Genomic DNA, 228,473 nt, shown 5'->3' on the forward strand with positions numbered 1-228,473 from the left:
CCGTCGCCGAGCTCGCGATCTTCCTCTGGGTGCTCGAGGCCCGCACGGGGCTCACCCTCGGCAACGCCGTTCTCCGGCTGCGCGCGGCACGAGCCGACCGCCCGTACTCTCCTGGCATCGGGCGGCAGTTCGTGCGCGGCGTCGTCACAGGTGCGGGGTTCCTGGTCGCTGTGGGCAGTTGGGTCGTCGTCGCGTCCACCGCCTGGGACCGCGGAGGGCGCCGCCAGTCCTGGGCCGACCGCATGGCAGGCACTGTCGTGGTGTCGGTTCCCCGCACGGCCGCAGACGTCGACGTGGCGGTGCCTGTGCCGCAGGCGGCAGCTCCACTCGCGCCTCCTCAGGTCGTTCCGCTGGGCGCGCACCCCTCGGCGGTCGACGAGGACTCCGAGCCCACCGATGCCCGCGCGGCCTCGCACCGCACCGAGACGCCCGCTCCTGTGCCCCAGGGCGAGGACCGGCCGCTCTTCACGGTCGCCCCTGCCCCGGCGCAGCAGTCCGGCGGCGACGCTGCAGGCCCTGCATCCGAATCCGGCGCCCTGCTGCTTATCTTCGACACCGGTCAGAGGGTGCAGCTCGGGCTTCCGGTCTCGGTGAACCTCGGTCGTGCCCCCGTGGCCAGCGTCCATGACGACCGGCTCGTCACCGTGACCGATCCGGACTCATCGGTGTCCAAGACGCACCTCCGCATCGAGCATTCTCGAGGTCGCACCTGGGTGACCGACTTCGGATCCACCAACGGCTCCGACATCCGCTCCGACGACGGACAGATGACCGAGCTCGTCGCGGGCGAGCGCGTGCTCCTCGACGACGCCGACCGCGTCCGGATCGGAAACCGCAGCTTCACCATCAGCCTCCTGCTGGCCACCGACAGCAGCGCCGGAGAGAGAGCATGACAGGACCCCGCCTCGCGCCGCCCCGCGTCCCCTCCGGAAAGCTCCCCGTCCAGGCGCCGCCCGAGCTGCAGCCGAATGACGGCGGCATGGGCATCCTCGGATCCCTCCTGCCGATGCTCGGCAGCGTGGGCGCGATCGTCATGGTCACCATGTCGAACCAGTCGGTGACGGGCCTGCTCACCGGTGGCATGTTCCTGCTGTCGTCGCTCGGGTTCGTCGCCGTCAACGGCTGGCGTCAGCGGTCGCAGCGGCAGGCGGCCACGCTCGGCTCGCGTCGCGAGTACCTCGCCTACCTCACCGAGCTGCGTCAGACCGTGCGCGTCGCCGCACGGCAGCAGCGACGAGCAGCGAACTGGCACCTCCCCGCGCCCTCGGCTCTGCCGTACATCGCCGAGGAGCGCACCCGAGTGTGGGAGCGCGGGATGAACGACCCCGACTTCCTCGCGGTGCGGGTAGGCACGAGCGACCAGCCGCTGTGCATCACGCTCGAAGCCCCCGAGCTCCCCCCGCTCGCCCAGCTCGACCCGGTCGCGGCCTCCGCCGCGCATCGATTCATGCTGACCCACGAGCTCCAGAAGAACCTGTCGCTCGGCGTCACCCTGCGCGACTACGCGCGCATCGAGATCACGGGCGACGAGAGCGAATCCCGCGGCCTCGCGCGAGCCATGCTGCTGCACCTCGCCACGATGCACGACCCGGACATCGTGCAGATCGTGATCGCCGCCGACTCCGCCGTCCTGCCTCAGTGGGAATGGGCGAAGTGGATGCCGCACACGCACTCGCGCACCGTGAGAGACGGTCTCGGTGCTGCGCGCATGATCGGCTCCCAGCTGTCGGAGCTCGAGGACATGCTCCCGGCCGAGGTGCGTGAGCGCTCGCGCTTCTCGCGCGACGGATCCGGCGCCAAGGTGCCCCACATCGTGATCCTCACCGACGGCGTCAGCACCTCGTTCAACGACATGCTGGTCAGCGGTGACGGTGTGCAGGGCGTGACCGTGATCGACCTCCCCTCCCGGTGGAGCGACCTCGACGACCCGAACGCACTGCGCATCGCCTTCGAGCCCGGAGACAAGGGCAGCCGCGCCGAGCTCGTGAGCCTGCAGGCTCCCGCGCGCCCCTTCGAGGCCGACGCGATCAGCATCGTCGAGGCCGAGGCGACCGCCAGGCGGCTGATCGCCCTCTACTCCGGTGGCACGACCATCACGAAGAAGAAGAGCGCGACCGATCAGGCCGAGCTCGTCGAGCTGCTCGGGCTTCCCGACGTGCGCGACCTCGACCTCGACGCGGCCTGGGCTCCTCGGCTCGAACGCGACCGGCTGCGTGTGCCGATCGGTCAGACGGAGGACGGCAGCCCGCTGATCCTCGACATCAAGGAATCCGCACAGCAGGGCATGGGTCCCCACGGTCTCATCATCGGTGCGACCGGTTCGGGTAAGTCCGAGGTGCTGCGCACGCTCGTGCTCGCCCTCGCCATGACCCACTCGCCCGAGCAGCTCAACTTCGTGCTCGTCGACTTCAAGGGTGGCGCGACGTTCGCCGGCATGGCGGACATGCCCCATGTCTCGGCGATCATCACGAACCTCGGCGAGGAGATCTCTCTCGTCGATCGCATGCAGGACGCCCTGCAGGGTGAGATGGTCCGTCGGCAGGAGCTCCTTCGCGCGACCGGTCCGTTCGCGAACGTCGCCGACTACGAGAAGGCGCGTCGCGGCGGACGCACCGACCTCGCTCCTCTTCCCGCTCTGCTCATCGTCGCCGACGAGTTCTCCGAGCTGCTGTCGGCCAAGCCCGAGTTCGTCGACACGTTCGTCAACATCGGCCGACTCGGACGTTCGCTCCAGGTGCACCTGCTGCTGTCGTCGCAGCGCCTGGAGGAGGGCAAGCTCCGCGGCCTCGACACGCACCTGTCGTACCGCATCGGCCTGCGCACGTTCTCGGCTGCGGAGTCCCGCACGGTGCTCGGCGTTCCCGACGCGTACCACCTGCCCACGCAGCCTGGTGCCGGAATCCTGAAGTCCGACACCGAGACCATGACGCAGTTCCGTGCCTCCTACGTGTCGGGGCCGCCGCCCCGGCGCAGGCGCCGCGCGTCGACCGGCACATCCCAGAGCACAGGCTCGACTGCGGTCGAACTGTTCACCGCGGCTCCGGTCTGGCGTGCGGAGGCCCCCGTCGACGAACCAGAGGTCGTCGTCGACTCCGAACCCGAAGAGAAGCGCAACACGTTCGAGATCGCCGTCGAGATGATGAGTGGTCGCGGCCCGTCGGCTCACCAGGTCTGGCTGCCGCCACTGGAGACCCCGGCCACGCTCGACCAGCTGTTCGGAGACCTCGTCGAAGACCCGGCCCTCGGTCTGATCTCGCCGCGGTGGCGCGGCGCGGGTGCGCTCACCGTTCCGCTCGGAATCGTCGACGTGCCGCTCGAGCAGCGCCGTGAGAACCTCGCGATCTCGCTCGGCGGTGCCGCGGGTCACATGGCGATCGTCGGGGCACCGCTCAGCGGCAAGAGCACGCTCGCGCGTACGGCTCTGGTCGCTCTGGCGCTCACCCACACTCCGCAGGAGGTGCAGTTCTTCGTCATCGACTTCGGCGGCGGCAGCTTCACGGGTCTACAGAGGTTCACGCACGTCAGCGGCGTCGCGACGCGTTCGGAGCCCGACATCGTGCGACGTACGGTCGCCGAGGTCACGAGCCTGCTCAACGCCCGTGAGGTCTACTTCCGCCAGAACGGCATCGACTCGATCGACACCTACCGTCAGCGTCGTGCCCAGGGGCAGGCGGACGACGGCTACGGCGACATCTTCCTCATGGTCGACGGCTGGGGAACGCTGCGAGCCGAGTTCGAGATGCTCGAACCGCAGATCCAGGCGATCGCCGCTCGCGGTCTGACCTACGGCGTGCACGTCGTGATCACGGCGGCGCGCTGGATGGAGATCCGCGCCAACATCAAGGACCTCATCGGCACGCGAATCGAGCTGCGGCTCGGCGACCCGACGGACTCCGAGGTCAACCGCAAGGCGGCGGAGAACGTCACGGCGATCCCCGGTCGCGGTCTGAACGAGAACGGCCTGCAGATGCTCACGGCGCTGCCGCGCATCGACGGCGTCGACGAGGCCTCCTCGCTCGCGGGCGGCATCGACGATCTCGTCGCGCGAGTCGCGTCGGCGTGGCACGGCCCCGCCGGACCCAAGCTGCGTCTGCTGCCTTCGCGCATCGGTCATGCCGACCTGCGCGGCGTCGCCGCGGCCGCATCGGCAGACGGTTCGGAGCCCCGCGAGATCCTCCTCGGCATCGACGAGGCGAACCTCGCGCCGTTCTCGATCGACCCCCTCGAAGAGCCGCTGCTCTACCTCTACGGCGACGCCGACTCGGGCAAGTCGTCGATGCTCCGCGGAGTCGTGCACGAGATCACCCGTCTGTACGGCCCGTCCGAGGCGAAGATCTTCGTGGTCGACTACCGCCGCGCGCTGCTCGGAGAGATCCCGCAGGAGTACCTCGGCGCCTACCTCACGTCGCACGAGATGACGGAGGGGGGCATGAGCGAGCTCGCGCAGTTCTTCCAGAGCCGCATCCCCGGCGCCGATGTCACCCCCGACCAGTTGCGCACACGATCGTGGTGGAAGGGCGCCGAAGGCTTCGTGCTCATCGACGACTACGACCTCGTGTCCACCTCGCAGGGAAACCCGGTGGCCGTGCTCGCCCCGCTGCTCGCGCAGGCGGCCGACCTCGGTCTGCACGTGATCCTCACGCGTCGCACCGGTGGCGCGAGCCGGGCGGCCTACGATCCGATCATCCAGCGCATGACCGACCTGGGCGCCACCGGCATCCTGCTCTCGGGCAACCCGGAGGAAGGCCAGCTCATCGGCAAGGTCAAGGCGATCCCGGCCATCCCCGGTCGCGCGCAGATCGTCAGCCGTGATCGCGGCCTGGTCGCCGCGCAGCTGCTGTGGGTGCCGCCGAGCTACCAGTGACGGACGAGCAGAAGACCGGGCCTCAGACGGTCTGGGTCCCGGGTCTCGCCGGATGGCAGGGGCAGCGACGGTCGATGACCGGGCTCATCGCACTCGGCGCCGTGCTCGCCGCCGCGATCCTCTTCTACGCCGCGACGCTGGTGGCCGACCCTGCCCCGGCCATGAAGGTTCTCGGCGCGGGAGTCGTGGTGGCCGTCGGTGTCGCCGTCTGGCTGCTGGCGGCCCACGTCAGGGTCGCGCGTGCGAGGGTCGTTCGCCTGGTCGTCGACGGGACGAGCGTCGTGTTCGGTGGCGCTGAGCAGATCATCTGGCCCTTGCGCACTCTCGTCCTGACGGGAATCCTCCTCCTCGCCGGGTGGGCATGGAGCGTCTTCACGGTTCCCGCGGAGCGGATGACGATGCTCACCCTGCTGGGCGTGCCCGTGATCGGGGCGATACTGCTCATCGCGGGCGCTCGCTCGTGGTTCCGTCCGCCTTCCCGTCATCGACTGACGCTGAAGCCCGACGGCCTCGAGCTGCGAATCCCGCGCAACGACGTGAGCGCGACCTGGGACGAGATCTCGGCGGCATCGCTGGAGGGCGACCGCGTGGTGGTCCGCTCGTCCGCGACGCGTCCATCGTCGTGGGCGACTCGCGATCTCGCGAGCGATCCGGCGATCCTCGCCGAGCTCGTGTCGTTCTACGCGCATCATCCTGCGGCGCGCGCCGAGATCGGCGCGGCGACGCTCGCGCGTCTCCGGTCCGGAGACTTCTGAGGCCCGGATCTCTGTGATCCGGCGCTCTGAGCGGGGGGCGTCAGCGCGCGGCGTCGGCCAGGTGGCGTGCGTTGTGACTCAGCACCTTGACGATGATGCCGTGGCGGCGCAGCTCCTTGGCCGTGCGGGCGCCCTCGTCGGCGTCGCGCCCCAGAGCGTGGATGTTCGCGACGACGAGCACGTCGCCCGTCTTCAGGGTGCCGATGAGGCGGGAGAGCCGGTCGCTCCAGCTCTCGAGGATGTCGGGGGAGGGGTGACGGAACCCCTCGATCGGCACGCCGAACCGGGTGAGGTCGTCACGCTGCTCGACCACAGACGGCATGCCCTCGCGTGCGACGACGAGTCCGACCAGACGGGATCCGTCCGGGCGGGCGAGCCAGAAATCGCGGTTCTGCTGCAGCTCTGTGAAGCACTTCGGACACTCCGCTGCCGCATGCGGCAGGTGCAGCGGACTCGTCAGGGCCTCGTCGACGGATGCCGTCGCCTTCATGGGATCGATCGTCTCGCTCATCGCGCACCTCCGGCATCCATTCTGCCCTGATCCGAGGCTGCGCGGTGACCTTTCAGAGCATCCCGAGGGCTCGCACCGCTTCGCGCTCCTCGACCAGCTCGGCGACGGAGGAATCGATGCGGGCGCGCGCCCAGTCGCTGATCTCGAGACCCTCGACGATCTGCCACTCGCCGTCGATCGAACGGACCGGGAACGATGAGATCAGACCTGCCGGAACCCCGTACTCACCGTGGGAGACGACGCCGGCGGACGTCCAGTCTTCGGTGCCGTGCACCCAGTCGCGCACGTGCTCGATGGTCGCGTTCGCGGCAGAGGCCACCGACGACGACCCGCGCACCTGGATGATCTCCGCCCCGCGCTTCGCGACCCGTGGGATGAACGTCTCGTCGAGCCACGCGGGCACGTCGCCGACGATGGCCTCGAGGGCTTCGGCCACCGGAGCGCCGCCGACCGTCGCGTGCGAGACGTCGGGGAACTGCGTCGCGGAGTGATTGCCCCAGATCGGCACCCGACGGACTGTGTCGACGGGGGCGGCCAGCGTCTGCGCGAGCAGAGCCCTGGCGCGGTTCTCGTCGAGGCGCGTGAGCCCCGTGAACCGCTCGGCGGGAACTCCGTCCGCGGATGCCGCGGCGATGAGGGCGTTCGTGTTGGCCGGGTTGCCGACCACGGTCACGCGCACGTCGGGTGACGCGTGCGCGGCGATCGCCGCTCCCTGGGGCCCGAAGATCCCGGCGTTGGCGGCCAGCAGGTCGCCCCGCTCCATGCCGGGCCCGCGCGGACGCGCTCCGACGAGCAGCGCGAGGTCGGCCCCGTCGAAGCCGACAGCCGGGTCGTCGGTGACCTCGACGTGCTCGAGCAGTCCGAAGGCGCCGTCCTGCAGTTCGAGGGCCGCACCCTCGGCGGCACCGAGGCCCTGGGGGATCTCGAGCAGTCGCAGGCGCACCTTCTCGTCAGGCCCGAGCAGGTCTCCGGCTGCGATGCGGAAGAGCAGCGCGTATCCGATCTGTCCGCCCGCACCGGTCAGCGTGATCGTGGTCGTCATGACACGAGCCTACGACCGCGGGGAGCCCTCGGCGCAGAGTACCCTCGTGGCATGACCTTCAACCCAGATGCCGATGTCTCCGGCAACACCGCCCGACGGCGCGGTCGCGGCGCCGTCGTCGCCGGAGCCGGCGGTATCGGCCTGCTCGGCATCATCGCCCTCATCGCGGGGCCGCTGCTGGGGATCGACCTGTCGGGCCTCCTCGGGGGCGGGGGAGCCACCGGCGGAGGATCCGAGCCGCAGGAGGGCAGCGTGATCGAGAACTGCCTCACCGGTGAGGACGCCAACGAGAACGTCGACTGCCGGGTGGCGAGCTCGCAGCTGGCGCTCGACGGCTACTGGGAGGACTACGTCGACCCGTACCGGGCGCCGCAGCTCATCATCGTCGACGGTGCGACCTCGACCGCGTGCGGTACGGCCTCCAATGCGGTCGGTCCCTTCTACTGCCCGCCGGACGAGACGGTCTACATCGACCCCACGTTCTTCGACCTCATGCAGCAGCAGTTCGGAGCATCCGCCGGCAACCTCGCCCAGCTCTACATCGTGGGGCACGAGTGGGGCCACCACATCCAGTACATCACCGGCGTCATGGACCGGTATCCGAACAACGGCACGGGTCCCGACAGCAACGGTGTGCGCATCGAGCTGCAGGCCGACTGCTACGCGGGCGCGTGGATCGGTCAGATGACGCAGGAGAAGGACCCGGACGGGGTTCCGTACCTGTTGGCGCCGACCGAGGCCGAGATCACCGATGCGTTGAACGCCGCGAACACCGTCGGCGACGACAACATCCAGCAGCAGTCGTCGGGTTCGGTGAACCCCGAGAGCTTCACGCACGGCACGAGCGAGCAGCGCAAGTACTGGTTCGCGAACGGCTATGAGAGTGGGCTCGACGTGTGCGAGCAGCCTTTGACGCTGGCGGGGGACCAGCTCTGATCACGTCGACGTGATCACGACGGACTTCTGAGAACCGGGGAGAAGACGATGGACCTGGACGCGCTGTATCCACCGATCGAACCGTACGAGACCGGTGAGCTGCTCGTCGGCGACGGTCACCGCATGTACTGGGAGGTCAGCGGCAACCCCGAGGGCAAGCCCGTGGTGTTCCTGCACGGAGGGCCGGGCAGTGGCACCTCCGCCTGGCAGCGCCGGTTCTTCGATCCCGACGCGTATCGGATCGTGCTGCTCGACCAGCGCGGATGCGGTCGCAGCACTCCGCACGCGAGCGCGCCCGACGCGGATCTCCGCTTCGTCACGACCGCGCACCTGATCGCCGACATCGAGTTGCTTCGCCGCAACCTCGGCGTCGAGCAGTGGCAGGTGTTCGGCGGATCGTGGGGGAGTGCGCTGGCTCTCGCCTATGCGCAGGCGCATCCGGATGCCGTGAGCGAACTCATCCTCCGGGGCATCTTCACGTTGCGCCGCGAGGAGCTGGAGTGGTTCTACGAGGGCGGCGCGGCGGCGCTCTTCCCGGATCTGTGGGAGGAGTTCCTCGCTCCCATCCCGGTGCTCGAGCGGTCGCACATGATCGAGGCCTATCATCGGCGGCTGTTCGACCCCGACCCGGCCGTCCACGAGCCGGCGGCGGTCGCCTGGTCGCGGTGGGAGGCGTCGACGGTCACCCTGCGACCGGACGCGGCTCAGATCGAGGCGATGTCCGATCCGCGCGCTGCGACCGCGTTCGCCCGCATCGAGAACCACTTCTTCGTGAACCGCGGCTGGTGGTCGGAGGGACAGCTGATCGCCGGGGTCGACACCATCCGCCACATCCCGACCGTCATCGTGCAGGGTCGTCATGACGTGTGCACGCCGATGATGACCGCGTGGGATCTGCACGTGGCGTGGCCCGAGGCGGAGTTCGTCGTGGTCGACGACGCCGGTCACTCGGCGACGGAACCCGGTACCCAGCGGGCGCTGCGCGCGGCGACCGACCGCTTCGCAGGCTGAGACCTCGCGGCGGACGGACCGCTCAGGGGCCGAGGTGCGTCAGGCGCGCAACGCCTGGGTCAGCGTCTTCAGGAGTCCGACGATCCCGCCGTACGCGCGGAACCGTGTGAGGCCTTCGCTCACCGCGGCGCCCGTGCGTGCCGACACGAACCACGGCGGCTTCGGGAGGATCGTGAGGCGCCCGCCGCCGTTGACGATCGGCAGCGAACGCGGGAACGGCCGGAAGGGGCCGCGGATCACCGACCGCTCGACGCCGTCGAGCAGCAGTGCGTTGTGGACGACCCCGATGCCGCTGCCGACGTCGTCGATCGTGCTGCCGGGGAACGCTCCCCAGGTGAGGGTCGGGGTGATGAAGCCGAAGGCGGTCCATCCGTTGATCGCGATCGAGCCGTAGCGCAGCGCCGCGATCGCCCGGTCGAACCCGGCGCCGAGCGTCTTCTCGGTCGACGGGTCGATCAGCAGATTGGCTCCCAGCGTGCCCTGCAGCTGCTCGTTCGCGTAGGCCACCGCGGAGTCGAGGAACTCCTGCCCGGTGCCGGCGACAGAGACGACGCCCAGGACGGGGGCGAAGTATTCGGTGCTCTGCAGTGCTGCGGCGTCGTCGCCCTGCTCGATCTCGACCAGCAGGCGGTCGCCGAGCACGAGGGCATCGGGGTAGGCCTCTGTCGCGAGGTCCATCCGCGAGGGCGAGCCCGGGTACCAGATCGGGCGCTCGGGAGCGTTGGCGTACGCGCGGCGGAGCGCTGCGCGGAAGTCATCGGCCTGCGCCCAGTCCGACGACATGATGACGACCTGGCCGGCGATGCAGTTGTGGCCGCTGTTCTGCAGACGCATGGTCGCGACGTGCTCGGCCTGATACGTGAGGTCGGCGGCCGTCCAGTCGCCCGGCACGATGATGATCGGCGAGACTCCACCGAGCTCAGCGGTGATGGGCTTCTTCAGCTGCGGTCGGTTCTCGCGACGCCGACGCGTGGCGGCTGATCCCGAGCCCCAGACGATCGCGTCGAACGTCGCGGCGGACCCGGTGATGTGCACGTGCGCGAGATCGGGGTGTCCCGTCAGGTAGACGCCCACCGCAGGCCCTCCGCGCACGATGCGCAGCAGGCCGAGGGCGATGAGCGGGGCGAATGCGCGCTTGTACACGGGCACGAGTGCGTCCTGGGTCGGGTTGACCTTGAGCAGTGCGGTGCGGTTGTGCGCGAGCAGCTCGTAGAGCACGTCGAGCACGGGGATCGAGGTGATGTTGCCGGCGCCGAGCACGAGCCCCACGCCCCCGGTCTCCGACGGCGTGCGCTGAGCGAGGCCGGCCGCGGCCCGCGCACCGTTCGGGGTCATCCCCGGTTCCAGCCACACCTCGCCCGTGTAGCCCGAGAGCAGGAACCGGTCGATGCCCGTCAGCGGGAAGGCGTGCACGCGAGAGCGTCCGCCGGGTGCTCGGTCGATCCTGACGCCGTCGAGTGGATTGGTGCCGTTCGCGAGGCGAGTGAGGGTCTCGATGTACGCGTCGAGAGCCCCGAGCACGCTGTACGGCCCGCTGAGCCATTCCTCCCCGCGCAGGGGATGCCGGCCGTCGAGGCCCTTGGATGCTGCGGCCGTGTTCGCCCAGTCCTCCGCGGTCGCAGCGACACTCGTGCGGACGCCGTGCAGCAGGGTGACGCGCTGTGCGAGGGTCAGCGCAGACCAGGTGCGACTGCCGACGTGGAGCTCCGCGATCGCGGCATCGAGGCGTTCGCGTTCGCCCTCCGGCAGGTCGGTGGTGGTCGTCGTGGTCGTCGTCTTGGCGGCGGGCGTGGTCGCAGAAGTCATCGGCGTCTCCTTCGGACGGGATCCCAGCTTAGGCCGGGCGCTCGCTCAGGCGTCGATGTCGGCGCGACGCAGCCGATAGCGACGAAGGGTGAGCATGCTCGCCACCATCAGGAGTGCGGGGAGGATGCTGAAGCTCAGCACGATCCCCGTGATCGCCGCGTCCGGCTGCTGTGCCGTCACGCCGGCGACGGTCGAGACGTATCCGGTGGCCGCGAGGGTGAGCGAGACAGCTGTGGCGCCCAGGGCGAACCCGACCGTCTCGCCCGCCGTCCACACCCCCGTGAACGTGCCCGCCTGGCCCCTGCCGCTGATGCGCTCGTCATGCGAGATGACATCGGGGAGCATCGCCATCGGAAGAGACTGCAGCCCGGCGTATGCGATGCCGGCGAATCCGATCGCGCCGTACATCCAGGTGCCGGGCATCCAGGCGGCAAGGACGAGGGACGCAGCGGCGGCCGTGAACAGGATGCTCGCGATGGCGAACGCCCGTTCCTTGCCGATCCTCCGCGCGACGACCGTCCAGACGGGGGTGGCGATCAGAGCGGGGCCGACGAGCGCCAGGAACACCAGCGTGACAGCATCTTCGCTGCGCAGCACCCAGGTGGCGACATACTGGGCGGCGGCGAGCATGGTCCCCGTCGCCAGGGCCTGCAGCAGAAACGTCCCGAGCAGCGCGCGGAAGGGCTGGCTGCGGCGCAGAGTGCGCACGCCTGCCGCGTACTGCTCGCGGATTCCGGCCGGCGCCGCGAGCTCGGGGCGCTCGCCGTCGTCCGGGCGGTGCGCGGCGGCATCCGCGGTGCGCGAGGCGATGAGCATGCCGACGCCGATCGTGATGCCCGCGACGACGCCCATCAGCAGGTACCCCGCGACCGGGTCCGACCCGGCGCTGCGCAGCTCGGGCCCGCCGGCGCCGAAGAGCAGGATCGCCGCGGTGAGCACGACCACGCGCCACCCGAGCAGGCGGGTGCGCTCGTCGTAGCCCGAGGTGAGCTCGGCGGGCAGTGCGACGTACGGCACCTGGAACAGACTGAACGACGTGGCCGTGGCGAGGAAAGCGAGGAGCACGCAGATCGCGCCCGCTGTCGGTCCCCACGACGGGGGCACCGCGAACGTGAGTGCGAAGAACAGTGGGAGCGTGAGGGCGCCCAGGACCATGAAGCTACGACGGGAGCCCGTCTTCGCGTACTGGCGGTCGGATGCCGCACCGATCAGCGGATCGATGATGACGTCCCAGATCTTCGCCGCGGTCACGATGAGGCCGGCGGCGAGGGCCGCGACACCGAGGTTGTCGGTGAGGAAGTACGTCAGCACGAGCCCCGGGAGGGTCGCGTAACCGCCCGTGCCCAGCGAGCCGATCGCGTACAGCGCGACCGTGCGGGCGGACAGGCGGGCGGATGCTCGTTCAGGCCGAGCCGCGGTGCTCATCGCGCCAGTGTATCGGTGCGCGAAGTGCCCCCAGTGGTGCAGATGGGGGGTCAGACGAGCGGGATCAGATGAGGGAGAGCTCGCGCAGCTTCGACTCGACGTCGGCATTCGACGGCTCGACGTGGTGCGAGGAGTCGGGGTAGACCACGACCGGGATGTTCGTGCGGCCCGAGATCTCCTTCGCGACGTCGGCGGCCGACGGGTCTGCGACGAGGTCGACGTAGGTGTACTCGACACCGAGGCCGTCGAGCTGCTTCTTGGTGCGGATGCAGTCGCGGCACCAATCGGCGCCGAAGAGCGTGATCGCGGATTCTGCAGGAGAAGTCATGTATCCAGGGTAGAGCCGCATAGCTGGACGGGCGCCGAGTCGCACACGGTCTACACTGACCGTTGCTAGGTAAGGCTAGCCTTACCTATACTCGATCCCATGAACACTGCGTGTGAGCACCACGAGGATCCGGACTGGGAGCACATCGAGGGAGTCGTGCTGATCGCCGGGGACTCGACCGATGCCGGGGCGATCGCGGCCATCGCCGCTCGTCTGCCCTGGGATACGGAGGGGGTCATCATGCTCGAAGCGGCCGCACGCATCCAGTTCCGCCACATCGATGTGCCCGAGGGCGTCTCGGTGCGCTGGCTGCTGCGAGGCGACGGCATCCGCCAGCACGCCAAGGGGGAGCGGCTCGCCACCGCGGTGCACTCGTGGTGCGTCGAATGGACCTGCTCCGAACCGCCGCTGCAGTGGACGGTCTGGCTCGGTGCGCACACTCCGCCGCACGTCGCGCGCATGGCTCGCAGCCTGCTCGGCGTGGCCAACTGACCACGACATCCGAGAGAGTGCACGAACCGTCGCGCCCGCGCCCGCGACGTTGAGGGCGCGGGCGCGCGGAGTCAGCGCGTCGCGAGCGCCGGAATGCCGGTGGCTGTGGCGCCAGCGGTGATCGCGTCGAGCGCTCGCCGCAGCGACGAGCTCGACGTGTGCGCCGTGTACGGGAAGTAGACGACCTCGACGCCGACCTCGGCGAACTCGCGTTCGAGCCGCAGGCCCTTGTCGGTGCCGCGCCAGTCGTCGCCCTTGAAGAAGTGGGTGAACTGCACGTCACGCCACGAATCCATCTTCGACGGAGTTGTCTCGACGTACACGTCGTCGACGAACGAGATGTGACGGACTATCTCCGCCCGCTCTGCGGTCGGGATGACGGGCTCGATGCCCTTCACCTGCCGCAGCATCTCATCGCTGACGACACCGGCGACGAGGATGTCGCAGTGCTGCTTGGCGTGACGAAGAAGGTTGAGATGCCCGACGTGAAACAGGTCGAAAGCACCCACGGCATAGCCGATGCGCGTCCCCATGATCTCCCCAGATCAGTAATTCCCCAGAAGGCGGATCCCCATCCGCCCAGCGACTCCCACAGCCGCATCCGCACAGCTTAGCAGGTGCCGGGTTTCTCGCCCATAGGAACACATGGAACTATGGATGCCGCAGCAATCGCCGGCGCACATGAAGGGGGAGGGCCCGTGGGGACAGCGGTCACCGTCATCGTGCCGACCTTCAACGAGCGCGACAACGTCGCGGAGCTCGTGGCGAGGACCGCCGTCGCGCTCGCCGCATACGACGCCGAGATCCTGTTCGTCGACGACAGCACCGACGACACCGCGTCCGAGGTCGAGCGCGTGGCGGCGGATGCTCCCCTTCCCGTCCGCGTCATCCATCGAGACGACAACACCGGGGGACTCGGGGGAGCGGTCGTGGTGGGGCTCGAGGCCGCGGCATCCGATCTCTGCATCGTGATGGACGGCGATCTGCAGCATCCGCCCGAGCTGCTCCCCGCCCTGCTGGGAAGGTATGAGGAGGGCGATGCCGATGTGGTGGCCGCCTCGCGGTACATCGGCGGCGGCGACACCAGCGGCCTCGGAACGGCCGTGCGCTTCGGTGTGTCGCGGACGGCGACCTGGCTCACGCGTGCGATGTTCCCGATCCGGCTCGCACGCAGCACCGACCCGATGACCGGCTTCTTCCTCGTCGACCGAGCCAGCCTCGATCTCACGACCCTCAAGCCCCAGGGCTTCAAGATCCTCCTCGAGATCCTCGCCCGCACGGATCTGCGCATCGCCGAGATCCCGATGGAGTTCGCCGAGCGGCGGCACGGCACCTCGAAGGCCAGCCTGAGGCAGGGCGCCACCTTCCTCGCGCACCTGACCCGCCTGCGCTTCGGCAAGATGTCGCTCTTCGCGCTGATCGGCGTGATCGGAGCCGTGGCGAACCTCGGCATCATGTGGCTGCTCACCGCCGCCGGCGTCCCCTATATCTGGGCTGCCATCATCGGCGCCGAGATCACCATCATCGGCAACTTCATCCTGCAGGAGCGGTTCGTCTTCGCCGACATGCGCACCGACGCCCGCGGTCTCGGCGGTCGTTTCGCCGCTTCGTTCACGTTCAACAACCTCGAGGCGGCTCTGCGCATCCCCGTCATGGCGCTGATGGTCGAGACCTGGCACATCTCGAGCGTGCTCGCCACAGGGCTGTCGCTCATCGTGGCCTTCTTCGCGCGCTTCCTCTTCCACTCGCTCGTCGTCTACGCACCGAAGAGGCGCTCGAAGACCGATGCGGCGGATGCCGAGCCGAAGCCGGACACCGCGACTCTGCGGGTGATCAGGGCGATCGACGCCGAGGCGATGAAGCCGGGCGAGCTCTAGCCATCGCGTCGACCGCTCGGGACTCCGACGCGACGAGTCGCGTGCGAGGATGTCAGGCGGGGAGGGCGACATGAAACGCAAGGCTCTGGGGGCCGTGATCGCGCAGGCGGCGCAGGCAGGGATCGGTCTGCTCCTGCAGATCCTCGTCGCGCGACTGCTCGGCATCGAGGAGTACGGTCGTTTCGCGATCCTGTACGGCGTCGTGATCGTCGCCACAGCTGTCGTCACCGGACTCATCGGCGACTCCCTCGTCGTGCTCGACCGCTCGAAGCGCACGATCAGGGCGGGCCTCGAGGCCATGCTGCTCATGACATCCGTGCTGCTCGCGATCGGCTCGTTCCTGATCGCCTGGCTCACCGGATTCTCCGACGCGTGGGAGTCGACCCTGTTCGCCCTCGCGCTCGCCGCCTTCGCGGTCGAGGAGATCGTCCGACGGCTGCTGATCGCGCACATGTCGTTCGTCCGCACCGCGATCACCGATGTCGCCGGATTCCTCGTCGCGCTCGCGATCATCCTCACCGTGCACGTCACGGGAACCCTGTCGCTCGCCGCGTTCCTCGGCGGGATCGCGGCAGGACAGGTCGTCGCGACCTTCATCGGCTGGGTCCTCGTGCCTCGGGCGGACCGGCATCTGGTCGGACTCCGCGGCGCCGACATCGCCGCGGTCTGGCGGTACGGCATGTGGCGGGGATTGCAGCAGGTGCTGCGACCGAGCCTGTTCACCGTGCTGCGGCTGCTCGTGCTCGCTGGCGCCGGCCTCACCGCCGTCGGACTGCTCGAGGCCGCTCGCACCTACACGTCGCCTCTGATCCTCGTGATCGGCGGGCTCTCATCGTTCCTCTTCGTGCGGTTCGCCGACCAGCACAAGGCGGGGAAGAGCGGATCGGTGCGCGAAGCGGACCGCGTCGTGGTCTTCCTGCTCGCCGGCACCGTCGTGATGAGTGCGATCGCGGTCGTGCTCATCCCGTGGGTGAGCCCGCTCCTGTTCGACGTCGAGGTCGATCCGCTCGCGGTGATCGCCTGGCTCGCCTACGGCATGTCCGTCGCGATCGTGACGCCGTACGGAGCGCTGGGAGCGGTGGCGGGGCGCCAGATCGCGGTGTTCCTCATCCGCCTCTCGGACACCCTGCTCGCGATCATCGCCGTGATCGTCATGATCGCTCTCGGCGCGGAACCGTCGACTCTGCCGTTCGCGCTCGCCGTGGCATCGATGCTGGGCGGTCTGGGCCTGCGATGGCTGGTCGTCGCAGGCGGTCAGTCCGAGCGCCCCGCGCGGTAATTTCTCACGAAGCAGCCAATGATAGGTTTAGGCCCTGTCTTCGACTGAGGGGGTTGGCGATGGAAGATGTCCCTTACGGACGTATCCTGCGCGAGGGATGGGTCGTCATCGTCGTGCTCGCGGTGCTCGGAGCCGGCATGGGGTGGCTCGTCACCAAGGCGCTTCCGGAGACCTACGCGGCGACCTCGACGCTGCTGCTGCGCGTCGACTCGACCGAGGCCTCGCTCTTCGAGCGCAATCAGTTCAGCCTCGCGCGCATCAAGTCGTACCCGCCGCTGGTCGACAGCCCCGAGGTCATCGACGCGGTCCGCGCCGACCTCGACCTCGATGAAGACGAGTACCCCGACCGCGACATCCGCCGCATGCTGTCCGCCGAGAACACGGCAGACACCGTGCTGCTCATCGTGCGGGCGGATGCGCCGACGGCCCAGCTCGCCACGGACATCGCGAACTCGGCGGCGACGCACCTCTCGGAACTGATCGGCGAGACCGAGAACGATGAGGACGACGCGCGCTACACGGTGGCGCTCGACCAGGTGCTGCCCGCGGTCGCCCCGCTCGCGCCGATCTCGCCCCAGGTGACCGCGATCACCGGCCTCGGTGGCATCGCAGGTCTCGCTCTGGGTGCGATCGTCGCGGTGTACCGCACGACGACCAACCGTCGCCTGCGCACCATCTCCGACGTGCGACGGGCCTCCGGACTCCCCGTGATCGGCCAGATCCCGCGGCGCAGTCGCCTGCACCCCGAGTCGAACACCGGTGCGATCGTGGCATACGAGGAGGCGGCCGGAAACCTCGTGGCGCTCGCCGGCGGCGGAATGCGCACGCACATCGTGGTCCCCGCCTCCGACGGCGCGATCGACGACGATGCGATCGCCGGGATGCTCGAGGCCCAGCGACTGATCGGTGCGACGGCCTGCGTCGTCGACACCCGAGAGACGCACGTGACCGGGCGCGGCCACACGCTCAACGAGGTGCTCGACGGCGAGCCGATCGCCGACGGCGAGGAAGGGAACGCGATCTTCGTCGCGGACGATCCCATCGCCCTCGAGACTCTCGTGACCGAGCTCCCCGATGTGATCACGGCGATGCACGAGGACTTCGACGTGGTCGTCGTCATCGTCGAGCCCGGAGCATCCGCTCTGATCGAGCAGCTCGTGGGGCCGGGCGCCGGCGTCATCATCAACGTCCGGCACAATGCCACGTCCGCGACCGACCTCGTCGCCGTCACGACGCGTCTGCGGGTCATGGGCCTGAGGCCGGTCGGCGTCGTGATGCTCCACACCGGGACGAAGTCCCTCGGCTCCATCGCGGAGTCCTGGCGGGTCTCCGACCGTGACCCCGCGCTCGCGGGCACGGGAGTCTCGCATGTCCGCACCGACTGACCCCGCGCGTCAGCCCCGGCAGCAGTCGGCGCACCACCCCAGCACCGCCAGGGTGACGGCGGTGGGCGGGCTTTACGTGCTGTTGATCGTGAGCGTGATCCCGTGGCGCAGCGCCACGATCTACAGCGGCGGGGTGGATGCGGTGGTGATCGCGAAGGCACTGATCGCGGTCATCGCACTCGGTGCGACGCTCGCGCTCGCCGTCAGGACACGCGAGAGGGTCGCGGTCGGGATAGCTCCCGCCGGGGTCATCGCCGTCGTGCTCCTGGTGAGCGTGCTCGGCTCGGTGCTGGCCGGCAACGACTCCTCGACGATCGTGCTCGTGGGGCGGATGTTCGTCGTGATGACGACGATCCTGCTTCTGCTCACGTGCGTTCCCTGGGTGACGAGCATCGCCTGCCTGCTTGCGGCGATGGCGAGCGTCGCCGTGGTCGCAGGGGTCACCGGCGTGCCGACGCTCGCATCGACAGGGCGCCTCGGCGGGGGCATCCCCGAGATCCATCCGAACGAGCTGGCGGGCCTGGTGGCGGCGCCCATCATCGGCCTCGTCGTGCTGATGCTGCGCAACGGAGTGCGGGTGTGGCGTCTGACCGCGGCGGTCATCCTGGTCGGCATCGCGGTCGCCAGCGGATCGAGGACAGGGCTGCTCGCGATCGTGGTGGGGATCGTGGTCGCGGTGCTCGTCAACGGCATCCGGGATCGCAGCGTGCTGTACATGCTCATCGGCGTTCTGCCGCTGGGGTACGCCATCGCGTCCTTCACTGACGTGTTCAGCAGTCTTGCCACCAGAGCGGGCTCGAACGACACATCGACAGCCCTGGACTCGCGCTTCGACGTCTGGCGCGTCGTCCTGGGGTGGGACTGGGGCGAGTGGCAGAAGTGGATCGGGATCGGCCTGTCGGCCAAGAAGATCCCCGTCGACATCAAGTGGCGGGACGAGCAGGTGCTCGACAGCAGCTGGGCATCGCTGCTCGCGCAGACCGGTCTCATCGGCACGGCCTTGATCGCGGCGCTGATCGTGTGGTGCGTGGCGAGCGCTCTCATCTCGTCGCGGCGGCGCTGGCTCGTCGCCCCGTTGCTGACTCTGGTGATCATCCGCTCGGTGACGGAGAGCGGACTCGTCGACAGCGCCACGGCCTTCATCCTCTTCTTCACGGTGGCGTCTGTGCTGACCCACAGATCCAGGCATGCGGACGACCCGGTCGGGCCGCAGTACGACTTGGTCGAAGGCCGCCGCTCTCGGCAGGCGCGTCTGACCTAGAATGGCGGAATATTAGGGTCCTGGATGCAGCGCGCATCGTCGGGCGGAGGAGGCAACCATGACGGACTCTCTCGACGAGCCGCAGCGGCGGATGGGCTGGCGGGGTTGGACTCTCGTCGGAGTGATCGCCGTGCTCCTCGTCGGCGGAGTCGTCTGGGGTGTGCTGGCGAACAACAGCGCTTCGCCGGCTGACCCGGGTGCATCGACGAGTCCCGGGCCCACTCCTACTCCGCAGCCGACCGAGTTCGAGACCCCGTCTCCCGGGGCGACGGACGGCGTGGCCAAGCCGGACAGTGGAGACGAGGTGCCGATCGACGAACCCGCACCCGCTGTCGAGGGCGTGGTCGCCGAAGTCACCGCGATCGAGTCGACCACGGCGGGCAATGACATCCCCGGCGAGCCGAGCGGCCCGGCGATCCAGGTGACCGTGCGCCTCACCAACGGATCGGATGAGCCCGTCGACACCGCGGGTGCGAATGTCACCATGACCTACGGCGGCGACGATCGGCTCCCCGCTTCGGGGGTGACGGGCGAAGGCACCACGCTGTGGCCGGCATCGATCCCGGCGGGCGGCAGTGCAGACGCAGTATTCCAGTTTGCAGTTCCCTCTTCTCCTGACGGGGACGTGCGTGTTATCGTCGATATATTGGCCGCTGCGCCAAACGTCGTGTTCGTCGGACCCCGACCTTAGGTCGAGTGCGCCGGACGACGGATTACTGGGGAATCATCGTTCGGTGCCAATGTAGGGGTTGAGCGCGAACGGTCCATCATCTGGGGAGATGAACGATGGGCACTACAGCTCTGTCTTGGGGACGCCGCGTACGCGGAGCATCGATCGCGATCGTGATGACGATCGCCGTGGCATTCGGGTCACTGGTGGCGATCTCGCCGGCACAGGCGGACGTGAGTCCGCCCGCGGGTGAAGCGACGACGGTCACCGCCGACTCGCTTCCGACGGTCCAGATCAACGGCATCGTCTGGGATCAGGCCGTCGTGGGCAACGTCGTGTATGCCGCGGGCAAGTTCACCAGCGCGCGCCCCGCAGGGGCTGCTGCCGGAGTGAACGAGACCCCGCGATCGAACCTCCTGGCCTACGACATCCGCACCGGTGTGCTGATCGCCTCGTTCGCGCCCTCGATCAACGGTCAGGTGCGTCAGGTCGAGGCCTCGCCCGACGGCACACGCCTCTACATCGTCGGCGACTTCACGACGGTGAACACCCAGACCCGTAACCGCGTCGCCGCGTTCGATCTGCCCGGCGGAACGCTCTCGGCGTTCAACCCGAACTCCAACGGCATCACGTCGGGCGTCGCCGCGACGAACGACACCGTGTACATCACCGGCACCTTCGGCCGAGTCTCCGGCAGCGACCGCTCCGGCGCTGCGGCGTTCACCCGTGCGGGCGCCCTGCTTCCCTGGGCCCCTGTGCTCGAGCAGCGCCAGGGCCGTGTCGTCACCGTCTCTCCCGCGGGTGACAAGGTCGTCCTCGGCGGAAACTTCCAGACGCTCAACGGCAGCTCGAACCCCGGTTACGGCCTCGCCATGGTCTCCGCATCCGACGCGTCTCTGCTGCCGTTCTCGGCGAACAACGTCATCCGCAACGCAGGTCTCGACGCCGCGATCCTGTCGCTCAAGTCCGACGGCGACGACATCTACGGCACCGGCTACGTTTTCGGTGCAGGCGGCAACCTCGAAGGCTCGTTCCGAGCCTCGTGGTCGAGCGGAAACCTCGTCTGGGTCAACGACTGCCACGGCGACCAGTACGACGTGGAGCCCATGGGTGACACGGTGTATGCGGCCGGTCACTCGCACTACTGCGGCAGCCTCGAAGGCGGTTTCCCGCAGAGCGACCCGTGGACGTTCTACCGCGGTCTGGCCGTATCGAAGGACGCCGGACGGATCATGCCCTACGGGCTGAACCTGGGCTACCACGACTTCGGCGGCAACCCCTCGCCCAAGCTGCTGCACTGGTTCCCGGCCTTCAACGCCGGCAACGTCAGCGGCGCATCGCAGGGTCCATGGTCGGTCTCGTCCAACAGCGAGTACCTCGTCTACGGCGGCGAGTTCACGCGCGTGAACAACACAGGGCAACAGGGACTCGCGCGCTTCGCGGTGACGTCTAAGGCGCCGAACGCCCAGGGACCGATCCTCTGGAACACGGCCTGGCCCGCCTCCTCGATCGCCCTCACCGGTGGATCGATCCGCGTCAGCTGGCCTCTCAACTACGACCGCGACAGCGAGTTCCTGAAGTACGAGGTGCTCCGCGACAACGTGGTCGTCAAGACCTACGAGAACGTCCGGTCGAAGTCCGCCGACTGGGGCCTGCCCCCGATGGCCTTCGTCGACACCACCGTCACGAACGGCACGAGCTACACCTATCGGGTGCGCGCCACCGACAACGAGGGCCACACGATCCTCGGCGGCACGACGACGGTGACGGCATCCGGTTCCGCAGCGCCGAGCGCGTACCGCACCGCGGTGCTCGGCGACGCGCCCCTGAGCTACTGGCCGCTCGACGACTCGTCGGCCACGCTCTCGTACGACTGGGCCGGAGCATCCGACCTCGCCGTCCGCAGCGGCGTGACGCGCGGAACCTCGGGGGCCATGCTGTCCGACTCGCGCAGCGCGTCGAGCTTCGACGGCTCCGGTGACGGCTTCGCCTCGACGACGTCGGCGATCAACGGACCGAACACCTTCGGAATCGAAGCCTGGTTCAAGACCACGACGACGAACGGCGGCAAGATCGTCGGCTTCGGAAACAGCTCCACCGGAACCTCGGGCAGCTACGACCGTCACGTCTACATGGAGCCGAGCGGACAGATCACCTTCGGTGTCTACCCCGGTTCGTCGCAGACGATCAGTTCGGCAAGCGCGTTCAACGACGGGCAGTGGCACTACGTGTCCGCAGGTCTCAGCGACGGCGGCATGGTGCTCTACATCGACGGCGTGCGCGTCGCTCAGCGCACCGACGTCACGTCGGCGCAGGCCTACACCGGATACTGGCGTGTCGGCGGCGACAGCCCGTGGTCAGGAGCAGCGTTCTTCCCGGGTCAGATCGACGACGTCGCGATCTACGGCGCCCCGCTGACCCGTGAGCAGGTCGCTTCGCACTACACGGCATCCGGTCGTGAGCTCGAGGGATCGACCGCTCCGGCTGACGCGTACGGCGCGGCCGTGTACGCCGCAGACCCCGCGCTGTACTGGCGACTCGGCGAGTCGACGGGCAACACCGCAGCGGATGCCTCGGGCTACAACCAGAAGGGCACCTACTTCGGCAGCGTCAGCAAGGGCGCCGACGGAGCCCTCGCGGGCGTGACCAACAAGGCGGCCTCGTTCGAGGGTGGCCAGGTCATCAGCCAGAACTCCTACACGAACCCCCGCTCGTACTCGCTCGAGGCCTGGTTCAAGACGAGCACGACGACCGGTGGCAAGATCATCGGCTTCGGCAACAGCTCGAACGGCAACTCCTCGGGCTACGACCGTCACGTCTACATGACACCGGACGGCAAGCTCATCTACGGCGTCTGGGTCGGCTTCGCCGACACGCTGCAGACGTCCGCGTCCTACAACGACGGGCAGTGGCACCAGGTCGTCGCGACGCAGGGCTCGACGGGAATGCGCCTGTACGTCGACGGCGTGCTGCAGGGATCGAACGGCCAGACCAACGCCCAGGACTACACCGGGTACTGGCACGTCGGCGGCGACGTCACGTGGGGTCCGGGGGACTGGGAGTTCGACGGATCGATCGACGAGGTCGCGGTCTATCTCTCGCCGCTCACCGGAACCGCCGTCTCGCAGCACTACGCGCTGGGAACCACGGGAGCACCCGCGAACGTCGCACCGACGGCGAGCTTCACCAACGCGGTGACCAAGCTCGGCCTCGCGGTCGACGCGAGCGCCTCCACGGATGCCGACGGCACGATCGCCAGCTACAGCTGGAACTGGGGCGACGGAACGCCTGCGGGCTCCGGTGCCACGGCGACGCACACCTATGCGGTGGCGGGCTCGTACACGGTGACGCTCACGGTGACGGATGACAAGGGTGCGACAGGCACCACGACAGCTGTCGTCGAAGCAGTGGCCAACCAGGCTCCCGTGTCGTCGTTCACCTCGGCCGCGGCAGACCTCAAGGTCGACGTGGACGCGAGCGCATCGCAGGACACCGACGGCACGATCGCGAGCTACGCCTGGAACTGGGGCGACGCGACCGCGGCAGGATCGGGCAAGACAGCGACGCACACGTACGCCGCTGCAGGCACCTACACGATCACCCTCACGGTGACCGACAACGAGGGAGCGACCTCGCAGACCACGGCATCGATCACGGTGACCGCACCTGTGGGTGCGGTGACCTACGCGTCGGACTCGTTCAACCGCACGGTGGCCAGCGGCCTCGGCACGGCGAACACCGGGGGAGCGTGGACGCTGTCGAACACGGCATCCAACTACCTGGTCAGCGGTGCATACGCTGCGTTCCAGCAGCCCGCCGGAGGATCGCAGCGGTACGCGTACCTCACCGGAGTCTCGGCGACGGACACCGCGGTCGACGTCGATGTGGCGCTGCCGCAGCGCCCTGTCGGCGGCAGCGCGTACTACACCGTCTCCGTTCGTCGGGTCGGCACGGACGACTACAAGTCGCGGATCATCGTCTCGCCGACGGGTGGGGTGCAGCTCCAGCTGCAGCAGACCGGTACGGTGCTGACGACCGCGTCGACCGGACTCACCGTCAATGCCGGGGATGCACTCCACGTGCGCACCGAGGCGACCGGAACCTCGCCGACGACCATCAGGGCCAAGGTGTGGAAGGTCGGTACGGCAGAGCCCACGACGTGGACCTCGACCACGACCGACTCCACGGCTTCTCTGCAGTCCGCGGGTCACGTCGGACTCGGCGTCTATCTCGGCGGCTCGGTCACCAACGTGCCGTTCCAGACTAGGTTCGACAACTTCTGGGCAGGATCCACGACGGGCGGCCCGACGCCTCCCGCCAACCAGGCGCCGGTCGCCGCATTCACCAGTTCGGTGAGCGGGCTCTCTGCCACGGTGAACGGATCGACGTCGACGGATGCCGACGGCACCATCGCCTCGTACGCCTGGGACTTCGGAGACGGAGCGACGGGCACGGGAGCCACGCCCGCCGCGCACGCATATGCCGCTGCCGGCACGTACCAGGTGAAGCTGACGGTCACGGATGACAAGGGCGCGACCGGAACGGTCACCAACGCGGTCACGGTGACGGCTCCGGCCCCGGGCAACCAGAACCCCGTCGCATCGTTCACGGCCACCCCGACCGACCTCACCGCGGCGGTCGACGCCTCGGCATCGTCGGATCCGGATGGCTCGATCGCCTCGTATTCGTGGAACTTCGGTGACGGCGCGACCGCCACCGGGGCCACGGCCTCGCACCCGTATGCCGCCGCGGGCACCTACACGGTGACCCTGACGGTGACGGACAACCTCGGAGCGGTGAACACCGTGACGAAGCCGGTCACGGTCGTCGCCCCGGCGGGCGCTGCCTTCGCCGCCGACGACTTCGGTCGGGCCAACGGCGCGCTGGGAACGGCCCAGACCGGTGGCGCGTGGACGCAGACCAGCGGTGCAGGAGTCGTGGCGATCGACAACGGGGCCGCGAAGTTCACGACATCGGCGGCGGGCCAGACCCGCACCGCGTCACTGAACGCCGCGACCTCGACGAGCACCGACCTCACGTTCACGGTCACGGCGCCGGCGATGCCGGCAGGTGCGCGTGTGTACGTCGCAGCCCTCGCTCGCGTCGTCGGCTCGGACGACTACCGTGCGCGGTGGCTGATCGGAGCCGACGGAACCGTGACCGCGCAGCTTGCTCGTGGAGGCACGGCACTGGTGTCGCAGAACATGACGGGCTTCACCTTCGCCGCCGGAACGATATATAACGTGCGGGTGCAGGCATTCGGGGCCGGAACGACCACGCTCCGCAGTAAGCTCTGGGCGGCGGGGTCGCCAGAGCCTGCTGACTGGCAGCTGACGACGACCGATTCGACCGCCGCACTGCAGAGTCCTGGGTACGTCGGCATCTCGACGTACGCCGGATCTGGATTCAGCAGTGTGCCGTACACCCTGACATTCGATGACTTCCGCGCACGAGGAGTGACGCCCTGACTTTCACAGATTCGTACCGGAGTCTCTCTGCTGCGCAGAAGGGACGGGCCCGTGGGGCCCCCGCCTACTCGGTCTTCATCAATCGCCCGGTGGGGCGTGTGATCGCGGCGGGGGCGTACACGGTCGGCCTCGTGCCGAACCAGGTCTCCCTGATCAGTGCGGCGTTCACCTTCACGGGCATCGTCCTGCTGGCGACGGTGCCTCCGTCGATCGTCCTCGGCATCGTCGTCTGGCTGCTGCTCGCGATCGGCTATGCCTGGGACAGCGCAGACGGTCAGGTCGCTCGTCTGCGCGGCGGCGGATCGCTCGCGGGCGAATGGCTCGACCACGTGCTCGATTCGACGAAGCTGGTCGCGCTCCCGCTCGCGGTGACGATCGGCTGGTACCGGTTCTTCCCTCTGCCATCGGACCTCTGGCTCCTGGTGCCGCTCGGGTTCGCGGTCATCTCGACGGTCACGTTCTTCGGGATGATCCTCAACGATCTCCTCAAGGGCAAACGCGGAGTGCCGCAGGCGGCGGAGTCCGGCGGGTTCTCGCTCGTCCGTTCTCTCCTCGGACTTCCGACCGACTACGGAGTCCTGTGCTTCGCGTTCGTGCTGTGGGGCTGGCCGCCCGCATTCATGCTGGTATATAGCCTTCTCGCACTCGCCGCGGCGCTGTACTTGGGCGCCGCACTCGCCATATGGTTCCGAAAGATGTCTGCGCTCGGCTGACCGGAAGGCCGACCGATCGCTGACAGTTATCCAATCGATATCAGCTAATCCTCAGGAACTGTCCAGGAGATTCAGGATATGGTCTATGATCGTCCGCCACCGAAGTCGGATGTCGACGCTGCCTACCCGACCCTGCAGTGACGAGAAGCACATCGGAGAGCCTCCCCCTCATGCGTAAACGTACCCTCCCCCTGATCGCATCCTTATCCGCACTGTTACTCCCGTTCGCCGTGGTGACCCCCGCCGCGGCGGACACCACCGACGAAGTCCTGGTCCAGGACTCCATGGACCGCACCGTCTCGGCGGGCCTCGGCGCGTCCGCTGACGGCATCACCTACGACGCGTCCCCGGTCACCGCTGTCTCCGTGGCGAACGGCGAGGCCAGACTCAATGCCGCAGCGCCCGGCGCCACAGTGACCGCACGTCCGGTCGGCCTGTCCGTCGCTGATTCCACGCAGTCGACGGAGTTCACGCTCCCGGCCCTGCCGAAGTCCGGCTCGGGTGTCTACATGAGCCTGCAGTCGCGCGTGACCGCCGACGGCTTCTACCAGACGCAGGTCCGCGTCGATCCGAAGGGCGTGGTGCTCCTCGAGACGCTTCGCGTCAACGCCGGCGTGCAGACCTCGCTCGGCTATTCCTGGGTTCCCGAGCTCCGCGTCAAGGCCGGGGTGCCCTTCGTGCTCGAGACGCGCCTCGCAGGCACGGACAAGGTCACCATCGATGCGCGCGTCACCCCCGTCGGAGCCAAGCCCACGACCTGGAAGCTCTCGGTCACGGATCGATCAGCGAAGCGCCTCGCGGAGGACGGCCGCACCGGCGTGCGTCTCTACGTCTCGCGCAGCACCCCGGCTCTTCCGGTCCTGTTCGACGACCTTCGCGTGACGTCGCCGGAAGAGGTGGCTCCGCCGACCACTCCGACGGTGCCGACGACTCCGACGGTGCCGACGACTCCGACCGTGCCGACGACTCCGACCGTGCCGACGACTCCGACCGTGCCGACGACTCCGACCGTGCCGACGACTCCGACCGCGCCCACGACTCCGCCTGCCGGTGGGGCTCCCGCGTGGAACGTGACCGGTGCGCGCACCTCGGCGGGTTCCGCGCTCGTCGGGACCACCAGCTATGCGGTTCCGTCGGGAGCGCTGTTCGTCAGCGCGGGGGCAGCGACGACCGGAACGGGCACATCGGCGGCTCCGTTCGCCACGGTGCAGTCCGCGGTCGACCGCGCAGCATCCGGCTCGACTCTCGTGCTCCGCGCCGGGACCTATCACGAGTCCGTCGTGATCCCTGCGGGCAAGAAGATCACGATCCAGTCGTACCCCGGCGAAGCGGTCTGGTTCGACGGCGCGTCGACGCTCAAGAACTGGCAGGCGTCCGGCGGCAGCTGGTTCAGTCCTGACTGGAAGTACGACTTCGACTCGACGCCGTCCTTCACCAAGGGTGAGGCAGACGGCACGGCCGCCGGATGGCGCTGGCTGAATGCCGAGCATCCGATGGCGGCACACCCGGAGCAGGTCTGGATCGACGGTGTTCCGCAGGTCGAGGTCTCGACGCTTGCCGGGCTGAAGGCAGGAACGTTCTTCACGGATGTCGCGAACGACCGCCTCTACCTCGGCAGCGACCCCGCAGGGCACGCCGTCCAGACCTCCACTCTGACCAAGGCGCTCTCGCTCCGCGGCGAGGGTGCGGTGATCCGTGGGATCGGCATCCGCAACTACGCGACCTCCGTGTGGATGATGGGCGCCGTGACCGTCGAGGCGCCGAAGGCGACGATCGAGAACGTCGTGATCTACGACACCGCCTCGACCGGACTCTTCGTCGGTGCCTCGAACGCGACGGTTCGCGATGTGACCCTGGCGCGCAACGGCCTCATGGGGCTCGGCGCCAACTACGCGGATGCGCTCGTGATCGACGACCTTCTCGCGGTCGAGAACAATGCGGAGCACTTCAACACGTCGCCCGTCTCGGGTGGCGTGAAGATCGCCAAGTCGCGCGGCGTCACCGTGACCGATTCGGCACTGCTCCGCAACGACGGACCCGGGCTGTGGCTCGATCAGTCCGTCTATGACGTGCGCATCACCGGTTCGGACTTCATCGAGAACAAGGGTGCTGGCGCGTTCCTCGAGCTGTCGCAGAAGATCGACTTCGTCAACAACCTCGTGCTGCGCAACGTGGGAAACGGCGTCAAGATCAACAACACCGGTGGCGTCAACCTGTGGAACAACACGATCATCGGCGGTGACCGCGCTGTCAACATCGTGCAGGACAGCCGCAGCTCGACGGATGCGTCCGTCCCCGGGCACAACGCCCGACGTCCGTTCCCCGACTCCACGATGCCGTGGCTGATCCGCGACATCTCGATCGGCAACAACGTCGTCGGCGAGAGCGCCGGAAACTGCACGGTCTGCGTCGAGGACTACACGCACCGCTTCACCCCGGCCGACCTCAACATCGGTTCGGACGGCAACGTGATCCAGCGCAACAGCGCGTCGGCTCCGTCGTGGTTCGTGATCTGGTCCCGTGGCACGGCCAACGTGAACCCCTACGTCTTCACGACCTGGGATTCCTACCGCACCACCACCGGTCAGGACATGAACTCCACGGCCGTCGAGGGACGCCCCGCGACGGATGCCTCGGGCAGGCTCGTGGCCGGGGTCACGGCATCGGCCCGGAGCCTTCCGGCGCTGGTCGCGACGATCCTCGGATCGACGACGCCGACGATCGGTGCACGTTTCCCCTGATCGGGATTCACGCCGAGAAGAGAGGCCCGGATGCAGATGCGCATCCGGGCCTCTCGCTGTCTGCACCGCCCTCCGACGAGGGCGGTGCAGACAGCGAGGGGTGACTCCGGAGCCTCGGGCCGGGCAGATGGCGCGAGGGGTGTGCTCGGGCGAGTCGCGACGTGCGTGCGTCTGCCAGGCAGGGAGCGTGTGCTCGCGGCGCTCAGGGCTCCCGGGTATCAGTGGCCCGGGACATCAGGGATCTCCCGCTGAAACCCCGAAGGGCCGAGGCGGTGAACGCCTCGGCCCTTCATGTCTGTGCGGACTACTCTGCGGACTACTGTGCGGGCCCCGCCCAGAAGTCGTCGTAGGTGTAGACGACCGGAACAGCCGTCGCGCTCGACGACAGGTAGCTGTTCACGCCCACGTAGCCGGGAACCTGGAGCGAGGCTGTGGCATCCGTCGTCGTGAGCGTCCACGCCGTCGGTTCCGTGGTCGCGGTGCGCCAGACCTTGGCCTTGAGCGTCGTCGGGTTGGTCCCCGTCACCTGGAACCTGACGCTCAACTGGTCGGCGGTCGTGATCGTGAGTCCGGGAACCGTCGTCGACGACAGGACCGTCTCGACGCCGGCGATCGTCTTCGTCAGCCAGAGGGACACGACGCCGTTCGAGGCCACGCGGAACTTCGCGCGGTAGTCGTTGGCGTTGTCGATCTGCCGTCCGAGAGCGGAGAAGTAGAACCCGCCGCCCGTCGAAGGCTGGTTGAACGCCACCGTGAACCGCTCCTCGGTGTTCGTCGACGGCGTCGAGCCGGCGAGCGATGCCGAGTAGTTGTTCCCGGCCGACAGGGTGACCGTGCCGCCCGTGCCGTTGACGGCGAACTTGCTGAGCGCCGTCGCACTGCTCGGGAACATGGTCCACGCGCCGCCGGTGGTGGTCGCGGTGCCCCAGCCGTTGGTGCCGGTCCTGGTGAAGGCGTCCTGCGCCCAGACCTGCGGAGCTGCGACCGTGACCGACTTCGTCGTGGTGGCTGTCGCCCCGCGATCGTCCGTCACCGTCAGGGTCACGGTGAACGTGCCCCCGGCCGCGTAGGTGTGGGAGGACGTCGCCCCGGAGCCGGTGCCGCCGTCTCCGAAGTCCCAGGCGTACGCCGCGACAGTGCCGTCCGCGTCGGCGGAGCCCGAGCCGTCCACGCCCACGGCCAGGTTCGCCACCGAGGTGGTGAACGCCGCGACCGGAGCCTGGTTCGGCGCGACGGTGACGTCGTGGGTCACCGTCGAGGTGCCGCCACGGTTGTCGGTCACGGTGAGCTTCACCGTGTACGTTCCCGCAGCCGCGTAGGTGTGCGACGTCGTCGCGCCGGTGCCGGTTGCGCCGTCGCCGTACTCCCAGGCGTACGACGCGATGGTTCCGTCCGGATCCGTCGAGCTCGTGGCATCCGCGGTCACCGCGAGCAGGTTCGCCGCCGTCGTGAATGCCGCCGTCGGGGCCTGGTTCGGCGCCAAAGTCGTGGTGACGGTGCGCGTCTTGGTCGCGGTGGTTCCGTTGTCATCCGTCACCGTGAGCGTCACGGTGAAGTCTCCGGCCGACGCGTACGTGTGCGTCGGCGTCGCTCCGGTGGCTGTGGCTCCGTCGCCGAAGTCCCAGGCGTACGAGGCGATCGTGCCGTCGGCGTCGGTGGACGTCGAACCGTCGAACGCGACATCGAGGTGATCCGTGGTCGCGATGATCGCGGCCGTCGGTGCCTGGTTCGGTGCGACGGTCACAGAGCGTGTGAGGGTGTTGACCAGCGAAGTGCTGTCCGTCACCTTCAGCGTGATCGTGTAGGTGCCACCCGCGGCGTAGACGTGCGAAGCCGTCGCGCCGGTCGTGACCGTTCCGTCTCCGAAGTTCCACGCATAGGCGAGGGGGCCTCCGTCGGCGTCGGTCGAGGTGCTCGCATCGACATCGATCTTCAGCTTGTCGGTCACCGACGTGAACGCCGCCACGGGGGCGCGTCCGGGAACAGTGCGACCGCTCGCGGCGAAGTGATCACGCACCCGCTGCTCGGAGACCACCGAGGAATACACGGCGACCTCGTCGAGCGTTCCGGCGAAGTAGTTGCTGGAGGTGCTGCCCCAGGTCTTGTCGCCGCCGATGCGCCAGTATCCGCGGTAGTTCTCGGAGCCCGCCATCGAGTTGCTGCCGACGAGCTGCGTGTCGAGCCACAGCTTCATGCCGTCAGCTCCCTGCGTGGCGACGACGTGGTGCCATTGGCCGTCGTTATAGGCGGTGGGGGTGACCAGAGTCGTCTGCGGCTGACCGCTTCCGAACTGCACCTTCCCGTCGTTCTGCATGATGACGTGGCGGTCGTACTGGGTGCTCAGCCCGCTGGTCGTGTTCCCGAACCCGATCAGCGTGCCGCCCTTGTTGGTCGTCGTCTTGAACCAGAGCTCGGCGCTGTAGGTGGTGGGTGCCGTCCAGGCCTCCTGCGCGACCACGAGGGCGTTCGTGCCGTTGAAGGTCGTCGCCGTGCCGGTGCCGATCGCGGACGCCTGTCCGCGGGTCACCGTACCGGTCAGGTTGCCGGTGGATCCGCCGGCCGCCGAGTCCGCGATCGTTCCGGCCGCGGTCTCGTTGAGACGCCAGAAGACGTCGGGCTTGTCGGTCGAGACCGCCGCGCCATAGGCATCGGTCGGAGCCGTCGCCCAGGCCGCGGAGCGACCGCTCGCCAGGTAGTGCGACTGGATGTCGGCCGGCGTCAGAGCGGACGGGTACACCGCCACGTCGTCGATGGTGCCTGCGAGACCCGCATTGGTCGGCTTGTTGGTGAAGCCGTTCGTCTGGTCGGCGCCGATGCGCCAGTACCCGTCGTAGATCTTCGGCGCGGTACGGGCCTGATCGCGGTCCACCCGCTTGCCGTCGACGAAGAGCTGCATGCCCTCGCTGCCCACGGTTCCCACGATGTGGTGCCAGTTGCCGTCGTTCACCGCGGTGCGGCTGTAGATCGTGCGGTACGACCCGTCGTTGATCGCGAAGTTCGCGCGGCCCGAGGTGTCGAGGTAGAGCACGCGGTCGGTGATGCCGGAGGTCGACGTACCTGTGGCGGAGTCACCGAATCCGACGATTCGCCCGCCCCTCGTGTTGGTGGTCTTCACCCACGCCTCGACGGTGACGGCGGCGGTCGCCGTGCTGACGTCCTGTGTCGTCATCTTGGGCGAGCTGCCGCCCGCCGAGGTGATCGCGGTGTTCGAGTCGTTGAGCAGCGCGCCGCTCGAGCCGAGCGTGAGGCCGGTCGCGGTTCCCACGGCGTCCCCGACGTCGTCGTAGAGCCGGGTGCCCGTCGCCTCGTCGAGGCGCCAGGAGTGGGTCGCTCCGCTCGCACGCACCGCGGCTCGGTATGCCGCGGGAGGCGTGCTCGACACCGTCACGTAGGGCGACCAGGCGCTCCACTGCACGTTGCCATCGGCATCCTTTGCCCTCACCTGGTAGCGCACCTGGGCTCCCGGCGTCTGGCCGGTGTCGGTGATGCTGAGGTTCGGCAGGCTCCAGAAGCGGCCGTCGGTGCGCGTGATCGTCGCGATCTTCACGGACGGGCTGCGGAAGACGTCGTAGGTGATCGTCGCGTTGTCACGGTCCCACACGCTGGTGAACGGCACTCGGACCACACCGGACTCGTTCGAGTACGGCGCCGGAGTGAGGCCCGCGTTGTAGACGGGGCCCACGGCGTGAGGCGAGACATTCGTCTTGCCGAATCGCACGAGCCCCTGCTGAGCCACGTTGTTGACCTTCGGGAACTCGCCGCCGAGGACGACGTAGTTCGCGTTGCCGGTGACCGACCACGCTGCCTGACGCGAGCTGGTGTAGGTGCCGAACTCGAGGTCGGGGTACCAGTTCAGCTGCTCGGTGTAGGGGAGCCCGGTGAAGTCCCACCCGTAGGCGTCCTTCTTGGTGATGACTCCGGACGGCGTGGTGCTCTCGGCGAGGGCTTTCGTCCACCGCGAGCGCGGGTTCGTGTCGCCGAAGGCGCCGACCACGCTGCAGTCGTGCTTGTGCGAGACCGAGTAGAGCACACCGTCCTGCGGGAAGCTGCCGTAGGTGTCGCCGAGGCAGTCGTTGACCCAGTTGATCGACCCGGTGTACGGGTCGGCCGCGAAAGTGCCCTCGAACGAGGCTCCTGCACCGAACGCGTAGCCTGTGCCGTAGACCTGCGTGCCGTCGGTGCTGAGGCTCGAGATCGCGCCGTTGAGACCGGCGGTCTTGATCCGATCCGTCGCCGCCCACGCGAGGGGCGTGCCGGTCGCGGCGTCGATCGACGCCATGCCGTAGGCGGATGCGCCGTTGAGGGTCGTGAAGGACCCGCCGATGATGACGCGAGAGGCATCGGGCGACGTCACCATGTCCCAGACGAACCCGTCGCCGGCCGCCGATGGTGCCCAGGACGTGAGCGACTTGGTCGTGGTGTTCCAGGCAGCCAGCTCGCTGCGCGGCTGCCCTCCGCTGGAACGGAAGTTGCCGCCGACGTAGACGGTGTCGCCGGCGAACGCGAAGCCTCTGACCTGTCCGTCGGTGCGAGGTGCCCAGTCGAGCATCGCGCCGGTGGCGACGTCGAACGCCGCGACGTGCGCGCGGGCCTGGCCGTCGACGGCGGTGAAGTCCCCGCCGAAGTACACGGTCTTGCCGTCGGGGGTGACCCTGACGACGAGGCCCTGACCGTCGAAGGAGTGGCTGAAGTTCGGAACGGGGTTTCCGGTGGTGATGTCGAACGCGAACACGTTGTTCGCGTCGATCTCGCCGGCGCCGCCGACGGCGACCCCCGGGGGACGTGCCTTGGTGAAGCTGCCTGTGACGTACACCGTGTTACCGGCCACGACCTGGCTCCACACGACGCCGTTGATCTGCCAGGTGGGCAGCACGTCGGCGGTGACGGTATCGGGCTGACCCGGTGTCTCGGCGCTCGCGGACTGCGCGGGAAGGGCGACGAAGGCGATCGTGGCCAGCGCCGTCGCCGCGACGGAGAGTGCGGCGATCACGCGGCGGAGACGGTCTGCTCCGCGGGCGGTGCGGGTCATGGAGGTTCCTCGGTTCGAGAAGCGGTCAGATCGGGTGGTCGCGGATGAGCTCGGGACGGACATCAGTCGAGCCCTCCGCGGAAGACGGCGGATGAGTGATCGCCGTCGAAGTCGACGACGACGGTGACGGCGTCGCGCGCGGCCGCAGGGAGTGCGTACGCGTAGGTGGCGGTGGCGCTGTCGCCTGCGGCGAGCACGCCGGAGAAGTCGGTGACCTCCGCTTCGGCCGCGTAGACGCGCACGGCTGTCGCGCCGTCGGCGTCGAGCAGGGTGAGCACGGACGTGCCGAGATCGATGGCATCGGATGAGCCGTTGTCGATCGTGAAGGTCAGGCGGGCGTACTCGCGGTCAGGGAAGCTCCCCGGCCCCTGCGCCGTCTCCTTGCCGAAAGAGACGTCGTCGATGCGGACTGTGACGCCGTCGCTGTACGACACGTCGCCCGACGTGTCGGCTGGTTCGGCCTTCACGGTCGGCGCGGTCGACTGCCCGGCGCGTTCGATCTTCGCGACCGGTGAATCCGGATCGGACGACCCTGAATTCGCTGATGGCGACGAGCCCGCCGTCGGATCAGGAGCGGGAGTCGACGACGTCGTCGCCGTCGGTTCCGCTCCGCTCGGCGGTTCGGCACCGCCGCTGCAGGCGACCAGACTCACGCAGAGCGCGAGGGCCGCGATGGACATGCATGTACGCGCAATCACCATGATTGTCGATTCCCCAGATTCCCCAATCAGGGTTGCCGACGACGCGTTCAGAACGAGTCGATCGGCTTGCGTCATCCCCAAATGACGCTATCCCCAGTGAGCGCGATCCTATCATGTCCACCGGAAGGGGGACAAGAGTCCTGTGGGCAGACTGCGGCAGACCTTCAGTCAAGAAGTGCGGCGAGGATGCCGTCTGAGTACCGCGCGGTCGAGAACGCCTCGGCCACCGCGGACGAATCCGCCACCGCGAGCTGCGCCTGGGCCGGCCAGTCGTCGATCTTCGCGGCGATCGCAGCCGCCAGCTCCCGGGCGTCACCGGGTGGCACGAGCGTCGCGCTCTGCGACGCCCCGACGGCTTCGGGTAGTCCGCCGACGTTGCTCACCACCGCAGGGCGCGCAGCAAGCGCGGCCTCGACGGCGGTGTTGCCGAAGGTCTCGTCGACCAGCGAGGTCATCACGGAGATGTCGCTCCGCGCGAGTTCGTCCCACACCGAGGCCTTGAATCCGAGGAAGGACACGCGATCGACCAGGTCGCAGCGCACGACCTGCGCGTGCAGTTCGTCGAGGTACGCCTCGTTGCCGGGGAACACCGCGCCGACGACGTCGAGGGTGGCATCCCGACCGTCGCGGACGAGTGCGTCGAGCGCATCGATCGCCACGTGCACGCCCTTGCGGTGCGACAGGCGACCGACGTACAGCAGCCGGGTCGGCGCGGCGAGCGGAACGCGCGGAGGCACGACCTGCTCCGGGCCGGCGACCGCGTTGTGCACCACCACGGTGCGGTCGCGCACCCGAGGAGCGGCCGATGCCAGGACGCGTCGCGTGAAGTCACTGTTCGCGATCACGCGATGCGTGAACGTGAGGGGCAGATAGAGGGCGCGGCGCACGAAGCCGGCGACGGAACCTTCTCCTTCGTGCACGTGGCACACCGTCAGGCGTCTGCTGAGACGCCCCAGGAGAATCCACAGCGGGGGAGTGATCGTGTTGACGAGCACCGCGCCGGGATCGACCCGACGGATGAGACTGAGCCCTGGGCCGACGGATCTGATCGATGTGACGACCAGATCCACCAGTCCGCGGGGGTTGAGAAGACCCTTGCGCACCACCGGCGTCCTGCATTCGACGACCTCCGCGCCGGCGCCCTCGAGCAGCGGCACGAGAGGTCCCGCGTGCGGCACCGTCACGACCACTCTTCGGCCGGCGCCGACGAGGGCGCGGACGGTCTCGAGCACCATCCGATCGGAGCCGTACAGGTCGGCGCCGGGGTTGGCGATCAGGACCGTGCTCGGGTCACCCTTCGTCATGTCAGCGCTGGGGCCAGTACTCGTTCACGAGGCTCACCGTGGACGCGATGTTCGCACGGCTCGATGCGCCGAAGACGATCGACTCCAGGTTCGGCAGCGAGGTCACCCATTCGATGGCCTCACGCGGCGGAATCGCACCGCTCGCGTACACCGACATGGCGACCGCACGGAACGGACGCTTCTCCATCGCCTCGCGGTAGGCGTCGACGCCGCCCGACATGCGGAACCCGAGCTTGTTGATGTTCGAGCACACGATCGGGTTCTCGACCCCCGCCTTGTCGAGGTCGTCGAGCAGTCGGGGCAGGTTCATGGTGATGAACCCGGGTTCGGCGTTGTAGCGCTTGCGTACATGGTCGGCGAAGATGCGGAACGCGTCGGTGAAGCCCAGGCCCGACAGCAGATCCACGACGACATTCTGCAGCCAGATGACGGGGGTGTTCAGCCCCTCGAACATCTTCATCTCGGCATCGATGAGCAGCGTGGTGACGCCCTCGATGTCCTTGCGGGCGAGCGAGGACGTGCCGCGGGCGATGCTGTCGAGCAGCCCCTCCTCGGGGAGGAACTTGCGGATGGCCCCGAGGAAGCCGTCTTCCGTCACGGCGTTCGCGTACTTGTGCGCGTACGGCATGCAGGGGAAGAACGTCATGTCGGCGTAGCGGTCGGGGTGGGCCCTGACGTGGTCGGTGACCTCGGAGATCCGATCGTGGGTGGTGCACATGAACGTGTGCACACCCTCGTCGTAGGCGGCGTCGAGCACGCCCATGATCGCCTCGGTGTCCTGGAACCGCATCTGCTGCGCGCGGGCCTTCTCTTCCGACATGTGGTTGACGCCGAAGAACTGGTTGTCGCCGAACAGCAGGCGGTCCATGGTGCGAGTGGATGTCGTCATGGTCATTTCCCTCCACGCAGAGCGCTCAGCGCTGCCGCGATACGCCCCTTCGGTGCCGTCTGCACGGCGAGATCGGATGCTGCTTCTGCGGTAAGGCGCGAGTCCTCGCGAAGCGCATCCTCACTGATCATCGAGATCACCCTGTCGGTGACCGCTGCCGAAGCGAAGTCATTGGTCCCGGCGGATGTGCCGGCCTGGGCGCGCTGCACGAAGGAGTCCAGTTGCGCGCTGTATTCCTCGCCCCGCAGATAGAACCAGGGTGATTCGGTGAGATCGGTGGTGTAGCGCACGTTCCAGCCGACGCGGTACCCCTCGGGGATCGTTGCGGTGTCACGCAGGTAGACATGGATCTCCTGGCGGTCTGCGTAGATCCGACCGTTCGTGCCCCAGAGGGTGATCTTGGTCGTCATCTTGCGCTGCGACTCGTCCGACCAGTTCGAGATGATCTGCGCGGTTCCGTCGGCGTAGTGCAGGGTGCTCGCCACGGCGTCGTCGATCTGTGCGGAGAAGATGCTGGTCAGCTGGCTGCCGCTGACCGACTCCGGTGTGCCGAGATACCAGGTGAGAAGGTTCAGCGGGTGAGCTGCATAGTCGTACAGGCAGCCGCCGCCGGTGGCGCGTTCGCTGCGCCAGGTGCGGCCGGCCGGCTTGAGGACGACCGGGCCGTAGGCCTCGGCGAGCGCGGTGTTCACGGTGCCGATGGCGTCGAGATCGAGCAGGCGCTTGACCTCGAGGAACGCGCCGACGAATCGGTTGTGGTAGCCGACCTGGGTGACGAGACCCTTCTGCTCGGCCAGCGCCGTGAGCTCGACGCTGTCGGCCGGGTCGATCACGAGCGGCTTCTCGCAGAACACGTGGATGCCGCGCTGCAGCGCATTGCGGATCATCCCCGCATGCAGGTGGGTCGGCGTCGCGATGATGATCGCCTGCGGACGGGCCTCGTCGAGCATCTTGTCGAGATCTTTGAAGGTCTTGACCCCGGTGTACTTCGCCAGGATGTCGAGCAGATACCCCGTGGCGTCGCACACGCCCACGAGGTTCACATCGGGGTGCGCCTTGATCATCGACAGATGGGACAACCCCATCTTCCCGAGTCCGACCACTGCCACATCGATCATGCGTTTACCCCTGTCTGCTGCTGTGCGTGCCCCCGCCGCGCGAGCGCTGTGCGCAGGGCCTGTTCGTACTCGGCACCGATCTTGGTCCACGTGAACTCCGCACGGAACCGGTCGCGGCTGGCGGCGCCCATGCGCCGTCTTCTGGTGTCATCGGAGAGCACGTCATCGAGCAGGCCGGCGAGATCGTCGGCTCCGGTGAAGTAGGCGTTGTCGGGTCCGGCGACCCAGGTGTTGTACGGGTTGTCGTGGGCGATGACGGCGTTGCCGGCACCCATGGCCTCGACCAGCGAAGGGTTCGTGCCGCCCACCGTGTGCCCGTGAAGGTAGAGGGCGGAGTGGAACCGCAGCGACTGGATGCGGTCGGGTTCGAAGATCGACCCGGGGAAGATCACCTCATCGGATGCCGCGGCGCGGACGGCCACGTGATACGGATCGTCGTCTCCGTAGGGGCCGACCACGACCAGCGGCATGCCGCGTTCGGTCGCGGACCACGCCTGGACGATCTCGAGCACCGAGTTCTCGGGGATCGGCCGGCACACGATCATCGCGTAGTCGTCGGGGGTGAGCCCGAGCTCTTCGACCGGAGCCGTCGGGGCGTCGAGCACTTCGTGCGCGCCATAGGTGATCGTCTGCACGCGGCGCGATCCGAAGTGCCGGCGCAGGTACGTGGCGATCACGGGGTGGTCGGCGATCAGCACGTCGCCGACCCAGCCGGCGAGCCGCTCGTTGGCGAGCAGGATGCCCTGCTTGACGACGCCCCAGCGCTTGCGGGTCCACTCCATGCCGTCCATGTTGATGACGTTCGGGATCCGGCGGAGCCGCGGGATGATGTCGAACACCCCGGTGTTGTAGCCGAACGTGAGCCAGACGTCTCCGTCGACGTGCTCGCGCATCGCGTGGCGGATGGTGGTCAGGTCGAATGCCGACGTGCCCTTCCAGCCTTCGCGGGGCTCGTGCACGAGAACCCGCTGCAGGCCGTTCCACTCGTCGACGGTCGTGGGCCCGTCGCCGGGAAGCTGGCAGTAGACGATCACGTTCCAGCCCTGATCGCGCAGGTACAGACCGACGTTCTCGGCGGCCGTCTCGAAGCCGCCGTATGCGGCCGGAACACCGTGGGTTCCGAGTATCCGGACGGTTGATGGCACGTTGATTTCCCCCTCAATTCGGATGCTCTCGCATCCATTGCGCTGCATCACGGCTCTGCATCCGCCTCCCCGGCGGACCGAACCACAGCGTTCTGTGACTAGTATGCCCCGCTGGGCTGCACCATGACCTTGGCAGTTCGCCACATGATCTGCAGGTCGTTCATCACGGACCAGTTCTCGACATAGCGCAGGTCGAGACGCACGCTCTCATCCCACGAGAGGTCGCTGCGACCTGAGACCTGCCAGAGACCCGTGATGCCGGGCTTGATGTACAGGCGGCGGAAGACCGTGCCGTCGTACGCCGTCACCTCGGAGGGCAGCGGCGGACGCGGTCCCACGACGCTCATGTCGCCGATGAGGACGTTCCAGAACTGCGGCAGCTCGTCGAGCGACAGCTTGCGCAGGATCCTGCCGACGCGGGTGACGCGGGGGTCGTCCTTCATCTTGAACAGGAGGCCCGCCCCTTGGTTCTGCTCTTTGAGCGCGGCGAGCTGCTGCTCGGCGTCGGTCTTCATGGAGCGGAACTTCATGATCTTGAACGTGCGTCCGTCGCGCCCGACGCGCTCCTGGGAGAAGAACAGAGGCCCAGGGGAGTCGAGCTTGACGAGCAGCGCCAGGAACGGTGTGATCAGTGCGATCGGGATGAGTGCGATGGACGCGACAGCGATGTCGAGTGCACGCTTGAGCACATGCTGGCCGCCCTCGTACGAGGGGATCTGCACCTGGATGAGCGGGAGGCCCTCGACCGGCGCGAACGAGATGCGCGGGCCGGCGACGTCGGTGAGGCGGCTCGAGAGCACGAGCTCTGCGGCCGTGCCCTCGAGCTGCCAGCTCAGGTGCTTCACGAAGTCGGGGTCGCCGTCAGGACGGCTCGCGACGATGATCGTGTCGGCGCCGAGCTCTGCCGCGACCGTGGAGACCGAGTTCACGTTGCCGAGCACCGGGAAGTGCACGTTCGCGACCTCGACGTCACGGGCGTTGCCGTCGAGCAGCGTGGCACCCACGACCTGGTACCCGGAGGCACCGATCGGGTGCAGGGTGCGGATGACGTATTCGACGTCATCCCTGTTGCCGACGACCAGCGTGCGGGAGGCGAACCGCCCCCGCGCACGCTGAGCCGTCAGCCAGTGCCGCCACGCCCATCGCGTGACGAGCAGTGTGAGGACACCGAGCGGCAGACCGACGAGCAGCAGGAGCTGCATCGTCTGCCAGCCGAGTACGACGCCGAGCATGGCGACGATCCCGAACGCCAGCCCGCTCGCGTGGGCGACGCCGCGGTACTCGGTGGCGCTGGCGCGGAACAGCGCTGCATCACGTGTATGCAGAGCGCTGAGCATCAGATACCAGAGCGTGGCCAGCAGGATGCCGTTGCGCAGGGCCTCTTCCCCCGCAACACCCGTCATCAGCTGGACCGCTGCTGTGATCCCGACGGCGAACAGGATGACCCCTGCATCCGTGATCCGCAGTCGCATCCGATAGCGCCGCTCCCACTGGCGGCGCCTCTCCAGCGTGGCGGACACGCGCGGTGTGACCACCGTGTGCGTGACCGACTTGGTGGCTCGCGGTGCAGCGACCGGCGTGAAGACCGAACCCGCGCGAGTGATGCTCAGGGCATCCTCGACGGAAGTCATGCCGAGGCTCCTTGAGCCGTGTATGTACGCAGAAATCCCCAGTGCGCCATTATTTTCCCCAGTGTTTCCCCAGACCACGGACCCCACGTCCATGGCATCGTCCGCATCCCGACCCCTCGGGTTCCTGCTGCATCCGTGATCCCACATCACGGGTTGCGACCACCGTCCCACACGGTGATGCTGGCAGCAGGCGCTGCAGACTTCGTTCACTCTAGCGGAACCGGACGTTCAGCGGAAGATAATTCACACGAGTGGACGAACCGATATTCCGGTACGCGCGCTCCGGCCCGAAATCGCGGCGATATTCTGACCGCGTGACCACAGCTTCCGCACCTCGATTCCACCTGAGTCGCATGCTGCCGCGCGACCCCGCACAGCCGCATCGAACGGCCAGCACGCTCGAGCTCTTCTTCGACCTGGTGTTCGTCGTCGCCGTGAGCATCGCCTCGGCGCAGCTGCACCACGCGCTGATTCACGGCGACTTCGTGCACGGCATAACCTCCTACGCGATGGTCTTCTTCGCCCTGTGGTGGGCGTGGATGAACTTCACGTGGTTCGCCACCTCGTTCGACACCGACGACTGGCTGTACCGCGTCACGACGATCGTGCAGATGGGCGGGGTGCTCGCCTTCGCCTCCGGCATCCCCGCCGCGTTCGAGCACGGTGACTTCACCGTGCCGGTCATCGGGTACATCGTGATGCGCGTCGCGATGGTCGCGCAGTGGCTCCGTGCATCACGGAGTGCGGGCGAGCTCCGGTCGGCGACACGTCGGTACGCCTTCGGGATCGCCGCGGTCCAGATGCTGTGGATCCTGTTCCTGTTCATCCCCACGGGCACCGCCCAGCTCGTCGCCTTCGTGGTGTTCGCGCTGATCGAGGTCGGCGTGCCGGTGTTCGCCGAATACCGGCATCAGACGCCGTGGCATCCGCATCACATCACCGAGAGGTATGGGCTCTTCACGCTGATCGTGCTCGGTGAGAGTCTGCTCGCATCCGCGAACGCGATCATCGACGCGAGCCATGAGCTGGAATCGTTCGTCCCCCTCATCTCCATCTCCGTTCTGACGCTCGCGGTGACGGCATCGCTGTGGTGGATCTACTTCTGGCCGCCGCACCACCGCGCGATCACGACGTTCCGCCGGTCGCTCCGCTACGGCTACACCCACTACGTGGTGTTCGCCGCCGCCGCCGCGTTCTCGGCCGGCATCGAGGTCGAGCTCGACGTGCTCACCGGAGAGAGCCACCTCTCGAACGCGGTCGCCTCGTTCACCGTGACGATCCCGATCGCGATCTTCCTGCTGGGGGTCTGGTGGATCGCGATCCGCGAGAACGCCGACCGCGTCGTGAACGCCGTGGTCCCGATCGGGGCCGTCGTCGTGCTCCTCGACCCCATCCTCCCGATCCCGGTGGCCATCACCGCGCTGGTGCTCGTGGCGATCGTGGTCGTGCTCGTGCTGCACCCGCCCGTCGACAAGACGTCATAGCCTTCGCATAGACGAGGAATAGCTCGCTGATCGGCTCCTCCGTGACCATGGGTGCATCGACAACCACATCGACAACCCGAACCCACCCAGAGGAGCACGATCATGACCCGCATCCCCGAACCCGTCCAGACGCCGGAGGGCCCCACCTACGAAGGACGGCTGCTCGACCGGGCGGATGAGGAGGTCGTCGATCAGGGCGCGGCCTTCGACATCCGCACCCTCGTGACCCGTCGTGGAGTGCTCGGTCTCGCAGGTCTCGGCGTCGGCGCGGTCGTCCTGGCCGCCTGCGCCCCCGCGGCGACCGGCACGTCGAGCACGAGCAGCAGCGACCCTACGGCGACGACCGAGAGTGACACGTCGACCGGCACCGAGACCGCGGCGGGGGAGATCCCCGACGAGACTGCAGGGCCCTACCCCGGAGACGGATCCAACGGCCCAGACGTGCTCGAGGAGGCCGGGATCGTGCGCCACGACATCACGACCTCGATCGACGGCTCGGCCACGGCCGACGGCATCCCGCTCACCTTCGAGTTCCAGGTGCTCGATCTGGCGAACGGTGGTACGCCCTTCGCAGGTGTGGCGGTCTACGCCTGGCACTGCACCGCGCAGGGGGAGTACTCGATGTACTCCTCAGGGCTCGAGGACGTCACGTACCTGCGCGGCGTGCAGGTGGCGGATGCCGAGGGCAAGGTCTCGTTCGCATCGATCTTCCCGGGCTGCTACTCGGGACGCTGGCCGCACATCCACTTCGAGGTGTACCCGGACGTCGACTCGATCACCGATTCCGCCAACGCGATCGCCACCTCGCAGATGGCGCTCCCCGAAGAGGCCTGTGCTGCGGTCTATGCGGACTCCCGCTACGACGGCTCGTCGCAGAACCTGTCGCAGACGAGCCTCTCCGCAGACAACGTCTTCGGCGACGACGCCGCGGCCCTGCAGCTGCCCACCATCACGGGAGACGCGGCCGGCGGCTACTCGACCACCCTCGTGGTCGGCGTCGACACGACGACCACCCCCACCGCAGGCTCCGCCCCCTCGGGTGGCGACGGCGGTCCCGGCGGTGGTCAGCCGCCGTCCAACTGATGCTGGGGGCGTTCGACCTCAAGCTCAATACCGTCCTCTTCTCGGGCGTCGCGCTGCCGAGTCCGATCTGGATGTACGAACTGAGCCGATCTGCTAGGCTGATGGTGCAGCGTGTGTTTCGGCCCCCCTCTAGGCCACCACGAAGCCACTGATCAGGGCCATCACGGACCAAGCGCATCGATGCGCGCGGCATCCGCCTTCGATCTCATCATCTTGCGGGCCGCGACATCGCGCGCCCGTCACACAGCAATGAGTATCACCATGAGCATGACCACTTTTTCGCCTTTCGACCCGCTGACCTGGAAACAGGCCGACACCGACGTGCACGTCGCGACCCGAGCCGGCGAATTCGCCGGTTTCGTCGAGTTCGACGGCACCACCCACCTCGCCCGCGACCAGCGGGGCACCGATCTCGGCTCTTTCGAGTCGCTCGACGATGCCCGCGACGCCCTCGAGGGGGCGAATACGCCGCAACGGCGCCCGTCGGCATTCTCGCGGCGACTGCGTCAGGTCCTGCGGCGCGGACCGCATCGGGCGCGCGCCTGACCATCGCCTGTGACCTCACACAGAGTCGTCACAGAGTCCGCGACGTATTCCCCACAGTGCATGTGAGGGGGGTTATGTTGAGGTAAGCGTTGGGCGATCTGCCTTGGGCTTTCCACAGCTCAAGGGCTCCAATCGACAGGAGAGCATCATCTCCATTGCACAGGTCGAAAAGACCGCAGCCACCCTCGGCCGTGTACGTCAGACGTATTCGGGCAACGCAGACATCCCCCCGATGACCCACGCCTACAAGCAGGTGTCCCAGGTCATCCGCGAGACCGGCCTGCTGCAGCGCGCCGGGTGGTTCTACATCTTCGTAGCCACCGGCCTCGCGGTGGCCCTCGGTGGAGTCGTCACCGGCTTCATCCTCCTCGGTGACAGCTGGTTCCAGCTGCTGATGGCCGCAGCTCTCGGCATCATCCTCACGCAGGTGGCGTTCCTCGCCCATGAGGCGGCTCACCGCCAGATCCTCTCGACGGGCCCGGCGAACTTCCGCCTCGCCCGCATCCTCGCCGCAGGCGTGGTCGGGATCAGCTACTCCTGGTGGGACTCCAAGCACACCAAGCATCACGGAAACCCGAACCAGGTGGGCAAGGACCCCGACATCGAGGTCGACACCATCTCGTTCCTCGAGACGGATGCTGCGCAGTCGCGCGGCCTGGTCCGCCTGATCACGCGCAAGCAGGGTTGGTTCTTCTTCCCGCTGCTGACGCTCGAGGGCCTGAACCTCCACTACCTCGGCGTCAAGCACCTCGTGACCAGCAAGAAGGCCAAGGGCCGCTGGATCGAGCTCGGGCTCATCGCTCTCCGCTTCGCGATCGTGCTCGTCCCGGTCTTCCTGATGCTGCCGCTCGGCATGGCCTTCGCCTTCATGGGCGTGCAGATGGCCGTCTTCGGCGTCTACATGGGCGCCTCGTTCGCGCCGAACCACAAGGGCATGCCGATCATCGACCCGAATGCTCGCCTCGACTTCTTCTCGAAGCAGGTGCGCACCTCGCGCAACATCCGTGGCGGATGGTGGGCCACCTGGCTCATGGGAGGCCTCAACTACCAGGTCGAGCACCACCTGTTCCCGAACATGCCCCGCCCGCACCTCTCGAAGGCCCGTGAGGTCGTGCGCGACTACTGTGCAGCCAACAATGTGCCGTACACCGAGACCAGCCTCGGCCAGTCGTACGCGATCGTCATCCAGTACCTCAACCGCGTCGGTCTCGCCGCGGGTGCCGATCCGTTCGACTGCCCTGCAGCCGCGCAGTTCGTCCGCGCGTAGACCTCTCGCGGCTCAGGAGCCGTCCTCCGCATCGAACGGCCCCATCCTCCGGGATGGGGCCGTTCGCGTGCCGGGCCGTCAGTTGCGTCTGATCCAGCGGAACGTCGCGCGACTGAGGATGAAACCCGCCACGAGCCATGCGGTGAGGGCGATCGCCACGAAGCCGAGCTCCCACGATCCGCTCGGCTCGGCCGCCGAGAACGAATCGGGAAGGATCGCCGCGCGCATGCCCTGAGCCATCCACTTCAGGGGGAAGACCGCAGCGACGTTCTGCAGCCATTCCGGCAGTGCGGTGAAGGCGATGTAGACGCCGGAGATGAACTGCAGCAGCAGCACGACCGGGATCACCACCGCAGAGGCGGTCTTTCCGGATCGTGGCACGGCCGAGAGTGCGATGCCGAGGAGAGTGCACGAGAGCAGCCCGAGCACGAAGACCCAGGCGAAGCGCCCCCAGGCCTCGGCGTCGGAAGGCAGCTCCACCTGATACAGGACGACTGCGACCACCAGGAGGAGCGTGATCTGCAGGATGGCGGTGACGAAGACCTCGCCGATCTTGCCGATGAAGTACGTGGCGGGTGAGATCGGAGTGCTGCCCAGCCTCTTGAGGGTGCCGTCGCTCTTCTCCACGGCGATCTCGATCGACAATCCCTGCATGCCCGACAGGAAGATGCCTCCCGCCACGAGCCCGGGGAGGTAGTACGTCGCCATGCTGATCTTGTCTGCGCCGTCGCCGATGTCGCCTGTGAAGATCGTCGCGAAGATGAGGTACATCAGCGTCGGGAACAGGAAAGTGAAGAAGACCTGATCGCTGGCGCGGAAGTATTGACGCAGTTCGAACGGGATGCGGCGGAGCCCGAGGCGGATGGTCCGAGCGAGCCCGAATCCGTCGGTGGCGGTCGTGGTGCTCATGCGGACTCCCTCGCATCGGCCCGCAGGCCGTCGGCATCGGCATCGGCGCCGACTCCGTGCTCGCGGATGAGGCCGAGGTAGATGTCCTCGAGTGTGGGACGCACCACCTCGAGGCTGTCCGGCTCGCCGCCCGCACGCTGAAGCTCGGAGACGACCGCACCGGGAGTCGTGGTGCGCTGTTCTCGGCGCACCCCCGCGGCATCCCTCCACCGCACCATCGGCGTCCGCGCCTCGGGGCCGCCGATCTCATCTATCCGACCGACGGCCACGATCCGACCGTCCGTGATCACGGCAGCTCGATCTCCGAGACGCGCCGCCTCGTCGAGGTAGTGGGTCGTCAGCAGGATGCTGGTGCCCTCCGCCTTCAAGGTGCGGATGAGCTGCCAGAACTGCTGCCGTGCCTCGGGGTCGAAACCCGTCGTCGGCTCATCGAGGAACAGCAGCTCCGGTCGGCCGATGATCCCCAGAGCGACGTCGAGACGTCGTTGCTGGCCGCCCGACAGCTTGCCCGCTCTCGATCGCTGCTTGTGCTCGAGCCCCACCGCGGCGATAACCTCGTCGACCGAGCGAGGGTCCGGGTAGTAGCCGGCGAACTCGGTGAGCAGCTCGCGCACGGTGAAGTTCCCGGCCTCGCCGGTGGACTGCAGCACTATTCCGAGTCGTGCCTTCCATGCCAGGCCGCCTCGCTGGGGATCGACTCCGAGCACGCGCACGTCACCGGAGGTGCGGTGTCGATAGCCCTCGAGGATCTCGATGGTCGTCGACTTGCCCGCGCCGTTCGGGCCGAGGAGCGCGAAGGTCTCTCCACGGCGGATGTCGAAGCTGATGCCGTCGACCGCGACGGCGCCGCCGTACTCTTTGCGGAGGTCCCGCACCTCGATCACGCTGTCTGTCATAGGTACAGCGTGCACGCTGAAGGGCCGGAGCGATAGCCGGGGGGGCATGAAACGGGGGCGTGGGCGGATATCCGCACACGCCCCCGTTTCGTCAGTCAGGAGAGGGTGCTCAGCGCGAGGCCTTCTCGTCGGACTCGACGACCTCGATCGTGATCTTGCCGTCGATGGTCTCGGCGTCGTCGTCGAGCAGCTCGTCTTCCAGCGCCTCGTCGCCGCGGAACTCCGAGGTCGGCTCGTCGGCCGCATCCGTGTCGTCGGCCTCGGTATCGTCGATCAGCTCTGCATCGATGGCCTCGACGGTGTCGAGCTCGTCGACCCCCTCGGCGTCCGCTGAGGTCCCGACGGTCGGCGCTTCGTTGCTGAAGATGCCGTCGGGGCGGATCAGCTCGCGGACCTCGGCCATGAAGCTGGCGAGCTGCTGCTGCTGCCAGCGCAGCTGCCTGGCCTGGTCTTCGGCGTCGCGCAGCACCGCGGAGGTGTGGCTCGTCACGGAGTCGACGATCTTCTGCGACTTCACGCGGGCGCGGTCGAGGGTGTCACGCGCCCGCACCTGGGCATCCGCCTCGATGGTCTGCGCCTGCGAGCGCATCAGGCGCTCGTAGTCGTCAGCCTTGCCCGAGATGCGCTGCGCGTGCTCGAGCGATGCGGCGACCTGCTCGTTCGCGTCGGTGGTGATGCGCTCGGCGTGGGCGACGGCCTGATTGTGCAGCACCAGGAACTCCTGCTGTGCGTCGTCCTGGCGGCGGGTGAGGGTCTCCTCGAACTCGAGCACGCGGGCGTTCATCTCGCGCACTTCGCGCTCGGCGTCCGCGCGCAGCTGCGTGGTCTCGCGCGTGACGAGAGAGCGCAGCGCCGCTGCGCCCTTCTCGGCCTCGGTGCGGATGGCCGTGGCCTCCTGCGTCGCCTGGTGCACCTTCTCGGCCGCGTGCGCAGCCTCGCGCTCGAGCGTTGCTTGGTGCGCGGTGTACTCGGTGTCGATCTTGAGACGCACCTGATCGGCGTCGTGCTGCGCCTGCGCGATGATACGCGTGACGTCGGCGTCGGCCTCGGCGCGCTGCGTCGTGACCTCTTCGCGCGCGGCAGCCATCAGGCGGTCGGCCTGAACCGCGGCGTTCTGGATGAGCACGTTCGCCTGCTCCTCGGCGACGCGGAGGATGGCCTCGAACTGCTCGCGGGACGGCGCTTCCTGGCCATCGGCCCGAGGAGTGTCGACGAGTTCGTTGGTGAGGGTGGCCACCTGCGCCTCGGTCTCGGCTGCCTTCGCCTTGGCGGCGAGCAGCTCGGCTTCGAGCTCTTCCCGAGCGATGCGCTCTTCGTCGCGGAGAGCCTCGACTGCATCCTCATGACGGGCCTCGGTCGCGGCGAGATCGGCCTTGGCCTGCTGCAGCTGGTTGCGCAGTGTGCTGAGAGCAGAGTCGACCTCGGCCTTGTCGTATCCGCGGAAAGAGGCGGTGAAACCGGACTGCTCGCGCTGCTGCTCGCGAGGGTTCTCTTCGATCAGCTTGTCGAAGAAGTCGGGGGTGCGGTCGTTGTCGGGTGATGCACTCATGGGTCAGCCTTTCCGGCGCAGGTCACAGGGACTGAGAACTGTGATGAGAAGTGGTGCCGTCGTTGTCCGGCTGCAGGTTGTCGGGGCGTCATCGGCAATACCACAGCCTAGTTGCGACGGCTGTGAGATGCACCCGGTCCTGGGGAGAGCGAGGGAGCGCAACCGTTGCGGCGGCCCGGTTCGCGGACTCTCACCGGAGCTCGGACGACATCTGATCGCTGCAATCGCGTAATGAAACATATCGATATGCATCTCTAAAGGTGGGGAGATGCGCACGTCGGGTGCGCGTTCGTGCGTTCGTGATGGGGAGGCCATCGGATGAAGTTCAGCAGGACACCGTTGACGCGGGGGGTCGCGGCAGTCGCACTCGGCGCGGTCGTGGCACTGGGGCTATGGGCAGTGGCTGCGCCTGCGAGCGCGGATGTGCCGTCGGAGCCCGCGGCCGAGTTCACCGCACCTCTGTGCGAGGGCACGACTCTGGACGACCCGACGAACGCGGCCGGCGTGGTGCAGAACCTCGCCTCCGTCTTCGGCACGCGGCTCGTCGAGTACAACGCGGGCAACATCGTTCCGCTGTACGACGTGTTCGGAGCGAACGAGCTCAACGGCTATCCCGCGGTGTGCGGCACCCGGTACGTCGAGGGCGTCGGCGCGGTCTCGGAGTGGATGTTCTGCACCGACTACTTCTCGCACGTGTGCAGCGGGGTGAACCAGAACGGGGATCTGCTCGACATCGACGGCAACGCGATCCCCGGGGTCGAGGCTCTCGACGACCCCAATCCGAAGCTCACCGCCGACCAGGAGAAGCTGATCGCGTATCTGATCCAGCACGGTCAGGAGACATATGCGGGCACCGGATACTTCTCGCTCAACGACGCATCGAGCGCCGTGGCGGATGAGACGTCGTGGGAGCGTGCTGCGCTCCAGGTCCTCGTCTGGTGCATCAGCGACCCCGTGGGTCCGACCCCCGCGGGTGCGGAGATCGACCGCGCCGCGACCTGCGAGACCAACATGAGCGCAGCGCGCCAGGCGGAGATCCTCGCCGGCCTGCCCGATGACCCCTCCCTGATCGTCGCGGGGCCCGTCGAGCCGCTCGAGGTCGGGCAGACCGCCGAGTTCTCGGTGACCACCGACATCTTCACCTCCTCGCTCGCAGTGTCCACGCAGGGCGTCGCAGGCACGCTGTCGGTCATCAGCGGGCCGGGTATCCTCAGCGGATCCGATCTGCAGGTGGCTGGAAGCGGAGAGCCCGTGACCGTGGTCCTGGGGCTCACTGCCACCGCGGCCGGCACCGCTGACCTCGCTGTGCAGGCGACGCCCGCGGCGACGACGCACATCGGATGGAATCAGAGCCCGGCGGTCGCCGCGGACAGCAAGCCGTGCCAGGTCTTCGCGACCTTCCATGCGGCCGACCAGGTGGTGCTGGGCGGTGTGGCATCGGCGACTTTCGTCGCCGTGGACACGGACGGTGATGTGGACGCCGGAGCCGGTGCGGGAGGAAACGCCGGCACGGGTGGCAACGCAGATGCCGGCGGGAATGCAGGTGCAGGGGGAGCAGGTGGCTCCGCCGCGGGCGCTGACGCCAACGGCGCGGGCAGTGGGTCCGGTGGAGCAGGTACTGCCCGGGGCGGCCTCGCCTCGACCGGTTCCGAGCCGATCTCGCCGGTCGTGCTGATCGCGGCTTTCGCGGCGGTTGTCGGAGGTGCCGTCCTCGCACTGCGGTCGCGCCGTGGTCAGGCGGCGACGGTCGAGGCCTGATCCGAGACGACGTCGTGTGAACAGAAACGGTCAGCATTGCGATGCTGACCGTTTCTGCGTTCGCGCGCAGGGACTACTCGAGTGACCAGGTGCCGGTGGCGTCGTCATGCCGATGGCGCAGCGCAGGCCCGGCGGTGGTCGCGACGCCGCGAGCGCTCGCGGCTGAGGCGATTCCCGAGCGCAGGTCCGCCCAGAACTCCGTGGTCTGCGGCTTCCCGAGGTACTCCCGGAACCGTTCGATCTGCACGCGAGTGCCGTCCTGGCCCTCGACGAGGCGGACGAGGGAGTCATCGGGGTCGACGAAACGGATGCCGTAGCCGCCGTCGGGAAGCACGGTGAACTTGCGAGGCTGCTGCAGTGCGACGCCGTCGACGATCTCGCGCGCCACGGGTTCGGGTGCGTGAAGCACGAGCGTGGAGCCGAGGTCGCCGAGGATCTCCTCGAGGCGGGATGCCGTGACGCGCTGCTCCGCGCGCTCTCCGGCTGTCCGGCTCGACCGCCGGACCCACCGCGGCAGGAAGACCGCGAGCACGATGACGGCGGCGATCAGCACGATGAAGAAGAGCGGGTTGTCCACGCGTCCAACCTACGGGCCAGACGTCGCGGAGAAGTCCTTGGAGTCATTTAGCTATAGTGCTAGATTCAGAATATGCCGATCATCCGCGATGTCAGAGCACAGCTCCGCAGGCGACTCCTCATCAGCTACCGCGTCGACCCGGTAGTCGCCGCGACGATGCTGCCCGACGGCTTCCGACCGCAGATCATCGGCGGGACGGCGCTCGCCGGGGTATGCGTCCTGGGGCTGGAGTCGATCCGGCCGAGCGGGGTCGATCGCCGATGGGGCCTCCGGTCTGAGAATGCCGCGCATCGGATCGCCGTCGAGTGGGACGGCCCGGAGAGCGTCGAGCAGGGCGTCTTCATCTTCGAGCGGCACAGTTCGGCGTGGCATCCGGTGCTGTTCGGCGGGCGGATGTTCCCCGGGGTCCATCGCAGGGCTCGTTTCCGCATTCGCGAGTCGGGCGACCGCTACGCCCTCACGATGCAGGCGGGGGCGCACAGTCTCGACGCCGACGTCGAGGTGGGCGGCGAGTGGACGAGCGGGGTCTTCGGCTCCGTCGACGAGGCATCGGACTTCTATCGCGCAGGTCGCATCGGATGGTCGCTGGGCCGTGACGGACGAACCGTCGAGCCGGTCGCCCTGTCGACGGAGGAGTGGAAGGTCGAGGGCGCGCAGCTGCACCATCTGCGGTCATCGTTCTTCGACGCGCTTCCCGAGGGATCCGCGGTCTTCGACAGCGTGGTCGTGATGCGGGATCTCCCGCTGGTGCTGACCGATGCTCGGCGTTTTGCGGATGCCGAGAAGCTCAGCCCAGCAGGAACATGATCAGGATCAGCACCGGGAGGCATCCGAGCGTCGTGAGGAACACCGTGTCGCGTGAGATCGTCTCGCCGATGTCGTACCGCTGCGAGTAGTTGAAGACGTTCTGCGCCGTCGGCAGCGCGGCGAGGATGACCACGATCAGCACCTCGGTCGACGACAGCCCGAACACGAATTCTGCGGCGGCCCACGCGATCAGCGGCATCGCGATGAGCTTGAGCAGAGTGGCGAGGATGATGTCCCGGCGGTGGCCCGGAGCGCCGAGCACTCGCTGGCCGTGGAGCGAGATGCCGTAGCTGATGAGCAGCACCGGCACCGCTGCGTCGGCGATGAGCTGGGCGGGCTCCATGACGATCGGCGGAACCGTGAGGCCGAGGACCGAGACGAGGGTCCCGAGCAGTGAGGCGATGATGATCGGGTTCGTCGCCGTGCGGGCGAGCGTCTTGCCCAGCGAGACTCTGTCGCTGGTGACCGCGTCGAGGATCGTGAGTGAGATCGGGGTGAACACCAGCAGCTGCATGAGCACCACGGGGGCGGGGTAGGCGGCACTGCCCAGCAGGTAGAGGGACAGCGGGATGCCGATGTTGTTCGAGTTGACCTGGCCGGCGGACAGGGCGCCGATCAGCGTCTCGCCGACGGGTCGCTTCCACCAGAGGCGCGCGACGAGGGTGTAGACCGCGATGATCGACACGGCGGCGATCGCCGAGACCGGCAGCAGCGCGGAGAACAGCATCTTCGCGTCGGCGTGAGCGAGCACCGTGAACAGCAGGAAAGGCGAGAGCACGAAGAAGATGAGGCGGCCGAGCACGTGCCGGGCGTGTGGCCCGAGCAGATCGATCCGTCCGAGCACGTAACCGAGGGCGATCGCGACTCCCACGACGGCGAATCCGGTGAGAGTCTCGAGCATGGTTCGAGCGTACCGAGGCCGGGTTCACGTCGTCGCAACGGCCTGAACACGCGGCCACGGAAGGCTTAGCAGGTCGAGCGACTCCGCGTCAATGGCCGGGCCCCGACGAGCGTCAGGAGACCTGTCGCCATACGCTGGAGTAACGACGAGCCGCAGTATGCCGCTCTCCGTCGGTCGAACCAGACGGTGCCCTCGAGTTCTCTCGGTCTTGAGCGCCCACATGGGGGTGGGTGCGCTTGCGGACCTTCTCAATCGACTGCTCCGGTCCTCCCCGTTCGGGCGAGGGAGGACCGGGACCAACTCCGTCGAGTCGATCCGGCTACTTGAAGCGGAGCATCCTCTGCACGGCCTTCACGCCGGCATTCGCACTGCGGGCGCGCATCGCCGATTCGAGCTCCTCGAGGGAGTCTCTTGTATTCACGCGCGGCTCGACGAGGTAGAGGTCGCGGAAGACCAGGTACCAGAAGTCGCTCAGCATCAGCCGGTAGAGATCGTTGAGCGCGCGGTCCGTGAGGAACTCGAAGAGCTCGACATGCGTCTCGATCCAGCCCTCGCCGGTCTCGACCGATTCGATAGCGTCGTGGATCAGCTCGCAGGCGATGACGAGGTCCTTCTCGGACAGTGCGAGCGCTGCCTCGCGAATGATCTCGCCGCCCTGCGACGCGGCGAACTCGCGGGTGATGCGCGAGCGCTCATCCGTGATGTCGGTCACCATCGAGTAGCGGTTCGCGTGCACCTCCATCAACCCGGCGCGGGCGAGACGCTGCACGGCCTCGCGCACCGGCGTGCGCGTGACGCCGAGGTCGTCGGCGATCGCCTTGTCGCTCAGCTTCGCCCCCGGAGCATAGGTGCCGTCGGCGATGGATGTAGCGAGGCGGCGGAAGAGCTCGTCCGGCCCCAGGTTCCGCTGCGCCCCAGGCGCAACGGGAAGTTCAGGTCCCATATCGATATATTACTTCCCTTAACAAAGGAAGCGTGTCTTTGCGGGTTCCTCGCCTCCAGCGCCACCGAAGGTGACGATTGGACCGTCAATTCTCGGCACTGCCCTCGGCGCCGAAATATCCGTGATAGACCTACAGCAGGCGCTGACCTGTTGACGCGGTCGATGACGATGCCCCTCCTTAATGGAAGGTTCGTCATGCTCCGCACGCGCGCCCTACTGTGCACGATCGCCGTCGCGGCGTTTCTCACCCTCGCGGTCGTGCCTCCGGCGACAGCCGCAACGACGATCGACGGTCCGATCGATCTGGGTACCGCCGCCCCCTTCGCGGTGCTGGCATCGTCGACGGTCACGAACACCGGACCGTCGGTGATCGGCGGCGACGTGGGGCTCAGCCCCGGTACGTCGATCACGGGGATACCCCCTGCGGTCGTCAACGGCACCGTGCATGCGACTGACGCCGTCGCGGCCGAGGCTCAGGCGGATCTGACCACGGCTTACGGCGTCGCTGCAGGGCTCACTCCCATGGCGTCGGGCCTGGGTGATCTCACGGGTGCGTCGCTCACGCCGGGCGTTTACGCGGGAGACACGCTCTCGGTGACAGGGCAGCTGACTCTCGCCGGAACCGCCGAATCGGTCTGGATCTTCCAGGCGGCATCGACGCTCACCATCGGATCGGGCGCGATCGTCACCGTGACCGGCGGCGCGAGCGCGTGCAACGTGTTCTGGCAGGTGGGAAGTTCGGCCACGATCGGCTCCGGTGCGCAGTTCGTCGGGACGGTGATGGCGGACATCTCGGTGACTGCGCAGACCGCCGCGACCATCACCGGTCGTCTCCTGGCACGCACCGGTGCAGTGACGCTCGACACCGACACCCTCACCGCCCCGACCGGCTGCACCACCACGCCGGGCACAGTCACCACGAGTCCCGAGGTCACGTCTGCGTCGCCGCCGACGGGGCGGGTCGGTGTGGACTATTCGCACACGATCACTGCGGAGGGTGCTCCGCAGCCGGAGTACTCCGTCGTGGGCGGGGCGCTTCCGCCCGGCCTGGTGCTCGACGCCGTGACCGGGATCATCTCCGGACAGCCCACGGTCGCCGGAGCCTACCTGTTCACCATTCGCGCAAGCAACGGTGCTTCCCCCGACGCGGATGCGTCCTATGAGATCACGATCGCGCCCGCCGTGGCTCCGGCCGCCGAGAACGACGGTGGTGCAGTGGATTCGGCTGGCGAGCTCGCAGAGAGTGGTCTCGACTCCGGTCCGGCGTCACTGGCGATCGCGGTCGCATTCCTCGTCTGCGGGGGCGTTCTGACGGTCGTGCGTCGGATCCCTGGGCGTCGCTCCGCGTCGATCCCGCGATAGCGGGATCACGTGAGAGAGGCTCTCGCCGAGCGAATCGAGTGGCGCAGAGGTGTGCGGAGATTGCTCGGAATCCGGACCTGACCTGGAAAAGCGGAAACCCCCGCCATGTAGAAGCTAGGCGAGGGTTCCTAAGGTGACTGTAATGATCACCCTGTGGCTCCGACGGGCGTCGATCCCGTGACCTCACGATTTTCAGTTGGATGTGGTGGGGCAGTGGGTGCTCGTTGGTCGCCGTTTGCCGCGAGATTCTGGGTTAGTCGTCACGGTTGGCCGCGGCTGGTCGAGGGTGGTTTCAGCGGAGCGACCGGCACAGAACCGGCACGGAGAGTCCCTAGCCCTTCACAACCGAACGCGCCACCGCGCGGCAAGTCTGGATGTACGTCTGGAGAAGGTTAGGGCTGAACCGGGGGCTGAGCAGAAGGTGGCCAGGAGACGCGCCATTGATGTGCGCTCCGTAGTACTTCTTGACCACGTCCTTGTATTCCGAGACGCCCGAGTGAGCGACCTTGTTCCGCACGATTCGCATTTCTTCAAGCTGGCCGGCAGCCGCGACGCAAGCTGAGTGGAGGTTCTCGTTTGGGGCGAGGATGTGCTTGGTGGCGTCGCGGACAAATTTTGGCTTAGACCACTTGAGGAGAACAGGGCTGTTTCGGTTGTAGGTCCGAAACCCGGCCTCAGCCGCGGTTGTGCTTCGAAATGACGGCACGAGCAAGACAGCGCTGGTCCCATCCACGTACGGCGCGCCGCAGGCTAGACGAACGGCGACACCTTGCAGGAATTCTTGCAAGTCGTCGAACAGTCGCATCATGATCAGCTCGGCAAGGAGCTTTCGGACCTGGTGATCGGCGATCGATGGGAGACCCTGCGCCAGAACAGTGTGGCGCGCGCTTTTTTGCAGGAAGAGCGCGTGTGCGACTTCCACCCGAGGGGCTGGCATGGCTCAAGACGCAAGGAAGTCCGAGATGTACTGGAGTCGAACTTCTCGAGCCCTGATGCGCTGTGTGCTGGATGTGCATGCCGCGACGAACTCCAGGTCTGCCGGAGGACGCTCGGTAACGGGACGAGGATCGTTGAAACGTGCGTCGATATCGCTAAGTGCACGCTCGAGTTTGGCCGTGGTAGGAATTCGGCTGAGTGCAGCCAGCGCGAGGACCAACGAGTAGTACACGGGCGGTCGCGAGAAGATGGTCTCTCGAACGTAGGTGGGATCGACTGAGGCTATCGCGCTGTACACGCGTTCCAGCGTGGTCTCGACGTTGTTTCGTTCGGGGAAGTCTTCATCCCACTTCTTGTATGCGTTGTCGATGCGGCGCGCGCTGTAGTCTTCCATCCCGTCGACCAGCGCCATTGTGATCTCCGCTGTGAACTGAACCTCCACCATGCGGGAGATGTCGTTCGCTGAGAAGATGTTGAGACCGCGCCATAGAGGAAGGCGTCCGGCAGCCTCGCGAAGGCAGAACTGGTGAAACTCACCGCTGTACTGCGCCGACCTCTTTTCCTGGGCGTTGAGAGTCTTGGAGACTGCATTCAATCGCCCAAAAATCTCGATCACGTCCCCATCGTCCGCTCCAATCAGGTACGCGACCGGCAGCTTCGACATCAGAAAGCGCTCTCGCTGCGTCGCTGTCAATGATGAGAACTTGACGCGGCGACCGTGATCAGGATGCCTGGCCGTGAACTTGTCCTCTCGGAAGTCGAGGATGGAGCGGATGCGCTGCTGGCCATCAACCACCTCCTTCACGGTTCGTTCCTTCTCGAGGTCAATGGTGTGACGGATATAGATCGACGGCACCGGCATCAACTCGAAAATCGAGTTGACTAGGTAGGCCTTGTGGGCGTTCGTCCACACGGCGCGACGCTGATACCAAGGCGAAATATTCAGTTCGCCCCGCGTGTGTGCATTGATGATGTCTTGAATCACCATCGACTCGTAGTCAACGCGTTCCATGTAGTCGCTCCAATGCTCGTCTTCCGCACGTCACACTACCGGCTGTGCGCTCGCGGGGTCGCCGGGCTGTGAAGAGGAGCGCGCGGACCGCAGCGCAGCGAGGACCGCACGCACCGCAGGCGCAGCCCGGCGACCAGGCCGGCCGGAGGCCGGCCCTTGAATGAGTAAAGAAAGTTCTCACAGTTCGGATGCCGCAGCGCCTGAGGGTGTCACCTCCAGGCAGACTTGCCGACTGCGATCAGGGTTGTCGCGTGCCGCTGATCGTCGTGGGGTGATCCGCCTGGCGTCGAGTTCCCCCGTTTAGATGGGGTTGACTATCGCGAGATTCCGACATTTTCCTCCAGTGCATTCTTAGCTTTTGACCTGGCTCTTTTTGCCATCGGAGTTCGAGAAGGGTGCGCTTATAGTCTTGTCCGGAGCTGATGGGAAGCCAGAAGGCCTCCGAGTGTGTCGGGGTGCCTTCGCAGTCTTGAGCTGTACCCGCAACTGCGGGAACACAACTCAAACAGGAGGACACCATGGCAATCCAGACATCTATTCCGGTCAACTTCGAGGCGTACTTCCCACGCGGGGCTTCATGGTCGGCGAAGTCGAGCCCGTCGTGAAGTGGTCGGATGACGGACAGCGTCAGGGGCAGGATCTCGACAAGAACACCGGCCACCCTCTGTGGCAGGTTCGCGTAATCGACGCCGATCCCGACGCTCGCAAGGGGCAGAACGAGGTCACCGTCAAGCTCGCGAGCATCGCGGAGCCAACTGCGCCGCCGGAGGCCAACGGCCTCCCGTTCCGCCCGATTTTCTTTGAGGGGCTGTCTGTCACTCCCTACGTCAAGGAGACCGGTGGCCGCCCTCGTGTGGCGTACTCACTCCGCGCAGCAGAGATGAAGCCTGCTCCGAAGTCTCGCGGCGGTGAGTGATGGCCTATCCGCGCTCCGTGCTCCGCCAGTACTGGACAGGGGAGAGGCCCCGGCTGTGGCGCATTGGTCGGTGGATGCTCGGAACTGCGTTGATCCTGGCGCCGTTCGCCTTCTTCCTCCAAACCCCACGAAACGTGATCGCGCTCCTGATTGTCGCCATGATCGTCATCGTCGTCGGACGGCGGTTGCTGGCTGGTCGAGACATGCATGCAGTCCTGTTGCGTCGGTGGCAGAGAGAGATGTCCTTGCACGTGCAGGCGGCGTGGCCGGCTCTCGCGCACACGCTGCGCTTGCAGATCCGAACCCTCGACGGACGGACGATCTTCGCCGGTCTCGGGGCTCCTCGTTGGGAAGGCATGACGCTGGTTGCCGCTGTCTTTCTCCCGCAGGGCCTCGTGCGTGAGGATCTCGTGTCCGCCAGCGACCGGATTACGCACGCCTTCTCCGCGCTCCGCGCCTCCGTGCACGGACAGCAGATCAGTGCTCTCCAGTTGCACATCGAGTTCGTCGACGCCTTCGGGCGACCACCTCATCGCCGTTAGGGGCGGGTTGGTCGCGATGGGAGACGCCGACTGAGAGCGCCAATGGCGGCTGCGAGGGTCTGGGCGGTTTCGTCTCGCTTCGCTTCTCACTAAGAAAAGCGGAAACCCCCGCCATGTAGAAGCTAGGCGAGGGTTCCTAAGGTGACTGTAATGATCACCCTGTGGCTCCGACGGGCGTCGATCCCGTGACCTCACGATTTTCAGTCGTGCGCTCTACCAACTGAGCTACAGAGCCATGCGACCGGCTGAACCTGCCGCATCTAGACGAAAGGCCCTTCTCGAAGAAAAGGGCCCGTCGCTTAGAGCGACCCTGACGGGACTTGAACCCGCGACCTCCGCCGTGACAGGGCGGCACGCTAACCAACTGCGCTACAGGGCCATACTTGTTTTCAATTGTACCGGAAGGAGTGACCCCAACGGGATTCGAACCCGTGCTACCGCCGTGAAAGGGCGGCGTCCTAGGCCGCTAAACGATGGGGCCGAAGTCTGTCCCGGAGGACTTCCTTGCCGACGCTCAAGCATAAGGGAAGATTCGAGCAAAACGCGAATCGAGGGCGAGCCTGCTGTCGCCCGGGCGTGTTCGGGGGGACGATGAAGTCGTATCACTGTGCCCTCAAACCCTGTCCGCTACCTGTTGCGGATGTGAAGGATGTTGTTAGTGTGGCATTTGTGAAACCGGCGGAAGGGGCCGTGTGAACGACAAGCACTCCTCGAAGGATGCTGCCACGGCATCCGACGATTGCGGCTGCGCGCCCACACCTGCAGAAAGCCGAGCGTTCTGGAAGAACGGCTCGGTCACTCGTCGGAGTGCGCTCACGATGGGCGCACTCAGCGTCGTCGCGCTCAGCGCCTTCGGTGTCTCCTCCGGGGTGACCGCCGCATACGCCGCGACATACCCCAGCTGGGACGACGTACAGCGTGCCATGGCGAACCAGTCCTCCAAGGCCGCCGAGGTCACGCGCATCGAGGGGCTCATCCAGTCGCTCACGCAGCGGGTCGCCGACGCTCAGGCCAAGGCACAGCTCGCCGGTGAGGAGTACAACACCGCACAGCTGGCGTACTTCGACGCGATCGCCGTCGCCGAGGAGCTGCAGGCTCAGGCCGACGCGCAGGCCGTCGTCGCCGACGACGCGACCAAGAAGGCCGCCCAGCTCGCCGCCCAGCTCTACCGCAACGGCGGCGACGACACCGCCCTCGAACTGTTCTTCGCCGGCTCCGCAGACAACGCCGACGAGCTGCTCTCGCGCCTCGGCTCGATGGACAAGGTCTACCAGTACAACCAGACGGTCCATGACAACGCGGTCGCCGCACGCAACTCCGCGCAGTCGCTGACCGATCAGGCCGTCGTCGCCCGCACCGAGCGCGACCGTCTGCAGCAGATCGCCGAGCAGAAGATGATCGAGGCGCAGGCCGCAGCGGATGCCGCTCAGGTCGCTCTCGACGAGCAGACGGCGAACCTCTCCACGATGCAGGCTCAGCTCGCAGCCCTCAAGGATGCGACGGCCACGACCGTCGCGGGCTACCAGGAGGGCGTGCGCGTAGCCGAAGAGCAGCGCAGGCAGCGCGAGGCCGCCGAGGCCGCAGCGGCCGCAGCCGGGAACAACGGCGGCGGCGGCGGAGGAGGCGGTGGGGGCACCGGAGGATCACCGGGAACCGGTGGATGGGTACGCCCGCATGGCGGCCACCGCAGCGCCGGATACGGCCCGCGCCCCAAGCCCTGTGCGGCCTGCTCCGGCTACCACTACGGGGTCGACCTCGCCAACGGCTGCGGAGCGGCGATCTACGCGGCGAACTCGGGGACCGTCGACTACGCCGGCCCGCGAGGGAACTACGGCAACTACATCCGCATCCAGCACGGCGGCGGCGTCTCGTCGGGCTACGCCCACATCCGCGACGGCGGATTCGCCGTCCGCAACGGCGCGCGGGTGAGCTCCGGTCAGGTCATCGCCTATGCGGGCAACACCGGAGCATCCGTCGGGTGCCACCTGCACTTCGAGGTCTACCTCAACGGGGCGTACACGAACCCGATCACCTTCCTCGCCGACCGGGGCATCTCGGTCTGAGACGAGCGTCTGCGACGAAGAAGACCCCCGACCGCTGAGCGGAACCGGGGGTCTTCTTCGTGAAGCAGAGAGTCAGTGACCCTGCTCGCCGAAACGGACGATCGCCTCGTCGAGGATGCGCTGCGCCTCTGCGGCGTCGCCCCACTCGTCGACCTTGACCCACTTGTTGGGCTCGAGGTCCTTGTAGTGCTCGAAGAAGTGCGCGATCTCCTTCTTCGTGTACTCGGCGATGTCGTCGATGTCCTGGATGTGCGCCCAGCGGGGGTCCTTCGAGAGCACGGCGACGAGCTTGTCGTCTCCGCCGGCCTCGTCGCTCATCTTGAGCACGGCGACGGGGCGCACCTCGACGACGACGCCCGGGTAGATGGCGTGGTCGAGGAGCACGAGCACGTCGAGCGGGTCGCCGTCCTCGCCGAGGGTGTTGTCGAAGTAGCCGTAGTCGGCCGGGTACCCGAAGGTCGTGTAGAGCACGCGGTCGAGGTGCACTCGTCCGGTCTCGTGGTCGACCTCGTACTTCACGCGGCTGCCGCGCGGGATCTCGATGACGGCGTCGTGTGCGCCCATGCGTGTGCTCCTCAGAAAAGACGGTTGGATGCCGCGCACTAGCCTACCTGCGGGCGGCCGAGCGCCTCTGACGTCTTCCGCAGCGAGACGTCAGCCCGCCGCGCGGCGGCGCAGTGCGACACGGTCCAGCAGCTTCGTCACGACGCCGCTGAGCAGCAGGACGAGGAGCCCCGCGTACCCATAGGGCTGGACGAACACCGCGATCGCCAGGGCGATGAGAAATAGGATGATGGCGGCCAGATCGCCGATGACCCCCGCCCGCAGCGTCTCGACCGGGGTGGTGGTGAAGTCGGGGTGGCGAAGCAGATAGAGCCATCCGGCGAGCGTCGTGACCTGCGTGAGGATCAGGGTGCCGATGTAGACCACCGGCTGCAGCAGGTCGGTGTCCATCTGACCGATCATCGCGGTCGGCACCGGCAGCCAGACGATGGTCGCCATCCACGCGATGTTGATCCACAGCAGAGGGCTCGTGATCCACTCCACGTCGCGGTACTGGCGGTGATGTCCCATCCAGAACGTCGCGATGAGGACGAAGCTGAGCCCGAAGCTCAGCAGCTGGCCGGAATGCTCGTCGAAGAACTCCGCGGTGCTCAGCCTGTTCGATGCGGCATCCGACACCGACTCCATGAGCGGCAGGATCAGCAGTGTCATCGCGATCGCCACCACCGCATCGACGAACGCCTTGAACCGCTCGGTCCGGAACCGCACTGTGTGTTCTCTCATGTCGTCAGGGTGTTCTGCCACGGCGCCAGGTTAGGACCACATGCACACGCCGCGCGACCACCGTACGGCGATCCGTCGTCGTGATCTACCGTGGAGCTGTGCCCTCGCTCTCACCCGCCATCGCCGAGATCCGCCTCGCCGTGCGCACTGCGCTCGCCGATCTGCCCGAGGGGTCTGCTGTCGTCGTCGCGCTCTCCGGAGGTGCCGATTCGCTCGCCCTCGCCGCGGCGACCGCGTTCGAAGCGCCCAAGCTCGGCCTGCGAGTGGGGAGCCTCACGGTCGACCACGGTCTTCAGGACGACTCGGATGCCGTCGCCGCCCGCGCCGCGCAGACAGCGACAGCCCTCGGACTCGGCGCCCTCATCGTGCGCGTCGACGTGGGCGACGAGGGCGGCCCCGAGGCGGCGGCACGCGATGCCCGATACCGGGCGCTGAAGGATGCGGCAGCGGATGTCGGCGCGTCGGCCGTGCTGCTCGGACACACTCTCGATGACCAGGCCGAGACCGTGCTGCTCGGGCTCGCCCGCGGATCCGGCGCCGCGAGCCTGCAGGGCATGGCGCCGGTGCGCGAGGACGACGACGGAGTGCGGTGGGTGAGGCCGCTGCTCGGGGTGCGGCGCGAGACGACGCGCGCGTTCTGCGCGGCATCCGATCTCGAGGTCTGGGACGACCCCCACAACTCCGAGGACCGCTTCGCGCGGGTGCGCGTGCGCGAGCGGGTCCTGCCGGTTCTCGAGTCAGAGCTGGGACCGGGCATCGCCGAGGCCCTCGCCCGCACAGCCGAACAGCTTCGCGAGGATGCGGAGGCGTTCGACGAGATGATCCACGAGACCATCGAGGACATCGTCGAGCATGCCGAGGCGGGGATCTCCGTGAGTGTCGCCGCTCTCGCCGCCAACCCTGCCGCTCTCCGCAACCGGATCATCCGCCTCATCGTCGACAGCGAGTTCGGCGTGAGCCTGACGAGGCTGCAGACCCTCGAGGTCGCGCGTCTCGCGACGGACTGGGCGGGTCAGGGGCCCATCGATCTGCCCGCGTGCTCCGCGGCCCGGCTCGGCGGACGGATCGTCTTCGCCGCGCGCTGAGTCGGAGCACCCGTTTCGTCTCGCTTCGCTCGCTCGACGACCGGGGCCTGGCTCAACGACCGGGGCCTGGCTCAACGAGTGAGGGCGGGGAGCGACCGACGCGGCGCGCGCCGACCGCCCCGCCGGGTGCTACTTCTTGCCTCCGCCGAGCAGGCCGCCCAGCAGGTCGCCGATCCCGCCGCCGCCCGAGGACTTGCCTCCGCCGAGCAGGCCGCCCAGCAGGTCGCCGATTCCGCCGCCGCCCGAGGAGCTTCCTCCACCGAGCAGGCCACCGATCACATCGCCGATTCCGCCGCCGCCGGACTGCGCCTCTGCCGTCTCGGTCTTCGTCGACGTGCCCTTGGTCGCGTTGGCGATCAGGCCCATCACGATCGGGGCGAGGATCGGGAGCAGCTTGCCGAAGTCGATGCCTGCGGTCTCCTTCGACTCGGTGAGCTTCTGCGTGACCTTCTTCTCGTCGGCGCCGAGGATGTGCGAGACGATCTTGCCGCCGTCCGCCTGGTCGATGTCGTCGACCTTCGAGGCGCCGGCCTTGCCCTCGTGGCGCTTGAGCGCGCTCTCGATCGCGGAGGAGCCCTCTGGGGTCGAGGCGTTCTTCGCCAGGCCGCCCAGCAGCACGGCGCCGCCCTGCTCGACGGCGGACTTGGCGACCTCGGGGGAGACTCCGAGCTTCGCGGCGATGTCGTCGATCGGGACCTGCGTGAGGATGTCGTCGAGAGCCATGGAGATTCCTTCCGTCTGGGGCATCCGCCCGTGTCACCGCCCAGAGTAGTGGTGTGTCAGCGCCCGCACACGGCATTCTCGGCCCTATCTGCGCATAGTGGACGAGACCATGACTGAGCGTCGCCTAAAATCGATCCATGCGCGCCGCGGAAATCCAGGACGACCTTGCTCAGATCCTCGTGACCGAGGAGGAGATCATCGCGAAGCTCGACGAACTCGCGACTCAGGTCGCGGCCGACTACGAGGGCAAGGAGCTCGTCCTCGTCGGCGTCCTCAAGGGTGCTGTCATGGTCATGGCCGATTTCGCCCGCGCGCTGCCCTTCCACGCGCCGATGGACTGGATGGCCGTCTCGAGCTACGGCGCGAGCACCAAATCGAGCGGCGTCGTGCAGATCCGCAAGGACCTCGACACCGATCTGAACGGCAAGCACGTGCTGATCGTCGAGGACATCATCGACTCCGGCCTCACCCTCAGCTGGCTGCTCGAGAACTTCGAGTCGCGCGGTGCCGAGTCGATCGAGGTGCTCGCACTGTTGCGCAAGCCGGAGGCCGCAAAGGTCGTCATCGACTGCAAGTACGTCGGCTTCGACATCCCCACCGACTTCGTCGTGGGCTACGGCCTCGACTACGACGAGCGCTATCGCAACCTCCGTGACGTCGCGGTGCTGGCGCCCCACGTCTACAGCTGAGCGCGTTTCATCTCGTCGCAGGCGCCTCGCTCGACGACCGGGCGCGGTGTCCCGATACGCCGTGGGTGAACGCACAGCGGCCACCTAGGGCGCGCGCGATACGCTGATCCGACCATGGATGTCAAGAAGCTCACGCGGAATCCGCTGATCTACGTCGCCCTGATCGGCCTGCTGCTGTTCGGCGGCTTCCTTCTGATCTCGAACCTCGGCGCGCCGAAGCAGATCACGACCCAGGAGGGTCTGAAGCTGCTCTCCGGCGAGTCCGTCACCGAGGTCGTCAACACCGACGGCGACCAGCGGGTCGACATGACGCTGTCGAAGGCGTTCGAGGGCTCCGAGAACGTGCAGTTCTACTACGTCGATGCGCGTGCCGACGAGGTCGTCAAGGCGATCAACGATGCCGACCCGAAGGACGGCTTCAACGACGCCGTTCCGCGTGCGACCTGGTTCGACGGCATCCTCTCCCTTCTTCTTCCCCTCGTGCTGCTCGGCCTGCTGTTCTGGTGGCTGCTGTCGTCGATGCAGGGCGGCGGCGGCAAGGTCATGCAGTTCGGCAAGTCCAAGGCGAAGCTCGTCAACAAGGAGACCCCGACGGTCACCTTCGCCGACGTCGCCGGTGCCGACGAGGCGATCGAGGAGCTCCACGAGATCAAGGAGTTCCTGCAGGATCCGGCCAAGTTCCAGGCGATCGGTGCCCGCATCCCGAAGGGCGTGCTGCTGTACGGCCCTCCCGGAACCGGAAAGACGCTGCTCGCCCGCGCCGTCGCCGGCGAAGCCGGAGCGCCGTTCTACTCGATCTCGGGTTCGGACTTCGTCGAGATGTTCGTCGGTGTCGGTGCATCCCGTGTGCGCGACCTGTTCAACGTCGCCAAGGAGAACTCTCCCGCGATCATCTTCATCGATGAGATCGACGCCGTCGGTCGTCACCGTGGCGCCGGCATGGGCGGCGGAAACGACGAGCGCGAGCAGACGCTCAACCAGATGCTCGTCGAGATGGACGGCTTCGACCCGAACGCGAACGTGATCGTGATCGCGGCGACGAACCGCCCCGACATCCTCGACCCCGCCCTGCTCCGCCCCGGTCGTTTCGACCGCCAGATCGGCGTCGACGCCCCCGACCTGCGCGGTCGCCAGAAGATCCTCGAGGTGCACAGCAAGGGCAAGCCGCTGTCGAAGAGCGTCGACCTCGAGGTCGTCGCCCGCAAGACCCCAGGCTTCACCGGAGCCGATCTCGCGAACGTGCTCAACGAGGCCGCCCTGCTGACCGCGCGCTCGAACGCGCAGCTGGTCGACAACCGCGCCCTCGACGAGGCCATCGACCGCGTGATCGCCGGTCCGCAGCGTCGCACCCGTGTGATGAAGGACAAGGAGAAGCTCATCACCGCGTACCACGAGGGCGGTCACGCTCTCGCAGCGGCGGCGATGAACTACACCGACCCCGTCACGAAGATCACGATCCTGCCTCGCGGCAAGGCTCTCGGTTACACGATGGTGCTGCCGCTCGACGACAAGTACTCCGTCACGCGCAACGAGCTGCAGGACCAGCTCACGTACGCCATGGGTGGCCGCGTCGCCGAGGAGATCATCTTCCACGACCCGACCACGGGCGCATCGAACGACATCGAGAAGGCGACCTCGATCGCCCGCAAGATGGTCATCGAATACGGCATGACCACCCAGGTGGGGCCGGTCAAGCTCGGCTCCGAAGGCGGCGACATGTTCGTGGCGCGCGACATGGGGCGTGGCCGCGAGTACTCCGAGAAGGTCGCCGAGCGGGTGGATGCCGAGGTGCGAGCGCTCATCGAGCAGGCCCACAACGAGGCCTATGAGGTCATCAGCGCCAACCGCGACATCCTCGACAGGCTCGCGCTGGCTCTGCTCGAGGAGGAGACTCTCGACCACAACCAGATCGCCGAGATCTTCACCGAGGTGAAGAAGCTCCCCGAGCGTCCGCTCTGGCTCTCCAGCGAAGACCGTCCGGTGTCGGAGCGGCCTCCGATCGAGGTCCCGAAGAAGGATGTCTCGCTCGCCGCATCGGTCGAGGCTCCCTCGGCGGCTGCGCGCACGCAGCCGGGATCCGCGAACGCCGGTCAGGCACGACCCGCGACGGCCTGACCCGTGTCCGTCGACCGCGCACGTGTCGAGCGGCTGACACGGGAACTGCTCGAGGCGATCGGGGAGGACCCGGATCGCCCCGGCTTGAAGCAGACCCCCTCGCGCATGGGAGAGCTGTACGCGGAGTTCTTCGCCGGCGTCGGTGAGGATGCTGCAGCACCCCTCGCGCACACGATCAGCGTCACGCGCGGTCCAGCACCGGACACCCTGCCCTCCGGTGCTGTGCTGTTGCGTGACATCCGGTTCCGTTCGGTGTGCGAACACCACCTCCTGCCGTTCGCCGGGCGGGCTCACATCGCCTATCTTCCAGGTGAGCAGGTCGTCGGTCTCGGCGCGCTCGTACGGGTGGTCGAGACTCTCGCGGCCCGCCCGCAGGTGCAAGAGCGTCTCGGCGAGCAGATCGCCGACACGATCGCCGAGCATCTCGACACCCGCGGAGTCCTCGTCGTGCTCGACGCGAGCCACGGCTGCGTCACGATGCGCGGTGGGCGCCAGCCGGAGGCCTCCACTCTGACGATCGCCGCGCGCGGCGAGTACACGGATGCGGTCGCTCGGGCCGAGCTCATCGCGCTGATCGGCGCATCGACGGGGTCGGCACACGCATGACCGGCATCTGGGGCATCGTCAACATCACCCCCGACTCGTTTAGCGACGGAGGGCGGTACTTCGACGTCGACCGGGCCGTCGCACACGGTCTGCAGCTGAGGGCCGACGGAGCCACGGTGCTCGACATCGGCGGTGAGTCGACCCGGCCCGGCGCCGAGCGCGTGGGGGCGGCTGAGGAGCAGCGGCGTGTGCTCCCGGTGATCGAGCGCCTGGTCGCCGAGGGCGCCCCGGTCAGCATCGACACCCTCAACGCCTCGACCGCCGCTGCCGCAGTCCGAGCGGGGGCGCGGATCGTCAACGACGTGTCGGGCGGTCTGGCCGATCCCGACATGCTCGTGGCGGTCGCCGAATCCGGCGCCGACTACGCGATCGGACACTGGCGCGACGCCCCTGACGACATGTATGCGAACGCCATCTACCGTCGCACTGCCCGCGAGGTGGCGGGGGAGCTGCAGGAGCGCATGGGCGAAGCCGCGGCATCGGGCATCGCGCCCTCCCGGCTGATCCTCGATCCGGGAATCGGGTTCTCGAAGAAGGGCGGGCAGAACTGGGGCGTCCTGCGCGGACTCGACGAGATCGTCGCCCTCGGGCCGCGGGTGCTCGTCGGCACGTCACGCAAGAGGTTCCTCGCGGAGACCATCGGAGTGAACCCCGCAGAGGTCTCGGAAAAGCGACGCGATCTCGCGACCGCGGTGACCAGCGCGCTGGCCGCGCGAGCGGGAGTGTGGGCCGTGCGAGTGCACGACGTCGAAGCCACCCGCGATGCGCTCGCCGTCACCCACGCCTGGGATGGGAAGTAGGAGCATGGATTTCATCGATGAGATCGTCCTGACCGGACTCACCGTGTTCGGCCGACACGGCGTCTACGACCACGAGCGCGAGAACGGTCAGGAATTCACGATCGATCTGCGCCTGAGGATGCCGCTGCGTGAGGCCGCGGCATCCGACGACGTCGCCGACACCGTGCACTACGGCGAGCTCGCCGAGAAGGTGGCCGCCGTGGTCGGGGGAGAGCCCGTCAACCTCATCGAGACATTGGCGGAGCGCATCGCCGACGTCGCGCTGGCCCATGCCCGCGTGCACGCCGTCACGGTCACGGTGCACAAGCCGCACGCCCCGATCGCGCTGACCTTCGGCGACGTCGCCGTGACGGTGCATCGTGCCCAGAAGTACTCCGCCGTGGAGGTGTCGCGATGAGCCGCAACCTGGCGAACCCGCCGAGCATCCCCGGTCCGCGCCCCGGGCGGGATGAGGCAGTGGCCGTCGTCGCCTTCGGGGCGAATCTCGGTGACCGGGAGAGCACGATCCGCGCAGCGGCCGAGCGCATCGCGCGGCTGCCCCTGGTCGCCGACGTCCGTCTGTCGCCGCTCTTCGAGACGGTCGCGCTGCGTCTCGACGGCCCCGACCCCGAGGCCCCCGGATACGTCAACGCCGTGGCCCTCGTGACCACGCGACTCGCGCCGTCGATCCTCCTCGGGATGCTGCATGCGATCGAAGACGAGCACGGCCGGGAACGCCACGAACGCTGGGGCGACCGGACCCTCGACCTGGATCTGATCGCCTACGGCGACGAGTCCTCCGACGATGAGCGCCTGCAGCTGCCCCATCCGAGGGCCTTCGAGCGGCTGTTCGTGCTCGAGCCCTGGCTCGAGCTCGATGCCGATGCCGAGTTGCCGGGCCGCGGCAGGGTCGCTGACCTCGTCACTCGCCTGCGTGCTTCGGAGCAGCGATGAAGCGCACCTCTGTCGGACTGCTCGTCGTCCTCGCGCTCCTCGCAGGGGCCGCGGGGTACGTGCTCGACCACATGCTCACCGCCATGGGGCGCACCACGTTCACGCCGTCGCTTCTGCTGCCCGTGCTGCTTCTGCTCATCGCCGCAGCGTCGCTCGGCGTGGCCTGGCCGGTGCGCTCGAGCGTTCGCCAGGGGGTGCGCATCGACCCGTTCCGCGCGACGCGTGCCGTGACCCTCGCCCGGGCCTCCAGCCTGGTGGGCGCGATCATGGCGGGGTTCGGCGCGGGCCTTCTGGTGTTCCTTCTCTCCAGGCCGATCGATCCCCCGGTAGGGTCGACTGTGGCGATGCTGGCACTGATCGGAAGCGCGATCGTGCTCGTGGTCGCCGCGCTCATCGCCGAACAGTTCTGCATACTTCCGAAGGATCCTGATGACTCAGAACCCAGAGATCGAGCCGGGGATCCCGGCCCCGCTGAACTCGGCGGAGGTCACTGACCTCGCGGCTCTCGACCAGGGCACCTACTCCCAGCTGCGCACTGCGCGAAGTGAGGCGAGACTGGAGCTCGACGGCAGCTGGCACCAGATCTCGCCGCGATACGTCGTGTCGCAGATCGTGCAGAACGTGATCTTCGTGGCATTCGTGCTCGCGATCGCGCTGGTGCTCGCGCTCGTGCTGCACCAGACGTGGGTGTGGATCCCCGCGGGGGTCATCGTGCTGATCACGCTGATCACGCTGATCATCCTCCCTCGGCAGGCGAAGGCCATCGGCTACATGCTCCGCGCCGACGACATCGTCTTCCGCAAGGGCATCCTCTGGCAGCGCATGATCGCGGTGCCCTACGGGCGCATGCAGCTCGTCGACATCACGCAGGGGCCGCTCGACCGCGCCTTCGGGGTCACGCAGCTCAAGATGGTGACGGCAGCCGCGACCACCGGTGTGCAGATCCCCGGGCTGACCCAGGCCGCGTCCGAGGCGCTGCGCGACACCCTCATCGAAGTGGCCGAGACCCGCCGGACGGGCCTGTGAGCGAGCAGCAGTTCCCGCCGCCCCCCGCGGCGAACGTCGAGCCGCGGGCCGAGTCGACGACCCTCGCCGACGGCGAGTGGCATCGGATGCATCCGCTCACCCCGCTGTTCAAGGGCGGGCTGGCGCTCATCATCATCGCCGGTATCGCGATCGCGAACCTGCGCGACCGTCTCATCGCCTGGTTCGTCGACCTCTTCACTCCGGAAGAAGCGCACTACGACGACTACACGGGCGGAGACCCCGTCGACTGGGTGCTCGCCAACAACCTGATCCTCGTGGTGCTGCTCGGCGTGCTGGCCCTGGTGATCGTGCTGGTCGGGATCTTCTGGTTCATCTGGCGCTTCCAGCAGTTCCGGATCACGGGCGACCACGTCGAGGTGCGCAAGGGCATCATCTTCCGCTCGCACCGCCGCGCTCCCCTGGATCGCGTGCAGGGAGTGAACCTCACGCGCCCGTTCCCCGCGCGCATCATCGGCCTCGCGAAGCTCGAGGTGGTGGGTGCCGGCACAGACTCGAACGTCGAGCTCGAGTACCTCGCCACTCCTCGTGCCGAGTCCGTGCGCTCCGACATCCTGCGTCTCGCGTCCGGGGCTCGCGCCGCCCGGCAGACGGCAGCGGACGCGGTATCCGGCGTTCGCCCGGCGAACCCTGCCGCAGCCGTTCCCGGCGTGCCCGGATCGGCTCGGGCTCAGCTCGTCGGATCCGTGAACGACGGTGTCAACGGCCTGATCGGCGGTGTCGACCTCGCCGACGTCGAACCCGAGAGCGTGGTCAAGATCCCGGCCGGGCGTCTGATCGGGTCGCAGCTGATCTCGAGCGTGCTGTGGGTCGTCTTCTTCGGCGTGATCTTCGGGGTCGCGGTCGGCGGCGTCGCGATCGGATCGCTGATCGACGGCGACCCGATCGGAGGCTTCCTCGGCCTCGGGATCACGCTCGGCATCGGAATCCCGATGGTCATCGCCGTCGTCGGCATCACCTGGGCGCAGATCTCGAAGTCCCTGCGGTACTCGATCGCACCGACTCCTGACGGCGTGCGGATCACCTACGGGTTGCTGACCACCGTCACCGAGACGCTGCCCCCGGGCCGCATCTTCGCCGTGGAGGTCACGCAGTCGCTGCTGTGGCGTCCGTTCGGCTGGTGGACCATCAAGATCAACCGCATGAGTGGCAAGAGCGCGGCACAGCAGTCCTCCGGCTCGGCCCAGCAGTTCAACGTCGTGCTGCCCGTCGGCAAACGCGCCGACGTCGAGCGAGTGCTCGCGCTGATCCTGCCGGATGCGCCCGTCGCCGACATCCCGCTCGTCTGGGAGCACGGCATCCTCGGCCCGGTCGAGGGCGATCCGTACCGCACGATGCCTCGTCGTGCGTGGTGGCGGAGGCCCTTGTCGTGGAAGCGGCACGGCTACGCGCTCACCGAGTTCGGCCTGCTGTTGCGCAGAGGAACGGTGTGGCGCAAGCTCGCCGTCTTCCCGCTCGCCCGACTGCAGGGCGTCTCGCTCTCGCAGGGACCGATCGACCGCGCTCAGCGCGTCTCGGGGGCACAGGTGCACTCGGTGCAGGGCCTCATCACCGGCTACCTGTCGGGGCTCGAGCGGGATGACGCGCTCTTCCTCCTCGACGGTGTGAGCTCGGCCGCGGTCGCCGCTGCGGCGCGGGACCATACTCACCGCTGGGGCGAGTACGTGACGGATGCCGACGGAGCTCAGGTTCCCGGCGGGTATCCGGGAGTCGGCGCCGAGGCTGCGCCCGGTGTGATCGGTGCTCCTCCGATGCCGCCCGTGGGCACGCCCGCGCGGGTGACCCCGCCTCCGCCGTACGTGGGCCCGGGTGCGCCACCTGCGCCGCCGGTTTCTCCGCCTGTTCCGCCAGCCGCAGCTCCGCCGGTTGCTCATCCGGCTCCACCGGTCGGCCCGCCGGCTCCACCGGTCGGCCCGCCGGCTCCACCGGTGGCTCCGCCCACGGCCCCTCCCGCTCCGCCCGTGCCTCCGGCGCCGAACGGTGAGTGATCCTTCGCGCCGCGACGGGCGCCTCGGAGTCGGCATCATCGGCGCCGGACGCGTCGGTCCGGTCATCGGTGCGGCGCTCGCCGGTGCCGGTCACGCGATCACGGGAATCACGAGCGGCTCGGACGACGATCGTGCGTCCGCCGTGCTGCCCGACGTTCCGATCCTCGACGCGCTCGAAGTGGTGAGGCGCAGTGAACTCGTCGTGATCGCCGTCCCGCACGATCAGCTTCCCGCCCTGATCGCGGGCATCTCCGAGGTGGGCGGCTGGCAGCTCGGGCAGCTCGTGCTGCACACCGACCCCGGGTACGGCATCGACGTCCTGCGCCCGGCCGCCGAGAGCGGTGCGATCCCGCTCGCCGTGCACCCGGCCATCACCTTCACGGGCACGACGATCGACCTGCGCCAGCTGCAGGCGAGCTACGCCGCGGTCACGGCGCCGCCTGCGGTGCTGCCCATCGCCCAGGCGCTGGCGGTGGAGATGGGCTGCGAGCCCGTGGTCGTCGCGGAAGCCGACAGAGCGGCATACGCGGACGTGATCGAGGCGGCGACAGAGTTCTCGCGGTCTATCATCGTGCAGTCCACCACGCGCCTCGGCGAGATCGGCATCGAGAACCCGGGAGGGTATCTGTCTGCGCTGGTGCAGTCGACCGTCGAACGGGCGCTGCGGGACGCATCTGGTCCCTCGCCGCTGCTCTGAGGCCACAAGCCCACCGAGGTCAGCGGCCTCCCGAGAAGCCGCCTCCTCCGCCACCGCCCGAGAAGCCGCCTCCGAACGAGCCGCCGGAACTCGACGAGCTGCTCGCGCTCGGGGCCGAGTAGCTCGCGGCCGCGTTCGACGAGGCCGCGAACGCGACCAGCTGCCCAGTCACGAAGGGAGCGCCGGGATCGCCGATCCACGAGGCCCCGCGCTGTTCCGAGGTGTAGGCGCTTTCGAGCACCCGACCCCACTCGTCCTCCATGCCGAACAGCATCGCGTAGGGGAGAAGGCGTTCGTAGACGACGATCACGTTCGCGCTGCCGTCCTGACGGCGCTCGGCTCCCGAGTACGACTGGAGCATCTGCAGTCGGTCGGCCTCGGCCACGCGGATGAACTCCTTCACCCCCATGAGGTACTCGTATTCCCTGGCTCCGTCGGAGGTCAGGACAGTGTGCTTCGAGAAGCTGTAGAGCGAGGACAGCAGAACGAGGAACAGGCCGAAGGCGATGGCCACGAACGCGGGCAACGCCGTGACCCTGCCCGCGATGATGCCCCAGAGGCCGAGACCGAAGCCTGTGACCGCGACGGCGATCGCACACCACTGCAGGATCATCGCGCCGCGGCTGCGCGCCTTCGTCGCCAGACCCCGCGACACCGCCGTGTCGGTGCCGCTCTTCACCAGGGTCGTCATGCGTGCGGCGAAGTCCTCGCTCGAGCTCGGGAGCTCCGCGACGCCATCGGCGTCGGCATCCGTGAACAGCGCATCGAGCGCCTCGACGTCGAGCTGGTCGGGGATGCGGCCTCCGGGGAGGCGCCGAAGCCGTGGCTCCTCGGTCTCCGTGCCCTCTTCGATGCGGACCGTGCCGCGCACGGCGAGGTGGACGATCTCGGCGGAGATCGCATTCTTCGCCCCCGGCACGATCGCTGCGGCGAGCAGCGGAGGCATCGAGTCCGCAACGTCGTACTGGGCGACGATGATGCCGCTGGAGGTGCGCCGGGACCGTCTGAACGACGACACGGCGAACCAGCCGCCGACCGAGAGCCCCAGTCCGCCGAGCGCCGCGATCGCGGGCACGGTGTCGGTCACGGGATCGGGCTGACGAGCCGCCGGCTGCGTCGCCGTGCCCGACTCGAATCCGACTGCGAGGGTCACGCCTTCGCCCGGAGACAGCTCGTTCGCCTCGACGTGGAACTCCGAGCCGTCCGAGGACGCGGTGAGGGGGCATTCGCTCGTCGAGCCCGCGTATCCGACGTAGCAGCGCGCGTTCCCGGTCATCCGCTCGGTCATCTCGTCGTCGAACACCACATCGGCACGGAACTCCTCGATGAGCTGCGTGCTGTCAAGGGGGAGGAGGTCCCAGTAGAACTCATCCACGCCCGTGTCGGCCGCCAGGATGACGTCGCGCATCTCGTACTCGATCACGTAGGTCGTGAGCCCCTGCACGTAGTCGTCGTCGCCGGTGAGGACGAAGAGCAGTCCGTCTTCTTCATCGGTCTCGTAGGGCACGTCTGCGCCGGTCTCATCGGTCACCGACAGCACCTGGAGCTCGAGCCAGGCATTCTCGTAGCTCGTGGGGAGCCCGCGCACGATGCCTCTGTTCTGGTCGGAGTCCGGGAATCTGGCCGTCAGCGACTCGGTCACGTGCATGCGCGAGCGGCCCTCGTCGTCGAGGCTCACCTCGAACCGCGCGTCCCACGAGGCATAGGAGAAGTCGTCGACGTCGACGTCGGCGTCGGCGCTCGCCGCGGTCGCGGAGGCGGCCGGCGCCAGCAGGGCTGTGGCGGCGAGACCGATCGTGACGAGAGCGGGGGCGAGGCTGATGGCTGCCATGCTTCGAGGCTACCCAGACTCGACCGCGGGGTGAGGGACGCGACCTCGGTAAACTGGAGACGACTTTCAAGGAGCCCCCGAATGACTGACGCGTCTGCCGCGCCCGAGACGGCCACCGCCGCCACCGAAGAAGACGTCCACGAGCAGAAGGCCGTGCGTCTCGCCAAGCGCGAGCGCCTGGTCGCGAATCGGGCGGATGCCGCGGGCGGGGCTTTCCCCGTCAGCGTTCCGGTGACGCACCAGATCCCTGCTCTGCGTGCGGAGTACGACGATCTCGAGGCAGGCGCCGAGACCGGTGTCATCGTCGGCATCGCCGGCCGTGTCGTGTTCAGCCGCAACACGGGCAAGCTCTGCTTCGCCACGCTGCAGGCGGGCGACGGATCGCGTATCCAGGCGATGATCTCGCTCGCCAACGTCGGAGAGGAGTCGCTCGCCGACTGGAAGGAGTACGTCGACCTGGGCGATCACGTGTTCGTGCACGGCGAGGTCATCTCCAGCCGTCGTGGCGAGCTGTCGATCATGGCCGACGGATGGACGATCGCCTCGAAGGCGATCCTGCCTCTCCCGAACGCCTACTCGGAACTCAGCGAGGAAGGCCGCGTCCGCAGCCGCTACCTCGACCTCATCGTCCGCGAGCAGGCACGCACCACCGTTCGTGCCCGCGCCGCGGTCAACGCCAGCCTGCGCGCGACGTTCGGCAGCCATGACTACCTCGAGGTCGAGACGCCGATGCTGCAGGTGCAGCACGGAGGAGCGTCGGCGCGTCCGTTCGTGACGCACTCCAACGCGTTCGACACCGAGCTGTACCTTCGCATCGCTCCGGAGCTCTACCTGAAGCGTGCGGTGGTCGGAGGCATCGAGCGGGTCTACGAGATCAACCGCAACTTCCGCAACGAGGGCGCCGACTCGACCCACAGCCCCGAGTTCGCGATGCTCGAGGCCTACCAGGCTTACGGCGACTACAACCAGATGGCCTCGCTCACTCAGGAGCTCGTGCAGCAGGCGGCGATCGCGGTATCCGGTTCGACCACCGTGACATGGGCCGACGGCACCGAATACGACCTCGGCGGCGAGTGGGATCGCATCTCGATGTACGAGTCGCTGTCGGCGGCGTCCGGTCGCACGATCACCCCGAGCGATCCGGTCGAGGACCTCATCGCCTTCGCCGAGGCCAACGGTGTGGATCTCCCTGCCCAGGCGACGCACGGCAAGCTCGTCGAGGAACTGTGGGAGCACTTCGTGAAGGGCGACCTGGTGCGGCCCACCTTCGTGATGGACTTCCCCGTCGACACATCCCCCCTGGTGCGCGAGCACCGTTCGGTCGCCGGTGTGGTCGAGAAGTGGGACCTGTACATCCGCGGCTTCGAGCTGGCGACCGGATACTCCGAGCTCGTCGACCCGGTCATCCAGCGCGAGCGGTTCGTCGAGCAGGCGAAGCTCGCCGCGCGCGGCGACGTCGAGGCGATGCCGGTCGATGAGGAGTTCCTGCGGGCTCTCGAGCACGGCATGCCGCCGTCCGGGGGCATGGGCATGGGCATCGATCGCCTGCTGATGGCGATCACCGGGCTCGGCATCCGCGAGACCATCCTGTTCCCGCTCGTCAAGTAACCGGGCTCGCGCCGCGTCGGAACGCCCACTCCGGCAGCATCGCTGCGCTGATCATCGTCTCGAGCAGAGCAGCGAGGCCGTACTCGGGGTCGATCTCGCGCACGAGGTCGAGGTAGTGCGCCGCATGGCTCGCTCGGCCGAGCGCCCAGGAGAGCCACGCGGCTGCGGTGAGGGGCCCGAGCCGAGACGCGCGCGGCGCGCGGGCGGCAGCGGCACGCACGAGCGAGAGTGCACGTCTGAGCCGTTCGGGGTCGGGCGTGGGGCCCCGGCCGAGGAAGACATCACCGAGGTCATCGGGCACGGTCGACCTCGTGTCGGCGAACGCGAGCTGCGCCTCGAGCGTTCGCGCGCCGCCCAGAGCATCAGTGGCCCACTGCGTCAGCGCCACATCGCGGAAGAGCGGGCGTTCGAGGCACCAGAGCAGTGCGGCCGTCGCGAACGGCGGGAGGTCTTCGGGCGAGGCGAGTACCGCTTCGAAGAACGCAGGGAGGTCCTCGAGGAGGACCAGGGCCGCGAGCGCCTGCGGATTCTCGACCCCCGACAGATCGCCCGATCTGCTGAGCTCGAGGACATCGGTGACGTCGCGCAGTGCTCGCGCCACGCGTTCCTTCGTGGCGAGATCGACGCTCGGAAGTGTGGCACCCGCCAGTTGGTCGCCCGACACGTCTCCGATGCCCGGCACCTCGGGAGCCGCATGTTCGATCGAGTGGAGTTCGGGCTCGCCGTCGAGGTAGCTCGACCAGCCGTCGGTCGTGACGCAGAGCGCGTCGACGATGCGGAGGCCCGCGTCCTCCGCGCGCCCCAGCACCTCGTCGACCTCGACGGCGAAAGGCAGCACGAGTCCGTCGCGGGTCGAGTGCACCTGGTCGCCGGTGTAGACGACCACGGCGACGGCATCCGTCTTATCGACGCGAGATACGAGCCCGATCGCCGCGTCCGCGTAGTCCTGGAGATCGACGTCGTCTCGGGGAAGGTCGAGGCGCATGGCGCCGCAGGTTCGTGAGCCGTGGAAGGGCAGCAGGACGAGGCTCTCTGTGGGGGTGAAGCCTGCGAGGGACGGGACGATGCTGAGGAACTCAGCGGAGCCGGAGGCTCGGAGCACTGTTGTCATGCTGCGAGTGTCATCGCGCAGCCGCCGCCGCGGGGCGACTCCACAGCCGCGGCCGCCCTTGTTCCGCGGGCTCTCGAATGTGGAGGAGCAGTGGGTCGCGTACCATGGAGACATGGAGAACTTCTGGCTCGCAGCCGCATGGTCGATCATCCCGACCATCGGCGTGAGCGTCGTGTTCTTCTTCGTGATCCGAGGCATCCTGCGCTTCGATCGCACCGAGCGCAAGGTGCATGCGCGCATCGAGGCCGAGGAGCGGGCCGCGCGCGGTCTGCCGCCGCGGTCCTGAGCGACGTCCGCCCCATCGGCTACTGTGTAGCCAGCGCACCTCCCAGGTGCCCACTGAGGCGCACCGTCGAAGTGCCGACCGGCCGAGAGGACGAGGGATGACGCCCGAGACCTGGGCCTGGTGGATCACGGCGTTCCTGCTCGCCCTCGACCTGGCGATCCGCATCACGGCGATCATCATCATCCCGCGCAACCGGCGCCCCACCGCGGCGATGGCCTGGCTGCTCGCGGTCTTCTTCATCCCGTTCGTGGGTGTGTTCCTCTTCCTCCTGATCGGAAACCCGCGCCTGCCGCGTGCGCGTCGACGCAAGCAGGACCAGATCAACGAGTACATCGCCGAGACGAGCGAGCACCTGCACTTCGGCACGTTGCGGCCGAACGCTCCGAGCTGGTTCCCGCCGCTCGTCGAGATGAATCATCGGCTCGGCGCCCTGCCCATCTCCGGCGACAACGGTGCCCACCTGATCTCGGGCTATCAGGATTCGCTCGATGCGATGGCCGACGAGATCCGCAAGGCCGAGGACTACGTCCACGTCGAGTTCTACATCCTGCAGTCCGACGCATCGACCGACAACTTCTTCCGTGCGATGGAAGAGGTCGCCGCGCGCGGCGTGCACGTCCGTGTGCTCCTCGATCACTGGGCGAACCGGTGGAAGCCGAAGTACCGCCAGACGATCGAGCGACTGAATCGGATGGGTGCGCACTGGCATCTGATGCTCCCGGTGCAGCCGCTCAAGGGACGCATGCAGCGACCTGATCTGCGCAACCACCGCAAGCTCCTCGTCGTCGACGGCAAGGTCGCATTCCTCGGCTCGCAGAACGTCACCGACTCGACGTACAACCTCCCGAAGAACATCAAGCGCGGCCTGCACTGGGTCGACCTCATGGTGCGCATCGACGGACCCGTCGTGCTGAGCGTCAACGCGATCTTCCTCAGCGACTGGTACAGCGAGACCGACGAGGTGCTGCAGGAGATCGACATCTCGCATGCCGAAGCGGGGTCGGGAGACCTCGACTGCCAGGTCGTGCCGTCGGGCCCCGGGTTCGAGGTCGAGAACAACCTGCGCCTCTTCCTCGGGCTGCTGTACGCGGCCAAGGACAAGATCATGATCGTCAGCCCGTACTTCGTCCCCGACGAGGCGCTGCTGCTGGCGGTGACCGCCGCGGTCGACCGTGGCGTCGTGGTCGAGCTGTTCGTCTCGGAAGAGGGCGATCAGGCCATGGTCTACCACGCGCAGCGCAGCTACTACGAGGTGCTGCTGAAGGCCGGTGTCCGCATCTGGATGTATCGCAAGCCCTACATCCTGCACACCAAGAGCCTCACGATCGACGACCAGGTCGCCGTGATCGGTTCGAGCAACATGGACATGCGATCGTTCGGTCTCAACCTCGAGGTGTCGATGCTGGTGCGCGGGGAGGAATTCGTGACCGAGATGCGCGAGGTCGAAGACCACTACCGATCGCTCAGCCGGGAACTCACCCTGGAGGAGTGGATGCAGCAGCCGCTGCGCTCGACCGTCCTCGACAATCTCGCGCGACTCACGTCTGCACTGCAGTAACGCGTCGGTCGCCCGGGCGGGGGTGCCCGCCGATCGCGTCGGCCGGTACCCTGTTGTCCATGGCCACCCCCACACGCCTCATCGCCGCTCTCTCCGCCCTTGCGGCCGTCGCTCTGATCGCCGGATGCACGTCGACTCCCGGTGCGGACGCGCCCACGAACGCGCCGTCGACCTCGCCCTCGGCGGGAAGCGACGACGACTTCGATGACGTCGAGGGCGCGCTGCTCGACGACGGCAGGATGTTCGCGGTCGTGACCTGGGGATCATCCACCTGCGTCCCGCAGGTGGACCAGGTGTCGGCAGAGGGGCAGACCGTGTCGGTCGAACTGGTCGACGCTGACGCCGACGCCGCGTGCACAGCGGACATGGTGCAGCGCGCGAGCCTCGGAGCGCTTCCCGAGGGCGTCGACCCGACGAAGGAGATCACACTGCAGGTGACGTACGGCGACGTGGCCGACGACGTCGACCTCGACGGAGACCCGTCCTTCTCCGGCACGCCGGGGTCGTCGACCGAGTACACGCCGAGCGCGGGGTGGATCGGTGACGGCTCGCTCGTGCTGCTCACCTGGGGGTCCTCGAGCTGCGCCCCGGTCGTGGAGGGTGTGGAGGGCGCGGGCGCGACCGGTACCGCCACCTTCGTGACCGATGACACCCAGGTGTGCACCATGGATATGGCACCGCGGGCGACCATCATCGCCTTCGGCGATGATGCCGTGGACGACGACGCCTTCACCCTCACGCTGGTGGGTGGCGGGCTCGACGGCACGGTCGAGGTCCGCGGCTGAGCTGAGGACGGACCAGGCGTGGCGGGCTGAGGGTCAGAGCCCCGCGACCGGGTGATCCGCGGGGAGAGCCAGCAGCAGGGCTCCCGGATCCACCCGGCAGGTGATGCGCACGGCGGTGCCGAACTCGTCGCCGTCGAGCTCGATCGGGGTGGGTGAGCTCGCAGCCGCCTCCGCGACGTGTCCGCGGAAATAATGCACCGATGCATCCCGGCCCCGGCGTTCCAGCACGCGGCGACCTGCACGCGAGCGGCGGAGCACCGAGTTGTCCCACCAGATCTTGCGCCACACGCCGAGCCACCCCAGCATCCCTGTCGGCTGGATCACCGCGACATCGAGGATGGCGTCGGTGATGGAGGCATCCGGGATCAGCGCGATGCCCGCGGGGAGCAGACCGCAGTTCGCGAAGAGGATGCTGTGCACCTTCGTCGAATGCAGACGTCCGTCGTCGATCTGGAACACCGCGCGGAACGGCTCGGCCGTCACCAGAGATCTCGCGGCGCCATCGACGTAGGCGATCCACCCGACTGACTTCTTGAGGTCCGATCGCGTGTTCGCGATCATGTCGGCATCCAGCCCGACTCCGGCGAGGACGACGTAGGCGTGCTCCTCGTGCTCGCCGTTCTCACGGGTGAGCCGCGCCCAGCCGATGTCGATCGCATGGCGGAAGTCGCCGAGAGCTGCGCGGATCATCTCATCGGGGTTGCCCAGCGGAAGCCCGACGTTGCGCGCCAGCAGATTGCCCGTGCCGCTCGGGAGGATCGCGAGGGGAACCCCGCTGTTCGCGATCGCCTCGGAGACCGCGCGCACGGTGCCATCGCCGCCCGCGACGAGGACGACGTCGACATCGCGGGCGAGCGCCTGAGCGGTCGCCTGCTGGCCCGGGTCCTCGATCGAGGTCGGGTAGAACGCCGGATGCTCCCAGCCGGCCTCGCGCGAGAGTGCGCGGACCCTGGCACGCAGGTGCTTCTCGTCGACCTTGATCGGGTTGTACACGAGCGCCGCCTGTCGCCGGGCGGGGGCGCTCATCATCATGGCGCTACTCTAGCCCCGGCATCCGGCCCGCCCGTTCGCGGAGGACTCGCCCGGCCCGCACCATAGACTTGGTGGATGATCGACCTCGCACTCCTCCGCGACAACCCGGAGATCGTCCGCCGCTCTCAGGCCGCCCGTGGCAACGACCAGGGCACCGTCGACATCGCACTCGAGGCCGATCGATCGCGTCGCGCAGCCCTCGCCGCTTTCGAAGAGCTGCGCGCCGAGCAGAACGCCTTCGGCAAGCAGGTCGCGAAGGCTCCGAAGGAGGAGAAGGCCGCGCTCGTCGCGCAGGTCAAGGATCTCTCCGAGCGGGTCAAGCAGGCCCAGCAGACCGCGAATGAGGCGTCCGATGCCGCATCCGCCGCTCTCGCCCGCATCGAGAACGTCGTCGTCGACGGCGTGCCCGCGGGAGGAGAGGCCGACTTCGTCGAGCTTCGCCGCGTGGGCGAGGTCCCCGCGTTCGACTTCGAGCCCCGCGACCACCTGGAGCTCGGCGAGATCCTCGGCGCGATCGACATGGAGCGCGGCGCCAAGGTCTCGGGGGCGCGCTTCTACTTCCTCCGTGGCATCGGCGCCCGTCTCGAGATCGCGCTCATGAACCTCGCGCTCGACAAGGCGCTGCAGAACGGCTTCGTGCCGCTGATCACCCCCACGCTGGTGCGCCCCGAGATCATGCAAGGCACGGGGTTCCTCGGCGAGCACGCCGACGAGGTGTACCACCTCGACAAGGACGACGACCTGTACCTGGTCGGCACCAGCGAGGTCGCCCTCGCCGGGTACCACAAGGACGAGATCCTCGACCTCGGCAAGGGCGCGCTGCGCTACGCCGGCTGGTCGACCTGCTACCGGCGCGAGGCGGGCTCGCACGGCAAGGACACCCGCGGCATCATCCGCGTGCACCAGTTCAACAAGCTCGAGATGTTCGTGTACACGACCCCCGAGGACGCCGAGGCCGAGCACCTGCGCCTCGTCGCGCTGCAGGAGGAGATGCTGACCTCGCTCGGCCTCGCCTACCGGGTGATCGACGTCGCCGCGGGGGACCTCGGTTCGAGCGCCGCGCGCAAGTACGACATCGAGGCCTGGGTTCCGACGCAGGGCGCCTTCCGCGAGCTGACGTCGACCTCGAACTGCACCACGTACCAGGCACGACGTCTCGACATCCGTCACCGCCCGGAGGCCCAGGACGGCCAGACGGCGAAGACGCAGCCCGTCGCCACGCTCAACGGCACCCTCGCGACGACCCGGTGGATCGTCGCTCTGCTCGAGACCCACCAGCAGGCGGACGGCTCGGTTCGTGTGCCCGAGGTGCTGCGCCCCTACCTGGGCGGCCTCGAAGTGCTGGAGCCTGAGGCGTGACGGCGCCCTGGCTGGTCGGCCTCGACGTCGACGGCACGATCATCCTGCAGGACGAGACGATGAGCCCCGGCGTGCCCGAGGCGGTCGCGCGGTTGCGGGATGCCGGTCACGAGGTGACCATCGCGACGGGGCGCAGCTGGATGGCCACACGTCGCTACGTCGAGATGCTCGGTCTGACGGCGGAGTTCGTCGTCTGCTCGAACGGGGCCGTGACGATGAGGCGCGTCGGTGACGAGTGGGAGCGGTGGCACATCGAGGTCTTCGACCCCGCGCCCGTTCTCGCGCTGCTGCGCGAGCGACTGCCGGAGGCGCGGTACATGGTGGAGCTCGGGTCGGGCCAGCGGCTCTACACCGAGCACATGGACGACTGGACGCTCGACGCAGGTCGCCAGGTGGGCTTCGAGGAACTCTCGGCCGAGCCGGTCTCACGCATCGTGGTCGTCTCTCCGGGGCACGACGAAGAGGACTTCCATCGACTCGTCTCGGATGCCGGGCTCAACGAGGTCTCGTACGCGATCGGCTGGACGGCCTGGCTCGACATCGCCCCGCAGGGCGTCGACAAGGGCACGGCACTGGAGCGTGTGCGCACCGAGCTCGGCTTCGAGCGCGGTCAGGTGCTCGTCGCCGGCGACGGCCGCAACGACATCGGGATGTTCGGCTGGGCGCTCGGGCTCGACGGGCGTGCGGTGGCGATGGGGCAGGCTCCCGACGAGGTCAAGGATGCCGCCGGCGAAGTGACCGCGAATGTGGAGGACGGCGGTCTCGCGGCGGCGCTGAACACGCTTCCAGCACCCGCCCAGGTCAGCGCGGGAGAATAGAACTCGGCTAGACTCACGGCTTGTCGGCAGATTCGTCTGTCGGGAGGGTTGTCCGAGCGGCCGATGGAGCTGGTCTTGAAAACCAGTGGGCAGAGATGTCTCGTGGGTTCGAATCCCACACCCTCCGCTTTACAGGGAACGGTGTATCCCCGCACCGCACGCTGAACCGAAAGGCCCCGAGTGAGTCCGAACACCCGACGCCGTCGTACCATCGCGCGACACGGTCAGCTGCGCACTCCCGGTCCTCTGAACCAGCTCCTCAAGTTCATCGCGATCGGCCTCGCCGTGGTGCTCGTCAGCGGTGCGAGCGTCGCGGCGTACGTGTTCTACGACCTCTCCAGCACGGTGACCGCGAACGCGGTCGAACTCGAGACGAAGACCGAGCTCCCGCCGGACATCGGCGAGTACAAGGAGGGCTTCAACCTCCTGCTCACCGGCGTCGACACCTGCGAAGAGGCTTATGCGGCCTACTTCGGTGAAAGGTGCAGCGGCTCGGACGCCGAGGGCACCCTCAACGACGTGAACCTGCTCGTGCACGTCTCGCAGGAGCCGCGACGCATCACCGTCGTCAGCTTCCCCCGTGACCTGTTGCTCTCGATCCCCGAGTGCGAGGATGCCGAGGGCAACGTCCACTCCGCGATGAGCAAGCAGCCTCTGAACGTCGCGTACACCGACGGCGGGCTCAACTGCGTCGCGAAGACCATCACCGAGCTCACCGGGCAGGAGATCCAGTTCGCGGCATCCGTGACGTTCGGCGGGGTGATCGAGATCACCAACGCGATCGGCGGCGTGGACGTGTGCCTCGCGACCCCGATCAAGGACCGCTACACCGGACTCGACATGACTGCGGGCACGCACACCGTGCAGGGCCTCGAAGCCCTGCAGTTCCTGCGCACCCGTCACGGCGTGGGCGACGGCAGCGACCTCGGTCGCATCGGCAACCAGCAGCAGTACATGTCGAGCCTCGTGCGCAAGCTGATCAGCAGCGAGACCCTCGGCAACGTGCCGATGATGTTGAAGCTCGCGAACACGGGGCTCAGCAATGTCGAGGCCAGCACCTCGCTCGCCGATCCGATGAAGATCGTGCAGATCGCGCTCGCTGTGAAGTCCGTGCCGTTCGAGGACATCGTGTTCCTGCAGTACCCGACCGGTACCGACTCGGCAAACCCCAACAAGGTCGTGGCGAACAAGTCGGCCGCGCAGGAGATGTGGGACGCGATCAACGCGAACGCGCAGCTGCAGGTCACTCATGAGAACACCGCGAACGACGGCGTCGTCGTGACCGATCCGGTCCCGGCAGCTCCCACGGACGCGGCGGCGACGCCGGATCCTGCGGCGACCCCCGACAACGTGGTGGCTCTGCCCGACTCGATCAAGGGCAACTCGGCCGCCCAGCAGACCTGCTCGAACGGAAACGTCCGCTGATCCACGGGATCACCCGCTGAGAGCCGCCTCTGCCGTACCGCGAGAGGCGGCTCTCGTGTTCAGGCCCCGGGTGCCGGCTCCGCCGCCGGCGGCGTCGACTCCGCGGCCGGCGGGTAGAGCACGTCCATCAGCGCCTCGATGATTCCGGGCATGTCGACGCTCGGGTCGATCATCCACTGCAGCTGGAGTCCGTCGGAGACGGCCTGGATCACTCTGGCCATGGTGTCGGGGTCGAGCGTCGCGCGGCGACCGGCATCGTGCTCGAAGGCGACCGCGATGCTCTCCCGCAGTCTTTCGCTGCGGTCGAGGAAGTACCGGTGGGCGGGATGCTCAGGGTCGACGGCATCGACGGAGAGGCGCGAGAACAGCTCGACCACGCCGGGGACCTCCGTATTGCGGCGGATCACGTCGACGAAGGCGACTTTCGCCTGGGCGGGATCCGATGGCTGGGGGGCCAGCAGGTCGTGCTCGTCGCGGGTGCGGAGAACCTCGGTGAACAGTTCCTCCTTGCTCCCGAAGTAGTGCAGGAGGGCTGCCGGGGTGACTCCGACGACCTCGGCGATCTGCTTCAGCGAGGCGTTCTGGTAGCCCTTTCGTCCGATCACATCGAGCGCGCTCTCGAGGATCTCTCCGCGTCGTGCGACGCCCTTCGCGTATGAACCTCGTCGTGTCATCTCTCGAGAGTAATCCTGAACAACGTTTGAAATCCAATACCTACTCGCATATAGTTTTCGCTAGACACCGCTGTCGCCTGCGAAAGGAAGACCATGACCGAGCCCTCGGCATCCGACCTCACCCTCGAAGAGAAGGCTTCGCTCACGAGTGGAGCGGACTTCTGGACGACCAAGGCCATCGACCGCATCGGCCTTCCGTCGATCATGATGACCGATGGCCCGCACGGCCTCCGCAAGCAGTCGGGTGGCACTGACCACCTCGGCCTCGCCAGCAGCGTGCCCGCGACCTGCTTCCCGCCCGCCGTCGGCATCGGCTCGTCGTTCGATCCCGAGATCATCGAGCGGGTCGGCGCGGCCATCGGCGTCGAAGCCGCGATCGAGGATGTGGCGATCGTGCTCGGCCCCGGCATCAACATCAAGCGCTCGCCCCTGTGCGGACGCAACTTCGAGTACTTCTCCGAAGACCCGATCGTGTCTGGCATCCTCGGCGCGGCATCCGTGCGCGGCGTGCAGTCGCAGGGTGTCGGCACGTCGCTCAAGCACTTCGCGGCCAACAATCAGGAGTTCGACCGGATGCGCGCGAGCTCCGACGTCGATCCGCGCCCGCTGCACGAGATCTACCTGCGTGGCTTCGAGCGCGTCGTCAAGGACGCTCAGCCGTGGACGGTCATGTGCTCGTACAACCGCCTCAACGGCGTATACACCTCCGAGGATCCGTGGCTGCTCACCCAGGTGCTGCGCGACGACTGGGGCTTCGACGGCCTCGTCGTCTCGGACTGGGGCGCGGTGAACGACCGGATCGCGGGTGTCGCCGCCGGACTCGATCTCGAGATGCCCTCCTCGGGCGGACGCACGGATGCTCAGCTCGTCGCCGCCGTGCGTGCAGGTGATCTCGCCGAGAGCGTGCTCGACACCGCAGCCGCACGGGCGATCGACCTGGTGCGCAAGGCCGGCGAGCGTCCTGCCGTGTCGGGGCCGTTGGACGTCGACGCCCACCATGCGCTCGCGAGGGAGGCAGCCGGCCGCTCGATCGTGCTGCTGAAGAACGACGGCGATGTGCTTCCGCTCGCGACGGGTCAGAAGGTCGCGGTCATCGGTGCCTTCGCCACCGAGCCGCGGTTCCAGGGAGCAGGATCATCGCTGATCAACCCGACCCGAGTCGACAAGGCGCTCGACGAGCTGCGCGCGGTCGGTGGCGACGACGTCTCTTATGCGGCCGGCTACTCGGTCGCGGGCGGTGCCGTCGCGGCATCCGGGCGTTCCGACGACGATCTGCGCGCCGAGGCGGTGGCCGCGGCATCCGCAGCCGACGTCGCCGTCGTCTTCCTCGGTCTTCCCGCCGCAGAGGAGTCCGAGGGCTTCGACCGCGAGCACATCGACCTTCCCGCCGACCAGCTCGCGGTGCTCGACGCCGTGATCGCGGCGAACCCCGCGACCGTGGTGGTGCTCTCGAACGGCGGCGTCGTGGCGCTGCCGTTCGCCGGCCGCGTGCCCGCGATCGTCGAGACCTGGCTGCTCGGTCAGGCGGGCGGCGGGGCTGTCGCCGACGTGCTGTACGGTGCGGTGAACCCGTCGGGCAAGCTGACCGAGACCATCCCCGTGCGCCTCGAGGACAATCCCTCGTTCGGTAACTTCCCCGGGGAGTTCGGCCACGTCCGCTACGGCGAGGGCGTGCTGGTGGGCTACCGCTGGTACGACGCGAAGGGCCTCGACGTCACGTTCCCGTTCGGGCACGGACTGTCGTACACGACGTTCTCGTACGGTGAGACCTCGGTGACGGCTGACGCGGACGGCGACATCATGGTGCGGGTCGACGTCACGAACACCGGAGCCCGCGACGGGCGAGAGATCGTGCAGGTGTACGTCGCTCCGGTCGCGTCGTCGGTGCAGCGCGCACCGCGTGAGCTCAAGGCGTTCGCCTCCGTGGCGCTGGCCGCGGGGGAGACCCGTGCGGTCGAGCTCGTCGTGCGCCGGGAGGACCTGGCGTACTGGGACGTCCGCGTCGACCGCTTCATCGTCGAGAGCGGCGAGTACAGGGTCGAGGTCGCGGCGTCGAGCCGCGACATCCGATCGTCGTCGACCGTCTCGGTCGATGGCGACGTCGTCTCGCTGCCTCTGACAATGAACTCCTCGATCGGTGACGTCGTGGCGCACCCCGTGGCCGGACCGATCGTGATGGGAGCCCTCGGCGGGTTGATGGACGGGCTCACCGGAGCCGACTCGTCTGCAGCGTCGATGATGCCGAACGACGAGGCGATGGAGAAGATGATGGCGTCGTTCCCGATCGGACGCCTGATCGGCTTCCCCGGTGTCGACGTGACCCACGAGCAGATCGAGCAGCTGCTCGTCGGCGCGAACGCGGGAGTGCTGCCGCAGAGCTGACCTTCGTTCGCCGCATGCCGAGGCGCTCTCCCCGTCGTGTGACGGAGAGGGCGCTTCGCGTCGGGCGCGATCCGTGCCGCGATCAGACCGGCAGCACGAGCTCACCGTTGCGGCGGTGCGGCAGCCGCGTGAGCGCCTCGTCGCGGAGCACCTCCGGGAGCAGCGCCTCCGGCGCGTCCTGGAACGCCAGGGGCCGCAGGAACCGGCGGATAGCGGACGCGCCGACCGAGGTGTGCAGGGAGGTCGTCGCCGGCCACGGGCCGCCGTGCTGCTGTGACCAGGTCACCGCGACGCCGGTCGGCCATCCGGAGAACAGTACGCGTCCTGCCCGCTCCTGCAGAAGCTCCAGGGTCGCGGCGGAGTCTTCGCCGGGCTCGGCGTGCAGGGTCGCGGTGAGGCTCCCCGGCACGGTCGCGAGCGCCTCGTGCAGGTCGGCCGCGGAGTCGTAGCGGACGATGAGGGTGACCGGTCCGAAGCACTCCTCGAGCAGCGTCTCGGGCCGCGCAGCGACCGCACGCGCATCGGTGAGCAGGGCGACCGGGCGCACGCCGTCGACCTCGGAGCCCTCGGCGAGGATCGACACCGAGGGATCGCCCTCGAGGTGGGCGAGGCCGGCAGGGAACGCCGCGGTGATGCGCTCGGTGAGCAGGGGGCCGCCCGAGGTCGCGGGCACGGCAGCAGCGACGGCACCCTCGAACCCCGAGCCTGCGGGAACGAAGACCACACCCGGCTTGGTGCAGAACTGGCCGACGCCGAGCGTGAATGATCCGACGAGCCCCTGAGCAAGGGAGTCACCGCGTGCGGCGACCGCGGCTTCGGTGATGACGACCGGGTTGATGCTGCCGAGTTCGCCGTAGAACGGAATCGGGTCGGGGCGCCCGGAAGCGAGGTCGAACAGTGCACGTCCGCCCGACACCGAACCGGTGAAGCCGGCGGCCCGGACGAGCGGATGCTGCACGAGCGCGTTGCCCGCGTCTCGACCCTCCACGAGCGCGAGTGAACCGGCGGGGGCTCCTGCGGACTCCAGCGCTGCGGAGACGAGTTCGGCGGTGCGCGCCGACAGTCGAGGATGGCCCGAGTGCGCCTTCACGACGACCGGGTTTCCGGCGGCGAGGGCCGAGGCCGTGTCGCCACCGGCGACCGAGAACGCGAAGGGGAAGTTGGACGCCGAGAAGACAGCCACAGGGCCCAGGGCAGTGAGCAGTCGGCGCAGCTCCGGTCGCGGCGGGGATGCTGCCGCATCCGCATCATCGACCGTGAGTTCGAGGTACGATCCCTCCTCGACGACCGTCGCGAAGAGGCGCAGCTGGCCGCTCGTGCGGGCCACCTCGCCGGTCAGACGGGTCGCGCCCAGGCGGGTCTCCTCGTCGGCGATCGCGACGAGCTCGGCGACGTTCGCGTCGAGCACCTCGGCCGCGGCACGCAGCCAGCTCGAGCGGTCCGAGGCCGGCGAGCGACGCCAGATCGGGGCAGCGGCGGCTGCGGCGCGGACGATCGCGTCGAGGTCATCGGGAGACGTGGTCACGAGGGGTCCTTTCCTGCGGTGGATGCGGGGCTGCCGGGCGGAGGGCAGTCGAGCAGAGGGGAGAAGCGGATGCCGAGGCCGTCGTGCGCGTTCTCGGTGAGCCACCCGTCGGCGATCGTCACCGGTGACGGGTCGACCAGGGCGCCCAGCGCGCCGAACCCGGCGTCTTCGACGTCTTCGACGAGCACCTCGGCCGCGACCTCGGGCAGCGTCAGAGCGAGCTGTCCCGAGAGCTCGGGCAGCAGGTGCGGGTGCAGGGCGGCGCCGTGCGCTGCCGCCAGCTCGGCGATGCGGAGGAAGGGGGTGATGCCGCCGACCCGCACGACGTTGGGCTGCACGATCTGCGCCGCTCCCGCGCGCAGGAAGTCGCCGAAGCGGTGCACGGTGTGCAGGTTCTCGCCGAGCGCGATCGGCACATCGATGCGCCGGGCGAGTTCCGTGTGGCCGTCGAGATCGTCGGCCCGCAGCGGTTCCTCGATCCAGGCGAGGTCGAACCGCGACAGCGCTTGTACCGAGGTCGCGGCCCGCTCGAGGTTCCACCGCTGGTTCGCGTCGATCATCAGCGAGCGATCGGGCCCCAGCAGGTCGCGGACGGCGGCGACGCGATCGAGGTCCTCGGCGAGATCGGGCTTGCCGACCTTGATCTTCACGGCGGTGAACCCCGAGTCGATCCACCGCTGCACCTGCGCGAGCAGCTCCTCGAGCGGATAGTGCAGGTTCACCCCGGAACCGTAGGCGCGCGCGCGTTCGCGGCGGCGGCCGAGCAATCCTGACACCGTGCCGCCGGCCGACCGCGCCTCGGCATCCCAGAGTGCGAGATCGAGTCCGGCGAGCGCGATGGTCGTGATGCCGCCGCCTCCGGCTTCGTGCAGGTGCTCCCACAGGTTCTGCCAGGAGTCGCCGGGAATCGCCGAGCGGCCGATGGCGGCGGGGACGATGTCATGCTCGAGCAGTGCCTGAACGGCGGGTGCGCCGATCTGCGGGCTCCACGAGAAGCCCCAGCCCTCGACTCCGTCGGAGCGGACGACATGCGTCGCGATGACGCCGACCGAGGTGACGTCGGCAGCCCATGGGCGCGTCAGCGGCACCCGCTGCAGACGCGTCGTCAGACTCCGGATCGTGGTCACAGCAGCGCGCGCCCTGCGGCGAGGATCTCGGCGAGGCGTGCCTCCTGGGCCGGCGTGGGGTCGACGAGCGGTGCGCGCACCGACCCGACCGCGAGTCCCGAGAGCCGCAGCCCCGCCTTGATCAGAGAGACGCCGAATCCGGGGGTCTCATCGCGCAGCTCGACGAGAGGTCGATAGAAGCCGTCGAGCAGTGCGAGGCGCCGTGCCTCGTCTCCCTCGGCGTACGCGCGGTAGTAGGCGTTCGCGATGTCGGGCGCCATGGCGAAGGCTGCCGACGAATAGAGGGGAACGCCGATCCCGCGATACGCGCCCTGGGTGAGCTCGGCCGTGAGCAGGCCGTTGAAGAAGGCGAAGTCCGACCGTCCCTCTTCGGCGACCGCGCGGACGATCAGCTGCGTCGCACCGATGTCGCCGGTGCCGTCCTTGAAGCCCACGACCTTCGGGTTCGCGACCAGTCGTCGCACGGTCTCGACCGAGTACTGCGCGCTTCCGCGGTGGTAGACGATCACCGGCAGACCGGCGGCCTCGGCGATCTGCTCGACGTATGCCGCGAGCCCGGCCTGCGTGCCGCCGACGAGATAGGGCGGCAGTACGAGGAGTCCGTCGGCCCCGGCATCCGCCGCTGCCCGCGCCACCTCGATCGCGTGCCCGAGCGGGCCGCCGGCACCGGCGATGACGGGCACGCGGCCGGCCACAGCGGTGACAGCCGTGCGGGTGACCGCGGCGGCCTCGCCCGCCGACAGCGCGTGGAACTCGCCCGTGCCGCACGCGGGGAACACGCCGCCGGCGCCGGCCTCGAAGCCGGTCGCGACATGGGCGGCGAGCAGCTCATGGTCGATCGTGCCGTCAACGGTGAACGGGGTCACCGGGAAGAAGAGGATTCCATCGAAGTCCATGTCGAGCCTTTCAGGAGACGGATGCGGCGCCGGATGCGGTGGCGGTGGTGTTCGCGGTCGTGAGCTCGGTGCGCCAGCTGCGGGTCGGGCGCCAGCCGAGCAGGCGTGCGGCCTTGGCGGACGAGAAGGCGGGGGCGCTCCCGGTCAGGGCGGTGGCCGCGTGCTCGGTGCCGGGGTGGAACTGAGGAAGAAGTTCGCTGAGCGGGCGACGAGCGAGCGCGTCATCGGCGCCGACGAAGAAGACCTCGCCGTTCGGGATGTCATCGAGGGCGGCGAGCAGCGTGTGAGCGAAGCCTGCCACGTCTCGGGCGTCGACGTAGTTGAACAGGGCGGGTGCCGACAGCGCCGGGTCGTCGAGTCGCTCGAGCACGGTGTGGCCCTGCTGCGTCGGAGCACCGGCCCACTCTTCCGGGGCGATCACATAGCAGGGGCGGAAGGACGCGAAGCGCACGTCGTCGCCGGTCTGACGCCGCAGCATGTCGACGGTCTGCTCGATCAGCAGCTTCGACAGGGCGTAGGCGTTCCAGGGCTCCGCGGGCGAGGTCTCATCGAGCGGCAACCGCTCGGGTGCCCATCCACGCGGAGCGCCGTAGCCGATCACGGTCGGGCTGGAGGCAGCGACCACTCGGTGGATGCCGGCCCGTACAGCCCCGCCGAGCACCGACTGCGCGAGAGCGGCGTTGGTGCGGAGGATGACATCCTCCGGCGCGCTGAAGGGCACCGCGATCGCTGCCAGGTGGATGAGCGCGTCGGCCTTCGTGCCGGCGAGTGTCGAGGCCGTGGCATCCGCATCGGTGAGATCGAGCGAGAACCGGGCGACCCCCGGGTGATCGAGGTCGTGCATCGGCTCGCGATCGATCGAGACGATCTCGTGCCCGGCATCGGCGAGGCCCGTCACGAGCGTGCGTCCGAGCCGGCCGGATCCGCCGGTGACGACGACCCTCATCGGCGCGCGAGCAGGGCGATCCCCAGCTCGTCGACCTTCACGGGCAGCCCCGTCTCGAGCGAGCGATTGCCCGCGATGCCGACGGCGATCGATCGGATGCCGTCGGTCCAGTCGGCAGGGCGCGCGAGCGGGTCGTCGCCCGGCCCCTCGAAGACATCCGAGAGCAGCAGCTCGTCGCCGCCGCCGTGGCCGCCGTCACCGCCGTCGATCGGCACCTCGTATGCCTCTTCCCAGTGACGCTGCACGATCAGCTGCTCGCCCTCGGGGCGCAGCGAGGTGGTGCCGTCGCTGCCCGAGAGGCTGGGGTCGATGTGCGGATGCAGGCCCTCGCCGGCGAGCACGGCGCCGCGCTCGATGACGTCGAGCTCGACCCGGCCGAGTGTGCCGTTGACCGCCACGCGGTAGCCCTCCCACGGCGCGTGCGCGTTCAACGAGTAGGACATCGTCGCGCCGGACGCGTAGTCCACCACGAGCGCGAGGTTGTCCTCGATCGTGATCCCCTCGCTGAAGACGTCGAGGTCGCGCTTGTATCCGTCATGCTCCTCGGCGTCGAGGTAGAGGGCGGTGAGGCGCTCGTCGGTGCGGAGGTCGAGCTCGAACAGGTCGCCGCCGTCGTGGGTGCCACGGGCGGGGCGCTCGCCCAGACCACGGGAGGCCGCGTTGTCTGCCCCGTAGAACCGCAGTGCGCCCGAGGCGAAGACACGGGTCGGCTGCGAGCGGATCCACCAGTTCACGAGGTCGAAGTGGTGGCTCGACTTGTGCACCAGCAGGCCGCCCGAGTTCTTCTTCTCGCGGTGCCAGCGGCGGAAGTAGTCGGCGCCATGGTTGGTGTCGAGCATCCACGAGAAGTCCACCGAGGTGACCTCTCCGATCGTTCCGTCCTGGATCACCTGGCGCAGCGCGCTGTTGCGCGGCGAGTATCGGTAGTTGAACGTGAGCACGACCTGACGGCCGGTGCGTTCCACGGCCTCTTCGATGCGTGCCGCGCTCGCGGCATCGATCGTGAGCGGCTTCTCGACGACGACGTCGGCACCCGCCTCGAGCGAGCGGACGATCAGCTCGGCGTGCAGGTCGTCGCGCGAGCAGATGATGACGCGGTCGACGTGTTCGTCGCGGATGACCTGCTCGAGCTCGTCGGGGGCGGCGAGTCGGGGTGCCGGCGCGCCGACCTCGGCGATGCGGTCGGCGTAGAGCTCGGCCCGCACCGGGTTCGGCTCGATGATCGCCACGAGCTCGGCGCGGTCACGGTGCGTGCCGATGATCCCCTCGACGTACATCTGGGCTCGGGCTCCGGCGCCGGCAACGGCGTAGCGGGTCTTCGTCATCGCGATCCTTCTGTGATCTCGAACTCAGGAAACGTTTTCTCGACGATAGCACAGGGCAGATGCAGAGCGCGGCGGTCGGCGTTCAGGCGCTGGGCGGGGCGGCGGTGCTTCCGCGCACGACGAGGGTCGGCGACAGGGTGAGCGTCGGGGTGGGGCCGCCGCCGGTGAGCTGAGCGTACATCGCAGCCCAGGCGGCGGCGCCGATCTCGACCGCGGGAACGGCGGCCGTCGTGAGGGGCGGCGAGGTGTAGGCGGCGAAGGGGATGTCGTCGAAGCCGGTGATCGAAACCTGTCCGGGCACCTCGACGCGGCGCACGGTCAGTGCCGAGAGGAGGCCCATCGCCACGAGGTCGTTGTAGGCGATCACGGCGGTCGCGCCACTCGCGAGCACCTGATCGGCGACCGCGGTGCCGCTGTCGAAGTCGACACCGGCCGCGATCTCGTCGACCTCCAGGCCCGCCGTTCTCGAGATCGCTGCCGCGATCGCATCCTGTCGAGCTCTGTGGGTCACGCTGCGGGTGGCACCGGCGAGATAGACCAGGCGACGGTGACCGAGGGACGTCAGATGGTCGACGATCTCGCGCATGCCGGATCCGTAGTCCGCGCCGACGACCGGTGCGCTCGGCTGCGGGCCGCGGTTGATCACGACGGCGGGGGAGAGCGCGGGGAGCAGCGTCGCGAGCTCCTCCTCGGGCATGCGCGGTGCGCAGAGGATCACGCCGTCGGTACGCAGTCTGGTGGCCCTGGCGAGTGCGTGCTCCTCGTCGAGGTCTTCACGCGAGTCGGCGACCAGCACGTGATATCCGTCGACGGTCGCTGCCCGGCTGAGGCCCCGCAGAATCGCCTGGAACGTCGGGTTCTCGAGGTCGGGGATCACGACCGCGACGGTCTGCGTGCGGCCGAGAACGAGGCTGCGGGCCACAGGGTTGGCGGTGTATCCGAGTTCGGCGGCTGCGGCCAGCACGCGCTCGGCAAGGGCGGGGTCGACGGTCGGATTGCCGTTCATCGCGCGAGACACGGTCGACAGCGAGACGCCGGCGAGTCTCGCGACGTCGGTGATGCCAGGGCGTGACGATTCGCGTGCCATGAGCATCCCTTCGTTCCGCGAGCGGTCGCGGCTGTCGTCATACTACGAGAAAACGTTCTACAGGGAGAGTCGCGTGGTCGGAGCATCCGAGGATCGGATCGAGAAGCAGGATCGTGTCGCCCGCGTGCGGCGAGAGTTCGATGACAGCCCACTCGTGCTCGCCTCGCACGAGGCCGTGTCGTGGTATCTCGAAGGCGTGCGCACGCACGTATCGCTCGCCGGCCCGCCGGCGCTCGCGGTGCGGGCGGAGGAGGGCGGGGACGTGCTCTTCGTCGCCGACAACGAGGCCGACCGGATGATCGCCGAGGAGCTGCTGCCCGAGGATGCCGAGCGCATCGTCCGAGTGCCCTGGTGGATCCCGCCGGCGGTCGCCGCCGCCGAGAACGCGGCGGTGCCGGAGTCGCAGGTGGCGCCTCGGCTGCGCGCGGCGAGAGCGCGGATGCTGCCGGCCGAGACTGCGAGATATCGGTCCTTGGGGCGTGAGACGGCCGAGACCCTGACCGATGCGCTCAGGCGGGTGGGTCCTGAGCAGACCGAGCGGGCCGTCGCGGCGGTGGCCGCCGCCGAACTCATCGCCCGGGGCATCGATCCGCTCGTCGTGCTCGTCTCGGGCGCCGCTCGCGGTGCGTACCGGCATCCGCTTCCGACCGCCGGTGTTCTGGGCGATCGCGCGATGATCGTCGTCTGCGGCCGCCGCGACGGGCTCATCGCCAACGCGACACGATGGGTCGGCGCATCCGTCGACGAGGAGCCGATCCTCGGCGTCGAACGTGCGTTCCTCGATGCCTCGGTTCCCGGCGCTCGTCTCGATGACGCCTTCGCGATCGGCGCGGCGGCGTACGCCCGCTTCGGGTTCGGCGTCGACGAGTGGCAGCGGCATCACCAGGGCGGGCCGACCGGCTATGCCGGACGCGACCCCCGGGCCACGGCATCCACGACTGATCTGCTCGCCGAGAATCAGGCGTTCGCGTGGAACCCGACCGCGCCGGGGGTCAAGGTCGAGGACACCATGCTGCGCACCGAGGCGGGCTGGGAGGTGCTGACGGTCGACGAGCGCTGGCCGTCTGTCGAGTACGAGGGGCTGCGGCGCCCGGTCGCCCGCACGTACGGGGTCTGATCCGCGGATGCTGGGCCGAATCACACGTGCGGCCTGGTCGGCGGCACGGATGGCTGGCCGATTCCCGCCTGGCTGACGGTTGGGGCTCCACGCGGCAGTCATCCGCGGATCGACCAGCCATCTGGGCATGCCGCCAAGGGACACGCGGCCCCGCTCAGCCGCCCGTCGAGCGACGCACGATCAGCTCGGGCGGGAACACGGTCTGGCGGGGGATGCTGTCGGGGTCGGCAGCCTCTTCGAGCACGATGCGCAGCGCGGTGCGACCGATCATGCGGCTGGGCTGGCGGATGGATGACAGGGGTACGGCGGCAGCCGCCGCGAACGGATTGTCGTCGAAGCCGATCAGTGCGATCTCGTCGGGCACGAGCACCCGCCCACCCGACACGAGCGACTGCAGCAGCCCGAGGGCGAGCAGGTCGTTGGCGGCGAAGAGAGCATCCGGCCACTCGCGGCGAGGGCGGGTGAGCAGGCGCGCGCCGGCGGCGACACCCTCTTCGACGGTCATCGCGGAGGTCGGCACGACCTCGAGCTCGACGTGCACCGCCGCGTTCTCGGCTGCCGCACGGGCTCCCGCGAGGCGGTCGGTGACCTGTCGGATGTCGAACGGGCCGCCGACGAAGGCGATGCGCCGACGTCCGCCCTCGATCAGGTGCTCGACCGCCAACCTGCCACCGGCGACACTGTCGACCGAGACCGACGAGAATCCGCTGTCTGCGCTGAAACGGTCGACCAGAACGGTGGCGATGCCGCTCGCGCGGAACCTGCGTAGCTGCGTCATGACATCGCCGTACGGGGCGATGAGCAGACCGCGCACCTGCTGCTCGCGGAAGAGGTCGAGGTAGACCTTCTCGCGCGACGGATCGTCGTCGGTGTTGCCGTAGAGGATCGCGATGCCGTGGCTCGACGCCTCGTCTTCGGCGCCGCGCACCACGTCGTTGTAGAAGGGGTTCTGTCCGTCGAGCACCACGAATCCGACGGTCGTGCTGACGCCGGCGCGGAGTTTGCGCGCCGCATCGTTGCGTACATAGCCGAGCTCTTCGATCGCCTGGGTGACGCGTTCGACCGAGTCGCTCGAGACCTCGTCCGGACGGTTCAGGACGTTCGAGACCGTGCCCACCGACACGCCCGCACGGACGGCGACATCGCGGATGCTGATCGGCATTCGGCTGTCCTCTCGTCGTCGGGCGGATCACGCTTCGGCATCGGGGGTTGACCTGAGGCCGGCATCACATACACTAGCCTGAAACGAGCTTGAATCGATTCAGGTAAAGTTCATTCTGATTATCATCCCCCTCAACGGAGAGGAAAGCCAGTGGTAGACGCAGCCTCCGCCCGCAGCGCTCCCCCCACCGCGCTCGAGCTGCATCGGGTCGTGAAGTCCTTCGGCCCCGTCGTCGCACTCCGCTCCGGCAGCCTGACGCTCCGCCCCGGTTCCATCCACGCCCTCATCGGCGAGAACGGTGCGGGCAAGTCGACGCTCGTGAAGATCATGGCCGGTCTCTACCGCCGTGACTCGGGGGATTTCCGCCTGCACGGCGAAGAGGTCGACTTCACCAGCACGGCCCAGTCGAAAGCCGCGGGCATCGCGGTCATCTACCAGGAGCCGACGCTGTTCCCCGATCTCTCGGTGACCGAGAACATCTTCATGGGGCGTCAGCCCACCGGAGTCCTCGGACGCATCGACCGCAAGGCCATGCGCACCGAGGTCGACCAGATCTTCCGTCGCCTGGGTGTGACTCTCGACCCCGACCGCATCACCGAGGGGCTGTCGATCGCCGACCAGCAGATCATCGAGATCGCGAAGGCGATCTCGCTCGATGCGAGCGTGCTGATCATGGACGAGCCGACGGCCGCGCTCAGCGGCGTCGAGGTCGACCGTCTGTTCGCGGTCGCCCGCAGCCTCCGCGACGAGGGCCGCGCGATCCTCTTCATCTCGCACCGCTTCGACGAGGTCTTCGACCTTTGCGACACGGTCACGGTCATGCGCGACGGCGCCTACATCGACACCACGGCCATCGCCGAGACCACGGTCGACGACCTGGTCAGGCAGATGGTCGGTCGCGACGTCACCGAGCTCTTCCCCAAGCAGGAGGCCGTCGTCGGCGAGCCGCTGCTCGAGGTCACGAGCCTCACCCGCCCCGGCGTCTTCCATGACATCTCCTTCACCGTCCGGGCGGGCGAGATCGTCGCTCTGGCCGGCCTCGTCGGCGCAGGCCGCTCCGAGGTCGCGCGAGCGATCTTCGGCGTCGACCCGTACGACGAGGGGCAGGTGCGGATGCTGGGCTCAGCCGTCGCACGCCGCAATCCCACCGCCGCGATGCGCAGCGGACTCGCGCTCGTGCCCGAGGACCGCCGCAAGCAGGGTCTCGTGATCGATGCCGGCGTCGGGGGGAACATCACCCTCGCTATCCGTCGGCGTCTGTCGAAGTGGGGCCTGATCACCAGCGGAATCGAGAACCGCGCCGCCAAGGAGTGGGCGTCCCGCCTCGAGGTCAAGACCCACGCGCTCGACACCGTGGCAGCCACGCTGTCCGGCGGAAACCAGCAAAAGGTCGTGCTGGCCAAGTGGCTGGCCACAGACCCCCGCGTGCTGATCATCGACGAGCCGACCCGAGGCATCGACGTCGGCACGAAGTCCGAGGTGCACCGGCTGCTCTCGCAGCTCGCGGGCGAAGGGCTGGGGATCCTCATGATCTCGTCCGAGCTGCCCGAAGTCCTCGGCATGGCCGACCGCGTGCTCGTGATGCGCGAAGGGCGCATCACCGCCGAGATCTCCCGCGACGACGCCACCAGCGAGAACGTCATGTTCGCCGCCACCCACTCATCGGAGCTGCACTCATGAGCACCACCACCGCACCCGCGGCCGCCGCTCCCGCGATCGCGAAGAAGCCGGGCGGCATCGGTCGCGCTCGTGAGTTCGGCATCCTCGCAGCTCTCGTGCTCGTCGTGATCGCCGCCACCGTGAAGAACCCGGCCTTCCTGTTCAGCTCCGACGGCTGGCGCGACCTGCTGCTGACGCCGTCGATCCTCATGCTCGTCGCGGTCGGTCAGGCGATCGTGATCATCACGCGCAACGTCGACCTCTCGGTCGGTTCGGTGATGGGCCTCACGGCATACCTGACCGGACGCCTGTTCGTCGACGTGCCCGGCATCCCGATCATCATCGTGGTGATCGCGGCCGTGTTGCTCGGTGCCTTCCTCGGCCTCGTGAACGGTGCGTTGGTCGCGTTCGCGAAGGTGCCGGCCATGGTGATCACGCTCGGCACGCTGTATGCCTACCGCGGCATAAACGTGCTCTGGACCGGCAGCGACCGCATCAACGCCTCCGACATGCCGAAGGACTTCCTCGGCCTCGGCACGCAGCAGATCCTCTTCATCCCGGTGCTGACGATCATCGCGGTGATCGTGCTCGCGCTCGCCGCCTGGTATCTGCGCAACATCCGCGGCGGTCGTGAGTACTACGCGATCGGTTCCGACCCGTCCGCCGCAGAGCTCTACGGCCTCAAGGTCACTCGCCGCGTGCTCTCTGCGTTCGTCCTCTCGGGCGCACTCGCGGGTCTCGCGGGCGTCTTCTACGCCGCCCGCTACGGATCCATCAGCTCGCAGGCCGGCAGCGGCTGGGAGCTGGATGCGGTCGGTGCCGCCGTCATCGGCGGCATCGCGATCACCGGCGGCGTCGGCACCGTCTGGGGCGCGGCCATCGGCGCGATGCTCCTCATGACCATCAACCGTGCGCTGCCGATCCTCGGCATCCCGGACTTCTGGCAGCGCGCCGTGGTCGGTGTGCTGATCATCGGGGCCATCGTGCTCGACCGGGTGCTCGCGGTCAGACAGAGACGCCAGCTCATCGAGGCGAGGGACGAATCATGACCACGACAACGACGACCACGTCGACGCGCGTCATCCGCGACTACGACCGTCCGCTCTGGCGACGCGTCTTCGTCAACCGCGAGTTCGCGATCATCGCCCTGCTGGTCTTGGTGACCATCGTCGCCGCGGCCTCGATCCGCGGCTTCGCGCAGCCGATCACCGCGAACTACCTGCTGCTCGACGTCGCGCCGATCCTGCTCATCGCCCTGCCGATGACTCTCGTGATGATCACCGGAGAGATCGACCTCTCGGTCGGATCGATGGTCGGACTCGCCAGCGTCGTCACGGGTGTGCTCACCGAGTCGGGTGCGCCGTTCGAGGTCGCAGCCCTCGCCGCCCTGGTCGTCGGCGTCGTCGGCGGAGCGTTCAACGGCTTCCTCGTGACGATCGTCGGACTGCCCTCGCTCGCCGTCACGATCGGCACGCTCGCGCTCTTCCGCGGTCTTGCGGTGGGTCTGCTCGGCACCACGGCCGTCACCGACTTCCCCGAGACCTGGACGGCTCTCGCGAAGGCGAAGATCGCGGGAACGACGATCCCGTACATCGTGATCCCGTTCCTCATCCTGCTCGTGCTGTTCGTCGTGCTGTTGCACTTCACGCCCTTCGGCCGTGGGGTGTTCGCGATCGGACTCTCGAAGGACGCGGCGCGTTTCTCGGGCGTCGACGTCGAGCGCACGAAGTTCATCCTGTTCGTGCTCTCAGGCGTCGTCGCCGCCTTCGCGGGCATCTTCTACACGCTGCGGTTCGGCAGCGCCCGAGGCGACAACGCCACGGGACTCGAGCTGCAGGTGATCGCGGCCGTCGTGCTCGGCGGAGTCTCGGTGTTCGGCGGACGCGGGCACCTGCAAGGTGTCGTCGCCGCCGTGCTGCTCATCGGGGTGCTGGGCAGCAGCCTGCGTCTCGCCGGCGTCACCTCCGACGTCATCAACATCATCACCGGCGGTCTGCTGATCTTCTCGGTCGTCGCAGCCAGCGTCCTCGCCTGGGCGCAGCGCGTCCGTGCGAAGGCCGGTCCGCCGCTCCGCGTAGCAGCCTCTCCCGCACCATGAAGCAGTCTCTCGCCGACGGCGCCCGCCGCGGTGATCATCACGAAAGGAAGAACAATGACGTTTGCACGTAAGAAGATCGCGGGGTTCGCGGCGGTCGCCGTGGCCGCAGCGCTCGTGCTGACCGGCTGCGCCGACACCAGCGGCGGCTCGGACGGCTCGGGTGCGGAGGGTGGAGGATCCGACAACCTGTCGATCACGTTCCTGCCGAAGAACCTCGGCAACCCGTACTTCGACACCTCGAGCGAGGGCGGCAAGACCGCCGTCGACGAGTTCGGCGGCACGTTCGCCGAGGTCGGCCCTGCCGAGGCCACCCCCGACGCCCAGGTCAGCTACATCAACACCGCGACACAGCAGGCCGTCGGTGCGCTGGTCGTCTCGGCCAACGATCCGAAGGCGATCTGCGACGCGCTGAACGAGGCGCGTGACGCGGGCGTCAAGGTCGTCACCTTCGACTCCGACACCAACCCCGAGTGCCGCGACCTGTTCATCAACCAGGCCGACTCCGAGGGCATCGCCAAGGTGCAGGTCGACCTCATCGCCGACCAGATCGGTGGAGCGGGCGAGGTCGCGATCCTGTCGGCATCGGCCAACGCGACCAACCAGAACGCCTGGATCGACCTGATGAAGGAGTATGTCGCCACCGAGTACCCCGACATCACGATCGTCGAGACCGTCTACGGTGACGACGACGACCAGACCTCGTTCGACAAGACCGCGGCCCTGCTGCAGAGCCACCCGAACCTGAAGGGCATCATCTCGCCCACCACGGTCGGCATCGCGGCTGCCGCTCGCTACGTCTCGACCTCGGACTACAAGGGCAAGGTCGCGATCACCGGTCTCGGCACCCCGAACCAGATGCGCGAGTACGTCGAGGACGGCACCGTCACCGCGTTCGCGCTGTGGAACCCGGCCGACCTCGGCTACCTGGCAGCCTTCGCCTCGAAGGCTCTGATCGAGGGCGACATCACCGGCGAAGAGGGCGACACCTTCGAGGCCGGCGAGCTCGGCGAGTACACGGTGGGCGCCGACGGCGTCGTGCTGCTCGGCGACCCGTTCGAGTTCAACGCCGACAACATCGGCGACTTCGACTTCTGAGTCGGATTCGTGTGGGGCGTCGGAGCTTCGGCTCCGGCGCCCCCTTTTTTCGTGCGCCCGGGGGCCATGCCTTCGTCGGTGCTCGGCGCGGCCTCCCGGCCCGGGGTGCCCGGACGGCTGGCGAAAGTACGGATGGATGCCGGGACAGGGTGTTCTCGGCATCCATCCGGGGATCGGCCAGCCAAGTGTGCGGCGCGCGCCGCGGAGGTAGCCGGGTGGAGAGCGTCGATCGACGCATCCGTCTCCGAGGGGGTGCCGTGCTCCGTGCGGCCCGGCGCGCCCGGATGGCTGGCGAAAGTACGGATGGATGCCGGGACAGGGTGTTCTCGGCATCCATCCGGGGATCGGCCAGCCAAGTGTGCGGCTGGCTGCCCGTGGCCGGGACGGGACTCGGGGTGGGGGACGGGTGTGAGTCAGCGCGGGTCGAACCGCTCCGGCTCGTGAGTCGCGGCGACGAGGGCGCGCAGCTCCTCGAGCGAGGCCGGAGCAGCGCCGAGCGCGCGCGCCTGCACGAGCACGTTGCCGAGGGCCGTCGCCTCGACGGGGCCGGCCAGCACCGGAAGCCCGGTGCGGTCGGCCGTCGCCTGGCACAGCAGACGGTTCAGCGATCCGCCACCCACCAGATGGATGCTGTCGAGCTCGCGCCCCGAGAGATCGGATGCCGTCTGCACCGTATCCGCGAACGCTGTGGCGATCGACTCGACGATCGAGCGGGCGAAGGCGGGGCGCGTCGAGGGCGCCTGTGCTCCCAGGAGCGCCGCGATGCGCGAGGGCATGTCTCCCGGTGCGCTGAGCGAGGGGTCGTTCGCGTCGAACAGCGGCACGTCGCCCGTGACGGCGGAGGCCGCGGCCAGCAGCTCGGGCAGGTCGATCGACGTTCCGTCCTCCGCCTCCCACGCGCGCACGGTCTCGCTCAGCAGCCAGAGTCCCGTCACGTTGTGCAGGAAGCGATAGCGCCGGTCGACGCCGAGCTCGTGCGTGAAGTTCGCCTCGCGCGCGGCGTCCGTCAGCACCGGCTCGGTCAGCTCGACGCCGACAAGGCCCCACGTGCCGCACGAGATGTACGCGGAGTGCGGCGTCGACAGGGGAGCGGCGACGACGGCGGACGCGGTGTCGTGCGAGCCGACCGCGATCACGGGCAGCTCCTTGCCGATGCGCTCAGCCAGCTCGGGTCGCAGCATGCCGATGGCCTCGCCCGGATCGACGAGCGTGGGCAGGATGCCGGCCGGGATGCCGAGGCGCTCGGCCAGCTCGGTGTCCCACTCGCCCGATTCGACGCCGAGCAGCCCGGTGGTCGAGGCATTTGTGCGCTCGGCGACGGCCGTTCCGGTGAGCAGGAAGGCGATCAGGTCGGGGATGAGCAGCGCGGTGTCAGCATCGGCGAGGCGGCCGTCGACGCGGTACTGGTAGAGCGTGTTGAACGGCAGGAACTGCAGCCCGTTGCGCTGGTACAGCTCGGCGAAGGGCGCGATCGCGTGCACCTCGTCGACCCCGCGCGCTGTGCGACCGTCGCGATAGTGGAATGGCTCGGCGAGAAGCTCGCCGTCTTTCAGCAGGCCGTAGTCGACCGCCCACGAGTCGATCCCGATGCTCTCGATGCCCGGCTCTCGGCGCACGGCCTCGGCAAGCCCTGCGACGACATGCTCGTAGAGTGCGCCGAAGTCCCAGTGCAGGCCGTCCTCGCGTTCGACGGGCCCGTTGGGGAACCGCGAGACGAGGTCGAGGTCGAGTCGGCCGTCGCCGATCCGCCCGATCATGACGCGACCGCTGGTCGCCCCGAGGTCGACGGCGGCGACGGACCGCACCGTCATCGCAGGAACGCCGCGGCGACGCCGGAGTCGACCGGGATGTGCAGGCCCGTGGTGCGGCTGAGCTCGGGGCCCGTCAACACATAGACGGCATCCGCGACGTTCTCGGGAACGACCTCGCGCTTGAGGATCGTGCGGTTGGCGTAGAACTGACCGAGGTCCTCTTCGGCGACGCCGTAGGTCGCGGCGCGGTTCGCACCCCAGCCCGAGGCGAAGATGCCAGAGCCGCGCACGACGCCGTCGGGGTTGATGCCGTTGACGCGGATGCCGAACTCGCCGAGCTCGACGGCCAGCAGTCGCACCTGGTGGGCCTGGTCGGCCTTGGTCGCCGAGTACGCGATGTTGTTCGGGCCGGCGAAGACGGAGTTCTTCGACGAGATGTAGATGATGTCTCCGCCGAGCTTCTGGTCGATCAGCACGCGGGCTGCCGCCTTCGACACGAGGAACGAGCCCTTGGCCATGACGTCGTGCTGCAGGTCCCAGTCCTTCTCAGTGGTCTCGAGCAGCGGCTTCGACAGTGAGAGCCCGGCGTTGTTGACGACGAGGTCGACGCCGCCGAACGCGAGCACGGCGTCGTTCAGCGCGGCCTGGATCGCGTCGGCGTCGGCGACGTTCGCCGCGACGCCGATAGCGACGTCGGTGTTGCCGAGCTCGGCCGCGGCGGCCTGGGCCTTCTCGAGGTCGAGGTCGGCGATGACGACGCAGGCGCCCTCGGCCGCGAGGCGGGTGGCGATGGCCTTGCCGATGCCGCTGGCAGCCCCGGTGACGAACGCGATGCGGCCCTGGTGCGACTTCGGCTTCGGCATGCGCTGCAGCTTCGCCTCTTCCAGTGCCCAGTACTCGATGTCGAACTTCTCGGCGTCGGAGATGGGGGAGTAGGTCGACAGCGCCTCGGCCCCGCGCATCACGTTGATCGCGTTGACATAGAACTCGCCGGCGACGCGGGCTGTCTGCTTGTTCGCCCCGTACGAGAACATGCCGATGCCGGGAACGAGCACGATGAGCGGGTCGGCGCCGCGGATCGCCGGAGACTCGGCCGTCGCGTGCGCGTCGTAGTAGGCCTGGTAGTCGGCGCGGTACTCGGTGTGCAGCTCGTGCAGGCGGGCGATCTGCTCGTCGAGGGATGCGGTGACGGGCAGGTCGAGGATCAGCGGCTTGACCTTAGTGCGCAGGAAGTGGTCGGGGCAGCTGGTGCCGAGAGCGGCGAGCTCGGGGGCCCGGTCGGAGGCGAGGAAGTCGAGCACGACGTCGGAGTCGGTGAAGTGGCCGACCATCGGCTTGTCGGTCGACGCGATGCCGCGGATGGTGCCGGCGAGGGCGGCGGCGCGCTCACGGCGCTCGGTTTCGGGGAGGGCCTCGAAGCCGGCACGGACACCGCCGAACGGGTCGGCCTTGCCGTTCGCCTCGATGTAGGCGGCGGCGGTGTCGATGATCCACAGCGAGTTCGCCTCGGCCTCCTCCGACGTATCGCCCCACGCCGTGATGCCATGGCCGCCGAGGATCGTGCCGATCGCCTGCGGGTTCTTCGCCTTGATCGCGGCGATGTCGAGTCCGAGCTGGAAGCCGGGGCGGCGCCACGGAACCCACACGACCTTGTCGCCGAAGATCTTCGCCGTGAGCTCTTCACCGTCGGCGGCGGTCGCGATGGCGATGCCGGAGTCGGGGTGCAGGTGGTCGACGTGTGCGGCATCGACGAGGCCGTGCATCGCGGTGTCGATCGACGGGGCGGCGCCACCCTTGCCGTGCAGGCAGTAGTCGAACGCGGCGACCATCTCGTCTTCGCGGTCGAGGCCCGGGTAGACGTCGACGAGTGCGCGCATGCGGTCGAGGCGGAGCACGGCGAGGCCCTGCTCCTTCAACGTGCCGAGGTCGCCACCGGATCCCTTGACCCACATCAGCTCGACCGGCTGACCCGTGACGGGGTCGGTCTCGGTGCCCTTCGCCGACGTGTTGCCGCCGGCGTAGTTGGTGTTCTTGGGGTCGGCGCCCAGGCGGTTCGACCGCTCGATGAGGGCGGCGGCGGTGGGGTTGGTCATGGCTGTTCCTTGTTCTCGGGAGAAGTGGCGAGGATGCGGGCGGCGAAGCGGTCGATGGATGCTGTCGCCCCCGCGTGTTCCGGTCGGTTGAGGTGGCCGTGGCGGGTGCCAGGCTCGGTCGAGATGTCGAGGTCGACACCGGCGGATCGCAATGAGGCGCCGAAGGCCTCACCCGAGACGCGCAGCTCGTCGACCTCGTCGTTGATCATGATCGTGGCGGGGAAGCGTGAGAGCTCATCGACCGACGCGGTGCCGGGCACCGCGTAGACGTCGGCATCGTCGACAGAGCCGCCAAGGTAGTTCTCGTACATGACCCGAACGGGGTCTGGGCCGAACGTGTCGGCCTCCGGATCCGCGTCGAGCGCTGCGCGCAGCGTCGCATCCGGTGCGCCCTGCACGGCGTGCAGCGTCGGATAGGCGAGCACCGCGAGAACGGGGACGGGTCCGGAACCGTGGCTCATCCGCAGAGCTGCGCCTGTCGCGAGGTTGCCGCCGGCGCTCGCTCCACCGATCGACCACGGGCCCTCTGCGAGACCCGAGTCGACCGCCCAGCGGAAGGCGTGCTCGACCTCGTCGGAGGCGACCGGATAGTGCACGCCGGCACGTTCCGGGGAGCCGGCCGCCGCAGCCCAGGTGCGAGGGAACGGCGCCAGCGCATAGTCCACCGAGACCACGACGATGCCCCGGTCGGCGAAGCTCCGTGCGACCCAGTCGGCCTCCGGCATCTCGAGCTCGCCGGCGGCGAACCCTCCGCCGTGCGCCCAGACGAGTCCGGGTCCGGCAGGCTTCTCCGGCTCGTACACGCGGACGCGCAGCGGTCCGTGAGGTCCGTCGAGCACCTGGTCGCTCACAGCATCCGTCCTTCTGTGGGTGGGGCGTCGGGATGCGGGGATCGGCTCCCGCATCCCGACGGGTCTCATGGGTCAGCGGACGAGGTTACGCGCCCCAGCCGGCCTGCACACCGCCGACGCGCTCGGCGGCGATCTTCTGCTGGTAGCCCGACTCGGCGTAGGCCGCCATCGGGTCGGCGGCGAGCCCGCGCGACTCGCGCCACTCGGCGAGAGCCGGGCGCACGTCGGTGTAGAACGCGTCCATGAAGACGGCGTTCGCAGCCAGCACGTCGCCGGACTTCTGTGCGGCGGACAGTGCCTCGCGGTCGACGATCAGCGCGCGCGCCGTCATCTCCTGCACGTTGAGCACCGAGCGGATCTGACCGGGGATCTTGTCTTCGACGTTGTGGCACTGGTCGAGCATGAACGCCACGTCGGGGTTGTTGAGGCCGCCGCCGCGGACGACCTCGAACAGGATGCGGAACAGCTGGAACGGGTCGGCCGCGCCGACGATCAGGTCGTCGTCGGCGTAGAAACGCGAGTTGAAGTCGAACGAGCCGAGCTTGCCGAGGCGCAGCAGCTGCATGACGATGAACTCGATGTTCGTGCCGGGGGCGTGGTGGCCCGTGTCGAGGCACACCATCGCCTTGTCGCCGAGGGAGGAGACCTGAGCGTACGACGTGCCCCAGTCGGGAACATCGGTGTGATAGAACGCCGGCTCGAAGAACTTGTACTCGAGCACGAGGCGCTGGTCGTCGCCGAGGCGGGCGTAGATCTGCTGCAGCGACTCCTGCAGGCGGTCCTGGCGACCGCGCAGGTCGGCCTGGCCCGGGTAGTTCGAGCCCTCTGCGAGCCAGATCTTCAGGTCGCGGCTGCCCGTGGCATCCATCACGTCGATGCAGGCGAGGTGGTGGTCGATCGCCTTCTGGCGGATCGTCGGGTCTTCATGCGTCAGGGCGCCGAACTTGTAGTCGTCGTCCTGGAAGGTGTTGGAGTTGACCGTGCCGAGGGTCACGCCGAGGTCTTCGGCATGCTTGCGCAGATCCGAGAACGAATCGACGAGGTCCCACGGGATGTGCAGCGCCACCGAGGGAGCGAGCGCGGTGTAGGTGTTGACCTGCGCGGCGTCCGCGATCTTCTCCCACGGGTCGCGCGGCGTGCCGGGCGTGCCGAACACCTTGAAGCGGGTGCCGGAGTTGCCGAACGCCCAACTGGGGAGCTCGATGCCCTGCTGCTCGAGAGCGGCGAGGTTGTCGGACGAGAGGATGCTCATGAGGCGCTGCCTTCGGTGTCGTTGCGGGTGTCGTTGTCATCGATGTCGGATGCTGCGGAGTCGCCGGCGTCGGCGAGCTGGTCTTCGAGGTGGAACACCTCGGTGAGTGCGGTGGCTGCCTGGTCGGGACGACCGTCGAGATCGATGAAGAAGCGGCCCATCTCGGCCTCCCACCGCGCGGCGACGGCGGAGGCGGCGAGGTAGGCCTGCGCCGCGGCATCGTCATCGGTCTCGTAGTAGCCGATGAGCGTGCCGCCGTCGGCGAGGAACAGCGAGTAGTTGCGGCGGCCTGCGGCCGCGATCTCGGCCAGCATCTCGGGCCAGACGGGCGAGTGACGGGCGAGGTATTCGTCGAGCAGCTCAGGACGCACCTGCAACTGGAACGCGACGCGGGTCATGATGGTTCTCTCTTCATCGAGGAGTTTTGAATCGTTTCATTCAATGGTCACAACATTAGACACGAGCGGTCGTCGTGTCAAGTGAGCGCGGATGTCTAGAGCGCGCTCACCACCGCATTGTCGAGCTCGTCGGCGTCGACGCCGGGACGGACGGCGGCGTTGGTGAGCAGCACCCAGGCCACTCCGGCGCCGGGGTGCACCCAGAACTCGGTGCCGGCCCATCCGCCGTGGCCGAAGACGTCGCGGTCGACGAGCCCGGGTGCCCGAGACCGCAGGTTGAACGTGAAGCCCCAGTCCTGACCGCGCTCGTCGGGGTACGGGTCGAGGCGCGGGATGTCTCCCGTGAGCGGGCGCCGCATCATGGCGAGACCAGCCGGAGAGAGGATGCCGTCGCGGCCGCCCCGGTCGATGCGCAGCAGCTCGGCGCCGAGGTGAAGCAGGTCCTCGGCTCTGCCCAGCAGGCCTGCACCCGGTGCCCGTGTGGCGTGGAATCGATCGAGGTCGAGTCCTCCTGCCGCAGCGTCAGGCACGCCGACCGACTGCGCGGTGTCGAGAGTCAGGCCGATCGCGCCGATGCGATGTGCCCAGTCGAGAGTGCCGTCATCCCAGGTCTTGTCGGTCGCATGTTCGATCAGCGCCGCGATGCCCTCGAAGGCGAGGGTCGAATAGCGCGAGGCTGTTCCGGCCGCGAAGTCGCGTCCTCTGGTGAGCAGTTCGTGTCGCAAAGGCAGGGCCGTGTCGAGCGCGGGCTCGGAGATCCCCGACGTGTGTGAGGCGAGATGCCACAGGCGCACGACGTCATCGCGGGAGGATCCGAAGGCGGGGAGCGCATCGGTCAGGGGAGTGTTCGGGGTGAGCAGGCCGCGCTCGATCGCCCTTGCCGCCGTGATGCCGGTCAGGACCTTGGTGATCGAGAACAGCGGGTAGACGGCATCCGTGGCAGCGCCGAAGCCGTCGAGGCCGACGATGCCGTCGGCCGTCGCGATACCGACGACGGCGGTGGGCAATCGCTCGGCGTGCACGTGGCGGCGGGCCCAGTCGAACGCTGCGTCGAAGGTCATGAGTGTGCTCCCGGCCGGATCAGGTCGTCGCGCTTCCCTGGCGACGATGGTGACTCTACGATAGGACCATGACGCAGAAAGCGCTTTCCCACCCGGCCGCGCTCATCGACGGTCAGCACCCGACCCGTTCTGTGTTGCGTCTGGTCGCCCGCCGCCCGTGGCGCCTCACGTTCGCGATCACCGCGTTCGCGGTGAAGGAGATCCCGCTGTGGTTCCTTCCGGTCATCACCGCCGCGATCATCGATGTCGTGGCGAGCAAGGGCGACGTCACCGAGGTGCTCTGGTGGTTCGCGCTCGCCGCCGTCCTCCTGCTGCAGAACTACCCGAACCACATCATCTACACGCGCAACTTCATGACGGTGGTGCGCGATCTCGGCGCGGACCTGCGCAATGCGCTCACCGCCCGACTGCAGAGCCTCTCGATCGGGTACCACACGCGCATGAGCTCGTCGATCGTGCAGACCAAGGTCGTGCGCGACGTCGAGAACGTCGAGCTGATGCTGCAGCAGGTCACGCACCCGCTCCTGTCGTCGATGATGGTCATGCTCGGCGCGCTCGCCATGACGGCCGTCACCGTGCCGCAGTTCCTGCCGGTCTACGCCCTCGCGGTGCCCATCGCCATCGGCATCCGCTATGGCATGCGCAACCGCTCGCAGCGCCGTAACGAGGTGTTCCGTCGCGAGATCGAGACCCTGTCGGCGCGGGTGGGCGAGATGGCGTCGCTGATCCCGGTGACCCGCGCGCACGGGCTCGAGGAGACGGCGATCACCCGGGTCGCGGGCGGTGCCGACGGCGTGCGCCGGGCGGGACTCGACCTCGATCTGCTCAACGGACGCGTCGCGTCGATCTCGTGGGTGGCCATGCAGCTGCTCGGCGTCGCCTGCCTCATGCTCGCCGCGGTGTGCGCGCTCACGGGGTTCCTGCCGATCACACCCGGTGAGGTCGTGATGCTCTCGAGCTACTTCACACTGCTGACCGGCGGGCTCACGCAGCTGCTGATGCTCATCCCCGTCGGTGCGCGAGGCCTCGAGTCCGTCCGTTCGATCGCCGAGGTGCTGCAGGAGCCCGACGTCGAGCAGAACTCCGGCAAGCGCACGGTCTCGGCCGTCACCGGCGAGATCGTGCTCGACTCGGCCACGCATCGGTATGCGGATGCCGAGGAGGACGCCCTGTTCGAGATCGACCTGCGCATCGCGCCGGGCGAGACCGTCGCGTTCGTCGGATCGTCGGGGTCGGGCAAATCGACGCTTCTCAACCTGGTGCTCGGCTTCGTCAGGCCCACCAGCGGCCGCATCAGGCTCGACGGGCAGGACATGCAGGAGCTGGACCTGCGGACGGTCCGTCGCTCGATCTCGGTCGTGCCGCAGGAATCGGTGCTGTTCGAGGGGTCGGTCTTCGACAACATCGCCTACGGCATGCCCGACGTCACGCCCGACCGCGTCGAGCGGGCGCTGCGCGATGCCAACGCGTGGGAGTTCGTGAGCGAGCAGCCGCACGGCTGGGACACGGTGGTCGGCGAGCGGGGAGCGCGCCTGTCGGGCGGCCAGCGTCAGCGTCTGGCGATCGCTCGTGCGCTCGTGCGCGACCCGCGCATCCTGCTGCTCGATGAGGCCACCAGTGCCCTCGATCCCGAATCCGAAGGCCTCGTGAAAGAGGCTCTCGAACGACTCATGCGCGGCCGAACCACCCTGGTCGTCGCGCACCGACTGTCGACCATTCGGCAGGCCGATCGCATCGTCGTGCTCGAACACGGCCGCATCGTCGAGCAGGGCTCGCACGATCAGCTGCTCGCCGCCGACGGGCGATACGCTCGGCTGCACCTGGTGCAGAACGGCATGAGATGACGCGATCTGAGACGACGCGATCTGAGACGACAGCGACTCACCGTCCTGAGGAGGACCGATGACTTCCGAGAAGACCCTTCGAGCTGCCCTCGTGGGCACCGGCTCCGTGGCGAACTCCCACGCCCGCGCCGTCGCCGCCTACCCGCGTGCAGAGCTCGTCGCCGTCGCCGACCTCAGCTTCGAGAAAGCCGAGGAGTTCGCCCGCAGATACGACATCGCCGCCGCCTACTCCGACCTCGACGAGATGCTCGCCGCCGAGCATCCAGACGTCGTGCTCATCTGCACCCCGCCGGGGCCGCACCGGGTGCAGTCGCTGGCTGCATTCGCCGCGGGCGCGCACGTGATCGTCGAGAAACCGCCGGCACCGTCTCTCGATGAGCTCGACGACATGCGCGCCGGTGCACTCTCGGCCGACAAGCAGCTGGCGGTCGTTTTCCAGCAGCGCACCGGTACGGCGGCGGCGCACGTTCGCGGGCTGCTGCAGAGCGGAGCGCTCGGTCGCCCGCTCGTCGCGGTGTGCCAGACGCTGTGGTTCCGTGACGCGGACTACTTCGCGGTGCCGTGGCGCGGCAAGTGGGAGACGGAGGGCGGTGGCACGACTCTCGGTCATGGCATCCATCAGATCGATCTGCTCGCTCACCTGCTGGGTGACTGGTCGTCGGTGCAGGGACGCCTCTGGAGGCTCGACCGCGAGACCGAGACCGAAGACGTGTCGACCGCGACCATCGTCTTCGAGCAGGGGGTTGTGGCGCAGCTCATCACGAGTGCCGTCTCGCCGAGAGAGGCGAGCTCGATCCGCATCGACACGCAGAAGGCCACGATCACCGTCGATCACGTCTACGGTCACGGGCACGAGAACTGGCGGATCACCCCGGCTCCCGGTTTCGAGGGCGAGGCGGCCTCGTGGGCGTTCCCCGATGTCGAAGAGCGCAGCGACCACGAGCCGCTGCTGCGCGACGTGTTCGACGCGTTGCTCGACGGCGAACCTCTGCCCGCGACCGCGGATTCTCCCGCACGGTCGCTCGAGATCGTCGCGGGGATCTACGCGTCGGCGGCATCCGACGGCGCGGTGATCACGCCCGAGGTGCTGGCCGCGCACCCCACGCATCGTGCCGGTTTCGCGAGCCCGGTGACCGACCTCCGCCGATGATCGAGCTCTACCGAGACCCGATCTACGACGGTGCGACGGATCCGCGGGTCGTGATCGACGCTGACGGGCTGTGGTGGATGTTCTACACGCAGCGCCGGGCGAGCCTCGAGGATGCCGGTCCCGGCGTCTCGTGGATCCATGGCAGCCGCATCGGCGTCGCCACCTCGCACGACGGGGTCGAGTGGTCGTACGCCGGCACGCTGGAGCCCGCGGCATCCGACCTCGTCCTGGAGCCGGGGCCGCCGCCCGCCGACGTCGACCGTACGCACTGGGCGCCCGAGGTCGTCTGGGACGGCGCGCAGTGGCGCATGTATCTCACCGAGATCGACGGTATTCCCGACCGCTGGCCCGGATTCGTGCGGGAGATCGTGGAGTACGTCTCGGGTGACCTCCGTCGCTGGGAGAGGCGCGGACCGCTCACGCTGAGCAGCGATCGGGTCATCGACGCGGCCGTCGCCCGCACCCCCGACGGCCTCTGGCGGATCTGGTACAAGGACGAGGCGGCGGACTCGGTCACGATGGTCGCGTCATCCGCCGACCTCGCGGAGTGGCGTCTCGACGGCATCGCGATCAGCGGACGCCCCCATGAGGGCCCGACGGTCTTCGATCTCGGCGGGTTCTGGTGGATGATCGTCGACGAGTGGCGGGGGATGGGCGTGTATCGCTCGAACGACGGCATCCGGTGGACCCGGCAGGGCGGTGAGGATGCCGTCATCCTCGCCGATGCTCCCGGGGGCGGGCATGGCAATCACGGCGCCCATGTGCACCATGGCGACGAGCTGTGGTTCTACTTCTTCGGCACCGCGGAGGCAGCGCCGGTGCACGCCGCGACGGGCGAGCAGAGACGAGCTGCGGTATATCGGCTGAGTCTCGAGGTCGAGGCCGGGAACCTGGTCGTGAAAGACTGGAATTTCCCGTCGTAATCGATGTAATCCGGTCGCGGACTATTGCCGGTTGCGAAACGTTTCAATCTCGATTAGCGTGCAGGTAAGCGTTTTCCCCCGCACTTCGGAGATCGCATCCCGCACCACATGGACACAGGCGTTCCGCGGCTCAGCCGAACGAGGACGTTCACCAGAGAGGACAACGATGTTCAGCAAGAAGCGTCTGGCGGCCGCAGCGGCCGTCGCCACCAGCGCAGCGCTGGTACTCGCCGGCTGCGCCGGCGGCGGCACCCCCGAGGGCGGGGCCACCTACGATCCTGACGAGAAGGTCACGCTCGATCTCGCATTCTGGGGCAACGACGTCCGCGCCGACCTGTACAACCAGGCGATCGAGGCGTTCAACGAGGAGTACCCGAACATCACGGTGAACGCGACGTTCCTCGGGTTCCCGGAGTTCTGGGAGAAGCGTCAGACCGAGGCCGCCGGTGGCGGACTCCCCGACGTGATGCAGTTCGACTACTCGTACCTGCGTCAGTACTCCGAGAACGGCCTGCTGCTCGACCTCGAGCCCTACCTCGGATCCGTGATCGAGACCGACCCGCTGCCCGAGAACATCCTCGGCATCGGCGTCGTCGACGACACCACCTACGGCATCGCGACCTCCACCAACGCGTGGGGCATGTTCACGAACCCGGCGCTCCTCGAGACCGCGGGCGTCGAGCAGTTCGCCGGCGGCGACTGGGAAGACTACGACGAGTGGATCGGCGAGGTCACCGATGCCAGCGGCGGAGCGTTCTGGGGTGGGTCCGACTGGACCGGCCGCATCCAGAACTTCGAGATCCAGCTGCGCAGCGAGGGCAAGAACCTGTTCGACGAGGACGGCACCCCCGGCTTCGACGAGGACCGCCTGAAGGAGTTCTGGGAGTCCGGCGATGACATCCGCGACGGAGCCGTCGTTCCTCAGCAGACCGTCGAGGAGCTCAACCCGCTGAGCGCCTTCGACGCAGCCAAGAACGCCAGCGAGCTGACCTGGGACAACTTCGGTGCCGGCTACCTCGCCAACCTCGGTGAGAACTACACCGAGCTCGGCCTCGTGGCTCCTCCCGTCACCAAGGACGGCGCGAAGGACCTCTACCTGAAGCCGTCGATGCTGCACACGATCTCGGCCAAGACAGAGCACCCGGAGGCGGCGGCGACGCTCGTCAACTTCCTGGTGAACTCGCCCGAGTCCGGTGAGATCTTCGGCACGAACCGTGGCCTCCCGGCATCCGAGACCGCTCTCGAGGCGGCCGACCTCGACCCGATGAGCCAGCTCGTCAAGGATTACGAGGAGTCCATCTCCGACCGCCTCGGCGATGCTCCGCCCGTGCCGATCGTCGGCTACGGCACTCTCGAGGAGAAGTTCCGGGTGCTCGGCACCGAGCTGAACTTCGGCACGACGACGGTCGACGAGGCCGTGGAGCAGTTCTTCTCCGAGATGGACGTCGTCCTCAACCAGTGATCCCGCCGGCGGGCCGGGCGATCTCCGCCCGGCCCGCCGCACCCCACCCACTTCGGAAGGAGCTGTCATGAGCACGACGGCGACCAGGACGATCGTCACGGGCAAGAAGTCCGGGCGGGGGCGGGCGCTGCGCAGCGGCCGCCGCCCCGAGAACGAACTCGCACGGCCCGGACAGCGCGCACGACTGCGTCGCGAGACCGCGACCGGCTATGCGTTCCTCACCCCGTGGCTGATCGGCTTCTTCGGGCTGACCGGAGTGCCGATGGTGTACTCCCTGTACCTGTCCTTCACGAAGTACAACATCTTCCAGCCGCCCAAGTGGATCGGCCTGGACAACTACATCCGTCTGTTCACGAGCGACCCGAACTTCATCCAGTCGGCGCAGATCACCCTGGTCTACGTGTTCATCGGCACCCCGATCACCCTGGCGGCTGCGCTGGCCGTCGCGATGCTGCTGAACTACCGCGACAAGGGCGCGGGCTTCTTCCGGTCCGCGTTCTACGCCCCCTCGCTCATCGGCGGCTCGGTGTCGGTCGCGATCGTGTGGCGGGCGATGTTCTCCTCCGACGGTCCGGTCGACAGCGGTCTGCAGATCTTCGGGGTCAACCTCGGGGGATGGATCGGAAACCCGGGCCTCGTGCTCCCGATGATGATCCTGCTCGCCGTGTGGCAGTTCGGCGCCACGATGGTGATCTTCCTCGCCGGTCTCAAGCAGATCCCCAAGGAGCTGTATGAGGCGGCCGAGATGGACGGCGCGAACGCCTACCGCCGGTTCCGCGCGGTGACCATCCCCATGCTCTCGCCGGTGATGTTCTTCAACCTGCTGCTGGGTCTGATCGGCGCGTTCCAGGTGTTCGCGTCGGCGTACATCATCTCGAACGGCACCGGCGGCCCTGCCGGAATGACGAACTTCATCACCGTGTACCTGTACAAGCGCGGGTTCTCCGACGGGCAGATGGGCTACGCCGCGGCGATCGCCTGGGTGCTGCTGGTCGTCGTCGCGATCATCGCCTTCATCCTCTTCCGCACCCAGAGGTCGTGGGTGCACTACTCGGGAGACGACAAATGAGCATCACCACCCCCACCACCGAGGCTGTCGTCACTGCCTCCGCCTCCGCCCCTCGTCGCAGGATCAAGCGCAAGACCTGGCAGACCGTCATCTGGTTCATCGGTCTGATCGTGCTCACCGCGGTCGTGCTGTATCCCCTGCTGTGGCTGTTCCTGTCGACGTTCAAGCCGAATTCCGAGTTCGGTCAGAACCCGGGCCTGTTCCCGCAGGCGCCCACTGTCGAGAACTACGGCAAGGTCATGGAGGGCATCGCCGGAGTGCCGATGTGGCGCTTCTTCCTGAATTCTCTGATCCTCGCGGTGTCCGCGGTCGTCGGCACCGTGCTCTCGTCCGCGCTCGCCGCCTACGCGTTCGCCCGCGTGCAGTTCAAGGGGCTCGGGGTGCTGTTCGCGGCGATGATCGGCACGCTGCTGCTGCCGTTCCACGTCGTGATCATCCCGCAGTACATCATCTTCAACCAGCTCGGCTGGGTCGACACCTTCATCCCGCTGATCCTGCCGAAGTTCCTCGCCACCGAGGCGTTCTTCGTCTTCCTGCTCGTGCAGTTCATCCGTCAGATGCCGCGCGACATGGATGAGGCTGCCCGCATCGACGGGGCAGGACACCTGCGGATCTTCTGGTCGATCATCCTGCCGCTCATCAAACCGGCACTGATCACCTGCGCGATCTTCTCGTTCATCTGGGCGTGGAACGACTTCCTCGGGCCTCTCCTCTACCTGACGAGCCCCGAGAACTACCCCCTGCCGATCGCGCTGCGTCTCTACAACGACCAGACCTCGTCGTCCGACTACGGCGCGACGGTCACGGCTTCGTTCGTCGCGCTGCTGCCGGTGCTGCTGTTCTTCGTGGTGTTCCAGCGTTTCCTCGTCGACGGCGTGGCCACCCAGGGACTCAAGGGATAGCCGTGTCGGTCATCCGCGAAGACCGTCGGGCCCATCGGGCCGCGAAGCGTGAGGCGCGCTCAGGCGCAGGCCCCACGGTCGCCGGTATCGAACCGGGCGTCAACCCCGGCGCGACGGCGAAGTTCGGGCTGTTCGGCGAAGTCCTCACAGTCGGGCTGCTCATGACGATCATCGCCCTCGGCGTCGTCACCCTGCCGATCGCGCTGGCCGCCGGCATCCGCCACCTTCGGCGCTTCGTCGCCGCTGAGGACTCGCGCACTGCTCTGTTCTGGGAAGACGTACGCACCGGCATCCTGCCGTCGCTCGGCGTCGGTGTGCCGGCTGCGCTGATCGCGACCGTGCTCACGATCGATGTGGTGCTCGCAGGGTCGGGCGCGCTGCCCGGTGGCGGGGCCATCGCGGTCGTCGGCTGGGCGGGACTGCTCGCTCTCGCCGTCGCGGTGCTCCTCGCAGCGGGCGCCTGGTCGCCGTCGCTCGGGTGGAAGGACGCCGTGCGTGCGGTGCCCGGAGCGATCAGGGCGGATGCCGCAGGTGCCGCCTACATCGCGGCCGCGGCCGTCTTCACCGGTGTCGTGACCTGGGCACTCGCGCCCCTCTTCATCGCCGGAATCGGCTGCGCGGCGCTCGCCGTCGTCGCCGTGCCGGGGCGTCGTCGGCGCCGGGAGAGCGGCGAGGAATGAGAAGGTAGTCGTTGGCGCACGCGCGGACGGACGGAGGCACGCCATGGCTGTAGGGGTGAAGGACGTCGCTGCTGCGGCCGGCGTTTCGGTCGGCACCGTCTCGAACGTGCTCAACCAGCCGGAACGCGTGTCCGCCAAGACGGTCGAACGCGTGCAGCGCGCCATCCAGGAGCTCGGCTTCGTGCGCAACGACGCGGCCAGGCAGCTGCGGGCAGGACGCAGCCGCAGCATCGGTCTCGTGGTGCCCGACATCGGTAACCCGTTCTTCGCCGAGGTCGTACGGGGAGCGGAAGACAGAGCAGCGGATGCCGGCATGACCGTGCTGCTCGGCAACAGCGACGAGCGAGACGAGCGCCAGGTCGCTCATCTCGAACTCTTCCAGGAGCAGCGCGTCAACGGCGTGCTGCTGACGCCTGCTTCCGACGACCTCTCGGCCGTGCATCGCTTCGCAGCCGGGGGGATGCCAGTGATCCTCGTCGACCGCGAGGTGGAGGAGGGGCTTCTCCCGTCGGTGTCCGTCGACGACGTCGAGGGCGGCCGGCTCGCGGCAGAGCACCTGCTCTCGGCCGGACGACGCCGACTCGCGTTCGTCGGCGGACCGCAGTCGGTGCATCAGGTCGCCGATCGTCTTCGGGGGGTGCAGGCGGCGGTCGCAGCCCACCCCGACGTCACTCTCGAGGTGTTCGAGCAGTCCGCGCTCACCGTGCTGCAGGGCAGGGCCGCCGGCGAGGCCATCGCGGCGCGGCCCGAGGAATCGCGCCCGGACGCCGTCTTCGCCGCCAACGACCTGCTCGCCGTCGGTCTGCTGCAGGCCTTCAGCTTCGGATCCGCGATCCGCGTGCCCCAGGACATCGCGATGGTCGGATACGACGACATCGACTTCGCCTCCGCCACCGTGGTGCCGCTGAGCTCGGTGCGCCAGCCGGCCAGACTGCTCGGCTGGACCGGCGTCGACCTGCTTCTGAAGGAGCTCGACGGCGTCGAACATGATCGTCGCGTGCGCTTCCAGCCCGAGCTCGTCGTGCGGGAGTCGAGCGCGGTCTGACCGACCGTCGGAGGGGGGCACCGGAACGCGTGCTCTCGTCCTGCAGTCGACGCTGCTGGGGGCAGGTGATCCCCGATTCGTCCCTGCCAGACGAACCCGTTATGATTGCAAGGTGCATCCGGTCTTCACGGTTCGGATGCCTGGAGACGTCGCATAGTCCGGCCGAGTGCACCACCCTGCTAAGGTGGAGTCCCCTCACGGGGACCAGGGGTTCAAATCCCCTCGTCTCCGCAGTGTGATGTCTCAGGACATCGTGAACGGCTGAACCCCCGGTTTCGGGGGTTCAGCCGTTCTGCATCGTGGCACTTGGTGGGGTCGAGGGTGAATTCGGCGGGGAGTTCCCCGGTGTCCAGGGCGAAGATCGTGATGTCGATTCTTCCCTTCTGCGAGCGGTAGCCGATCTGATCGACGACGATGACCGCGGTGCCCGATGCCTCAGCGGCGCGACGGTCTCACATCGGCGTTATCGGGATGTGAGCAGAACGTTCGCTCGGCGTAACAGCGACTCGTATCTCCGCGAAACACCGGTTCCCTACGTTCGGACTACGGACAGAGGAGGGCTCGTGATCGCTCGAAGCAGCACATCGGCAGATGTCGTGGTGGTCGGTGCAGGCATGGTCGCGCATCGTTTCGTCGAGAGTCTGCTCCGGTCCGAGGGCGATACGCGCTCCGTCACGGTGATCGGCGAGGAAGGGCGAGCGCCCTACGACCGCGTCGGGCTGTCCTCGTACTTCGCGGGTGCCAGCGCCGAAGATCTCGAGCTCGACGCCGGCGTCCTTGCCGACGACCGAGTGCGTTTCATCCGAGACGACCGGGTCATGAGCATCGATCGCAGCGCGCGGTCGGTGCGCACGCGGTCCGGCGCGATCCATGGATACGGCACGCTCGTGCTCGCGACGGGTTCGTATGCACTGCGTCCGGCGATCGACGGGGCGAAACTCCCCGGATGCTTCGTGTATCGGACGATCGACGACCTCGCGGCGATCCGTGATTTCGTCACGCGTCGTGAGGCGCAGCTCGGGCGCCCGCTTCGCGGCACGGTGATCGGCGGTGGTCTGCTCGGGCTCGAAGCAGCGGGGGCGTTGCAGGGGCTCGACGTCGGATGCACCGTCGTACAGTCCTCCGACCGGCTCATGTCCGCGCAGCTCGATCTGGCGGGCGGAACGGTCCTTCGGCGCCTCATCGAATCGAAGGGGATCGCTGTTCGAACCGCGACGCGGACGACCCGCCTGGACCCCGATGCATCGGGGGCTGTCGCCACACTGCAGCTCCAGGACGGCACCATGCACGACACCGACATCGTGATCTTCACGGTCGGCGTGCGTCCGCAGGACTCGCTCGCGAGGCTCGCTCAGCTCGATGTGCATCCGTCCGGCGGGGTGCTGATCGATTCCCGGTGCCGCACCGCCGATGAACACATCCTCGCGATCGGTGAGGTCGCCAACTACGGCGGCCGCTCGGTCGGGCTCGTCGCCCCGGGGTATGCGATGGCAGAGGTGGCGGCCACCCGACTGCTCGGGGGCGACGCGACGTTCCCCGGGTACGACGAATCGGCCAAGCTCAAGCTCTCGGGTGTCGACGTCGCGAGCTTCGGCGATGCGATGGCCGTCACCCCGAATGCCCTCGACGTGGTGTACACCGACCCGGTGAGCGGCGTCTACAAGAAGCTCGTCCTCTCCGATGACGCGAAGACGCTGCTCGGTGGCATCCTCGTCGGCGACGCCTCGGCCTACGGCTCCCTGCGTCCGTTGGTGGGCGCGCCGCTGGGGGCTGACCCTGCCGCCTATCTGCTGCCCGAGGCCGGTGGAGCCCTCCCAGACAACGAACTCCCAGACGACGCGGTGGTCTGTTCCTGCTCGAATGTGACCGCCGGGCGTATCCGCGATGCAGTCCACGCGGAGGGCTGCACGGATGCCGCAGCCGTGAAGGCATGTACCAAGGCGGGCGCCACCTGCGGATCGTGCATCTTCGCTGTGAAGAAGATCGTCGGGCAGGAGATGACGAAGCTCGGGCAGACGACGTCCGATGCGTTGTGCGAACACTTCGCGATGTCACGACGGCAGCTGTTCGACGCTGTGCGAGTGTCGGAGCTCTCGACTTTCAGCTCGATCATCGGGCGCTTCGGCATCGGGCGTGGCTGCGACATCTGCAAGCCGGCTCTCGCCAGCATCCTCGCGGTGCTGGTCGGAGCGCATGTCCTCGACGGTGAGAACGCGTCGTTGCAGGACACCAACGATCACGTGATGGCCAACATGCAGAAGGACGGCACCTATTCCGTGGTGCCGAGGATGCCGGGTGGCGAGGTCACGCCGGCGGGACTCATCGCGATCGGCAACATCGCCGAGTCTTACGGCCTTTACACGAAGATCACGGGCGGGCAGCGCATCGACATGTTCGGTGCCCGTCTCGAGCAGCTGCCGCAGATCTGGCAGCGACTGGTCGACGCCGGCTTCGAATCGGGACAGGCCTACGGCAAGGCGCTGCGAACGGTGAAGTCATGCGTCGGCTCGACGTGGTGTCGGTACGGTGTGCTGGATGCGGTGGGGATGGCCGTGCGGCTGGAGTTGCGTTACCGCGGACTGCGAGCGCCGCACAAGCTCAAGGTGGGCGTCTCGGGGTGCGCACGAGAGTGTGCGGAGGCTCGATCGAAGGACGTCGGGGTGATCGCGACCGAGACGGGCTGGAACATGTACGTCGGCGGCAACGGCGGGTTCTCGCCGAGGCACGCGGAGCTTCTCGCGTCTGGTCTCGATGACGAAGGACTGATCCGCGCGATCGACCGCTTCTTCATGTATTACATTCGCACGGCGGATCGTCTGCAGCGCACTGCCGGGTGGTGCGCGGAGCTCGACGGCGGGCTGGACGGACTGCGGTCGGTGATCTTCGACGACGAACTCGGCATCTGCGATGACCTCGACACGGCGATGTCCGTGCACGTCGATCGGTACGAGGACGAATGGGCCGCGACCCTGCGGGACCCGGTCAAGCTCCGGCGGTTCGAGTCGTTCGTGAACGCGACGGACACCCCCGACCCGTCCCTCGCCTATGTGCCGGAACGAGGCCAGGTGCGCCCGGCCACGGCGGAGGAGCGCAGCGACGGTTCGGTGTTGATCGCGGGCACGACTCTGGAGGTGCGGCGGTGACCACCACCGGCAGTCGGGTTCGAGTGTGCGCCGTCGGTGATCTGGAGATCGAGCGCGGCAGGGCTGCGCTCTTCGGGACGGTCCAGGTCGCGCTCTTCCTGCTGGCGGACGCTTCGGTGCACGCCGTGTCGAATCTCGACCCGTACAGCGGTGCGCACGTCATGTCGCGCGGCATCGTCGGCAGCCGGGGCGAGGCAGCGACCCTCGCGTCGCCGATGCACAAGCAGGTGTTCGATCTGCGCACGGGCGAGTGCATCGAGACGCAGGGCAGGGAACCCGCTTCGCTGCGGGTGTGGAGCGTGATCGTCGTCGACGGTCACGTCGAGCTCGACCTCGAGGAGATCCGATGACCGTGATGCTGGGTGTCAATCTGACGGGACGCGACGTGCTGCTCGTGGGAGGAGGTCAGGTGGCCGCGAAGCGGCTCCGTCGCTTCCTCGCCGAGGGCGCGAGTGTGCGGATCGTCGCACCGACGCTGCACGAGGACACTGTGCGGCTCGTCGAGAATCACGGAGTCGCCTGGCAGGATCGGGAGTTCCGCGCGGCGGACCTCGCGGGTGCATGGCTGGTGCACACCGCGACCGGCGACGCCCATGTGGATCGCGCGGTCGGCGAGCAGTGCGAGCTGCAGCGGGTCCTCTGCATCAACGCCTCGGACGGCGCGCACGGATCGGCCAGGCTGACTGCACAGGCGGAAGTCGGCGACGTGACGGTCGCGGTCACCAGCACCGTCGGCGCGGATCCGCGCCGCTCCATGGCCGTGCGGGATGCGATCATCGCTCTGGCCGGTGATGGCCGGCTGCCGCTCCGGCGCCGGCGGGGCGCGCGCAGCGGCCGGGTCGACCTTGTCGGCGGCGGTCCTGGTCCCGCGGATCTGATGACCGTGCGCGCACGGAGACTGATCGCTGAGGCCGATGTGCTCGTCACCGATCGACTCGGACCGGCAGCCGAGATCGTGCAGGGACTCGACCCCGATGTCGAGGTGATCGACGTGGGCAAGCAGCCGGGACGCCACCCGGTCCCGCAGGAGGAGATCAACAGGATCATCGTCGAGCACGCCGCTGCCGGTCTGCGGGTGGTGCGTCTCAAGGGAGGCGACCCGTTCGTCTTCGGGCGCGGGGGCGAGGAGATGCTCGCGTGCCTCGCTGCAGGTATCCCCGTCGACGTCACCCCCGGGATCACGAGCGCGATCGCGGTGCCGCAGTCGGCGGGCATCCCGGTCACGCATCGCGGCACGGCGGCCGCCTTCCACGTCGTGAACGGGCAGGGCGGACTCGGGCCGGGTACCTTGGAGGCCATGGCTGATTCGACGGTGACGACAGTCGTCCTGATGGGCGTCGCAGCTCTCGGACGGCTGGTGGAGTCGGCGATCGCGCACGGCGTTCCCAAGGACCGTCCCGTCGCATTCGTGGAGAGCGGGCACACACCGCAGCAGCGCACGACGCGCACGACCCTCGGACGTGCCGTCGAGGACGCCCTCGCCGTCGGGCTCCGCAATCCCGCCGTGATCGTGATCGGAGAGGTCGTGAGCGAGCGCCTGCTGCTGCCCTCGCCGTCGACCGTCGGGGCTGCTCTGGCGTGACGACACGGGCCCCCCTCTCGCCGGCTCTGGTCGGATGCACCATCGTCGTGGCCGCAGACAGGCGCGCGGGCGACCTCGTCACCGCGCTCGAACGCCGAGGGGGGCAGGTCTACCGTGCGCCGGCGCTGAGCATCATCCCGAACGAAGACGACGAGGATCTGCTCGCCTGCACCCGTGATCTGATCGCGGATCCGCCGGACATCGTGATCGTGACGACGGGTGTCGGGTTCCGCGGCTGGATCGACGCGGCGCACGAGAACGATCTGGCAGAAGAGCTGTCGACCGCGCTCACAGGCGCTCAGTTCGTCGCTCGGGGGCCGAAGGCGCACGGCGCGATCCAGCAGGCGGGGTTCACAGCCGACTGGGTCGCGGAGTCCGAGACCTCGGCGGAGGTGGCGGAGTACCTCACGGCGGAAGGCGTCGCCGGGCGTCGCATCGCGATCCAGCACCACGGTGCGGGTGCCGACGGACTCGACGCGTTGCTCGCCGGCCTCGGCGCCGATGTCGTGAGCATCACGGTCTACCGCTGGGGACCGCCTCCCGACCCGCAGATCGTGCACCGCTCCGTGGTGCAGGCCGGCTCCGGCGAGGTCGACGCCGTGCTCTTCACCTCCGCGCCGGGTGCAGCCGAGTGGGTCCGTGCCGCGATCCGTGCTGACACGCTCGACGCGATCCGCCGACGCGCGGAGGCCGGGCGTCTGCTGCTCGCAGCCGTCGGCCCCATCACCGCGGCACCGCTGCGCAGCGCTGGGCTGCACACCAGGCTCGCCGCGCGTGGAAGGCTCGGTTCGCTGGTCCGCTGCGTCGTCGACCATTTCGCCTCCGGAGCAGCCCCGCAGCGGCGAACGGCTGCGGGCACCATGGAGATGCGCAGTCGCGGCGTGCTGCTCGATGGGCGGTTCGTGCCGCTTTCTCGTGCCGGCTCCAGCATCCTCAGCGAACTCTTCGACGCCGCGGGCCGGGTGGTCTCCAGGGAGCAGCTCGGTCTCGTATTGCCGCGGGGCGGCGAGAGCGCGCACGCCGTCGACGTCGCGGTCGCGCGGCTCCGCGAGGCGCTCGGTGGAGCGACCGCCATCCAGACAGTCGTGAAGCGCGGGTATCGGCTCACCATGGAGGAAACCGAATGACCACGCTCGTCGCCTGCTCCCACGGCACGGACTCACCGGCGGGCCGGCGCACGATCGAGGCGCTCGTCGACCTCGTGCGGCAGCGGATACCGGGCTCGCGGGTCGTGCAGGCGTTCGTCGACGTGCAGGAGCCCACGGTGCTCGACGTGATCGAGCAGGAACGGGTGCTCGACGACGTCGTCGTGGTGCCGCTGCTGCTGTCGGTCGGCTTCCACACGGCCGTCGACATCGCCGACGCCGTGCGGCCGCACGACAACGTCCGGCAAGGGGAGCCCTTGGGCACCCACCCGCTGATCGCCGAGGTGCTGGCCACCCGTCTGCGTGCGGCCGTCGCGGGCCAGTGGCTTCCAGGCGACCATGTCGTGCTCGCTGCCGCCGGTTCGAGCAATCCGGCAGCCGTCGCCGATGTCGCTGCGGCGTCGGCGCACCTCGCTCGCCTCGTCCCCGTCCCGATCACGATCGGATACGCCTCGGCAATCGATCCGAGGATCGGGGAGGCCGTCGCCGCAGCCCGGCGAGGCGGCGCGACACGGGTGATCGCGGCAAGCCACGTCCTCGCTCCCGGATACTTCGCCGGACTCGTGGAGAAGTCCGGGGCGGACCGGGTATCCGCGCCCCTCGGTGCAGACGTGCGGATCGCGGACGTCATCGTCGATCGATTCCACTCCGCCTGACGCGCATGCGAAGCGCCGGGCACGCGCGCGCAGGGAAGAGGGCGGATGCCGCAGCATCGGCCCTCTTCCCCGCGGTGTCAGGCGCGCGAGGGCTCGAGCTCCGAGCTGGCCTCCTGAGGGGCGACCGGCGTGGTGTCGGCGGGTGCTTCGGCTGCGACGGAGCGCGCCCGGCGCAGAGCAGCGCGTGCTTCGCGGGTCTTCCGAGCCTTGGGGCGTCCGTGCGTGAAGTAGATCGGCAGTCCGACGAACACGAGACCCCCGACGAGATTGCCGACGACGGTGGGCAGCTCGTTCCAGACGACGTAGTCCCACACAGTGAAGTCGGCGCCCATCAGCAGGCCTGACGGGAACAGGAACATGTTGACGATGGAGTGCTCGAACCCCATGTAGAAGAACAGCATGATCGGCAGCCACATCGCGACGATCTTGCCGATGGTGCTGTCCGAGACCATGGCCAGCACGACGCCCGTCGAAACCATCCAGTTGCAGAGCACACCGCGGATGAACAGAGTCAGCATCCCGGATGCGCCGTGGTCGGCGTATCCGACCGTGCGACCGTGTCCGATCTCGCTGATCGCGTCGCCGACGGCGCTCGGTGCGGTCGAGAACCCGTAGGTGAAGTAGATCGCCATCAGGATCGCCACCAGGAAGGCGCCGCCGAAGTTGCCGAGGAAGACGAGGCCCCAGTTGCGCATCAGCGACCCGAAGGTCGCCCCGGGGCGACGGTCGAGCACCGCGAGCGGCCCGAGAGTGAAGACTCCGGTGAGCAGGTCGTACCCGAGCAGATAGAGCATCACGAAGCCGACCGGGAAGAGCACTGCGCCCAGGAGCGGCTGGCCGGTCTGCGTCGAGACCGTGACGGCGAAAGCCGCGGCGATCGTCAGCAGGGCGGCGCCCATGAAGGCGCGGATGAGGGTGTCGCGAGTGGACAGCTGCAGCTTGTATGCGCCGGCGTCGACCATGCGGCTGGCGAGCTCGGCGGGCTTGATGTACGACACATGACCTCCACGGGACAGGAGCACGGATGCTCAGCTGAATCGAGCATGGACGAGCGGCGTTTCCGGCGACCACACGCGACGTTACGTCTGTGGAGCGAACGCCTCACTTCGTCGATCCGGCCGTGTGAGATGTGCAGCCTCAGGCGATCTGTACTGCAGTGGACTTCTCGGTCAGAGTCTCATTCTCAGTTCTCGGCGTCGAGGGCCTTCGCAAGATACGACGCCGTCGTGCTGCCGCTCGCCGACGCGACGGAGCGCGGAGTCCCCTCGGCCACGACCGCACCTCCGAGGTCTCCGGCACCTGGGCCCATGTCGATCACCCAGTCAGCCTGTGCGACCACGCGCATGTCGTGCTCGACCATCACCACGGTGTTGCCGGCGTCGACCAGATGCTGAAGATGCACGAGCAGCCGATCGGTGTCTGAGGGATGCAACCCCGAGGTGGGCTCGTCGAGCAGGTAGAGGGTGTCGCCGTGCTGGGCGCGCCGGAGCTCGGACGCCAGCTTCACGCGCTGCGCCTCGCCGCCGGAGAGCTCGGTCGCGGACTGGCCCAGCGGAAGGTATCCCAGTCCCACGTCGAGAAGGGCATCGAGGTGCCGCGTGACGTCGGCATCGTCGGCGAAGAGTGCACGTGCGTCGTTTACGCTCAGGGCGAGGACGTCGGCGATCGTGTGCCCGTGGAGTTCGATCTCGAGGGTCTCCGGGTTGTAGCGGGTGCCACCGCACGTGCTGCAGGGCGCGTGGACCGTGGGGAGGAAGAGCAGCTCCACCTCGACCATGCCCTCGCCCTTGCAGGTGGGGCATCGTCCGCTCGGGAGGTTGAACGAGAATCGGCTCGCGGCGTAGCGCCGACGGCGTGCTTCGGGAGTCGCGGCGAACAGAGCGCGGACGCGGTCGAAGAGCCCCGTGTACGTCGCCACGTTCGATCGTGACGTGCGGCCGATCGGCTTCTGACTCACCTGCACGACGCGCCGCACGCGACTGGCAGGACCGGAAGCGCGCCCGGTGGTCTCGGCCGTCGGCGAGGAGAACAGGGGATCCGCTGCCGTGCTGCTCTGCGTGTCGCTCGACGAGTCGATCGACGAGCCGTCCACCTCGCTGGACAGGCTCTTCTGCAGCAGATCGGGCAGCGCCTGGGTGACGAGAGACGACTTGCCCGAGCCGGAGACGCCGGTGACGGCGGTGAGGCAGCCGAGCGGGATCGACACCGAGACGCTGCGGAGGTTGTTGCGCGAGACTTCGGTGAGCACGAGCCGGCCGTCGGCTTCTCGAGAAGCGGACACCGGTGTCGTCGGCTGTTCGGCACGCGCGTCATCGGGGAACAGGTAGCGCCGGGTCTGCGAGTGCTCTGCCTTTCGGAGCCCGTCGATCGGACCGGAGTAGACGATCTCGCCACCGGTGGCTCCCGCACCCGGGCCGATGTCGACGATCCAGTCCGCATGCCGGATCACATCGAGGGAGTGCTCGACGAAGAAGACCGTGTTTCCTGAATCTCTGAGCGAGCGGAGGATGCGCACGAGCGCTTCGCCGTCGGCGGGATGAAGTCCGGCAGAGGGCTCGTCGAGCACGAACATGACCCCGAACAGCTGCGAGAGCACCTGGGTCGCGAGCCGCATCCGCTGCAACTCCCCGGACGAGAGCGTGGGCGTCGATCGGTCGAGCGAGAGATAGCCCAACCCGAGCTCGATGATGGGGGAGACGCGATCTCGCAGTTCGTCGACCAGCCGGTGCGCCGCGAGCTGCTTCTCGGGCGGGAGAGCCTCGCGATCGGATGCATCCGCGGCCGACCCGCCGTCGGGTCGGTCGAGTGCCGTCTCGAGGAGAGCTGCGAGGTCGGCGAGTGGCAGTCCGGCCATCTCCGTGATGTCGAGACCGGCGAACGTCACGGCGAGCGCTTCCGGCTTCAGCCGGCGTCCGTCGCACGTCGGGCAGCGGACGCTGACCATGAAGCTCGCGGCCTTCTCGCGCATCTTCGCGCTCTTCGAGTGGGCGAAGGTGTTGAGCACGTACTGTCTCACTCCGACGAACGTGCTCATGTACGACGGCTCGATGCCGGCGGCGACGGCCTTGCGCACCTGCGCCGGACCGCGGTCGGTGAACACCGGAACCTGAGGGGACTCCTCGGTGTACAGCACCCACTGACGCTGCTCCTCGGGCAGATCCCGCCACGGGATGTCGATGTCGTAGCCGAGAGAGATCAGACTGTCGATGAGCTGCTTGCCGTGCCACGCCCTCGGCCAGGCATCGAGAGCACGGTCGCGGATCGACAGCGACTCATCGGGCACCATGAGGTCCAGGGGCACGTCGTACACCTGCCCGATCCCGTGGCACCGCGGGCAGGCGCCCTGCACGGTGTTCGCCGAGAAGTCTTCGGCGAACAGCGGCTCCGCCCCAGGCGGGTAGGTGCCGACTCGTGAGAACAGCATGCGCACGACGTTGCCGATCGACGTGGCGCTGCCGACGGTCGATCGAGCGCTGCCGGCGGTGCGTTGCTGGGGGAGGGCGACCGCCGGGGGCAGCCCCGCGATGGCGTCGACGTCGGGGATGTCGACCTGGCTCATCAGGCGCCGCGCGTAGGGCGCCACCGATTCGAAGTAGCGGCGCTGGGCTTCGGCGTAGAGAGTGCCGAAAGCGAGAGAGCTCTTCCCCGAACCCGAGACACCCGTGAACGCGACGAGGGCGTCTCGGGGTATCGCGACGTTCACGTCGCGAAGGTTGTGCACACGTGCCCCGGACACGACGATGGCGTTCGACGTGTCGGAGAGCTTCGACGGTGGGGTCCCGCCCATCATGGACCTCTTCTCGTATCCCGCGCACGGCGGGGATGACTGCGATGATCGCCGCCTCCGCGCCACGTTACCCCGCCCGTCCGACTTCGCCGGAGTCCTTGACAGCGGTCGGTCGGAGCAGGCGAGTTCAGACCGGAGGAGTGTCGATCGCAGATTACGGCGACTCCGGACCTGCGGCGCGGCAAGCGCTATCCTGAAGCCCTCCCCCGCCTCGCACATAGGAGCATCCTTCATGCCCATCGCTGCCGATGACCCCCGCCTGACGACTCCTTTCGAGGCCGCCTCCACCCGGTACGCCGATGTGCCCTTCCAGCGCGCAGGCGCCAGCGGCGTGCAGCTGCCCAAGGTCTCGCTGGGGCTCTGGCAGAACTTCGGCCGCGACCGCACCTTCGACAGCCAGCGTGAGATCGTGCTGCACGCGTTCGACCGCGGAGTCGTGCACATCGACCTCGCCAACAACTATGGCCCGCCCTACGGCTCGGCCGAGTCGACGTTCGGCGCGGTCCTCGACAGCGGACTCGCCCGCTACCGCGACGAGCTCTTCGTGACGACGAAGGCAGGCTACGACATGTGGCCCGGACCCTTCGGAGACGGTGGGTCGCGCAAGTATCTGACCCGCTCGCTCGAGCAGAGCCTGCGGCGTATGAACACCGACTACGTCGACGTGTTCTACTCGCACCGTCTCGACCCCGAGACGCCGCTGGATGAGACGGTCACGGCCCTCGCCGACATCGTGCGCAGCGGCAAGGCGCTGTACGTCGGCATCTCGAACTACCCGGCCGAGCTCGCCCGACGGGCGTATGAGCTGCTCGCCGAACAGGGCGTGAAGCTGCTGCTGCATCAGCCCCGATACTCGCTGTTCGACCGCACGCCCGAGGCCGAGCTGTTCCCGGTGCTGCGCGAGCTGAAGGTCGGCAGCGCGGTGTTCTCGCCGCTCGCCCAGGGACTGCTCACCGGCAAGTACATCGACGGCGACGTCCCCGCCGACTCGCGCGCGGCGAACAGCCACTTCCTCGACGGATCGGCACTCACCGACAGCTATCTCGAGCGCATCCGCGGCATCGACCGCGTCGCGAAGGACGCGGGTCTGTCGATCCCGCAGCTCGCCGTCGCCTGGGTGCTGCGCGATCCGGTGGTGACCACAGCGATCGTCGGCGCATCGCGCATCGGACAGATCGACGACGCCGTCGCAGCGAGCCAGGTCGTGCTGTCGGTCGATGTCGTCGCGGCCCTCGAGGAGTACGCGGCCACCCCCGGAGCGACTGTCGTCTGAGACGAATCTGCGAGCTCTGCGTAATGTTCCGGGCGGCAGCGAGTCTGTTCAGTAGGGGCTCCCACGACCGGGAGCGTCCACAACGGACCCGGGGAGCAACACATGACCATCGCCTATGCGGACCCACGGGCGCGCCAGCGGGTTCATCACGGTTCCGTTCCGCTGCCTGAACTGGCCTTCGAGCACATCCTTGCGGCGATCCTCCGCGGGGACTACGTGTCCGGCGACTCGCTCAACACCACGCGCTTCGCCAAGGAGCTCGACATGTCGCTGAATCCTATCCGTGAAGCGATCATCCGGCTTCGGGACATCGGACTCGTGGAGGTCACTCCCGCCCGGTACACGAAGGTCGCCGACTTCACCACCAGTGAGTCGCGGGCCGCGATCGGCTATGCCGGCATGCTCGCCGGAGCAGCGCTCAGAAAGTTCCTGTTCACGGGTGAGGACGGGATCCGCTCGGATCTCGCGGCACTCGCTGAACTTGTCGGCCGTGCAGATTCAGCAGCCGAACGCAACGCCGCGGTGGTCGCGTTCCTCACCGCTGTCGCCGACCTCGTGGAACATCCTCGGCAGTCGATGCACCTCGTGGAGAGCGCGATCCTGGCCCAGTGCGCGCTGCAGTTCTCCGAGGGGGTCTCTCGTGGCGTCACCACGCAGGGACACTCGACTGCGGCCCGAGCGGCCGCACGGGCGATACGCGCGGGCGAACCGGCGGCCATCGAGATGACGGTTCGCGCGCTCTTCGACCAGCTCGCCTGAGTCCGCGCTCTCCCCATGGCCCCAGCCGCCCGCGATCGGAGCCCTGCGCCTGACCCGTCGATAGAGTCGAAGACATGACTGCGACGAAGGTGTTGTTCATCGGTGGGACGGGGATCATCTCCTCTGCGGCGAGCGCGCTCGCCGCGTCGCGGGGCATGGAGGTGACGCTGCTGAATCGTGGGCGGTCGCGCCGTGAGCCCGCCGAGGGCGTCGAGGTGCTGACCGCCGATGTCTCGGATGCCGCGGCGGTCGACGCCGCTCTCGCCGGCCGCGAATTCGACGTGGTCGCCGACATGATCGCCTTCACTCCCGACCAGGTGCAGCGCGACATCGATCGTTTCGATGGCCGCACGGGGCAGTACGTCTTCATCAGCTCGGCCTCCGCATATCAGAAGCCCGTGGCGCGCCTGCCGATCACCGAGTCCACGCCGCTGCGCAATCCGTACTGGCAGTACTCGCGCGACAAGATCGCCTGCGAGGATCTGCTCGAAGCCGCCTACCGTGACCGCGGCTTCCCGGTCACGGTGCTGCGTCCGTCGCACACCTACGACAAGTGGACGATCCCCGCGTTCGGCGGATGGACGGCGATCGACCGCATCCGCCGCGGCGAGGAGATCATCGTGCACGGCGATGGCACGTCGCTGTGGACCCTCACGCATTCGAATGACTTCGCGGTGGGCTTCGCAGGGCTGCTCGGCAACCCGCTCGCCTATGGCGATACGTTCCAGATCACCAGCGACTTCGTGTACACCTGGAACGACATCTACTCGATCCTCGGACGTGCGGCGGGTGCCGAGCCGAAGATCCGCTACGCCACGAGCGCGGCGATCGAGGATGCTGCGCCCGACCGTGCCGGTCAACTCTCCGGCGATATGGCGCACTCGGTCGTCTTCGACAACACGAAGATCCGCCGTGTCGTACCCGAATTCAACCCGGTCGTGCCCCTCCACACCGCGGCGAGAGAGATCATCGAGTGGCACGACTCGCACCCGGAGCTGCAGCGCGTCGACCCTGCCATGAACGCGCTGTTCGACGGGCTGCTCGCCTGAGCGCGTGCCTCAGGCGGTGGACATCACCGCGAGCACGTTGCCCGCAGGGTCGGTGAACCACGCGATGTCGGGGCCGCGGTCGGGGCCGCCGCGAAGGATGCCCTTGCCATCGGTCGCGAACTCGGAGTCGGGGTAGATCTTGGTCACCACTCCGCGCCCGTTGAGGTCGTCGACCGCCGCGTCGATGTCGTCGACGGGGAAGTTGAGGATCGTGAAACTTGCCGGCGTGTGATTCGGCTTGGCGTAGACGAGGATCGAGCCGCCATCGGGCAGGCTGATGTCCAGGAAGCCCATGGCATTGGTGGTGACGTCCAACCCGAGGGTGTCCCCGTAGAAGGATCGGGCGGCGTCGATGTCGTCGACGCTGAAGCCGCTGAACGCGTGCGTGGTCTGAAAGGCGGTCATGCGTTCAGCATGCGCCGCTCGCCGCGCGGTGTCCAGACCCTACGGGCGCACCTGGTTGATGAGGTCGTCGCCGGCGAGCAGGCGGGTCAGGTTCTGGTCGACCAGGTGCGCGGCGCCGACCGGCCGGTTGCCCGCGATGTGCGGCGTGATCAACAGGTTCGGCGCATCCCACAGTGGATCGGACGCCGCAAGCGGTTCCGACTTCGTGACATCGACCGCGGCGGCGCGCAGCTGCCCCGACTCGAGTGCTGCGATCAGGGCGGTCTCATCGACGGTCGCTCCTCGACCGACGTTCACGAAGGCCGCTCCGGGCTTGAGCGCACCGAAGACCTCGGTGTCGAACAGGTCAGTGGTCTCCGCTGTGGCGGGGAGGATCGAGACGAGCACGTCTGTCTCGGCGAGGATCGCCGCGGCGTCGGCCTCGGCGTGCACCGGGTAGCCCGACCGGGTGCCGGCGGTGCGGGCGATGCCCTGCACGTCGGCGCCCAGCGCCGTGAGGAACGGAGCGAGCGCGCCGGCGATCGAGCCGAATCCCCAGATCGTGACCCGCGCACCGGCGAGTGTGTAGGACTGCTGCGTGTCTGGCGCGCTCTGCGCGTCGTTGAAGTCGTCGTCCCAGCGGTGCTCGCGCTGCGCATCGTGGAGCCGGTCGATGCGCCGCACCGCGCTGAGGATCAGCGTCAGTGCGTGCTCGGCGACAGGACCGTCGTGCAGCGAACGACCGGAGCAGATGCGCACCTCGTCGCCGAACCCGGCGTTCACCACCGCGTCGGCGCCGGACGCGAGAGCCTGCACGAGCCGGAGCCGCGGGAGTGCGCGGGCGGCCTCCTGCAGCCATTCCGACGAGTTGTGCCAGACGACCAGCACCTCGGCGTCGCGGTGCTCATCAGGGACGGCTGCATCGATGTCGTAGACGACGGCTTCGACGTCGGCGGTCACCGGCAGGTCGATGGTGTTCGGGATCAGGATCTTCATGGGGGCCTCCGCTTCCACGGTAGTCACTGAGGGGACTCGGTCGACTCGCGCCACACGACGGTGAGCAGTCCGTCGGGCTTCTCGGGCGGCTCGCCTCCTCGCACCGCCGCGACGAGTCGGTGCATCGAATAGGCGCCGAGACGCTCGCGGTCCTGCGAGACGCTCGTGAGCGAGGGCACGAGGAACGCGCTCTGGGGGTGATCGTCCCACCCGGTCACGGCGACTTCCTCAGGCAGCTTCCATCCTCGCCGGGTGGCAGCCCGGATAGCGCCGGTCGCGATGACGTCGTTGGCGGCGATCACGGCGATCGGGGGAGCATCGTCGGGCAGCGCGTCGATCGCCTCTTCTCCGGCCTTCCCGCTCCAGTCGCCGTCGGTCACCCCGAGGGATTCGAGTCCGAGTCGTTCGATCGTCGCGAGGTAGGCGTCGCGGCGTGCTCGTGCGGAGGGGAAGTCCTCGGCCCCGGCGAGATGGATGAACCGTCGGTGACCCTGGTCTGCCAACCGCTCGATCATCTCGGCGATCGGACGGGAGTCGGTGAACTCGCCGGTCATGTGCATGGCGTCGTCGAACTCGCCGACCGAGAGCACGATCGGCCCACCGCCGGTCGTGTCGATGGAGGGGAGCGGAGTGAACGCGAGAACGCCCTCGTACTGTCCGGACTCGACCACGTCGGTCAGGCGCTCGAGGCGTTCCGCCGGGCCGTCGGGCAGGCTGACGACCTCGACGACGTATCCCTCGTCTCGCGCGGCGGCGATCGCCCCCGATAGTAGCGTGAGCGGATTCATCGTCGCGATCGGCACCACGACGGCGAGGCGGCCGGTGCGCTGCGTGCGCATCGATCGGGCGGCGAGGTTCGGTCGGTAGTTGAGTTCGGATGCCGCGCGCAGCACCTTCTCTCGTGTGGCCTCGGAGATACCGGCGCGTCCGGTGAAGACGAACGACACGGTGGACTGCGACACCCCGGCGAGATGGGCGACGTCATGGCTCGTCGGGCGTTTCTCCATGGCATCCGTCCTTTCGGGGCTTGACGTGACCGGTGTCCCTTTCGATAGTATCTACTACGTCTTAGTAATACGTAGTAACACCTCATCGAGGAGGCAGTGGATGCTCAGGATCGGAATCATCGGCACCGGCGGGATCGCCGACGCGCACATCGACGGATACCTTGCGTTCCCTGGCGAGTGCGAGATCGTGGCGCTCGCCGACGTGATCCCGGGCAAGGCGGCGCAGAAGGCGGAGGCCTTCGATCTGACAGACATCGCGACGTTCGACGATCCGCTCGAGATGATCGCCTCCGGTCTGGCTGACATCGTCAGCATCGCGACCCCGCCGTCGACGCACGCGTCCCTCGCGATCGCGGCTCTCGATGCCGGCATCCACGTGCTGGTCGAGAAGCCCATGGCCCCGTCGCTCGAAGAGTGCGACGCGATGCTCGCGGCGCAGGAGCGCTCTGGCACGGTGCTCTCGGTCGTCGCCCAGAACCGATTCCGCGACGATCTCGCGACCCTCAAGGATGTCGTCGACTCCGGGCTGCTCGGATCGATCTCGCACGTGCGCGTCGACTCGGCGTCGTGGCGGGGTCTGCCGTACTACGACCTCTGGTGGCGTGGCACGTGGGAGAAGGAGGGCGGCGGATGCACTCTGAATCACGCCATCCACCACATCGACCTGCTGCTGTGGCTGCTGGGCAGTCCGACCGAGATCACCGCGATGCTCGCCAATGCGCAGCACGACAACGCCGAGGTCGAAGACCTCTCGGTCGCTATCTTCCGCTACGACCGGGGCCTCGCCCAGCTGACCAGCTCGGTGGTCCACCACGGGCAGGAGCAGGCGATCGTCATCCAGGGGGCGAATGCCCGGGTGTCTCAGCCGTTCTCGGTCGCAGCCGAGCGCCCCCGCGCGGACGGATTCCCGGAGGATGAAGGAGATGTCGACGTGGTGGCGCGGATCGAGGCGCTCGTCGCCGAGCGCACACCTCTCGCCCACCTCGGTCACGAAGGTCAGATCGGTGATCTGCTCGGCGCGATCCGCGACGGGAGGCCGCCCGTCGCCGGCGGCCTCGACGGGCGCAATGCGGTCGAGGTCGTCACGGCGATCTACAAGGCGGGCTTCGAGCATCAGTTCGTATCCCTGCCGATCGCGGCTTCCGATTCGTACTACCGAGCCGGCCAGCTCGTCGCGAACGCCCCGCACTTCTTCGAGAAGACGACCTCGTTGATCGCAGCGGCATCGTGACCGCATCCTCCTTCCCCGGCGGCACGTCGCTGTCGCATCTCGACGTCTATGCGGATGCGGCTCCCGACGGCATCTGCGGCGGGAGCCCGCATATGCACCTCGTCTCGACCGAGGCGTACGTGGTGATCTCGGGTCGGGGCGCGCTGCAGACGATCGACGCAGAGGGCTTCCGTGAGACCGCCCTGTCGGCGGGATCGGTCGTGTGGTTCACCCCGGGAACCATCCATCGCGCCGTGAACAGTGGCGACCTTCGGGTCGTCGTTCTGATGAGCAATGCAGGGCTGCCAGAGGCGGGGGATGCCGTGATGACCTTCCCGGCAGAGGTCGTGGCGGATCCGGCTGCGTACGCGGAGGCCGCCTCGCTCGGCGGAGGCGACGACGGACGAGCCGAGCGTGCGTCCGCACGTCGGGACCTGGCCGTGACCGGATTCGAGGCTCTGCGGGATGCGGTCGTCGCCGGCGATCGTGCTGCTCTCGAGGCCTTCCATGCCGCCGCGGGTGCGCTGGTGCGCGACCGCGCCTCGGCATGGGGCGATCTCGTGCGCGAGCGCCCGTTGGCCCAGGCCGAGCAGTCGCTTGCGCTCGCCGAAGCGGTGGCATCCGGTTCGGTCTCGCACCTCGCCGACGCCCGCGTTCATCAGGCCGTACCCTCGGTGGGGGATCGCGGCTTCGGCATGTGCGGACGCCTGCGCACCTATGACGTCACGGATGTCGACGTCGCTGATGACGACGTGACCGATGAGGAGAACGACCGATGACCCGCACCTACACCTTCGATCCGCTGCCTGAGCCGGTCGTCGGCCCCGATGAATTCGTGTTCGCCGCGGTGGGGCTCGACCATGGCCACATCTTCGGAATGGTCGAGCAGCTCATCGACGCGGGCGCCACTCTGTCGCTCGTCTACGACCCCGACCCGGCGAAGGTCGCGGACTTCATCGAGCGGTTCCCGCGGGCACGGGCCGCCGCGAGCGAGCAGGAGGTGCTCGATGACCCCGCGGTGCAGCTCATCGCCAGCGCCTCGATCGCGAATCAGCGGGCGCCTCTCGGCGTGCGGGTGCTGGATGCCGGGAAGGACTTCTTCGCCGACAAGCCCGCGATCACGACGATCGCTGACCTCACGGCCGCGCGTGACGCTGTCGAACGCACCGGACGGAAGTTCGCCGTCTACTACGGCGAGCGGGTGCACTCCGAGGCGGCGATCCTCGCCGGCCAGTTGATCGATCAGGGCGCGATCGGCACCGTGCTGCAGGTCGCCTCGTTCGGTCCTCATCGCATCGGCGCCGGGCGTCCCGACTGGTTCTACGATCCCGAGCAGTACGGCGGCATCATCTGCGACATCGGCAGCCACAACTTCGAGCAGATGCTGTACTACACGGGCGCGACCGACGGAGAGGTGGTCAGCTCGACGGTCGCCAACTACGCGCATCCCGAGACCCCCGGACTGCAGGACTTCGGAGACGCGCATGTCGTGCTCGACAACGGCACGACAGGGTACGTGCGTGTGGACTGGTTCACCCCGGCGGGTCTCGACGTCTTCGGCGACGGCCGCACGGTGCTTCTCGGCACCGACGGCTACATCGAGCTGCGCAAGTACGCCGACATCACGACCGACAACGGCGGAGGGCAGGTGCTGCTCGTCAATCAGGACGGTCAGTTCCGCTTCGATGCGACCGGCAAGACGGGGTTCCCGTTCTTCGGTCAGCTGATCCGCGACTGCCTCGACCGCACCGAGTTCGCGATGACGCAGGAGCACGCGTTCGCTGCGGCAGAGTTGAGCATCATCGCCCAGCGGGATGCTCGGGTGCTCGCCGGCTGACGGCATCCGTCCTCCGGCATCGGCCTGCCGCCGCCCGGCAGGGGTTGATCGCGGTGCGGAGGCGCAGTTCTCCTCCGGGGGTGAGCGCTCGCTGCTTCAGGAGACCAGCTGTGCGGCCTGGCGCGCGGCACCCAGGGCGACGTACTCACCGGGCTCGGGCACGTCGACCGCCAGGCCGAGGATCCCCGGCGCGATGCGACGCACGGCCTCGGACTGTGCGCCACCGCCGATCAGCAGTGCCCGTTCGAGCGGGATGCCGAGCTCGCGCAGCGCGTCGAGCCCCGCGCCGAGTCCTCGGAGCATCCCTTCGACCGCAGCCCGGGCGAGGTTCTCCCTGGTCGTCGAGGCGAGTGTCATACCGCTGAGGGATGCCGTGGCATCCGGCAGATTCGGAGTGCGCTCGCCCTCGAAGTAGGGGAGCAGGGTCAGGCCTCCCGCGCCCGGATCCGCGCGCAGCGCCAAGTCGCTGAACTCGCCGTGGGTGACCCCGAGAAGCGCCGCGGTGACGTCGACGACCCGAGCCGCGTTCAGCGTCGCCACGAGCGGTAGGAAGTTGCCCGAGGCGTCGGCGAAGCCGGCCACGGTGCCGCTCGGGTCGCTGATGGAGGTCGCGCTGACGGCGCAGACGGTGCCCGACGTGCCGATAGACACCACGACGTCGCCAGGTGCGGCACCCAATCCGAGCGCTGCGGCGGCGTTGTCTCCCGCTCCCGCGCCCACGCGCCGCCCATCGGCATCCGTCACCGATTCGTCGTGAGCGAGCACGCGCGGCAGGATCGCGTCGTGCCCGAGAGCTGCCACGAGCAGTTCGCGGTCGTACTCGCCCGTCGCAGGATTCCAGTATCCGGTGCCTGACGCGTCAGATCGGTCGGTGACGAGCTCGTCGAGCACGGGGTTGTCGGGACCGAAGCCTCGCAGCCGCCAGGTGAGCCAGTCGTGCGGCAGCGCGACCGCCGCCACCCGCGCCGCGTTCTCGGGCTCGTGGTCGCGCAGCCACCGCAGCTTCGTGACCGTGAACGATGCCACGGGTACGAGACCGGTGCGGGTGGCGAGTGCGGATGCGCCGAACTCGTCGATCAGATCCCGGGCGGCACGCGACGAGCGGGTGTCGTTCCACAGCAGCGCGTCGCGGATCACGGCCCCGGACTCGTCGAGGGCGACCATGCCGTGCTGCTGACCGCCGATCGACCATGCGGCGATGTCGTCGAGAGATCCTGCCTCCGCGATCGCCGAGTTCAGCGCACGCCACCAGGCCTCGGGGTCGACCGACGTCCCCTCGGGGTGGGACGCGCGACCGGAGCGGACGACCGCGCCGGTCGACGTGTCGACGACCACGACCTTGCAGGACTGGGTCGACGAATCGACCCCGAGAACGAGCGGCATGACGATCAGCGGGCGCCGAGCAGGTGCTCGGTCGCGAGCTGCTGCAGTCGGACGAAGCCGAAGCCCTTGCCGCCGAAGTAGGAGTTCGCGTCGAAGTCCTCGTAGGCCGAGCGGTCGGCGAGGAAGTCGTCGTAGCTCTCTCCGGGGTTCAGGGTCGGGGTCGAGAGCTCGTCGACGCGGGCTGCCGCGAGAGCCTCCTGCACCTCGGGGTCGGCGCGGAATGCGGCCGCGCGCTCCTTGAGCAGCAGGTAGGTGCGCATGTTGGCCGCAGCCGACTCCCACACGCCCTTCTCGTCTTCCGTGCGGCTCGGCTTGTAGTCGAAGTGACGGGGGCCGTCGTAGGCCGGGACGCCGCCGGGGCCGCCGTTCTCGAGCAGGTCGACGAGCGAGAAGGCGTTGTGCAGGTCGCCGTGACCGAAGACGAGGTCCTGGTCGTACTTGATGCCGCGCTGACCGTTGAGGTCGATGTGGAAGAGCTTGCCGTGGAAGAGTGCCTGCGCGATGCCGGCGGTGAAGTTCAGTCCGGCCATCTGCTCGTGCCCCACCTCGGGGTTCACGCCGACGAGTTCGGGGCGCTCGAGCGAGTCGATGAAGGCGATCGCGTGGCCGAGCGTCGGCAGCAGGATGTCTCCGCGCGGCTCGTTGGGCTTCGGCTCGATCGCGAAGCGGATGTCGTAGCCCTTGTTGGTCACGTAGTCGCCGAGCAGGTTCACGGCCTCGCGGTAGCGCTCGAGCGCCTGGCGGATGTCCTTCGCGGAGTCGTACTCGGCGCCCTCGCGGCCACCCCACATCACGAAGGTCTTGGCGCCGAGCTCAGCGCCGAGGTCGAGCTGGCGGAACACCTTGCGCAGGGCATAGCGGCGCACGTCGCGGTCGTTCGAGGTGAAGCCGCCGTCCTTGAAGATCGGAGCGCTGAACAGGTTCGTGGTGACCATCGGCACGGCCAGGCCGGTGTCGGCGAGAGCGCCCTTCAGGCGATCGATCTGCGTCTGGCGCTCGGCGTCGGTCGAGCCGAAGGCGAACAGGTCGTCGTCGTGGAAGGTCAGACCGTAGGCCCCGAGCTCGGCGAGCTTCTCGACGGCGTGCACCACGTCGAGTGCCGGGCGGGTCGGGCCGCCGAACGGGTCGGCTCCGTTGTAGCCCACGGTCCACAGGCCGAAGGAGAACTTGTCGTCACGGGTGGGGGTGGTCATGGCTGCTCCTGTGCAGGTCATCGAATAAGTTGTGCTTCACAACATATCTCATGACAGGAGGCGCGTCCACCCCCTACAGTGAAGGGATGCCGTCGCAGTCGAGCCCCGCGTTGGGTACCCGCCCACACAATCTCTCCCTGATCCTGCGGCTCGTGCACGAGAACGGCGCCCAGTCGAGAGCAGCTCTCACCGAGGCGACCGGGCTCAACCGGTCGACGATCGCCGATCTCGTCGCCGAGCTGGTCAGGCGGGGTCTCGTCGATGAGCAGGTTCCCGATCTGCCGGGCCGGGTGGGGCGCCCGTCGCCCGTCGTGACGGCTTCTGCGGACGTCGTCGCGATCGCCGTGAACCCCGAGGTGGATGCGATCGAGATGGCCGCCGTCGGTCTCGACCGGAGCATCCTGGTTCGCGAGCGACTTCCGAACGAGGGGCTGCCGACGCCCGAGGGAGTGGCCGAGACGATCCGGGCGTGCGTCGACGCCTGGCGCGCGGGGCCGCTCCGAGCAGCGCGGATCGAGGCGGTGGGAGTCGCCGTACCGGGCCTGGTGCGGACGTCGGACGGGGTCGTCCGCAACGCCCCTCACCTGGAGTGGACCGATGTGCCGTTCGCCGATCTCGTGCGGTCGGCGACAGGTGCGCCGGCCTTCGTGGACAACGACGCCACCCTCGGGGCGATCGCAGAGCATCGCTACGGAGCAGGTCGGGGGATCGACGACATCGTCTATCTGAACGGCGGCGCCTCCGGAATCGGTGGTGGCCTGATCATCCACGGTCGAGCGGTCGCGGGTGCGGGCGGCTACGCGGGGGAGTTCGGACAGAACCGCCCGCGCATCTCGGCGGACGGCGACCGCCGCACCGGCGACGGCGTCCTCGAGGCCGAGGTGAGCAGGCGGCTGCTGCTCGACGCGGTGGGTCTGGAAGCCGCTGACGACGAGACGCTCGACTCCGCGCTCGCATCGTCGGAGTCGCCGTCGGTGGCCGACGAGATCACGCGACAGGCTCATGTGCTCGCGAGCGCGCTGGCCAACGCCGTCAACGTGCTCAATCCGACCCTCGTCGTGCTGGGAGGGTTCCTCGCGACGATCGCCGATCTGCGCTCAGAGCAGGTCGCCGCAGACGTCGGCGCGCTCGCGATGTCGGAGAGCGTCGAGGGCCTCGAGATCCGCCCGGCCGCCCTCGGTGCCGATCGGCTGCTGATCGGAGCCGCGGAGCTGGCTTTCGCCGGGTTGCTGGCCGATCCGGGGGAGCGAGCCTGACGCATCGCGAGCTGATCGCATCCGATCCGGATGATCGGGTGGCACGGTCCCGCTCAGCGGACGATGGTGGGGAAAGGAGGGCCTCATGATCGGAACGCTCAACGCGCTGGTCGAGCTCGTGGAGAGCGATTCGCGCTTGGACCTCGACGTCGCCGGGTTCGCCCGGACTCACGGCACGACCGAGTACCACCTCCGCCGGATGTTCTCGGCGCTGGCGGGCATGCCTCTGTCGGAATACATCCGTCGACGCCGCATGACTCTGGCCGGTGCCGAGCTCGCGGCGGGCGCCACGAACGTGCTCGAGGTCGCGGTGCGACACGGCTACGGCTCATCCGAGGCGTTCGGCCGTGCATTCCGTGCCGTGCACGGCATCGGCCCCGTCGATGCGCGCCGGGATGGGGGTCCTCTCCGCACACAACCCACGCTCCGGTTCCGCCTGAGCGTCGAAGGGAGCACCCCGATGGACGTCACCATCACCACCATGCCCGAGCTCGTGCTCGTAGGTCACGCGGCGCGAATCCCGCTCATCCATGAGGGAGTCAACCCGCACATCCAGGCGCACATCGCGGCGATCGCGCCGGAGGAGCACATCCGGCTCAAGCAGGTGAGCGACCGGGAGCCCACGGGGATCCTCGCGATCACGGACGACATCGCACCGGACGCCCCCGAAGGCACAGAGCTGACCTACCTGCACGGGGTCTCCCTGGATCCGGATGCACCGATACCCGACGATCTCGACACAATCCGCGTGGAGGCGGGTTCGTGGGCGGTCTTCGCCGCCACCGGCCCGTTCCCCGAGACCCTGCAGAACCTCTGGGCCGCGACGGCCAGCGACTGGTTCCCGTCGAATCCGTGGAGGCTGCGGCCGGGGCCGTCGATCGTCCGATACCTCGAGTTCACCGGCACGCATGCGTCGTGCGAACTCTGGTTGGCGGTCGAGCAGGACTGATCGCGATCGGATGGGCAGGCATCTGAGCTTCGCCCATCCGATGTCACCCGTCCGTGCGACACTGTCGCCACGGCGGGAGGCAGTGTCGGGCAGCGAGAGGAACGACGATGGCGATCGACCCGAAGAAGACGCTGGACGCGTACAGGGCGAAACGGGGCGAGTTCCGCATCCTCGAGGTGCCGGCGATGCAGTACCTGATGATCGACGGAGCGGGCGATCCCAACACGGCCCCGGCGTATGCGGATGCCGTCTCGGCGCTCTTCCCGCTGGCGTACACGCTCAAGTTCGAGAGCAGGAAGACTCTCGGCGTCGACACCGTCGTGATGCCGCTGGAAGGACTCTGGTACGCGCCTGACATGGAGTCGTTCACCTCGCGGCGAGACAAGTCGGCGTGGCTGTGGACGCTGATGATCATGGTGCCGGCCCACGTCACGCCCGAGATGTTCGCCGACGCCGTCGAAATGGTCGAGCAGAAGGCGTCGAAGAAGAAGCAGGAGAATCCGTCACTGCGCTCGGTGCGCCTCGAGACCCTCGACGAGGGACTCTGCGTGCAGACCCTGCACGTCGGCTCCTATGACGACGAGGCCCCCGTGCTCGACGACCTTCACCATCGCTTCATCCCCGACAGGGGCCTGCGCATGACGGGACTGCACCACGAGGTCTACCTCAGCGACGTCCGACGGGTCGAGCCGGCGAGACTCCGCACGATCCTCCGTCAACCGGTCGAACGCGTGAGCTGACCCTCGGGTGCAGGCGGGGGCCGGAGCCCCGCCGAAACGGACGCCCGGCCCCGCGTGCGTCTCAGGCGTGTCCCCAGAAGGCGTCCTCCGCCTGCTGGTCCTCACTGATCAGCCAGACCTCTGCGATCCTGCCGTCCGCCACGCGGAACACGTCGACGCCGTGCTGCTCGAGATCCGCGCGTCCCTCGCGCACGGCACGGAAGCGCACCGTCGCCGACACGAGGGCGCCACTCTCGGTCGCCGACTCGGTCTCGAGCGCGAAGGAGCCGCCGCTCAGCTCCATGAAGCGCCCGAGATGCGCGATGATCGCGTCTGGGCCCACCTTGTCGCCCGACACCTGACTGCGGCCGGGCTGGTGCCAGACGGCATCCGCGGCGAACGTCGCCGCCAACGCCTGCATGTCTCCCGCGGCCATGGCCGCGCCGTACTGTCCTACGATGTCGATCGCCGACATGATGTCCTCCTCGATGTCTCGGTACTCTGAGGACCCAGCGTCTCCTCCCGAGCGTGGTCACTTCAACGTCACCGGAAAGGATGCCGAGCGGATGAGCCCCGAATGGACCGTGTTCTCGTCGAGCTGCCCGTCGAGGGCGTCGCTGGCCCGCGTGGCCAACAAATGGACCGCGATGATCGTGATCCTGCTGCACGAGCAGCCTCTGCGGTTCGGCGAGCTGCACCGCAAGGTCGAGGGGATAACGAAGAAGGTCCTGGTCGACACGCTTCGCGCGCTCGAACGCGACGGCATGCTCGTGCGCTCCGTGGACGACGACGGACACGGACGCTACCGTCTGACTGCGCTCGGGCGCACGCTGCACGAACCTCTGCAGGCTCTGCAGGTCTGGGCGGAATCGCATGTCGAGGAGGTTCTCGACGCCCAGGATCGCTATGACGACGAGGCAGACCGACGACTGCTCGGCGAGAGCCAGGACCGGGACCCCTCCGCAGACTCCCGGCTCGGCGATATCCTGCACGGATGACCTCCCCGAAGGACGCCGCGCGAACGGCGCAGCGCTCCGATGCCTTCCGCCGCGTGGCACGGACGGGCTTCGTCATGGTCGGAGCGGTGCACATCATCATCGGAGCCATAGCGATCTCGATCGCGTCAGGTGGCGGAGGGGATGCCGACCAGGACGGCGCCATGGAGCAGATCCGCTCCACTCCGATCGGGGGGCTGCTGCTCGCCGCGGTCGCCGCAGCACTGATCGCGCTGGCGATCTGGCAGGTCGCGAGCGGGATGCTCGCGTCGGGCGAGGAACCGCGCAAGTGGGGGCAGCGGGTGAAGCTGATCGGGATCGCCGCGGCGTACCTGGTGATCGCCGGGCTCGCCCTGGTCTTCGCGTTCGGCGGGACGGTCGAGTCCGAGAAGACCTCGCAGATCCTCAGCGCCGTGGTGCTGTCTGCTCCCGGCGGTGTGGTGCTGCTCGTGGTCCTGGGGCTCAGCGTGGTCGGGGTGGGTGTCGGGTTCATCGTCATCGGGTTCACGCGCGGATTCGAGAAGACCATGGACGTGCCGACGGGCTCCGCCCGACCGGGCATCGTCGCCCTCGGGATCGCGGGCTACATCGCCAAGGGCATCGCGGTCGCGGTCACAGGCGCGCTGTTCGTGGTGGCGGCGTGGACGCAGGACCCGGAGAAGGCAGCGGGCCTCGATGCCGCGCTGCGCAGTCTCACAGACCTGCCGTTCGGACGGGCCATCCTCTGGCTGGTCGGAGCGGGCCTCGCGATCTACGGCGTCTTCTCGATGGTCCGCGCGCGCTACGCCCGGATGTGATTGCGGGCGTCAGGCGCTCGAGGGCTTCTCGCTCCACACCAGCAGGAACACACCGAGACCGATCATGAGGCCTCCGCCCGTCGCGCTCATCGCCTCGATGCGACGCGGTGAGCGACCGAACCACTCCCTGGCAGCGCTCGCGAGCAGCACCCAGACCGCGTCGCACGCGACTCCGATCGCGACGACGATCACCCCGAGCACCAAGAGCTGCATCGGCACCGATCCTGAGTGAAGATCGACGAACTGCGGCAGGATCGCCAGGAAGAAAGCGATGGATTTGGGGTTCGTGACACCGACGACGAAGCCCTCGCCGAGCAGTCGCAGACCTGAGCGACCGGCCACGGCACCCGTCATCGCGTCCGCCGCGTCCTTGCGGTGTCTGATCGCCTGGATCCCCAGGAACACGAGGTAGCCGGCGCCGAGCACCTTGACGATCGTGAAGAGCACGACCGACTGCGCCACCACGGTGCCGACTCCCAGTGCGACGCCGACGACGAGCAGGACCGATCCGATGGCGGTGCCCAGGATGCTCAGAAAGCCGCCGACCCTGCCCAGGGCCATGGCCCTGCCGATCGTGAAGAGCACGGTCGGCCCGGGGATCACGACCATGATGAACGCCGCGACGACGAAGGTCAGGAGGGTGTCGGCGCTGAACATGGTGCGAGCCTAGGGCAGCTCTGCGGAATCCGATCAGAAAGTTTTCGCGAGACCGTCATAAAAGCTCCTCGCGGAGGTCTGGGTATGTGATGGGCAGCCTTTCCAGGCTGCACGTCACAGGGGAATACACACACGCACTTCTGGGGACAGGCTCACGCCGTCGTTCGGCCGCACGCGGCCGGCGCTCGGGGTACGCCAGGACGGGGACACCTATGAGCGTTCGCTCACACCACCGCTCGACGGGGCGCTCTGCGCGCGCCGCGGTCGAGCCGCGCCCACGCGCGCTCGTTCGACTGCTCGGCGTGCTCGCCGTCGCAGGCGTGCTCGTCGCCGGCGGAACGCTGGCCCCGAACTCCGGCCTCACCGCTGCGGCCACCGTTCCCGGCACGCCGGGCGCACCGCAGGCGGGAACGCCGGTCTACACGGAGAACTTCTCGAACCAGAACGCGTCGCTCGCGGCGCTTCCGATCACCTCGTACGTCGGCGGAACGGCCGCGGCCAACAGCACTTACACCGCCGACCTCCAGTGGACGCCGGCGGGGCAGCAGTGCAACGGCTGGATCCTCAACTCGTCGACCCCGATCCCCGTACTCGACACAGGATGCCTCAACAACCAGCCGGACGGATGGGCGCAGCTCCGCGACATGGCCGTCGCGCTCGGCATGGCGCAAGGACAGACTGCCGCCCAGGCCCTTTCGAACCAGGTGCTGTCCGAGTACACCAACCGCGCCAACGGCACCATCGCCGCGGGAACGCAGTTCCGCACCGTGAACACGATCCCAGCGACCGCCGGACACTACTACGCGGTATCCGCGTACTTCGCTGCGACGAGCTGCCCTGCCGCAGGCGGAGCCAACCAGCCGAGGGAGACCTTCTCGCTCATCGTGAACGGTTCGCCGATCGTGCTGAGCTCAGGTCTCAACCCGTGCACGAACAACACCGACTGGGGCCCGCAGGTGGCGAAGCTGCAATCCGCCGCCTACCAGATCCCCGTCGGAACCACCGCGAACCTCGGTCTGTCGCTGTACAACGCGACGGCGAGCGGCTCGGGCAACGACGCCGCATTCGACTTGCCGCAGATCGTCGATGTCACGCCGCAGCTCGACAAGGCGTTCAGCCCGACCGTGATCCTGAACGGCGCGACGTCGAAGATGACCCTGACCGTCACGAACACCACCGATCTGATGGCCAAGAACGACTGGTTCATCACCGACGCGCTGCCGGCGAACCTGAAGATCGCCGCGGTGCCCAACGTCGGCGGCACCTGCACCAGCACGGCGGGAGCGCCGTACGCCGTGACGGCGCCGGCCGGTGGGACGACGGTCGGCATCACCGGTGGTGACCTGGCTCAGGGGGCGGCGTCGTGCACGATCACGGTCGACGTGACCTCGACCGTGAACGGCGCCTACATCAACGGTCCCGCCAACATCACCACGAACCTCAACCCGCCGGCCAACGCCTCGCTCGAGGTCATCCAGCCGTCGATCGACCTGATCAAGCGCATCACCGCCGTGAATGGAGTCGCCGTGACCGGTGACACCGACCCGGACAAGGTGTTCACCAAGGTGGGCGATGTCATCACGTACTCCTTCGTGGCGACCAACACGACGCCCAAGGCGCCGACCAATACGACGCTCAACACGAGCCTCAGCAATGTGCGCATCACCGAAGACGCCTTCTCCGGCGCCGGTGACATGACGGCGCTGTCGTGCGTGCCACCTCAGGGGTCCACGCTCGCCAGCGGTGCCACGATGACCTGCACGGCCACCTACGTGGTGCAGCAGGCCGACCTCGACAACGCGCCGCTGACGAACGTCGCCAGGGCGACCGGAACTCCGACGGTCGGGCCGAACGTCACCGACTCGGACGACGAGATCATCCCCGCCGGCTGGACGCCGAAGATCGTGCTCGACAAGACGGCATCCGTCGTCGACGTCGATCAGGATGGCGTTACCGGGCTCGGCGACCACATCATGTACGCGTTCGACGTCACCAACACCGGCAACGTCACCGTGGCGAACATCACCGTGGTCGACGACCGACTGACCCAGCGGAGCATCACCGTCACGTGCACGCCCACCACGATCGCACCGACTCAGATCGCGCACTGCGTCGCGAACGCTCCCTATGTCGTGACCCCGGCGGACGTGGACGCGAAGAAGGTCATCAACACGGCGTACTCGACGGGCACAGACCCCGACGGCGGGCTGGTGCGCTCGAACGAGGACAGCACCGAGACGCCGATCGAGCCGTTCCGGATCCCGCTGCAGATCGAGAAGGTCGGAGAGTCGGACGCCGACGCCTGGGTGCGCATGGACGGATCATCGTTCGCAGTGCTCGAAGACGTCGCGGGTGAGCCGGGGGCGGCGCTGCCGTTCACGATCGGCGACGTCGAGACCGGCCTGTTCCAGATCGACAGCATCCCCGCCGGCACCTACTGGCTGAGCGAGCTGACAGCGCCCGACGGGTTCAGCCTGCTGGCCGCCCCGGTGAAGTTCACCATCGACCCCGACCGCACCGTGAGCATCACAGCCGGGGGAGGTGAGGCCGTGACCGCGGCCGGGCAGATCATCACGGTGCACGACGTGCCCGCGATGGAGCTTCCGACCACCGGAGGGACGGGCGCGCTGCCCTACATACTCGCCGGCTCTCTGATCGTGCTCGGCGCGGGGGGATTCGCCCTCTGGATCCGTCGCCGCAGCGCACGCGCCGATACCGAAGACCTGCAGATCTGATCTGCATCAGCTCACCACCATCCGAAGACCTCCAGGGCGACCTGGATTACCGAGAGAGAGACACAGTGAACAACGAGAACAACAGGCGCGGTTCCCGCGTCGCAGCGGGTCTGCTGGCCGCAGGCGTCGCCGCGCTGACCCTCGCTGCACCTGCGAGTGCCGCGACTCCGAACCTCGTCGACCCGGATGCTGTCGGCTCGCTGACGATCCACAAGTTCGAGGCGCCCGAGACGCCGACCGGCCTGCCGAACGACGGCACCGAGCAGAACGTCGCTTTGGCACCGCTCCCGGGCGTCGGCTTCACGGTCTACAAGGTCGACACCATCGACCTCACCAGCAACCAGGGCTGGATCGACGCCAACGACCTCGCAGACCTCGACCCCGACAGCGTCGCCGACATCACGGCCGCCGGCTACACCGCCAGCGCCGTCGGCGGGCAGACGCTGACCGACGCCAACGGCGAGATCGCTCTCGCGAACCTCGACCTCGGTCTGTACTTCGTCGTCGAGACCGCACCGCTGAGCGGATCGACCGCGGTCGCACCGTTCCTCGTCACCGTGCCGCTCACCGACCCCGCCGATGACAGCACCTGGCTGTACGACGTGCACGTCTACCCGAAGAACGCTCTCACCGAGGCCACCAAGACGGTCGAGGACTCGGAGGACGTCAAGCTCGGCGACGATATCGACTTCACGATCACGACCGACATCCCGAACGTCGCCGTCATCGACGGCTACAAGGTCGTCGACACGCTCGACGCCAAGCTCGACTACGTCGGCGCCGCTGTGACGCTCCTCGACGGCACCGCTCTCGCCACGACCGACTACACGGTCGTCCTGGACGCCACCACCAACACGGTCACGGTGGAGTTCACCGCATCCGGCCTCGCAGTGCTCGCCGCACACCCGGCCACGCAGGTGCAGGTCGTTCTCACGGCTACGGTCAACACGGTCGGCGAGATCGCCAACACCGCTGTGCTCTACCCGAACCTCGCCTCGTACACGGTCGCTCCGGGCGAGCCCGGCGGCCCCACCGTCACCCCTGAGGTCGTCACCAAGTGGGGCGACATCACGGTCGAGAAGACCGACAAGACCGGCGCCCCGCTCACCGGCGCCGTGTTCTCGGTGTACCCCACCGAGCAGGACGCGATCGACGGCATCAACGCCATCGCGCTCGACGGAGCGACCGAGTTCGCCGTGGCCGCCGACGGAACCGTGACCATCTCGGGTCTGCGCTACTCCGACTGGGCCGACAACGCCGCTGTCGCTGCGGGCGAAGACGGCTACCAGACCTACTGGCTCGCTGAGATGGTCGCACCCGACGGGTACGAGCTGCTGGCCGCACCGATCGAGTTCACCGTGACCGAGGCCACCTCGGCCGCGGGCATCGACCTCGAGGTCGTCAACGTCCCCTCGAACGCCGGGTTCAAGCTGCCGCTGACCGGTGGCGCCGGAACCACTCTGTTCCTGGCCGGCGGCGTCCTGCTGCTCGGTGGAGCAGCGCTCCTCGCCATCCGCAGCCGTCGCAAGGCCGGTAGCGAGGCGTAACACGAAGACCGGCCGTGCGGGGGAGGTGTTGAGGTCCCTTCCCCCGCACGGCCCATTCGCCTTGACTCCGGCTCCGTTCAGATCCTGACCGACACCCACTCAGAGAGATCCGCATGACGCTCATCGACGCATCCGCTCCGGATGCCCGCACGACACCGACCACGCGGGTCCCCGCGCGGCGTGCGCGCTGGGGATGGAGCCAGACGATCGTCATGCTCATCGCGACCGTCGGAATCGTGGTGCTGATCTACCCGACTGCCGCGTCCTGGTTCTCGGCGTGGAGCCACGACACCGAGGTCGACGGATACGTCCAGTCGATCGAACAGATTCCCGACGACGCGATCACCGACATGCTCGCGGATGCCGAGGCCTACAACGCGAACCTGCCGACCGGGCCGTTGCGTGATCCGTACGCGCTCGGAGCCGACGGGCAGCAGACGGCCATCGGCGACGGTGCCGCCGCGTACTTCGACACCCTCAGCCCCGAAGGCACCGACGCGATGGCGCGCGTGCGCATCCCGAAGATCGATGTCGACCTGCCGATCTTCCACGGCACGAGCGAAGAGACGCTCTCACGCGGCGTGGGCCACCTCTACGGCTCGTCGCTCCCCGTCGGGGGCCCCGGGACGCACTCGGTGCTCACCGGGCACAACGGCTTCGTCCAGGCGACGCTGTTCGACGACATCGACGAACTGGTCGAGGGCGACGTCATCGTCGTCACCACGCTGGGAGAAGACCTGTACTACGAAGTCGATCAGATCACGACAGTGCTGCCCGATGACACCGAGGCGCTGCGCCAGGTGCCCGACAAGGACTACATCACCCTCGTGACGTGCACGCCTACCGGCGTCAACACGCATCGCCTTCTGGTGCGGGCGGAGCGCATCGAGGCACCGTCCGACGACACGTCCATCGTCACGATCGACGATGCGACGGGCCCCGCGGGCCTGCCGTGGTGGGCGCTGCTCGTCGTCGCTGTTCCGGTGCTCACATTCATCGTCGTCACGCCACGGCGATCTCGCGACCGCCGCCGCCGATCACCGCGCTCCAGCGATCGCGGAGGATCTCGGCGGAGAACCCACGTCGAGCGGACGCCCGCGTCATGACGGCCGGGATCGAAGATCTCCGCACCGATGACGGCATCCGACCCGATGCGGGCTCCGAGCAGCACCCCGTGACCCGACGCCGACATCGGGTGGGGCTGCTGGGCTGCAGCATCGTGCTGGTCGGGCTCGGCGTGGCCTTTCTCGCCGCGTCGACGTTCGCCCCTGAGATGGTCGACAAGGTGACCGGCGACGTCAAGGTCGCCGTGCAGAGACAGTTGCACCAGATCGTCGCGCCCGGCGAGCTGCCGGTGATCAGACTCGGGGCCGAAGGCGGCATGGTCGAGCTCGACCACTGCGACGGCACCTTCACCGAGATGGTCAGCTATCGCGTCGATGCGGTCCTGCCTCTGTTCGCGGCTCACAACAACTGCGGAGGCGACGTCATCCTGGGCTGGGACATCGGTCAACGGGTCACGGTGGCGGGCTCCGACGTCGTCTATGAGGTCGTCGAAGAGCGACACACGCCGAAGTGGTCGAACGTCGAAGAGCTCGTCGGCATGTCCGGCGAATTCATGGTGCAGACCTGCTTCTACGGCGAGAACAAGATGCGCTTCCTCGCGCTCGCGCCGGTGGAATCCCCGCAGAACGCCGGTTGATGCGCTCCCTGAGCGTCGATCCCGAGGGCGCCCGTCACGATTCGCCGCCGTCAGGGTCTTGTAGGTATGGCCATCGGCCTGGCGTCGGACTCCCGCCCGGCGCACCGCTTCGCGAGAATCGACGCCTCCCCGGCCGACTCACGCACTGCGGAATCGACCCTTACGAGAGTCGGAGGGACGAGGCACCCCCAACGTCTCGTCCCTCATCCGCCACATCCGGAGCAGCATGAATCCCCCCACGCCTCTCGACAGCGACGACGACGCGCTCATCGAGCCCTCAGACGACCAGATCATCGATGCGGTGCGTGGCGGCGACATCGGGGACTTCGCACTGCTGTGGCGGCGTCACGTCGACGCCGCTCGTCGGGCCGCGCGTGCGATCTCACCGTCGGCGGACCCTGACGATCTCGTGAGCGAGGCTTTCGCATCGATCCTCCGCGTGACCAAGGCCGGAGGGGGCCCGAGCGACGCCTTCCGTCCGTATCTCCTCGCCACTCTTCGCAATACCGCCGCCCGTTGGTCGCGCGGATCAGGGGTGCTGTCGATCGAGGTGATCTCCGAGCAGGAGCTGGCGTCGGACACCGACGACCCCATCGAGCGGATGTCAGAGCGCTCCAGCGTGGCCGAGGTCTTCGGCAAGCTGTCTGCGAGACACCGGACGCTGCTGTGGTACCTCGAAGTCGAGGGGATGAAGCCGCGAGAGCTCGCCCCACTCATGGGGATCACCCCGAATGCCGTGTCTGCGCTCGCGCTCCGCGCACGGGACAGCTTCCGCCGGGCCTGGCTGCAGACGCACATCCACGATCCGTCGCGGTCCGAGGACTGCCGCTGGTTCTGTGAACGCATCGTGGCGCAGCGTGAGCGCCCGGTGCGGGGCGATGATGCCGCACGCTTCCGAGCTCACATGCGCAGCTGCCGGGGATGCCAGCTCGTCGCAGCCGAGATCGACACGGTGTCGCAGAGGCTGAGGTCCATCCTCCCGGCAGCTCTGCTCGGCGGTGCGGCAGCCGGCCTCTACGCAGGTCCCGACGCGACGGCGACGGCCGCTGACGCGGTGACGGATCACGCGAGCGACGTCCGGTCGTGGCTCGAGCACGCGGGGTCGGGTCCCACGGAGACCGCGACAGCCGGCGTGGCGCCTGCGGTCATGGCCACGCGAGTCGGCATCGCCGCGCACGCGACCTCGCCCGCCCCTTTCCCGATGAGCGGGCTCGCCGCGCTGGCAGCCACGGCCGTCGCTGTTCTCGGAGCAGTGGTGTTCGGCGGGAGCGTGCTGAATCTTCCCCATGCGGGTGATGAGGATGCCACGTCGTCGAGCATCGAGGCCTCCGATCCGAGAGGAGAGCTTCCACTGGCGCAGGCCGCCGAGGAAGCACCGCGCGCGGCGGATCCCGCAGGGCCTGCGAGGCGCCCGAGCCCCGGTTCCCAGCGCCTGCTGACCGTCGAGGCTCAGCCCGACGCGGTGGAGGTGGACGGCACGTCAGCCCGGACCGGAGCGCCGTCTTCGCCGTCAGCGACGCCGACGCCGAACACGACGCCGAACCCGAATCCGACGCACCCGCAGCCCCAGCCGACATCGTCACCGAGGGCGCCGGTGGGGCCGCCCGTGGTCGACTCGCTGATCCAGGAATCCCACGACTTCCGCATCACGAGGTCGATCTCCCAGTACTCCCTGGTGCCGGGGTCTATCGAGGGCGCAGGCTCGCCCGGGGCGATCGTGAGCGTGGTCGACGAAGCAGGTGTCGTCCTCGATGCCGCGTCGGTCGAGGACGACGGCACCTTCGTGCTCGACGTCTCCGGCGAGCGGCTGCGCCAGGGGATCACACTGAGGGTGCGGCATGAGGACGCCCGCACAGGTGTCACAGGGTGGGCGGAGCCGATCGGACCGCTGTTCTTCGTGGTGCCGGAGATCCAGACCGGCGACGATGACCAGTGTCGCGTACCGCCGGCCATCGAGCGTGACTGCCTGCGCGTGCGTGCGGAGCCCGGGACGTGGATCGAGCTGGTCGACGAGCAGGGGCGCTCGAAGATCGTGAGGATCCCCCAGGGCGTCGACGAGCTGGTTCTGTTCGACGTCGGGGCCGGCACACCGGTCGTCGCGGCTCGCTACATCGATCCGACGAACGGGAGGTCCGGAGTGTCGGTCGCGGTCCCCCCGGGCGTCGGATGACGATTCAGCGCGAAGAGCGGGAGGCGACCGACAGGCGCAGCCACAGCCACAGTCGCGTGTCCGGAGAGTCGAGATCGATGCCCAGGTCGTTGCGCACGACGTCCAGGCGATACCGCACGGTGTTCTGGTGAACGTGCAGCGCGGCGGCGGTCTCTCGTACGCTCCCGAGGTGGTCGAGGTAGATGCGCATGGTTCTCGACAGATCCGTGCCCTGCGCCGCATCGTGCTCGGCCAGGATGCTCGCGGAGTCGCCGACGGCGGCATCGAGGCCTTCGATCAGGTCAGTCACCTGCAGGATCGCGAGCCGATCGCGCATCTCGTCGAACGTCGCGATACGGGTCTGGCGGTGACGGTCGTCAGCGACGGGAGTGCTCATCAGCACTCCGGCTGTCGCACCGGCCTCGCGATGCGAGCGGGCGATCCCGTTCACGTCGTACGCGCGAGTGCCGATGCCGGCGATCAGCGCGGTGTCGGTTCGGATGACAGCCTGCGCGAACGTGTGCGCGCGCGCAGCGATCGAGCCGGGGATCAGCGTAACGACCTGCGTGCCGATCACCGCGCTGTGAGAACCGGGGAACGCGGCGCTCGACACGCTGATCGCCAGATGCAGCAGTCGATGCAGGCCCCGCATCGCCTCGACCTGGTCGAAGGTGTCGACACGGAAGCACACGATCGTGCACCCGGCCTCCGGGCGGATCAGCAGCTGCGACGCCGCGCTGCGGGCGTGCCGTTCGTCCTCGAGCAGAGTGCGGAGCAGGCCGGAGTTGCGCTGGTCCCGATCCGCCGCGTCCTCCCGTGCCCGCAGCAGGTGCTGCGCGGCTATCGGTTCCATCTCCTCGAGAAGGGTCATGGTGCGCGGGGCGAGCGCGGGGTCGATCTGGATCACCCAGATCGACCCGAGGAGCTCGCCGGACGCCCGCACCGCGATGCCGACCCGACCGAACTGGTCGGTCTCGGACGGGAAGTGCCTGGCATCGGGAGCTCGGAGCAGCGACTGGTAGTCCAGGTCGGACGAGATGGGGATCTCCTCCTGCAGCAGGAGCGTCGTGCGGCGCCGGATGTCGTCGATGGGCTGCTCGCTGTGGGTCGAGTACCCCACGACCTGACCGGTGGAATCGACGACGCTGACCGCGCCCTCCGACAGCGTGGCGAGCGCATTCGCGAGGCCGAAGAGGTCACCGAGGCGCACCCCTGTCACGTGGCCGACGGAGTGCGGGCTGAGAAGCGACCGCAGGACGTTCGCCAGCTGCGCCCAGTCGCCCTCCAGGTGGTGCAGCAGCGGAAGCGCACTGGTCCACTCGGGAGCCTCGCTCGATATGTCGACGGGCTGCGCGCGACGAACGATCAGGGCCGCTGCACCCACTGCGGCCAGCTGCACGGCGAGTGCGGGCAGGTCGGCTTCGGCGACGCCGGCGGCGAGCACGATCCGATCGCGATACTCCGTCGCATCGAGTGCGGGGTCGAAGAAGTCCACTCCTCTGAACGCCGTCGTATCCGCATCGGAGTCAGCGGTGCGAGTGGAGAGAGACCCGTCCGCGACGAGGAGAGCCTCACGGAGCGTCGGGGCTCCAGGATCGCCGGTTTCCGGAAGCGTGGTCATGGAAACTTCTCCATTCAGAAAAGGAAACTGCCAGAGAAACTCACATATCGGTCAGATCGGTTCCTCGTAAGACTGAGAGTACGAGGTCGACGGGGCACCTCGCGAGATATCCGACCATCTCCTCTTCTCGCACCTCACACGCGCAGATGGATTCCGGGCAACGTCGCCCCCTCACAGAGGACGCTCACATGAACATCACTCACGACCTTCGACGCCGCTCGACCGCGGCGCTCGCGGCCTTCGGCGCGGCTCTTCTGCTCGGCGGCTGTGCGCCACAGGGCGCCACCGCGCCGAGCGTCGACGAGATCACCATGGAACCGGTGGCGGATGCCGTGGCACTTCTTCCGGACGAGCTGAAGGACGGCGGCACCCTTCGGGTGGCGATCCCGACCAACGAGCCGCCCACCCAGTTCTACCGCGAGGGCACGCAGGACATGACGGGAATCAACCCTGACATCGCGCGTCTCCTCGCCGGTGCGCTCGGCCTCGAACTCGACATCGAGGTGACCACGTTCGACACCATCATCCCGGGTATGAGTGCCGGACGGTACGACCTCACGGTGTCGTCGATGACGCCCACCGAGGAGCGCATGGAACAGCTCGACTTCGTCGACTACGTGCAGATGGGCAGCGCGCTCGCCGTGCCGACGGGGAATCCGCAGAAGATCGCGTTCGGCGGCCTGTGCGGCAAGCGTGTAGCGGTGCTCAAGGGTTCCTACCAGCTCACCGTCAACGTCCCGGGGCTCGACCAGGCGTGCGAGGACGCGGGTGAGAAACCTCTGGAGATCCTGCAGTTCCAGGACACCAGACAGGCGGTCTCCGCACTCCTCAGCGACCGAGCCGATGTCGTCTACGCGGATTCGCCGATCCTCGGCTACGCGGTCGCGCAGGACACGAAGCTCGAGGTCGGCGACGAGAACGACTTCGCTCCCGTGGCAGTCGGCATCCCGCGTGACGCGGGCACCCTCGACGCGGTCGCCGAGGCGATGAGCGCGATACTCGCCTCTCCGGAGTACGAGGAGGTTCTCGCCGACTACGGCCTCGAGTCGATGGCCATCACCGAAGCTCGCGTGAACGCGGCGCAGGGCTGATCGACATGGCCATCATCGACGAGGGCGCCTCTTCGGCGGAAGAGCCCGCAGGAGAGGCGACCGGGCTGCAGCGCACACTCAGTTCGCTGGAAGTGCACAAGAGGCGCCGCTTCGGCCTCCTCATCGGCGGTGTGCTGCTCTGCCTGTTCGTGGCATTCTTCCTGATCGACGTCGCCACCAATCCGCGATTCGGCTGGCCCGTCGTCGGCGCCTATCTCTTCGATCCGCAGGTGCTGCAGGGCATGCTGCTCACGCTCGTGCTCACGGTGGTCTCGATGACGGCCGGCATCATCCTCGGTGTCGTGCTCGCCATCATGCGCGTCTCGGGGAACCCCGTCTTCGCGGGGGTGAGCGGTGCCTACGTCTGGTTCTTCCGCGGCACTCCGCTGCTGGTGCAGCTCATCTTCTGGTACAACATCGCGGCTCTCTACCCCGTCATCGCATTCGGTCTGCCGTTCGGCGGTCCGAGCATCGTGTTGGGCTCGGCCAACGTGCTGATCACGCCCCTGGGTGCCGCTCTGCTCGGCCTGTCGCTGAATGAGGCGGCCTATATGGCCGAGATCATCCGCAGCGGCATCTCGTCGGTCGACGAGGGGCAGCTCGACGCCGGGCGAGCGCTCGGCATGACGCGTTCGAAGATGCTCCGCCGCGTGGTCCTGCCCCAGGCGATGCGGGTGGTGATCCCGCCCACGGGGAACCAGATCATCTCGATGCTCAAGGGCACATCGCTCGTCAGCGTGCTCGCGATCTCCGATCTCCTCTACGCCGTGCAGTCGATCTACTCGCTCAACTACGAGGTGATCCCCCTGCTGCTCGTCGCGTGCATCTGGTATCTGGTGCTGACCACGGTCCTCAGCGTCGTGCAGTCCCGCCTCGAAGAGCGTTACGGCCGGGGCTTCACCCCTCGACGGACAGCTCGCGTCAAGAAGTCGAAGGAGCCGGTCGCATGACGCGCAACATGGTCGACATCCGCGGAGTGCGGAAGGCCTTCGGTCACAACACCGTGCTCGAGGACGTGTCTCTGCAGATCCCCGCGGGGTCGGTGACGTGTCTGATCGGCCCCAGCGGCTCCGGCAAGACGACGCTGCTGCGCTGCGTGAACAGGCTCGAGACGGTCGATGCGGGGATCATCCTCGTCGACGGCGAGCTGGTCGGCGCCACGCGGCACCGCGGGAAGCTGATCGAGGCGAAGGAGTCCGCGATCGCGAGGACTCGTCGTCACACCGGCATGGTGTTCCAGCGCTTCAACCTGTTCCCGCACCGTACGGTGCTGGAGAACGTCATCGAAGGGCCGACGCAGGTTCTCGGCCGTTCCCGCGGGGAGGTCGTGAGCGAGGCGATGGTCCTGCTCGAGCGGGTCGGCCTCGCCGACAAGGCGTCCTCGTATCCGCAGGAGCTCTCCGGCGGGCAGCAGCAGCGCATCGCGATCGCCAGGGCGCTCGCGATGAAACCGAAGCTGATGCTCTTCGACGAACCGACCTCGGCACTCGACCCCGAACTGGTCGGCGAGGTCCTCGCCGTCATGCGTGACCTCGCCGCCGAGGGGATGACCATGATGGTCGTCACCCACGAGCTCGGCTTCGCCCGGGAGGTCAGCGATCAGGTCGTCTTCATGGCCGGCGGCGTCGTCGTCGAGAGCGGATCGCCTGAGGACGTGCTCGCTCGTCCTCAGCACGGACGCACCCAGACCTTCCTCTCCCGAATCCTGCACTGACCTCACACCCACAGGAGTATGACGTGCGCAACATCCACAGCATCGAGGACCTCAGGATCCGTGCTCGCCGACGCCTGCCGGCGATGGTCTTCGACTTCATCGAGGGAGGGGCTCTCGACGAGCTCACCCTTCGACGCAATCGTGAGGCGCTCGACGCTCACCTGCTGCCCCAACGGGTGCTCGTCGACACCTCGCAGCGCCACGCGGCGACAAGCATCCTCGGAACCCGACTCGACCTTCCCCTGGTCGTGTCCCCCATGGGTCTCCTGACGGCGTGCCACCCCGACGCCGACGTGGCCATCGCGCGGGCAGCCGCGACCGCAGGAAGTGTGTTCGTGCACAGTCCCTGGTCCGGCTGCTCGCTCGAAGAGGTGACGGATGCCGCCCCGAAGCGGGTCTGGGCGCAGATCGCCTTCTGGAACGACGCTGACGAGACCCGCCGACACATCGATCGTGCGCGAGCTCTGGACATCGACACCCTGGTCGTCGCCGGCGACGTCGCGGTGTCGAGCAAGCGTGATCGCGACCTCCGGCACGGCACGGGCATGCCGCCGAGGCCGCCACTCCGCGACGTCCTGAACACCGCACTGCATCCGGGCTGGGTGATGCGCTGGCTGCTCGGCCGGTCCATGACCTGGGGCAACTACCGCGTCGACGGGCGAGCCATCCGCATGCGCGAGATGGAGGCCTGGATGGAGCACAACGAGAACCAGTCGGCGACGTGGGACGACATCGCCCGGCTCCGCAGCACCTGGAGCGGCAACATCGTCGTGAAGGGCGTCATGACGCCCGAGGATGCACGCCTCGCCATCGATCACGGCGCCGACGGTGTCTTCGTCTCGAACCACGGCGGCCGTCAGTTCGACAGCCAGCAGGCGACGATCGAGGCCCTCCCGGGGGTCGTCGACGCGGTCGGCGGACGCGCTGCCGTGATCGTCGACGGCGGGATGCGGCGCGGATCCGACATCGCGAAAGCCCTCCTGCTCGGTGCGGATGCGGCCGCGGCCGGCCGGCCGTTCGCGCTGGGACTCGCGGCGGGTGCGCAACCCGGTGTCGAGCGCGCGTTCGAGGTGCTCCACGACGAACTCCTCACGGTCATGGGCTTCGTGGGGGTGACCCGCGTCGAAGAGATGCCCTGCACGCTGGTGGACACGACGGGGTCGCGTCTCGAGGCCGCGGTCTCAGCGATCGAGGCGGCGCGGTGACCGGCGATCAGACCCCCGGCGTGCATGACACGCGGCGCATCGCGGCGAAGGGCCGTCCGTCATGACCGTGCTGCCGTCGACCGTGATCCGCACGCGACTCGACCCGGATACGAGCGATCACGATCTCGTGCGCGCCACCCGCGACGGGGACAACCGGGCTTACGGGATGCTCTGGGACCGCCATTCTCCCGCCGCGCTGCGTGCCGCCCGGGCCATCACGAGCTCGATCGACCCCGAGGATCTCGTCAGTGAGGCCTTCGCGAAGACCTTCAGTGCGATCCGCAACGGCGGAGGCCCGACCGAGGCGTTCCGGCCCTACCTGTTCGCGGCGGTGCGCAGTGCCGCCGCGACCTGGGGAGGAAAACCGAAGGATCTCGCCCTCGAGTACATCGACGAATTGCCCCTCGACGACTCGGAGGACTCCCTGGACATCCTCTCGGACAAGGCGCTGCTGACGGCGGCGTTCAAGGACCTGCCGGAGCGGTGGCGCACGCTGCTGTGGTACCTCGAAGTCGAGGGGATGAAGCCGCGCGAGATCGCACCGTTGATGGGCATGACACCGAATGCCGTCTCGGTGCTGGCCACGCGGGCCCGCGAGGGCTTCAAAGTCGCTTGGCTGCAGGCGCACATCAAAGAGCCGGGTCGCGATGCCGAGTGCAGGTGGACCTGCGAGCGCATCGTCGCCCAGGGGCGCAGGCGCCAGGTCTCACGTGCGGACCGTTCGCGATTCGAGGCGCATCTCGAAAGCTGTCACCGCTGCACGATGGCGAGCACGGAGATCGCGCAGGCGTCGTCCAAGCTGCGTGCTCTGCTGCTGCCGGCGATCATCGGCGGCCCTGCAGCGGCGGCCTACTCCGCCGCGACGCCGGCACCGGTCATGGCAGCGGCTTCCGTCGCCGTGCTGCCCAAGGGAATCGCGCCCTGGCTGCTCGTCGGCGGAGCGGTCGCTGCCGCGGCCGCCACGGTCGCGGCGATCGCGGTCGCCGCCCAGCTCTCTCCGAAGGCGATACCCGGCGCCGAGTCATCGCCCCCGGCTGCGCTCGTCGTCGAGTCTCCTGCGCCGATCGCGGCGCCGTCGGCCACGGAGTCTCCGGCGGTGCCGGTGCCGCCGGAGGCGCCTGACTCACCCGACCCCGTTCTCGAACTCGAGCCCGACAACGTGGTCAGCCGCGAACAGAGCGACGCCTCGCCGGCGCCGGAGGAGGTCACGGCCTCGACGACTCCGCCGGAACCCCGATCGCAGCCGCAGCGGATGCCGCCGGCGGCCCCTGTCGAGGAACCTCAGGTCGAGGAGCCCGTCGTCCTTCCTGTGACGGTCGCGTGGAGCGTCCCGACGTCGATGATCGTGCCCACCGCCGTCACCGGCACCGGTGCCGCGGGTGCCGAGGTCGAGATCCTCGACGAAGCGGGCCTCGTCATCGCGTCCACCGTCGTCGATTCCGCCGGTTCATTCTCGGTTCTTCCCGATGTCGAGGGCCTTCATCAGGGCATGTCCATCTCGGTGCGCCACACCGCGCTCACCGGCGAGCAGACGGTGAGCGCTCCGATCGGTCCCTTCTCCTTCGAGACTCCGTCGCTCGCTGAGGTCTCCGACACGTTCATCCCGCGCATCGACGCCGACGCCGATGGAGCCCGCGACGACATCAGTTTGCTGCTTCAGGGCATCTCCGGCTCGACGGTGTCCGTGTCGGTCGACGGCGGAGCGGCGATGCGCATCGTGCTCACCGAGGCATCCACCCGCGTGTCTGTGCTCGACGTCCGACCGGGGCTGCGTCAGATCACCGTCCGCTACGTCGATCCGGTCACGGGGGTACTCGGGCTGGCGGAGGTCCAGGGTATCCTCGTCTCTCCGTGAGCGTCGTGTGCCTGCGGTCGTGACCCCACTCGGCGCACCAGATGAGAAGCTAGAAGGATGAGCACTTCTCGCGATGCCGACGTGATCGCCCCGCTGAGCGACGATCCCCTGACGGATGCCGAGGTGCGGCGCCTGCGCGAGGACTTCCCGATCCTGCAGGTCGAGGTCAACGGGCATCCGCTCTCGTACCTCGACTCGGGTGCCACATCACAGCGCCCGCTCGCGGTGCTCGATGCCGAACGGACGTTCGCGACGACGCTCAACGCGGCCGTGCACCGCGGAGCCCACACTCTCGCGGCCGAGGCCACGGAGATCTTCGAGGATGCCCGCGCCACCGTCGCGCGGTTCATCGGCGCCGACGAGGGCGAGATCGTCTGGACGTCCAACGCCACGGAGGCCCTCAACCTGGTCGCCTATTCGATCTCCAACGCGTCCCTCGGGCGCGGGGGAGCGGCCGCCGAGCGCTTCCGTCTGCGTGAGGGCGATGAGATCGTCACGACCGAGATGGAGCACCACGCCAACCTGATCCCCTGGCAGGAGCTCGCGGCCCGCACCGGGGCGACCCTGCGGGTGATCCCGCTCGACGACGACGGCGCACTGCGCCTCGATATCGCCGCCGAGCTGATCGGAGAGCGCACCAGGCTCGTCGCGTTCACCCACGTGTCGAACGTGCTCGGCGTCATCAACCCCGTCGAGCAGCTCGTCGCTCTGGCGCGAGCCGTAGGTGCATTCGTCGTGCTCGACGCCTGCCAGTCGGCACCTCATCTGCCGCTGGATGTCCGCAGGCTCGACGTGGACTTCGCCGTGCTCTCCGGACACAAGATGCTGGGTCCGACCGGCATCGGCGCACTGTACGGTCGTCGCGAGCTGCTCGAGGCCATGCCGCCGTTCCTCACCGGCGGCTCGATGATCACCACCGTCACCACGACGGAGGCCGTGTACATGCCCCCTCCTCAGCGTTTCGAAGCCGGCACGCAGAGGATCTCGCAGGCGGTCGCGCTCGCCGCGGCGGTCGACTATCTGTCCGCTGTCGGAATGCCGCGCATCGCCGCGCACGAGGCCGCCTTCGGGGCGCGTCTCGTCGAGGGGCTCACGGCCATCGACGGCGTGCGCGTGCTCGGCGCCGGCATCGACCTGCCGCGGGTCGGACTCGCGAGCTTCGATGTCGACGGCATCCATTCGCACGACCTCGGCCAGTTCCTCGACGACCGCGGAATCGCCGTGCGGGTCGGGCACCACTGCGCGCAGCCGCTGCACCGACGCCTCGGCGTCACCTCGTCGACGAGGGCGAGCACGTACCTGTACACGACCGATGCCGAGATCGACGCCGTGCTCGACGGTGTCCAGGGTGCCATCGACTTCTTCCGGAGGGGCGCATGAGCGACCTGCAGAACCTGTACCAGGAACTCATCCTCGACCACTCCCGCACCCCGCACGGGTTCGGGCTCCGCGGCGAGATCGCGGCGCAGTCGCACCAGGTGAACCCGACCTGCGGCGACGAGGTGACCCTGCAGGTGCACCGCGCCGGCGACGGCAGCATCGAGGCGATCGCGTGGGAGGGGCACGGCTGCGCTATCTCGCAGGCATCCGCCTCGCTTCTGGCCGAGCTCGCCGAGGGGCTGACGGTCGAGGAGCTCGAGATCCGTATCGCGTCGTTCCGCGAGGCGATGCGCTCGCGCGGCAAGATCGAGCCGGATGAGGAGCTGCTCGGAGATGTCGCCGCCCTCGGCGGCGTCTCGCGGTACGTGGCGCGGGTGAAGTGCGCGATGCTGGCCTGGGTCGCCGTGGAGGACGCCCTGCACAAGGCGTGAGGCGTAGGGCATGAGACCGGCGCCGCGAGGTGCAGGATGGAACCATGCCCCTTCTTCTGAATCCTCTCAGCGCAGAACGCTTCGACGACTGGCTCGGGGTGACGCGTGAGCGGCTGATCGCTCTCAGGCAGGACTCGGGGATGTTCGTCGGCGACGATGCCGCCGCCCGCGTCGAGGAGTTCCTGGCCGAGATGCTCGCAGACGGGCATGAGACGCCGACCTCGCTGATCCTCGAGATCGAGGATGACGGGACCCGGCTGGGCACCATCTGGCTCGCGGCGAACAACGGTGTCCTGTTCGTCGTGGATATCTCCTTCGAACGCGCACCGAGCGTCGGTCAGCGCGGTGCGCTCCTCGACGCGCTCCAGGAACTCGCCCGCACGCAGCAGGTCGATCGGATCAGCATGGGCGTCTTCGCCTCCGACAGCGAGAGCCGCGCATTCGTCGAGCACGGTGGTTTCGAGGTCGCCTCGATCCAGATGCTCCTCGAACCGCTGCCGACGCGAGAGACGGGTTCGCGTGTCGTCGTGAGGCCCATGACGGCAGAGCGCTTCACCAGCTTCGCCGAGGCATCCGAGGCCGCCTTCGCCGAGGATCTCGCCGCCTCCGGTCGGTATTCGGCAGAGGATGCGGCGGTCGAGTCGCACAGGCAGATGGAGCTCGAACTGCCCGACGGGGTCGCCTCGGAGGGACAGGAGCTGTTCACCGCCGAGGCCGACGGTGTCGAGGTGGGAGTGCTCTGGATCGGCGTCCGCTCTCGCGGCGGCCGCCTGCACGGGTTCATCCTCGACATCGAGATCGCCGACGATCAGCGCCGAAAGGGCTATGGCCGCGACGTCATGCATGCGGCCGAACGGGAGGCCGCACGGCTCGGAGCCGACTCGATCGGTCTGCATGTCTTCGGATTCAACGCCGGTGCGATCCGGCTCTACGAGAGCCTCGGCTATCGCCGCGTGGAGGAGCGCTTCCTCCTCACCGTCTGACCACCACACGCGGTGTCACCGAGGGAATAGCCCTGCCGCGCAGGCGTTGGCCCGAGCATGACAACTCTCGGAATCATCGGTGCAGGGCACATCGGCAGCCAGGTCGCGCGCGTCGCGGTGGCGAACGGATACGACGTCGTGATCGCGAACTCGCGCGGACCGGAGACGCTCGCAGACCTCGTCGCGGAGCTCGGCCCACGGGCGAAGGCCGCGACTGCCGCCGAGGCGGCAGAGGCGGGTGACGCGGTCGTCGTGACGGTGCCGCTCGGGAAGATCGATGCCCTCCCGGCCGAACAGCTCGCCGGCAAGATCGTGCTCGACACCAACAACTACTACTTCGAGCGCGACGGCCACATCGACGCCCTCGACAAGGGCGAGACCACGACCTCCGAGCTCCTGCAGGAGCAGCTGCCGACCTCGCGCATCGCGAAGGCCTTCAACCACATCTTTGCCGCGGACATCACGACCGACGGCACTCCGGCGGGTACCGAGGGCCGGCGTGCACTCGCGACTGCGGGCGACGACGCCGAGGCGGTCGCGTTCGTCACGCGCTTCTATGACGAGGCCGGCTTCGACACGGTCAACATCGGTCCGCTCAGCGAGTCCTGGCGCGTCGAGCGCGATCGCCCCGCCTACGTCGTGAAGCAGACCGCCGGGGAACTCGCGGCCAACCTCGCGATCGCGAACCGCCTGCCCTGAGCGACGCAGAAGGAGCGGGGTGGATGCCGCGGCATCCACCCCGCTCCTTCTGTGTGTCGAGCGCTGCACGGTCGTAATAGATTCACCCGTTGGGATACCAAAACTTGTCGGACCGGTGTGCAGGTGGGACAATCACGGTATGGCGGGGGTGGGCACTGCCGGCGAGCTCGAGTCGGTGAGGGTGACGCGCATTCTGCGCGATGACATCATCCTGGGTCGACGCGCGCCCGGATCCCGGCTCGTCGAACGCGATATCGCGGCAGAGCTCAACGTGTCGCGACTTCCGGTGCGCGAGGCGATCCGCGCGCTCGTCGGCGAGGGCGTCGTGGTCGCACGGCCCCGCACCTGGGCCGTGGTGCGCGAATTCACGCACCGCGACATCCAGGACTTCGGTGAGGTGCGGGAGGCGATCGAGACCCTCATCTTCGTGTTCGCCGCCGAGCGCCACGACGACGCGGGTATCGCGAGGCTGCAGGCGGCGTACGAGCGTGAGCTCGCGGCATCGAAGGCGGGGGACATCGAGGCCGCCCGCATCGCGGCGGGGGAGTTCCATGAGATCTCGGCGGAGCTCGCCGGCAACGAGATGCTCGGAGAGCTGATCGGCGTGTTCGTCACGCGGCTACGGTGGCTCTTCGGACAGCACGACGATCTGCTCGCCATGGCGGAGGAGCACCGTGTGATCCTCGAAGCGGTCGTGGCTCGCGACGTCGAGACGCTGAAGTGGCTGATCCCGCGTCACCTGGCCAGCGGCCAGGCTGCGGCAGAGCGGCGTCTCAGCAGCCCGACGTCGATCTGATCATCCTCGCGTCGAGGGAATACCCTTCGCGGATACTGTTATGACCATCAGGATACCCCTAGGGGGTATTATGATCGAAGACAGTCGAGAGGAACGCACACATGAGCACCACTACTTACTCCGTCATCGGAATGACCTGCGGGCACTGCGAGGGTTCGGTCCGCAGCGAGGTCGCGAAGCTCGACGGCGTGACCGGCATCGAGGTCAGCGCCGCAGCGGGCAGCCTGACGGTGACCTCCACCGGCGACCTCGACGACGCAGCCGTGCTGGCCGCTGTCGATGAGGCCGGTTACAGCGCCACCCGCGCCTGAGAAGTGAGCATGTCAGGCGGAGCGGTGACCTACGACCTCGAGATCGAGGGCATGACGTGCGCGTCCTGCGCCTCGAGGATCGAGAAGCGACTCAACCGCATGGAGGGGGTGGCGGCCACCGTCAACTATGCGACCGAGAAGGCCCATGTTCAGGTCGAGTCCGGCATCGCCGTCGACGACCTCATCTCGGAGGTCGTCCGCACCGGGTACGCGGCCGCGCTCCCGCGGGAGACCGAGTCCGCCGAGGTCGACCCCTCGTACCGTCGGCTGCGGCTCCGCCTCCTCGTCGCCGCGGTGCTCGCGATCCCCGTGATCGCCCTCGCGATGGCTGAGCCGCTGCAGTTCCCTGGGTGGCAGTGGGCATCGCTCATCCTCGCCACGCCTGTCGTCACCTGGGCCGCCTGGCCTTTCCACCGGGCCGCATTCCTCAACGCGCGCCACCGCGCCGTCACGATGGACACCCTCATCTCTGTGGGCGTCGGCGCGGCCTACCTCTGGTCGCTGTACGCGCTGTTCTTCGGAACCGCCGGCATGTGGGGAATGACCCACCCGTTCCGATTCACGATCGAACGAGGCGACGGTCTCGGCAGCATCTACCTCGAGGTCGCCGCCGGCGTGACCATGTTCCTGCTGCTCGGACGCTTCCTCGAGCAGCGTTCCAAGCGTCGTGCCGGTGCGGCACTCCGTGCGCTCGGAGAACTCGGCGCCAAGGACGTCTCGGTCTTGCGCGGTGGGCGGGAAGAGCGGGTGCCGCTCGAGCGGCTCCGGGTGGGAGACGTGTTCGTCGTGCGCCCGGGCGAGAAGATCGCGACTGACGGAATCGTGCGCGAGGGGTCGTCTGCGGTCGACGCCTCGATGCTCACGGGTGAAGCGATCCCGGTCGAGGTGCGAGTCGGCGACTCGGTCACCGGAGCCACCGTCAATGTCGGCGGTCGCCTTCTCGTGTCGGCGACGCGCATCGGGGCCGACACGCAGCTCGCCCGTATGGCGCGTCTCGTCGAAGAGGCCCAGTCGGGCAAGGCCGAGGCGCAGCGGCTCGCCGACCGGCTCTCGGCGGTCTTCGTACCCATCGTGTTCGCGATCTCGGCCCTCACGCTCGTCGTGTGGTTGCTGATCGGGGGCGGTGCGGCTGCCGCGTTCACCGCAGCCGTAGCGGTGCTGATCATCGCGTGCCCCTGCGCTCTGGGACTCGCGACCCCGATGGCGCTGCTCGTCGGCACAGGACGCGGAGCGCAGCTCGGCGTGCTCATCAAGGGTCCGGAGGTGCTCGAGTCGACCCGCCGCGTCGACACGATAGTGCTCGACAAGACCGGCACGGTCACCACGGGGCGCATGACGCTGGTCGAGGTGATCGTCGCGGATGGGGAGGATTCCACCGAGGTACTCCGCCATGCGGCTGCTGTCGAAGAGGCATCCGAGCATCCCATCGCCCAGGCGATCGTCCGGGGCGCCACCGAGCGCATCGGCGATCTGCCCGCCGTGCACGACTTCCGCAGCATCGCGGGCCGCGGCGTCACGGGGGTCGTGGAATCGCATGCCGTGATCGCCGGTCGGCCCTCGCTTCTCGAGGACTGGGCGCTGTCGCTCGACGGCATGCTCGCCGCGGCATTCGACAGCGCCGAAACGGATGCGCGCACGGCCGTGGCGGTGGCGTGGGACGGCCGAGTGCGAGGCGTCCTCGTCGTCGCGGACCAGGTCAAGCCCACCAGCGCTGACGCGATCGCCGCCCTCCGGACGCTCGGCCTGCGTCCGGTGCTGCTCACGGGTGACAACGAACGGGCGGCGCGGAGCATCGCGGATGCCGTGGGCATCGATGACGTGCACGCAGGGGTCCTCCCCGAGGGCAAGGTCGATGTGATCACTGCGCTGCAAGCGCGCGGTGCGGTCGTCGCCATGGTTGGGGACGGCGTCAACGACGCCGCGGCTCTGGCGCAGTCCGACCTCGGGATCGCGATGGGGACAGGCACGGATGCCGCGATCGAAGCATCCGATCTGACGCTCGTCCGGGGCGACCTCTGGGGTGCGGTGGACTCGATCCGGCTGGCTCGACGCACGCTCGGAACGATCCGCGGCAACCTCTTCTGGGCGCTCGCGTACAACGTCGCGGCTATTCCGCTCGCTGCTCTCGGCCTGCTCAACCCGATGCTCGCCGGTGCGGCGATGGCATTCTCGAGTGTGTTCGTCGTGCTCAACAGCCTCAGGCTCCGTCGCTTCCGGAGCGCGGTGGGCGAGAGAGTGCGCTAGAACGGCGCCTTTCGCGAGGATATATTTGGCCGTACGGAATCGTTCCGGGAAGTCATCTTGTTCTGGGGAGCGACATGAGGGGCCTCGCCGTCGTCACCGGGGGCCTGCTGCTGATCGGCGGGACGGTGCTCGTCGTGGTCGCGGATCAGCAGCGGGTCGACTCGCTCGCCGAGGCGCGTGCCGCGGTCGTGCGCGCCGAAGCCCAGCTCGACGCGACTCGGGACGCGAACTACCTGCTCGCCGAACAGCTGACGGCTCTGCGCGCGGTCATCGCCGAACAGGAGACGCAGCTCGCCGACACCACGGGATTCCTCCCATGACGGGAGCGTCGTGATCCGGAGAGTCTTCTCGGTCACCGTGGTCGCGGCGATCCTCCTCGCCGCAGGCGTGGTCGGCCGTGCCGTGGCGCTCGACGAGGACAGAGCCGCCGCCATCGCCGAGCTGCAGACGCTGTCGCAGTCGACGCGTACCGCGCAGATGCGCACCGACCACCTCGAGGGTGCGATCGATCTCGCTGAGAGCGACACCGTCTCCCGTGCAGCGGTGCTCGAGGTGCGCCCTGCGTTCGTCGAGGGGATCGCCGCGCTCGGTGCCGCGATGGCAGGCGCCGAGGGCAAGGTCGATACGGCCGCCCATCGGGCATCCGCGCTGTCGGCCCAGCAGACCGTGCTCGCCGAGCGCAAGGACCCGGCCACGGTCGTGGCGGCGACCGCCACGGTCCATGCCCTCATCGACAAGCTCGGCGAGGATGTGACCGCGTGGGAGGCCGTCCAGTACGCGGCTCCTGAGGGGCCGGCCTGGTCGTCGAGCGGACCCGACGGCTTCGCGAGGGTGCGCGCCGCCCTGGACGCGGTCGGCGGCAGCGGAGTCGGGCTCTACGAGTCGTCGTCGTGCGCGGGAGGAACGGCGCCGGCCTGCGCCAACAGCAATGGGTACATCAAGTACCGGGCCGACATCTCGGACTGGAGCTCCGACCGGCTGAGGTGGGCGATGGCACACGAGCTCGCGCATATATACCAGTTCAAGGTCTGGGGCGCCCTGACCTCGTCGGGCTCGTACCGGTCGATGTTCGGAGGCGACCCCGAGTTCCTCGCGAACTGCATGGCGGTCGTGCGCGGATTCCCCGGCTCGGTCGGCTGCAACGGCGACCAGCAGGCGTGGGCGTCCGGGATCTGGGTGGGTGCGGTCCGCTGACTCAGCGGATCGGGGTCGTCGTGTCGACCGCCTCGCGCAGCGGGCGCCGCATCACGCGCCAGTAGGCCGCCGGCGCGACGCGCACGAGCACGTCGACGAGGCGCGCCTCCCGGCCGACCATGGTGCGCGCCCGACGTCGCTCGGTCGCACGCACGATCTGCGCCGCGGCATCCGCGGGCTCGGTGTGGTACATCGCCGCCTGTGCGGCCGCCGCCCGTGCCGCCACCGCGGGGTCGATGGCCGCGGCGTAACGGCCATGCAGGATGATGCCCGTGCGCACGCCGGCCGGATAGATCGCGCCGACCGTCACCGAGGAACCCTCGAGCTCGTGGCGAAGCGCCTCGGAGAACCCTCGCACGGCGTACTTGCTGAGTGCATAGGGGATGCGCCCCGCGGGAGCCGCCAGAGCGTAGATGCTCGCGAGGTGCGTGATGTGCGCGGCGCGCTCCCGGCGGAGCGTCGGGAGCAGTGCCTTGGTGATCGACACCGTGCCCCAGAGGTTCACATCGGTCAGCCAGCGCATCTCCTCCATGGTCAGCTGGTCGAGGTTTCCCAGCATCGAGGAGCCGGCACACGTGATCAGCGCGTTCACGTGCGGGTGGGTCGAGGTGATCTCGTCCGCTGCGGCGAAGACGGCATCATCGTCGCGCAGATCGACGACGTGCGTGGTGACGGTCGTGCCCCCGAGGTCTGCCGCCACGGTCTCCAGAGCCTCCGCGTTGTGGTCGACCAGAGCGAGGTGCACGCCGTCCGCGGAGAGGATCCGGGCGATCTCCGCGCCCATGCCGCTCGCGGCCCCGGTGATCACTGTGGTGCTTCCGGTGAGGGTGAGACGCTTCATTGCACTCCTCCTGGCGGCGTCCGGGAGTGCCGCAGGTCGTAGAGCAGGCCGTGGCGACCCGATTCCGATCCATTCTGGCCCACTGCATGGGGGAGCGATACCGGTACGCTCGAAGAGAGGAGGTAGCGGTGGGACGAACTGCGGAGGCCATCGCCGAAGGCGTTGCGATCGCGACCGCTGCCGCGCGCCTCGCCGTCAAGAATCACATCCTCATCGGCACGATCGCCGAGAACGGCGTGTTCGACACCGACAAGTACGTCGCCGACGCGCGAGAAGCGCTGCGGGCGATGGCCGAGGAGTCCGAAGAGGTCGAGCGCAACCTGACCGAGCTGCGCAAGCGTGCTCGCGGTCGCCACTCCGACCCTTCCGGAACGCATGACTACCGCGACCGCGACGTGCGCAACCTCCGTCGCCGCGCCAAGCAGTCGCACGGAGTCGCGACCAAGCTGCGCGAGACGATGGAGAACGAGGCCGCGCTGCGCGCGATCGTCGAGGAGGCCCGAGAGGGGGCCTGGGCCGACGTGCGCCACAACCTCGATCGTCGGCTGCGCGTCGAGGGCATGCGTCCCGATCAGGACCCCGACTACGAGCGGATGCGCGAGGCCCGGATGCAGGCGCTCCGCCTCGTCGACCTGCAGGATCTTTCGTCTCTGCAGCGCGCGAAAGCCAAGCGCAAGAAGAAGCAGACCGTCCCCGATGACGACGACTGATCCTGCTCGATTCGCATTCGAGTGTGGACTGTTATAGGCTGTTCCACGGCCCGCTGAGCGGTCCAGGAGCGCCCGTAGCTCAATGGATAGAGCATCTGACTACGGATCAGAAGGTTAGGGGTTCGAGTCCCTTCGGGCGCACATCAGCTGAAACCCCCGTCGCGAAAGCGGCGGGGGTTTTGCGTTTCTCCGGGAGTGCGCACGGGGATCCCGCCGCCCCGGCTCGGTAGGCTCGTGCACATGACGCTTCCCGAGCAGGCCCAGAACCACCGGGTATGGCATGTGGTGGGCCTGGTGTGCGGCGTCCTGGCTATCGTGTCGCTCTTCGCGCTGCCGAGCGGCATCGTCGGATACCTCGTCGCGATCGGCATCGCTGCGGCCGCGGCGCTGATCGGCCACGCCGCCGTGCGGCGACACGGCGCATTCCGCGCCGCAGCCATCGTCGGGCTCGGCCTCGCGTATCTGGGGCTGATCGTGTCGGTGGGTCTGCTGGTGGTCCGGCTCACGCGAGTGTTCGCCGGCTGAACGGACCTCAGTCGAGCAGGCTGGTGATCGCGGGGTCGCGTCGCGCGTAGTCGGCCGCCGTCGAGACGATCACACGTCGCATCGCGGCGACGGCGATCGCGGGTGTGACATCGGCGCGGTGGGCGAGGCTCACGGTGCGCGTCATCATCGGATGCGTGAGTCGCACCGACCGCAGCGCCGGCTGGTCGAAGAGCACCATCGCGGGGACGACTGCGACCCCGACACCGCGCTCGACGAAGCGCAGCACCGCATCCATCTCCGCTCCTTCCAGCACGAAGTTCGGGGTCAACCCGGCCGAGCGGAACGCCGCATCGGTCGTCGCCCGCAGCTCGTAGGTCTCGTCGAGGGCGATCAGGGGGAGGGTGGCGAGATGGGCGAGACTCATCGACGAGGACGACGACACCGGGGGCTTGGATGCCGCGGAGACCACCACGAGCTCCTCGGTGAGCAGCGGCATGCGCGACAGGCTGAACCCCGACGGCGGAGGCCCCTCCGACTCGGTGATCAGTGCGATGTCGACCGCCCCGACGGCGAGCTGGTCGACGAGCAGGCGCGAGCCGCTCTCGGTGAGGTGCAGGTCGACCCCGGGGTGGTCGGCGTGGAACGTGCTGATCGCCTCGGCGACGAGGCTGATGCAGAGCGTGGGCGGGGCGCCGAGACGCACGCGTCCACGGCGGAGCCCCGCGAGCTCGCCCATCTCCTCGCGGATGGCGTCGGATTCTGCGAGCATCCGCTGTGCGCGGGGGAGCAGCGCTTCGCCGGCGGAGGTGAGCGCGATGTGTCCGCGAGCCCGATGGAAGAGCTCGGCCCCGAGTTCGCGCTCCAGCGTCGAGATCTGTCGACTGAGCGACGGCTGGGCGAGATGCAGGTGCTCGGAGGCGCGGGTGAAGTGGCCGAGGCGTGCGACCTCGACGAACCCGCGGAGCTGCTCGAGGTTCATGCCTGCAGTCTATCGATACCAGTAGAACAATGCATTGGAGTTATTAGGTCGCCCTACCTAGCGTGGAACGCATGAGTACTCGCGAACGTCAGATCTCCACCACGGTCCTGGTCATCGGGACCGGCGGATCCGGGCTGCGCGCGGCGATCGAGGTCGCCGAACACGGCATCGACGTCCTCGCCGTCGGCAAACGCCCCCGACAGGATGCCCACACCTCCCTCGCCGCCGGCGGCATCAACGCCGCTCTCGGAACCATGGACGAGGGCGACAGCTGGCAGCAGCACGCGGCCGACACCATCAAGGAGAGCTACCTGCTCGCGAACCCCCACACGGTCGAGATCGTGACACAGGGGGCGGAGCGCGGCATCCGTGACCTCGAGCGCTGGGGCATGGACTTCGCCCGAGAAGACGACGGGCGCATCTCACAGCGGTTCTTCGGCGCGCACACGTTCCGCCGCACAGCCTTCGCCGGCGACTACACCGGCCTCGAGATCCAGCGCACCCTCGTCGCGAAGGCCGAACAGCTCGAGGTGCCGATCCTCGACCACGTCTACATCACCCGGCTGCTCGTGCGCGACAACGTCGTCTTCGGCGCCTACGGCTTCGACCAGTCCGACGGCACGCGCTACCTGATCCACGCGGATGCCGTGATCCTCGCCGCCGGTGGACACAACCGCATCTGGCGTCGAACGTCGTCGCGCCGCGACGAGAACACCGGCGACTCGTTCCGTCTCGCGGTCGAGGCAGGGGCCCGACTGCGCGATCCCGAACTCGTGCAGTTCCACCCCTCGGGCATCATCGAACCCGAGAACGCGGCGGGCACCCTCATCTCCGAGGCCGCGCGCGGCGAGGGCGGCATTCTGCGCAACGCCCTCGGCGAGCGGTTCATGTCGAAGTACGACCCCGAGCGCATGGAGCTCTCGACCCGCGACCGCGTGGCGCTCGCCGCGTACACCGAGATCGCCGAGGGGCGGGGTACGGAGAACGGCGGCGTCTGGCTCGACGTGTCCCATCTGCCGCGCGAGACGATCATGACCCGGCTGCCCCGCGTCTACCAGACGATGATGGAGCTGCAGATGCTCGACATCACCACCGAACCGATCGAGATCGCGCCCACCGCGCACTACTCGATGGGTGGGGTGTGGGTGCGTCCGGAGGACCACCAGACCGACGTCGACGGTCTCTATGCGATCGGCGAGGCATCGAGCGGGCTGCACGGTGCCAACCGCCTCGGCGGCAACTCACTGATCGAGCTGCTCGTCTACGGCCGCATCGTCGGGCGGGCGGCGATGGCGCACGCGGCGGGTCTCGACGCGCAGCGACGGTCAGCGGATGCCGTGGCGCAGGCTCGTGCCGAGATCGACGACCTGCTCGCAGCGGACGGTCGCGAGAACGTCCGAGCCCTGCAGCGGGCGATCCGCAACACGATGACCCAGCACGCCGGTGTCGTGCGGTCAGAGGAGGGGCTCCGTGCCGGCCTCGCCGACCTCGACATGATCGAAGGACGCATGGAGGACATCGGCATCCACCCCGACATCGCGGGATTCCAGGATCTCGCCCATGCGTTCGACCTCAAGGCGTCGGCGCTCGCCGCGCGCGCCACGATCGAGGCCGCGCTCGAGCGCCGCGAGACGCGCGGGTGCCACAACCGCAGCGACTATCCCGACACGGATCCCACGCTGCAGGTGAACCTCGTCTGGTCGCCCACCGGGGGAGTGACGCACGAGCCGATCCCCGAGATCCCCGCAGAGATCGCGGAGCTCATGCGCGAGGTCGACACCGAGGGCAAGCTCGTCGAGTAGCCCGCATCCGAACTCGCTCCCGTCGCAGGGTGCATCGCGACGGGAGCGACCGGGTGGCCGAGCGAGGTAGGAGTCGCTCAGTCGCCCTCGTCGGTCTCCGGACCGTCGATGACCCCGATCCCGACCGCTTCATGGTCGGGTTCGGGGTCGTTGCGTGTCGGGGCCTTGGGCTCCTCCGACGGTTCCTTCTCAGTGCTCGGCTCTTCGAGCTCGTCGTTGTCGGGGATCTCCGACGGATCGGCGTCCTCCGGGGACTCCGCCTCCGCCGGGGCCTCCGTGCTCTCGCCCGGGGTCGTGAACTCCCCGGCGTCGCCGGACGACGGAGTGGGGGTCGGCGCCTGTGCCTCAGGGGCGGCGCTGGAGGTCGGATCCTGTGCGGGTGTGCTGTCGGTCATGATCGTCCTTTCGCATCGAGTGCCCTACCAGGATCGATCTCCGATTCCGCGGCGAGAAGGGCCTTGACGGCGATGCCCCGACCCGTCTTCCTGACCACGACGTACGCTGGGGAGGTGACAGCGTACGTCTCGGCCTTCGATCTCTTCTCCATCGGAGTCGGCCCCTCGAGTTCCCACACGGTCGGGCCGATGCGGGCGGCGCTCGAGTTCGCACACCGGCTCCGCGCGACAGGAGCGCTCGACCGCGTCGCGCGCGTCGGATGCACGCTGTACGGCTCCCTCGGCGCCACCGGAATCGGACACGGCACACCCGATGCGGTCGTCGCCGGGCTGCGCGGTCTGGCGCCGGAGACCTGCGATCCGGCTGACGTGCGGTCAGCGTGGACCGACCTTCGCGACGGGGCGGCGCTGCGAATCGACGGGTCTCACGAGATCCCGTTCTCGAAGACGGACGTCGTGTTCGAGCCGCGGACCCGTCTGCCCGGCCACCCGAACGCCATGACGATCACCGCGCGGGATGCCGACGGGCAGATCGTCGCAGAGGAGACCTACTACTCCGTCGGCGGCGGGTTCATCCGTCGGGACGGCGAGGAGGCGAAGATCTCTGCGGCTCCGCTGCCATACTCGTATGCGGACGCCGCATCGCTGCTCGCGCTCTGCGACGAGCACGGACTCTCGATCGCCGAGATCGCCCGCCTGAACGAGACGGCGCAGCGCTCGGAAGACGACGTCGCAGCAGGCCTCGACGCGATATGGGATGCGATGGCCGCCTGCGTCGACAACGGGCTGCACTCCGACGGGGTGCTTCCGGGCATGCTCAAGGTCAAGCGCCGTGCGAGCGCGATCCGCGGGCAGCTCGAAGAGGCCGAGGCCGACGGGCACCGCGAGCTTCCGGGCGAGTGGCTGGGTGCCTTCGCTCTCGCCGTCAACGAGGAGAACGCGGCGGGCGGTCGGGTGGTCACCGCGCCGACGAACGGCGCAGCCGGCATCCTGCCCGCGGTAGCGATGTACTGGTGGCGGTTCCTGGCCGACTCCGGCCTCGGTGCCGGCAACGCGGTCACTCCCTACGGAGAACTCGTCGGCAGTGCGCTGCTCGGCTTCGGCGCGGAGGCATCGCTCGTCGCCGTCGGAGCGATCGACGACCCCGACGCGGTCGCCGAGGCGAACCGTCGCCGCGGCATCCGACGGTTCCTGCTCACCGCCACTGCTTTGGGGTCGCTGTTCAAGGCGAATGCCTCGATCTCGGGGGCCGAGGGCGGATGCCAGGCAGAGGTCGGCTCGGCGTGCGCGATGGCCGCCGGCGGCCTCACCGCCGTGATGGGCGGCACGAACCGGCAGATCGAGAATGCCGCCGAGATCGCCATGGAGCATCACCTCGGACTCACCTGCGACCCCATCGGCGGTCTCGTGCAGATCCCGTGCATCGAGCGGAACGCGATCGCCGCCTCCACCGCGGTGACGGCGGCTCGCCTCGCCCTTCGCGGCGACGGAAGCCACTACGTCTCGCTGGATGCGGTCGTCGAGACGATGCGCCAGACCGGCATCGACATGTCGACGAAGTACAAGGAGACCAGCGAGGGCGGGCTCGCGGTCAACGTCATCGAGTGCTGAGCCGCCTGCCCGACGGCCGCGTCGGTGGCTGGGACTAGCCTCCGTCGGAGGAGGAACGCATGGAATCGATCTGGACCCCCGGCAGCCGTCGTCGACGAGAGCAGCCGGTCGTCGCCGTGCGGGCGAACGACGACGCCCCCGAGCCCGGGAGGGTGTGGCCCACGAGCATCCCTGCTGTGGCCCAGGTGCTGAAGTCGGGGATCGACCTCTCTCCCGGGGTGACCTTCCTCGTCGGTGAGAACGGCAGCGGCAAATCCACGATCGTCGAGGGCATCGCGATCGCCTACGGACTCTCTCCTGAGGGAGGGTCGAAGTTCGCCCGGCACAGCACGCGAGCCACCGAGTCGCCGCTGTCGGAGTGGCTCACGCTGCAGCGAGGAGTCGGCGCGAACCGCTGGGGCTTCTTCCTGCGGGCAGAGACGATGCACTCGTTCTACACCTACCTCGAAGAGAACCCCTCCCCACGGGGAGATGTGCCGTTCCACGAGATGAGTCATGGCGAGTCGTTCCTCGCCCTCCTCGAGAGCCGATTCGACGAGCCTGGCTTCTACTGTCTCGACGAACCTGAAGCCGCGCTGTCGTTCCAGTCGACGCTCACCCTCATCGCCGTGCTGCAGCGCATCGTCGACGAGGGCGGTCAGGTGCTGTGCGCCACCCACTCGCCGGTGCTCGCGGCACTCCCGGGGGCTCGGATCCTCGAGGTGGGCGACTGGGGCATCCGTCCCGCCGAATGGAACAACCTCGAGATCGTGAACCACTGGCGGTCGTTCCTGCAGGACCCGCAGCGCTACCTGCGGCATCTGCTCGACTAGGGGTCGCCCACGCGGCCTCTCGGGCAGATAATCAATCATGACGAGCGGTCCGGCGGTCGAGGTCTCGGGACTCCGTGTGCGCAGAGGAAAGACGTGCGTGTTCGACGGGATCGACCTGACGATCCCGCAGGGTGAGATCACCGGACTCCTGGGCCCGTCCGGGTGTGGCAAGACTACGCTGATGCGTTCGATCGTCGGGGTGCAGCGCATCGCTGAGGGCACGGTGACAGTGTTGGGGGAGCCGGGCGGGTCGCGGCAGCTGCGTCACCGGGTGGCCTACGGGACGCAGGGTGCTGCCGTGTACGGCGACCTCACCGTGCGTCAGAACCTCTCGTACTTCGCGTCCGTTCTCCAGGCGCCGAAGGGCGATGTCGACCGCGTGATCGATGAAGTGGGTCTGCGTGCTCAGTCCGGACAGCTCGTCGAATCGCTGAGCGGGGGCCAGACCACGCGGATCTCGCTGGCGATGGCCCTCATCGGCACACCGGAACTCATCGTGCTCGATGAGCCGACCGTCGGGCTCGATCCCGTGCTGAGAGTCGAGCTCTGGGACCTGTTCCGAGGGCTCGCCCAGCGCGGAGTGACGATGATCGTGTCGAGCCACGTGATGGACGAGGCGCTGAGATGCGACCGGCTCCTGTTGATGCGGAGCGGACGGATCATCGCCGACACGAATCCCGCGGCGCTGCTCGCCGATACCGGCGCCGCAGACCCCGATGCGGCGTTCCTCGCCCTGATCGAACGCGACAGTCGTGAGCACGAGGGCCACGCCCCGCCCGCCACACGGCGCGAGCGACGGGGGATGGCGGAATGAACGGCCGACGGATGCTCGCGACCGCCGCACGGGTGCTCGGCCAGCTGCGCCATGACCCTCGCTCGATCGCTCTGATGCTCATCGCCCCGAGCCTGCTCGTCGGCCTCTTCGCCTGGTTGTTCAGCGATCAGGACGGAGTGTTCGATCAGTTCGGCGGTGCGATCCTCGCGCTGTTCCCCTTCATCGTGATGTTCCTGATCACGTCGATCACGACACTGCGAGAACGGCGATCCGGAACGCTCGAGCGGCTCATGACGACTCCGCTCGGCAAAGCCGACCTCATCCTCGGATACGCCCTGGCCTTCGGCCTCATGGCGCTGCTGCAGGCAGTCATCACCGTGTCGTTCGCGGTCGGGTTCTGCGGTCTCGACGTCGAGGGTGAGCTGTGGCAGCTCGGACTCGTCGCAGTGGTCGACGCGCTTCTCGGCACGGCGCTCGGGCTGCTGGCCAGCGCGTTCGCCCAGACCGAGTTCCAGGCGGTGCAGTTCATGCCGCTGCTCGTCTTCCCGCAGATCATCCTCGGCGGTCTCTTCATGCCGCGGGATCAGATGCCCGATGTGCTGTACGCGATCTCGGACTGGCTCCCGCTGAGCTACGCGATCGACACGATCAACGCCGTGACCGCCGGGGACGACGGGTGGGACGTCTACGGACCGCTGCTGGTGGTCGTCGCGTTCGGGGTCGGGGCGCTCGTGCTCGCGTCGCTGACTCTGCGGCGCCGCACGCCCTGAGACTCGACGGGAATCGTCGCTCAGCGGGCGGAGCGGTTCTTGGTATGCCTGGTCGGTGCCGCGGCCCAGGGGTCCTCCGGCCACGGATGCTTCGGGTAGCGCCCGCGCATCTCGGCGCGCACCTGGGAGTACGGACCCGACCAGAACGAGGCCAGGTCGTCGGTGACCGCGAGCGGGCGCCCTGCAGGGGACAGCAGGTGGAACAGCACCGGCACCCGTCCGTCGGCCAGCCGCGGCGTCTCGGCCCAACCGAAGCACTCCTGCAGCTTCACGGCGACGACAGGGCGTGCGGTCGCATCATCGTGCGGCGGGTAGTCGATGCGGATGCGCGAACCGGTGGGCACTTCGAGGCGGTCGGGAACGAGCTCATCGAGCCGCGCGGCCTCGGGCCAGGGGAGCACCCGGCGAAGAGCCGACGTCAGATCGAGCCTGTTCACGGGGGCGCCACCCGCGAGGGCGTCGAGCTCCGGCGCCAGCCAGGCATCGAGCGTCGCGGTCAGCCCTGCGTCGGACACATCGGGCCAGGGAAAGCCGATCTCTCGTCGCAGCAGAGCCAGACGGCGGCGCAGGGCGTCCGCACCCTCGGACCAAGACACCATGCCGAGACCGTCTCGCCGGATCGCCCGGCGCACGGCATCCCGTCCCTCCTCGGCTGATGCGCGCACCGGCGCCGAGGAGCGCAGGATCGCACCGATGCGCCGCTCGCGACGAGCCTGGACACGGCCTCCGACGAACTCCGCTTCGACGCGGTCGGTCATGAGGTGACTCGCGGCGCTCTCGATCTGCGTCTCGGTGAGCACGGCCGCAGACCGGATGAGCGCGCCGGATCCCGCTGCGGCACGGGCCGAGGCGCGCGCGACATCGGCGACGGCGAGCCACTCGACCGCCGCGAGCGGACCGCGTACCCCCGCGCGGGTTCCGGATGCCAGCAGGAATGTCGCGCCCTCGGCGGTGCGCTCGACGCGGTGGGCGATTCGCTCGGGGAAGGCGAGAGCGATCACGAGGCCGACCCCGTCGAGGTTCGAACGGACGCCCGGAGTCGGGCGGACCATGCGCTCGAGGCGATCGGCGTCGCTGCGCCATCGGCGGGCGTCCGGCGCCCGACCGCCACGAAGGGCGATGATCGCCTGGGCGACGTCGGCCTCGGCGATGCGCAGGTCGCCACCCAAGAGTGCGACGACCTCGGCCGCGAGTCGCGCCCCGACCGCCGGGCTCCCGTCGCGGAGAGCACGGGCGAGCCGCGGATCGGTCGGGATGCGCGCCAGGATGCGGCCCTCCGTGGTCGCTCGACCCTCGTCGTCGATCGCGCCGAGGCCTTGGAGCACGGCGAGCGCATCGGCGAGGTTCTGGGCGGGCAGCGGGTCGATCATCCGCAGGCCGGCGCCGCCGGGGGCGCCCCAACAGGCGAGCAGCAGAGCGGCATCCGCGAGATCGGTCACCGCGATCTCGGGAGCCGGACGCGCAGGAGCCGCAGCATACGTGCGCTCGTCGACGCAGCGGATCACGGTGCCGGGGCCCTGGCGGGTGGCGCGCCCTGCGCGCTGCACGCACGACGAGCGGGAGGCTGCGGTGGTCACCAGACCCGTCATGCCGCGCGCGGTGTCGCGCTGCGGATGTCGGGCGAGACAGCTGTCCACGACCAGGCGTACCCCCGGCACGGTGAGGGATGACTCGGCGAGCGATGTCGTGACGATGATGCGCGGAGGGGCGTCGGGTGCGCGGCCGCGGATCACGGCATCCTGCTCTGCCGCGGGGATCTGCCCGTGCAGTTCGCGCACATCGAACGCATCGCTCGCGGTGCGGATGCGGCGCGCGATCTCCGACACCTCGCGTGCGCCCGGTGCGAAGACCAGCACGTCGGCACGAGGATCGCCTCGGATGAGCTCCCGGGCGGCGGATGCCGTTGTCGCGGCGATGTGATCGAGGAACCCCCTGGTGACCCCGCGCTCATCGAGTCGCGGCACGGGGCTCGGCGCCCATCGTTCGGAGAGTGGGAAGGCGGGAACCTCGTGGTCGATGATCGGCGCGGGATGGTCGTCGGTGCCGAGGACGGCCGAGATGCGAGGCGCGTCGAGGGTTGCCGACATGGCGATGACCGTGAGGTCGTCGCGCAGCTCACGGACCTCCGACAGCAGGCCGATCAGCAGGTCGGTCTCGAGGGCGCGCTCGTGCACCTCGTCGATGATCACGGCGCTCACGTCGTCGAGTCCTGGATCGTCCAGCATCCGCCGCAGGAGCACTCCGGCCGTGACGAACTCGACCAGCGTCTCGGGTCCTGCGGAGCGCTCGCCGCGGACGGTGAAGCCCACGCGGGTGCCGAGTGGGGTGCCGTCGAGGTGGGCGAGTCGCCGGGCGGCCGCGCGCGCGGCGACTCGGCGGGGCTGGGTGACGATCACTCGCCCGGTCGTCCGCGATGCGACGAGCGGCGGCACGAGTGTGGTCTTGCCCGTGCCCGGCGGAGCGCTCACGACCACGGACGCACTGGCGTCGAGCGCTGCGGAGAGGTCATCGACGGCGGCCGCGAACGAGAGCCCGGCGCCGATGGCGGCGAGGTCGAAGGCGGGGGTGGTCACCCCTCCAGTCTGCCCGTTCTGGACGAGTCCGGAGACGACGGATGCCGCGACCGATCCGGCCGCGGCATCCGCTGTGTTCTGTGCGCTGACTACTCCGCTGCGGGAGCCGGCGGTGCCGGTGGCGGCGGCGTGGTCGGTGCCGACTGGCGCTGAGGCGCGGCGGCCGGGGCGGATGCCGCGGCCACGCCCTCGCCGATGCCACGACCGACGGCCTGACCCTGGATGATCGATGCGAGGTCGAGCCCGGTCGCCGAGCTGACGCTGTCGAACACCGACTTCAGAGCCTTCGCGCTGTCGGCGCCGACGACGTTCGAGGCGCCGTCTTCGCTGGAGCCGCCGATGATCGAGACGTTTCCGATCGCGGCGTAGCCCTTCGAGAACTCGGCCATGATCGACGGCAGCACATCGAGCACGCGCTGCGACAGGAATGCATCCTGGTTGGAGGCGATGGCCTTCGCCTCTGCCTCGACGGCTGCGGCTCGCGCTTCACCCTCGGCGCGGATGGCGTCGGCTTCGGCGTTCGCGCGCAGACGGCGGGCCTCGGATTCGGCCTCGGCCTGGGCGCGCAGGGCGTCTGCCTCACCGGTCGCGCGGGCGATCGCGGCTGCGGCCTCACCGTCGGCCTTGGCCTTGTCGGCCTGGGCCTGCTGCTCGGCGATGCGGGTGCGGGCCTCGGCCTGCTTGACCTGCTCGATCGCGCCGGCTTCGGCTGCACGCTCACGCGTGTAGAGCTCGGCCTGGGCGCGGGTCTCGGCCTCGTACCGCTGGGCGTCGGCGACGCGCTTGACGTCGGCGTCGAGCTGAGCCTGACGGTTCTCGGCCTGCTGCTGCAGAACGGCCTGCTGGGCCTGCTCGCGGGCGAGGTTCTCGGCCTGCTCGGCCTCGGCGCGCGCACGACCGATGCCGGCGTTCGCGTTGGCGGTGTTGGTGTCGAGAGCGGTCTGCTCGACCAGGTTGGCTTCCTGGTTGGCGATGTTCTTCTGGTTGATCGCACGGTCGGCGTTGGTCTGCGAGATCTCGGCGGACTGACGCTTGGCCTGGATCTCGGGAGCACCGAGCGACTGGATGTAGCCGACCTTGTCGGTGATGCCCTTGATCTGGAAAGAGTCCAGGATCAGACCCTGCTCGGCGAGCTCCTGCGAGACGTCGGCCGCGATCTGGTCGGAGAACTTCTTGCGCTCGCGCATGAGCTCGACCACCGAGAGCGTCGCGACGATGCCGCGGAGCGCACCTTCGAGCTGCTCGGTGGTGAACTGCTCGATGGCCTTGTCCTGCGAGGCGAAACGCTCGGCGGCGCGGCGCACGAGGATGGGGTCCGAGCCGATCTTCACGATCGCGACGCCGTCGACGTTGAGTGTGACGCTGTCGAGCGACTGGGCCTCTGCGTTGAGTGAGACCTGACGCGAGCGCAGCGAGATGATCTCGTGGCGCTGCGTGATGGGGTTCACCAGCGACTTGCCGTTCACGATGACCGTGACGGGCGACTCCGACATCTCGTCTCTGGTCGAGCCGTCCGCTCCGATGACCGCGCGTGCCACCTTCTGCTTGCGTCCCGAGATGACGAGCGCCTCATCGGCACGAGCCACCTTGATCCAGCTGCGCGCGAACAGCAGCAGGATGAGCAGGACGACGACGGCGGCGACGACTGCGATTCCGACGATGACGAGGATGCCGACGATTCCGGCGATCTCCATGGATGACCTCCCTGGTTCCCCCCGAGGGGGCGGTCTTGGATGCCGGCGCGGCCGCGCGGGCGTTCACGCTCCACCCTGCCAGAAAAGCGCTGAGGCCGTCGCGGCCGTGCTGCGGAGGGAGAGGTCAGTGGCCGCGGAGCTTCTCCGCCAGGTCGCGCAGCGTCCTCAGCTCGGCATCGTCGAGGCGCGACATCCGCTCGGCGATGGATCGTCCGTGCACGGTCGCGATGCTGCGGAACGCCTTGGCGCCGGCATCCGTCGCCCTGATCAGTGCGCCGCGCCCGTCATCGGGGTCGGGGCACTTCGCGACGAGGTCGCGAGCGACCATCCGGTCGATCAGGCGCGAGACGCTCGGCTGGCTGATGAGCATGTTCGCCGTCACATCGCGCAGTCGCGCGGACATGCCGGGGGAGCGAGTGACGGTGAGCAGCACGTCGTACTCGGCCTGACCGAGATCCGTGTCCTCGAAGTCGGCGTTCATCTCGGTGAACAGCTCGTGCTGCGCGCGGAACAGGCTCTCCCAGGCCTCGAGGGCGAGCTTGCGATCGGTCATGGGAACAGATTACGGCAACAGTAAAGGGCCGGTCGGAGAGGCTCCCGACCGGCCCTTAGTCCCTTGCACCAAGAGTGTCCTGCAATCACATGCGGTGTATGCCACAGCAAACATTCACCGTGCGATCACTCTATAACGGCGAGATAACGAATGCAACGGTTTGGTCACGGAATCTTCGCGACTGCGACCGTGTTGTTGTCCCATCTCGCGGAAGTTGTCACTTTCTCACGTACCTGTCAGTGACGCTCTTCGGAGTTGTCAGTTTTCTCACCCACGCGTCACAACTCGGCGGCGTGTCGCCCACGCCTGCTCGTGGCGACCGCGTACCTTGATCGCGAAGCAGGCACATCTCCCAATTCACCTCGATGAGTCATCGTCAGCGAGGGGCGCGTTCGGCTTCACGTCGTCTTAGGCCGCCGGACGAACACAACTGTTGTTCGTCGATGGGCTTGGATGATGTTCTTGAATTTTGTGTGGCCAGCGCCCGCTGAGGTGCCGGTGATTGCTCCTTGTCGGATCGAGTATCAGCTCGATGGCGTACGAGTCGAGGTGGACGCTGCCGATGCGGGGAGCGTGCCGTTCGAAGACTGTGAACCGGTGCGCGACTTTCCAACCTGGCCGGGCAAGCAGCACTACTCAGGTCTCCTCTACATGCAGGGCGTGCAGGCGCACGTCGGGTTCGAGTCACTTGCGGAACGATCGTTCCTGATCGAACTGGATCGTCTTGAGGGCATACGCTCCGTCACCAGTCAACCGATGTGGATTCGGTGGTTGGGTGCAGATCCGGGGAATCATGCCCCGGACTTCTTCGTACGGTTCGCCGACGGGTCGAGGATGCTCGTCGATGTGCGGCCGCTGCAGCGGATTGATGCCGAAGCGAGAGCGGTGTTCGACCGCACCGCCGTGCTGTGCGCTGACTTCGGGTGGCGCTACGTCGTGTACTCGGAAGACTCCCCGATACGCGATGCGAACGTCCGCTTCTTGATGCGATTCCGTGAGCCAAGGTGGTCGGTCGACGACACGGCGCAGGTGCTGTCCGGGTTCGCCGGAACGATCAGTGAGGCAGCGGAACGACTGGGCGGGAGTCAGGACGGACTGGGGACCTGTTACGCGCTGATTTGGAGTCATCGCCTCGATGCAGATCTCGAACAACCGTTGTCTTTGAGAACCCTCGTGACGTGGAGGAACGACGCATGAACGCTAAAGCAGGATCGCGCATTGTGTGGCGCGGACAGATCTATGACGTGATCGTGGTGTGTCCGTCCGCGGTCACTTTGAGAGACCAAGATGGTGGCGAGTTCGACGTTAGCCATGACGAACTCAACCGTGCCGCCGAGCCTCCCGCGACTGATCTCCTCCTCAGAGCGGCAGAGACGCTTGTCGAAGGAGCGGAGTCAACAAGTGAGCTTCTGGTGTGGAGGGAGGCCCTTGCTCGAATCGCGGCTGCCTCCGAGACACATGGTCAGCAACGTGAAGCGGTCGAGAAGGAAGTGACGAGGCTCGCGCAAGAGCTTGGTCGCACCGTGACGGCACGGACCATCTTCCGCAAGCTCAGGTCGTACAAGGAGGGCGGGATCGCTGCGGTTGCGGATCAGCGTTCTCGTGAAGGGCGCGCAAGACGATCATCCAGCATCGATCCGCGCGTCATCGAGGCCCTCAATATTGTTCTTGCTCGTCGCGCGCGAGAATCCACGACCAGCAAGGCCGTCATCCTCGCGCAGGTTGAAGCCCTCGTCCGAAGGAATCATGGGGACGATGTCGCGATGCCGAGCCGTGCGACCTTCTATCGGGTCCTTGCTGCAGAGGACCGCGGACGATTCTCGTTCGGTTCTGCGAAGACTCGAGAATCTCTGTCATTGCGTCCGGACCGTGCTTTCGGTGGCCGACCCGGCCTACGCCCTGGTGAGCACGTGCAGATAGACACCACTCGACTGGACGTGATGGTGCGTATCGACGCTGCAACCGTGGGTCGGCCCGAGCTGACGATCATGGTCGACGTCGCGACCCGCTCCATTCTCGCGGCAGTGATGCGTCCGGTTTCCACAAAGAGCATGGACTTGGTCATCGTGCTTGCGCGCGCCTTGGTTCCCTACGGACGGCGTCCAGAGGGGGCCCGTGAAACGAGAAGACTGCTCTCGACTGCGTGGGCGGAGGAGGCGTTGATCGATCAGGAGAGGTATGAACGTCTTCGGCTTTCGCAGCCGTTCATCTTCCCGGAGACGATCACCACCGACAACGGTCGACCGTTTCTTTCTCAACACTTTCGCGCGGTCTGCGCGGCGCTGGGGATCTCGCTCACGAAGGCAGCCCCTCACACGCCGACAGACAAGGCCCATGTCGAGCGGACCTTCGCATCGATCTCGTCGCTGTTTTTGCAGCACGTCAAGGGATACGTAGGACGAAGCGTCGAACACCGTGGGAAGAACGTCGAAGCCCAGTCGGCAGAGCTGCTCACCATCGCTCAGATGCAAGAGCTGCTGGAGGACTGGGTGGCGGTCGAATGGCAGAACCGAAATCACGACGGACTTCGCGACCCCTTGGAACCAACGATCTCGCTGACTCCGAACGAGATGTGTCGAGCGTTTCGAGAGGTCGTCCCGGAACTCCACGTGCCCCTCGCCAAAGATGACTTCATCGCACTGCTGCCGATCGTGCACCGCAGGATCAATCGATATGGAGTCACCATCGAGCACCGCATCTACGACTCCGAACGCCTTGCCCACTACAGGCGTCGAGAGTCGCAGTCGAAACGGCAGAAAGGGAGGTGGCCGATCCGTGTCGATCCCTACAACCTGCATGTCGTCTGGCTCGAGGACAACGGCGAGTTCATTCCGCTGCGATGGTCGAACGGCCTGCACGAACTCCCGATGATGGGGGACGTGTGGAGGTCTGCGCGCGATGCGCACCGTTCCGTCGACCGCGACGGGCAGCAGGATCACGATCTCGTGCACGCCATGCGCGATTTTGCCGGACGAGGCAACAACAAGCCGATGGCCAGGAGGTCCGCTCGCGAGAAGGCGGTGGCGGCAGACCCGATGAATCTGCTCAGCGCGGAAGCAGCAGCCGCCACCACGCCACAAAGCGACGGCGCAAAGACCGACGTGCCAGTACCGCAGGAAGACGAGTGGCCGAACCGCGGTGGCTTTTCCTTCATCTCGGCACCGACAACAGACGAAGGCGAGTAGGGGTCAATGGAGATTGCGACGCGTGAGGGATGGCGTGAGTTCGTCGAGATGAAGATCGAGAAACCGGCAGAGATCCCGTTCGCAGTCCTCGGGAGGCTCACGCCCGAGGATCGCCAGATCTACAACTGGGCGCGTGCTCGCTACTCACAGGCCGGAGCCTTTGTGAAGACACCGCAGTTCGTAGAGTTCCAACGCGCCGCACGCGACCGGGTGTATCTGAACGCCCATCGCCAGGTTGGGAAGCTCGGGCTGATCCTCTCGGGAGAACCAGGCCAAGGAAAGACGACGACGTTGCTGCAGATCGGCAAGGAGCACGAACTTCGCCGCAGACAGACCGCTCAGCCCACAGCAGCAGAAGGGTGGACTCCGGTGGCCTACGTCGCCGTACCTGCCCAGTGCTCGGCTAAAGCTCTCCTACTGGAGTTCGCCAGATTCCTGGGCCTTCCCACGCTGAGCCGAGCGACCTACGGAATCCTCCTCGACACTGTCGCGAACGCCCTGCGCCGTTGCCGAACCGAACTCGTACTGATCGATGACGTACATCATCTCGATCTGCGATTTCGCCAGAACATCGAAGCATCTGACATGCTGAAGCAACTTTCCGAGCGATGCGGCGGCACATTCGTCTACGCGGGAATCGCTGTGGAAGAGACAGGGCTGCTCGACGGTACTCGCGAGGGCCAGATCCGCAAACGGTTCGAACTGCACCCGGCATCCCCGTTCCGCATCACTACGAAACGAGGACAGGCTGACTGGGGTGATCTTCTGTTGGCCATCGAGGACTCGCTTGGCCTGCTGCAGCAGCCTGCGGGGCAGATTCTCGCAAGCGCGAAGACCCTGCATGCGCTCACCGGAGGGGAGATCGGCCCGCTCAAGGATCTCCTTCAGCTCGCCGCGCTACACGCCATGCAAGACGGCTCGGAAACCCTAGAAGCGACGCTCTTCGAACGCGACCTGAAACGCCGGCAAGCGGAGCGGGTCTGATGAGAGCGCTGCCGGTGCCAGTCCGGTTCTACCCCGACGAAACCGTCTCGAGCTTCTTCAGTCGGCTGTGCGCGGCCAATCAGATCTCCGAGTATGAAGCGTGGCGTGCACTGAGACAGGAGGACCCTGAACTCGGCATCGCAGTGACACCGCCGATAGCGCGGGTCGCGATCGAAGAGCTCGGCGGACTGCGTCGTGATGCGATGCCCAGAATCAGACGCAGCTACTCGACGTGCAAGCATGACCCCACGGTGTGGGTGCGCGCCTGTGCCTTCTGCAACGGCCAGGGGTTCGGACCGACGACCCTCTGCAGGCGATGCTCGCGAGGCGATCTCGTATTCGTGGAAAGATTCAGCGGGCCGATCTGTGTCAGGCATGCCCGATGGCACAGCAACGGACTCGACGTCGACGTCCGCGACCACGTCCCGTCACTAATCGCGCAGAAGCGACTCAACGGAAGCCTGCATCAACAGTCGATTGGATATCGCACGCCCATTGCAACCATCGCGCGAGACCTCATCCACGAGTGGTGGCATCCCGCGCGCCTCTCGACAGAACGGATCGGTCTCGAGGAAGAAATCACCGGCCTCCCGCGCCTGGTCGAAACGATGGCGGCTCTGACGTCTCCGGCGCTTCAGACGCTCCTGACCTACGAGCACGCGTCTTACAAGGCGATTGCTGCAGTGCTGATGAGACTTGGTGCGGTCGCGCGTGCTGGTGAGAATGTCACGGGTTTCGCGGAAACGATTGGCGTCGACGAACCTAACTCCGCTCTCCACATCGGAGGTGAGAAGTGGTCACTCACGTCGTCGCGATCTGGGCCGGCGCTCGAGGCGCCGGAGCGACTTTGGCGCCGCATCCTGACCGTGCGAGCAGCGCTATTGAAGCACCGGAACGTGCGTAGGACATTGTGATCGGCGCGGAGCGAGCTCGTGACCGGTTGAACCAACCGTTTCGCGGCGTACGATCGCAGTATCGGTTCGCGTCTCAGACAGGAGGACCGGATGTCGAATCTCGAGCGGCCGCTGACTCTGGATGCTGCTGTCGCAGAGCTGCTCGAATCGATCGACGCGAGCGAGTGCGACCCGGAGATCATGGAAACGCTTCAACGCGAGGCCGCCCGCCTTTCTCGGCGCATGCGTCCGCCGAGCCCCGGCATGTCGATGGAACAGCGTGCGTATCTCGTCGATTCCGGCGCTTTCACGGCGGAGCAGTTCGCTCAGACCGAGCAACGGGTGGCTCGCGGCGAGCTGCGCGAGGATGAGAACCGCACACGTCTCGGAACCGTCGCGCGTTCGTATGGTGAGCGAGCGGCCGCGGCGCGGCTAGGGCTGGAAGTCGACGATCTCCGAATGCGCCAACGAGCGGGCGCACTGTATTCGTTCGACGTATCTGGTGTGTCGGCTTACCCGAAATGGCAATTCACAGACCCAACCAATGACGGGCTTCTGCCGCACCTCGCGCTCGTCGTGACGTGGCTCCTCGAAGACTGGCACCCCGCGAGTGTCGAGGGATTCATGACCACGCCGAAGGACAGTCTGATCTATCGCAGTGAGCTGCAGTCGCCCATTCAGTGGCTAATACGGGGTGCCGACCCGCGTCCCATTGAGCAAATCCTCGAAGGTGCGCGGTGGCGATGACGACAGCCTGAGTGCTCCCGACGCCGTCTTCTATCCTCGGTGTTCTGCCGATCGGCTTGATAGCGGCTAGATGACCAGATCGGGCACGGCGGACGACTTCTTGTTGGACGCTAGCGCTCGTCGGCGACTCCTGGCCGGGCTGGATCTGAAGCCGCAAAGCGCGACCCGGTCATGCGGGTAAATGGCCTCGTTTTCATCCGCATTCACGCGATCCAGTGGCGAGACGACGGGCTAGTCGCTGTCAAGTTCTCGGACGGTCGTGTCGTCGCCGGGGCGGATTCAACCGATCTCACAGGCCTGCCCGAGCTGTTCTCGGTGGTTGAGTATCGACCCCGGCATCGTCGTCTGATCTTCAAGTTTCGTGAGGGTTACGGCTTTGAGTGCGAGCTAGGAACTGCGAGGGACCATTCGCCAACTCGTGGTCGCCCAGTCGTGTACCTGGACCAGAATCAGTGGAGCACCCTCAGCAAGTCGCTCTTCGCTCCTCAGCGTGTTTCAGACTCCGAGCGTCTCGCTGCAGTGCGACTGCTCAGGATGGCCGAAGCGGGCGAGGTCATCCTGCCGCTCTCGTCGGCTCATCTGCCGGAAACCGGCGCCTGGTCGAATGATGGCGGGCGTGCGGAGCTTGCACGGACAATACTCGGGGCAGTCGTGGATGGCAGATGCGGGATGCACCGGAAGTGCGGGCGGACGAGTTCCGACACTGCCTCGCGGAGCTCGCGGGAATCGACGTCGCGCCACCGGCTCCCGTGATCACGCTCGAGCCGTACGCCGCGCTCGACTCGAGTGTCCGAGGGGGTGACGACAGCGCATCACTTCCTGAGGATCTTCTCGAGGCGTGGAAAGCCACATCTCGCTCATGTCGTTGAGTCCCTGATCGACGACTGGAGTCCCGCGAGCGTCGAGGGCTTCATGACCGTGCCGAAGGACGATGTGATTCATCGAGGCAAGCGGCAGTCACCCATCGAATGGTTGCTTCGCGGAGCCAGCCCTGGCCGCATCGTCAGGATCCTCGAAGGTGAGCGGTGGCGTTGATCAGCACGGGCGCTGCTTCACATCACTCTCTGCGAGTCGATATCAGACCACACGCCTTGTGAATCCAGTGATTGGGTCGAGCGGCCAATCTACGGCGAACACGCGATTGAAGCTGATCACCATCGCGGATTCCGGTTGTTCATCCGCGGCGGCCATCAGGACGATCTCCCCAGGGTTTGGTTTGTGTGCGGAGCGCGCGACTTTGATGGACCTTGCCACGTCGCCGAGCTCAGCTCTCTGGTCACGGGGCATGTCTCGGGCGGCGAGGAGCTCAGCTCGCAACGCATCAGCGCGGGGTGTCTGCGGAATCGCGCGCAGCGCAACGCAGCTGGCCAGATATGCAGTCTTGACCGCTGAGATGTGCGAACGGGTTGTGTCGACAACCTCGTAGCTCATCTCGAACCCCTGTTCTCCTAAGATCTGAGAGACCGCCGGGTCGTGTTTCCCGTGTTGGAAGAGAACAAAACCACCGGATGCGTTCTCGCGTAGTAGGTACTCGCCGACGCTGCGGCGGCCGGGAACGGACTTGCCTGACAGTCGTACTTTCCCGATCGTGTTCTCATACCAATTGCGTAGGTGCGGCTCGTACTTGCTGCCGAACTCGTTGTTGCATGTTTCGCAGCTCATCGTGACCACGCTGCCGCCAACCGAGTGGGGAGGCACATGCTCCCGGCTTCGCGGCTCCGGCGCGAGGCAGATCGGGCAAACACCGAAGTCGACAAATTCGAACGCGACAGGGAGTGCCTGAAACTTCCGCTCTGTCCCCACTGGCCGAGGCATACGCACCTCGAGCGTCGACCCATCCTCTAGCCGAAGAACGGCTTCGCTGACCTCAGGGACACCCCGACCATTCGCGCGTCCGGTGACGCTTTCGATTACCCCGCGTACATGACGCCGGCCGAGCGATTCGTTCACGGGTCAGACTGTACTCGCAGCCTCGGACAGTTCTGAAACGTCCGAGGTGATGCCGCGCGCGATGACGAGGGCGTGCGAAGGCGCCGCCGAGGAAACCCGACAGATCTTGCGAGGAAGATCGACCCCAGATCCGCATCTCTCTGGTCCCATAGTGGTTGAGCACAAAAGTGCAGGTCGCTGCTGTCGCCGCTCACATACGCCGAGGCCCGATGATCCGAATCGCAACGACGCACTCGTCCGCCCATGAGCTGATCGGCATCGGGGCGCTCAGATCGCCGAAGCGGACAGTAACTGCGAGGTGGCCGGCGTGTCGGAGGCGTGTGGTTCGATGAGGCATGGCATCGAAGTCGAAGCGTTCGAAGGCGCGTGCGAAGAGGCGGCGGCATTTGCCTCACGGGGACGCTGCAGCGCCGTCGGATCCTTATGTGGATTTTGTGATGCAGTCCTCGGATACGGTGCAGTCGCTGTTTGCTGAGCTCAGTGCTGAGGGCGATTTCGCGGCGAACGTGAGTACCAGGTTCGCTGACCGTGTAAGTGAGCTTGCGGCAATGGGTTCGCGTTTCACGCCGGCGAGGATCGCAGAAACCGCCAGGCTGGCGTACTTCCCCTTATCTCAGGCAGGGCAGGTTGTCGCGAGCCCGGACGGCGGCGCGTGGCAGGTCGAGTTGCTCGTGCTGTTGGCGATCGCGGGTCGCAGTACGGATGAAGTGGATGTTCCACCTGCTGAGCCGAATGAGATGAGCGGGGTGGTGCAGGACGCCTGGCCGATTCTGGAAGAGATCACGAACCTGGGCTGGTTCCGGACGCTGGTCGCCGCTGGCCCGGACGCACCACTGGGGTGGCTATCGCTCAGTGTGCAGGGGTCAGAGGTCGCGATGCGCAACTCCTCGTACGCAGACGTGTCGCAGGCGACGGCGGTCGAGCTGCTTGATAGCAATCGGGGGGTTCGCGTTGCGCTGGAGAAGGGTCTGGGGTTCAGTGCCGCTGAGGCGCTGAGTGTCCTGAATGCCTGTCATTCGATTCAAGCCCGCAAGCTAAACAAGCGGGGGCAGCAATTCGCTAGATCCCTGTCAGAGCCTGCGGGCGCGCCCGGCGACGATGTCGCATCGATGACCAAGCAGGCTGTGACTGTGCTGATGTCGATGTTTGAACCGTCTGCAGATGACTGCACGGTCGGCATCGATGAGCTTTTCGCGGAGACTTGCCTCCCAATGGAGCGTGTCGAACGGGTGGTCGCCTTCTTCACTCTTGATGCGTCCGGGATGACGGCGTTGGAGGCCGCAGAGAAGTTCGTTCAGGGGGACAATCCGTGGCGGCGTCGCCCGTTGCTATCAGGCGATGCGGGTCGGGTGATGCTGCTACACGACGGACACACAGCACCGGCGTTGAGGGAGAGGCTTGAGGACTACCTGAAAACGCAGAAGGCCGAATGGGACGCGTATGCGAAGCACCGCGGAGAGGTCCTGGAGGAGCGGGTGCTTCGCGCGGTGAAGATGATTCTTCCGACGGCGACCTACCGGAACGGGTTCGAGTTCTTCGTCCCTGCAACGGAGGCAGAGAAGGCGACTCGTTCGGTTGATGCGTATACCAAGCGGGTGGAGTGCGATCATCTGGTTCTTATCGATGACGTGGCCTTCGTCATCGAGGACAAGGCGGTTGCATTCAGTGCCCTGTCACGGGGAGGGAAGAGATCGCGCCAGCTTGGTGATTTGCGGCGCATCATCACGAGCGCAGCGAATCAGGCGGGGCGGGTGCGTTCAGGGATCGTCGATGACGGCGGGCTACGCATCGAGGGAGAGGGATGGGTGGATCTCACTCATATTCGCGAGATTCACACGATTGCTGTCAGCCTTGACGACATCCCGGCCGTGTTCACGGCGACCGCGGATCTCCTTGAGGCCGGGCTCATCGATCTGGAGAACGTCCCCTGGACGGTCTCGCTGCACGATCTCGAGCTGATCGCGGAGCTGGTGGACCGGCCTGCAGAGTTCCTCCTTTATTTGCGGCGCAGGCGCGACCCGATGACGACGATGATGTTCATGGCGCCTGACGAACTCGACCTGTTTCTCTACTTCTACGAAGCAGGATTGTGGGTGGCGCCCGACCCGGCCTTGGTCAAGGATGCGTTTCCATTCATGCCGGACCCCACCACGGGTGAGCTGCGTCGCTTCCGGCAGCAGGTACCGGCGTTCATCACGAGCCGGACGGATGCGCTCGATCAGTGGCATCTCACCCGCGATGCCAGCCCGCGTGCACCGAAGCCGTCGATGCCGACGACGAGCATCGTTGACCTTATCGACGAGCTGCACGACCGACAGAGCTTCGGCTGGCTAAGTGTCGGGGCGACACTGCTTTCCGGAAACGAGGCGGCGCAAGAGAAGTTCGCGCGGCATGCAAAGGACCTGCTCAATAACCCTGACCCGGAAGGTCGCGGACGTAGCCTGACCGTACCGGTCACCGGAAGTGTCAACGTCGAGGAAGGCTGGGTGCTGGTATGGGCGGTCAAGCCCGCCGGAATCTCCTTGGCGGCTTGGGAGACGCACATCCGGAACTACATGAAGGCCAAGGGCCACCAACTGAACATCCCGCGGGTGGCCGCATTCGCCTATGACGAGGTGAGCCGCGAGTTGATCGCTCTTTACTACGAAGGGGAGACCGAGACGCTGAATCCGTCGGCGGCAGCGTCGCTTCAGCGGCTGCGCCCCGCGTCCGCTCTGCAATCGCTACTTCCGCCGGCTGCGAAGAATCGAAACCGGTCGCCCCGCCCACGCTGAGTCGCGCGGCCAGGTCTGCTAACTGGTGCACAGCGCTTCGGGACATCCGATCGACGGTGCGGCGTGAAGGCCTTGTTGAGCGCGCAAGGTGACGCAGCCCGATCGAACGACGCAACACTGCGGAGACGACCTCGACGGAGGAGATCTCATGGTGTCCCGTATCGCTGTGCTTGGCGACTGTCCAGTTCCCGCAGGCGCCCGGTAGGAACGAACCTGGGATCGAGTCAGTCGATGGTTTCATCGTTAAGGTGGTGCTCAGCCGTGCGGCGGTCTCGGCCCCGTCCGCTGTCGGCGCTGGTCGCGGACGCGCCAGCAAAGGGTCGATAGGCTCACGGGAGGAGGGTTGGGATTGGATCAGAGCTTCTCGCCGAAGAATTTGCGCAGGATCTGGGACTTGGAAGCGCGGCGTGGGCGCGACCGCCTAAGTCTCTACCCTGACGTTCGCCGCGCCTACGATCTGGCGCGTGACTCGCGCCATCGTGCTCGGGCAGCGCGAAAGGGAACGGTGCCGTACATCGGGCCACCTGAGCTGGCTCCGGAATCCGTTGCCCGTGCAGACCGTCAGGCCGCCGAGGACTTGCTGGAAGCATCACTGGCTGCAACTAGCGAGATACTTACTGGAAGCGTCGAGTCCGGCGCGTTCGCGTGGGGTTTGGACCGCGGCCATTTGATTGGTGGGAAGCGTCAGACCTACTCGATCGCGGAGACCCCCGAGGCATTCTTCGCGGATAAGCACCTTCAACGCGTCGTCGGATCAACGCTTCTGAGCCGCCCGCGAGGACGTCAATCGATCGTCGCGGGACTGATTCGAACGATCGATAACAACGTACCGAAGATCGTCGTTAGGGCTGATGTCAAGGACTTCTACGACAGCATCGATCATCGACGGCTCCGTTCTCACCTCGACACAACAGCGCTAAGTCCATCGTGCCGGCGGCTGATCGACAGGTTGCTATCCGAGATGGAGACCCTCACCGGGAACGCAAGAGGCCTCCCCGCAGGGGTGGGTCTGAGCGCGAAGCTAGCCGAGCTGTACATAGCGCAAGCTGATCGCGCTCTGCGGGACACTCGCGGCACACTTTATTTCGCGCGCTACGTTGACGACATCGTCTTGGTGCGCGCGGAGGAAAGTGAGGGCGCGGTGGCACCGGGCGCTGTGATTGCGGAGATCGAAACTGAGCTTCAGCGACTCGGTCTTGCTCTGAACCCGGCGAAGACCTTGCATCGGGAACTTGTCGACAACTCGCTCGGGAAAATCGAGTTCCTGGGTTATGAGATCGAGTATCGAGGCAGGGGTGGCCCGGTGGTGAGGCTCACCGATGATCGCTACAAGACCATCCGGACTCGCGTCGACAGGACCTTCTCCGCGTGGGATCGCGCCAATCCTGCCAACCACGGACGGCGAAGCCTCCTCATCGACAGGCTTCGCTTTCTGACGGCGAATACTCGCCTTTCTCACAACAAGCGGAACGCGCTAGTTGGGATCTACTTCTCGAATCCGCACCTAACCGATCTGAAGTCTCTCGCCGGGTTGGACCGCTATCTTCAGCACCGAGCCTCGCAGTCTCCGTTGCCTCCCGGCCTCGATCGGAAGATCGCGGCCCTGTCTTTCACTGATGGATTCAGTCGGCGAACGATTCACCGATGGTCCATGCAGCGCATGACTCGACTGAAGGGGGCATGGCGTGCCTAAGCGTCGGCAATCTCTTCGGAAGCACCCTGCGCGGGTGGTGCTGAGCGACGTTCTGCCCTACGAACTCCCGCCGTCATTCAGCAACCGTGGCCTGTACGACTTTCTTCGTGATGCTGATGTGCGCCTCGGAACCGAAACGGTCCATGCGAGGCTGCTCGACGAGACATCAGAAGTGATCCTCGGAGTTATTCTCGGCAGGGCAGTCTCCTTCCCTGCGGGTACCACTTCTAGAACGCGCACTGCTCTCAATCTCCCTGCGGACCAGGGGGCGGTCTCCACGATCCCTTTCCAGTACACGGTCCGTCATCGGAAGAATGACTACCGCACACTGACGGTGCCGCACCCTATGGCGCAGTTGGACATCGCGCACTTCTACGAGAGGTTCGAGGATCTCATCCTCTACCACACATCCAAAAGCCGGTTCTCCCTAAGGCGGCCGGCGCGAGTCGCGCCATACGTCGTCGTGAGGGACTCGCTCTTCGCCTATCAACGGCGAACACACGACAGCATCGAACACGACGACCACGAGTACGAATGGCTGCGCTCGTACTTCACGTACCAGCGATACTCGAATGTCTACAAGTTCTATGACTCCTCCGAGTACCGATCCTGTGAGCGCCGGTTTGGATATCTCGTCAAGGTTGATGTTGCGAAGTGTTTCGACAGTATCTACACCCATTCGATTGCATGGGCGGCCCACGGTCACGATGTAGTGAAGGCCAATCTTGGCCCGCATCTCGATCGCACGTTCGGTGGCGCCTTCGACAAGCTCATGCAACGACTGAACCACAGTGAGACGAGCGGCATCACGATCGGTTCTGAAGTATCGCGGCTGTTCGCAGAGGTCATTCTTCAAGCGGTAGATCTCGAGCTTGCGGAGCAGCTTGACCGACTGGGAATGAAGTTCGGTGAGGACTACGAGGTACTGCGTTACGTTGATGACTACTTCATTTTCCTCGCGGACGAAAGTAGACGTCCGTTCGTGGTCGAGGCGTTGTCTAGGAGCTTGCGCAAGTACAAACTGCATTTGAACGCCTCGAAGGAGGAGGGAGAGCTCACGCCGTGGCTGTCGCCACTGACTATCGCAAAGAAGCGAGCTCGCCAGCTCATACGGGAAGCGACCAAGCCGCGCGATCGAGACCGCGGTGGTGTCGCCGTGAGTCGCCCATACGTCGATGCGGGCGATCTGATCGTGGGGTACAAGGCGATTCTGCTGGACACCGGCGTCAGTCACTTCGAGTTAGCAAACTATGCCCTAGCGCGAGTCGAGCGCTCGTTCGAGAAGATCCTGCGCAGATCAGGAGAGGACCTAGGCAGTGTCGAGCTCTCCAGCCAACAACTGTCTAAGCACCATCGCGCGATCACCTCAAGTCTGCTCGCGTTGACGGACTTCGTATTCTTCGTCTACTCCGGCGCTCCCCGAATGAGCCCTGCCGTCAAGGTGGCTCGAGTTTGTAGCACGTTGCTCCGATATGCACGTTCGGAGGGCGTGCCTGCTCATGATCGCGAGCGGGTCGAGATGCGCGTCCGCGACGAGCTGATGCAGCAACTTCGGCGGTCGAAGGGATCGATGAGCCCTGATGCGGTGACAGCGACACTCATCGACTGCGTCTCGGACTTGGGCGCGAACTACGCGATCCGAGAGGGTGAACTCGCAGATCTCTGCGGATTCACCAGATCAGGAGGCAAGCTCCGTGAGCCGTCGACGATGAATGTGTTGCTACTGTTCAGTCTCCTATTGCATATGAAACGCTCGAAGGCCTACCCGGAGCTACGCCAAGCGTGCGAAAGATGGATCCTCCAGATGCAGGAGCGGTCACTGATCGACGGGGAGCTCTCGCTGCTCAACCTGAATGTGCTCACCTGCCCGTTTGTTCCTCGATCCATCCGGGAGGAGATCTGCGCACGATACGCTGTGACGGTTACTGCGGCGGCAACAGCGGATCGTCTAGTCGCGAAATCTCGACGATGGAACGTTGACTGGGAGTCCTTCGATCTTTACGCCGCGCTCGAGCGGAAGCGAATGCTCGAGGTATATTGACTGGGCGCCCAGGCTCGCCCGACTTGTTCGAGCACACACACCAGCGCAGAGCGTGACGCCTGGAGAATCGCCGGAGGTGGTGGGCCGTCCTAGGGCGGCCCACCACCTCGAACCCAGCTCAGAGCGGCCGGTGGGTAGTCCTATTCCGAGCCAGTGGCTTGGAGGTTCCTGCAGCCTGTGCACAAGACCGGGTTTTCAGCTCCTCGTATGATTCTAAAGCGCTAGCCTTCCAGCTTGGGCCTGATCGCGTCGGGAGCCTCATCCAACCGGTCCAGCATCTTCTTCGGATCCTTTACGACCTCATCGTCGAGCCGGTTCGATGCGATGTCCTTGGAGTTCACAACGCGGGCTCGCGCGTGCATTTCGCCATTCTCGTCCTGCCATTGCACGTACTGCAGAGGCTCGGAATCGAAGGAGAAGGACTTCAGGTGCTTGGTCTTGTCCGCCAGGTTGGCGATAGACCCGGCGTGAGTTGCGGTGTTGTCAGCCTGGAACTTCTCAGTCGTCGCACCTTCAACCAGGCCGACGAGTTGTGTGGCCGCGACACGAACCTTCCTCTTGTCGGCGACCGCCTTAGTCCACTGTTTGAACTTCACCCATGCCGAACCTGGCTCAGCCCCAGTGATCTCGACCCGTCGTACGCCTAGACCCCGCATGAACTCGCGATAGGCCGCGATCACGTTGAGGACTTCGGCAGCGTCCGATGACGCGATGTACATGCGCCCTTCCACGACGCGAAGAGTGTTCTCATGGGTCGGCGCGGGCACTTTCGCGCGTGCTGCGCCACCTGCGTCTCGACGCCTCCGGAAGCTGAACCGATGCCCACTTAGCTCTTGAGCCGCGGGGTTGACCTTGATCAGCTCCCCGTTGATCCGGACGTAGAACTGTCCATTGCGACGAATGAGCTTGACGCCCTCACTCGCTTCCTTGGCGATACGCGCTCTGTGGTGGTCATCGGAGGTGTTGTCAGTCACAAGAGCACTGTATCGACATGGTCGCTAGATTGACTTCATGCATCCCACCCCTTCGCCCGACCCGCTGCTGATCCAAGTAGTGGGTGGAGGCGACGGAGCGCCGTGGTGGGGCGTGCCGGTGATCGCTGGGGTCTTTCTGATCGTCGGCGGGTTCCTTTCGTACTTGTGGACGCGATCTAACGACAAGCGACGAGGCGACCGAGAGCGCAACGACGCCCTCACCGAGGAACTTGTGGAACTGACTGCCGAGTTCGTCGCGCTCGGTAGCAAATTCAGCACGCTGGCTGAGAAAAGCCTAGTCACACCCTTGGATGAGTTCTTACCCGAGCTAGTCCATCAGAGCACGGAGCTCATCGGGCAACACTCAGTCCTTTTCAACCGCGCTCGTCTAGTAATGCCTCAGAGCATCCAACTGGCTGTGCAGAAGTACTCAGCGGCCTGTATCTCTCTGACGTTCCCACCCTTCGGGGAATCAAGCATGACTCCCCGAATGAACAATTACGTGCAGTCTGAACAAGACCTCGTCAACGCACTGCGGCGTCTACGCGGCCTGACGGATCTCGTAACGACTGGCGGCATCGATACACAAGAGAAGCGCATCGCCTTCGCGGACCGCGTTACGGATCAGCTCGTCAAAACGATGAACGACAACGGCATCGAGATTGTAGATGACGAGAAGAAGCCGACAGAGCCTCCGACCGTCTCATGACACAAGAAGAGCGCCCCTCTCGGAGCGCTCCCGGGCGCTTCGCTGACGAGTTACCCCACAGACCCGTATTCGCGTTCGGTGCCGATAAGTGACCCTCGTGACTAGCATCCTGAAGAGATCGCGGCCAGCCGTTTGTACAACTCATCAGCGAGATCGACCAGTTGTCTCCGGAGCGACTGGGCAGCGTCATTCCCGCATCACCAAGGCTGACCCTTGAGATTGTTGACGACGGTATGGTGCGGTCGTTGCCGAGATGGCGAACCAAGTTGTTGGCCCACAGTCTGCAGGTCTTGCAGGAACCTACGCCCCGGGACCTGCTTTCGATCGCGTGAATCCTTCTGCGATATGCGGACCTCAGCGACGACCAGGCGGCGGAAGTCGCAGCCGGCATTCGAAAGGCTCTGGATGCCGAGTCTGTTGCTTCTCGTGCTACAGCCCTTGCTCTGCAAGAGCATGTTCCTGACACTGCGGATGAGATGCAGCTCGGTCTGCGAGCCGAAGACGCTCGCGCGCGTGTTGAGGGCCCCTATCTCGAAGCCCTGTGTCGTCAGGAGTCATATGAGTCGGCGGCTCGTTACGGATGCCGATGAGGGGTGACTGGGATGCGCGTGCCACGGGGCGAACTGCGCATCGGGGACAGCTTTCGTCGCAAGATCGACTACGGGCTCGCGCACTCGTCATTCGGAGTGGTCATCTTATCGAAGTCATTTATTGCGAAGGGATGGCCCCAGTATGAGCTCGACGGGATCGTCGGTTTGTCCGTGGCCGGGAAGCAGCGCATGCTGCCGATCTGGCACGAGATCTCCAAGGACGAAGTCGAGGCCAACTCTCCGTCTCTCGCTGACAAGATCGCTCGGACGACGGTGGTGAGTACGATCGCTGAGATCGCGGACGAGGTCGTCGCCGTAGTTCGCGATGCAGATGCTGCCTAACCCAATAGACGGCCGCGTCCAACGCGCTGGCTTCTCGTGCATCAGCGAGGGCGCCCTGGGCGGCGTGAATGCGACAGCCCTGCGAGACAGCTGAAGGTTCTGACAACTTCAATGAGACTAGATCTCCGATTTGCGGACTTCGGAATCCGCAGGATTGCAAGGGGTCCCTGTCTCATTTCCGGTCAACTCTCGTGAGATCGGACAGTTGTCCCTTCTCATTGCGGTTGGCACAGTCTCGCCCGGTTGGCACAGAATCTCGCGGACGCGGCACAGTCTCACTGGCTTGGCACTGTTGGGGCGTGTCGTAGCGCGAGAACCCTGACGAGCCGTATGTTTCTCGCGGTTCTGAGTATCGGAGCGTCCTGTCCTCCCGCGTCTATCCGTTCTTCCTACCGTCCCGCTGCGCGGGCTCGATGAGCCTGAACAGCCCGGTCATGTCGCCGGAGCCGAAACCGCGAGAGGTGTAGAGGTCGGTGCCCGCGGTGGTCGAGAACAATCCGACGAAGGCCGTTGCCGGGGCGACCATGGCGATTCGCTCCGTCAGGCGGTCCAGCATGCGCGCCCCCAGGCCGGTCTCCTGAAAGGCCGGGAGGACGGCGAGATCCTGCACGTAGAAGTACTTCACGCCGTCTCCGACGACGCGCCCCATGCCTACAGCCGCGTCTCCGGCATAGGCGACCACGCCGAACGTCGAGCCGGCCAGGGAATCTGCGATCGTCGCCCAGTCGAAGGCGTCGTGCCAGCCCACCGATTCAGCGATCGATCGATGCTCGGCAGCCGTCGCCACCCGGTCGAGGATTGTCGTCGCTTCAGTCATCTCGGTCCGTTCGCGTGTCCGGGGCGTGACGATGTCGAACTCGGATCGCCGTGATCGAGCATCGCCGAGCATTCTGCCACGGCCAGCGTGATCCCTCTCCTCGTTCCTGTCACAGGTCGTCGCGTTCAGAGCGCACACCGCATGCCCTGATCGCGACGGCCGTGGCCGCGGGAGCGGCTGGTCCTGCGAAGCGGCCCGGGGTCAGCGCACGTTGCGAGCAGGCTGACCCCGGGCCGGATGAATGCCGTCAACGGGCGACGGCCACCGCCGCCGAGGCTGCGGCGCCCGCGGCCGTGGCGATCACGTCGGCGACGGCGTCGGCCTGAGTGATGAACAGGGCATGGCTGCCGGGGACGTTGGTGATGTCGGCGCCTACGCGGGTGGCCATGTGCTGCAGCATCGCCTGGTCGAACGCCTTGTCGTCGGTGGCGATGACCGCCCAGCTCGGCTTGTCGTGCCATGCCGCCTGTGTGACTGCCTCGCCGAAGACGGCCATGTTCACCGGTACCTGGCTGTCGGCCATGAACATCGCATCGGCGGCGTTGACGTCGGCGGCGAACCCCGAGTGGAAGGCTTCGCGGTTGAGGACGCCGAAGCCCTTGTCATCGACGTCGATGATGAACTCGGGCGTGGCGGCGAAGCCCTCGTACTGCTGTCCGCTGGTCTCGCCGACATCGGGGATGAGTGCGGAGACGTAGACCAGGCCGGCGACCTTCGGGTGCACGCCGGCCTCTGTGATGACGGTGCCGCCCCACGAGTGCCCGACGAGGATGGTCGGACCATCTTGAGCGTCGAGCACTCGGCTCGTCGCCGCGACGTCATCGGTCAACGACGTGAGCGGGTTCTGAACGATCGAGACTCGGTAGCCGCGAGCGCTGAGGACGTCGTACACCCGGCGCCAGCCGGACCCGTCCGCGAAAGCCCCGTGCACGAGGACGACGTTCTTGATCTCTTCAGTGGGTTCCATGATCTCTTCCTTCGGGTTCGGCTCTGGATGAGCGGGTGTCAGTGAGGTGTAACGCAAGCAATACGCAATATATTGCATATCCATATGTCGCTCAAGAGGGCGTGTCGACTTGCGCGAGTGATGTTCGGCGTGAGCAATATATTGCATGCCGATTCCTCAGCGGGCCCCCGGTGTCGACCGCACGCTCCTTCGAGACGATGTGTTCCGTCGGCTGCGTGATGCCATCGTCGACTGCACGTTCCTTCCTGGTGAGCAGCTGAAGGATATGGAGCTCGCCGAATGGCTCGGAGTGAGTCGGACGCCTGTGCGTGAAGCGCTCCTGCGTCTCGGGGCGAGCGGGCTCGTGGTGTCGAAGCCCGGCCGGTCCACCGCCGTGAGCGCGATCGACCCCAAGGCTGTTCGTGACGCTCGAGACGTCGTCGCGGCGATGCATGTGCTGGCTCTCCGGGGGATGGCGGGGAATGCGAACGAGGGCGAGCTGGACCGCATGAGGGCGGCCAACCGCCGCTTCGCTGTCGCGTTGGATGCCGGAGACATCTCTGCGGCCGTGGATGCTGATGAGGAGTTTCATCAGGTGCCTGTCGCGTCACTCGGAAACGATGCGATCGTGGCGGTTCTGGATCAGTTCGGTCCTGTCGTGCGTCGCGCGGAGCGGTCGCGCTTCGCAGCGGACGGGCAAGCATCCTTCGAGCGTCACGAGCAGCTCATCGCACTGCTGGCGAGTGGAGACGCCCGGGGAGCCGAGGATCTGACTTTCGACACCTGGCATTCCCTGTCCGTCGACGAGGACTCCTCAGTGGAACCTCGCTGAACCGGGCGACGCCCGCGAGTACGGCTGCCTGCGAGTTGATCAGATGCTGTCCTATGGGACAGTATCTAGTGGTACTGTCCTGTAAGACGGTTTCTGCGTCGAGACCGAGGAGAGCACCGCGGTGCTCGGGACAGAAGGGAAGACCATGAGCAGGACACTGAGGAACGAAGAACTGCCGGCCGCCGCGCTCGGCTTCGTCGACGGATGGCAGGGGCGGGACGCGGGGAAGGTCGAAGCACTTTTCACTGAGGCAGCGGTGGTCGCGGACCAGGGCGAGACCTTCCGCGGTCTGGATGAGATCCGATCATGGATCAGCGGATCGATCGACTTGTTCGCCACCACGCTCACGTTCCTCGGAGCGCGCGAGGTGGACGGAATGGTGGGAGCGTCGTACCGCCTCGAAGGGGATTTCCCGGGCGGAGTCGCCGAGCTGGAGTATCAGTTCCATCTCGACGCCGAGGGGCAGATCGTTCGGCTCGACTTCGCACCCGCGCAGTCGTTCTAGTCGATCAGCACAGACGGGAGAGGCCGCCCCGGATCGGAGGCGGCCTCTTCTGGGCGTCACCTCCGGGATGGGAGGAGGCCCCGTGCGAGCATCTTCTCAGCCGAGGTGATCGCATCCTTGACGAATCTCGCCGTCAGGGCGGTGTACTCCTGGACGTCGCTTGCGGACCACCCGTCAAGGACTTCGGCGATCATCCGGTCGCCGAGCGCGTACACGCCGTGCGCGGCGGCTTCGCCGGCCTCCGTGAGGGCGATGAGGGTCGCCCGACGATCGGAGGGGTCGGTGGTCCTCTCCACCCATCCGTCCGCTTCGAGCCGGCGGACGATCTTGCTCACGTGCGATGCACCGGTCGCGAGCACTTCGGCCAGGGCGGTCGGTCGCATCGGGCCCCAGGCGAGAAGGTGCCGGAGGGTGGCGTGCGATTGCTGGTCGATGCTCTCTCCGCTGGCCGCCAGCACGTCGCCCTGAAAAGCCGGAGAGTCCCACAGGAGGATCAGTGCGCTGAGGTTGGCGAGGAGTTCGGAGCGATACGGGAAGTCGCTGGCGCGGCGGGGCCGCGTCATGCCGGAGTCTGCACTGCTGTCCATCCTCAGACTCTACTGACGCGCCCTCGCAGAAGTGTGAGTCGTACGCTGCCCGAGGCATCCCGAGGAACAGCCCCTGCTAGAGCAGACGACGCTGCGAGGCCCACACCGTGAGTTCGTGGCGCGACGACAGCTGCAGCTTTCTCAGCACCGATGAGACGTGCGTCTCGACCGTCTTGATCGAGATGAACAGCTCTGCGGCCACCTCCTTGTAGGCGTATCCGCGGGCTATCAGCCGCATCACCTCCTGCTCGCGTGCCGACAGTCGATCGAGTTCGTCGGTCGTCGTGGCGATCTCGCCGGCGACCGCGCCGAACGCGTCGAGCACGAACCCGGCGAGCCGCGGCGAGAACACCGCATCCCCGTCGGCGACGGCGTGCACGGCGCGGCTGACCTCCCCGCCGGATGAGCCCTTGGTGATGTAGCCGCGCGCACCGGCGCGGATCACCCGCACGACGTCGGCTGCGGCATCCGACACGCTCAGCGCCAGGAACCGGGCCGTCGTCGGCAGCGAGCCGCGGATCACCGACTCGCCGCCGGTGGAGTCGTCGCCGCTGCCACCCGGAAGGTGAACGTCGAGCAGCACCACATCGGGCACTGTCTCGCGGATCATCGCAATGGCGGACGGCACGTCGGCTGCCTCCCCGACCACCTCGACGCTCGCATCGAGATCGGCGCGGAGCCCCGACCGGAAGATCGAATGGTCGTCGACGATCACGATCCGGATGCTGTCAGCCACGAGCGTCCTCGCCTTCATCCGTGTTCGCCGGCGCGTTCGGCATCTGCGCGTTCGCCGCGCCCCGCGGCACGGTCGACAGTCGCAGATGCACCTCGGTGCCGCTCTCATCGCTGCGCACGGTGCCCGAGCCCCCGGCTCGACGCATCCGACCGATGATCGACTCCCGCACGCCCAGGCGGTCGCCCGGCACGTCGTCCAGTCGGAAGCCCGGACCCCGATCACGCACGAAGACGTCGACGTCGGTCGCATTGCCCTCGATGTAGACCGAGACCTCGCCCGTCGCGTGCCGTGCGGCATTCAGCATCGCCTCTCGCGCCGCCGCGGCGAGTTCCCCGCTCGCACGCTCGGTGGAGAGGCCCGCCGAGACCACCTCGATCCGCACCGGGTAGTCGAGCTCCAGGCCCCCGGCATAGTCGCGCAGGTCGGTCGCCAGATCGCTGTCGGCCGGGGCATCGCCGTCGTACAGCCAGGCTCGCAGCTCACGCTCCTGCGCCCGTGCGAGCCGAGCCGCCTCGCTCGATGCGCCAGCCCTGTTCTGGATCAGCGCGAGGGTCTGCAGCACGGAGTCGTGCAGGTGCGCGGCCATCTCACTGCGCTGCTCCTCACGGATGCGCCGCACGCGTTCGCCCGCCAGGTCGCGCCACCGCGGAATCAGGGTCGACATCAGCACGGCGAGGATGCCGGCGAGCGGGACCAGCACGAGTGCGACACCGATGCTGCCGACAGGCCGGGTCAGGAGCAGGCCGAACAGCATCGCGAGGAGCGCGATCGAGAGGATCCTGACCAGCATCGTGTGTCGAGGCCCGCGGGCGGTGTCGGTGCGATCGATCAGGGTCGCCCACAGCCCGGCCCCGGTCACCGCCCCCACGGTGCCGAACACGACCACGGCCGCCGCATCAGGCGGAATCGTTCCCGAGATCCAGTCGCTGCCGCCGCGCCAGAAGAGCACGATGAGCATGCCGAGGCTCGCAGGGGCGAGCAGCATCCAGGCCACGGGCACCCGTCGCGACGGGGTGCCGTCGCCGTCGGCCCAGGGCGTGAACGCCCAGCACCATGCGTAGAGCAGGATGCCGGCCCCGCCGCACATCGTGAGAGCGATGAAGAGCGCACGGACCATCCACACCCGCACGCCCAGGTGACGGGCGAGACCCGCGCTGACGCCTGCGACCAGGCAGTCTCTGTCGCGTGTCAGGGCCTGACGCGGCTCGGGCTGGAGGTCTCCTCCCTCACGCGACGACACGACGGAGCGAGAGGGTCGCGCAGACGCGGTCGCGGAAGAGGACATGTCGACATCCAATCATCCGGCGCACGGATCCGTGACCTCCCCTGGAGAGAATCAGGGGTCGCTCAGGGGTTCACCCCATGGCAGGGATCCGACCGGGGGAGACAGGATTGACACATGACGATTCCGACCGCGCCACCGCCTCCCGCCGACCAGGCCAGCCCGCCGAGGACGGCCGTTCCGCACGGCGCCGAGCGATTCCTCCTGTGGGTCGCCGGTCTCGGAGTGGTCCGCTCCGACGGATGGCTCGGTGGGGTCGCCGCCGGCATCGCCGCCCGGTTGCGGATCGACCCGCTGATCGTGCGCGGCGTCCTCGTGGTCGCAGCGCTCTTCGGCCTGCCGGTGATCTTCCTCTACGCCCTCGCCTGGGCGCTGCTGCCGGATCTCGACGGCCGGATCCACGTCCGCGACCTGCTGCGGCGGGACTACCAGCCCGTGCAGCTCGGTCTTCTGGGCATGGCCATCGTCGGGCTGATCCCGACGGCTCCGCTCACCGGACGCCTGTTCGGGTTCGGATACGAGAGCTGGTCGGCGCTGGCGGTCTTCAGCTGGATCGTCGGGCTGGTCATCGTAGGTGGACTGCTCTTCCTGATCGTGCGTGCTGCAAGCCGCACCCCGGGTGCTTCCGCGCCTGATCTGCCGGTGGCTTCCGCAGATCCGGTGGCCCCGGAGGCATCCGTTCCCCTCGGCGGTTCGGGTACCGCCGAGGGGGCGGATGCCACATCCGCCGACTCGTCCGAGGTGTACGCCGCACCGGCCGCGTTCATCGACGACGCACCGCCCGCACCACCCGCGCCTCTTCCCTCCGGGGTGCAGGACCCGGCCGAGGTCGCCGCGTGGCGGATCCAGCACCGGGCGTGGAAGGAGCAGGACCAGGCGTGGCGCCGGCGGCAGCAGGATGCCGAACGCATGGCGCGCGATCAGGTCAGACGCGAGCGTCAGGCGGAGGCAGCGGTGTTCGCCGCCGAGGCCGCGGAGCGCCGCCGCATTCGTCGCGCCTCCCGCCCACGCGCGGGTTTCGCGATCGTCGCCTCGGTCATCGGCCTCGCCATCGTCGTCGGCGCTCTGGTCGGGCTCGGCAACGGCGACGCCGCAGTCGGCGGTGCCCTCGGCCTGCTGTCGGCCGCACTGGTGCTCGCGATGGGGATGATCGTCGCCGGTGCCCTCCGACGGCGCAGCGGCTTCCTCGCCTTCGCGACCGTGCTGACGCTCGTCGCCGGACTGGTGGCCGGCGGGTTCTCCGCCTTCCAGGGCGTGAGCATCGGCTGGGCATCGATCTCGAACAACGAGGCCGCGCACGTGCGCCAGCCGTTCGGTGACCTCTCCATCTCGCTCAACCGGCATGACGACGCTCCGCGGCCGATCGTCGTGGAGAAGGGTGCCGGCAGCACCTGGATCTCCGTCGACCCCGGTGTGCAGCTGCAGCTGCGGGCGACCGTCGGAACCGCCGACGTGAGCTGGACGCGGGTCGAGGCCGGCACCGGCGCGATCATCGACAGCGGCACATGGACGGCGACGGAACGCGACGGCGAATCGGTCGTGGCCGAGACGATCTCGGCCGAGAACGCACCGACGACGACCGTGCAGCGGGTGACCATCGCGCAGACCAGCGGCGAGATAGACATCACCCTCATCGAGGCTGAGGAAGAGGACGAGCGATGAGCACTCAGACGACCACCGAGGCGGGCACAGCAGCGGCGACCGCTGCATCCGCACCCCACGCCGAGGCGGTCACCCCGCCTCGCACCCGCTGGGCGGCCATCGTCTGGGGCGTCCTGTTCGCCGCCGTGGCGGCGACCTCGCTCTGGCTCATCGCCGACGATGACCGCCGCTCGGGCGTCGCCGACTGGGCGCTCACCCTCACACCCGTCACGATCAGCACTCTCATGATCCTGACCATCGGCGTGCTCCTGCTCGTCACCGGCGCGACGGCGTTGCTCCGCACGGTGCAACGCCGGACGGTGCAGCGCCGGACGAGCGCCAGCATCCCGCCGCATTCCGTCGACGATCTTCCCATCGAGTAGCTCGAGGGACGTGGTTCACGAGGCACCCGGCTCATGCGGCTTCGGCCAGAGAACCGGGTGCCTGCGTCGTTCCCTCCGCCTCGAGACGGGCGAGGTGGGCAGCCTCGGCGAACGACTCAGCGCTCGGCCGTGATCGCCTCCAGAACCTTCCCCTGCCCGACCGACCAGACGAACTCGGGCGTCCGGCCGTTCACGGCATGATCGCCGAGCTGTCGGGCCTTGAAGATCCACGGGTTGTGCGATGACACGGTGCGAGCGTTCCGCCAGTGGCGGTCGAGAGCGGTGCCCGACCTCACAGCAGACGCGCCGAGCGTGTCGAACAGTCGCGAGGCCGCACGAGGAACCAGATCGGTGAGCACGATCTGCGCGTGCGACGACGCGAGCTCCGCCGCGACGACCGCATCCTCCGTCTCCGGCGTGCCGAGCACGTCGGCGGCATGCTGCACCGCTCGGGCGACGTCGAGCACGAGCGCCCTGGCCGTCGCCCTCGTCGCCGTCAGCTCGCCGACGATCTGCAGGATCTGAGGGTCGTCGGCCACTCGTTCGGCGCTGCCGTGGCTGTAGGTGCGAGTGCGTGCCCGCACCTGATCGACGGTGTCGCGCTCGATCGCGGCGGCGATCCCGGCCAGCACCGACAGCAGCGTGAGCTGATAGACGGCCGTCTGATACGGGAAGCGCGAGGTGAACGGCTCGACGTCGTCTTCATCGACCGAGGCATTCTTGAACACGGCAGTGCCGGTGCCCGTCAGCGGCTGTCCGAAGCCGTCCCAGTCGTCCGAGACCTCGACGCCGTCCTGATGCCTGCGGATGAGGGCGGTGACGGTCGTGCCGTCGAGGTCGACCGTCGCATCGATCCACTCCGCGAAGATGCTGCCTGTCGTGTAGAACTTGCGTCCGTCGACGCGCCAGCTTCCATCGGGGCGCCGGGTCACGCGCGTCGCATTCGTCCCCACGGAGGCGGCACCGTTCTCCGACCACGCGTTGCCGACCAGCTCTCCGTCGGCGATGCGCTCGAGCCAGCGGGAGCGCCGCTCACTCGGCGTCGCAGCCAGGATGTGCTCGACGTACGCGATGTGGCCACGGAAGATCTGCGGGAGGTTCGAGTCGGCCGAGGCGAGCTCGATCAGCACCTCGGCGAAGGATTCCCAGTCCAGCCCGAAGCCGCCGTGCTCGATCGGCAGCCGGAGCCGACCGAAGCCCGCTGCGCGCAGGGCGGCGACCTGGGCGAACGGCAGCTCGTGATCCTTCTCCCGTGCGATCGTGCCGGTCGCGATCTCGTCGAACAGCGGACGGAATCCGTCGAGGGCGGCCCGGAGCCGCTGCGTCTGCGCGCCCATCAGGTGTACAGCGAGATCGGCTGCAGCTCGCCGTTCAGCGTCCAGGCGCCGACCTCGAGCTTCTTGTAGTCGATCGGATCGTGCAGCGAGTGCGTGCGGACGTTCCTCCAGAACAGGTCGAGTCCCACGTCGGCCCGGGCGGAGCTGGACCCGGTGATCTCGAAGATCCGGTTCGCGACCTCGATGCCGACCTCGGTCGAGACGACCTTGACCTTGGCTATCTCGATCGCCAGCTCGCCGCGACGCTCGGCCGTGACGGCGTCTCCTTCGTCCACGACCTCGTCGAAGAGACGGCCGGCGCGGTCAGCCAGCGCCTCCACGGCCGCGATACGAGAGGCGAACTCGCCGACGACGCGCTGCACGAACGGGTCGTCGCGGTACGAATCGGCCTGGCTGAGGAACCAGGCGCGTGGACGTGCCCGCACGAGGTCGAGTCCGCGCGCGAGCGCTCCCTCGGCGATGCCGAGATACAGGTTGCCGAAGGCGAGCTGGATGCCGGGGGTGATCAGCGTCGAGAACGGCTCGTCGCCGAGTTCGCCGAGCACATCGTCAGCGGACACGCGCACGTCCTCGAAGTGCACCGAGCCGCTGGCGGACAGGCGCTGCCCGAGCGCATCCCAGTCGCCGAGATAACGGATGCCGTCGCGGTCGTGGTCGAGCACGACGAACAGCACCTGGCCGTCGCGCTCGCCGCCGCGGACGAGCGCTGCGGCCAGCACCACGTCGCCGGCAGACGCACCGGTCGAGAAGCGTTTGAGGCCGTTCAGCCGGTATCCGTCGCCGTCTGCGGTCAACTCGAGGTCGGGATCCGTCGGGTTCACGGAATCGCCCCAGACCCAGCGCCCCTCGGTGGTCTTGCGGTGCCATTCCTCCTGCACCGACGGGTCGGCAGCGAAACCGATGTTGCCCGAGTTGATGTAGTGGTACGCGAGGACCTGCGCGACCGAGGCATCGGCACGCGACAGGATGCGGATGACGAGGAAGGCCGTCTCCCAGTGCGCTCCGCCGCCGCCGAATTCGGCGGGCTGCAGCAGCGTCACCAGGCCCGCGTCGCGGAGCAGGTCGAGCTCGACCGTGGGGTCTGCGTTCGCGCGGTCGCGCTGCAGGGCGTCGGTGGCGAGCTCGGCGGCCACGCGTTCGGCGACTCCGCGCCAGTGCGCGCGCTCCGCGGCATCCGCCGTGCCCGTCCACCGGCTGCGGTTCGTGGTCTCTGCGATGACGCTCATCGGGCGTCCTCCTTCTCGGTGAGTGCGGTCAGGTCGTCGAGTTCGGCCGCGTCACCGGGGGCCGCGGCATCCACCAGTGGGCCGCCGCGCGTGCCGTCGAGGGCGGATGCTCCGCCGACGTAGGCGCCGCGATACGAGTGCGCGGGGTGCCACTCGGGCACGACGGGGGAGCCGTCGCCCGAGAGCCGTCCTCGCAGCGTTCCCTCGGGGTAGTCGTCCCAGGTGCGTCCGCGACGGCGCAGCTCGGGCACGAGGTGTTCGACGATGTCCTCGAACGATCCGGGGGTCACCACGTAGGCGATGTTGAAACCGTCGACGCCGCCGACCTCGACCCAGCGCTCCAGCTCGTCGGCGACCGTCTGCGGACCACCGACGATCACAGGGCCGATGCCGCCGATTCCGACGTAGTGCGCGATGTCCCGAGGCGTCCACTTGCGGTCGGGATCTGCTTTGGTGAACACCGACAGGGCGGAGCGCCCTGCGTCCGTGTCGACGTACTCCAGCGGCACGTCGGGGTCGTACTGCGAGAGATCGAGTCCCGTCCACCCGGCGTAGAGCGCCAGCGCTCCCTCGACCGAGACGTAGCCGCGGTAGTCAGCGAGCTGCGCCTCGGCCTCCTCGTCGGTCGCTGCGACGACGACCGTCACGAGCGTGAGGATCTTGACCGAGTCGCGCGGGCGGCCGAGCGCCTCGGCCCGGTCGCGGATGTCATCCGTCACAGGCCGCGTCGACTCGGGGCGCAGGCCGTTGATGAAGATCGCCTCGCCGTGCGTCGCCGCGAACTGGCGTCCGCGGGGCGACGCGCCCGCCTGGAACATCACCGGCGTGCGCTGCGGGCTGGGCTCGGCGAGATGGATGCCGGGAACGCGGTAGTGCCGCCCCTCGTGGCCGATCGGATGCACCCGCGCCGCATCGGCGAAGACGCCGGCCTCGCGGTCGCGGAGCACCGCGCCGTCCTCCCACGATCCCTCCCACAGCTTGTACGTCACGTCGAGGAACTCCTCGGCGATCTCATACCGGTCGTCATGGGCGATCAGCGTGTCGAGCCCGAGGTTGCGGGCCGCGGAGTCGAGGTAGCTCGTGACGACGTTCCAGCCCACGCGTCCGCGCGTGAAATGGTCGAGCGTCGAGAAGCGGCGGGCCAGAGCGTACGGCTGCTCGTAGGTCGTGGCGACCGTCACACCGAATCCGAGGTGCTCGGTCGCGTGCGCCATCGCGGAGATCTGCACGACCGGGTCGCCGAGGGGGACCTGCGTCGCATCGCCGAGCGCCGTGGCAGCCGAGTCGCGGTAGACGTCGTAGGTGCCGAGCACGTCGGCGATGAAGATCGCGTCGAATCTGCCGCGCTCCAGCGTCTTCGCGACATCGACCCAGTAGTCGAGATCGTGATAGCGATCGGCCTGGTTGTCGGGGTGCCGCCAGAGCCCGGGGGCCTGGTGTGTCACGCACGTCATGTCGAAGGCGTTCAGGATGATGCGACTGGGCACGGTGCTCCTCTGGAAGGTAGGGACTTCGCGACCATAACCACTCGAGCCGAGCGATGTTGCGCCGGATGACTTCGCGCGTCGCACGACGACGAACTGTTACGCCTGCGATGCGGGGCGCGGCGCGGGCCTCCTAGCGTGAGCGCCGATCGCTTCCCCGACCCGATGCCTGAGGAGCCCCCATGTCCTTCCTTCCGAGCAGCGCCAGACGCCGCCTCCTTCTCGGTGCTGCCGCCCTGGCGGCCGCGACGTTCGTGATCGCCGGCTGCGCGGCGCAGGCCCCCGAGTCCGGTGGCGAGGGCGCAGACGGCGACTTCACCGGCCAGACGTTGAACGCGCTGCTCATCACGTCGCATGAAGGCGCGGGCAACTGGCTCAAGGAGCATTTCGAAGAGGAGACCGGCGCCGAGGTGAACCTCACGATCGTGCCCTACGACGAGATCGGTTCGACCCTCGCTCTCGACCAGCAGTCGGGCGCGAACACGTTCGACGTCGCGGCTCCCTGGTACGTCTCGATCGGCGACCTCGCCGAGGGCGGCTCCATCCAGGACCTCACGGACTGGATCGCCGACACCCCCTCGCTCGAGGCGGACGACTTCATCCCCTCGATCAACGACCCGTACACGCTGGTCGGCGACCGCCGCTACGGCCTGCCCTTCGACGGCGACACCCACGTGCTCTTCTACAACAAGGAGATCCTCGAGCGGAACGGCATCACCGAGCCGCCCACGACCTGGGACGAGTATCTGGCCGACGTGAAGGCGATCACCGAGAACGAGGGCGACGAGGGCGTCTACGGCTCGGCCATCTTCGGCCAGAAGTCGCCGCTGATCCTCGGGGCCGCCTACGCGAACCGCCTGGCGGGCTTCGGCGGCGAGTTCGTCGACGACGACGGCACGCCCACGATCAACTCCCCGGAGGCCGTCGCCGCGGCTGAGGCGCTGGTGGATGCCGTGCCCTACGCCTTCCCGACGGCTGCCGAGACCGACTTCGGAGTCGGCAACGGTGCCTGGTACGACGGCAAGGTCGGATTCATCGAGAACTGGACCGACCTCGGGGTGGGGTCGGAGACGAACCCCGACTCGAAGGTCGCGGGCAAGTGGGGCGTCACCACGCTTCCCGTCGGCGGAGACAACACCGAGGCTCGCGCGTCGCTGGTGGCCGGATTCACCTGGGTGATCGCGGCGAACACCGAGAAGACCGATCTCGCGAAGGCGTTCATCGAGTACGCCGCGTCCAGCGAGGTCAACTCCGAGCTGATCGTCGCCGACCCGCAGACCGGCATCGACCCGAACCGCGAGTCGTCGCTCGAGAGCGAGGCCTACGGCGAGACGTACCCCGACCTGCAGCGGGTCAACCGCACGACGCTGAGCGGATCGCTCGCCTGGCCGACGGGCGAGAACGCCTCGCAGGCCGCGCAGATCCTCACCGACGAGTTGGCGAAGCTCATCGCCGGCGACGGCGGCACCGCGCAGGAGACACTCGACCGTGTCCAGGCCGAGTGGGAAGAGATCCTTGGCTGACGCCTCCGCCATCCGCGTGCGCACCGCCCGCGCGTCCGGCCGAGTGCCGCGACGGGCGGGCGGTCTCGCGCGGCCGGGCGCAGCACGGTTCCTGACCGCGCCGACGATCCTGTCGATCATCGTGCTCGGCGCGTATCCGCTCGTGTTCATCGTCGCGGCGGCCTTCACCGACTCGACGCTCGGGCGGCCGTTCCAGGAGTGGGTCGGGACGGCGAACCTCGAGACGATCCTCGCGGATGCCGACGTCGTCGCGTCGTTCGCCCGGACGGTCGCCTATGCCGTCGTGGTGGCCGTCGTCAGCGTCGCGCTCGGGCTCGCGATCGCCGTCGCGCTGGAGCGTGCGACCCGAGCGGGCGCCGTCGTGCGCACGCTGCTCCTGCTCCCGCTGATCACCCCGCCGGTGGTGGTCGGCACACTGTGGAAGCTCGTGTTCAACCCCGGCGGAGGACTCCTCGCGACCGTGCTGCCCGGTCTGTCGCTCGCGCCGCTGTCGACGACGGCGTGGGCGCTTCCCGCGATCGGGCTCGCCGATGTCTGGCAGTGGACACCGCTGATCGTGATCCTCGTGTACGCCGCGCTGCTCACGCAGGACCCGTCCGTGCGGGAGGCGGCGTCCCTCGACGGGGCTCATGGAGCCGGTCTGTTCCGGCACATCACCTGGCCGGCGATCGCGGGCACGGTGATCGCCGCGCTCTTCATCCGGCTCGTCATCGCGTTGAAGGTCTTCGATCTCGTGTTCGTGATGACCTCGGGCGGACCCGGTCAGGCCTCGACCGTCACCACCTACCTCATCCAGCAGGTCGCCCTCAAGGAGTTCGACATCGGTCGGGCATCCGCGATCACCCTCGTGTTCGCGGTCATCGTCACCGCAGTGACCCTCGTGCTGGCGTTCTTCGCACGAAAGGCCCGACATGACTGAGCGGCGCACGCGCGTGCGACCCGTCGCGAGCAGCGTGCTCTTCATGACGCTCGCCGTGACCCTCGTACCACTCGCGTATCTGTTCTCGGTGTCGCTGATGGGGCGCGACGAGACGGTCTCGGGAGTCCTGTGGAGCGCTGCCCCGCACTGGGAGAACTGGGGCGACGTGCTGTCCACCGACATCCCCCGGTCGATCCTGAACTCCCTTGCCGCAGCGATCGGCGGTGCTGTCGTCTCGTTGGCCATCGCCGTCCCCGGCGCCTGGGCCATCGTCCGTCACAACGCCGGCGGGCGCACGCTGGGCGCGACTCTGATGAGCCCGTGGCTGCTCCCCCCGATCGTCGCCGTGGTGCCGCTGCTGACCCTTCTGCGATCGGTCGGCCTCAACAACACGCTCCTCGGCCTGACGCTCGTGTACGCCCTCGTCAACGTCCCGGTCGCCGTCTGGTTGCTGGAGGGATTCATCCGCCGGTTGCCGGTGGAGATCGAGGAAGCGGCGCGCATCGACGGTGCGGGGACGCTGCGGATGCTGTGGTCGGTCGTCGTCCCTCTGCTGCTGCCGAGCCAGGTCGCGATCGGGATCATCGTCGCGATCCTCAACTACAACGAGTTCCTCCTCGCGACCTTCCTCACGCAGAGCGTGGATGCGCAGACGTTCCCCGTGGCTCTGTCGCTGTTCTACGGAGACCGCACTCCGCACTTCGGCAAGATCGCGGCCGCATCGTTCATCGGCGTGATCCCGGTCTTCGCCGCCGCCGTGTTCTTCCAGCGCTGGCTCGTAGGCGGGCTGACGACGGGCGCGGTGCGCTGAGGAGCCCCCGGTTCCGCCCTGTCCAGTCGCCTCCTGTGCCGGTATATCGGTGCTGTATTCCGGTAACGGCGTAATCAGATCGCCTTTCTCTGATCTCTTAGATGAGTCGCGACTGGGAGCGACTCGAAATCGGACTGGGGATGACGATGACTGGGGAGAACACTGCCGTGCGCGCGTACGGAAGGACGATCGGCCGAGAGAAGGCGATCGACGGGGAGAAGAAGCTGCGAGGCCGGGGGGCCGTCGCGATGGTCGTGGGGATGATCATCGGCGTGGTCGGGATGCTGGGGGCCGCTCTGCCGGCCGCGGCCGCACCGACGGTGACATACCCCGGAGCGATCGCCAACGTGTCGCTCGAGAACCAGAACGGCGGTGGCCCGCTGGATCAGTGGGACACCGTGCGGATCTCGGGCGAGTGGAAGGTCCCGGCAGGGGCGCAGGCGGGCGAGACCTTCGGGATGACGCTTCCGGCGGAGTTCAGCCGACTGGCGGCGGGGGAGTTCACGATCAGCGACCCCGCGACCGGCGAGCTCATGGCGAACTGCATGGTTTCCGCCGGTCAGGGGCCTGACATGGTGTGCACGCTGACGGAGGCCGTCAACGGCAAGGAAGACGTCGGGGGAACCTTCTGGATGCAGGCACGCGCCTCGCAGTCCACGACGAACGAGACGGTCGAGTTCGACCTCGGCGATACGGTCGAGATCGTCGACCTGCCGGGTGACGGGGGAATCGTGCCCGTCGACCCGACAGAGCAGACCGAGCCCTACAAGTACGGCGGCGAGACGGCGACCGATGGGCGGCTCAAGTGGGTCGTCGGAATTCCGAGCGGGTTCGCGAGCGACGGTGCCTTCACGATCACGGACACGCTCGACCCGGGTCTCGCCGATCATCACTACACCGGTGAGGTGCGGCTGAGCCAGCGCCCCGTCGAGAACGGGATGCAGATCGGGAACTGGAGCATCGTCGATCCGTCGAGGTATCAGATCGTCTTCGCCGCCGACGGCCAGTCGTTCGAGTTCACGGCCTCAGGCCTGCCGGCAGGTGGCTTCGCTTACGAGCTGCTCTACTACACCCAGGCAGACGGTCCGGTCGTGAAGGGTGACGTCTTCGGCAACCATGCCGTCGTCGACACCGTCGCGACGTCGGCCACCCACACGATCACCGAATCAGGTGGCGGCGACGGCACCGGCGTGACCTACACGACCTTCTCGATCTCGAAGGCGCTGACAGGCGCTCAGGCCGCTGCGGCCCAGACCGCGACGTACACCGTGCGGTATTCCCTCAAGGGCTCCGACGCCCCGGCCAAGACCATGGTCGTGCCCGTCGGCCAGCCGGTCGTGAGCGATCGCGCTCCTCTCGGATCGACCTTCGTGATCGAGGAGATCGATCTGCCCGCCGTCGACGGAGTGAGCTGGGGAACGTGGACCGTCTCCGGTGACGGAGTCGTCGACGCCGGCAACGGCACGTTCGAGGTGACGCCCGGAGCAGCGGCGGGTGTGTCACTCACGCTCACCAACATCGCGAACCCGATCCCGGTCGTCGAGCCCACGCCGACCCCGACCGCGACGCCCACGCCGACCCCGACCCGCACGCCCGCGTCGGCCACGATGCCTGGAGAGCTGGCGCTGACGGGTGGCGGCGACGGGTCGGGCTTCCTCGCCCTCGCGGCCGCACTGATCGTCGGCGGTGGGCTTGCGACCGCGGTCTCCGTGAAGCGGCGGTCGAGCGTCGCACGACGCTGACAGCCGCACGCACACAGCAGCGGGTGATCACCGGTCGGTGACCACCCGCTGCTGTGTTCCAGGCGCCGCGTGCGTCTGCGTCGCGGTGAGTCGTCCGATCAGCGGATCGCGTAGACGGCGCTGCCGACGATCACGGCGACGATCGTGGTCCACCCGACGATGGCGACAGCCTGCCAGATCAGGATGCGGACCTTGCCCACACCGGCCGCGGCGAGCATCGTGGCGGTGAACTGGGTCGGCAGCAGCAGGGGACCGAGGAGGCTCACGCCGGGAACGCCGTAGCGCTCGAACGCCCGCTGGAACTTCTCCTTGCGCGCACCGCCGCGCTCGGACTCCGCGGGGATCGACTCGACGGCGCCGCCGCCCGTTCCGGCCAGCACGGCCTCACGGCTGCGGTTGCGGTTCACGATCGCGGTGCGCGCACCCGAGCTCGCGATCACGAGCACGGCGACGCAGAGGAAGTTGCCCACGATCGCCGCGATGGCGGCGACGACGGGGTGGATGCCGCCGATGATGCCGATCGAGACGGCACCCTCACCCTCGATGAAGGGAATGGCACCTGCGAGGGCGACGATGAGCGGCTGGACGAGCTCGGGAACCTGGGCGACGAAGCCCTGGAAGGTCTCGATGAGGTTCATTGGATTGCTCCTATGGTCTGAGCGCCGGTGTCTCCGCCGCGATGTATCCAGTCCATCGCTCCTCCGCTCCCGGCGGCAGTGTCGGGCCGTCACTCGTTTCCGGGTGCTTCACCCGCAGCATCCGTGACATGTGTCACGCCCGTATCGTGGGGGCATGCAGAGCACATCCCCGCTGGTCGAGCCGCCAGGCGACCCGTCGCTCGGAGCCCGGCAGCTTGCTCGTGGCATCACCGCGACCTGGTGGTACACGTTCTCGGCCGTCGTGTTCCTCGAACTCTTCCTGGTGCTGGTGTGGACACTCGAGGCGCTCGCCTCGCCGGGTGACGCGACCGCGCCGGTGGTCGTCGGCGTCGGGGGCATCGTCTGGTGGCTGTCGACCGCCATCCTGCTGTGGGCGTATCGGCACCGCGTCGACGCCGACCCGGGGATTCCCTGGACGCGCATCGCTCTTCCGCTGCTGATCGCCGCCGCCTATGGCGCGCTGGCGGGCTTCGTGACCGACAGCTGGCTGCTCGCGCTCATGCCGATCGCGCAGTCGGTCGTGCTGCTCAACTGGCCGAAGGGCGTGCGGCTGCGGATCGTGGTCCTCGCGACCGTGCTGCTCTTCTGCCTGGCGTTCATCGACGGGGCCCGCGGCGCCATGGAACCGGGTGCTCCGGGCTGGCTGCCCGCTCTGTACACCATCCTGATCCCGGCGATGTCGGTGAGCTCGCTGTGGTGGTGGGATGTCCTGGTCACGCTCGACCGGGCGCGCGCCTCCGAGTCGAGGCTCGCTGCGACCCAGGAACGACTTCGCGTCGCCACCGACGTGCATGACCTGCAAGGGCACCACCTGCAGGTGATCGCGCTGCAGCTCGAACTGGCTGAGCGACTGATGGGGCTCGATCCTGATGCGGCGCTCGAACAGCTGCAGGCCGCGCGGGTGAGCGTCGACGAGGCGCGGCAGGGCACACGCGATCTCGCGACCCGGTTCCGTTCGGTGCCGTTGGGTGACGAGGTGGCGAACGCGCGCGACCTCCTCAGCGCCGCAGGTCTCGCGGTGGACGCGGAGATCGCGCCGGACGCCGACGACGCGCCGGCATCCGCGCTGGGACCGGTGATCCGAGAGACGACCACCAACGTTCTGCGGCATGGTGCAGGACGCCACGCGCGGCTCACGCTCAAGAGGGTGCCGGAGGGGTGGCGATACGAGGTGGCGAACGACGTGGATGCCGATGCTGCGAGCGAGCCGGTCGGCTCGGGCCTCGATGGCGTCAGGCGCCGCATCGCCGAGGCGGGCGGCACCCTGGAGATCCATGACGAGGGCGGTGACTTCGCGGTGGTGGTCACGGTGCCCGCGAACGAGGATGCGTCCGTCGACAGAGGGGGTTCGCGATGATCCGGGTGCTTCTCGCCGATGACGAGGGGATGATCCGTTCCGCGCTTGCGGCGCTGCTGCGACTCGAGGGCGACATCGAGGTCGTCGCCGAGTGCGAAGACGGAGAGCAGGCGCTCGCCGAGGCTCTGCGGTTGACGCCGGACGTGTGCCTGCTCGATCTCGAGATGCCGGGCCTCGATGGTGTCGAAGTCGCCGAGCGGCTGAACAGGGCTATCGCCACCCGGTGCGTCGTGGTGACTCGGCATGCCCGCCCGGGCGTGCTGCGTCGGGCGCTCGCCTCCGGGGTCTCGGGCTTCCTGCCGAAGTCCCGCGGCGCCGATCAGGTCGCCGACGTGATCCGCAGGGTCGCAGCCGGCGCGCGGTACGTCGATCCGGAGATCGCGGCCGACGCGCTGAGTGACGAACGATCCCCGCTCACCGACCGCGAGCTCGACGTGCTGCGCGCAGGCCGCCGCGGCCAGACGACAGGTCAGATCGCGAAGGCACTGTCGCTCGCCCCCGGGACGGTGCGTAATCACATCTCGGCCGTGCTCGCGAAGCTGTCGGTCGGCACGCGGCAGCAGGCGGTGCTCCTCGCCGAAGAGCGCGGCTGGATCTGAACGAGAGAGCGCTGCGCCCGGGCCAGGAGACGGAGGGCGGGTGAGGCCGTGGGAGATGGCCCCACCCGCGAGCCACGCGGAAAAGGGGAGAGCGCGGCCCGGACGTGGAGCGAGCGCTTACCCCCAGCCTCACTCCACGTCTCACATGCAAGACCCGCAGATCGCAGGATCGTGACGCGGGTGGCGGAAATCTCTGCGGGCCGCGTCGTCAGCGGCCTTCGTGGTGCTCGTCGTGTTCGTGGTGGTGGTGCTGGTCGTGGTCGTGGTGGTCGTGCTCGTCTTCGAGGATCATGCCGACGGATGTCGCACAGGCGTCGCCCTTCCACGCCTCCACGCCTTCGCGCACGGCGAAGATCGCGATGACGAGTCCCGCGACGGCATCCGCCCACCACCAGCCGAACAGGCTGTTGAGTGCGAGGCCGACCAGCACGGCGGCCGACAGGTAGGTGCAGATCAGCGTCTGCTTCGAATCGGCGACCGCTGTGGCCGAGCCGACCTCCTGCCCCGCGCGACGCTCCGCGAGGGAGACGAGGGGCATGATGACGACGCTCACGGCGGTGAGGACGAGGCCGACTGCGCTGTGTGCCGGGCGGTCGCCGCCGATCAGCGAGAGCGCGGACGATGCGACGACGTAGATCGCGAGGGCGAAGAAGGCGACGGCGATCACCCGAAGCGTCGGCTTCTCCCACCGCTCGGGGTCGCGGCGGGTGAACTGCCAGGCGACGGCCGCAGCGGACAGCACCTCGATGCTCGAGTCGAGGCCGAAGCCGATGAGCGCGGCGGAGGACGCGACGGACCCGGCCGTGATCGCGACGATCGCCTCGATCACGTTATAGATGATCGTGAATGCCACGATGAGTCGGATGCGACGGTGCAGCGTCGTCCGACGGGCAGGGGTCGGAGCGACCGTGGTCATCAGCAGGTGCACCCTTCGCCGTCGCAGCAGTCGGGCTCGACGATCAGCACGACCTGCAGCAGTGCGTCGAGTGCCGGGACGAGGTGCGGGTCCGCGAGCTGATAGCGGCTGCGCCGGCCGTCTTGGATGCTCTCGACGAGACCGCACCCGCGCAGACACGCGAGATGGTTCGACAGCAGCTGTCGACTCACGCCGAGATGTTCGGCGAGGTCGGAGGGATACGCGGGCTCTTCGCGGAGCGCGAGCAGGATCGATGCGCGTGTCGAGTCCGACAGTGCGTGTCCCAGCCGGGCGACCGCCGCGGTGTGGGTGGGGGAGGCCGTGAGAGTCACACCACTACAGTACAGAAAACGCTGAACTCAGCGAAACTTGAACCGGAGGCCGGCAACATCGCCGAAATCCCAGCTCTGTACCGTGGTGGGCGGACGCAGGATCGAGGGAGAACGACTGATGACGAGTGTGACGATCGAGCGCGTGGCCTGGACGCACCCGGATGCCGAGCGGCTGCGCGCCGCGCAACGGGTCGAGCTCGACGCTCGATACGGCAGCGACGACCACGAGCCCGGCGTCGTACCCTCAGCCGACGACGTGCCGGTCTTCCTGATCGCGCGCGATGCGCAGGGAGTGGCGATCGTGTGCGGTGGACTGCGGGTGCTCGATGCAGATGTGCTGGGAGAAGGCGTCGCGGAGATCAAGCGGATGTACGCCGCTCCGCAAGCGCGCGGCACCGGAGCGGCCACCGCACTGCTCAGCGCTCTCGAGCGGGCCGCGGACGATCTCGGTATCCGACGCCTGGTGCTCGAGACCGGCACGGCGCAGCCCGATGCCGTGCGCTTCTACGAGCGGGAGGGGTATGCGCCGATCCCGCTGTACGGCCACTACGTGGAGAGCGACCTCTCGCTGTGCTTCGCGAAGGCGATCGCCGCGGGGTGAGGTCGATCAGTCGGGCGGACCGACGATCACCGCCGACTCCGGCAGGACGAAGATCGTGCGGGCCGTGATCCGGCCGGGCGCGGTCTCCAGCAGCACCCTGGCATCCGGTTCCAGGCCGAACTCGACCTCGTCCGAGGTGAGGTTGACGAGCACCGAGAGGTGTCCGCGGTCGATGCGATAGGCGCGGGCATCCGGAGCCGCATCCCGATGCGAGACCGTGGCGGTCGTGTGTGCCATGTCGGGGTCGCTGAGGTCGGCGCGCTCCTGTCGCAGCGAGATCAGGCGGCGGTAGAGGTCGAGCAGCTCGGCGTGCGGCGCGTCGCCGAGCTCGCTCCAGTCGAGGTGCGAGCGTTCGAACGTCGCCGGATCCTGCGGATCGGGCACCTGCGCCGGATCCCAGCCCATGCGCGCGAACTCGGCGATGCGGCCTTCGGCGGTGGCTCGGGCGAGCTCGGGTTCCTTGTGCGAGGTGAAGAACTGCCAGGGCGTCGATGCGCCCCACTCCTCTCCCATGAACAGCATGGGCGTGCCCGGGGCGGTCAGCGTGAGCACCGCGGCGACGGCGAGGCGCCCGGGCGACAGCGAGGCTGCGAGCCGGTCGCCGGCGGCCCGGTTGCCGATCTGGTCGTGATCCTGTGCGAAGGTGACGAGGCGCCAGGCGGGGACGCTCGCGGGCAGGGGAGCGCCGTGCGGGCGGCCGCGGAAAGAGGAGTACGTGCCGTCGTGGAAGAAGCCGCCTTCCGACACCTTGGCCACGGCATCCGGTGCGGCGAAGTCCGCGTAATAACCGTCGGTCTCACCGGTGAGTGCCACATGGACCGCGTGATGCCAGTCGTCCGACCACTGCGCCGTGAGCCCGTATCCGCCGGCGTCGCGGGGCAGGATGAGCGTCGGGTCGTTCAGATCGGACTCCGCGATCAGGCTGAGCGGTCGCTCGAGCTCGACGGAGAGAGCGTCGACGCGTTCGGCGAGCTCCTGCAGGATGTGCGGAGTGCGCTCGTCGTGGAGCGCGTGCACCGCATCGAGTCGCAGCCCGTCGACGTGGAAATCGCGTAGCCACATCAGGGCGTTCTCGATGATGTACTCGCGCACCGCCGGCTCATCGAGGTTCACCGACTCGCCCCACGACGTGTGCTGGCCGTCGCGCAGGTACGGTCCGAACTCGGGCAGGTAGTTGCCGCTCGGACCCAGATGGTTGTAGACCACATCCTGGATCACTGCGAGGCCGCGCGCGTGCGCCGCATCCACGAGCCTCTGGTACCCGGCAGGGCCGCCGTAGGCCTCGTGCACGGCGTACCAGAGCACTCCGTCGTAGCCCCAGTTCCAGGTGCCGCTGAACGCATTGACCGGGAGCAGCTCGATGTGCGTGAGGCCGAGCCCGACGAGGTGATCGAGGCGGCCGATCAGCGCGTCGAGAGTCCCCTCGGGCGTGAAGGTGCCGACGTGCAGCTCGTAGATCACTCCGCCTTCGACCGGCCGACCCGTCCAGCCCAGGTCGGTCCACTCGAAGCGCGCGGCGTCGAACACGGCGGACGGTCCGTGCACACCGCGGGGCTGTCGCCGAGACCGGGGGTCGGGCCGAAGCTCATCGCTCCCGTCGAGCAGGAAGCCATAGCGCTCGCCCTCGGACATCGGGACGTCGCTGGTCCACCATCCCGGTTCCGCCGAGGTCGGCGTCATGTCGTGCTCCGAGATCAGCACGCACGCGGGAGTCAGGCGCCGCAGCCGCACGGTGTTTGCGCGCGGCGCCCAGACCGAGATCATCGCTCTTCCACCAGGAGCGCGACCGGATAGGTGTCGAGCAGGTCCTTCAGCAGGACAGGACCTCCGTCGACCCGTCGGCCCGTCAGAACGTCGACGGCGGCGAGATCGGGCCGCATCAGCACGGTGTCTCCCCACCCGCCCCGGCGCGCCAGACCGACCGGCAGGCGGGTGGCTATCGCGAGCACTCCGCCGCGATCGAAGGCGATGGCGTGGTCGGCGGCCTGCCCTGTGACCGCAGCGGGTCGATAGCCGTGGAAGAGGTCGGCATGATCGCGACGCAGGCGCAGAGCCCTCGAGGTGATGAGCATCTTCGCGAGTCCGGAGTCGTCGATCGGAGGAAGGATGCCGCGGGCGGCGTCCTCGTCGAGGAGTCGCAGCAGCGCGGATCGCTCGGCGAAGTCGACCGGTCGACGGTTGTCGGGGTCGACCAGCGAGTGATCCCACAGCTCGGTGCCCTGGTAGACGTCCGGAACGCCGGGAGCCGCGAGCTGGAGCAGCTTCGCTGACAGCGAGTTGACGCGGCCGGGGGCGACGATCTCGCCCACGAACCGTTCGACGATGTCGCGCGCGGAGCCGTTGGCGGCCTCGGCGATCGCCGTGACGCCGTTCTCGAACTCGGCGTCCGGGTGCTGCCAACCGGTGCCCTCGGCGGCCTCGCGAGCGGCCTTCAGGCCGTAGGCGGTCAATCGCTCGGTCGAGATGGGCCACGCTCCCACGACGGCCTGCCACAGGAGCGCGTCGAGAGGACCGTGTCCGGTCGACGCGACGGCGCGGAGTTCCGTCAGCGTCTCGGACCAGCGCTCGGGGACCTCGGCGAGCACCGACAGCCGGGCACGGACATCTTCGGAGCGCTTCGTGTCGTGCGTCGACAGCGTGGTCATCGAGTGCGGCCATGAGGCGAGTCGCGACCGCTGGGCATCATGGAACGACTCGACTGAGAGCGACCCGATCGACGGGTCGCCACCGACCTCGGTCAGCGTGCCCAGCCGGGTGAACCGGTAGAACGCGGTGTCCTCCACACCCTTCGCCATCACCGCTCCGGTGACCTGCGGGAACCGCTCCGCCACCTCGAGCGTCGTGTCGAAGAGCAGCGGCGCCAGCTCGGCGATCGATTCGGCGAGATCGGGCCGTCGGTGGGCGGCGTCATCGATCGCGTGCTGCAGATGCTCACGCCCCGCCGGCAGATACGCCCGGTACACGGGGAAGCTCGCGACGATCTCGGTCAGAGCATCCTCGGCTCCGACCACGCCGAACGGCAGCGCCCGCACCAGTCGGCGCACCTCGGATCGCAGCAGCTCGTCGGCCACCTTCCGCTTCGTGGTGAGGATCAGATCGTGCCACGACTGCGCGACCGGCAGACCGGTCTCGGCGCGCAACCGCGCGTCGAGGGCGTCGAGTTCGTCGACGCCCGACTGGTCGATCAGGACTCGGTCGATCTCGACCAGCGCGTCGTAGCCGGTCGTGCCGTCGGCGCGCCACCAGGAAGGCAGTTCCTCGCCGGGCTCCAGGATCTTCTCGACCAGGGTGTAGGCGGCGCCGGTCGCGTCGGCGAGATGTTCCAGATAGTCGCCGGGGTGAGCCAGCCCGTCCGGGTGGTCCACGCGCAGTCCGTCGGCGAGCCCGTCTGTGATCCACCTGGCGATCTCCCGGTGCGACTCCTCGAACACATCCGGAAGCTCGACTCGGATGCCCGCCAGCTCCGAGACGGCGAAGAAGCGGCGGTAGTCGAGGTCGGTGTTCTGGTCCTCCCAGAACCGCAGCTCGTAGTTCTGGGCGTCGAGCAGAGCAGGAAGATCCTCCGCAAGTGCTCCTGTGCCCGGTGCCAGCGGCAGCACGTGATCGAAGTAGCTCAGCCTCCCGTCGGGAGCATCCTCCGCGGGGGTCGTGTCGATGACGATCTCCCCTGCGGCGAGGGCCTCGGCGGGCGAGGACCCGAGGATCGGCAGTCGCACCCGACCCTGTGACACCCTCTTGTCGACGTCGAAGGCAACCGCGTGCCGCGATGCGCGACCGAGCCGCAGCATGTCCCACCACCAGGGGTTGGCGCGGGGGAGCGCCACCCCGACATGGTTCGGGACGATGTCGACGAGGATGCCGAGGTCGGCTGCGCGCGCGGCGGCGGCGAAGCGCTCGAGTCCCTCGGGGCCACCGCGCGCATCGTCGACCCGGGAATGGTCGACGACGTCGTATCCGTGGTCCGACCCGGGCACGGCCGCGAGCAGCGGCGACAGATACGCCCAGGAGACACCGAGGTCGGCCAGGTAGCCGGTGACCGCCGCGGCGTCGTCGAGCGTGAAGCCCGCCCTGATCTGCAGTCGATACGTCGAGAGAGGGCGACGGGTCATCGAGGAAGCTCCGCTGTGGGTGCCGGCGCCGGTGCCTCGGACTGCTCGGTCTGAATGCGCAGCGATGCCTCGACCGAATTGTCCGTCGACACCACTGTGCGGTCGACGTCGCGCAGCACGATGAGCGAGTGAGCCTCGAGCGAGACTGCCGCGCCCGGATCCAGCGACGCACCGTCGGCCCGCTCGCCCGCTGTGTCGATCATGACCTCCCACGCATGGCCGTGCCGCTCGTCGGGGAGAGCGACCTCGACGGCATCCGTCCCGCTGTTGAAGTAGACGAGGAAGTTCTGGTCTGTGACCGGGCGACCGCGACGGTCTTTCTCGCGGATCCCCTGACCGTTCAGGAAGACTCCGATCGCGAGGCCGAACCCCGAATCCCAGTCCTCAGGTTCCATGCGGCGGCCGTCCGGACGCAGCCAGACGACATCGGGAACGCGCTCGCCATCCTCCGACCGCACCGGACGGCCGTCGAAGAAGCGGCTGCGTCGGAACGTCGGGTGGTCGCGGCGAAGCCGTGCCACCGCTGCGGTGAACTCCACGAGAGGCAGATCGGCCGATTCCCAGTCGACCCACGTGATCTCGTTGTCCTGGGCGTAGCCGTTGTTGTTGCCGTTCTGGGTGCGGCCGAGCTCGTCGCCGTGCGCGATCATCGGCACGCCCTGCGACAGCAGCAGCGTCGCCAGGAAGTTGCGCTGCTGCCTGGCGCGGATGCGGTTCACCGCCTCGTCGTCGGTCGGCCCCTCCACCCCGTTGTTCTCGGAGCGGTTGTGCGATTCCCCGTCGTTGTTGTCCTCGCCGTTCGCGTCGTTGTGCTTCTCGTTGTACGAGACCAGATCGCGCAGCGTGAAACCGTCGTGAGCCGTGACGAAGTTGATGGATGCCACCGGGCGTCTGCCGGAGTGCTCGTAGAGGTCGGCGGAGCCCGTGAGTCGCGAGGCGAATTCGCCGAGAGCCTGGGGCTCCCCTCTCCAGAAGTCGCGCACGGTGTCGCGGTACTTGCCGTTCCACTCGGTCCACTGCGGCGGGAAGTTGCCCACCTGGTATCCGCCGGGCCCGACATCCCATGGCTCGGCGATGAGCTTCACCTGGGAGACGATCGGATCCTGCTGCACGAGCTCGAAGAACGCCGCGAGGCGGTCGACGTCGTAGAACTCGCGTGCGAGGGTCGACGCGAGGTCGAAGCGGAAGCCGTCGACGTGCATCTCGGTGACCCAGTAGCGCAGCGAGTCCATGATCAGCTGCAGCGCATGCGGGTTGCCGGCGTTGAGGCTGTTCCCGGTGCCGGTGTAGTCGGTGTAGTACCGGCGATCCTCTTCGAGGCGGTAGTACGCCTCGTTGTCGATGCCTCGCATCGACAGCATCGGGCCCATGTGGTTGCCCTCTGCGGTGTGGTTGTAGACGACGTCGAGGATGACCTCGATGCCCGCGGCATGCAGAGCACGCACCATCGCCTTGAACTCCTGCACCTGCTGACCGTTCTGTCCGCTGGACGAGTAGTCGTTGTGGGGTGCGAAGAACGCCAGGGTGTTGTAGCCCCAGTAGTTCGTCAAACCCTTCTCCAGCAGGGTGGAGTCGTACACGAACTGGTGGACCGGCATCAGCTCGATCGCGGTGACACCCAGATGCACGAGGTGCTCGATGACCGACGGGTGCGCGATCGCCGCATACGTGCCGCGCAGCTCCTCCGGGACGTCGGGGTGCAGCTCTGTGAGGCCCTTGACGTGCGCTTCGTAGATGACGGTCTGCGCGTACGGCGTCTTCGGAAGGCGGTCGCCTGCCCACTCGAAGAACGGGTTGACGACGACGCCCTTGACCATCGTGGAGGCCGAGTCCTCGTCGTTGCGCGAGTCGGGATCGCCGAAGTCGTATCCGAAGAGGGGCTGACCCCAGTCGATGCGCCCGGCCACCGACTTGGCATACGGATCGAGGAGGAGCTTGTTCGGGTTGAACCGCTGACCCTGCGCAGGATCGTACGCGCCGTGCACCCGGTACCCGTAGAGCTGGCCGGGCTGCACCGAAGGCAGGTAGCCGTGCCACACGAACGCGTCGACCTCTTCCAGGAGCACGCGCTCCTCGGTGCCGTCGTCGTCGAAGAGGCACAGCTCGACCTTCTCGGCCGCTTCGCTGAACAGCGCGAAGTTCGTTCCCTGCCCGTCGAAGGTCGCCCCGAGGGGGTACGGCGAACCGGGCCAGACGTCGTGGCTCACAGAGCGCGCCGAGTCGCGACGGCGCGGTGCAGGACGGTCGTCACCGCGTCATGGAAGTCGTGCACCTGCGCCACCTCATCAGCATGGTGATACGGGTGCCCGACGTAGCAGACGAACACCGGATGCACATGTTCGACGTAGCCGACGGGGCCTTCGTGGAGTACGACGTAGCGGTCGAGGTCGACGCGTTCGTACAGGGGCTCGACAGGCGTGAGTGCTTTCGCGGGAGCCTGGCCTTCTCCGGGCTGGTGGTCATGCGCGGTATGGGTCTTCGCAGTCATGAGGGCTCCTGATTCTGTTGATGGGCTCCACGCTAAGAGGTGAGAACCCGAAGCGGAATACCATTGCCTCCGCACGTCACCTTGCGCTACGTCCGAGGAGCTGTCCCGGGTGCACGGTACTCTCTCGCCATGCCCTCGTTCGGAACCGTGCTGTCTCCCGTCGGCGAGATCGGCGTCGTGAGCGACGGGTCGGCGATCCGGAGGGTGACCTGGCGGTCGGATCCGCCGGTGGACACGGATGCCGAGCCCGATCCGCTTCTCGCAGAGGCGCTCGCGCAGCTGACCGCATACTTCGACGGCGCGCTGCGGGAGTTCGACCTGCCCGTCGAACTCGGCAGACAGACCGAGACCACCAGGGCGGTGCTGATGGCGCTGTATGAGACGGTCGGACACGGCGAGACGCTGACCTACGGCGGTCTCGCACGGCGCAGCGGCACCGAGATTCCCGCGAGAGGGATCGGCGCGATCATGGGCGCGAACCCCGTGCCGATCATCGTGCCGTGCCATCGCGTCGTCGCCGGCGACGGGCTGGGAGGGTACTCCGGCGGCGCCCCGGGCCAGGGGCTCGTGACCAAGCGCTGGCTGCTCGAGCATGAGGGCGCGCTTCCCGCGTCCCTGTTCTGATCACGGCCCCTCGTCGTTCGCGCAATCACCTCCCGGCCACCTGCGACAATGGAAGTCCCGTGCCGATTCCGATCCGAGGAGCACCCGTGCAGTACATCTCCACCCGAGGCGGCATGCAGCCGCTGCCGTACTGCGAGACCCTGCTCGAAGGACTCGCCCCCGACGGCGGGCTGGCCGTTCCCGAGACCATGCCCACGGTCGACGGTGAGACGCTCGAGCGCTGGCGCGCGCTGACCTACCCGCAGCTGGCGACCGAGGTGCTCGCGTTGTTCGCGACGGACATTCCTCGTGCCGATCTCGCGCGCATGACGGCCGCCGCATACGAGCCGTTCCCCGAGGAGGTCGTGCCGCTGCGCTCGATCGGCGACGACCTCACGCTCGTGGGACTGTCCGAGGGGCCGACGCTGGCGTTCAAGGACATGGCCATGCAGTTCCTCGGCCAGGTCGTCGAGTACGCGCTCGAGCGCAAGGGCTCGGTTCTGAACATCCTCGGCGCGACGTCGGGTGACACCGGGTCCGCCGCCGAGCACGCGCTGCGCGGCAAGGATCGCATCTCGGTCTTCATGCTCTCCCCGAAGGGACGCATGAGCGCGTTCCAGCGGGCGCAGATGTTCTCGCTCGATGACGAGAACATCCACAACATCGTGGTCGACGGCGTCTTCGACGACTGCCAGAACCTCGTCAAGCATCTCGCGGGCGACCTGGACTTCAAGCGCGCCCAGCACCTCGGCGCTGTCAACTCCATCAACCTCGCCCGCATCACCGCCCAGGTCGTGTACTACTTCTGGGCATGGCTGCGGGCGACGGATGCCGGCGGCTGGACCGAGGTGTCGTTCACAGTGCCGTCGGGCAACTTCGGCAACATCCTCTCGGGTTTCTTCGCGAAGCAGATGGGTCTTCCGATCCGTCGCCTGGTGCTCGCCGCCAACGAGAACAACGTCCTCGACGAGTTCTTCCGCACCGGCGTCTATCGTCCTCGCAGCGCAGCCCAGACCCTCGCCACGTCGAGCCCGTCGATGGACATCTCGAAGGCGTCGAACCTCGAGCGCTTCATCTTCGAGCTCGTCGGCCGTGATGCCGCGCGCGTCGTGAGCGCGTGGCAGGAGCTCGACACGCAGGGGTACTTCGACTTCACGGCGGACCTCGAGCGTTTCGTCGAGGAGTTCGGCATCGTCAGTGGGACCTCCACCCACGGCGACCGGCTCGCGACGATCAAGGCGGTGTACGACGCCTCGGGCGACATCATCGATCCGCACACGGCGGACGGCGTCAAGGTCGCCCGCGAGTACCTCGAGCCCGGCGTGCCGATGCTCGTGCTCGAGACCGCGAAGCCGCAGAAGTTCGCCGAGACGATCCGTGAGGCGATCGGCGTCGAGCTCGAGTACTCGTCCGAGCTGCGCGCGATGCTCGACGC

195 protein-coding genes and 6 tRNA genes (2 of these 201 cut by a window edge) are annotated in these 228,473 nt (G+C 67.8%); 124 read left to right on the top strand and 77 right to left on the bottom strand.

The genetic code is table 11. The features are described from left to right. The 3 genes in view from MRBLWH13_RS00470 to MRBLWH13_RS00480 are tightly spaced (each overlapping or abutting the next) and all read left to right on the top strand, a layout consistent with a single transcriptional unit that may run on beyond the window. Positions 1-893, top strand: the 3' portion of a protein-coding gene (locus tag MRBLWH13_RS00470; RefSeq protein WP_341956400.1) for an FHA domain-containing protein. Its footprint begins 355 nt before the window's first position; the window shows 893 of its 1,248 coding nt (coding positions 356-1,248); the start codon falls outside the window, past its left edge; its stop codon occupies positions 891-893. Next, a complete protein-coding gene (eccCa, locus tag MRBLWH13_RS00475) occupies positions 890-4,864 on the top strand; it encodes a type VII secretion protein EccCa (RefSeq protein ID WP_341956401.1) in 3,975 nt (1,324 codons plus the stop codon). Before MRBLWH13_RS00470 ends, eccCa begins: the two co-directional genes overlap by 4 nt. Beyond that, on the top strand, positions 4,861-5,619 hold the full coding sequence (locus MRBLWH13_RS00480; protein ID WP_341956402.1) for a hypothetical protein: 759 nt from the start codon (positions 4,861-4,863) through the stop codon (positions 5,617-5,619). The genes eccCa and MRBLWH13_RS00480 overlap by 4 nt, the downstream gene beginning before the upstream one ends. Positions 5,620-5,659: 40 nt before the next feature. On the opposite strand, the gene MRBLWH13_RS00485 is transcribed toward MRBLWH13_RS00480, so the two are convergent. Both MRBLWH13_RS00485 and MRBLWH13_RS00490 read right to left on the bottom strand, forming a co-directional pair. After that, positions 5,660-6,130, bottom strand: a complete 471-nt coding sequence (locus MRBLWH13_RS00485) for a recombinase family protein (protein WP_341956403.1) — start codon at positions 6,128-6,130, stop codon at positions 5,660-5,662. 52 nt (positions 6,131-6,182) lie between these two features. Next, positions 6,183-7,172, bottom strand: coding sequence for a malate dehydrogenase (locus MRBLWH13_RS00490; protein WP_341956404.1), 990 nt, complete (start codon positions 7,170-7,172; stop codon positions 6,183-6,185). 51 nt (positions 7,173-7,223) lie between these two features. Between MRBLWH13_RS00490 and MRBLWH13_RS00495 the strand changes: the two genes are divergently transcribed. Together MRBLWH13_RS00495 and pip are read left to right on the top strand one after the other, a co-directional pair. Further along, positions 7,224-8,108: a neutral zinc metallopeptidase gene (locus MRBLWH13_RS00495; protein ID WP_341956405.1), complete on the top strand. Its 885-nt coding sequence runs from the start codon at positions 7,224-7,226 to the stop codon at positions 8,106-8,108. A 48-nt stretch (positions 8,109-8,156) separates the two neighbouring features. Next, positions 8,157-9,119 (top strand): prolyl aminopeptidase, encoded by a 963-nt coding sequence (gene pip, locus MRBLWH13_RS00500; RefSeq protein ID WP_341956406.1) that lies wholly within the window; start codon positions 8,157-8,159, stop codon positions 9,117-9,119. A 39-nt stretch (positions 9,120-9,158) separates the two neighbouring features. On the opposite strand, the gene MRBLWH13_RS00505 is transcribed toward pip, so the two are convergent. The 3 genes from MRBLWH13_RS00505 to MRBLWH13_RS00515 form a co-directional block, all read right to left on the bottom strand. Beyond that, positions 9,159-10,925, bottom strand: coding sequence for an aldehyde dehydrogenase family protein (locus MRBLWH13_RS00505; protein ID WP_341956407.1), 1,767 nt, complete (start codon positions 10,923-10,925; stop codon positions 9,159-9,161). 45 nt (positions 10,926-10,970) lie between these two features. After that, positions 10,971-12,350, bottom strand: a complete 1,380-nt coding sequence (locus tag MRBLWH13_RS00510; protein ID WP_341956408.1) for an MFS transporter — start codon at positions 12,348-12,350, stop codon at positions 10,971-10,973. Positions 12,351-12,414: 64 nt separating this feature from the next. Beyond that, positions 12,415-12,678 (bottom strand): glutaredoxin domain-containing protein, encoded by a 264-nt coding sequence (locus MRBLWH13_RS00515; RefSeq protein WP_056515020.1) that lies wholly within the window; start codon positions 12,676-12,678, stop codon positions 12,415-12,417. 99 nt (positions 12,679-12,777) lie between these two features. Here MRBLWH13_RS00515 and MRBLWH13_RS00520 point away from each other — a divergent pair, with 99 nt between their 5' ends. Next, positions 12,778-13,170 (top strand): SIP domain-containing protein, encoded by a 393-nt coding sequence (locus MRBLWH13_RS00520; protein ID WP_341956409.1) that lies wholly within the window; start codon positions 12,778-12,780, stop codon positions 13,168-13,170. A 71-nt stretch (positions 13,171-13,241) separates the two neighbouring features. On the opposite strand, the gene MRBLWH13_RS00525 is transcribed toward MRBLWH13_RS00520, so the two are convergent. Next, a complete protein-coding gene (locus MRBLWH13_RS00525; protein ID WP_341956410.1) occupies positions 13,242-13,703 on the bottom strand; it encodes an adenylyltransferase/cytidyltransferase family protein in 462 nt (153 codons plus the stop codon). Positions 13,704-13,823: 120 nt separating this feature from the next. On the opposite strand from MRBLWH13_RS00525, the gene MRBLWH13_RS00530 reads away from it, so the two are divergent. The 8 genes from MRBLWH13_RS00530 to MRBLWH13_RS00565 all read left to right on the top strand — a co-directional run bounded on the left by MRBLWH13_RS00530 (position 13,824) and on the right by MRBLWH13_RS00565 (position 28,564). Further along, on the top strand, positions 13,824-15,047 hold the full coding sequence (locus tag MRBLWH13_RS00530) for a glycosyltransferase (RefSeq protein WP_341956411.1): 1,224 nt from the start codon (positions 13,824-13,826) through the stop codon (positions 15,045-15,047). A gap of 70 nt (positions 15,048-15,117) precedes the next feature. After that, a complete protein-coding gene (locus MRBLWH13_RS00535; protein ID WP_341956412.1) occupies positions 15,118-16,326 on the top strand; it encodes a hypothetical protein in 1,209 nt (402 codons plus the stop codon). Between the two features lie 59 nt (positions 16,327-16,385). After that, entirely contained in the window at positions 16,386-17,711 is a 1,326-nt protein-coding gene (locus MRBLWH13_RS00540; RefSeq protein WP_341956413.1) for a hypothetical protein, read from the top strand. Continuing rightward, positions 17,695-18,972, top strand: a complete 1,278-nt coding sequence (locus tag MRBLWH13_RS00545) for an O-antigen ligase family protein (protein WP_341956414.1) — start codon at positions 17,695-17,697, stop codon at positions 18,970-18,972. The genes MRBLWH13_RS00540 and MRBLWH13_RS00545 overlap by 17 nt, the downstream gene beginning before the upstream one ends. A gap of 58 nt (positions 18,973-19,030) precedes the next feature. After that, complete coding sequence (locus MRBLWH13_RS00550; protein WP_341956415.1) at positions 19,031-19,663, top strand: hypothetical protein; 633 nt, start codon at positions 19,031-19,033, stop codon at positions 19,661-19,663. A 95-nt stretch (positions 19,664-19,758) separates the two neighbouring features. Further along, positions 19,759-25,110 carry a PKD domain-containing protein gene (locus MRBLWH13_RS00555; protein ID WP_341956416.1) on the top strand — a complete coding sequence of 1,784 codons (5,352 nt, stop codon included), beginning with the start codon at positions 19,759-19,761 and terminating at the stop codon, positions 25,108-25,110. 89 nt (positions 25,111-25,199) lie between these two features. Further along, complete coding sequence (locus tag MRBLWH13_RS00560; protein WP_082488246.1) at positions 25,200-25,823, top strand: CDP-alcohol phosphatidyltransferase family protein; 624 nt, start codon at positions 25,200-25,202, stop codon at positions 25,821-25,823. Between the two features lie 170 nt (positions 25,824-25,993). Continuing rightward, positions 25,994-28,564 carry a right-handed parallel beta-helix repeat-containing protein gene (locus MRBLWH13_RS00565; protein ID WP_341956417.1) on the top strand — a complete coding sequence of 857 codons (2,571 nt, stop codon included), beginning with the start codon at positions 25,994-25,996 and terminating at the stop codon, positions 28,562-28,564. Between the two features lie 316 nt (positions 28,565-28,880). Here the strand turns inward: MRBLWH13_RS00565 and MRBLWH13_RS00570 are convergent, their stop codons facing one another. The 7 genes from MRBLWH13_RS00570 to MRBLWH13_RS00600 all read right to left on the bottom strand — a co-directional run bounded on the left by MRBLWH13_RS00570 (position 28,881) and on the right by MRBLWH13_RS00600 (position 40,381). Then, entirely contained in the window at positions 28,881-33,593 is a 4,713-nt protein-coding gene (locus tag MRBLWH13_RS00570; protein ID WP_341956418.1) for a PKD domain-containing protein, read from the bottom strand. Positions 33,594-33,655: 62 nt separating this feature from the next. Further along, a complete protein-coding gene (locus MRBLWH13_RS00575; RefSeq protein WP_341956419.1) occupies positions 33,656-34,273 on the bottom strand; it encodes a hypothetical protein in 618 nt (205 codons plus the stop codon). 185 nt (positions 34,274-34,458) lie between these two features. After that, on the bottom strand, positions 34,459-35,598 hold the full coding sequence (locus MRBLWH13_RS00580; protein WP_341956420.1) for a glycosyltransferase family 4 protein: 1,140 nt from the start codon (positions 35,596-35,598) through the stop codon (positions 34,459-34,461). 1 nt (position 35,599) lies between these two features. After that, on the bottom strand, positions 35,600-36,487 hold the full coding sequence (locus MRBLWH13_RS00585; RefSeq protein ID WP_341956421.1) for a hypothetical protein: 888 nt from the start codon (positions 36,485-36,487) through the stop codon (positions 35,600-35,602). Positions 36,488-36,489: 2 nt separating this feature from the next. Further along, positions 36,490-37,605: a Gfo/Idh/MocA family oxidoreductase gene (locus MRBLWH13_RS00590; protein WP_341956422.1), complete on the bottom strand. Its 1,116-nt coding sequence runs from the start codon at positions 37,603-37,605 to the stop codon at positions 36,490-36,492. Continuing rightward, positions 37,602-38,750: a DUF1972 domain-containing protein gene (locus MRBLWH13_RS00595; RefSeq protein WP_341956423.1), complete on the bottom strand. Its 1,149-nt coding sequence runs from the start codon at positions 38,748-38,750 to the stop codon at positions 37,602-37,604. The genes MRBLWH13_RS00590 and MRBLWH13_RS00595 overlap by 4 nt, the downstream gene beginning before the upstream one ends. A gap of 98 nt (positions 38,751-38,848) precedes the next feature. Beyond that, entirely contained in the window at positions 38,849-40,381 is a 1,533-nt protein-coding gene (locus tag MRBLWH13_RS00600; protein WP_341956424.1) for a sugar transferase, read from the bottom strand. Positions 40,382-40,734: 353 nt separating this feature from the next. Between MRBLWH13_RS00600 and MRBLWH13_RS00605 the strand changes: the two genes are divergently transcribed. From MRBLWH13_RS00605 to MRBLWH13_RS00620, 4 genes are all read left to right on the top strand, one after another. Continuing rightward, entirely contained in the window at positions 40,735-41,865 is a 1,131-nt protein-coding gene (locus MRBLWH13_RS00605; RefSeq protein ID WP_341958356.1) for a low temperature requirement protein A, read from the top strand. A gap of 102 nt (positions 41,866-41,967) precedes the next feature. Further along, positions 41,968-42,948, top strand: a complete 981-nt coding sequence (locus MRBLWH13_RS00610) for an intradiol ring-cleavage dioxygenase (protein WP_341956425.1) — start codon at positions 41,968-41,970, stop codon at positions 42,946-42,948. Positions 42,949-43,215: 267 nt separating this feature from the next. Beyond that, a complete protein-coding gene (locus MRBLWH13_RS00615) occupies positions 43,216-43,494 on the top strand; it encodes a hypothetical protein (protein WP_341956426.1) in 279 nt (92 codons plus the stop codon). A gap of 145 nt (positions 43,495-43,639) precedes the next feature. Continuing rightward, complete coding sequence (locus tag MRBLWH13_RS00620; protein ID WP_341958358.1) at positions 43,640-44,761, top strand: acyl-CoA desaturase; 1,122 nt, start codon at positions 43,640-43,642, stop codon at positions 44,759-44,761. Between the two features lie 78 nt (positions 44,762-44,839). On the opposite strand, the gene MRBLWH13_RS00625 is transcribed toward MRBLWH13_RS00620, so the two are convergent. The 3 genes from MRBLWH13_RS00625 to MRBLWH13_RS00635 form a co-directional block, all read right to left on the bottom strand. Beyond that, a complete protein-coding gene (locus tag MRBLWH13_RS00625) occupies positions 44,840-45,670 on the bottom strand; it encodes an ABC transporter permease (protein ID WP_341956427.1) in 831 nt (276 codons plus the stop codon). After that, complete coding sequence (locus MRBLWH13_RS00630) at positions 45,667-46,566, bottom strand: ABC transporter ATP-binding protein (RefSeq protein WP_341956428.1); 900 nt, start codon at positions 46,564-46,566, stop codon at positions 45,667-45,669. Before MRBLWH13_RS00630 ends, MRBLWH13_RS00625 begins: the two co-directional genes overlap by 4 nt. A gap of 109 nt (positions 46,567-46,675) precedes the next feature. Beyond that, positions 46,676-48,115, bottom strand: a complete 1,440-nt coding sequence (locus MRBLWH13_RS00635; protein WP_341956429.1) for a cell division initiation protein — start codon at positions 48,113-48,115, stop codon at positions 46,676-46,678. A gap of 318 nt (positions 48,116-48,433) precedes the next feature. On the opposite strand from MRBLWH13_RS00635, the gene MRBLWH13_RS00640 reads away from it, so the two are divergent. Further along, the gene (locus MRBLWH13_RS00640; RefSeq protein WP_341956430.1) at positions 48,434-49,873 is read left to right on the top strand and encodes a hypothetical protein; all 1,440 of its coding nucleotides are present in this window, start codon (positions 48,434-48,436) and stop codon (positions 49,871-49,873) included. Between the two features lie 73 nt (positions 49,874-49,946). Here the strand turns inward: MRBLWH13_RS00640 and MRBLWH13_RS00645 are convergent, their stop codons facing one another. Further along, complete coding sequence (locus MRBLWH13_RS00645; RefSeq protein WP_341956431.1) at positions 49,947-50,450, bottom strand: hypothetical protein; 504 nt, start codon at positions 50,448-50,450, stop codon at positions 49,947-49,949. Positions 50,451-50,522: 72 nt separating this feature from the next. Here MRBLWH13_RS00645 and MRBLWH13_RS00650 point away from each other — a divergent pair, with 72 nt between their 5' ends. Further along, positions 50,523-51,257 carry a DUF2071 domain-containing protein gene (locus tag MRBLWH13_RS00650; RefSeq protein WP_341956432.1) on the top strand — a complete coding sequence of 245 codons (735 nt, stop codon included), beginning with the start codon at positions 50,523-50,525 and terminating at the stop codon, positions 51,255-51,257. Here the strand turns inward: MRBLWH13_RS00650 and MRBLWH13_RS00655 are convergent. Together MRBLWH13_RS00655 and MRBLWH13_RS00660 are read right to left on the bottom strand one after the other, a co-directional pair. After that, positions 51,238-52,158 carry an AEC family transporter gene (locus tag MRBLWH13_RS00655; RefSeq protein WP_341956433.1) on the bottom strand — a complete coding sequence of 307 codons (921 nt, stop codon included), beginning with the start codon at positions 52,156-52,158 and terminating at the stop codon, positions 51,238-51,240. The two genes, MRBLWH13_RS00650 and MRBLWH13_RS00655, sit on opposite strands and share 20 nt — an antisense overlap. A gap of 319 nt (positions 52,159-52,477) precedes the next feature. Next, on the bottom strand, positions 52,478-53,101 hold the full coding sequence (locus MRBLWH13_RS00660; RefSeq protein WP_341956434.1) for a GntR family transcriptional regulator: 624 nt from the start codon (positions 53,099-53,101) through the stop codon (positions 52,478-52,480). Between the two features lie 195 nt (positions 53,102-53,296). Between MRBLWH13_RS00660 and MRBLWH13_RS00665 the strand changes: the two genes are divergently transcribed. Beyond that, positions 53,297-54,463, top strand: coding sequence for an ice-binding family protein (locus tag MRBLWH13_RS00665; protein WP_341956435.1), 1,167 nt, complete (start codon positions 53,297-53,299; stop codon positions 54,461-54,463). 331 nt (positions 54,464-54,794) lie between these two features. Here the strand turns inward: MRBLWH13_RS00665 and MRBLWH13_RS00670 are convergent, their stop codons facing one another. Next, positions 54,795-55,385: a hypothetical protein gene (locus MRBLWH13_RS00670; protein ID WP_341956436.1), complete on the bottom strand. Its 591-nt coding sequence runs from the start codon at positions 55,383-55,385 to the stop codon at positions 54,795-54,797. An 18-nt stretch (positions 55,386-55,403) separates the two neighbouring features. Then, the gene (locus tag MRBLWH13_RS00675; protein ID WP_341956437.1) at positions 55,404-56,411 is read right to left on the bottom strand and encodes a DUF262 domain-containing protein; all 1,008 of its coding nucleotides are present in this window, start codon (positions 56,409-56,411) and stop codon (positions 55,404-55,406) included. Positions 56,412-56,988: 577 nt separating this feature from the next. On the opposite strand from MRBLWH13_RS00675, the gene MRBLWH13_RS00680 reads away from it, so the two are divergent. Both MRBLWH13_RS00680 and MRBLWH13_RS00685 read left to right on the top strand, forming a co-directional pair. Further along, complete coding sequence (locus MRBLWH13_RS00680) at positions 56,989-57,327, top strand: plasmid replication, integration and excision activator (RefSeq protein ID WP_341956438.1); 339 nt, start codon at positions 56,989-56,991, stop codon at positions 57,325-57,327. A 74-nt stretch (positions 57,328-57,401) separates the two neighbouring features. Next, positions 57,402-57,869, top strand: coding sequence for a hypothetical protein (locus MRBLWH13_RS00685; protein ID WP_341956439.1), 468 nt, complete (start codon positions 57,402-57,404; stop codon positions 57,867-57,869). Between the two features lie 162 nt (positions 57,870-58,031). Here the strand turns inward: MRBLWH13_RS00685 and MRBLWH13_RS00690 are convergent. The 3 genes from MRBLWH13_RS00690 to MRBLWH13_RS00700 form a co-directional block, all read right to left on the bottom strand. Next, positions 58,032-58,104: transfer RNA gene (locus tag MRBLWH13_RS00690), tRNA-Phe, on the bottom strand. A 70-nt stretch (positions 58,105-58,174) separates the two neighbouring features. Next, a tRNA-Asp gene (locus MRBLWH13_RS00695) sits at positions 58,175-58,248 on the bottom strand. 29 nt (positions 58,249-58,277) lie between these two features. After that, positions 58,278-58,350, bottom strand: a tRNA-Glu gene (locus MRBLWH13_RS00700). Positions 58,351-58,561: 211 nt separating this feature from the next. Here MRBLWH13_RS00700 and MRBLWH13_RS00705 point away from each other — a divergent pair. Then, positions 58,562-59,932 (top strand): M23 family metallopeptidase, encoded by a 1,371-nt coding sequence (locus MRBLWH13_RS00705; RefSeq protein WP_341956440.1) that lies wholly within the window; start codon positions 58,562-58,564, stop codon positions 59,930-59,932. A 72-nt stretch (positions 59,933-60,004) separates the two neighbouring features. Here the strand turns inward: MRBLWH13_RS00705 and MRBLWH13_RS00710 are convergent, their stop codons facing one another. After that, positions 60,005-60,496 (bottom strand): inorganic diphosphatase, encoded by a 492-nt coding sequence (locus tag MRBLWH13_RS00710; RefSeq protein ID WP_055869737.1) that lies wholly within the window; start codon positions 60,494-60,496, stop codon positions 60,005-60,007. 90 nt (positions 60,497-60,586) lie between these two features. After that, entirely contained in the window at positions 60,587-61,219 is a 633-nt protein-coding gene (locus MRBLWH13_RS00715) for a TMEM175 family protein (RefSeq protein WP_056515307.1), read from the bottom strand. A 98-nt stretch (positions 61,220-61,317) separates the two neighbouring features. On the opposite strand from MRBLWH13_RS00715, the gene tilS reads away from it, so the two are divergent. Beyond that, positions 61,318-62,304, top strand: coding sequence for a tRNA lysidine(34) synthetase TilS (tilS, locus tag MRBLWH13_RS00720; RefSeq protein WP_341956441.1), 987 nt, complete (start codon positions 61,318-61,320; stop codon positions 62,302-62,304). A 129-nt stretch (positions 62,305-62,433) separates the two neighbouring features. Here the strand turns inward: tilS and MRBLWH13_RS00725 are convergent, their stop codons facing one another. Further along, complete coding sequence (locus MRBLWH13_RS00725; protein WP_341956442.1) at positions 62,434-63,027, bottom strand: DUF937 domain-containing protein; 594 nt, start codon at positions 63,025-63,027, stop codon at positions 62,434-62,436. Positions 63,028-63,164: 137 nt separating this feature from the next. Between MRBLWH13_RS00725 and hpt the strand changes: the two genes are divergently transcribed. From hpt to MRBLWH13_RS00775, 10 genes are all read left to right on the top strand, one after another. Next, entirely contained in the window at positions 63,165-63,716 is a 552-nt protein-coding gene (gene hpt / locus MRBLWH13_RS00730; protein WP_056309897.1) for a hypoxanthine phosphoribosyltransferase, read from the top strand. A 114-nt stretch (positions 63,717-63,830) separates the two neighbouring features. Next, entirely contained in the window at positions 63,831-65,831 is a 2,001-nt protein-coding gene (ftsH, locus tag MRBLWH13_RS00735; RefSeq protein WP_341956443.1) for an ATP-dependent zinc metalloprotease FtsH, read from the top strand. Between the two features lie 3 nt (positions 65,832-65,834). Beyond that, the gene (gene folE, locus MRBLWH13_RS00740; protein ID WP_341956444.1) at positions 65,835-66,437 is read left to right on the top strand and encodes a GTP cyclohydrolase I; all 603 of its coding nucleotides are present in this window, start codon (positions 65,835-65,837) and stop codon (positions 66,435-66,437) included. Next, positions 66,434-67,237: a dihydropteroate synthase gene (folP, locus tag MRBLWH13_RS00745; RefSeq protein WP_341956445.1), complete on the top strand. Its 804-nt coding sequence runs from the start codon at positions 66,434-66,436 to the stop codon at positions 67,235-67,237. The genes folE and folP overlap by 4 nt, the downstream gene beginning before the upstream one ends. A 4-nt stretch (positions 67,238-67,241) precedes the next feature. Further along, complete coding sequence (gene folB, locus MRBLWH13_RS00750) at positions 67,242-67,634, top strand: dihydroneopterin aldolase (RefSeq protein WP_341956446.1); 393 nt, start codon at positions 67,242-67,244, stop codon at positions 67,632-67,634. Next, positions 67,631-68,170, top strand: coding sequence for a 2-amino-4-hydroxy-6-hydroxymethyldihydropteridine diphosphokinase (gene folK, locus MRBLWH13_RS00755; protein ID WP_341956447.1), 540 nt, complete (start codon positions 67,631-67,633; stop codon positions 68,168-68,170). Before folB ends, folK begins: the two co-directional genes overlap by 4 nt. Then, entirely contained in the window at positions 68,167-68,664 is a 498-nt protein-coding gene (locus MRBLWH13_RS00760; protein ID WP_341956448.1) for a DUF3180 domain-containing protein, read from the top strand. The genes folK and MRBLWH13_RS00760 overlap by 4 nt, the downstream gene beginning before the upstream one ends. Beyond that, positions 68,600-69,196 carry a PH domain-containing protein gene (locus MRBLWH13_RS00765; protein ID WP_341956449.1) on the top strand — a complete coding sequence of 199 codons (597 nt, stop codon included), beginning with the start codon at positions 68,600-68,602 and terminating at the stop codon, positions 69,194-69,196. The genes MRBLWH13_RS00760 and MRBLWH13_RS00765 overlap by 65 nt, the downstream gene beginning before the upstream one ends. Continuing rightward, positions 69,193-71,202 (top strand): PH domain-containing protein, encoded by a 2,010-nt coding sequence (locus tag MRBLWH13_RS00770; RefSeq protein ID WP_341956450.1) that lies wholly within the window; start codon positions 69,193-69,195, stop codon positions 71,200-71,202. Before MRBLWH13_RS00765 ends, MRBLWH13_RS00770 begins: the two co-directional genes overlap by 4 nt. Continuing rightward, positions 71,195-71,899, top strand: coding sequence for a DUF2520 domain-containing protein (locus MRBLWH13_RS00775; RefSeq protein ID WP_341956451.1), 705 nt, complete (start codon positions 71,195-71,197; stop codon positions 71,897-71,899). The genes MRBLWH13_RS00770 and MRBLWH13_RS00775 overlap by 8 nt, the downstream gene beginning before the upstream one ends. 19 nt (positions 71,900-71,918) lie before the next feature. Here MRBLWH13_RS00775 and MRBLWH13_RS00780 read toward each other — a convergent pair whose 3' ends face one another. Then, entirely contained in the window at positions 71,919-73,730 is a 1,812-nt protein-coding gene (locus MRBLWH13_RS00780; RefSeq protein ID WP_341956452.1) for a DUF2207 domain-containing protein, read from the bottom strand. 81 nt (positions 73,731-73,811) lie between these two features. Between MRBLWH13_RS00780 and lysS the strand changes: the two genes are divergently transcribed. Next, the gene (gene lysS / locus MRBLWH13_RS00785) at positions 73,812-75,338 is read left to right on the top strand and encodes a lysine--tRNA ligase (protein ID WP_341956453.1); all 1,527 of its coding nucleotides are present in this window, start codon (positions 73,812-73,814) and stop codon (positions 75,336-75,338) included. Here lysS and MRBLWH13_RS00790 read toward each other — a convergent pair. Then, positions 75,331-76,449 carry a DUF4192 family protein gene (locus MRBLWH13_RS00790; RefSeq protein WP_341956454.1) on the bottom strand — a complete coding sequence of 373 codons (1,119 nt, stop codon included), beginning with the start codon at positions 76,447-76,449 and terminating at the stop codon, positions 75,331-75,333. The genes lysS and MRBLWH13_RS00790 overlap by 8 nt on opposite strands. A 112-nt stretch (positions 76,450-76,561) precedes the next feature. Between MRBLWH13_RS00790 and MRBLWH13_RS00795 the strand changes: the two genes are divergently transcribed. The 3 genes from MRBLWH13_RS00795 (at position 76,562) to MRBLWH13_RS00805 (ending at position 79,078) form a co-directional block, all read left to right on the top strand. Further along, a complete protein-coding gene (locus MRBLWH13_RS00795) occupies positions 76,562-76,735 on the top strand; it encodes a hypothetical protein (protein WP_341956455.1) in 174 nt (57 codons plus the stop codon). A 97-nt stretch (positions 76,736-76,832) separates the two neighbouring features. Further along, the gene (gene cls, locus MRBLWH13_RS00800) at positions 76,833-78,293 is read left to right on the top strand and encodes a cardiolipin synthase (protein ID WP_341956456.1); all 1,461 of its coding nucleotides are present in this window, start codon (positions 76,833-76,835) and stop codon (positions 78,291-78,293) included. A gap of 59 nt (positions 78,294-78,352) precedes the next feature. Next, positions 78,353-79,078 (top strand): hypothetical protein, encoded by a 726-nt coding sequence (locus tag MRBLWH13_RS00805; RefSeq protein WP_341956457.1) that lies wholly within the window; start codon positions 78,353-78,355, stop codon positions 79,076-79,078. A 33-nt stretch (positions 79,079-79,111) separates the two neighbouring features. Here MRBLWH13_RS00805 and MRBLWH13_RS00810 read toward each other — a convergent pair whose 3' ends face one another. Next, a complete protein-coding gene (locus MRBLWH13_RS00810) occupies positions 79,112-80,110 on the bottom strand; it encodes a diacylglycerol kinase family protein (protein WP_341956458.1) in 999 nt (332 codons plus the stop codon). Between the two features lie 75 nt (positions 80,111-80,185). Between MRBLWH13_RS00810 and serS the strand changes: the two genes are divergently transcribed. The 4 genes from serS (at position 80,186) to MRBLWH13_RS00830 (ending at position 83,712) form a co-directional block, all read left to right on the top strand. Next, the gene (gene serS / locus MRBLWH13_RS00815) at positions 80,186-81,469 is read left to right on the top strand and encodes a serine--tRNA ligase (protein WP_341956459.1); all 1,284 of its coding nucleotides are present in this window, start codon (positions 80,186-80,188) and stop codon (positions 81,467-81,469) included. Then, positions 81,466-82,287 carry an HAD hydrolase family protein gene (locus tag MRBLWH13_RS00820; RefSeq protein WP_341956460.1) on the top strand — a complete coding sequence of 274 codons (822 nt, stop codon included), beginning with the start codon at positions 81,466-81,468 and terminating at the stop codon, positions 82,285-82,287. Before serS ends, MRBLWH13_RS00820 begins: the two co-directional genes overlap by 4 nt. A gap of 42 nt (positions 82,288-82,329) precedes the next feature. Next, positions 82,330-82,414 (top strand) — tRNA-Ser (locus MRBLWH13_RS00825). A gap of 53 nt (positions 82,415-82,467) precedes the next feature. Beyond that, positions 82,468-83,712: an LCP family protein gene (locus MRBLWH13_RS00830; RefSeq protein WP_341956461.1), complete on the top strand. Its 1,245-nt coding sequence runs from the start codon at positions 82,468-82,470 to the stop codon at positions 83,710-83,712. Positions 83,713-83,771: 59 nt separating this feature from the next. Here MRBLWH13_RS00830 and MRBLWH13_RS00835 read toward each other — a convergent pair whose 3' ends face one another. Next, entirely contained in the window at positions 83,772-84,386 is a 615-nt protein-coding gene (locus MRBLWH13_RS00835) for a TetR/AcrR family transcriptional regulator (RefSeq protein WP_341956462.1), read from the bottom strand. A gap of 93 nt (positions 84,387-84,479) precedes the next feature. On the opposite strand from MRBLWH13_RS00835, the gene MRBLWH13_RS00840 reads away from it, so the two are divergent. Next, on the top strand, positions 84,480-86,768 hold the full coding sequence (locus MRBLWH13_RS00840) for a glycoside hydrolase family 3 C-terminal domain-containing protein (RefSeq protein ID WP_341956463.1): 2,289 nt from the start codon (positions 84,480-84,482) through the stop codon (positions 86,766-86,768). 82 nt (positions 86,769-86,850) lie between these two features. On the opposite strand, the gene MRBLWH13_RS00845 is transcribed toward MRBLWH13_RS00840, so the two are convergent. The 6 genes from MRBLWH13_RS00845 to MRBLWH13_RS00870 all read right to left on the bottom strand — a co-directional run bounded on the left by MRBLWH13_RS00845 (position 86,851) and on the right by MRBLWH13_RS00870 (position 93,674). Continuing rightward, positions 86,851-88,293 (bottom strand): aldehyde dehydrogenase (NADP(+)), encoded by a 1,443-nt coding sequence (locus tag MRBLWH13_RS00845; protein ID WP_341956464.1) that lies wholly within the window; start codon positions 88,291-88,293, stop codon positions 86,851-86,853. Next, complete coding sequence (locus MRBLWH13_RS00850) at positions 88,290-89,420, bottom strand: mandelate racemase/muconate lactonizing enzyme family protein (RefSeq protein ID WP_341956465.1); 1,131 nt, start codon at positions 89,418-89,420, stop codon at positions 88,290-88,292. Before MRBLWH13_RS00850 ends, MRBLWH13_RS00845 begins: the two co-directional genes overlap by 4 nt. Further along, positions 89,417-90,316 carry a 5-dehydro-4-deoxyglucarate dehydratase gene (locus MRBLWH13_RS00855; protein WP_341956466.1) on the bottom strand — a complete coding sequence of 300 codons (900 nt, stop codon included), beginning with the start codon at positions 90,314-90,316 and terminating at the stop codon, positions 89,417-89,419. Before MRBLWH13_RS00855 ends, MRBLWH13_RS00850 begins: the two co-directional genes overlap by 4 nt. Positions 90,317-90,326: 10 nt before the next feature. Further along, positions 90,327-91,262, bottom strand: a complete 936-nt coding sequence (locus tag MRBLWH13_RS00860; RefSeq protein WP_341956467.1) for an NAD(P)-dependent oxidoreductase — start codon at positions 91,260-91,262, stop codon at positions 90,327-90,329. After that, positions 91,259-92,587 (bottom strand): Gfo/Idh/MocA family oxidoreductase, encoded by a 1,329-nt coding sequence (locus tag MRBLWH13_RS00865; protein ID WP_341956468.1) that lies wholly within the window; start codon positions 92,585-92,587, stop codon positions 91,259-91,261. The genes MRBLWH13_RS00860 and MRBLWH13_RS00865 overlap by 4 nt, the downstream gene beginning before the upstream one ends. Positions 92,588-92,669: 82 nt before the next feature. Next, a complete protein-coding gene (locus MRBLWH13_RS00870) occupies positions 92,670-93,674 on the bottom strand; it encodes a LacI family DNA-binding transcriptional regulator (protein ID WP_341956469.1) in 1,005 nt (334 codons plus the stop codon). On the opposite strand from MRBLWH13_RS00870, the gene MRBLWH13_RS00875 reads away from it, so the two are divergent. Further along, complete coding sequence (locus MRBLWH13_RS00875; protein WP_341956470.1) at positions 93,673-94,791, top strand: peptidase M24; 1,119 nt, start codon at positions 93,673-93,675, stop codon at positions 94,789-94,791. The two genes, MRBLWH13_RS00870 and MRBLWH13_RS00875, sit on opposite strands and share 2 nt — an antisense overlap. Before the next feature lie 154 nt (positions 94,792-94,945). Here the strand turns inward: MRBLWH13_RS00875 and MRBLWH13_RS00880 are convergent, their stop codons facing one another. Then, the gene (locus MRBLWH13_RS00880; protein WP_341956471.1) at positions 94,946-95,953 is read right to left on the bottom strand and encodes a LacI family DNA-binding transcriptional regulator; all 1,008 of its coding nucleotides are present in this window, start codon (positions 95,951-95,953) and stop codon (positions 94,946-94,948) included. A 150-nt stretch (positions 95,954-96,103) separates the two neighbouring features. Here MRBLWH13_RS00880 and MRBLWH13_RS00885 point away from each other — a divergent pair, with 150 nt between their 5' ends. Genes MRBLWH13_RS00885 through rhaS form a run of 4 tightly spaced genes read left to right on the top strand, consistent with a single transcriptional unit; the run spans position 96,104 to position 100,805 of the window. Continuing rightward, positions 96,104-97,633 (top strand): sugar ABC transporter ATP-binding protein, encoded by a 1,530-nt coding sequence (locus MRBLWH13_RS00885; RefSeq protein WP_341956472.1) that lies wholly within the window; start codon positions 96,104-96,106, stop codon positions 97,631-97,633. Continuing rightward, positions 97,630-98,661 carry an ABC transporter permease gene (locus MRBLWH13_RS00890; RefSeq protein ID WP_341956473.1) on the top strand — a complete coding sequence of 344 codons (1,032 nt, stop codon included), beginning with the start codon at positions 97,630-97,632 and terminating at the stop codon, positions 98,659-98,661. Before MRBLWH13_RS00885 ends, MRBLWH13_RS00890 begins: the two co-directional genes overlap by 4 nt. Continuing rightward, positions 98,658-99,710 (top strand): ABC transporter permease, encoded by a 1,053-nt coding sequence (locus MRBLWH13_RS00895; RefSeq protein WP_341956474.1) that lies wholly within the window; start codon positions 98,658-98,660, stop codon positions 99,708-99,710. The genes MRBLWH13_RS00890 and MRBLWH13_RS00895 overlap by 4 nt, the downstream gene beginning before the upstream one ends. A 54-nt stretch (positions 99,711-99,764) precedes the next feature. Then, on the top strand, positions 99,765-100,805 hold the full coding sequence (gene rhaS / locus MRBLWH13_RS00900) for a rhamnose ABC transporter substrate-binding protein (RefSeq protein ID WP_341956475.1): 1,041 nt from the start codon (positions 99,765-99,767) through the stop codon (positions 100,803-100,805). A gap of 413 nt (positions 100,806-101,218) precedes the next feature. Here the strand turns inward: rhaS and MRBLWH13_RS00905 are convergent, their stop codons facing one another. From MRBLWH13_RS00905 to MRBLWH13_RS00930, 6 genes are all read right to left on the bottom strand, one after another. Then, on the bottom strand, positions 101,219-102,616 hold the full coding sequence (locus tag MRBLWH13_RS00905) for a rhamnulokinase family protein (protein WP_341956476.1): 1,398 nt from the start codon (positions 102,614-102,616) through the stop codon (positions 101,219-101,221). Further along, entirely contained in the window at positions 102,613-104,649 is a 2,037-nt protein-coding gene (locus MRBLWH13_RS00910; protein WP_341956477.1) for a bifunctional aldolase/short-chain dehydrogenase, read from the bottom strand. The genes MRBLWH13_RS00905 and MRBLWH13_RS00910 overlap by 4 nt, the downstream gene beginning before the upstream one ends. Continuing rightward, a complete protein-coding gene (locus tag MRBLWH13_RS00915; RefSeq protein ID WP_341956478.1) occupies positions 104,646-105,500 on the bottom strand; it encodes an alpha/beta hydrolase in 855 nt (284 codons plus the stop codon). The genes MRBLWH13_RS00910 and MRBLWH13_RS00915 overlap by 4 nt, the downstream gene beginning before the upstream one ends. 85 nt (positions 105,501-105,585) lie before the next feature. Continuing rightward, complete coding sequence (rhaI, locus tag MRBLWH13_RS00920; RefSeq protein WP_311244796.1) at positions 105,586-106,752, bottom strand: L-rhamnose isomerase; 1,167 nt, start codon at positions 106,750-106,752, stop codon at positions 105,586-105,588. Beyond that, the gene (locus MRBLWH13_RS00925; RefSeq protein WP_341956479.1) at positions 106,749-107,150 is read right to left on the bottom strand and encodes an L-rhamnose mutarotase; all 402 of its coding nucleotides are present in this window, start codon (positions 107,148-107,150) and stop codon (positions 106,749-106,751) included. Before MRBLWH13_RS00925 ends, rhaI begins: the two co-directional genes overlap by 4 nt. Positions 107,151-107,245: 95 nt before the next feature. Continuing rightward, positions 107,246-108,211 (bottom strand): serine hydrolase domain-containing protein, encoded by a 966-nt coding sequence (locus MRBLWH13_RS00930; RefSeq protein WP_341956480.1) that lies wholly within the window; start codon positions 108,209-108,211, stop codon positions 107,246-107,248. A gap of 68 nt (positions 108,212-108,279) precedes the next feature. On the opposite strand from MRBLWH13_RS00930, the gene MRBLWH13_RS00935 reads away from it, so the two are divergent. From MRBLWH13_RS00935 to MRBLWH13_RS01000, 14 genes are all read left to right on the top strand, one after another. Further along, positions 108,280-110,055: an ABC transporter ATP-binding protein gene (locus MRBLWH13_RS00935; RefSeq protein WP_341956481.1), complete on the top strand. Its 1,776-nt coding sequence runs from the start codon at positions 108,280-108,282 to the stop codon at positions 110,053-110,055. 58 nt (positions 110,056-110,113) lie between these two features. Next, positions 110,114-111,205, top strand: a complete 1,092-nt coding sequence (locus MRBLWH13_RS00940; protein WP_341956482.1) for a Gfo/Idh/MocA family oxidoreductase — start codon at positions 110,114-110,116, stop codon at positions 111,203-111,205. Further along, positions 111,202-112,128, top strand: a complete 927-nt coding sequence (locus MRBLWH13_RS00945) for a hypothetical protein (protein ID WP_341956483.1) — start codon at positions 111,202-111,204, stop codon at positions 112,126-112,128. The genes MRBLWH13_RS00940 and MRBLWH13_RS00945 overlap by 4 nt, the downstream gene beginning before the upstream one ends. Before the next feature lie 166 nt (positions 112,129-112,294). Then, positions 112,295-113,590: an extracellular solute-binding protein gene (locus MRBLWH13_RS00950; protein ID WP_341956484.1), complete on the top strand. Its 1,296-nt coding sequence runs from the start codon at positions 112,295-112,297 to the stop codon at positions 113,588-113,590. A 67-nt stretch (positions 113,591-113,657) separates the two neighbouring features. Further along, entirely contained in the window at positions 113,658-114,659 is a 1,002-nt protein-coding gene (locus MRBLWH13_RS00955; RefSeq protein ID WP_341956485.1) for a sugar ABC transporter permease, read from the top strand. Further along, on the top strand, positions 114,656-115,561 hold the full coding sequence (locus tag MRBLWH13_RS00960; protein ID WP_341956486.1) for a carbohydrate ABC transporter permease: 906 nt from the start codon (positions 114,656-114,658) through the stop codon (positions 115,559-115,561). The genes MRBLWH13_RS00955 and MRBLWH13_RS00960 overlap by 4 nt, the downstream gene beginning before the upstream one ends. A gap of 2 nt (positions 115,562-115,563) precedes the next feature. Beyond that, positions 115,564-116,241 carry a hypothetical protein gene (locus MRBLWH13_RS00965; RefSeq protein WP_341956487.1) on the top strand — a complete coding sequence of 226 codons (678 nt, stop codon included), beginning with the start codon at positions 115,564-115,566 and terminating at the stop codon, positions 116,239-116,241. A gap of 43 nt (positions 116,242-116,284) precedes the next feature. Further along, positions 116,285-117,286 carry a LacI family DNA-binding transcriptional regulator gene (locus tag MRBLWH13_RS00970; protein WP_341956488.1) on the top strand — a complete coding sequence of 334 codons (1,002 nt, stop codon included), beginning with the start codon at positions 116,285-116,287 and terminating at the stop codon, positions 117,284-117,286. 142 nt (positions 117,287-117,428) lie between these two features. Beyond that, positions 117,429-117,517, top strand: a tRNA-Ser gene (locus MRBLWH13_RS00975). Between the two features lie 383 nt (positions 117,518-117,900). Continuing rightward, positions 117,901-120,429: a nitrite reductase large subunit NirB gene (nirB, locus tag MRBLWH13_RS00980; protein ID WP_341958360.1), complete on the top strand. Its 2,529-nt coding sequence runs from the start codon at positions 117,901-117,903 to the stop codon at positions 120,427-120,429. Continuing rightward, positions 120,426-120,779, top strand: a complete 354-nt coding sequence (nirD, locus tag MRBLWH13_RS00985) for a nitrite reductase small subunit NirD (RefSeq protein ID WP_341956489.1) — start codon at positions 120,426-120,428, stop codon at positions 120,777-120,779. Before nirB ends, nirD begins: the two co-directional genes overlap by 4 nt. Further along, positions 120,776-122,011, top strand: a complete 1,236-nt coding sequence (cobA, locus tag MRBLWH13_RS00990; protein WP_341956490.1) for a uroporphyrinogen-III C-methyltransferase — start codon at positions 120,776-120,778, stop codon at positions 122,009-122,011. The genes nirD and cobA overlap by 4 nt, the downstream gene beginning before the upstream one ends. Beyond that, positions 122,008-123,138, top strand: a complete 1,131-nt coding sequence (locus MRBLWH13_RS00995) for a uroporphyrinogen-III synthase (protein ID WP_341956491.1) — start codon at positions 122,008-122,010, stop codon at positions 123,136-123,138. The genes cobA and MRBLWH13_RS00995 overlap by 4 nt, the downstream gene beginning before the upstream one ends. Next, a complete protein-coding gene (locus MRBLWH13_RS01000) occupies positions 123,135-123,812 on the top strand; it encodes a CbiX/SirB N-terminal domain-containing protein (protein WP_341956492.1) in 678 nt (225 codons plus the stop codon). The genes MRBLWH13_RS00995 and MRBLWH13_RS01000 overlap by 4 nt, the downstream gene beginning before the upstream one ends. Positions 123,813-123,889: 77 nt before the next feature. On the opposite strand, the gene MRBLWH13_RS01005 is transcribed toward MRBLWH13_RS01000, so the two are convergent. Further along, complete coding sequence (locus MRBLWH13_RS01005) at positions 123,890-124,810, bottom strand: formate/nitrite transporter family protein (RefSeq protein ID WP_341958362.1); 921 nt, start codon at positions 124,808-124,810, stop codon at positions 123,890-123,892. A gap of 185 nt (positions 124,811-124,995) precedes the next feature. Then, positions 124,996-127,602: an excinuclease ABC subunit UvrA gene (locus MRBLWH13_RS01010; RefSeq protein WP_341956493.1), complete on the bottom strand. Its 2,607-nt coding sequence runs from the start codon at positions 127,600-127,602 to the stop codon at positions 124,996-124,998. A gap of 229 nt (positions 127,603-127,831) precedes the next feature. Here MRBLWH13_RS01010 and MRBLWH13_RS01015 point away from each other — a divergent pair, with 229 nt between their 5' ends. The 3 genes from MRBLWH13_RS01015 to MRBLWH13_RS01025 all read left to right on the top strand — a co-directional run bounded on the left by MRBLWH13_RS01015 (position 127,832) and on the right by MRBLWH13_RS01025 (position 130,680). Then, positions 127,832-128,872, top strand: coding sequence for an aldo/keto reductase (locus tag MRBLWH13_RS01015; protein WP_341956494.1), 1,041 nt, complete (start codon positions 127,832-127,834; stop codon positions 128,870-128,872). A gap of 102 nt (positions 128,873-128,974) precedes the next feature. Further along, a complete protein-coding gene (locus MRBLWH13_RS01020) occupies positions 128,975-129,631 on the top strand; it encodes a GntR family transcriptional regulator (protein WP_341956495.1) in 657 nt (218 codons plus the stop codon). Positions 129,632-129,705: 74 nt separating this feature from the next. Beyond that, a complete protein-coding gene (locus MRBLWH13_RS01025; protein WP_341956496.1) occupies positions 129,706-130,680 on the top strand; it encodes an NAD-dependent epimerase/dehydratase family protein in 975 nt (324 codons plus the stop codon). Between the two features lie 9 nt (positions 130,681-130,689). Here MRBLWH13_RS01025 and MRBLWH13_RS01030 read toward each other — a convergent pair whose 3' ends face one another. The 3 genes from MRBLWH13_RS01030 to MRBLWH13_RS01040 are packed head-to-tail and all read right to left on the bottom strand — an operon-like array spanning position 130,690 to position 133,067. Continuing rightward, entirely contained in the window at positions 130,690-131,085 is a 396-nt protein-coding gene (locus MRBLWH13_RS01030) for a VOC family protein (protein WP_341956497.1), read from the bottom strand. A 39-nt stretch (positions 131,086-131,124) separates the two neighbouring features. Next, entirely contained in the window at positions 131,125-132,060 is a 936-nt protein-coding gene (locus tag MRBLWH13_RS01035) for an NAD(P)-dependent oxidoreductase (RefSeq protein WP_341956498.1), read from the bottom strand. A gap of 23 nt (positions 132,061-132,083) precedes the next feature. Further along, positions 132,084-133,067, bottom strand: a complete 984-nt coding sequence (locus MRBLWH13_RS01040; protein ID WP_341956499.1) for a LacI family DNA-binding transcriptional regulator — start codon at positions 133,065-133,067, stop codon at positions 132,084-132,086. 100 nt (positions 133,068-133,167) lie between these two features. Between MRBLWH13_RS01040 and MRBLWH13_RS01045 the strand changes: the two genes are divergently transcribed. From MRBLWH13_RS01045 to MRBLWH13_RS01055, 3 genes are read left to right on the top strand one after another with little or no spacing between them, the layout of a single operon-like run. After that, positions 133,168-134,298, top strand: coding sequence for a Gfo/Idh/MocA family oxidoreductase (locus MRBLWH13_RS01045; protein WP_341956500.1), 1,131 nt, complete (start codon positions 133,168-133,170; stop codon positions 134,296-134,298). Then, positions 134,295-135,056, top strand: coding sequence for a cupin domain-containing protein (locus MRBLWH13_RS01050; protein ID WP_341956501.1), 762 nt, complete (start codon positions 134,295-134,297; stop codon positions 135,054-135,056). The genes MRBLWH13_RS01045 and MRBLWH13_RS01050 overlap by 4 nt, the downstream gene beginning before the upstream one ends. Beyond that, on the top strand, positions 135,053-136,114 hold the full coding sequence (locus MRBLWH13_RS01055; RefSeq protein WP_341956502.1) for a Gfo/Idh/MocA family oxidoreductase: 1,062 nt from the start codon (positions 135,053-135,055) through the stop codon (positions 136,112-136,114). Before MRBLWH13_RS01050 ends, MRBLWH13_RS01055 begins: the two co-directional genes overlap by 4 nt. Before the next feature lie 96 nt (positions 136,115-136,210). Here MRBLWH13_RS01055 and xylB read toward each other — a convergent pair whose 3' ends face one another. Together xylB and xylA are read right to left on the bottom strand one after the other, a co-directional pair. Next, on the bottom strand, positions 136,211-137,497 hold the full coding sequence (gene xylB / locus MRBLWH13_RS01060) for a xylulokinase (RefSeq protein ID WP_341956503.1): 1,287 nt from the start codon (positions 137,495-137,497) through the stop codon (positions 136,211-136,213). A 5-nt stretch (positions 137,498-137,502) separates the two neighbouring features. Beyond that, positions 137,503-138,690, bottom strand: a complete 1,188-nt coding sequence (xylA, locus tag MRBLWH13_RS01065; RefSeq protein ID WP_341956504.1) for a xylose isomerase — start codon at positions 138,688-138,690, stop codon at positions 137,503-137,505. 86 nt (positions 138,691-138,776) lie between these two features. Between xylA and MRBLWH13_RS01070 the strand changes: the two genes are divergently transcribed. The 3 genes from MRBLWH13_RS01070 (at position 138,777) to MRBLWH13_RS01080 (ending at position 141,635) form a co-directional block, all read left to right on the top strand. Next, positions 138,777-139,946 carry an ROK family transcriptional regulator gene (locus tag MRBLWH13_RS01070; RefSeq protein ID WP_341956505.1) on the top strand — a complete coding sequence of 390 codons (1,170 nt, stop codon included), beginning with the start codon at positions 138,777-138,779 and terminating at the stop codon, positions 139,944-139,946. Positions 139,947-140,031: 85 nt separating this feature from the next. Continuing rightward, positions 140,032-140,895, top strand: coding sequence for an AraC family transcriptional regulator (locus MRBLWH13_RS01075; protein ID WP_341956506.1), 864 nt, complete (start codon positions 140,032-140,034; stop codon positions 140,893-140,895). Between the two features lie 107 nt (positions 140,896-141,002). Next, on the top strand, positions 141,003-141,635 hold the full coding sequence (locus tag MRBLWH13_RS01080; RefSeq protein ID WP_341956507.1) for a GyrI-like domain-containing protein: 633 nt from the start codon (positions 141,003-141,005) through the stop codon (positions 141,633-141,635). Between the two features lie 61 nt (positions 141,636-141,696). On the opposite strand, the gene MRBLWH13_RS01085 is transcribed toward MRBLWH13_RS01080, so the two are convergent. Further along, on the bottom strand, positions 141,697-142,089 hold the full coding sequence (locus MRBLWH13_RS01085; RefSeq protein WP_341956508.1) for a nuclear transport factor 2 family protein: 393 nt from the start codon (positions 142,087-142,089) through the stop codon (positions 141,697-141,699). Between MRBLWH13_RS01085 and MRBLWH13_RS01090 the strand changes: the two genes are divergently transcribed. Together MRBLWH13_RS01090 and MRBLWH13_RS01095 are read left to right on the top strand one after the other, a co-directional pair. Then, the gene (locus MRBLWH13_RS01090; RefSeq protein ID WP_341956509.1) at positions 142,073-142,612 is read left to right on the top strand and encodes a helix-turn-helix domain-containing protein; all 540 of its coding nucleotides are present in this window, start codon (positions 142,073-142,075) and stop codon (positions 142,610-142,612) included. The two genes, MRBLWH13_RS01085 and MRBLWH13_RS01090, sit on opposite strands and share 17 nt — an antisense overlap. Beyond that, positions 142,609-143,406 carry a DUF1206 domain-containing protein gene (locus MRBLWH13_RS01095; protein ID WP_341956510.1) on the top strand — a complete coding sequence of 266 codons (798 nt, stop codon included), beginning with the start codon at positions 142,609-142,611 and terminating at the stop codon, positions 143,404-143,406. Before MRBLWH13_RS01090 ends, MRBLWH13_RS01095 begins: the two co-directional genes overlap by 4 nt. A gap of 9 nt (positions 143,407-143,415) precedes the next feature. On the opposite strand, the gene MRBLWH13_RS01100 is transcribed toward MRBLWH13_RS01095, so the two are convergent. Next, on the bottom strand, positions 143,416-144,063 hold the full coding sequence (locus MRBLWH13_RS01100) for a LysE family translocator (RefSeq protein WP_341956511.1): 648 nt from the start codon (positions 144,061-144,063) through the stop codon (positions 143,416-143,418). A 212-nt stretch (positions 144,064-144,275) separates the two neighbouring features. Between MRBLWH13_RS01100 and MRBLWH13_RS01105 the strand changes: the two genes are divergently transcribed. The 5 genes from MRBLWH13_RS01105 (at position 144,276) to MRBLWH13_RS01125 (ending at position 152,217) form a co-directional block, all read left to right on the top strand. Continuing rightward, the gene (locus MRBLWH13_RS01105; protein WP_341956512.1) at positions 144,276-146,798 is read left to right on the top strand and encodes a SpaA isopeptide-forming pilin-related protein; all 2,523 of its coding nucleotides are present in this window, start codon (positions 144,276-144,278) and stop codon (positions 146,796-146,798) included. Positions 146,799-146,863: 65 nt separating this feature from the next. Next, positions 146,864-148,345: a SpaH/EbpB family LPXTG-anchored major pilin gene (locus tag MRBLWH13_RS01110; RefSeq protein ID WP_341956513.1), complete on the top strand. Its 1,482-nt coding sequence runs from the start codon at positions 146,864-146,866 to the stop codon at positions 148,343-148,345. 113 nt (positions 148,346-148,458) lie between these two features. Beyond that, on the top strand, positions 148,459-149,451 hold the full coding sequence (locus tag MRBLWH13_RS01115; protein WP_341956514.1) for a class C sortase: 993 nt from the start codon (positions 148,459-148,461) through the stop codon (positions 149,449-149,451). Then, entirely contained in the window at positions 149,448-150,047 is a 600-nt protein-coding gene (locus MRBLWH13_RS01120) for a hypothetical protein (protein WP_341956515.1), read from the top strand. The genes MRBLWH13_RS01115 and MRBLWH13_RS01120 overlap by 4 nt, the downstream gene beginning before the upstream one ends. Positions 150,048-150,273: 226 nt before the next feature. After that, positions 150,274-152,217, top strand: a complete 1,944-nt coding sequence (locus MRBLWH13_RS01125; RefSeq protein WP_341956516.1) for a sigma-70 family RNA polymerase sigma factor — start codon at positions 150,274-150,276, stop codon at positions 152,215-152,217. A gap of 4 nt (positions 152,218-152,221) precedes the next feature. Here the strand turns inward: MRBLWH13_RS01125 and MRBLWH13_RS01130 are convergent, their stop codons facing one another. Further along, on the bottom strand, positions 152,222-153,817 hold the full coding sequence (locus MRBLWH13_RS01130) for a helix-turn-helix domain-containing protein (RefSeq protein WP_341956517.1): 1,596 nt from the start codon (positions 153,815-153,817) through the stop codon (positions 152,222-152,224). Between the two features lie 188 nt (positions 153,818-154,005). Here MRBLWH13_RS01130 and MRBLWH13_RS01135 point away from each other — a divergent pair, with 188 nt between their 5' ends. The 14 genes from MRBLWH13_RS01135 (at position 154,006) to MRBLWH13_RS01200 (ending at position 167,720) form a co-directional block, all read left to right on the top strand. Then, complete coding sequence (locus tag MRBLWH13_RS01135) at positions 154,006-154,908, top strand: transporter substrate-binding domain-containing protein (protein WP_341956518.1); 903 nt, start codon at positions 154,006-154,008, stop codon at positions 154,906-154,908. A 5-nt stretch (positions 154,909-154,913) separates the two neighbouring features. Further along, positions 154,914-155,858 (top strand): amino acid ABC transporter permease, encoded by a 945-nt coding sequence (locus tag MRBLWH13_RS01140; RefSeq protein WP_341956519.1) that lies wholly within the window; start codon positions 154,914-154,916, stop codon positions 155,856-155,858. Beyond that, complete coding sequence (locus MRBLWH13_RS01145; RefSeq protein WP_341956520.1) at positions 155,855-156,622, top strand: amino acid ABC transporter ATP-binding protein; 768 nt, start codon at positions 155,855-155,857, stop codon at positions 156,620-156,622. The genes MRBLWH13_RS01140 and MRBLWH13_RS01145 overlap by 4 nt, the downstream gene beginning before the upstream one ends. 23 nt (positions 156,623-156,645) lie before the next feature. After that, positions 156,646-157,827, top strand: coding sequence for an alpha-hydroxy acid oxidase (locus MRBLWH13_RS01150; RefSeq protein WP_341956521.1), 1,182 nt, complete (start codon positions 156,646-156,648; stop codon positions 157,825-157,827). A gap of 61 nt (positions 157,828-157,888) precedes the next feature. Then, positions 157,889-159,682, top strand: coding sequence for a sigma-70 family RNA polymerase sigma factor (locus tag MRBLWH13_RS01155; protein ID WP_341956522.1), 1,794 nt, complete (start codon positions 157,889-157,891; stop codon positions 159,680-159,682). Between the two features lie 57 nt (positions 159,683-159,739). Continuing rightward, complete coding sequence (locus tag MRBLWH13_RS01160; protein ID WP_341956523.1) at positions 159,740-161,062, top strand: cysteine desulfurase; 1,323 nt, start codon at positions 159,740-159,742, stop codon at positions 161,060-161,062. Further along, positions 161,059-161,493: a Fe-S cluster assembly sulfur transfer protein SufU gene (sufU, locus tag MRBLWH13_RS01165; RefSeq protein ID WP_056309693.1), complete on the top strand. Its 435-nt coding sequence runs from the start codon at positions 161,059-161,061 to the stop codon at positions 161,491-161,493. The genes MRBLWH13_RS01160 and sufU overlap by 4 nt, the downstream gene beginning before the upstream one ends. A 44-nt stretch (positions 161,494-161,537) precedes the next feature. Next, positions 161,538-162,476, top strand: coding sequence for a GNAT family N-acetyltransferase (locus MRBLWH13_RS01170; protein WP_341956524.1), 939 nt, complete (start codon positions 161,538-161,540; stop codon positions 162,474-162,476). A gap of 57 nt (positions 162,477-162,533) precedes the next feature. Then, entirely contained in the window at positions 162,534-163,175 is a 642-nt protein-coding gene (locus tag MRBLWH13_RS01175) for an NAD(P)-binding domain-containing protein (RefSeq protein WP_341956525.1), read from the top strand. A gap of 139 nt (positions 163,176-163,314) precedes the next feature. Next, on the top strand, positions 163,315-163,971 hold the full coding sequence (locus MRBLWH13_RS01180; protein ID WP_341956526.1) for a GntR family transcriptional regulator: 657 nt from the start codon (positions 163,315-163,317) through the stop codon (positions 163,969-163,971). 101 nt (positions 163,972-164,072) lie between these two features. Further along, positions 164,073-164,282 (top strand): heavy-metal-associated domain-containing protein, encoded by a 210-nt coding sequence (locus tag MRBLWH13_RS01185; protein ID WP_341956527.1) that lies wholly within the window; start codon positions 164,073-164,075, stop codon positions 164,280-164,282. A 9-nt stretch (positions 164,283-164,291) separates the two neighbouring features. After that, positions 164,292-166,526 (top strand): heavy metal translocating P-type ATPase, encoded by a 2,235-nt coding sequence (locus MRBLWH13_RS01190; RefSeq protein WP_341956528.1) that lies wholly within the window; start codon positions 164,292-164,294, stop codon positions 166,524-166,526. Between the two features lie 74 nt (positions 166,527-166,600). After that, entirely contained in the window at positions 166,601-166,846 is a 246-nt protein-coding gene (locus tag MRBLWH13_RS01195) for a hypothetical protein (protein ID WP_341956529.1), read from the top strand. A 10-nt stretch (positions 166,847-166,856) separates the two neighbouring features. Further along, complete coding sequence (locus tag MRBLWH13_RS01200) at positions 166,857-167,720, top strand: hypothetical protein (RefSeq protein WP_341956530.1); 864 nt, start codon at positions 166,857-166,859, stop codon at positions 167,718-167,720. A gap of 1 nt (position 167,721) precedes the next feature. Here the strand turns inward: MRBLWH13_RS01200 and MRBLWH13_RS01205 are convergent, their stop codons facing one another. Next, on the bottom strand, positions 167,722-168,561 hold the full coding sequence (locus tag MRBLWH13_RS01205) for an SDR family oxidoreductase (RefSeq protein ID WP_341956531.1): 840 nt from the start codon (positions 168,559-168,561) through the stop codon (positions 167,722-167,724). A gap of 128 nt (positions 168,562-168,689) precedes the next feature. Here MRBLWH13_RS01205 and MRBLWH13_RS01210 point away from each other — a divergent pair, with 128 nt between their 5' ends. From MRBLWH13_RS01210 to MRBLWH13_RS01220, 3 genes are all read left to right on the top strand, one after another. After that, positions 168,690-169,271 (top strand): asparagine synthase, encoded by a 582-nt coding sequence (locus tag MRBLWH13_RS01210; protein WP_341956532.1) that lies wholly within the window; start codon positions 168,690-168,692, stop codon positions 169,269-169,271. Between the two features lie 68 nt (positions 169,272-169,339). Beyond that, positions 169,340-169,412, top strand: a tRNA-Arg gene (locus tag MRBLWH13_RS01215). A 99-nt stretch (positions 169,413-169,511) separates the two neighbouring features. After that, on the top strand, positions 169,512-169,796 hold the full coding sequence (locus MRBLWH13_RS01220; RefSeq protein WP_341956533.1) for a hypothetical protein: 285 nt from the start codon (positions 169,512-169,514) through the stop codon (positions 169,794-169,796). 7 nt (positions 169,797-169,803) lie between these two features. On the opposite strand, the gene MRBLWH13_RS01225 is transcribed toward MRBLWH13_RS01220, so the two are convergent. Next, a complete protein-coding gene (locus tag MRBLWH13_RS01225; RefSeq protein ID WP_341956534.1) occupies positions 169,804-170,736 on the bottom strand; it encodes a LysR family transcriptional regulator in 933 nt (310 codons plus the stop codon). 71 nt (positions 170,737-170,807) lie between these two features. Between MRBLWH13_RS01225 and MRBLWH13_RS01230 the strand changes: the two genes are divergently transcribed. Beyond that, positions 170,808-172,538 carry an FAD-binding protein gene (locus tag MRBLWH13_RS01230; RefSeq protein WP_341956535.1) on the top strand — a complete coding sequence of 577 codons (1,731 nt, stop codon included), beginning with the start codon at positions 170,808-170,810 and terminating at the stop codon, positions 172,536-172,538. Positions 172,539-172,615: 77 nt separating this feature from the next. On the opposite strand, the gene MRBLWH13_RS01235 is transcribed toward MRBLWH13_RS01230, so the two are convergent. Next, on the bottom strand, positions 172,616-172,933 hold the full coding sequence (locus tag MRBLWH13_RS01235; protein ID WP_341956536.1) for a hypothetical protein: 318 nt from the start codon (positions 172,931-172,933) through the stop codon (positions 172,616-172,618). A gap of 114 nt (positions 172,934-173,047) precedes the next feature. Between MRBLWH13_RS01235 and MRBLWH13_RS01240 the strand changes: the two genes are divergently transcribed. From MRBLWH13_RS01240 to MRBLWH13_RS01255, 4 genes are read left to right on the top strand one after another with little or no spacing between them, the layout of a single operon-like run. Next, positions 173,048-174,544, top strand: a complete 1,497-nt coding sequence (locus MRBLWH13_RS01240) for an L-serine ammonia-lyase, iron-sulfur-dependent, subunit alpha (protein ID WP_341956537.1) — start codon at positions 173,048-173,050, stop codon at positions 174,542-174,544. Positions 174,545-174,603: 59 nt separating this feature from the next. Continuing rightward, positions 174,604-175,356: an AAA family ATPase gene (locus MRBLWH13_RS01245; RefSeq protein WP_341956538.1), complete on the top strand. Its 753-nt coding sequence runs from the start codon at positions 174,604-174,606 to the stop codon at positions 175,354-175,356. Between the two features lie 37 nt (positions 175,357-175,393). Next, positions 175,394-176,170 (top strand): ABC transporter ATP-binding protein, encoded by a 777-nt coding sequence (locus tag MRBLWH13_RS01250; RefSeq protein WP_341956539.1) that lies wholly within the window; start codon positions 175,394-175,396, stop codon positions 176,168-176,170. After that, positions 176,167-176,901: an ABC transporter permease gene (locus MRBLWH13_RS01255; RefSeq protein WP_341956540.1), complete on the top strand. Its 735-nt coding sequence runs from the start codon at positions 176,167-176,169 to the stop codon at positions 176,899-176,901. The genes MRBLWH13_RS01250 and MRBLWH13_RS01255 overlap by 4 nt, the downstream gene beginning before the upstream one ends. A gap of 20 nt (positions 176,902-176,921) precedes the next feature. On the opposite strand, the gene hrpB is transcribed toward MRBLWH13_RS01255, so the two are convergent. The 3 genes from hrpB to MRBLWH13_RS01270 all read right to left on the bottom strand — a co-directional run bounded on the left by hrpB (position 176,922) and on the right by MRBLWH13_RS01270 (position 181,721). Further along, on the bottom strand, positions 176,922-179,474 hold the full coding sequence (gene hrpB, locus MRBLWH13_RS01260; protein WP_341956541.1) for an ATP-dependent helicase HrpB: 2,553 nt from the start codon (positions 179,472-179,474) through the stop codon (positions 176,922-176,924). An 89-nt stretch (positions 179,475-179,563) separates the two neighbouring features. Then, positions 179,564-181,168 carry an SPFH domain-containing protein gene (locus tag MRBLWH13_RS01265; RefSeq protein WP_341956542.1) on the bottom strand — a complete coding sequence of 535 codons (1,605 nt, stop codon included), beginning with the start codon at positions 181,166-181,168 and terminating at the stop codon, positions 179,564-179,566. A 124-nt stretch (positions 181,169-181,292) separates the two neighbouring features. Continuing rightward, the gene (locus MRBLWH13_RS01270) at positions 181,293-181,721 is read right to left on the bottom strand and encodes a MarR family transcriptional regulator (RefSeq protein ID WP_341956543.1); all 429 of its coding nucleotides are present in this window, start codon (positions 181,719-181,721) and stop codon (positions 181,293-181,295) included. A 453-nt stretch (positions 181,722-182,174) separates the two neighbouring features. Here MRBLWH13_RS01270 and MRBLWH13_RS01275 point away from each other — a divergent pair, with 453 nt between their 5' ends. The 5 genes from MRBLWH13_RS01275 to MRBLWH13_RS01295 all read left to right on the top strand — a co-directional run bounded on the left by MRBLWH13_RS01275 (position 182,175) and on the right by MRBLWH13_RS01295 (position 187,530). After that, positions 182,175-182,918 carry a TnsA-like heteromeric transposase endonuclease subunit gene (locus MRBLWH13_RS01275; protein WP_341956544.1) on the top strand — a complete coding sequence of 248 codons (744 nt, stop codon included), beginning with the start codon at positions 182,175-182,177 and terminating at the stop codon, positions 182,916-182,918. Beyond that, the gene (locus tag MRBLWH13_RS01280; protein ID WP_341956545.1) at positions 182,915-184,906 is read left to right on the top strand and encodes a Mu transposase C-terminal domain-containing protein; all 1,992 of its coding nucleotides are present in this window, start codon (positions 182,915-182,917) and stop codon (positions 184,904-184,906) included. Before MRBLWH13_RS01275 ends, MRBLWH13_RS01280 begins: the two co-directional genes overlap by 4 nt. Positions 184,907-184,912: 6 nt before the next feature. Further along, positions 184,913-185,890 (top strand): ATP-binding protein, encoded by a 978-nt coding sequence (locus tag MRBLWH13_RS01285; protein ID WP_341956546.1) that lies wholly within the window; start codon positions 184,913-184,915, stop codon positions 185,888-185,890. Then, positions 185,890-186,804, top strand: coding sequence for a hypothetical protein (locus MRBLWH13_RS01290; protein ID WP_341956547.1), 915 nt, complete (start codon positions 185,890-185,892; stop codon positions 186,802-186,804). Before MRBLWH13_RS01285 ends, MRBLWH13_RS01290 begins: the two co-directional genes overlap by 1 nt. A 90-nt stretch (positions 186,805-186,894) precedes the next feature. Then, positions 186,895-187,530, top strand: coding sequence for a hypothetical protein (locus MRBLWH13_RS01295; RefSeq protein ID WP_341956548.1), 636 nt, complete (start codon positions 186,895-186,897; stop codon positions 187,528-187,530). A gap of 1,077 nt (positions 187,531-188,607) precedes the next feature. Here the strand turns inward: MRBLWH13_RS01295 and MRBLWH13_RS01300 are convergent. Then, entirely contained in the window at positions 188,608-189,480 is an 873-nt protein-coding gene (locus tag MRBLWH13_RS01300) for an HNH endonuclease (protein ID WP_341956549.1), read from the bottom strand. Positions 189,481-189,815: 335 nt separating this feature from the next. Here MRBLWH13_RS01300 and MRBLWH13_RS01305 point away from each other — a divergent pair, with 335 nt between their 5' ends. The 3 genes from MRBLWH13_RS01305 to drt3b all read left to right on the top strand — a co-directional run bounded on the left by MRBLWH13_RS01305 (position 189,816) and on the right by drt3b (position 195,988). Beyond that, complete coding sequence (locus tag MRBLWH13_RS01305) at positions 189,816-192,254, top strand: hypothetical protein (protein WP_341956550.1); 2,439 nt, start codon at positions 189,816-189,818, stop codon at positions 192,252-192,254. 349 nt (positions 192,255-192,603) lie between these two features. Further along, on the top strand, positions 192,604-193,947 hold the full coding sequence (gene drt3a, locus MRBLWH13_RS01310; RefSeq protein ID WP_226531845.1) for an antiviral reverse transcriptase Drt3a: 1,344 nt from the start codon (positions 192,604-192,606) through the stop codon (positions 193,945-193,947). 34 nt (positions 193,948-193,981) lie between these two features. Then, positions 193,982-195,988 carry an antiviral reverse transcriptase Drt3b gene (gene drt3b / locus MRBLWH13_RS01315; RefSeq protein ID WP_341956551.1) on the top strand — a complete coding sequence of 669 codons (2,007 nt, stop codon included), beginning with the start codon at positions 193,982-193,984 and terminating at the stop codon, positions 195,986-195,988. Between the two features lie 221 nt (positions 195,989-196,209). On the opposite strand, the gene MRBLWH13_RS01320 is transcribed toward drt3b, so the two are convergent. Further along, positions 196,210-196,962: a hypothetical protein gene (locus MRBLWH13_RS01320; protein ID WP_341956552.1), complete on the bottom strand. Its 753-nt coding sequence runs from the start codon at positions 196,960-196,962 to the stop codon at positions 196,210-196,212. Between the two features lie 37 nt (positions 196,963-196,999). Between MRBLWH13_RS01320 and MRBLWH13_RS01325 the strand changes: the two genes are divergently transcribed. Then, positions 197,000-197,671 carry a hypothetical protein gene (locus MRBLWH13_RS01325; protein WP_341956553.1) on the top strand — a complete coding sequence of 224 codons (672 nt, stop codon included), beginning with the start codon at positions 197,000-197,002 and terminating at the stop codon, positions 197,669-197,671. Positions 197,672-198,279: 608 nt separating this feature from the next. Then, complete coding sequence (locus tag MRBLWH13_RS01330; RefSeq protein WP_341956554.1) at positions 198,280-198,603, top strand: toll/interleukin-1 receptor domain-containing protein; 324 nt, start codon at positions 198,280-198,282, stop codon at positions 198,601-198,603. Positions 198,604-198,979: 376 nt separating this feature from the next. Here MRBLWH13_RS01330 and MRBLWH13_RS01335 read toward each other — a convergent pair whose 3' ends face one another. Further along, positions 198,980-199,420 (bottom strand): GNAT family N-acetyltransferase, encoded by a 441-nt coding sequence (locus MRBLWH13_RS01335; RefSeq protein ID WP_341956555.1) that lies wholly within the window; start codon positions 199,418-199,420, stop codon positions 198,980-198,982. A gap of 247 nt (positions 199,421-199,667) precedes the next feature. After that, complete coding sequence (locus tag MRBLWH13_RS01340) at positions 199,668-200,387, bottom strand: alpha/beta hydrolase (protein ID WP_341956556.1); 720 nt, start codon at positions 200,385-200,387, stop codon at positions 199,668-199,670. Between the two features lie 145 nt (positions 200,388-200,532). Here MRBLWH13_RS01340 and MRBLWH13_RS01345 point away from each other — a divergent pair, with 145 nt between their 5' ends. Further along, positions 200,533-201,198: a GntR family transcriptional regulator gene (locus MRBLWH13_RS01345; RefSeq protein WP_341956557.1), complete on the top strand. Its 666-nt coding sequence runs from the start codon at positions 200,533-200,535 to the stop codon at positions 201,196-201,198. Between the two features lie 145 nt (positions 201,199-201,343). Beyond that, positions 201,344-201,703, top strand: a complete 360-nt coding sequence (locus MRBLWH13_RS01350; RefSeq protein ID WP_341956558.1) for a nuclear transport factor 2 family protein — start codon at positions 201,344-201,346, stop codon at positions 201,701-201,703. A gap of 56 nt (positions 201,704-201,759) precedes the next feature. On the opposite strand, the gene MRBLWH13_RS01355 is transcribed toward MRBLWH13_RS01350, so the two are convergent. The 3 genes from MRBLWH13_RS01355 to MRBLWH13_RS01365 all read right to left on the bottom strand — a co-directional run bounded on the left by MRBLWH13_RS01355 (position 201,760) and on the right by MRBLWH13_RS01365 (position 204,311). Then, entirely contained in the window at positions 201,760-202,290 is a 531-nt protein-coding gene (locus MRBLWH13_RS01355; protein ID WP_341956559.1) for a MarR family transcriptional regulator, read from the bottom strand. A 76-nt stretch (positions 202,291-202,366) separates the two neighbouring features. Next, positions 202,367-203,026: a response regulator transcription factor gene (locus MRBLWH13_RS01360; RefSeq protein WP_309686087.1), complete on the bottom strand. Its 660-nt coding sequence runs from the start codon at positions 203,024-203,026 to the stop codon at positions 202,367-202,369. Beyond that, positions 203,019-204,311: a PspC domain-containing protein gene (locus MRBLWH13_RS01365; protein WP_341956560.1), complete on the bottom strand. Its 1,293-nt coding sequence runs from the start codon at positions 204,309-204,311 to the stop codon at positions 203,019-203,021. Before MRBLWH13_RS01365 ends, MRBLWH13_RS01360 begins: the two co-directional genes overlap by 8 nt. A gap of 114 nt (positions 204,312-204,425) precedes the next feature. Here MRBLWH13_RS01365 and MRBLWH13_RS01370 point away from each other — a divergent pair, with 114 nt between their 5' ends. Both MRBLWH13_RS01370 and MRBLWH13_RS01375 read left to right on the top strand, forming a co-directional pair. Further along, complete coding sequence (locus MRBLWH13_RS01370) at positions 204,426-205,970, top strand: PspC domain-containing protein (RefSeq protein WP_341956561.1); 1,545 nt, start codon at positions 204,426-204,428, stop codon at positions 205,968-205,970. Beyond that, a complete protein-coding gene (locus MRBLWH13_RS01375) occupies positions 205,967-206,332 on the top strand; it encodes a hypothetical protein (RefSeq protein ID WP_341956562.1) in 366 nt (121 codons plus the stop codon). Before MRBLWH13_RS01370 ends, MRBLWH13_RS01375 begins: the two co-directional genes overlap by 4 nt. A gap of 116 nt (positions 206,333-206,448) precedes the next feature. Here the strand turns inward: MRBLWH13_RS01375 and MRBLWH13_RS01380 are convergent, their stop codons facing one another. The 3 genes from MRBLWH13_RS01380 to MRBLWH13_RS01390 are packed head-to-tail and all read right to left on the bottom strand — an operon-like array spanning position 206,449 to position 210,382. Further along, positions 206,449-207,669, bottom strand: a complete 1,221-nt coding sequence (locus MRBLWH13_RS01380) for an acyl-CoA dehydrogenase family protein (protein WP_341956563.1) — start codon at positions 207,667-207,669, stop codon at positions 206,449-206,451. Next, positions 207,669-208,895, bottom strand: coding sequence for an acyl-CoA dehydrogenase family protein (locus tag MRBLWH13_RS01385; protein ID WP_341956564.1), 1,227 nt, complete (start codon positions 208,893-208,895; stop codon positions 207,669-207,671). Before MRBLWH13_RS01385 ends, MRBLWH13_RS01380 begins: the two co-directional genes overlap by 1 nt. Then, positions 208,892-210,382 carry an LLM class flavin-dependent oxidoreductase gene (locus MRBLWH13_RS01390; protein WP_341956565.1) on the bottom strand — a complete coding sequence of 497 codons (1,491 nt, stop codon included), beginning with the start codon at positions 210,380-210,382 and terminating at the stop codon, positions 208,892-208,894. The genes MRBLWH13_RS01385 and MRBLWH13_RS01390 overlap by 4 nt, the downstream gene beginning before the upstream one ends. A 179-nt stretch (positions 210,383-210,561) precedes the next feature. Between MRBLWH13_RS01390 and MRBLWH13_RS01395 the strand changes: the two genes are divergently transcribed. From MRBLWH13_RS01395 to MRBLWH13_RS01410, 4 genes are all read left to right on the top strand, one after another. Then, on the top strand, positions 210,562-211,902 hold the full coding sequence (locus MRBLWH13_RS01395) for a sugar ABC transporter substrate-binding protein (RefSeq protein WP_341956566.1): 1,341 nt from the start codon (positions 210,562-210,564) through the stop codon (positions 211,900-211,902). After that, entirely contained in the window at positions 211,895-212,821 is a 927-nt protein-coding gene (locus MRBLWH13_RS01400) for a sugar ABC transporter permease (RefSeq protein ID WP_341956567.1), read from the top strand. The genes MRBLWH13_RS01395 and MRBLWH13_RS01400 overlap by 8 nt, the downstream gene beginning before the upstream one ends. Further along, complete coding sequence (locus MRBLWH13_RS01405) at positions 212,814-213,632, top strand: carbohydrate ABC transporter permease (protein ID WP_341956568.1); 819 nt, start codon at positions 212,814-212,816, stop codon at positions 213,630-213,632. Before MRBLWH13_RS01400 ends, MRBLWH13_RS01405 begins: the two co-directional genes overlap by 8 nt. A gap of 146 nt (positions 213,633-213,778) precedes the next feature. Next, the gene (locus tag MRBLWH13_RS01410) at positions 213,779-215,374 is read left to right on the top strand and encodes an Ig-like domain-containing protein (protein ID WP_341956569.1); all 1,596 of its coding nucleotides are present in this window, start codon (positions 213,779-213,781) and stop codon (positions 215,372-215,374) included. 98 nt (positions 215,375-215,472) lie between these two features. On the opposite strand, the gene MRBLWH13_RS01415 is transcribed toward MRBLWH13_RS01410, so the two are convergent. Then, positions 215,473-216,012, bottom strand: a complete 540-nt coding sequence (locus MRBLWH13_RS01415; RefSeq protein ID WP_341956570.1) for a small multidrug efflux protein — start codon at positions 216,010-216,012, stop codon at positions 215,473-215,475. Between the two features lie 154 nt (positions 216,013-216,166). On the opposite strand from MRBLWH13_RS01415, the gene MRBLWH13_RS01420 reads away from it, so the two are divergent. Both MRBLWH13_RS01420 and MRBLWH13_RS01425 read left to right on the top strand, forming a co-directional pair. Continuing rightward, positions 216,167-217,390 (top strand): histidine kinase, encoded by a 1,224-nt coding sequence (locus MRBLWH13_RS01420; RefSeq protein WP_341956571.1) that lies wholly within the window; start codon positions 216,167-216,169, stop codon positions 217,388-217,390. Then, the gene (locus MRBLWH13_RS01425) at positions 217,387-217,989 is read left to right on the top strand and encodes a response regulator transcription factor (protein WP_056309526.1); all 603 of its coding nucleotides are present in this window, start codon (positions 217,387-217,389) and stop codon (positions 217,987-217,989) included. Before MRBLWH13_RS01420 ends, MRBLWH13_RS01425 begins: the two co-directional genes overlap by 4 nt. A gap of 208 nt (positions 217,990-218,197) precedes the next feature. Here MRBLWH13_RS01425 and MRBLWH13_RS01430 read toward each other — a convergent pair whose 3' ends face one another. Together MRBLWH13_RS01430 and MRBLWH13_RS01435 are read right to left on the bottom strand one after the other, a co-directional pair. After that, the gene (locus MRBLWH13_RS01430; protein ID WP_341956572.1) at positions 218,198-218,905 is read right to left on the bottom strand and encodes a cation transporter; all 708 of its coding nucleotides are present in this window, start codon (positions 218,903-218,905) and stop codon (positions 218,198-218,200) included. Further along, positions 218,905-219,237 carry a metalloregulator ArsR/SmtB family transcription factor gene (locus MRBLWH13_RS01435; protein WP_200934033.1) on the bottom strand — a complete coding sequence of 111 codons (333 nt, stop codon included), beginning with the start codon at positions 219,235-219,237 and terminating at the stop codon, positions 218,905-218,907. The genes MRBLWH13_RS01430 and MRBLWH13_RS01435 overlap by 1 nt, the downstream gene beginning before the upstream one ends. Positions 219,238-219,355: 118 nt before the next feature. On the opposite strand from MRBLWH13_RS01435, the gene MRBLWH13_RS01440 reads away from it, so the two are divergent. Next, positions 219,356-219,838: a GNAT family N-acetyltransferase gene (locus MRBLWH13_RS01440; protein WP_341956573.1), complete on the top strand. Its 483-nt coding sequence runs from the start codon at positions 219,356-219,358 to the stop codon at positions 219,836-219,838. Between the two features lie 6 nt (positions 219,839-219,844). On the opposite strand, the gene treZ is transcribed toward MRBLWH13_RS01440, so the two are convergent. From treZ to MRBLWH13_RS01460, 4 genes are read right to left on the bottom strand one after another with little or no spacing between them, the layout of a single operon-like run. Beyond that, on the bottom strand, positions 219,845-221,602 hold the full coding sequence (gene treZ / locus MRBLWH13_RS01445; RefSeq protein ID WP_341956574.1) for a malto-oligosyltrehalose trehalohydrolase: 1,758 nt from the start codon (positions 221,600-221,602) through the stop codon (positions 219,845-219,847). Beyond that, positions 221,599-223,947 (bottom strand): malto-oligosyltrehalose synthase, encoded by a 2,349-nt coding sequence (gene treY, locus MRBLWH13_RS01450; RefSeq protein WP_341956575.1) that lies wholly within the window; start codon positions 223,945-223,947, stop codon positions 221,599-221,601. Before treY ends, treZ begins: the two co-directional genes overlap by 4 nt. Continuing rightward, positions 223,944-226,154 (bottom strand): glycogen debranching protein GlgX, encoded by a 2,211-nt coding sequence (glgX, locus tag MRBLWH13_RS01455; RefSeq protein ID WP_341956576.1) that lies wholly within the window; start codon positions 226,152-226,154, stop codon positions 223,944-223,946. Before glgX ends, treY begins: the two co-directional genes overlap by 4 nt. Continuing rightward, the gene (locus MRBLWH13_RS01460) at positions 226,151-226,435 is read right to left on the bottom strand and encodes a hypothetical protein (protein ID WP_341956577.1); all 285 of its coding nucleotides are present in this window, start codon (positions 226,433-226,435) and stop codon (positions 226,151-226,153) included. The genes glgX and MRBLWH13_RS01460 overlap by 4 nt, the downstream gene beginning before the upstream one ends. Positions 226,436-226,564: 129 nt before the next feature. Between MRBLWH13_RS01460 and MRBLWH13_RS01465 the strand changes: the two genes are divergently transcribed. Further along, the gene (locus MRBLWH13_RS01465) at positions 226,565-227,059 is read left to right on the top strand and encodes a methylated-DNA--[protein]-cysteine S-methyltransferase (protein WP_341956578.1); all 495 of its coding nucleotides are present in this window, start codon (positions 226,565-226,567) and stop codon (positions 227,057-227,059) included. A gap of 86 nt (positions 227,060-227,145) precedes the next feature. Then, a protein-coding gene (gene thrC, locus MRBLWH13_RS01470) for a threonine synthase (protein ID WP_341956579.1) crosses the window boundary here: on the top strand, positions 227,146-228,473 show its 5' portion. The gene runs 76 nt beyond the window's last position; the window shows 1,328 of its 1,404 coding nt (coding positions 1-1,328); its start codon is at positions 227,146-227,148; its stop codon lies beyond the right edge, outside the window.

Source organism: Microbacterium sp. LWH13-1.2 (genome assembly GCF_038397735.1).
GTDB lineage: Bacteria > Actinomycetota > Actinomycetes > Actinomycetales > Microbacteriaceae > Microbacterium.

Excerpts from the sequence above, each read along its gene's own strand:
- MRBLWH13_RS01170 (WP_341956524.1), top strand. The coding sequence starts at position 161,538 with ATGCCCCTTCTTCTGAATCCTCTCAGCGCAGAACGCTTCGACGACTGG.
- MRBLWH13_RS01270 (WP_341956543.1), bottom strand. The coding sequence starts at position 181,721 with ATGACCGATCGCAAGCTCGCCCTCGAGGCCTGGGAGAGCCTGTTCCGC.
- MRBLWH13_RS00880 (WP_341956471.1), bottom strand. The coding sequence starts at position 95,953 with ATGCCGATCAGCATCCGCGATGTCGCCGTCCGTGCGGGCGTGTCGGTG.
- MRBLWH13_RS01225 (WP_341956534.1), bottom strand. The coding sequence starts at position 170,736 with ATGAACCTCGAGCAGCTCCGCGGGTTCGTCGAGGTCGCACGCCTCGGC.
- MRBLWH13_RS01055 (WP_341956502.1), top strand. The coding sequence starts at position 135,053 with ATGACCCGCACCTACACCTTCGATCCGCTGCCTGAGCCGGTCGTCGGC.
- MRBLWH13_RS01025 (WP_341956496.1), top strand. The coding sequence starts at position 129,706 with ATGACTGCGACGAAGGTGTTGTTCATCGGTGGGACGGGGATCATCTCC.
- MRBLWH13_RS00590 (WP_341956422.1), bottom strand. The coding sequence starts at position 37,605 with ATGATCGATGTGGCAGTGGTCGGACTCGGGAAGATGGGGTTGTCCCAT.
- MRBLWH13_RS01295 (WP_341956548.1), top strand. The coding sequence starts at position 186,895 with ATGTCGAATCTCGAGCGGCCGCTGACTCTGGATGCTGCTGTCGCAGAG.
- MRBLWH13_RS01420 (WP_341956571.1), top strand. The coding sequence starts at position 216,167 with ATGCAGAGCACATCCCCGCTGGTCGAGCCGCCAGGCGACCCGTCGCTC.
- MRBLWH13_RS00650 (WP_341956432.1), top strand. The coding sequence starts at position 50,523 with ATGCCGATCATCCGCGATGTCAGAGCACAGCTCCGCAGGCGACTCCTC.
- MRBLWH13_RS01075 (WP_341956506.1), top strand. The coding sequence starts at position 140,032 with ATGATCGGAACGCTCAACGCGCTGGTCGAGCTCGTGGAGAGCGATTCG.
- folP (WP_341956445.1), top strand. The coding sequence starts at position 66,434 with ATGACCGGCATCTGGGGCATCGTCAACATCACCCCCGACTCGTTTAGC.
- MRBLWH13_RS01430 (WP_341956572.1), bottom strand. The coding sequence starts at position 218,905 with ATGACCACGGTCGCTCCGACCCCTGCCCGTCGGACGACGCTGCACCGT.
- MRBLWH13_RS01140 (WP_341956519.1), top strand. The coding sequence starts at position 154,914 with ATGGCCATCATCGACGAGGGCGCCTCTTCGGCGGAAGAGCCCGCAGGA.
- MRBLWH13_RS00540 (WP_341956413.1), top strand. The coding sequence starts at position 16,386 with ATGGAAGATGTCCCTTACGGACGTATCCTGCGCGAGGGATGGGTCGTC.
- MRBLWH13_RS00635 (WP_341956429.1), bottom strand. The coding sequence starts at position 48,115 with ATGAGTGCATCACCCGACAACGACCGCACCCCCGACTTCTTCGACAAG.
- folK (WP_341956447.1), top strand. The coding sequence starts at position 67,631 with ATGAGCCGCAACCTGGCGAACCCGCCGAGCATCCCCGGTCCGCGCCCC.
- MRBLWH13_RS00520 (WP_341956409.1), top strand. The coding sequence starts at position 12,778 with ATGAACACTGCGTGTGAGCACCACGAGGATCCGGACTGGGAGCACATC.
- MRBLWH13_RS01115 (WP_341956514.1), top strand. The coding sequence starts at position 148,459 with ATGACGCTCATCGACGCATCCGCTCCGGATGCCCGCACGACACCGACC.
- MRBLWH13_RS01180 (WP_341956526.1), top strand. The coding sequence starts at position 163,315 with ATGGCGGGGGTGGGCACTGCCGGCGAGCTCGAGTCGGTGAGGGTGACG.
- MRBLWH13_RS01155 (WP_341956522.1), top strand. The coding sequence starts at position 157,889 with ATGACCGTGCTGCCGTCGACCGTGATCCGCACGCGACTCGACCCGGAT.
- MRBLWH13_RS00485 (WP_341956403.1), bottom strand. The coding sequence starts at position 6,130 with ATGAGCGAGACGATCGATCCCATGAAGGCGACGGCATCCGTCGACGAG.
- MRBLWH13_RS01015 (WP_341956494.1), top strand. The coding sequence starts at position 127,832 with ATGCCCATCGCTGCCGATGACCCCCGCCTGACGACTCCTTTCGAGGCC.
- MRBLWH13_RS01145 (WP_341956520.1), top strand. The coding sequence starts at position 155,855 with ATGACGCGCAACATGGTCGACATCCGCGGAGTGCGGAAGGCCTTCGGT.
- MRBLWH13_RS01265 (WP_341956542.1), bottom strand. The coding sequence starts at position 181,168 with ATGGAGATCGCCGGAATCGTCGGCATCCTCGTCATCGTCGGAATCGCA.
- MRBLWH13_RS01355 (WP_341956559.1), bottom strand. The coding sequence starts at position 202,290 with ATGGACAGCAGTGCAGACTCCGGCATGACGCGGCCCCGCCGCGCCAGC.
- ftsH (WP_341956443.1), top strand. The coding sequence starts at position 63,831 with ATGGATGTCAAGAAGCTCACGCGGAATCCGCTGATCTACGTCGCCCTG.
- MRBLWH13_RS00490 (WP_341956404.1), bottom strand. The coding sequence starts at position 7,172 with ATGACGACCACGATCACGCTGACCGGTGCGGGCGGACAGATCGGATAC.
- MRBLWH13_RS01000 (WP_341956492.1), top strand. The coding sequence starts at position 123,135 with ATGACCACGCTCGTCGCCTGCTCCCACGGCACGGACTCACCGGCGGGC.
- MRBLWH13_RS00865 (WP_341956468.1), bottom strand. The coding sequence starts at position 92,587 with ATGACGAAGACCCGCTACGCCGTTGCCGGCGCCGGAGCCCGAGCCCAG.
- MRBLWH13_RS01120 (WP_341956515.1), top strand. The coding sequence starts at position 149,448 with ATGACGGCCGGGATCGAAGATCTCCGCACCGATGACGGCATCCGACCC.
- xylB (WP_341956503.1), bottom strand. The coding sequence starts at position 137,497 with ATGCCGCTCGTTCTCGGGGTCGATTCGTCGACCCAGTCCTGCAAGGTC.
- MRBLWH13_RS00565 (WP_341956417.1), top strand. The coding sequence starts at position 25,994 with ATGCGTAAACGTACCCTCCCCCTGATCGCATCCTTATCCGCACTGTTA.
- eccCa (WP_341956401.1), top strand. The coding sequence starts at position 890 with ATGACAGGACCCCGCCTCGCGCCGCCCCGCGTCCCCTCCGGAAAGCTC.
- sufU (WP_056309693.1), top strand. The coding sequence starts at position 161,059 with ATGAGCGACCTGCAGAACCTGTACCAGGAACTCATCCTCGACCACTCC.
- MRBLWH13_RS01095 (WP_341956510.1), top strand. The coding sequence starts at position 142,609 with ATGACCTCCCCGAAGGACGCCGCGCGAACGGCGCAGCGCTCCGATGCC.
- MRBLWH13_RS00875 (WP_341956470.1), top strand. The coding sequence starts at position 93,673 with ATGAGCATCCCTTCGTTCCGCGAGCGGTCGCGGCTGTCGTCATACTAC.
- MRBLWH13_RS00905 (WP_341956476.1), bottom strand. The coding sequence starts at position 102,616 with ATGACGGTGCGGTCCGTCGCCGCCGTCGACCTCGGGGCGACCAGCGGT.
- MRBLWH13_RS01010 (WP_341956493.1), bottom strand. The coding sequence starts at position 127,602 with ATGATGGGCGGGACCCCACCGTCGAAGCTCTCCGACACGTCGAACGCC.
- MRBLWH13_RS00805 (WP_341956457.1), top strand. The coding sequence starts at position 78,353 with ATGGCCACCCCCACACGCCTCATCGCCGCTCTCTCCGCCCTTGCGGCC.
- MRBLWH13_RS00890 (WP_341956473.1), top strand. The coding sequence starts at position 97,630 with ATGAGCACCACCACCGCACCCGCGGCCGCCGCTCCCGCGATCGCGAAG.
- serS (WP_341956459.1), top strand. The coding sequence starts at position 80,186 with ATGATCGACCTCGCACTCCTCCGCGACAACCCGGAGATCGTCCGCCGC.
- MRBLWH13_RS00580 (WP_341956420.1), bottom strand. The coding sequence starts at position 35,598 with ATGACGAAGGGTGACCCGAGCACGGTCCTGATCGCCAACCCCGGCGCC.
- MRBLWH13_RS00615 (WP_341956426.1), top strand. The coding sequence starts at position 43,216 with ATGACCACTTTTTCGCCTTTCGACCCGCTGACCTGGAAACAGGCCGAC.
- MRBLWH13_RS01040 (WP_341956499.1), bottom strand. The coding sequence starts at position 133,067 with ATGGAGAAACGCCCGACGAGCCATGACGTCGCCCATCTCGCCGGGGTG.
- MRBLWH13_RS00550 (WP_341956415.1), top strand. The coding sequence starts at position 19,031 with ATGACGGACTCTCTCGACGAGCCGCAGCGGCGGATGGGCTGGCGGGGT.
- MRBLWH13_RS01130 (WP_341956517.1), bottom strand. The coding sequence starts at position 153,817 with ATGACCACGCTTCCGGAAACCGGCGATCCTGGAGCCCCGACGCTCCGT.
- MRBLWH13_RS00575 (WP_341956419.1), bottom strand. The coding sequence starts at position 34,273 with ATGTCCATCGCGGCCCTCGCGCTCTGCGTGAGTCTGGTCGCCTGCAGC.
- MRBLWH13_RS00970 (WP_341956488.1), top strand. The coding sequence starts at position 116,285 with ATGGCTGTAGGGGTGAAGGACGTCGCTGCTGCGGCCGGCGTTTCGGTC.
- MRBLWH13_RS00930 (WP_341956480.1), bottom strand. The coding sequence starts at position 108,211 with ATGACCTTCGACGCAGCGTTCGACTGGGCCCGCCGCCACGTGCACGCC.
- MRBLWH13_RS01020 (WP_341956495.1), top strand. The coding sequence starts at position 128,975 with ATGACCATCGCCTATGCGGACCCACGGGCGCGCCAGCGGGTTCATCAC.
- MRBLWH13_RS00630 (WP_341956428.1), bottom strand. The coding sequence starts at position 46,566 with ATGACAGACAGCGTGATCGAGGTGCGGGACCTCCGCAAAGAGTACGGC.
- MRBLWH13_RS01425 (WP_056309526.1), top strand. The coding sequence starts at position 217,387 with ATGATCCGGGTGCTTCTCGCCGATGACGAGGGGATGATCCGTTCCGCG.
- MRBLWH13_RS00530 (WP_341956411.1), top strand. The coding sequence starts at position 13,824 with ATGGATGCCGCAGCAATCGCCGGCGCACATGAAGGGGGAGGGCCCGTG.
- MRBLWH13_RS01250 (WP_341956539.1), top strand. The coding sequence starts at position 175,394 with ATGACGAGCGGTCCGGCGGTCGAGGTCTCGGGACTCCGTGTGCGCAGA.
- MRBLWH13_RS00835 (WP_341956462.1), bottom strand. The coding sequence starts at position 84,386 with ATGACACGACGAGGTTCATACGCGAAGGGCGTCGCACGACGCGGAGAG.
- MRBLWH13_RS01280 (WP_341956545.1), top strand. The coding sequence starts at position 182,915 with ATGAACGCTAAAGCAGGATCGCGCATTGTGTGGCGCGGACAGATCTAT.
- MRBLWH13_RS01335 (WP_341956555.1), bottom strand. The coding sequence starts at position 199,420 with ATGACTGAAGCGACGACAATCCTCGACCGGGTGGCGACGGCTGCCGAG.
- MRBLWH13_RS01245 (WP_341956538.1), top strand. The coding sequence starts at position 174,604 with ATGGAATCGATCTGGACCCCCGGCAGCCGTCGTCGACGAGAGCAGCCG.
- MRBLWH13_RS01290 (WP_341956547.1), top strand. The coding sequence starts at position 185,890 with ATGAGAGCGCTGCCGGTGCCAGTCCGGTTCTACCCCGACGAAACCGTC.
- MRBLWH13_RS00960 (WP_341956486.1), top strand. The coding sequence starts at position 114,656 with ATGAGCATCACCACCCCCACCACCGAGGCTGTCGTCACTGCCTCCGCC.
- MRBLWH13_RS00555 (WP_341956416.1), top strand. The coding sequence starts at position 19,759 with ATGGGCACTACAGCTCTGTCTTGGGGACGCCGCGTACGCGGAGCATCG.
- MRBLWH13_RS00660 (WP_341956434.1), bottom strand. The coding sequence starts at position 53,101 with ATGGGACCTGAACTTCCCGTTGCGCCTGGGGCGCAGCGGAACCTGGGG.
- MRBLWH13_RS00665 (WP_341956435.1), top strand. The coding sequence starts at position 53,297 with ATGCTCCGCACGCGCGCCCTACTGTGCACGATCGCCGTCGCGGCGTTT.
- folB (WP_341956446.1), top strand. The coding sequence starts at position 67,242 with ATGGATTTCATCGATGAGATCGTCCTGACCGGACTCACCGTGTTCGGC.
- MRBLWH13_RS00710 (WP_055869737.1), bottom strand. The coding sequence starts at position 60,496 with ATGGGCGCACACGACGCCGTCATCGAGATCCCGCGCGGCAGCCGCGTG.
- MRBLWH13_RS00585 (WP_341956421.1), bottom strand. The coding sequence starts at position 36,487 with ATGACGACATCCACTCGCACCATGGACCGCCTGCTGTTCGGCGACAAC.
- MRBLWH13_RS00950 (WP_341956484.1), top strand. The coding sequence starts at position 112,295 with ATGTTCAGCAAGAAGCGTCTGGCGGCCGCAGCGGCCGTCGCCACCAGC.
- MRBLWH13_RS00715 (WP_056515307.1), bottom strand. The coding sequence starts at position 61,219 with ATGAGAGAACACACAGTGCGGTTCCGGACCGAGCGGTTCAAGGCGTTC.
- MRBLWH13_RS00810 (WP_341956458.1), bottom strand. The coding sequence starts at position 80,110 with ATGATGATGAGCGCCCCCGCCCGGCGACAGGCGGCGCTCGTGTACAAC.
- MRBLWH13_RS00895 (WP_341956474.1), top strand. The coding sequence starts at position 98,658 with ATGACCACGACAACGACGACCACGTCGACGCGCGTCATCCGCGACTAC.
- MRBLWH13_RS00510 (WP_341956408.1), bottom strand. The coding sequence starts at position 12,350 with ATGAGCACCGCGGCTCGGCCTGAACGAGCATCCGCCCGCCTGTCCGCC.
- MRBLWH13_RS01380 (WP_341956563.1), bottom strand. The coding sequence starts at position 207,669 with ATGGGCGCGCAGACGCAGCGGCTCCGGGCCGCCCTCGACGGATTCCGT.
- MRBLWH13_RS00860 (WP_341956467.1), bottom strand. The coding sequence starts at position 91,262 with ATGAGGGTCGTCGTCACCGGCGGATCCGGCCGGCTCGGACGCACGCTC.
- MRBLWH13_RS00955 (WP_341956485.1), top strand. The coding sequence starts at position 113,658 with ATGAGCACGACGGCGACCAGGACGATCGTCACGGGCAAGAAGTCCGGG.
- MRBLWH13_RS01255 (WP_341956540.1), top strand. The coding sequence starts at position 176,167 with ATGAACGGCCGACGGATGCTCGCGACCGCCGCACGGGTGCTCGGCCAG.
- MRBLWH13_RS00495 (WP_341956405.1), top strand. The coding sequence starts at position 7,224 with ATGACCTTCAACCCAGATGCCGATGTCTCCGGCAACACCGCCCGACGG.
- MRBLWH13_RS01185 (WP_341956527.1), top strand. The coding sequence starts at position 164,073 with ATGAGCACCACTACTTACTCCGTCATCGGAATGACCTGCGGGCACTGC.
- MRBLWH13_RS01465 (WP_341956578.1), top strand. The coding sequence starts at position 226,565 with ATGCCCTCGTTCGGAACCGTGCTGTCTCCCGTCGGCGAGATCGGCGTC.
- MRBLWH13_RS00655 (WP_341956433.1), bottom strand. The coding sequence starts at position 52,158 with ATGCTCGAGACTCTCACCGGATTCGCCGTCGTGGGAGTCGCGATCGCC.
- MRBLWH13_RS00545 (WP_341956414.1), top strand. The coding sequence starts at position 17,695 with ATGTCCGCACCGACTGACCCCGCGCGTCAGCCCCGGCAGCAGTCGGCG.
- MRBLWH13_RS01035 (WP_341956498.1), bottom strand. The coding sequence starts at position 132,060 with ATGAAGATCCTGATCCCGAACACCATCGACCTGCCGGTGACCGCCGAC.
- MRBLWH13_RS00935 (WP_341956481.1), top strand. The coding sequence starts at position 108,280 with ATGACGCAGAAAGCGCTTTCCCACCCGGCCGCGCTCATCGACGGTCAG.
- MRBLWH13_RS01175 (WP_341956525.1), top strand. The coding sequence starts at position 162,534 with ATGACAACTCTCGGAATCATCGGTGCAGGGCACATCGGCAGCCAGGTC.
- MRBLWH13_RS01070 (WP_341956505.1), top strand. The coding sequence starts at position 138,777 with ATGCCGTCGCAGTCGAGCCCCGCGTTGGGTACCCGCCCACACAATCTC.
- MRBLWH13_RS01080 (WP_341956507.1), top strand. The coding sequence starts at position 141,003 with ATGGCGATCGACCCGAAGAAGACGCTGGACGCGTACAGGGCGAAACGG.
- MRBLWH13_RS01085 (WP_341956508.1), bottom strand. The coding sequence starts at position 142,089 with ATGTCGGCGATCGACATCGTAGGACAGTACGGCGCGGCCATGGCCGCG.
- nirB (WP_341958360.1), top strand. The coding sequence starts at position 117,901 with ATGGTCGCGCATCGTTTCGTCGAGAGTCTGCTCCGGTCCGAGGGCGAT.
- MRBLWH13_RS01135 (WP_341956518.1), top strand. The coding sequence starts at position 154,006 with ATGAACATCACTCACGACCTTCGACGCCGCTCGACCGCGGCGCTCGCG.
- MRBLWH13_RS00600 (WP_341956424.1), bottom strand. The coding sequence starts at position 40,381 with ATGACTTCCGTCGAGGATGCCCTGAGCATCACTCGCGCGGGTTCGGTC.
- cobA (WP_341956490.1), top strand. The coding sequence starts at position 120,776 with ATGACCGTGATGCTGGGTGTCAATCTGACGGGACGCGACGTGCTGCTC.
- MRBLWH13_RS01370 (WP_341956561.1), top strand. The coding sequence starts at position 204,426 with ATGACGATTCCGACCGCGCCACCGCCTCCCGCCGACCAGGCCAGCCCG.
- MRBLWH13_RS00795 (WP_341956455.1), top strand. The coding sequence starts at position 76,562 with ATGGAGAACTTCTGGCTCGCAGCCGCATGGTCGATCATCCCGACCATC.
- MRBLWH13_RS01190 (WP_341956528.1), top strand. The coding sequence starts at position 164,292 with ATGTCAGGCGGAGCGGTGACCTACGACCTCGAGATCGAGGGCATGACG.
- MRBLWH13_RS00840 (WP_341956463.1), top strand. The coding sequence starts at position 84,480 with ATGACCGAGCCCTCGGCATCCGACCTCACCCTCGAAGAGAAGGCTTCG.
- MRBLWH13_RS01220 (WP_341956533.1), top strand. The coding sequence starts at position 169,512 with ATGACGCTTCCCGAGCAGGCCCAGAACCACCGGGTATGGCATGTGGTG.
- MRBLWH13_RS01410 (WP_341956569.1), top strand. The coding sequence starts at position 213,779 with ATGACTGGGGAGAACACTGCCGTGCGCGCGTACGGAAGGACGATCGGC.
- MRBLWH13_RS01460 (WP_341956577.1), bottom strand. The coding sequence starts at position 226,435 with ATGACTGCGAAGACCCATACCGCGCATGACCACCAGCCCGGAGAAGGC.
- MRBLWH13_RS00610 (WP_341956425.1), top strand. The coding sequence starts at position 41,968 with ATGACCCGCATCCCCGAACCCGTCCAGACGCCGGAGGGCCCCACCTAC.
- MRBLWH13_RS00605 (WP_341958356.1), top strand. The coding sequence starts at position 40,735 with ATGCTGCCGCGCGACCCCGCACAGCCGCATCGAACGGCCAGCACGCTC.
- MRBLWH13_RS01285 (WP_341956546.1), top strand. The coding sequence starts at position 184,913 with ATGGAGATTGCGACGCGTGAGGGATGGCGTGAGTTCGTCGAGATGAAG.
- MRBLWH13_RS01205 (WP_341956531.1), bottom strand. The coding sequence starts at position 168,561 with ATGAAGCGTCTCACCCTCACCGGAAGCACCACAGTGATCACCGGGGCC.
- MRBLWH13_RS00725 (WP_341956442.1), bottom strand. The coding sequence starts at position 63,027 with ATGGCTCTCGACGACATCCTCACGCAGGTCCCGATCGACGACATCGCC.
- MRBLWH13_RS00640 (WP_341956430.1), top strand. The coding sequence starts at position 48,434 with ATGAAGTTCAGCAGGACACCGTTGACGCGGGGGGTCGCGGCAGTCGCA.
- MRBLWH13_RS00515 (WP_056515020.1), bottom strand. The coding sequence starts at position 12,678 with ATGACTTCTCCTGCAGAATCCGCGATCACGCTCTTCGGCGCCGATTGG.
- MRBLWH13_RS00870 (WP_341956469.1), bottom strand. The coding sequence starts at position 93,674 with ATGGCACGCGAATCGTCACGCCCTGGCATCACCGACGTCGCGAGACTC.
- MRBLWH13_RS00535 (WP_341956412.1), top strand. The coding sequence starts at position 15,118 with ATGAAACGCAAGGCTCTGGGGGCCGTGATCGCGCAGGCGGCGCAGGCA.
- lysS (WP_341956453.1), top strand. The coding sequence starts at position 73,812 with ATGACTGACGCGTCTGCCGCGCCCGAGACGGCCACCGCCGCCACCGAA.
- MRBLWH13_RS01415 (WP_341956570.1), bottom strand. The coding sequence starts at position 216,012 with ATGAACCTCATCGAGACCTTCCAGGGCTTCGTCGCCCAGGTTCCCGAG.
- MRBLWH13_RS00570 (WP_341956418.1), bottom strand. The coding sequence starts at position 33,593 with ATGACCCGCACCGCCCGCGGAGCAGACCGTCTCCGCCGCGTGATCGCC.
- MRBLWH13_RS00855 (WP_341956466.1), bottom strand. The coding sequence starts at position 90,316 with ATGGACTTCGATGGAATCCTCTTCTTCCCGGTGACCCCGTTCACCGTT.
- MRBLWH13_RS01440 (WP_341956573.1), top strand. The coding sequence starts at position 219,356 with ATGACGAGTGTGACGATCGAGCGCGTGGCCTGGACGCACCCGGATGCC.
- MRBLWH13_RS00790 (WP_341956454.1), bottom strand. The coding sequence starts at position 76,449 with ATGACAACAGTGCTCCGAGCCTCCGGCTCCGCTGAGTTCCTCAGCATC.
- MRBLWH13_RS01230 (WP_341956535.1), top strand. The coding sequence starts at position 170,808 with ATGAGTACTCGCGAACGTCAGATCTCCACCACGGTCCTGGTCATCGGG.
- MRBLWH13_RS00525 (WP_341956410.1), bottom strand. The coding sequence starts at position 13,703 with ATGGGGACGCGCATCGGCTATGCCGTGGGTGCTTTCGACCTGTTTCAC.
- MRBLWH13_RS00940 (WP_341956482.1), top strand. The coding sequence starts at position 110,114 with ATGACTTCCGAGAAGACCCTTCGAGCTGCCCTCGTGGGCACCGGCTCC.
- MRBLWH13_RS01340 (WP_341956556.1), bottom strand. The coding sequence starts at position 200,387 with ATGGAACCCACTGAAGAGATCAAGAACGTCGTCCTCGTGCACGGGGCT.
- MRBLWH13_RS00925 (WP_341956479.1), bottom strand. The coding sequence starts at position 107,150 with ATGACCCGCGTCGCGTTCCAGTTGCAGGTGCGTCCTGAGCTGCTCGAC.
- rhaS (WP_341956475.1), top strand. The coding sequence starts at position 99,765 with ATGACGTTTGCACGTAAGAAGATCGCGGGGTTCGCGGCGGTCGCCGTG.
- MRBLWH13_RS01345 (WP_341956557.1), top strand. The coding sequence starts at position 200,533 with ATGCCGATTCCTCAGCGGGCCCCCGGTGTCGACCGCACGCTCCTTCGA.
- MRBLWH13_RS01100 (WP_341956511.1), bottom strand. The coding sequence starts at position 144,063 with ATGTTCAGCGCCGACACCCTCCTGACCTTCGTCGTCGCGGCGTTCATC.
- MRBLWH13_RS01125 (WP_341956516.1), top strand. The coding sequence starts at position 150,274 with ATGAATCCCCCCACGCCTCTCGACAGCGACGACGACGCGCTCATCGAG.
- MRBLWH13_RS01365 (WP_341956560.1), bottom strand. The coding sequence starts at position 204,311 with ATGTCCTCTTCCGCGACCGCGTCTGCGCGACCCTCTCGCTCCGTCGTG.
- MRBLWH13_RS00680 (WP_341956438.1), top strand. The coding sequence starts at position 56,989 with ATGGTCGGCGAAGTCGAGCCCGTCGTGAAGTGGTCGGATGACGGACAG.
- MRBLWH13_RS00765 (WP_341956449.1), top strand. The coding sequence starts at position 68,600 with ATGACTCAGAACCCAGAGATCGAGCCGGGGATCCCGGCCCCGCTGAAC.
- MRBLWH13_RS00625 (WP_341956427.1), bottom strand. The coding sequence starts at position 45,670 with ATGAGCACCACGACCGCCACCGACGGATTCGGGCTCGCTCGGACCATC.
- MRBLWH13_RS01325 (WP_341956553.1), top strand. The coding sequence starts at position 197,000 with ATGCATCCCACCCCTTCGCCCGACCCGCTGCTGATCCAAGTAGTGGGT.
- MRBLWH13_RS01375 (WP_341956562.1), top strand. The coding sequence starts at position 205,967 with ATGAGCACTCAGACGACCACCGAGGCGGGCACAGCAGCGGCGACCGCT.
- MRBLWH13_RS00685 (WP_341956439.1), top strand. The coding sequence starts at position 57,402 with ATGCTCGGAACTGCGTTGATCCTGGCGCCGTTCGCCTTCTTCCTCCAA.
- MRBLWH13_RS01235 (WP_341956536.1), bottom strand. The coding sequence starts at position 172,933 with ATGACCGACAGCACACCCGCACAGGATCCGACCTCCAGCGCCGCCCCT.
- MRBLWH13_RS01105 (WP_341956512.1), top strand. The coding sequence starts at position 144,276 with ATGAGCGTTCGCTCACACCACCGCTCGACGGGGCGCTCTGCGCGCGCC.
- MRBLWH13_RS01350 (WP_341956558.1), top strand. The coding sequence starts at position 201,344 with ATGAGCAGGACACTGAGGAACGAAGAACTGCCGGCCGCCGCGCTCGGC.
- MRBLWH13_RS00675 (WP_341956437.1), bottom strand. The coding sequence starts at position 56,411 with ATGGAACGCGTTGACTACGAGTCGATGGTGATTCAAGACATCATCAAT.
- rhaI (WP_311244796.1), bottom strand. The coding sequence starts at position 106,752 with ATGAGCATCCTCTCGTCCGACAACCTCGCCGCTCTCGAGCAGCAGGGC.
- hpt (WP_056309897.1), top strand. The coding sequence starts at position 63,165 with ATGCGCGCCGCGGAAATCCAGGACGACCTTGCTCAGATCCTCGTGACC.
- cls (WP_341956456.1), top strand. The coding sequence starts at position 76,833 with ATGACGCCCGAGACCTGGGCCTGGTGGATCACGGCGTTCCTGCTCGCC.
- MRBLWH13_RS00910 (WP_341956477.1), bottom strand. The coding sequence starts at position 104,649 with ATGACCAACCCCACCGCCGCCGCCCTCATCGAGCGGTCGAACCGCCTG.
- MRBLWH13_RS01275 (WP_341956544.1), top strand. The coding sequence starts at position 182,175 with ATGATGTTCTTGAATTTTGTGTGGCCAGCGCCCGCTGAGGTGCCGGTG.
- MRBLWH13_RS01030 (WP_341956497.1), bottom strand. The coding sequence starts at position 131,085 with ATGACCGCCTTTCAGACCACGCACGCGTTCAGCGGCTTCAGCGTCGAC.
- MRBLWH13_RS01090 (WP_341956509.1), top strand. The coding sequence starts at position 142,073 with ATGTCGATCGCCGACATGATGTCCTCCTCGATGTCTCGGTACTCTGAG.
- MRBLWH13_RS01045 (WP_341956500.1), top strand. The coding sequence starts at position 133,168 with ATGCTCAGGATCGGAATCATCGGCACCGGCGGGATCGCCGACGCGCAC.
- MRBLWH13_RS01305 (WP_341956550.1), top strand. The coding sequence starts at position 189,816 with ATGGCATCGAAGTCGAAGCGTTCGAAGGCGCGTGCGAAGAGGCGGCGG.
- MRBLWH13_RS01405 (WP_341956568.1), top strand. The coding sequence starts at position 212,814 with ATGACTGAGCGGCGCACGCGCGTGCGACCCGTCGCGAGCAGCGTGCTC.
- MRBLWH13_RS00945 (WP_341956483.1), top strand. The coding sequence starts at position 111,202 with ATGATCGAGCTCTACCGAGACCCGATCTACGACGGTGCGACGGATCCG.
- treZ (WP_341956574.1), bottom strand. The coding sequence starts at position 221,602 with ATGATCTCGGTCTGGGCGCCGCGCGCAAACACCGTGCGGCTGCGGCGC.
- MRBLWH13_RS00760 (WP_341956448.1), top strand. The coding sequence starts at position 68,167 with ATGAAGCGCACCTCTGTCGGACTGCTCGTCGTCCTCGCGCTCCTCGCA.
- xylA (WP_341956504.1), bottom strand. The coding sequence starts at position 138,690 with ATGACCACCCCCACCCGTGACGACAAGTTCTCCTTCGGCCTGTGGACC.
- treY (WP_341956575.1), bottom strand. The coding sequence starts at position 223,947 with ATGACCCGTCGCCCTCTCTCGACGTATCGACTGCAGATCAGGGCGGGC.
- MRBLWH13_RS01385 (WP_341956564.1), bottom strand. The coding sequence starts at position 208,895 with ATGAGCGTCATCGCAGAGACCACGAACCGCAGCCGGTGGACGGGCACG.
- MRBLWH13_RS01195 (WP_341956529.1), top strand. The coding sequence starts at position 166,601 with ATGAGGGGCCTCGCCGTCGTCACCGGGGGCCTGCTGCTGATCGGCGGG.
- MRBLWH13_RS01395 (WP_341956566.1), top strand. The coding sequence starts at position 210,562 with ATGTCCTTCCTTCCGAGCAGCGCCAGACGCCGCCTCCTTCTCGGTGCT.
- MRBLWH13_RS00780 (WP_341956452.1), bottom strand. The coding sequence starts at position 73,730 with ATGGCAGCCATCAGCCTCGCCCCCGCTCTCGTCACGATCGGTCTCGCC.
- MRBLWH13_RS00505 (WP_341956407.1), bottom strand. The coding sequence starts at position 10,925 with ATGACTTCTGCGACCACGCCCGCCGCCAAGACGACGACCACGACGACC.
- MRBLWH13_RS01160 (WP_341956523.1), top strand. The coding sequence starts at position 159,740 with ATGAGCACTTCTCGCGATGCCGACGTGATCGCCCCGCTGAGCGACGAT.
- pip (WP_341956406.1), top strand. The coding sequence starts at position 8,157 with ATGGACCTGGACGCGCTGTATCCACCGATCGAACCGTACGAGACCGGT.